A 224,971-nucleotide genomic window follows, 5' to 3' on the forward strand; every position below is an offset into this window, starting at 1 on the left:
GGGACGACGAGCCCGTGGTCGAGGAGATCCACCGCCTCCTCGACCTCGCCCGCGACCTCGGCGCCGGCTTCGTGCGGGTCTTCCCCGGCGCCGCCTCCGACCAGTCCCCCGAGGACGCCGACGCCACGGCCGCCCGGCGCCTCGGTACGGCCGCGGAGTACGCCGGCGACCTGGGCGTACGCATCCTCCTCGAGACCCATGACTCGCACCGCACCGGCGCCGACGCGATCCGGATCCTCGGGCCCGTCGGCCACCGCCAGGTCGGCTCGCTCTGGGACGTCATGCACACCTGGCTCGGCGGCGAACAGCCCTCCGAGACCTACGCGGCCCTCGCCCCGCACCTCGGATACGTCCAGGTCAAGGACATCGCCTCGGCCGAGGACACCACCCCGGTCGCGCTCGGCGCCGGCGTCCTGCCGCTCGCCGAGTGCGTGGAGATCCTCTCCCGGCACGGCTGGGACGGCTGGCTGTGCTGGGAGTACGAGAAGCGCTGGTACGAAAAGGCGGCCCCGCTGGAGGAGCTGCTGGGCGCGGGCCGCGAGCACCTGGCCCGCCTCCTCAACGACGCCGCGTAGCCGGACCGAGGCGGGACCTGAGCCGGCGCCACATCCGCCCCCGCGCACCGCAGTCGTCCGTCACGACCGGTGCGTCGGGCAGCGCGGACAGGGCGCCGGCTTTCGCGTGCCATTCGGTGAACACCCCGCTGAGCATCGGGTGGGGCTCGGTCGGCAGCGCACTCCTCGTTGAAGCCATCACGTTCTCCTCCGCGTCCTCGTGACCTCCGTACGCCTTCGACGGTAGGAAGAATCGGCTCGCTGCTACCGTCCAACCGCATGCGGGTTTCACAGACCAATCTCGCCGGGGATCTCCTGCTCGACCTGGACCGGCCGGGCGGCGGGCCGCTGCACGAGCGGGTGAAACGGGCCCTGCGTGCGGCGATCCGCAGCCGGCGGGTCGAGGTCGGCACCGCCCTGCCGCCCAGCCGGCAGCTCGCCGCCGACCTCGGCTGTTCGCGCTGGGCGGTGACGGAGGCGTACGGCCAGCTGGTGGCCGAGGGCTACCTGGAGGCGCGCAGCGGCTCGGCGACCCGGGTGCGCTGGGCGGGTGACGGGGACGCCGGCTCCGGGCGCCCCGCGGCCCGCCGGGACCCGGTGGCCCGCTTCGACCTCGCTCCGGGGCTGCCGGACCTGCGGGCGTTCCCGCGCCGCCGGTGGGCCGAGGCGCTGCGGGCCCAGGTGACGACCACGGCGTTCACCGAGTTCGGTTATCCACCGCCCGGCGGACACCCCCGGCTCAGGCGGCTGCTCGCCGAGTACCTGGGGCGCTCCCGCGGGGTCTCCACGACCGCGCGGGACGTGACGGTGTGCCTGAGCGTGACCGACGCGGTCCGGCGGATCTGCCACGCCCTGCGCGCCGACGGCATCACCGCCGTCGGCTGCGAGGAGCCGGGCTGGACGCGGCTGCGGGAGGTGATCCGGGCGGCGGGTCTCGAGCCGGTGCCGGTCCGCGCGGACGGCGGCGGTCTGCGCACCGACGACCTCGCCGGACACGGCGGCCTGCGGGCGGTGCTGACGGCTCCGGCGCACCAGTTCCCGCTGGGGACGGTGCTCGTGCCCGAGCGGCGGGCCGCCCTGCTCGACTGGGCCCGGCGGGTGGACGGGGTCGTGCTGGAGGACGACTACGACGCGGAGTTCCGCTACGACCGGCGGCCGGTAGCCGCCCTGCAAGGCATGGACCCCTCCCGGGTGATCCTGCTGAAGTCCCTGAGCAAGACGCTCTCCCCGGCGCTCGGTATCGGGTGGATCGTGGCGCCCTCGCGGTGGACCGACGTCCTGCACCGGACCGACCTGACGGCGTCCCAGCCCCCGGTCCTCGACCAGCTCGCCTTCGCCGCGCTGCTGGAGTCGGGCGGCTACGACCGCCATCTGCGGGCCTGCCGCAAGCGCTACCGCGACCGGCGCGACGCCCTGGTCCGGGCCCTCGCCGAACGGCTGCCCGGGGCCCCGGTCTCCGGGGTCGCGGCCGGGCTGCACCTCCTGCTGCGGCTGCCCGCGGACACCGACACCGCCGCCGTGGTGACGGCCGCGGCGGCCCGCTCCCTGCGCGTCGCCGACCTCGCCGCGTACCACGCCACCCCCGACCACACCGCCCACGGCCTGGTCCTCGGCTACGGCAACCTCGCCGACGGCACGGTCCCGGAGGCGGTACGGCTGCTCGGGGAGGCGATCGGGGCGGGCGGGTGAGGTCGAGGGCCTGGAGGGGGCGGGTGGTGGAGGCGGGACGGGGGCGGTCGGCCGGCTGACGAGTCGGGTCGGGTCGGACCCGGGTCCGACGGTAATTCGGTGGCCGGGGCGGCGGTCTCCCGATACCGTCCCGGGGTGCCTCAGCCCGTTCCTCCCCCGCCCCCGCTGTCATGAGTCTCAGCCGTACGTTCCTCGATGTACGGCCCCTGCGCACCTCACCGGTCTTCCGGCGGCTGCTGTTCGGGCGCACGGTCTCCACGCTCGGGACCTTCATGACCATGGTCACCGTCATGTACCAGGTCTGGGACATGACCCACAGCGCGGTCTGGAGCGGCGCGGTCGGCATCGCGCAGGCGGTGCCGATGGTCGGGGTGAGCCTGTTCGCCGGAGCCTTGGTCGACCGGGCCGACCGGCGCCGGGTGTATCTCACGGGCACCGTCGGCTCCGCGGTCTGCTCCCTGCTGCTGGCCGTGCAGGGCTTCGCCGGGCACGCGCCGGTGGTGGTCGTCCTGCTGCTGGTCGCCGTACAGACGTCGTTCGCCGCGCTCGGCGCGCCCGCCGCGGGCGTGTTCGTGCCGCGGCTGCTGCCGAAGGACCAGGTGGCCGCCGGTCTCGCCCTGCAACAGGTCACCGGTCAGGCGATGATGCTGGTCGGCCCGGCCGTCGCCGGGGTGGTGCTCGGCTGGTGGGGCATCGGCGTCTGCTACCTCCTGGACACCCTGAGCTTCACCATGTCCTTCTACGGCGCCTATGGGCTCCCCGCCCTGCCGCCCGAGGGCGAGAAGTCCCGGCCGGGGGTGCACGGCGTCCTGGACGGGCTGCGCTTCCTGACCGGCCACCGGGTGGTGCGCGGTGCGCTCCTGACCGATCTGGCGGCCACCCTCCTGTCCATGCCGACGAGCCTGTTCCCGCTGGTCAACGACGAACGCTTCGGCGGCGACCCGCGCACGCTCGGCCTGTTCCTGTCCGCGCTCGCGGTGGGCGGGGTCGCCGCGACGGTCTTCTCCGGCCCGGTCACCCGCCTGGCGCGCCCCGGCCCGGTGATGCTGTGCGCGTCGGCGACCTGGGGCGCGGCCCTGGCCGTGTTCGGGCTGACGACCAGCGCCTGGGCGGGCCTCGCCCTGCTGGCCGTGGCCGGCGCGGCGGACGCCCTCGCGGTCCTCTCCCGGACCACCCTCGTCCAGACCCGCACCCCCGACGCCCTGCTCGGACGCGTGACGGCCGCCGAGACGATCGTCGGCCAGGCGGGCCCCCACCTCGGCAACCTCCGCGCCGGCCTGGTCGCGGGCTGGACCTCGGGCGCGACCGCCCTGATCACGGGCGGTCTGCTGTGCGTGGCGGCAGTGGGTTTCGTCGGCGCGAGCACCCCGGAGCTGCGGGCCATCCCGACCACGGAAGAGAGCCAACCGGCCGGCGACGAGGCGTGAGCGGTGCCTTCGAGTCCAGGCAACACTCAGTACGGCGGGCCCGTCACCGTGGCCGGCGTCCAGGTCGAGCCGGGCGGCGTCCGGTCGCGTACCCCGTCACCCGGTTCTCCAGGTGTTCGCGGCGCTCCGGCCACTCCTCCGCCGTGATGGAGAAGATCGCCGAGTCGCGGAGGCGGTTGTTCTCGCCGGGGGCCCAGGAGCGGGACCAGTTGCGCAGGACGCCCTCGAAGCGGGCGCCGACGCTTTCGATCGCGGCGCGGGAGCGGTCGTTGCGGGCGTCCGTCTTGAGGTCGACGCGCGAGACGTGCCACTGCTCGAAGGCGTGCCGGAAGAGCAGCAGCTTGGCCTCGGCGTTGATGCCGGTGCCCTGCGCCGAGGCGCCCAGCCAGGTGAAACCGACCTCGATGGCGTCGAGTTGATCCTCCGAGCGCCAGTACCGCGGCTCCCAGTACGCCGTCGCCCCCACCGCCCGCCCGGTCGCCACGGACACCTGCGCGTAGGGAGCGAGCCGCCCCGAAGCCGCCCGCGCCAGCTGCGCGTCGATGTAGTCACCGACCTCGCCGGCCCTCGGCACCCAGGTGAACGCGTACGTACCGCGGTTCTCCTCCGCCGCCACGGCCAAGTCGGCCGCGTGCCGGTGGCCCAGCGGCTCCAGGCGCACCAACTCGCCCTTCAGGACCGGCCCTTCCAGCTGGAAGCCCACCGTCTCATCACCCCCCGATGCCTCGGCGCAACTCCGCGAACGCCTCGTGGAAACCGGGGAAAGTCTTCCGTACGCACCCCGGGTCGTCGAACGAAATACCCGGCACCCGCAGGCCGGTGACCGCGAAGGACATGACGATCCGGTGGTCGCCGTACGTCGTGATCGCGGTCGTGGGCGAGGCGGCCGTGCCCGGGTGGACCTCGATCCAGTCGGGGCCCGTGGCCACGCGCACGCCCAACCGCCGGAGGTTCTCGGCGCAGGCCTCCAGGCGGTCGCACTCCTTCACCCGGGTGTTGGCCACGTCCTCGATGCGGACGGGTCCGGAGGCGAAGGGGGCGATCGCCGCGAGGGTCGGCATGGTGTCGGAGATGTCCCGCATGGTGACGGTGAGGCCGCGCAGTGCGCCGGTCCCCCGGACCGTGGTGGCGTCGGCGCCGACGGTCACCTCCGCGCCCATCCGCCGCAGGACGTCCACGAAGGCGAGGTCGCCCTGGAGCGCGTGCGTGCCGAGGCCGGGCACCGTGACCGCGGCGCCGGGGGTGATCGCGGCGGCCGCGAAGAAGTAGCTCGCCGTGGACGCGTCCGGTTCGATCGCGTAGGTCGTGGCGCGGTAGCCGCCCGGCGGCACCACGAAGACGTCGCCCTCCCGGGTCACCTCCACCCCGAACGCCCGCATCATCGCGATGGTGATCTCGACGTACGGCACCGAGACCAGGTCCGTGACGCGGATCCGCAGGCCCCGGCGGGTGAGGGGGCCGAGCAGCAGGAGCGCGGTGAGGTACTGGGAGGACTGGCCGGCGTCCAGGGTCACCTCGCCGCCGTCGACCCCGGCCGCCCGCACGGTCAGGGGGTGGTGGCCCTCCGCCTCCTCGTGCCGCAGGTCCACGCCCAGGTCGCGCAGGGCCCTGCTCAGGGGGGCCAGGGGGCGCCGGCGCATCTGCGGGGACGCGTCGAAGCGGTACGTGCCGTGGCCGGCGGCGGCGAGGGTGGGCAGGAAGCGGGCGGTCGTCGCGCCGTCCCGGCAGTACACGTCCGCCTCGGCGACCGCGGGTCCCTGCGGGCGGCCGTCCACCTGCCAGGCGTCGGGGCTGCGGCCGACCCGGTAGCCGAGCCGCACCAGGCCCTCGGCGAAGCCCTCGGTGTCGTCCGACCGGAGCGGGCGGACCAGGGTGGTCACCCCGTCGGCCGCGGCGGCCAGGAAGAGGGCGCGGGCGGTGATGGACTTCGAGCCGGGCAGGGCGAGGGACCGCGGGGCGGACGTGTCGACGGGCATACCCCTCATGATCGCCCCGCACCGGACTCCGACGCCGGAACGTCCACGAACTGGACCCGCCCCGCGCGTCCCGACTCACCCGGACCTGTCGATGCCGAACGGAACCGCCCTCACCGCCCCACCCGCCGCCACCGGTCGTCCGGCAGCGGTGCCCTGCGGTCCGTCTGCACCTGGAGTTCGTCGTACGAGTCCGCCGCCGTGCCGTGCCACACCTCGTCGTGGGCCGCCAGGGCCCCGCGCAGGCCGGCGCCCGCCGTCCCGCGGCGGCGGACGTGGCGGGCCAGCAGGGTGAGGAGGGCCAGGGTCACGGTGAGACCTGCGAGCACGGTCAGGAGCGGCAGCAGCTGGCTCATGCACCGACCCTACGACGGGCGCGCGGCCGCCCCAACGGGTCGGCTCATCCGTCCCGTTGGCCCCTGCCCCACCAACTTCCGGAAATCGGGCCGCAGCCGGGAACCCCGTCCCGCCCCCGCTCGTCCAATGCGCAAGCTGCCGGAGAGTCACCGCGGTACGGCGTCGGCCTCGCTGCTGGCTGCGAACGCTGACCAACCCTCTCCTCCGTACTGCGGCCGGCAGCACACGCCGCCATCGGCGCGCCCCCCTCCACAGCGCCGATGGCGGCGCCCTCGCCCCCGCGAGCCCTTCGCCGCGTTACTGTGCACTCCCTTGACTGGCAGAAACTTCCCGGTTATTGGTGACTTCTCGGAAGTTTCCTTCAGCGGATCACCTCCGGAAGGAGCGCACGTGCCCTCCAGACGTACCGTCCTCGCCGCGACAGCGGGCGTCACCACCGCCCTCGCCGTCGGCGGGACCGCGCACGCGGACGACAAGAAGGACGCCAAGAAGCACGACCGGAAGCTCGACCAGAAGCTCCGCTCCCTCATCTCCCGCATGACCCTGGAGGAGAAGGTCGGCCAGCTCTTCGTGATGCGGGTCTACGGCCACTCCGCCACCGCCCCCGACCAGGCCGACATCGACGCCAACCTCAAGGAGATCGGCGTCCGTACGGCCGCCGAGATGATCGCGAAGTACCGGGTCGGCGGGATCATCTACTTCACCTGGGCGCACAACACCCGTGACCCGCACCAGATCGCCGACCTCTCCAACGGCATCCAGAGGGCCTCGCTCCAGCAGCCCCGCGGTCTGCCCGTCCTCGTCTCCACCGACCAGGAGCACGGCATCGTCTGCCGGGTCGGCGCGCCGGCCACCCTGTTCCCCGGCGCGATGGCCGTCGGCGCCGGCGCGTCACGCGCCGACGCCCGCACCCTCGGCCGGATCGCCGGGCAGGAGCTGCGGGCGATCGGCGTCCGGCAGAACTACTCCCCGGTCGCCGACGTCAACGTCAACCCGGCCAACCCGGTCATCGGCGTCCGCTCCTTCGGCTCCGAGGCGCAGCAGGTCGCCCGTCTCGTCGCCGCCGAGGTCTCCGGGTACCAGGGGTCCGGGGTCGCCGCGACCGCCAAGCACTTCCCGGGACACGGCGACACCGCCGTCGACAGCCACTACGGCTTCCCGGTCATCACCCACAGCCGGGAGCTGTGGGAGAAGCTCGACGCCGTGCCCTTCCGGGCCGCGATCCGCGCCGGCATCGACTCGATCATGACCGCGCACATCCAGTTCCCGGCCCTCGACGACTCCGGCGACCCGGCCACCCTCTCCCACCCGATCCTCACCGGCATCCTGCGCGGCGAACTCGGCTACGACGGAGTGGTCGTGACCGACTCCCTCGGCATGGAGGGCGTGCGCACCAAGTACGGCGACGACCGCGTCCCCGTCCTCGCCCTCAAGGCCGGTGTCGACCAGCTCCTCAACCCGCCCTCCCTGGACGTGGCGTGGAACGCGGTCCTGACGGCCGTACGGGAGGGAGAGCTCACCGAGGCGCGGCTCGACGAGTCGATCCTGCGGATCCTGCGCCTCAAGGCCCGGCTGGGGCTGTTCGAGGAGCCGTACGTCAGTCAGGCCGGTGTCTCGCGGACCGTGGGCACCCGGGCCCACCTCGCCGCGGCCGACCGGATCGCCGAGCGCACCACGACCCTGCTGGTCAACGAGCAGCGGCTGCTGCCCCTGTCCCGCCGCGTCCACCGCAAGCTGCTGGTGCTGGGCGCCGACCCGGCCTCCCCGTCCGGCACGACGGGCCCGCCCACCGGTGTCCTCGCCGCCGCCCTGACCGGGCTCGGGTTCACGGCGACCGCCCTGTCGACCGGTACGGCCCCCTCGGCGGCCGTCGTCGCCCAGGCGCTGGCGGCGGCACGGGACGCGGACGCGGTGATCGTCGGGACGTACAACATCACGGCCGCCCAGCAGACACTCGTCGAGCAGCTGGTGGCGCTGGGGAAGCCGGTGGTGGCGATCGCGATCCGCAATCCCTACGACGTGGCCCGACTGCCGGACGTGCCGGCGTACTTGGCGACCTACTCCTGGACCGACGTCGAACTGCGGGCGGCCGCCCGGGTGATCGCCGGGAAGGCGGCGCCGCGCGGGAGGCTGCCGGTGCCGGTGCAGCGCGCCGACGATCCGGCGCGGGTGCTGTACCCGGTCGGGTACGGGCTGTCGTACGGCCGGTAGCGCGCCGGACGTAGTTCCCGTACGACTCACAACCCGCACAACACCCCCGAAAGGCGCAAAGGACCCCACATGTCTGGCGTGGCCCCGCCGCGACGGTCACGCTGGACGGCGGGGGTAGTCCGGGGGGATCGCGATGCGTGAGAAGTGTTCCGCGGGGGTGGTGTGCGTACTGACGGCACTGCTCGCCGCCCTGCTGACGGGGTGTACGCAGTCGGCGGCCGGCGGGGAGTCCGGCGAGGGGCCCCGGGCCACGGTCCCGGTCTCGCCGTCCACCGGCCGGGCCTCCGGATTCGGCGCGGTGTTCCTCGCGGTCGACGAGTGCAGCTCCTTCGGCAAGGCCAGCTTCACCGAGGTGCCCTGCACCAGCGAGCGGGCGGCGGCCCGGGTCGTGGCCCGGCACGACGGCACCACGGCCGACGGACCACCGTGCCCGGCGACCACCGACTTCGTGCTGCACATCAGTGCGCAGAGCCAGATCTCCGACGAGGACGGCGACGGGGCGGTGCCCCAGGGGTACGCCTGCATGCGCAACCTGGAGCCGCCGCATCCCGGTGACCCCGGGGGCGGGGGCGGGCCCCGGACCATCGTCGGGGACTGTGTGTACGGCTCGGGCGGCGGGCAGGTCCGCGAGACCCCGTGCGACGGCAAGGGGGCGAGGAAGCCGCAGTACCAGGTGATGAAGGCGGTCGCCGAGCGCGCGCAGTGCCCGCTGTCGACGGCCCTGTACGTGCAGCTCGGCGGACCGCAACCGGTGGGCTGCGCCCGACCGTTGTGAAACCGGCCGGGCGCGGCGGGTGGACTACGGACGCAGGGCGGGCTCCCGCTCCACGTCCCGTACGTCCAGCTTCCGGTCGAACTTCGCGAGCGGCTTCGCCTCGGTCACGGCCGTGGCGGAGACGCCCGCCCAGTCGAGGATCCGTGCGGTGGCGAAGGCCTTCTGGTCGGCGACCAGACCGGCCACGTTCGCCCCGTGGTTCATGCCGGGCGCGGTGAACACGTACGCGTCCTTCGCCCCCTTGTCGACGCGGAACCGCTCCGCGCCCCACGGGTCGTTCTGGCCGTAGACGTACAGCATGTGCCGGGCGTTGTGCCGCACCCAGTTGTCCACGTCCCGCATGGCGTACGGCTGGAACTTCGTCGGGATGTCCCGGGGGACGAAGCTGCGCGGCGGCTGGTAGCCGTAGCGGACGTACTTCTTCTCGATGTGCGGGAACTTGATCGTCGGCGCGCCGAGCTGGGTGGCCGCCTGGTAGTAGTACGGCGTGTACGGCTCCAGGCCCTGGTCGGTGTAGAAGGAGAACCCGGAGATCGTGTCGATCGAGGTCCAGATCTGGTCGTCGGTCGCGGTCTTCGCGTCCGGCGGGATCAACGTGTCGTCACCGCAGTTGGCCAGCAGGTTGTACTGCCAGAAGCCCCAGACGTAGTCGAGTACGACCGCCTCGTAGGCCTTGTCCAGGCTGCCGACGGTGGTGAAGGTGAAGCCCTCCGCCGCCGCGTACCCGGCGTACTTCTTCTCCAGGGACTCGCGCCGGACCAGGGCCTCGCGCTGCACCGCGTTCAGCCGGTCGCGGCACTCCTCGGTGCCGACCTTCTGGAAGAACCGGTCGTAGGCCGAGTCCTCGTTGTTCACCACGTCGTTGGGGGCGACGTACGCGACGACGCCGTCCATGTCGCGCGGGTAGAAGCGCTCGTAGTACGTGGCGGTCATGCCGCCCTTGGAGCCGCCGGTGGAGATCCAGTTCTTGGAGTAGATCTTCTTCAGCGCCTTGAAGATCCGGTGCTGGTCGCTGGCGGCCTGCCAGATGTCCAGCTTGGACCAGTCGGCCGGGTCGGGCCGGGAGGGCGTGAAGAAGCGGTACTCCATGGAGACCTGGTTGCCGTCCACGATCTGGGTCGGCTCACTGCGGCGCGGTGTGGTGGAGACGTTGTAGCCGCCGGTGAAGAAGACCGTCGGCCGGCTCACGTCCTTGTGCAGCACGGTGATCCGCTGCTGGAACGTGCCCTTGGACGGGTGCCGGTGGTCGACCGGCTGGGTGTAGTTCAGGACGAAGAAGCGGTAACCGGTGTACGGCTTCTCCTCGATCAGGCTCATCCCCGGGACGGCGAGGAGCTGATCCTTGATGTCGGTGGTGGCACCGGTGCCTTTGGCCTCCGGCTCGGCGGCGGTGGCCGCGCCCGCCGTGCCGACCGTGCCTATGAGCACGACCAGCGTGAGAAGCCATCTGAGCGCCTTGCGCATGCACCCTCCCCTGTGAGTACAGATGTGCGCCGGACGCTAGCGGCGCAACTGACCCGAGCACCAGGGGAGATGACACCTCGATGGGGAAAACCCTGTGAGAAATCTGTGCGTCAGAGCCGGATGAAGCCCTCGGTGTCGTACGTGCCCCGCCCTACCGCGGCCTTGATCCACACCTTGCGCTGCCCGGCGTGCACCCTGACCGGTCCTGCCCGGTACTTGTACCGGCCGACGTCCTCGACCGGCTGGAGTGCGTAGGCCCGCAGGTAGATCCGCATGTGCTGCCGTACGCCGGGGCGCTTGGGCAGGGTGATCGCGCAGACGTAACCGCCCCGCTTGTACACCTCGACGGTGCCCGTGGAGAACGGGAACGTCCGCACCTTGCGCCCTGCGCACGACGAGTCCGCCGCCTGCGCCTGCCCCGGCACGGCGACCCCGAGGACACCGGCCGCCACCGTCACGGCCAGCCCCACCGCCAGCCGCCGTATCGCTCCACTCTTCACTGCCGTCCCTCCCGCAGCTTTCGGGCGTACAGGTGTACGGACGCACGACATGTGTCGGACGGTTGCACGACCGTCAGCGAGACACCTCGACCGGCTCCCCTACGAACGTCCGCCACAGCTCGGCGTACCTGCCGTCCAGCGCGAGCAGTTCGTCGTGGGTGCCGTCCTCGACCACACGGCCGTGGTCCATGACCACGACCCGGTCGGCGCGGGCCGCCGTGGTGAGGCGGTGCGCCACCACAAGGGTCGTACGACGGCCCGCGAGACGGTCGGTGGCCTGGTTGACCTGGGCCTCGGTGGCGAGGTCCAGGGCTGCCGTGGCCTCGTCCAGGAGGAGGATGTCGGGGTCGACCAGCTCCGCGCGGGCCAGGGCGATCAGCTGGCGCTGGCCCGCCGAGAGGTTGCGGCCCCGCTCGGCGACCTCGTGGAGGTAGCCGCCCTCCAGCGTGGCGATCATCTCGTGGGCGCCGACCGCGCGGGCCGCCGCCTCCACCTCGGCGTCGGTGGCGTCCGGGCGGCCGTAGGCGATGGCGTCCCGGATCGTGCCCTGGAAGAGGTACGCCTCCTGCGGGACCACGCCCAGGCGGTGGCGGTAGGAGGTGAGGTCGAGGGAGCGCAGGTCGGTGCCGTCGACCGTGACCTGTCCGCCCGTCGGGTCGTAGAACCGGGCCACCAGCTTCACCAGCGTGGACTTGCCCGCGCCCGTCTCGCCCACGAAGGCGACCGTCTGACCCGCGGGGATCTTCAAGTCGATCCCGCCCAGGGCCTCTTCGTCGTCCCCATAGGCGAAGTGCACGTTCTCGAAGGCCACTTCGCCACGCAGCGAGAGGACCTCCAGGGGCTCCTCGGCGGCCTTCGTGGACGTCGGCTCCCGGAGCAGCTCCTGGATGCGGCCCAGGGAGACGGTGGCCTGCTGGTAGCCGTCGAAGACCTGGGAGAGCTGCTGGACCGGGGCGAAGAACAGGTCGATGTAGAGGAGGTAGGCGACCAGCGCGCCGGTCGTCAGGGTCGCCGCGTCCACCCGTCCCGCGCCCGCGATCAGCACGGCCGCGGCGGCGACGGAGGACAGCAGCTGGACGAACGGGAAGTAGATCGAGATCAGCCACTGGCCCCGGATGCGGGCCGTGCGGTAGCTGTCGCTGCGCTCGGCGAACCGGGCCGCGCCGTCCCGCTCCCGGCGGAACGCCTGCACGATCCTGAGCCCGGACACCGACTCCTGGAGGTCGGCGTTGACCACCGAGACGCGCTCACGGGCGAGTTCGTACGCCTTCACGCTCGCCTTGCGGAAGAAGTAGGTGGCAACGATCAACGGTGGCAGGGTCGCGAAGACGACCAGTGCCAGCTGGACGTCGATCACCAGCAGGGCGACCATGATGCCGAAGAAGGTGACCACCGAGACGAACGCGGTGACGAGGCCGGTCTGGAGGAAGGTCGACAGGGCGTCGACGTCCGTCGTCATCCTCGTCATGATCCGGCCCGTCAACTCCCGCTCGTAGTAGTCGAGTCCGAGCCGCTGGAGCTGGGCGAAGATCTTCAGGCGCAGGGCGTACAGGACGCGCTCACCGGTGCGTCCGGTCATCCGGGTCTCGCCGATCTGCGCGGCCCACTGGACGAGCACCGAGAGCAGGGCGAGCAGGGTCGCCGTCCAGACCGCTGCCATGGCCATCCGGGAGACACCGTCGTCGATGCCGTGCCGGATCATCACCGGCAGCAGCAGGCCCATGCCCGCGTCCACCGCGACCAGGCCCAGGCTGATCAGCAGCGGGCGTCCGAAGCCGCGCAGCAGCCGACGCAGACCGTACGACTGCTCGGACGTGACCGCGCGGGCCTCGTCGATGTCCGGGGTGTCCGTGGCCGGGGGCAACGCCTCGACCTGGGCGAGGAGTTCGGGCGTGGCCGGGGTGCCGGCCAGGGCTGTGTCCTTGGGCTCCCGGTCACCGGTCCACAGCCGGGGCGTCACTCCGCGCTCGGCGTCGAACTCGGCGTCCAGCTCGTCGCGTACGGAGGTGTCCTCCTGGACGGCGACCGGCTGGGCGTGGCCCGGGGAGACCCCGCCGAGGCCGTCGGGGTCGGTGAGGAGGCGGCGGTAGAGGGCGGAGCGCCGCTCCAGCTCCTCGTGGGTGCCGACGTCGGCGAGGCGGCCGTCGTCCAGGACGGCGATGCGGTCGGCGAGGTTCAGGGTGGAGCGGCGGTGGGCGATGAGGAGGGTGGTGCGGCCCTCCATGACCTGCTTGAGGGCCTCGTGGATCTCGTGCTCGACCTGGGCGTCCACGGCGGAGGTGGCGTCGTCGAGGACGAGCAGCCGGGGGTCGGTGAGGATCGCCCGGGCGAGCGCGACGCGCTGGCGCTGGCCGCCGGAGAGGGTGAGGCCGTGCTCGCCGACCGTGGTGTCGTAGCCCTCGGGGAGCTCGGTGATGAAACGGTCCGCCTGGGCGGCGCGGGCGGCCTTCTCGATCTCCTCCTGGGTCGCGTCGGGACGGCCGTAGGCGATGTTGTTGCGGACGGTGTCCGAGAACAGGAAGGAGTCCTCGGGGACCAGGCCGATCGCGGCCCGCAGGGAGTCCAGGGTGAGCTCGCGGACGTCGTGGCCGCCGACGAGGACGGCGCCGTGGGTGACGTCGTAGAAGCGCGGGAGCAGGAGGGAGACCGTGGACTTGCCCGAGCCGGACGAGCCGACGACCGCGAGGGTCTCGCCGGGGCGGATCTCGAAGGAGAGGCCGTCGAGGACCTTGCGGCCGTCCTCGTACCCGAAGGAGACGTCGTCGAACTCGACGGTGGCCGGTGCGTCGGCGGGGAGCTCCTTGGCGCCGTCCTTCAGGTACGGCTCGGTGTCGATCAGCTCCAGGACGCGCTCGGTGCCCGCGCGGGCCTGCTGGCCGACCGTGAGGACCATCGCGAGCATGCGGACCGGGCCGACGAGCTGGGCGAGGTAGGTGGAGAAGGCGACGAAGGTGCCGAGCGTGATGTGGCCGCGGACGGCGAGCCAGCCGCCGAGCGCGAGCATCGCGACCTGGCCGAGGGCGGGGACGGCCTGGAGGGTCGGGGTGTACTTCGAGTTGAAGCGGATGGTGCGCAGCCGCCCGGCGAAGAGCCGCCGGCCGACTTCCCTCAGCTTCCCGGTCTCCTGGTCCTCCTGCCCGAAGCCCTTCACCACGCGGACGCCGCTGACGGCGCCGTCGACCACGCCCGCCACGGCGGCGGCCTGGGCCTGGGCGTACCAGGTGGCGGGGTGCAGCTTGGAGCGGGAGCGCTTGGCGATCAGATACAGGGCCGGGGCGACCGCCAGGGCGACCAGGGTGAGCGGGATGGACAGCCAGGCCATCACGACCAGGGAGATCACGAAGAGCGCGAAGTTGCCGATCGTCATCGGCAGCATGAACAGCAGGCCCTGGATCAGCTGGAGGTCGCTGGTGGCCCGGCCGACGACCTGGCCCGTGGACAGCTCGTCCTGGCGGCGGCCGTCGAGCCGGGTGATGGTGCCGAACATCTCCGTGCGCAGGTCGTGCTGCACGTCCAGGGCGAGACGCCCGCCGTAGTAGCGGCGGACGTAGGCGAGGACGTAGACGAGGACGGCGGCGGCGATCAGGGCACCGGCCCAGGGGGCCATGTCCCGGGTGTGGTCGCCGATGACGTCGTCGATGATCACCTTGGTGATCAGGGGGACGACCGCCATGACGGCCATGCCGCCGAGGGAGGAGCCGAGGGCGAGGACGACGTCCTTCGGGTACCGCCAGGCGTACCCGGCCAGTCGTCGTGCCCAGCCCCGTTGCGGTTCCACGCGGTGTCCTCCGTCGTCCAGCAGTCCTGATCTACCGGAAGACACCAACGCGGGCGGGGGCGGATTTCATCCCTCCGCAACAAAGCGAGAGATCCTTCGGATCACGGCCGGGGCCCGGTCGCCCTCCTGGCGTTCGCCTCGGCGCGCGCGAGACGTCCGCGGGCGTTCGACGCCTGGGGGCTGTCCGCGCCGAAGACCCGCACAATGCCGTTCAGGGAGGAGCGGCAGACATGGACGTCGTTCTCGGGGTCCAGCTCCGGTACCACCCTGGGCCTCGCCCGTTCGGCCTCCCGGAGCCGCGCCCGCAGCGCGGCCTGCTCCCGCCGGCGCCGAGCCGCCTCTGCCCGCGCGTGCTCCCGCCGCTCCCTGAGCTCCGCACGGATCGCCGTCCGCTCCCTCTCGGCCTCCTCCCGCTCCGCACGCCAGGCCCTCAGACGCTCCCGTCGCGCCGCCTCCCGGTCGTACGGCGGCTGTGCGGCCTCCGGGGGCGGCGCGGTGGGCGTCCTCCCACGTCGGTCCGTCGTCGCGAGCTTCTCCGCGAGCCACGGACCGGGATGGTCCAGCGCGGCGTACACGTCCAGCACTCCGCGCGACCGCGGCCAGGCCTGTTGGACGGCATACCGCGCCACCGCCGTACCGTCGCCGTGCAGCGCCCTGGCCGCCAGAAGAGCACCGCTGATGACCTTTGTGACCCTCACGACGTCCACCCCCTTCGAATCGCCGCCCCGACTGGGCAGTACCCGCTGACGTGGTCGGCGAATGTCTCAGGCGCGCACTCGTAGGTAATAGAAACGGGTCGTCTGCACCGCGTTCTGGTTGTCGTCGCTGACCAGCAGGACCTTCAGGCGGTCCTTGGTCCGGCCCGTGATCACCATGCCCTCGATGTTGTCCAGGAGGGGGTTCGGCTGGGGCTGCTTCGCCGTGGCGCCGAGGGTCGGGCAGGTGGCGATGTCCGTGAGCAGGGTTTTCCTGATCAGGCGTACGCCGTCCTGGCCGGTGAGGTACTCGGTGTCCGCCGTGTTCGTGGCGTGGCGGGGGTCGGCCAGATAGAGGCGGACCGTGTTGCCGACGCCCGAGGTGAAGCCGCGCTCCAGGACCAGGAGGCGGCCGTCGGGGAGGGCCTGGACCTCGGGCACGCCGAGGAAGGCGGCGTCGGTGCGGTAGGCGTACTGCTGCGCGGGCTTCCAGGTCCTTCCGTGCCGCGTCCAGGTCTGGAAGCGGACGATGCCGGCCGTGTCGCCGGAGAGGGCGTACTCCATGGCGGCGAGCAGGGTGCGGCCGCCGTTCAGGAGGGCCAGGCCCTCGAAGGTCTGGTTGGCGGTGGCGCGGCCCGCCGGGGCGACCTGGAGGGCGGCCGGGACGGGCAGCCGGTCGAGGATCTTCCCGTCGGGGCTGTAGCGGCGGATCGACGGCTCGGTCTCGGAGGTGACCAGCCGGGTGCCGTCCTTGTCGATCACCAGCCCTTCGGAGTCCAGCGCGGCGCCGTTCTCGTCGGCGAGCGGGACGACCTTCTTCGGTGCGAGGGTCCTCGCGTCCAGGTCGAAGAGGGCGGAACGGTCGGAGAGGGCGGCGAGGGAGCCGTCCCGGTCCAGCGCGAGTGCGGAGAAGTTGCCGACGAAGGTGCCGTCGTACGTCGTCTTGTCGAGCGCGTCGGAGAAACGGTCGAGGGAGACGGACGGGGAACAGGCGTGGCTCACCGGGGCGGCGGCCTGCGCCGGCCCGGCGAGGGTCAGACAGGCCGCCGCCGTGAGGGCAGCGGTGGTGGTCGCGAGTACGGTTCTCAGCTGCATGGGCGTCACGCTAGGACGGGTTCGTGACGCGTGGGAGGCCGTGTCGTGAAGGGCCCGCTCGTCATGTCCGGATCCGCCGCGGTTCGGGGCCGGTCGCTGTCCGCGAACAGATCGGCGGCACCTCCGAGGCCGGAGGCGCCGCCGCTGCATGGGCGTCACCGTAGGGCGGGTCGGTGACGCCCGGGAGTCCGGCAGGCGTCAGCTTGCCGCGAGGTCCTTGTGGATGACCTTGGCGACGCCCTGGATCGTGGTGATGCCGTAGTTCATGGTGCTGTTGCCGTGCGTGAGCACCGTGATCATGTAGTCGTGGCCGCCGCCGGTGAAGGTGCCGACGCTGTGCACCCGCCAGCCGTGCGTGGAGCGTTGCAGCCAGCCGTTCTTGACGTGCCAGGAGACCCCGGACGGGCGGCCGTACGGCGTCCCCCAGCGCTGCGACGAGATGACCTGCCCCATCAGCTTCAGGATGTAGGCGCGGGAGTTGTCGCTCAGGACGGAGTTCTTCGCGGTGACCAGCTTGAGCAGCTTCTGCTCGTCGGTGACGGTGATCTGGGTCAGGCCCCAGTAGCCGTTGGCGCCGGGCTTGGTCTGGGTCATCCCGGCCGCGGAGAGAAAGCCCTTGATCTTGGTCAGACCGAGCTGCCGCCAGAGCTTGCTGGTCGCGTCGTTGTCCGACTTGGTGATCATCGCCTTGGCGAGGGTGACCTCGCGGTCGGTCAGATACCGGTTGTGCTTCTTCGCGTCCCACAGCAGCGTGGCGAGCACGGTCACCTTGACCACGCTCGCGGAGTCGTAGGCGGTGGAGGAGCGCAGGGTGCAGGTGGTCTTGGTCGTACGGTCGTAGAGGCCGACGGCGATCGTGCCCGAGCGGTTGGAGACGGCGGACGTGATGTCCCGCTTGAGCTTGTCGGCGAGGCCCGCCCTGGCGGACGTGCAGCTGACGGTCGGTGTCGCCGCGGCGGCCGGAGTGGCGGCGGCGACGCAGGCGGCCAGCGCACCGGCCGCGATCCATTTCGTGTGTCTGAATATCCCCCGTGTCATGCCCAGTTGACTCTCGGGCACGGGGAAACGGTTGTACGCATGGGGAATGGTTGTGCGAGTCGTTACCTGGCCCGTTGCGAATTCACAGGATGGCGCCAGGTACGTCACAGCTCCCGCCCAAGCCGTCTCCGCACGATGCCGGGGTGACATCTGCCACCGATCCCCACCCCCGCCCTGCGCCCGTGTCCGCCGACTGGGCGCCGCCGGCCCCGCCCGCCCCGGCGCCCCCGGACAGGGCCCCGCGCTGGTCGCTGCCCGCGCTGCTCGCGATCCTGGCCCTGGCCGGCGTCCTGTACGGCTGGAACCTGAGCGGCAGCAGCCTCAACAGCTTCTACAGCGCCGCGGTCTACAGCGGTACGCAGAGCTGGAAGGCCTGGTTCTTCGGGTCGCTGGACGCGGGTAACTTCCTCACCGTCGACAAGCCGCCGTTCGCACTGATGATCATGGGCCTGTCCTGCCGGGTTTTCGGCTTCGGCACCTGGCAGATGATGGCGCCCGAGATCGCGGCCGCCCTCGGCACGATCTGGATCCTGCACAGCTCCGTGAAGCGGGCCTTCGGACATGTGGCGGCGACCATCGCCGCGCTCGTCCTCGCGCTCACCCCGATCACCGTCGCGATCAACCGGGACAACAACCCCGACACGATCCTGGTGTTGCTGATGGTCGGCGGCGCGGCCCTCGCCCTGCGCGCGGTCCGCACCGACCGGCTGCTCCCGCTGATCGGCTCCGCCGTCCTGTTCGGCCTCGCCTTCAACACCAAGATGCTCCAGGGCTACATCGCCCTGCCGGCCGTCTTCGCGGTGTACGTGTACGCCTCGAAGCTCGGCTGGAAGAAGAAGGTCGTCAACCTGGGCCTCGCCGCGGTGGCGTTGGCGGTCTCCAGCTTCTGGTGGGCGACGGCGGTCTCACTCGTACCGGCCGACGACCGCCCCTACATCGGCGGTTCGACCGACGGCTCCGCCTGGAACCTGATCATGGGCTACAACGGCCTGGGCCGCGTCCTCGGCGGCGAGGGCAACGGCGGGGGCGGAGGCGGTGGTGGCGGCACCTTCGCCGGCACCGCGGGCATCGGCCGGATGTTCAACGAGGTCCTCGGCGGCCAGATCTCCTGGCTGATCCCCTTCGCCTTCCTCGCGCTCGTCGCGGGCCTGGTGCGGTGCGGCCGCGCCCCGCGCACCGACCTGACCCGGGCCGCGCTCGTCCTGTGGGGCGGCTGGCTGGTGCTGCACTACCTGACCTTCGCGATGGCCGAGGGCACCATGCACCCGTACTACACGACCGCGCTCGCCCCCGGCATCGCGGCGCTGTGCGGTGGCGGCGGGGTGCTGCTGTGGCGCGCCTTCCGCAGCGGTGACGCCCGCTGGTCCTGGGTCCTGCCGGCCGGTCTCGCGGTCACCGGCGTCTGGGCGATCGTGCTGCTGCGCCGGGCGACCGACTGGAACACCTGGCTGTGGCCGGTCGTCGCTGTCCTGACGGTCCTGGCGATCGCGGGCCTGTTGGTCTTCCGTACGGCGGCCTCGGGGACGAAGGCGCGGCTGCTGGCCGTGTCCGTCATCGCGGCGATCGTGGCGGCCCTCGCCGGTCCGACGGCGTACGCGGCCTCACCGGCCTTCTCCACCGCCACGGGCGGTATGGGCGGCACCAACCCGACGGCGGGGCCGTCGACGGGTGGCGGCATGGGTGGTCCCGGCGGCGGTGGCGGCCGGGGCGGCTTCGGCGGCAACGGCGGCGGGCCGGGCGGTACGCAGCAGGGCGGCCGGGCGGGCGGGGAGTTCCCCGACGGCGGTGGCGGCACCGGCCGGATGCAGCCCGGTGGGGGCAGCGGTGAGCTGCCGCAGGGCGGCAACGGCTTCCCCGGCGGCGAACTGCCGGGCGGCCAGAACGGCGGTACGGAGAACGGCGGTACGGCTCCCGGCGGCACCGGCAACGCGGCGGCCCGCCTCGGCGGCGGTGGCGGCATGGGCGGCAGTGTCGACAGCGCGCTGGTCTCGTACCTGGAGAAGCACCAGGACGGCGCCAAGTGGCTGCTCGCGGTGTCCAACTCGCAGAGCGCGGGCCAGCTGATCCTCAGCACCCACAAGCCGGTCATCTCCATGTGGGGCTTCACCGGCACCGACCAGGCCATGACCCTGGCCAGGCTCAAGGAGCTGGTGAAGAAGGGCGAGTTGCACTACATCCAGCTGGGCGGCGGTGGCATGGGCGGCAACAGCAGCCTCAGCCAGGAGATCACCAGCTGGGTGCAGAAGAACGGCACGGCGGTGAAGGAGAGCGACTACAGCACGAGCAGTTCCTCTTCGAGCACCACCTCGACGGTCTACCGCCTGGACCCCTCCGACGTCGGCTGACCACCACGCGGGCGGTCACGCTCGACGGTGTCCCGCGCCCCTTTCGGAAAGGGGCGCGGGACATCGTCGTACAGCCGACCGGCACCGGTGAAGAACATCAGCCCTCCCTACAACCCTTCGACTCCACCGGAAGTCTCTTGATCGCCGACTGCCCCTGCCAGCCGTCCAGGAGACACCCCCCTTGCGCAGCAACCCCACTACCCTGTCCACCGCCCTGGCCGCCCTCCTCGTGGCGGGCCTCACCCCGCTCGTCCTGTCCGCCCCGGCGTCCGCGGCCACCGCCAAGTACCACGACGACTTCAACGGCGACGGCTACCGCGACCTGGTGACAGCCGCCCCCTCCGCGACCGTGGGCGGGCAGACGGGTGCCGGGGCCGTGGTCGTCGCCTACGGCTCGAAGTCCGGCATCAGCGCGACCCGCCGCACGGTCGTCACCCAGAACACCAGCGGCATCCCCGGTACCGCGGAGCGTGGCGACCGCTTCGGCGCCGCGCTCGCCTCCGGCGACCTGAACAACGACGGATACGCCGACCTCGTGGTCTCGGCGCCCGGCGAGGACCTCGGCTCCGACGCGGACGGCGGTACCGTGATCATTGTCTGGGGCAGCCCCTCGGGCCTGTCCGGCGGCCGTACCGCGGCCGACCCCGCCCCAACGGCCCACGACCGGTTCGGCCAGTCCCTCGCCGTCGGCGACTTCAGCGGCGACGGCAAGCCCGACCTCACCGTGGGCAGCACGGGCGCGGACCTCTGGGTCAGCAAGGGCGGCTTCACCAAGACGTCCGGCGCCGCGTCGAAGTACAAGGTCACGGCGCCGATCCGGGCGGGCCGCGGCGCCACGTCCCTGGCCTCCGGCGACCTGAACGGGGACGGCACCGACGACCTCGTCGTCAGCGGCGCCTACCTCGACGACCGAACGGCGTACTACGCCACGATGGTGTTCCAGGGCTCTGCCTCGGGCCTCGCCCACCGGACCGTACTGGCGGAGGACAGCGAGACCGCGGCCGTCGGCGACCTCAACGGCGACGGCTACGACGACGTGCTCACCGGAGAGTACGAAGGCGCCGGCAACCTCGGCGGCTCCGTCAGCACCCACCTCGGTGGCGCCACGGGCGTCGACCCCGAGCCGGGCCTGACGATCGACCAGGACACATCGGGCGTCCCCGGCGCGGACGAGACGAACGACGGCTTCGGCTGGGCCCTCTCCCTCGGTGACGTGAACGGCGACGGGTACGCCGACGCGGCCGTGTCGGCGCACTACGAGAAGATCGGCTCGGCAGACCTCACCGGCGCCGTCACGCTGCTGCGCGGCTCGTCCTCCGGACTGACCCCCTCGGGCGCCCGGTCCTTCAGCCAGGACACCGACGGCGTGCCCGGCGGGAACGAGACGAACGACCACTTCGGTGCGGCGGTGCACCTCGCCGACCTCAACGGCGACGGTCACGCGGACCTGTCCGTGAGCGCCGACGGTGAGAACGGCGGGGACGGCGCCGTGTGGCACCTGCGCGGCGCCGCCACCGGCCTGACCACGACGAGCGCGGTCACCTTCGGCCCGTCGTCCCTGGGCGTATCGACATCCGGCTCCCCGCGACTGGGCGCGGTCCTGCTCCCCTGAGACTTCGCCGGTATTCCCCCGGAGCCCGCGGGCTCCGGGGGCCGTTTCGTGTACAACTCGCGTAGACACGGCCCGATTTGCCGTTTCGCGACACTCAATGGACACGCGCCATCCATTTACAGCGCCGCATGCACATGTCACGCTCCCATCTGCCGCCTCCATTCAACCCGCGTAGATGGGACCCCCTTTATGCTGGCGACACACCTCCGCAGCTGGAAGTCGGTGGCGCTCACCACCGCCGCCGTGCTGGTCGGGCTCGCCGCCCCGGTCGTGACCACGACCCCGGCCGCCGCCACGACGACCGCGTACGACTCGACGTACTACAAGAACGCGATCGGCAAGACGGGGACGAGCCTCAAGTCGTCCCTGCACACGATCGTCAGCGCCAACGTCACGAAGATCTCGTACTCCGCGGTCTGGGACGCCCTCAAGGTCACCGACCAGGACCCGAACAACAGCAACAACGTGATCCTGCTGTACAGCGGTGTCTCGCGCGCCAAGTCCCTCAACGGCGGCGACGTCGGCGACTGGAACCGCGAGCACGTGTGGGCCAAGTCCCACGGCGACTTCGGCGAGGTCACCGGCCCCGGCACCGACCTGCACCACCTGCGCCCGGCCGACGTCCAGGTCAACAGCATCCGCGGCAACCTGGACTTCGACAACGGCGGCAGCGCGGTCACCAACGGCGGCGGCTCCACCGTCGACTCGGACTCCTTCGCGCCGCGCGCCGCGGACCGGGGTGACGTGGCCCGCATGATCCTCTACATGGCCGTGCGCTACGACGGCGGCGACGGCTTCGCCGACCTGGAGCCCAACGAGAAGGTGGGCAACGGCTCCAACCCCTACATGGGCAAGCTCTCCGTCCTCAAGGCCTGGAACGAGGCGGACCCGCCCAGCGCCTTCGAGGAGAAGCGCAACCAGGTCATCTACGACACCTACCAGCACAACCGCAACCCGTTCATCGACCACCCGGAGTGGGTCGAGGCGATCTGGTAGGAGCGCGGCCCCGCCCCGGTCACAGGTGCGTCGGTGCGAACATCCGCAGTACCGCCGGAAGGACGACCACCGACGGCCCGGGTGAGGCCAACGCCTTCGACAGGTCGTCCGCGAGGGCCGAAGGGGTCGTACGCACCCCGGGGACGCCGAAGGACTCGGCCAGTGCCACGTAGTCGGGGCGGGACAGCTCCGTCGCCGTGGCCTGGCCGAAGGCGTCGGTCATGTACTCGCGCAGGATGCCGTAGCCGCCGTCGTCGACGATCAGCCAGGTGACGTTCAGGTCGTACTGGCGGGCCGTCGCCAGTTCGGCGATGGAGTACAGGGCGCCGCCGTCTCCCGAGACCGCCAGGACCGGGCGGGACGGGTCGGCCACCGCCGCGCCCAGCGCCGCCGGGAAGCCGTAGCCCAGACCTCCGGCGCCCTGCGCGGAGTGCAGGAGGTTGGGGCCCTTGGCGTCGAACGCCGACCAGGCCCAGTACGCGAGGATCGTCATGTCCCAGAAGGACGGGGACGAGGCGGGCAGGGCCCGGCGGACCGAGGCCAACAGCTCCTGTTCCAGGGTGAGTTCCTGGGCGGCGAGGCGCTCGGAGACGCGCGCCAGGACCTCACGCACCCGCCCCGGAGCCTCTTCGTCCTGCCTCGGCGACACCGTCTCCAGCAGCGCCTGCAACGCGAGGCGCGCGTCCGCGTGGATGCCCAGCGCCGGGTGGTTGGACTCCAGTTTCCCGAGGTCCGCCTCGATCTGGATGACCCGCCCTCGCGGCTTGAACGTGTGGTAGTTGGACGACAGTTCGCCCAACCCCGAGCCCACCACCAGGAGTACGTCCGCGTCCTCCAGGAAGTCCGTGGTGTGCCGGTCCTCGATCCAGGACTGGAGCGAGAGCGGGTGCGTCCAGGGGAAGGCCCCCTTGCCGCCGGGGGTGGTGACCACGGGCGCCCGCACCACCTCGGCCAGCTGCCGCAGCTTCCCCGAAGCGTCCGACCGTACGACTCCCCCGCCCGCGATGATCGCCGGGCGCTCCGCGCGGGACAGCAAGTCGGCCGCCACCGCCGTGAGTTCGGGGCGCGGGGGCAGCTCCTCCGGGAAGGCGTCGCCGCCCGTCACCACCGGGATCAGGGTGGGCGCCAGCAGCACGTCCTGCGGGATCTCCACCCACACCGGGCCGTGCGGGGCGGTGAGCGCCGACTTCCAGGCCGCCTCGATCGCGGAGGGGATCTGGGACTGGGTGCGGACGGTGTGGACCGACTTGACCACGCCCCGGAACGAGGCCGACTGGTCCGGGAGTTCGTGGAGGTAGCCGTGGCGGCCGCCGCCCAGTCCGGCGGTCGGGATCTGGCTGCTGATCGCCAGGACGGGGGCCGAGGCGGCCGCCGCCTCCTGGAGCGCGGCCAGGGACGTCAGCGCGCCCGGCCCCGTCGACAGGAGCAGCGGGGCCGCCTCCCCCGTGATCCGGCCGTACGCGTCCGCCGCGAAGCCCGCGTTGTTCTCCACCCGCAGTCCGATGTAGCGCAGGTCGGAGCGGCGCAGCGCGTCGAACATGCCGAGCGCGTGCTGGCCGGGCAGGCCGAAGACGGTCGTCGCGCCCAGCCCGGCCAGGGTCTCCACGACCAGGTCTCCGCCGTTGCGGCCGGGCGGCGGGTTCAGGGCCGCCGAGATCTGCGCCTCGGTCGGGCGGAGCACCAGGTCGTGGTCGTGAGTCACTGCGCGCGGGCCTCTGCAATCTGGCGGGACATGATCGTGGTCAGTTCGTAGGCGGTGTGGGAGGCCGCCACCGAGGTGATCTCCGCGTGGTCGTACGCGGGGGCCACCTCGACGACGTCCGCCGACACCAGGTTGCACGATGCCAGACCGCGCAGGATCTCCAGCAGCTCGCGGGAGGTCATGCCGCCCGCCTCGGGGGTGCCGGTGCCGGGGGCGTGGGCCGGGTCGAGGCAGTCGATGTCGATGGAGATGTAGAGGGGGCGGTCGCCGATGCGCTGCCGGAGCTGGTCGGCGACCTCGGCGGCGCCCCTGCGGTACACGTCCGCGGACGTGACGATGCCGAAGCCCATCTTCTCGTCGTCGGTGAGGTCCTGCTTGCCGTAGAGCGGGCCGCGGATGCCCACGTGGGAGAGGGCGGAGGTGTCCAGGATCCCCTCCTCCACCGCCCGCCGGAACGGCGTCCCGTGGGTGTACTCGGCGCCGAAGTACGTGTCCCAGGTGTCGAGGTGGGCGTCGAAGTGCAGCAGGGCGACCGGGCCGTGCTTCCTCGCGACGGACCTGAGCAGCGGGAGCGCGATGGTGTGGTCGCCGCCGAGGGTCATCAGGCGGGCGCCGGTGCCGAGCAGGTCGTCCGCCGCCGCCTCGACGGTCTCGACGGCCTCGTTGATGTTGAAGGGGTTGACCGCGATGTCCCCGCCGTCCGCCACTTGGGCCAGTGCGAACGGGGACGCGTCCTGCGCCGGGTTGTACGGCCTGAGCAGCCGGGACGCCTCGCGGATCGCGTTGCCGCCGAAGCGGGCGCCCGGCCGGTAGGAGACGCCCGAGTCGAACGGCACCCCGACCACGGCGACGTCGGCCCGGCCGACCTCGTCGAGGCGCGGCAGCCGGGCGAAGGTCGCGGGCCCGGCGTAGCGCGGGATGCGGGAGGAGTCGACGGGGCCGCGGGGGGTCTCGGGGGAGCTCATGGTCGTATGCCTTCCTTGTGTCTCTGCGTTCGGTCTACCGGGGTGCCGGAACCGGCTCGGGGACCTCGCGCCCGGCGAGTCGTTCCCGCCAGGCCGCGAGGACCGCGGTGTCGGTCGCCGGGGTCGCCAGGGATACGGCGACGTAGACGACCAGGGAGGCCAGCAGGCCGTAGTACACGGGCTCGTTGGCGAGGATGCCGTAGCCCGCCATCAGGCCGATCACGGCGAGGCCGCCGACGGCCACGGAGGCGAGGGCGCCCTGGGCGGTGCCGCGCTTCCACAGCAGGCCGCCGAGGATGGGGACGAGGAGGCCGCCGACCAGCAGGTTGTACGCCACCGTCAGCGCCTCGACGACGTTGTTGAGGGCGATCGCCGTGCAGATCACGGCCACGCCCATGACGAGGATGAAGGCGCGGTTGCCGCGGACCTCGTCGTGGTCCCCCTCGGCCGTCCTGCCCCGCAGCCTGGACCAGATGTCGTTGTTGGCGACGGTCGCGCAGGCGATCAGCGCGCCGGAGGACGTCGACATGACGGCGGCGAGCGCGGCGGCCAGCACCAGGCCCCTTACGCCGACCGGGAGTTCGTCCTTGACGATGGTCGCGAAGGCGTCGTCGGCGTTGGCGAGGTTCGGGTAGAGGACCTTGGCGGCGGTGCCGATGACGGCGCCGGCGAGGGCGTACGCGAGGCAGTAGGTGCCGGCGACCGTGCCGCCCCACTTGGCGGTGGTGTCGCTGCGGGCGGTGAAGACGCGCTGCCAGATGTCCTGACCGATGAGCATGCCGAAGGTGTAGATCAGCACGTAGGTGAAGATCGTCTCGCCGCCGATGCCCAGCGGGTCGAAGTACTCGGTGGGCAGCTTCGCCTTCATCTCGCTGAAGCCGCCCGCCTTGACGACGGCGATGGGCAGCAGGAGCAGCAGGACACCGATGGTCTTCACCACGAACTGGACCATGTCCGTGAGGGTGATGGACCACATGCCGCCGAGGGTGGAGTAGGCGACGACGATCGAGCCGCCGAGGACGATCGCGACGGTCCGGTTCATGTCGAAGAGGACGTCGAAGATCGTGGCGTAGGCGATCGTCGAGGTGACCGCGAGCATGAGGGTGTACGCCCACATGACGACGCCGGAGATGACCCCGGCCCGGCCGCCGTACCGCAGGTCCAGCATCTCGGAGACGGTGTAGACCTTGAGGCGGGCGATGCGGGCGGAGAAGAAGACGGAGAGGGCGAGCAGGCCGAGGCCGATGGTGAAGACCATCCAGGCGCCGGAGAGGCCGTACTGGTAGCCGAGGCCGACCCCGCCGATGGTGGAGGCGCCGCCGAGGACGATCGCCGCCATGGTGCCGGAGTACATCGCCGGGCCGAGGCGGCGCCCGGCGACCAGGAACTCGCTCTTGGACCTGGCGCGGCGCATGCCCCACCAGCCCATGGCCAGCATCCCGGCCAGGTAGACGACGATGACGGTGTAGTCGACGGCCATGTGGGCCTCCTTCTGCCGTTGGGCGCCCTGCCGGTCTGCGTCGACAGTAGGTGGCCGGAAAGCGACTGCGAAGTGTACGTTTCATCCATTCGAGCCGTAATGGATGGAGGGAACGTCCACCATGCCGGACCCGGCCGTCCCACCCACCCCACCGGTCCCGCTGGCCGCGCTGCTGGCCCGCGAGGACCTGGCGCTGCGGCAGATCGCGGGGCCCTCGGATCCGGCCACCGTGATCCACTGGGCGCACACCTCGGAGATGGCGGACCCGTACCCGTATCTGCTGGGCGGTGAGCTGCTGCTGACAGCCGGGGTGCACATCCCGGAGGCGGCGGGCTCGGGGACCTACTTCGACGACTACGTCTCCCGGATCGTCGCGGCGGGCGGCGCGGCCCTCGGTTTCGGCCTGGCGCCGGTCCACGACACCGTCCCGCGCGCGCTGGTCGCCGCCTGCGACGCGTACGAGCTGCCCCTTCTGGAGGTCCCGCCCCGGACCACCTTCTCCGGCGTGGCCCGCGCGGTCTGGCAGCTGATGGCCCAGGCCCGGCACGCCGAACTCCGCCGCGTGACGGAGGCCCAGCAGAGCCTGGCCGCGGCCGCGTCCCGCCCGGACCCGGTGCCGTCCGTGCTGCGGCAGCTGGCGGGGCGGGTGGGCGGCCGGGCGGTGCTGTTCGGGCCGGACGGGGCGGAGGTCGCGGCGGCGGGGCGACGGGCCGAGCCTGCCGCCCGGGCGGCGCTGGCCGAGCTCGCGCAGGTCGTACGCCCCTCGGGTCCCGGTACGCCGAACTCCGCCACCCATGTCACCGCCGGTACCCATCTCGCCGCCTACGCCCTCGGTGCCGGGCACGGCTTCGTGCTCGGGGTCGTCGCGGCTCACCGGGACCCCGGGGACCACACCATCGCCTCCGTCGCCGCCGTGCTGCTGTCGTTGCTCACCGGTGAGCATCAGAGCGGGTCGGGGGCGGCGCGGTCGTCCGCCCTGGTGCGGGTGCTGCTGGGGGCGCCGGCCGAGGACGTGGCCCCGCTCCTCGGTGGCGGCGAGTGGGTCGTCGTGCACGCCCGGCCCGACCTGGCCGCCCCCGACCCCGTCGCCGCCTCCGCCCTCGGTGCGGCGCTCGGCTCGCCGCTCGTCGACGTGGCGCGGGACGTCGTACGCGTCCTGCTGCCCGCGGAGCGGGAACCGGGCCCGCAGCCGGGGTGGACGCTCGGGGTCAGTGCGGTCGCCGGGCCGGCGGAGTGGGCCCGCGCCGACGTCCAGGCGGGCCGGGCGCTGGCCCGCGCCCGGGCCACCCGGGCCGAGCTGGTCCGCTACGGGGCCCGCCCGGCGCTCGCCGACCTGGTGCCGGAGCCGGACGCCGAGGCGCATGCCCGGGCGCTCCTGACACCGCTGAACCCGGCCCTCACCGAGACCCTGCGCGCCTGGCTGTCCCTGCACGGCAGCTGGGACCGTACGGCGGTCGCGCTGGACGTGCACCGCAACACCGTGCGGCAGCGGATCGCGAAGTGCGCGGCGCTGCTGGAGGCGGACCTGGACGACCCGGACGTACGGATGGAGCTGTGGTTCGCGCTGCGGCGGCCATGATCGCGTGACCCGTGTCCCAGCGTGCGGGATGCGCGGCGGTCCCGTGAAGACGTGCATCAGAATGGGAGGCATGCCGATACCCGGGACACCCAGCCGCGCCGAGCTCGTCGACCACCTTGTGAAGACCCGTATCGCGGGCGAGGTCGCCACCCCGCGGGAGAACAACCTCTCGCACTACCGCCAGCTGGCGAACGGCAACCGCCACTACTGGCTCGGTCTGGAGCTCGGCGACCGCTGGAGCGACGAGCAGGACGTGCTCGCGGTGATGGCGGAGCGGGTGGGTGTCAACGACGACCCGGAGTACCGGTACGGGCAGGACACCATCGACCCCGAGCTGACCGTGGGCGGCCTGGAGCGGATGGCGGCCCGGCTGCGCAAGGCGGCGGACGGGCAGCAGCGGGTGCTGTTCGCGACCGGCCACCCCGGCGGGCTCCTGGAGGTCCACCACGCCACCGCCGCCGCGCTGCGATCGGCCGGCTGCGAGATCGTGGTCATCCCGGACGGGCTCCAGACGGACGAGGGGTACGTCATGCAGTTCGCGGACGTGGCGGTCCTGGAGCACGGCGCCACGCTGTGGCACACCCACTCCGGCGACCCGATGAAGGCCATCCTGACGGCCCTGGAGCGCGAGGGCCGGCCGCTGCCGGACCTGGTCGTCGCCGACCACGGCTGGGCGGGCTACGCCGCTCAGCACGGCGTGGACTCGGTGGGCTACGCCGACTCCAACGACCCGGCGCTCTTCGTGGGCGAGGCGGAGGGCACGGTCCAGGTGACGGTCCCGCTCGACGACCACGTGGTGAGCCCGCGCTACTACGACCCGATGACGGCGTACCTGCTCGCCGAGGCGGGCCTGGCCTAGAACCGCTCAGGTCAGGGTCGTCCTGGGCGCGTCCGCCGCGCCGCCCGGCAACGTGACGACTCCGGCGATCTCCTGCGTGACCCGGACCCGCCCCTTCAGGAACGCGAGCCGGTTCAGCAGGGAGTACCCGTCGACCAGCACCGTCTCGTGGCCCGCGTAGCTCTCCAGGTTGACCACGGCCGCCTCGACGTGGGCGATCTCACCGACCAGCATCGGGATGCCGGAGCGGCCCAACGCGTCCGCGGCGCCCGCGCGTTCGTACAGCACGGGCACCAGCGCCGAACCGCTGCCATTGGTGATCGTCGACTCGGAACTGTCGCTCAACTCGCGCAGCCGCGCCCGGGCATGGCGGGTGACGCGCTCGATCGTCCGCAGTTCGTCCATGGTGATCTCGAACGCCAGTGGGGGCAGGGCGGCGGCGGAGTCGGACGCGGCGGCGCACTGGGCACGCCTGCTGAAGATCGACACGGAGCGGAGCCTCCTCACGGGCGGACCAACACGAGCAAACGCCCCGACGGTCAGGGTCGGGGCGAGGAACTCTGTGTCAGCGCGGGCCAGCTGGTGTGGGGAGGTCGCATATGACCCATCTGACAGCTCTACAGCGCTTTCCATAGTAGAGCCGTAATGGATCAGTGAAGCCCCTTTCGGACTAACGAATGAATGACGGCCAGGGAGCGGCCGCGCGGGCGTCCCTCAGCGGGGTGCGCGGACCACGCCCTCCTGGATCACCGAGATCGCCAGCCGGCCGTCCTGGGTGTAGATGCGTGCCTGGCCCAGGCCCCGGCCGCCGGAGGCCGACGGGGACTCCTGGTCGTACAGCAGCCATTCGTCGGCGCGGAAGGGGCGGTGGAACCACATCGCGTGGTCGAGCGAGGCCCCGACGACGTCACCGGTGGCCCAGCCGCCTCGGCCGTGCGCGAGGAGCACCGAGTCGAGGAGCGTCATGTCGGAGACGTAGGTGGCGAGGACGACGTGCAGGAGCGGGTCGTCGGCCAGCTTGCCGTTGGTGCGGAACCAGACCTGCGAGTGCGGTTCGCGCGGTTCGCCGAACTTCCCGTACGGCGGCTCCTCGACATAGCGCAGGTCGATGGCCTCGCGGGCCTCCAGGAACCGCTCCACGACCGCCGGGGCCAGGTGGTCGTAGCCGCGCAGCCGCTCCTGCGAGGTGGGGAGCGTCGCCGGGTCGGGGGCGGCCGGCATCGCGGCCTGGTGCTCGAAGCCCTCCTCGTACCGCTGGAAGGAGGCGGAGAGGGCGAAGATCGGCTGGCCGTGCTGGACCGCGAGCACGCGGCGCGCGGTGAAGGAACGGCCGTCGTTCATCCGGTCGACGGTGTAGACGATCGGTGCGCCCGGGTCGCCGGGGCGCAGGAAGTACGCGTGCAGGGAGTGGGCGAGCCGGTCCTCGGGGACCGTCCGCCCGGCGGCGACCAGCGCCTGCGCCGCGACCTGCCCGCCGAAGACGCGGGGGACGACGGCGGGGCGGGAGGCGCCGCGGAAGATGTTCTCCTCGATCTGCTCGAGGTCGAGCAGATCGAGGAGATCCTGAAGTGCCTGGCTCATGGAGCTGTTGTACCGGCCGGTGGTTCCGCGCGGCTTACAGGCCCATGTCCTTCGCGATGATCGTCTTCATGATCTCGTTGGTGCCGCCGTAGATGCGGTTGACGCGGTTGTCCGCGTACAGGCGGGCGATCGGGTACTCGTTCATGAAGCCGTAGCCGCCGTGCAGCTGGAGGCAGCGGTCGATGACGCGGTGGGCGACCTCGGTGGCGAAGAGCTTGGCGCTGGCGGCCTCGGCGGGGGTGAGCTCCCCGGCGTCGAGGGCCTCCAGGGCGCGGTCCACGACGGCCTCGGCCGCGTCGACCTCGGCCTGGCAGGCGGCCAGCTCGAACTTGGTGTTCTGGAAGGACGCGACCGGCTTGCCGAAGACGGTGCGCTCCTGGACGTACTGCTTGGCGAACCGGACGGCGGCCTTGGCCTGCGCGTAGGCGCCGTAGGCGATGCCCCAGCGCTCGGAGGCGAGGTTGTGGCCGAGGTAGTAGAAGCCCTTGTTCTCCTCGCCGAGGAGGTCCTCGACGGGGACCTTGACGTCGACGAACGCGAGCTCGGCGGTGTCGGAGGTCTTCAGGCCGAGCTTGTCGAGCTTGCGGCCGACGGAGTAGCCCTCGGACTTGGTGTCCACGGCGAACAGGGAGATGCCGAAGCGGCGGTCCTCGGCGGAGGACGGGGAGGTGCGGGCGGCCACGATCACGCGATCGGCGTGCACGCCACCGGTGATGAAGGTCTTGGCGCCGTTGAGGACGTAGTGCGTGCCGTCCTCGGAGAGCTTGGCGGTGGTCTTCATGCCCGCGAGGTCGGAGCCGGTGCCCGGCTCGGTCATCGCGAGGGCCCACATCTCCTCGGCGGAGACGAACTTCGGCAGGAAGCGCTTCTTCTGCTCGTCGGTGGCGAGCATCTTGAGGTACGGCAGGCCCAGCAGGACGTGGACGCCGGAGCCGCCGAACTGCACACCGGCGCGCGCGGTCTCCTCGTACATCACGGCCTCGAACTTGTACGAGTCGATGCCGGCGCCGCCGTACTCCTCGTCCACGCGGATACCGAAGATGCCGAGCTCGGCGAGCTTGTAGTAGAAGTCGCGCGGCGCCTGGCCGGCCGCGAACCACTCGTCGTAGACGGGCACGACCTCGGCCTCGATGAAGGCGCGCAGGGTCTCCCGGAACGCCTCGTGGTCCTCGTTGAACACCGTACGGCGCACCGCCGCCACCTCCACCTGACTCAAAGGGTCCATGTCTAAGCGCTTGCTCAGATCAACCGTACCGGCGAGTACGAAGGGGCGTCCAGAGGTGATCCCGTAACGCTCGTCACGCCCCGGCGGCCGCGAAGGCGCCCCGCGCCATCCGGTGCAGCAGGGCGGCCGTCGCCGCGCGGCCCGGCAGGGAACCCGGGCGGCCCAGGTGCGGGGTGGAGTTCAGGAGGCCGAAGACGGAGTGCACGGCCGAGCGGGCCGCGGGCTCCAGGAGGCCGGGGTAGACCTCGCGCAGGACCTCCACCCACAGCTCGACGTACTGCCGCTGGAGCTGACGGACCAGCTTGCGGTCGCTGTCGCGCAGGCGGTCCAGCTCGCGGTCGTGCAGGGTGATCAGGGGGCGGTCGTCGAGGGCGAAGTCGATGTGGCCCTCGATCAGGGAGTCGAGCAGCGCCTCAGGGTCGCCGCCGTCCGACTCGGCGACCCGCCGCTTGCCGCCGGTCAGGAGCTGGCCACTGATGCCCACCAGCAGCTCCGCCAGCATCGCGTCCTTGCCCGCGAAGTGCCGGTAGAGCCCGGGGCCGCTGATCCCGACCGCCGCGCCTATCTCGTCCACGCCCACGCCGTGGAACCCGCGCTCGGCGAAGAGCCGCGCGGCCTCCTTGAGGATCTGCTCGCGGCGGGTGGGGGCGTCGGTTCTCGTGGCCATGGGAGCAATTCTAGACAGGGAGGTTAGCGGTCGTTAACCTGAAGGCAATGGTTAACGCTCATTAACAGGCGATCACTGAGTGAGGGGACCGCGGGACATGGATCAGGCACCCGAGCTGACGAGCGCGGCAGACCCCGCGTCGGCGGCCTGGAAGGCCAACGAGGAGGCCCACCGGGCCCTCGTGGACGAGCTGCGGGCCAAGCTCGCCGCGGCCAGGCTGGGCGGCGGGGAGAAGGCGCGGGAGCGGCACACCGCGCGCGGGAAGCTGTTGCCGAGGGACCGGGTCGACACCCTGCTCGACCCCGGCTCGCCCTTCCTGGAGCTGGCCCCGCTCGCCGCCGACGGGCTGTACGACGGACAGGCCCCGGCCGCCGGCGTCATCGCCGGGATCGCGCGGGTGAGCGGGCGCGAGTGCGTGGTCGTCGCCAACGACGCCACCGTCAAGGGCGGCACGTACTACCCGATGACGGTCAAGAAGCACCTGCGCGCGCAGGAGGTCGCCCTCGACAACCGCCTGCCCTGCATCTACCTGGTGGACTCCGGCGGCGCCTTCCTGCCCATGCAGGACGAGGTCTTCCCGGACCGCGAGCACTTCGGGCGGATCTTCTTCAACCAGGCCCGGATGTCGGGCGCGGGCATCCCGCAGATCGCCGCCGTCCTCGGGTCGTGCACGGCGGGTGGGGCGTACGTCCCCGCCATGAGCGACGAGGCCGTCATCGTCCGCAACCAGGGCACGATCTTCCTGGGCGGTCCCCCGCTGGTGAAGGCCGCCACCGGAGAGGTCGTCACCGCGGAGGAGCTCGGCGGCGGCGAGGTGCACTCCCGGATCTCCGGCGTCACCGACCACCTCGCCGAGGACGACGCGCACGCCCTGCGGATCGTGCGGAACATCGCCGCCACGCTGCCCGCGCGCGGGCCGCTGCCCTGGTCCGTCGAGCCCGCGGTGGAGCCCAAGGTGGACCCCTACGGCCTCTACGGCGCGGTGCCGGTGGACTCCCGCACCCCCTACGACGTCCGCGAGATCATCGCGCGCATCACCGACGGCTCCCGGTTCGCCGAGTTCAAGGCCGAGTTCGGGCAGACCCTGGTCACCGGCTTCGCCCGGATCCAGGGCCACCCGGTCGGGATCATCGGCAACAACGGCATCCTGTTCGCCGAATCCGCCCAGAAGGGCGCCCACTTCATCGAGCTGTGCGACCAGCGCGGCATCCCGCTGCTGTTCCTCCAGAACATCTCGGGCTTCATGGTCGGCAAGGACTACGAGGCGGGCGGCATCGCCAAGCACGGCGCCAAGATGGTCACCGCGGTGGCGTGCACGCGCGTGCCCAAGCTGACGGTGGTCGTGGGCGGTTCCTACGGCGCCGGGAACTACTCCATGTGCGGCCGGGCCTACTCCCCCCGCTTCCTGTGGATGTGGCCCAACGCCAAGATCTCGGTCATGGGCGGCGAGCAGGCCGCCTCCGTCCTCGCGACCGTCAAGCGGGACCAGCTGGAGGCCCGCGGGGAGACCTGGGCCGCCGAGGACGAAGAGACCTTCAAGGACCCGATCCGCGCCCAGTACGAGCGCCAGGGCAACGCCTACTACGCCACCGCCCGCCTCTGGGACGACGGGGTCATCGACCCGCTCGACACCCGTCAGGTGCTCGGCCTGGCCCTGACCGCATGCGCCAACGCGCCGCTGGGCGACCCCCAGTTCGGCGTCTTCCGGATGTGAGGACCCATGTTTGACACAGTGCTTGTCGCCAACCGGGGCGAGATCGCGGTCCGCGTCATCCGCACCCTCCGGGCGCTGGGCGTGCGCTCGGTCGCCGTCTTCTCCGACGCGGACGCCGACGCCCGGCACGTCCGCGAGGCCGACACCGCCGTACGGCTCGGACCGGCGCCGGCCGCGGAGAGCTATCTGTCCGTCGAGCGCCTCCTGGAGGCGGCCGCCCGCACCGGCGCCCAGGCCGTCCACCCCGGCTACGGCTTCCTCGCCGAGAACGCGGCCTTCGCGCGCGCGTGCGCCGACGCCGGGCTGGTCTTCATCGGGCCCCCGGCCGACGCGATCGCCCTGATGGGCGACAAGATCCGCGCCAAGGAGACCGTCCAGGCGGCCGGAGTGCCGGTCGTGCCCGGCGGCCGTGACCCCGAACTCGCCGAGGCCGCGCGCGCGTTGGGCGCGCCGGTGCTGCTGAAGCCCAGCGCGGGCGGCGGCGGCAAGGGCATGCGCCTGGTCCGGGACCTCACCGTCCTGGAGGAGGAGATCGCCGCCGCCCGCCGCGAGGCCCGTGCCTCCTTCGGTGACGACACGCTGCTCGTGGAGCGCTGGGTGGACCGGCCCCGGCACATCGAGATCCAGGTGCTGGCGGACGGCCACGGCAATGTCCTGCACCTGGGCGAGCGCGAGTGCTCGCTCCAGCGGCGGCACCAGAAGGTCGTCGAGGAGGCGCCCAGCGTCCTGCTGGACGGGGCCACGCGCGCGTCCATGGGCGAGGCGGCGGTGGAGGCGGCCCGCTCCTGCGGCTACCGGGGCGCGGGCACGGTCGAGTTCATCGTGCCGGGCGACGACCCGTCGTCGTACTACTTCATGGAGATGAACACCCGCCTCCAGGTGGAGCACCCCGTCACCGAGCTGGTCACCGGCCTGGACCTGGTGGAGTGGCAGCTGAGGGTCGCGGCGGGCGAGCGGCTGCCGTACGGGCAGGAGGACGTCCGGCTGACCGGGCACGCGATCGAGGCCCGCGTCTGCGCCGAGGACCCCGCACGCGGCTTCCTCCCCTCCGGCGGCACGGTGCTGAAGCTGCGCGAGCCCCAGGGCGACGGCGTCCGCACCGACTCCGGGCTCAGCGAGGGCACCGAGGTCGGCAGCCTGTACGACCCGATGCTGTCCAAGGTCATCGCGTACGGCCCCGACCGCGCGACCGCGCTCAGGAAGCTGAGGGCGGCCCTCGCGGAGACGGTCACGCTGGGCGTGCAGACCAACGCGGGGTTCCTGCGCCGGCTGCTGGCCCATCCGGACGTGGTGAAGGGCGAGTTGGACACCGGGCTCGTGGAGCGGGTGGTGGACGACCTGGTCGCCACCGACGTACCGGAGGAGGTGTACGAGGCGGCGGCGGCCGTACGCCTCGACGGGCTGCGGCCCCGGAAAGACGGCTGGACCGACCCGTTCTCGGTGCCGAGCGGCTGGCGGATGGGGGGCACGGGGTTCACCAAGGCCGTCGGCTTCCCCCTGCGGGTGCAGGACCCCGTGGAGTACGTCCCGCGCGGCACCCACACCGTCACCGACGACCGGGTCACCGTCACCCTCGACGGCGTCCGGCACACCTTCCACCGCGCCGCCGACTGGATCGGCCGCGACGGCGACGCCTGGCACGTGCGGGACCACGACCCGGTGGCCGCCTCCCTCACCCGGGCCGCCCACGCCGGTGCCGACTCGCTCACCGCGCCCATGCCCGGCACGGTGACCGTGGTGAAGGTCGCGGTCGGGGACGAGGTGGCCGCGGGGCAGAGCCTGCTCGTCGTCGAGGCGATGAAGATGGAGCACGTCATCTCCGCCCCGCACGCCGGCACGGTCGCCGAACTGGACGTCACGCCGGGCACGACGGTCGCGATGGACCAGGTGCTGGCCGTGATCGCCCCGGTGGAGGAGGAGAAATGACGCTCCCCATGGTCCTGCCCGAAGCGGGCCTGCCCGCCCGGGTCCGCATCCACGAGGTCGGCGCCCGTGACGGCCTCCAGAACGAGAAGTCGACCGTGCCGACGGAGGTGAAGGCGGAGTTCGTGCGCCGCCTCGCCGGGGCCGGGCTGACGACCATCGAGGCGACGAGCTTCGTCCACCCCAAGTGGGTGCCCCAACTCGCCGACGCCGAGCAGCTGTTCCCGCAGATCAGCGACCTGCCGGTGGACCTGCCGGTGCTCGTCCCGAACGAACGCGGCCTGGACCGGGCCCTCGCGCTGGGCGCGACCCGCGTGGCCGTCTTCGCCAGCGCCACCGAGTCCTTCGCCAAGGCCAACCTCAACCGCACGGTCGACGAGGCGCTCACGATGTTCGAGCCGGTCGTCGCACGGGCGAAGGCGGAGGGCGTGCACGTCCGCGGCTACCTCTCCATGTGCTTCGGCGACCCCTGGGAGGGCGCGGTCCCGGTCCCCCAGGTCGTGCGCGTGTGCCGCGCGTTGCTCGACATGGGCTGCGACGAGCTGAGCCTCGGCGACACCATCGGGGTCGCGACCCCGGGCCACGTAAGGGCGTTGCTGACCGAACTCGACGTGCCCGTCGAGAAGGTGGGCGTGCACTTCCACGACACCTACGGCCAGGCCCTCGCCAACACCTACGCCGCCCTCCGGCACGGCGTCACCACCGTGGACGCCTCCGCGGGCGGCCTCGGCGGCTGCCCCTACGCCAAGTCCGCCACCGGCAACCTCGCCACCGAGGACCTGGTGTGGATGCTCCAGGGCCTCGGCATCGACACCGGTGTCGACCTCGGCCGTCTCGTCGCCACCAGCGCCTGGATGGCCGAACACCTGGGCCGACCCAGCCCGTCCCGCACCGTCCGCGCCCTCTCCCACCAGGAGTGACCCACCCATGGACCACCGCCTCTCCCCCGAGCTGGAAGAACTCCGCCGTACGGTCGAGGAGTTCGCCCATGACGTAGTGGCGCCGAAGATCGGCGAGTACTACGAGCACCACGAGTTCCCCTACGAGATCGTCCGCGAGATGGGCCGCATGGGCCTGTTCGGGCTGCCGTTCCCCGAGGAGTACGGCGGGATGGGCGGCGACTACCTGGCGCTCGGCCTCGCGCTGGAGGAGCTCGCGCGCGTGGACTCGTCGGTGGCGATCACCCTGGAGGCCGGCGTCTCCCTGGGCGCCATGCCCCTGCACCTGTTCGGCACCGAGGAGCAGAAGCGCGAGTGGCTGCCGAGGCTGTGCTCGGGCGAGATCCTGGGCGCCTTCGGCCTCACGGAACCGGACGGCGGCAGCGACGCGGGAGCGACCCGTACGACGGCCCGCCTGGACCCCGACACCGACGAGTGGGTCATCAACGGCACGAAGTGCTTCATCACCAACTCCGGCACCGACATCACGGGGTTGGTGACCGTCACCGCGGTCACCGGCCGCAAGCCCGACGGCAAGCCGCTGATCTCCTCGATCATCGTCCCGTCCGGGACGCCGGGCTTCAGCGTCGCGGCGCCGTACTCGAAGGTCGGCTGGAACGCCTCCGACACCCGTGAGCTGTCCTTCTCCGACGTCCGGGTCCCGGCGGCGAACCTGCTGGGCGAACAGGGCCGTGGCTACGCCCAGTTCCTGCGGATCCTCGACGAGGGCCGCATCGCCATCGCGGCGCTCGCCACCGGGCTCGCGCAGGGCTGTGTGGACGAGTCCGTGAAGTACGCGAAGGAGCGGGAGGCGTTCGGGAGGCCCATCGGCGCCAACCAGGCGATCCAGTTCAAGATCGCCGACATGGAGATGAAGGCCCACACCGCCCGGCTCGCCTGGCGGGACGCGGCCTCGCGGCTGGTCTCCGGTGAACCCTTCAAGAAGGAGGCGGCCCTCGCCAAGCTGTACTCGTCCACGATCGCCGTGGACAACGCCCGGGACGCCACCCAGATCCACGGCGGCTACGGCTTCATGAACGAGTACCCGGTGGCCCGGATGTGGCGCGACTCCAAGATCCTGGAGATCGGCGAGGGCACGAGCGAGGTCCAACGGATGCTGATCGCAAGGGAGTTGGGCCTGGCAGGTTAGGCCGCGGCCCACAGGGCACCCACAGCTGGAGCGGGACGGAGCCCCGCCCTCTGGACATTCGGTGAGGTTAGGCTAACCTACGTTCGAACTTGTCCGGCGGGCGCTTCGCCCCGTTCGAAAGCAGCCACACATGTCCAACGCAAGAGTCGCCCACCTCACCCGCCGCGGCATCCTCGCCGCGGGTGGCGCCCTCGGCCTCGGTGCCGTGCTCGCAGCCTGCGGAGACGACGACTCCAGCGCGACGGGCTCCGACAAGGGGACCACGGCCGCCAAGTCCGGCGCCTGGTCCTTCAAGGACGACCGCGGCACCACCGTGAAGCTCGACAAGGTCCCGACCAAGATCGTCGCCTTCACCGGTGTGGCGGCCGCGCTGTACGACTACGGCATCGAGGTCAAGGGCGTCTTCGGTCCCACCAAGACCAAGGACGGCAAGGCCGATGTCCAGGCCGGCGACATGGACGTCAGCAAGCTGACGGTCTTCGGCAACGTCTGGGACCAGTTCAACGTCGAGCAGTACGCGGCCTTCGCGCCCGAGGTCCTCATCACCACGATGTTCGACAGCGCCGGCACCCTCTGGTACGTCCCGGCGGCCTCCGCGTCCAAGATCGCGAAGCTCGCGCCGAGCGTCGGCATCTCCGTGTACGACCGTCAGATCACCGCGCCGCTGCAGAAGATGTGGGAGCTGGCCGAGTCCCTCGGCGCCGACATGAAGGCGGCCAAGGTCACCGACGCGAAGAAGCGGTTCGAAGCGGCGTCGGAGCGGCTGCGGGCGGCCGCCAAGGCCCACCCCGACATCAAGGTGCTCGCCGGGTCCGCCGCGCAGGACGTCTTCTACGTCTCCGGCTCCAACCTCTCCATCGACCTGGAGTACTTCAAGGCGCTGGGCGTGAACTTCGTGGAGCCCCCGGCGTCCGTGCTCAAGGAGTCCGGCGGCTGGTACGAGTCGCTGAGCTGGGAGAACGTCGACAAGTACAAGGCCGACATCATCATGATGGACGACCGTACGGCGACGATCCAGCCGGCCGACATCACCGAGGCGACGTGGAAGAAGCTGCCCGCGGTGAAGGCGGGGCAGGTCATCTCGCGTTCTCCTGAGCCGATTCTGTCGTACGACAAGTGCGTGGCGATGGTGGAGAACCTGGCGAAGGCGATCGAGACCGCGAAGAAGGTCAGTTAGGCGCGATTTTGTCTGCGGGCGCGTGGGGGCTTGTCGCGCAGTTCCCCGCGCCCCTAGGTAGGTAGACCTGACGTCGATTCAGGAGGCACCCCGCATGACCACGGCCGTCGCCGCCCCGTTCCGTTTCTTTTCCTTGCAGGTTGTACGGACTCGGCGGCTCGGCCCGTCCCTGGTCCGGGTCACCTTCGCGGGAGAGGATCTCCAGCACTTCTACTCCGACGGGCGCGACCAGTCGCTTTCCCTCTTCCTCCCCGCCGCAGGACGAACCGAGCCCGGGGTTCCCGTTGAGCTCGGGGACGGGTGGTGGCAGGCCTGGCGGGAGCAGCCCGATGACGTACGGGCGGTGATGCGGTCGTACACGCTTCGGGGGCTTCGGCGCGATCCCGACGAGATCGACATCGACTTCGTGCTGCACGAGCCCGCCGGGCCCGCGTCCGGGTGGGCCGCACGGGCCTCCGTCGGTGACAGGGTCCAGCTGCTCGGGCCCGCGATCGCCGACAACCGGGCCATCCGGTTCCGGCCGCCCGCGGACACCGATCTCGTGCTGCTGTGGGGGGACGAGACCGCGCTCCCCGCCGTCTCCGCGATCCTCGAAGCCCTCCCCGCCGGGCAGCGCGCCCGGGTCTGGCTGGAGGTGCGCGACGCCGGGGACATCCAGGACCTGGCCACCGACGCGGACGCCGAGATCACCTGGGTCGTCGGGGAGAAGGCGCTCGATGCCGTCCGGGAGGCCCAACTCCCGTCCGCAGAGCGGCCGTACGTATGGATCGCGGGCGAGTCCGGGTGCGTGAAGGAGCTGCGGCGGCACTTCGTGCGGGAGCGCGGGATCGACCGGCGGCGGGTGACCTTCGTGGGGTACTGGCGTCTCGGCATGACCGAGGAGCAGCTGCGCGCGTCGGAGTGACGCCCACTCGCTCGACGTGACGCCGGTCACGGAAGGGGTGGGTTTTCCGTTCGGTTAATTAGGTTAGGCTTACCTAAGTTGAAGCCGGGATCTCACCCCGCTCCTGCCCCGTCCCGCACGGATTGTCCCCACCGGAGGGCCCCAGCATGCGCTCGCACCTGCTCAATGACACGACCGCGGAGACGTACCGACGCTCCGTGACCGAGGGAATCGAGCGGGTGGCGGCCAAACTCGCCACCACCTCCCGTCCGTTCACCGGCGTCACCGTCGACGCCCTCTCCCCCCGCATCGACGAGATCGACCTCGACAAGCCCCTGCTGGACACGACGGCGGTGCTCGACGAGCTGGAGGACGTCTACCTCCGGGACGCGATCTACTTCCACCACCCCCGCTACCTCGCCCACCTCAACTGCCCGGTCGTCATCCCGGCCGTGCTCGGCGAGGCCATCCTCTCCGCCGTCAACTCCTCCCTGGACACCTGGGACCAGTCGGCCGGCGGCACCCTGATCGAGCGCAAGCTGATCGACTGGACGACCGCGCGCATCGGTCTGGGCCCGGTCGCCGACGGCGTGTTCACCTCGGGCGGCACCCAGTCCAACCTCCAGGCCCTGCTCCTGGCCCGTGAGGAGGCCAAGGCGGACTCGTCGGCCAAGCTGCGCGTCTTCGCCTCCGAGGTCAGCCACTTCAGCGTGAAGAAGTCCGCCAAACTCCTCGGCCTGGGCGCCGATTCGGTCGTCTCCATCCCCGTGGGCGCCGACAAGCGGATGCAGACCGTCGCCCTCGCCCGCGAGCTGGAGCGCTGCAAGCAGGACGGCCTCGTCCCCATGGCCGTGGTCGCCACCGCCGGCACCACCGACTTCGGCTCCATCGACCCGCTGCCCGAGATCGCCGAGCTGTGCGAGCAGTACGGCACCTGGATGCACGTCGACGCGGCCTACGGCTGCGGGCTGCTGGCCTCCCTGAAGTACCGGGACCGCATCGACGGCATCGAGCGCGCCGACTCCGTCACCGTCGACTACCACAAGTCCTTCTTCCAGCCGGTGAGTTCGTCCGCCGTGCTGGTCAAGGACGCCGCCACGCTCCGGCACGTCACCTATCACGCGGAGTACCTCAACCCGCGCCGCATGGTGCAGGAACGAATCCCCAACCAGGTGGACAAGTCCCTCCAGACCACCCGCCGCTTCGACGCCCTCAAGCTGTGGATGACCCTGCGGGTGATGGGCGCCGACGGCATCGGCGAGCTCTTCGACGAGGTCTGCGACCTGGCCGTCGAGGGCTGGAAGCTGCTCGCCGCCGACCCGCGCTTCGACGTCGTGGTCGAGCCCACGCTCTCCACGCTCGTCTTCCGCTACATCCCGGCCTCGGTCACCGACCCCGCCGAGATCGACCGCGCCAACCTGTACGCCCGCAAGGCCCTGTTCGCCTCCGGCGACGCGGTGGTCGCGGGCACCAAGGTGGGCGGCCGCCACTACCTGAAGTTCACCCTGCTCAACCCCGAGACGACGGTCGAGGACATGTCCGTCGTCCTCGACCTGATCGCCGGCCACGCCGAGCAGTACCTGGGAGAGTCCCTTGACCGCGCGTCCTGAAGTCCCGACCAAGACCTACGACTTCGTGGGGATCGGGCTCGGCCCGTTCAACCTCGGCCTCGCCTGCCTCACCGAACCCATCGACGAACTCGACGGGATCCTCCTGGAGTCGAAGCCCGACTTCGAGTGGCACGCCGGCATGTTCCTGGACGGCGCCCACCTCCAGACCCCGTTCATGTCGGACCTGGTCACCCTCGCCGACCCGACCTCGCCGTACTCCTTCCTCAACTACCTGAAGGAGAAGGGCCGGCTGTACTCGTTCTACATCCGCGAGAACTTCTATCCGCTGCGGGTGGAGTACGACGACTACTGCCGCTGGGCCGCGAACAAGCTGAGCAACGTCCGCTTCGGCACGACGGTCACCGAGGTGACGTACGAGAGTGACCTGTACGTCGTGAGGACGGACGCCGGTGACGTCTTCCGCGCCCGCCACCTGGTCCTCGGTACCGGCACCTCCCCGCACTACCCCGAGGCCGTGCGCGGCCTGGGCGGGGACTTCTTCCACAACTCCCGCTACGTGCAGCACAAGGCGGAGCTCCAGAAGAAGGAGTCGATCACGATCGTCGGCTCCGGTCAGTCCGCCGCGGAGATCTACCAGGACCTCCTGAGCGAGATCGACGTGCACGGCTACCGGCTGAACTGGGTCACCCGCTCGCCGCGCTTCTTCCCCCTCGAATACACCAAGCTCACGCTGGAGATGACCTCCCCGGAGTACATCGACTACTACCGCGAGCTGCCCGAGGCCACCCGCTACCGGCTCACCGCCGAGCAGAAGGGCCTGTTCAAGGGGATCGACGGCGACCTCATCAACGAGATCTTCGACCTGCTCTACCAGAAGAACCTCGGCGGACCGGTCCCCACCCGGCTGCTCACCAACTCCTCGCTGAACAGCGCGCGGTACGAGAACGGCACGTACACGCTCGGCTTCCGCCAGGAGGAGCAGGAGAAGGACTTCGAGATCGAGTCGGAGGGCCTGGTGCTCGCCACCGGCTACAGGTACGCCGAGCCGGAGTTCCTGGCCCCGGTCAAGGACCGCCTGGTGTACGACGCGCACGGCAACTTCGACGTGTCCCGCACCTACGCGATCGACGTGACGGGCAGAGGCGTCTTCCTGCAGAACGCCGGTGTCCACACCCACAGCATCACCAGCCCCGACCTGGGCATGGGCGCCTACCGCAACAGCTGCATCATCCGGGAGCTGCTCGGCACCGAGTACTACCCGGTCGAGAAGACGATCGCGTTCCAGGAGTTCTCCGTTTGACATCTCCCACGCCCTACGGGGCGGGGACCCTTATTGCTCGCGCCATAAGAATTCCTGCTTCATCGCCCGCTGCCCGTCCGGAGGTTCTCCGTTGAGGTCTTACGCGGCCTCCACAGGCCGACACCGCCTGCCCGGCGGCCACAATGTTCTGTGCGGCGTTGTGGTCCCGGTCATGCAGGGTGCCGCAGCCCTCACATGTCCATGTGCGGAGTCGGAGCGGCAGCGGGCCACGAATCAGACCGCAGGCCGAGCACGTCTTACTGGACGGAAGGAAGCGGTCCACGACTACGAACTCGCGCCCGTACCAGGTGCATTTGTACTCCAGCATGGAGCGAAGCTCCGACCACGATGCGTCGGAGATCGCCCTGGCAAGGTGTCGATTTCCCATCAGATTACGGACAGGCAGATCCTCGACAACGATCAGTTGGTTTTCCTGAACGATTCGAGTCGACAGCTTGTGGAGATGGTCTCGACGTCTGTCCGCGATCCTCGCATGGATTCGGGCTACCTTCACTCGGGCCTTCGCCTGGTTCTTGGAGCCCTTCTCCTTACGAGCCAGCTCTCTCTGAGCCTTCGCCAGCCGAGTGCTGTCCCTCCTTCCGAAGTTCGGGGTGGGGATCTTCTCACCGGTGGAGAATGTGACCAGACTGTTCAGTCCAAGGTCGATCCCCACGGCCGCGCTGCTGGCCGGCGGCCCCTGCACAGCACGGTCCTCGACAAGCAGAGACACGTACCATCGCCCCGCTGCGTCGCGGGACACCGTAGCAGTGGTGGGTTCGGCCCCATCAGGCAGCGGACGCGACCATCGGATGTCGAGGGGCATGCTCATCTTGGCCAGCGTCAACTCATCATTACTCCACTTGAACGCCGATCTCGTGTACTCGGCGGCGGCACGAGAGTGCTTGCGCGATTTGAACCGCGGATATTCGGAGCGTTTGGCGAAGAAGTTCGAAAAGGCGGACTGCAGATGCCGCAGAGCTTGCTGCAGTGGAACCGAAGAGACTTCCGTAAGGTAGCTGAGCCCTTCCGTACGTTTCCACTCGGTCAGCATGGCAGAGGTTTCGCCGTAGGAAATCCTGCGATTTTCCTGGCTCCACGCTCGACTGCGGGCTTCCAACGCCAGATTGTAGACCTTACGGACACAACCGAAGGTCTGCAACAGCTGATCCGCCTGTTCTGCCGTCGGATAGAACCGATACTTGAACGCCCGTTTCACACTTTCCTCCCCCACGACTTCCAATGTAATAGCTCCTCTATGCCGTGTCTCGACAATCGGAAAATGCATCCAAGGAGTCACTCATGACCACCGCCCCGCAGGTGGGCACCTTCACCTTCCGCCCCCTCGACCCCCTGAAGGACGCCGAGTTGCTGCACGGGTGGGTCACGCACCCCAAGGCCGCGTTCTGGATGATGCAGGACGCGAGACTGGAGGACGTCGAGCGGGCCTACATGGACATCGCGGCCGACGAGCACCACCACGCGCTCCTCGGTCTCGACGCGGCCGGCGAACCGGCGTTCCTGATGGAGAAGTACGACCCGGCCCACCGGGAGCTGGTCGGCCTGTACGAGCCGCAGCCCGGTGACGTCGGCATGCACTTCCTGACCCCGGCCACGGACACGCCCGTGCACGGCTTCACCCGGTCCGTCATCACCGCCGTGATGGCCCACCTCTTCGAGGACCCGGCCACCCGGCGGGTCGTCGTGGAACCCGATGTCTCCAACAAGGCCGTCCACGCCCTGAACGAAGCGGTCGGGTTCGTGCCCGAGCGCGAGATACAGAAGCCGGAGAAGAAGGCCCTGTTGAGTTTCTGCACACGGGAACAGTTCTCCAGGGCGACGGGGGTGACCGCATGAGCCTCGCCGACGCCGTGGCCCACCTCTCCCCCGAACGCTGGGAGACGGCCAACCGCCAGCTGATCCGCAAGGGCCTCGCCGAGTTCGCGCACGAGCGGCTGATCGAGCCCGAGGAGACCGACAAGGACCAGTACGTCGTCCGCAGCGACGACGGCAGGACCCGCTACGACTTCACGGCCGTCCGCCGCTCCCTCGACCACTGGCAGGTCGACGCCGACTCCATCACCCGGCACCGCGAGGGCAGTGAACTCCCGCTCGCCGCCCTGGACTTCTTCATCGAGCTGAAGAACACCCTCGGCCTGAGCGACGAGATCCTGCCGGTCTACCTGGAGGAGATCTCCTCCACCCTCTCCGGCACCTGCTACAAGCTCACCAAGCCGCAGATCCCGGTCGCCGAGCTCGCGAAGGGCTCCTTCCAGGACATCGAGACCGGCATGACCGAGGGCCACCCCTGCTTCGTGGCCAACAACGGCCGGCTCGGCTTCGGCATCCACGAGTACCTCTCGTACGCCCCCGAGACCGCGAGCCCGGTCCGCCTGGTCTGGCTCGCCGCCCACCGCTCGCGCGCCGCGTTCACGGCCGGCGTCGGCATCGAGTACGAGTCCTTCATGCGCCAGGAGCTGGGTGAGGAGACCGTCGAGCGCTTCCACGGCGTCCTGCGCGACAAGGGCCTCGACCCGGCCGACTACCTCCTCGTCCCGGTCCACCCGTGGCAGTGGTGGAACAAGCTCTCCGTCACCTTCGCCGCCGAGGTAGCCCGCGGCCTCCTGGTGTGCCTGGGCGAGGGCGACGACGAGTACCTGGCCCAGCAGTCCATCCGGACCTTCTTCAACACGTCGCACCCCGAGAAGCACTACGTGAAGACGGCCCTGTCGGTCCTCAACATGGGCTTCATGCGCGGGCTCTCGGCCGCGTACATGGAGGCCACCCCGGCGATCAACGACTGGCTCGCCCAGCTCATCGACGGCGACCCGGCCCTCAAGTCCACGGGTCTGTCGATCATCCGCGAGCGGGCCGCCGTCGGCTACCGGCACCTGGAGTACGAGGCCGCGACGGACCGCTACTCGCCGTACCGCAAGATGCTGGCCGCACTGTGGCGCGAGAGCCCCGTCCCGTCCCTCCAGGACGGCGAGTCGCTCGCCACGATGGCCTCCCTGGTCCACGTCGACCACGAGGGCCGCTCCTTCGCGGGCGCGCTCGTCGAGCGGTCGGGCCTCACCCCGACGGAGTGGCTGCGCCGCTACCTGCGTGCCTACTACACCCCGCTCCTGCACAGCTTCTACGCCTACGACCTGGTGTTCATGCCGCACGGCGAGAACGTCATCCTGGTCCTGAAGGACGGCGTGGTCGAGCGGGCGGTCTACAAGGACATCGCCGAGGAGATAGCCGTCATGGACCCCGAGGCGGTGCTGCCGCCCGCGGTCGAGCGGCTGCGCGTCGAGGTCCCCGACGACAAGAAGCTCCTGTCGATCTTCACGGACGTCTTCGACTGCTTCTTCCGCTTCCTGGCCGCGAACCTCGCCAACGAGGGAATCCTGGAGGAGGAGGACTTCTGGCGCACGGTCGCCGAGGTCACCCGCGACTACCAGCACTCGGTGCCCGAACTGACCGACAAGTTCCGGCAGTACGACATGTTCGCCCCCGAGTTCGCCCTGTCCTGCCTCAACCGGCTCCAGCTGCGCAACAACAGGCAGATGGTGGACCTGGCGGACCCCTCGGGCGCGCTCCAGCTGGTCGGCACCCTGAACAACCCCATCGCGGGCCTGTAGCGGGCCCCGGGCAACGGAGACTGGAAATGCCAGAATTTCCCCATGGCGGAAATCCTCCAGAAGGACGGCACATGGGTCTTCGACGGCGACGCCCTGCGGCTGACACCGGGCAGGGACAGGAACGTGGGCCTGCTCCGCAAGGCGCTGGGTGAACTCGTCGTCCCGCTGGGCGCGTTGGCGGGCATCTCCTTCGAACAGGGCAAGAAGAGCGGTCGGTTGAGGCTGCGCCTGCGCGACGGCGCGGACCCGCTGCTGCACGCGACCGGCGGCCGCCTCACCGAACCGCACGACCCGTACCAGCTGACCGTCGACTCCGACCGCTACGGCGTGGCCGAGTACTTCGTGGACGAGGTGCGCAACGCCCTGCTCCTGGACCAGGTCCCGAGCGACCCCGTGGACGGCTATCTGCTGCCGGGCCCCGCCGTCCCCCTCGCGGTGTCCGCCGGCGACGGCACGGCCGCCTTCGACGGGGAGCACATCCGTCTCGAGTGGAACTGGAAGACGGAGGACGCCAAAGCCTCCGCGGGGCCCCGCACCCTCGCCGTGACCGACGTCGTGGCCGTGGAGTGGCAGCCCGCGGTCGGCCTGGAGAACGGCCATCTGCGCTTCACCGTGCGGCACGCCCCGACCAAGGCCCCGCCGAAGTACGACCCCAACGCGGTGGAGCTGTGGGGCTTCAAGAAGGACCCGCTGATGGCGTTGGTCGCGGCGGCGGTCCAGGCCAGGCTTCCGCACCCGGCCCGGGCCGCCGCCGTCGACGTACACCCGGGGAAAGAGCTACGACCGGAAACGCCTTCCCCTCCGGTCGCGTCCGCCCCCGCCGAGGACGGCCATGACGCGCTCCTGCGCCGGCTGCGCGAGCTCGGTGAACTGCACCGAGCCGGTGTGCTGACGGACGAGGAGTTCACGATGGCCAAGCAGGCGATCCTCAAGCGGATGTGATCCCCCGAGGACTACTTCGCCCTGCGCGCCACCGTGAAGTGGTCGATGCGGTCGCCGGTCTCGGCGATGCCCGACACCTTCAGCCTGGCGTAGTGGCCGCGCGCGGCGGGCTCCACGTCCACGCGCAGGAAGGAGTAGTTGAGGTAGCGCACCCGGGACCAGGCGACGGTCTCGTTGACCTTGCCGTCCTTGGTGTTGATGAAGGAGGCGACCGAGTCGACCTCGTTCAGGTGCCCCTCGTAGGAGTCCGGCGCGGTGAACGCGTACAGGCTGCGGCCGGCCGCGCCCGCCGTGACGTAGACGACACCCTCGGTCTCGGGGTACGCGGTCTCGCCGATCGGGAGCTTCTTGACGACCTTGTCGCCCTTGATGACGTCGGTGCGCTCGTACTGGTGGTTGTGGCCGTTGATGACCAGGTCCACCGTGTACTTCTCGAACAGCGGCACCCACTCCTGGCGCACACCCCCCTCCGAGGCGTGCGCGGTGGAGGTGCAGTACGCGCAGTGGTGGAAGAACACCACGATGAAGTCGATGTCCTTGGACGCGCGGTACTTCTTCAGCTGCGCCTCGAACCACGTGGTCTGGGTGCCGCCGGAGATGCCGAGGTTGGCCGGGATCTCGAAGGAGACGTCGTTCGGGTCCAGCGAGATGATCGCGGTGTTGCCGTGCACGAAGGTGTAGACGCCCGGCAGGTTCGCCTTGTCGGGCCCGTTGTCGGGGAGCGTGAAACGGGCCTCCTCGCCGCCGTAGCCGTTGGGCGAGTACCAGGCCTCCATGTCGTGGTTGCCGTAACTGACCATCCACGGCACGGACTTGGCGACCGACTCGGTCTGGGCGAGGAACTGGTCCCACACCCGCGAGTCGAAGCCGGTGTCGGCGGACTTGCCCTGGCCGGCCGGGTCGGCGTAGGCGATGTCGCCGGCGTGCAGGTGGAAGGCCGGGTTCTGGCCGAGGATCAGGCTGTCGTTGGCGAGGCCGTGGTAGCTGACGCCCTGGTCGCCGAAGGCCGTGAAGGTGAACGGCTCCTTGTGCGAGGGCGCGGTGGTGAAGGTGCCCAGGGTGCCGAGCAGGTGCGCCTCGGCCGGGTCGAAGCCCTGGTGGCCGACGCCGTAGTAGTAGGTCCGGCCGGGCTTGAGGTGGGTCAGCCGGGCGTGGACGTAGTACTGGGTGTGGTCGCCGCTGGCGCCGACTCCGGCCGGGGTGTACAGGGTGCGCACCTCGGCCTCGATCTTGCGGGAGAGGTCCCAGGGGTGGGCGCCGATGCGGACGAAGGGCTTCTTGACCGCGACCGGGACCTGCCACGAGATCGTCATCTCTGTGCGGGCGTCGGCGCCGTAGGCCAGGTGGCGGCCGAAGGGGGCCACCAGGGAGCCGTCGACGGTCGCGGCGGAGGCGAAGGTCCGGGTGGGCGTGGCGGCCTGGGCGACGGCGCCCGGCACGAACGCGCCACCGGCGACGGCGCCCAGCGTGACGGCGCCGCCCCTGATCATGGTGCGCCGCGAGAATCTGGCGCGCAGGTACTCGTGCTGTTCGGCCATGCTCATGCGCTCGGCGAGCTGGTCCGGTACTCCCATGCGAGGAATGTCCATGGCGTCTGAAACTCGTCTCCTTGGGCGACGGACCGCAGGACGCAGGATGGACAGCTCGCGAACAGGCACTCATGAGAGATTCAATGTTCTCCCAAGGACCACCAACAGCGGCTTGCCCGAAATCGGGCAGGATTCTTGCGAAACGGCTCCCCGTCCCCCAGGATCTACCGGGTGCACGACGAACTTGTTGATCATCTGACGCGGTCCACGCCCCTCAGCCGGGGCGAGGCGCTGCGCGTGATCCAGGACGTGCTCGCCTTCTTCGACGAGACGACCGAGGACTACGTCCGTCGCCGCCACCGCGAACTCCAGGCCCAGGGCCTGGTGAACGCGGAGATCTTCGGACGGATCGAGGCGGACCTGAAATATCGAGCGGTGGCGCCGCCTGAGCTGACGCAGAGGCAGCTGCGCCGCATGGTCTACGGCTAGGGGACACATCTTTATGTGCGGAATTGTCGGATACATCGGGAAGCGGGACGTCGCCCCGCTGCTCCTGGAGGGCCTTCAGCGCCTCGAGTACCGCGGCTACGACTCGGCCGGCCTCGTCGTCACCTCGCCGAAGACGGCGGGCCTGAAGATGGTCAAGGCCAAGGGCCGGGTGCGCGACCTGGAGGCCAAGGTCCCGGCCCGCTTCAAGGGCACCACCGGCATCGCCCACACCCGCTGGGCCACCCACGGCGCCCCTTCCGACGTCAACGCCCACCCGCACATGTCGGCCGACCACAAGGTCGCCGTGGTCCACAACGGCATCATCGACAACGCCTCCGACCTGCGCCGCAAGCTGGAGGCGGACGGCGTCGAGTTCCTCTCCGAGACCGACACCGAGGTCCTCGTCCACCTGATCGCGCGCTCCCAGGCGGAGAAGCTGGAGGACAAGGTCCGCGACACCCTGCGGGTGATCGAGGGCACCTACGGCATCGCCGTGATGCACGCCGACTTCGCCGACCGCATCGTGGTGGCCCGCAACGGCTCCCCCGTCGTCCTCGGCATCGGCGAGAAGGAGATGTTCGTCGCCTCGGACATCGCCGCGCTGGTCGCCCACACCCGGCAGATAGTGACGCTGGACGACGGCGAGATGGCCACCCTCAAGGCCGACGACTTCCGCACCTACACGACCGAGGGCACCCGGACGACGGCCGAGCCCACCACGGTCGAGTGGGAGGCCGCCTCCTACGACATGGGCGGCCACGACACCTACATGCACAAGGAGATCCACGAGCAGGCCGACGCCGTGGACCGCGTCCTGCGCGGCCGCATCGACGACCGCTTCTCCACCGTGCACCTGGGCGGCCTCAACCTGGACGCCCGGGAGGCCCGCCAGATCCGCCGGGTGAAGATCCTCGGCTGCGGCACCTCGTACCACGCCGGCATGATCGGCGCCCAGATGATCGAGGAGCTGGCCCGCATTCCCGCGGACGCCGAGCCCGCCTCGGAGTTCCGCTACCGCAATGCGGTCGTCGACCCCGACACCCTCTACATCGCGGTCTCCCAGTCCGGTGAGACCTACGACGTCCTCGCGGCCGTCCAGGAGCTGAAGCGCAAGGGCGCCCGGGTCCTCGGCGTGGTGAACGTGGTCGGCTCGGCGATCGCCCGCGAGGCCGACGGCGGTATCTACGTGCACGCGGGCCCCGAGGTCTGCGTGGTGTCCACCAAGTGCTTCACCAACACCACGGTCGCCTTCGCGCTGCTCGCCCTGCACCTGGGCCGCACCCGCGACCTCTCGGTCCGCGACGGCAAGCGGATCATCGAGGGTCTGCGCAGGCTGCCCGCGCAGATCACCGAGATGCTGGAGCAGGAGGAGCACATCAAGAAGCTGGCCGAGCAGTACGCCGAGGCCCGCTCGATGCTCTTCATCGGCCGCGTCCGGGGCTACCCGGTGGCCCGGGAGGCCTCCCTCAAGCTCAAGGAGGTCTCCTACATCCACGCGGAGGCCTACCCCGCCTCCGAGCTCAAGCACGGCCCCCTGGCCCTGATCGAGCCCGCCCTGCCCACGGTCGCGATCGTCCCCGACGACGACCTGCTGGAGAAGAACCGCGCCGCCCTGGAGGAGATCAAGGCCCGCAGCGGCCGGATCCTGGCCGTGGCCCACCAGCACCAGGAGAAGGCCGACGAGACGATCGTCGTCCCGAAGAACGAGGACGAGCTGGATCCGATCCTCATGGGCATCCCGCTCCAACTCCTCGCCTACCACACGGCGTTGGCCCTGGGCCGGGACATCGACAAGCCGCGCAACCTCGCGAAGTCGGTGACGGTGGAGTAGACGGGCAAGCGGCCCCCGACGGAACGGACCCCCACGTGATGCCACTTGGCACGGGGGGTCCGTCTCGGTTGCCGGGAAGCCGCCCAACTCCCCAGCCGGCGCAGCCAGTCGGGGCCGTCACGCCCTGACCGGCAGCCCATGACCGCTATATGCCCTTCACAAGGGCACAAACACCTCTACGCGCGAGTAGGTTGACGCATCCCACCAGGGAGAACGGCGCGTTACGGAATCACGATGACGGGCCGCTTCGCCCGCTTGGCCAGCCGCCCCGCGACGGAGCCGAAGATGCGCCCGACGATGCCGTGGGTGGAGCCGACGACGATCGCGTCCGCCTCGTACTCCCGCCCGACCTCCTCGAGTTCATGGCAGATGTCACCGCCGCGCTCGACGAGGATCCAGGGCACCTCGGCCAGGTAGTCCGCGCAGGCGAGCTCCAGGCCGAGCACCTCGGTGCGGTGGTCGGGGACGTCGACGAAGACCGGTGGCTCGCAGCCGGCCCACACGGTGGTGGGCAGCCGGTTGGCGACATGCACGATGATCAGGCCGGAGCCCGAGCGATGGGCCATGCCGATCGCGTACGCGAGGGCGCGCTCGCTCGATGTGGAGCCGTCGAACCCGACGACGACGCCGTGCTTGAAGGCGGGGTCGCAGGAATGGCGTGGCTCTTCCGCCGCCAGGGGCTCGGCCGCCGTGGGGTCGGCGACGGGCCGCTTGCGGTCCGCTGGTTCGGAGAATTCGTGACCGGCCATGGCTGTCTCGGCGTCGTGATCCTTATATGGGAGGGACGGCCCTGTGCGGCGGAGCTGTGTCCGGGAATCGTCTTTCCCGGCCCATACCCCCAAGGGTACGGCGGCACGCCTCCTTAGCCCAGATCCCGCCCTCGCTCTGTGGGGGTTCCAGGGAGCATGCACGAGGGGGCGCCCGTAACGCAATGGTTGCTGCGCTGTACAGGCGGTTTGCACAGGATTCACGCGCCGGTCCCCTGCCCGGGCTCCCGGCCCGGCCCCCGGACGGCCCCTCGACACAGTGACCGACGGGTCGAACACGCGTTGAACCCGTGAGCCACGCCGCGGGGAGACGCCACAGGGAGCATGCGATGACCGGACACCGACCGCCCTCCGAGGACTCCAGCACGGACGTGGTCCGCTGGGCGGCCTTCAGCTGCGTCCTCGTCCCCGTGGTGCTGGTCTGGTACGGCACCTCGCTCGCCGGCGCCACCGGCACCGCGCTCGGCCTCGCCGCCGTGACGGCCGTCTGCCGTATCCTCCTGCGCCAGTCGGAGCGCGTCGCGGCCCGCCTGCACGCGGAGGAGCGGGCGCCCCACCGTGGCCGCCGTCACAGGAGCGGTACCGGGGCCCGTCGAGGCGGTCGTCACACCGGGGGAAACAACGGGGGAAACCCCGGGGGAAGCGGACCGGTCGGCTGACCGGTTTCCATGCACCGGGACGATTCTTTTCAGCCAACTTCCGCGTTGGGCGTGTCCCTTGCCCCGACCACCCCTCAACCCCCGTTCCACCTGCACGGATAGGGTCCAGGGGGTCCCGCGCACCCTACGTGGATGAGCCACTGCCACAAGGCGCACTTCCCTGCACGGCCCGTGAGTGCAACGCTTCGTGATCGAATGCTTTACGCCAAGTTGCCAAGTCGACAATGTGCCGGATGACGAACTGGTCACGCCGACACCACGGGACACAGTAGATTCGATCTTGACGTCTTACGGCGGGGGACTCGTGCCGGACCGAGGGGAAACGTGCTGGAGCGACATGCCCGACAAGTTAGGGGCGCCGCGACCACCGAGGGGGGCTTAGCAGTATGAGCCACGACTCCACTGCCGCGCCGGAAGCCGCGGCCCGGAAGCTCTCCGGGCGACGCCGCAAGGAGATCGTCGCCGTGCTGCTGTTCAGCGGCGGCCCCATCTTCGAGAGTTCCATACCGTTGTCGGTGTTCGGGATTGACCGCCAGGACGCCGGCGTGCCGCGCTACCGCTTGCTGGTGTGCGGCGGCGAAGAAGGCCCACTGCGGACCACAGGGGGCCTGGAACTCACCGCGCCGCACGGCCTGGAAGCGATCTCACGCGCGGGCACGGTCGTCGTGCCGGCCTGGCGCTCGATCACTTCTCCGCCACCGGAGGAGGCGCTCGACGCACTGCGCCGGGCGCATGAAGAGGGTGCCCGCATCGTGGGCCTGTGCACCGGCGCCTTCGTGCTGGCCGCCGCGGGCCTGCTGGACGGCCGCCCCGCGACCACCCACTGGATGTACGCACCGACGCTGGCCAAGCGCTACCCGTCGGTGCACGTCGATCCACGCGAACTCTTCGTGGACGACGGCGACGTACTGACCTCGGCCGGTACCGCGGCCGGAATCGACCTCTGTCTCCACATCGTGCGGACGGACCACGGCAACGAGGCGGCCGGCGCGCTGGCCCGCCGGCTGGTGGTCCCGCCGCGCCGCTCGGGCGGTCAGGAGCGCTACCTCGACAGGTCTTTACCGGAGGAGATCGGCGCCGACCCGCTCGCCGAGGTCGTCGCCTGGGCGCTGGAACACCTCCACGAGCAGTTCGACGTGGAGACGCTCGCCGCGCGCGCGTACATGAGCCGTCGTACGTTCGACCGGCGCTTCCGCTCCCTGACGGGCTCGGCCCCGCTCCAGTGGCTGATCACCCAGCGGGTGCTCCAGGCGCAGCGGCTGCTCGAGACGTCGGACTACTCGGTGGACGAGGTCGCGGGGCGCTGCGGGTTCCGCTCGCCGGTGGCGCTGCGCGGGCACTTCCGGCGCCAGCTGGGCTCGTCCCCGGCGGCCTACCGGGCCGCCTACCGGGCGCGCCGGCCGCAGGGCGACAAGCCCGTGGTGGACAGCGACGGTCCGGTCGGCGGCCCGACGGGTCCCGCGCCCAGCCCACCGGTGCAGCTGCACCCGGAGGGCGGCCCGGTCCCGCTCCAGACCCGCCGCACCCCGGCGCCCGTCGGCCCGCCGTCGGAGAACGGCCGCGAGCTGTACGCCACGGGTCGGGTAGGTCTGCCGGGGCAGCGCAGCGGAGCGTGACCTTGAAACGCCGGACGGATCTCTCAGCCCGTCCGGCGTTTGAGGACGAGGCCCTTCGGGCCGAAGCGGGGGTCCAGGGGGCGGCAGCCCCCTGGTACGCCGACCCCGACACCGGGCATCCCAAAAGGCGACCTCAGCTTTAGGGTGGTCGCATGAACGATCGCATGGTGTGGATCGACTGCGAGATGACCGGCCTCTCGCTGTCCGACGACGCGCTCATCGAGGTTGCCGCCCTCGTCACCGACTCCGAGCTGAACATCCTCGGCGACGGTGTGGACATCGTCATCCGTCCGCCGGACCAGGCGCTGGAGACGATGCCGGAGGTGGTGCGTCAGATGCACACCGCGTCCGGACTGCTCGACGAGCTGTCCGGCGGCACCACGCTCGCCGACGCCGAGGAGCAGGTCCTCGCCTACGTCCGCGAGCACGTCAAGGAGCCCGGCAAGGCCCCCCTGTGCGGCAACTCCGTCGGCACCGACCGCGGTTTCCTGCTCCGGGACATGCCCACCCTGGAGGACTACCTCCACTACCGCATCGTGGACGTCAGCTCCGTGAAGGAGCTCGCCCGGCGCTGGTACCCCCGGGCCTACTTCAACAGCCCGGAGAAGAACGGCAACCACCGCGCCCTCGCCGACATCCGCGAGTCCATCGCGGAGCTGCGCTACTACCGCGAGGCGATCTTCGTCCCGCAGCCCGGACCGGACTCCGACACGGCGAAGACGATCGCCGCGAAGCACGTCCTGCCTGCGCGGTAAACGCGGGCGCGAGCACCCCTTCGGACCCTGTACACTTTTTCTCGGCCGGTCAGGGAAACCCGGACAGCCGAACATGGTGGGTGTAGCTCAGCTGGTAGAGCACCTGGTTGTGGTCCAGGATGCCGCGGGTTCGAGTCCCGTCACTCACCCTCGTCACCTCAGCCGGTGACCCTGGAGACAGGGTCACCGGCTGAGGTCGTTTCAGAAGCCGGTCGCCCTGAGGGCGGTCCGCGCGGTCTTGCGGAAGGCCGCGACCAGGCGGCTGCGGTCGTCGGTGCGGGTGGCGAGGACCACGTGGGACGGGTCGACGCCGTGCAGGGGGATCGCGGTGACATCGGGGCGCAGGGCGCCGGCCCGGGGCAACGCCGTGATGGCCAGGGCCTGTCCGGAGGCGACGAGTTCGAACTTGTCCTCCAGGGCGTCGGCCAGGGGTCCGTCGGGTGCCGGGCGGCCGTCCGGGCGGGGGTCGATGCGCCAGTACGCGTTCCAGGCCGGGTCGGCCACCCGGACCAGCGGCTCGTCGGCGATGTCGTCGAGGGTGACGGACTCCTTGCCGGCCAGCCGGTGGCCGACCGGCAGCACCAGGACCCGGGGCTCCTCGTAGAGGACCGTCACCTGCGCGCCCTCGGTCGGGAAGGGCAGCCGGGTCACCAGGACGTCGACCTTGAGCTCGGGCAGGGCTGTCGTCCGCTCGGTCCAGTCGACGTGCGCGGTCCTGACATCGGCGTCCGGGAACCGCTCGCGCAGGGCGCGCACCGCCGAGGTGACGATGATCCCCGCGGTGTAGCCCACGGTGATCCGGCTCGGCTCGGCGGCCGCCCGGGTGAGGGTCGCCGCCTGGTCCGCCGCCCGCAGCAGTGCCCTCGCCCGGGGCAGGAAGACCTCGCCCGCCTCGGTGAGCCCGCTGCCCTGCGGGGTCCGCTCCAGCAGCCGCGCGCCCAGCTGCTGCTCCAGGCGCCGGATCTGCCGGCTCAGCGAGGGCTGGGTGATGTGCAGCGCTTCGGCGGCCCGGCCGAAGTGCCGGTGCTCGGCGACGGCCGTGAAGTAGCGGACCAGCCGCAGGTCGAGGTCGGTCATGCCTGAAGCGTACGCCCACGTCACGGGCGCTTTTCGGTACACGGCACCCCTCACCTGCGGTGATGCCTGATCCGTATTGCGCGATGCGAAACAGGCTTTGGACGTCCGCGGTACCGGCTTCGCACGCTGGAAGGGCATTCACTCGTCACAGCGAAGGAACACCATGCGTGTATTCGTCACCGGCGCCTCCGGATTCATCGGTTCCGCCGTCACCCGCGAACTGCTCGACGCCGGGCACGAGGTCCTCGGCCTGGCCCGTTCTGACCGGTCCGCCGAGGCCGTGAAAGCCGCCGGAGCGGAGGTGCACCGCGGCGATCTGGACGACCTCGACAGTCTGCGCCGGGGCGCCGAGGCGGCCGACGGCGTCGCCCACCTGGCCTTCATCCACGACTTCACGAACCTGACCGTCTCCGGTGAGGCCGATCTGCGGGCGATCGAGGCCATGGGCGAGGTGCTCGAAGGGACCGGGAAGCCGCTCGTCGTCACCTCGGGCCTGCTGACCGCGCCGGGGCGCGTGGGCACCGAGGAGGACCCGGCCGACCCGGACTCCCCCGCCAAGCACCGGCACGCCTCGGAGCTCGCGACGCTGGCGCTGGCCGAGCGCGGGGTGAGCTCGTCGGTGCTGCGGCTTCCGCCGAGCGTGCACGGCGAGGGCGACTACGGCTTCGTGCCCATGTTCATCGACTTCGCGCGTGAGAAGGGTGTCTCGGCCATGGTGGACGAGGGCGCCAACCACTGGGCGGCCGTCCACCGCCTCGACGCGGCCCGGCTGTTCCGGCTGGCCCTGGAACAGGCACCGGCGGGCGTACGGCTGCACGCGATCGGGGACGAGGCGGTGCCGTTCCGGGAGATCGCCGAGACCATCGGGCAGGGCCTCGGCGTGCCCGTCATGAAGGTGGCCGCGGAGAACGCGACGGACCACTTCGGGTGGCTCGGCCGCTTCGCCTCCATCGACATGCGGGCGTCCGCCACGCTCACCCGGAAGCTGCTCGGCTGGCAGCCGGAGCACCCCGGCCTGATCCCGGACCTGGAGGCGGGCCACTACTTCAGGACGACGACCTGAGCGCTACGGCTCCGCGGGCTGCGCGGCCGTAGCGGAGCCGTCCGTCCGCGTGCCGGGACCAGTCGGTGCGGACGCGGCCGCCAGGACGAGCCGACGGGCGGCGTCACGAACCCCGGGCCCCTGGACAGCGTCACGCCCCCGGCGCCGAGCCGGACGTGCTGCTCGGATGATCCTTGTGTTCAACCTCTTGACGCAGCAGGTCAGGACGACGTCCGGTGCACCAGCTCCGTGGCCAGGACCACCTGCCTGCGCTCCAGCCCCCGGGACACCGCCGGACGGCGGTCCGCGATCTCGGTGAGGAGCAGGTCGATCATGCGGCGGCCCATCTCCTCGATGGGCTGGCGGACACTGGTCAGGGGCGGGTCCATGTGGCGGGCTATAGCGGAGTCGTCGTAGCCGACCAGAGCCACGTCCGAGGGGATCCGGCGGCCCTCCTCGCGCAGCACCTGGCGGGCGCCCGCCGCCATGACGTCGGAACCGGCGAAGACGGCGTCCAGGTCGGGGCGGCGGGCCAGCAGCTTCGTCATGGCGCGGCGGCCGCCCTCCTCGGTGAAGTCACCGGGCTCGATGAGGCGTTCGTCCACCTCGTGGCCCGCGTCGAGCAGCGCGTCCCGGTACCCGTCGACGCGGCGCTGGGCGCCGTACACGTCGAGGCGGCCGGTGATGTGGGCGATGGTGCGGCGGCCGCCGGCCAGGAGGTGCTCCACGGCGGAGCGGCCGCCGCCGTAGTTGTCGGAGTCCACCGACGGGAGCGTCTCGGCCGCCGAGCGCGGACCGCTGATCACCGCGGGGATCTCCAGCTGGGCCAGCAGGTCGGGGAGCGGGTCGTCGGCGTGGACCGAGACCAGCAGGACGCCGTCGACCCGGTGCGCGGCCAGGTACTGGGCCAGGCGTCGGCGTTCGCGGTCGCTACCCGCGAAGATGAGCAGCAGCTGCATCTCGGTCTCCGAGATCTCCGCGCCCACGCCCTTGAGCATGTCCGAGAAGTACGGCTCGGCGAAGAACCGCGTCTCCGGCTCCGGCACCACCAGCGCGATCGCGTCCGTGCGATTGGCCGCCAGGGCGCGCGCGGCCGTGTTCGGCACGTAGCCGAGCTCCGCCACCGCGGCCTCGACCGCGGCGCGGGTGGCGTCGCTGACCCGGGGCGAACCGTTGATCACCCGCGACACGGTGCCGCGGCCCACGCCGGCGCGCGCGGCGACCTCTTCGAGGGTGGGCCGGCCACCGCTCCGGTTCCGCGCTCCGTGGCTTGCCATGGGCTCCGCCTTCCCCGCCGTGTCTCTTAGCTGGCCTGGAATCTAACAGTCCCGCCTGATGAGCCGGACGTCACCGGGGGCTGCCGCCCCCGGACCCCCGCTTCGGCCCCGAAAGGGCCTCGTCCTCAAACGCCGGACGGGCCGGTGGGTCCAGTTAACGGGCTTATAACTGAACGCATCTCCCCTCGCCGACTCCCTTGACACCCTCGCTCCGACCCGCGAACCTTCAACACATCACCGATGGGAGCGCTCCCACGGTACCTGACACATAAATATCCCGCACGTTCCCCGCCCGAGCCGCAGCTTGAACGAACGGGCCCAACAACGCAGTTGGCCGGGGGGTCGGCACGTCAGGCAACAGGAGGACGCAATGCGCACGACTACCCGCCGGTCCCACCGGCTGTTGGCCCTGGCGGCCGTCGCCGCACTGACCACCGGAGTACTGGCCGGCTGTGCCGGCGACTCCGACGACGGTGACTCGTCGGGCTCGGGCAACAACGCCGGAGGCGGCAAGACCACACTGACCATCGGCACCTTCGGTGTCTTCGGTTACAAGCAGGCCGGACTCTACGACGAGTACATGAAGTCGCACCCCGACATCACCATCAAGGAGAACGTCACCACCCGTACCGACGTCTACTGGCCGAAGGTCCTCACCCGGCTCCAGGCCGGCTCCGGCACCGACGACATCCAGGCCATCGAGGTCGGCAACATCACCGAGGCCGTGCAGACGCAGGGCTCCAAGTTCGTCGACCTCGGCAAGGACGTCGACAAGTCGCAGTGGCTGGACTGGAAGAACGCCCAGGCCACCACCCCCGACGGCAAGCTCATCGGACTCGGCACCGACATCGGCCCGATGGCGATCTGCTACCGCAAGGACCTGTTCCAGAAGGCCGGTCTGGAGACCGACCGCACCAAGCTCGCCGCGCAGTGGAAGGGCGACTGGAACAAGTACGTCGACCTCGGCAAGCAGTACATGAAGAAGGCGCCGAGCGGCACCAAGTACGTGGACTCCGCCTCCTCCGTGTACAACGCGGTCCTCAACGGCGAGAGCGAGCGCTACTACGACAAGAGCGGCAAGGTCGTCTGGGACAAGTCCGCCGGTGTGAAGAACGCCTGGGACGTCGCGATGTCCGTGGCGACCAGCAACATGTCGGCGAAGCTCAAGCAGTTCGACAAGCCGTGGGACCAGGGCTACGCGAACGGCACCTTCGCCACCGTGGCCTGCCCCGCCTGGATGATCGGTTACATCCAGGAGAAGTCCGGTGAGGCCGGCAAGGGCAAGTGGGACGTGGCGGCCGCGCCGACCGCGGGCAACTGGGGCGGCTCCTTCATCGGTGTGCCGACGGCGGGCAAGCACCAGAAGGAGGCCGTCGAGCTCGCGAAGTGGCTGACCGCGCCCGAGCAGCAGGCCAAGGTCTTCGCCAAGCAGGCCAGCTTCCCGTCGACCCCGTCGGCGTACTCCACGCTGAAGGCGGCTACCGCCACCACGGAGTTCTTCAGCAACGCGCCGATCACCCAGATCTTCTCCGACTCGGCGAAGACGATCCCGGCGCAGATCTTCGGCGTCAAGGACCAGCCGATCAACACCGCGCTGACCGACATCGGCATCCTCCAGGTCGAGCAGAAGGGCAAGTCCCCTGAGCAGGGCTGGGACGCTGCCACGAACGAGATCAAGGACGTGCTCGGCCAGTGACAAGCCCCAAGCAGGCACTCGCGCATCCCGCGTCGAGCGTCGAGGCCGCGCCCGGCTCCCAGCCGGGCGCGGCCCGGGGCGCTCACGGTGGCGGTACCCCGCCCAAGGGCCCGAGCCCCTGGCGGAGCAAGCTGTACCGCTGGGACATGAAGGCGTCCCCGTACGTCTTCATCGCCCCCTTCTTCGTCATCTTCGGGGCGTTCTCGCTGGTCCCGCTGCTGTACACGGCCTGGTACTCGCTGCACGACGTACAGCTGTCCTCGCTGGACACCCAGACCTGGGCGGGCCTGGACAACTACCAGAACCTGCTGTCCTCGGACTTCTTCTGGAACGCCCTCAAGAACACCTTCACCATCGGTGTGATCTCGACCGTGCCGCAGCTGATGGCGGCGATCGGGCTGGCGCACCTGCTCAACTACAAGCTGCGCGGCTCGACCGTCTGGCGGGTCGTGATGCTGACCCCGTACGCCACCTCGGTGGCGGCGGCGACCCTCGTCTTCACGCTGCTGTACTCGTGGGACGGCGGCATGGTCAACTGGCTCCTCGACTTCGTGGGCATCGACCCGATCAACTGGCGTGAGTCCGACTGGGGTTCGCAGTTCGCGGTGTCCTCCATCGTGATCTGGCGGTGGACCGGCTACAACGCGCTGATCTACCTCGCGGCGATGCAGGCGATCCCGGCCGACCTCTACGAGTCGGCGGCGATCGACGGGGCCAACCGGTGGCAGCAGTTCATCCATGTCACGGTCCCGCAGCTTCGGCCGACCATCCTGTTCACGGTGGTGGTCTCCACCATCGGCGCGACCCAGCTCTTCGGTGAGCCCCTGCTGTTCGGCGGGGTCAGCGGGTCCAAGGGCGGCTCCGAGCACCAGTACCAGACGCTCGGCCTGTACATGTACGACCAGGGCTGGATCATCGGCAACCTCGGCAAGGCGTCCGCGATCGCCTGGTCGATGTTCCTGATCCTGTTGATCATCGCCGCGATCAACCTGCTGGTCACTCGACGGCTGAGGAAGTCCCAATGACCACCAGTGAACTGACGCTCCCTCAGACCTCCAAGCGGTCGTCCCGCCGGGTGATGGGCGCGGGCAAGCAGCTGCACGCCGGCCCGCTGACCTACGTCGTCCTCGCGGTCTTCGCGCTGGTCTCGCTCGCGCCCCTGGTGTGGACGGCGATCGCGGCCTCGCGCACCGACCGCAGGCTCGCCGAGACCCCGCCGCCGCTGTGGTTCGGCGGGAACCTGTTCAAGAACATGCAGACGGCGTGGGACGAGGCCGGTCTCGGCACCGCGATGCTCAACAGCGTGATCGTGGCGGGCGCCATCACCATCAGCACGGTGCTGTTCTCCACGCTCGCCGGCTTCGCCTTCGCCAAGCTGCGGTTCAAGTTCTCGGGCTTCCTGCTGCTGCTGACGATCGGCACCATGATGATCCCGCCGCAGCTGGCGGTCGTACCGCTGTATCTGTGGATGGCGGACCTCGGCTGGTCGAACCAGCTCCAGACGGTCATCCTGCCCACGCTCGTGACGGCCTTCGGCACGTTCTTCATGCGGCAGTACCTGGTGCAGGCGCTGCCGACCGAGCTGATCGAGGCGGCGCGGGTGGACGGCGCGAGCAGCATCCGGGTGGTGTGGCACGTGGTCTTCCCGGCCGCGCGCCCGGCGATGGCCGTGCTCGGCCTGCTGACCTTCGTGTTCGCCTGGAACGACTTCCTGTGGCCGATCATCGCCCTGAACCAGCAGAACCCGACCGTGCAGGTCGCCCTCAACTCGCTCGGCACGGGCTATGTCCCCGACCAGGCCGTGATCATGGCGGGCGCGCTCCTCGGCACCCTGCCGCTGCTGATCGCCTTCCTCCTGTTCGGCAAGCAGATCGTGGGCGGCATCATGCAGGGCGCGATCAAGGGCTGACGCTCCGTCATACCCCCTTTGTCCTACGGCTCCTGGGGCCGGACCGGCGCTGCTCCGGCCCCCTCCTCCCCACTCCCCCTCCCCCCCGCTATCAGTCGGTCTTTCGACGACCTCCGATGGGAGCGCTTCCATGCCTGATTCCGCAGCACCGGAGACCCCGGTGACCTTTCCCCCCGCCTTCCTCTGGGGTGCCGCGACCTCCGCGTACCAGATCGAGGGGGCGGTGCGGGAGGACGGCCGTACGCCCTCCATCTGGGACACCTTCAGCCACACGCCCGGCAAGACCGCGGGCGGCGAGCACGGTGACATCGCTGTCGACCACTACCACCGCTACCGCGACGACGTGGCGCTCATGGCCGACCTGGGCCTGACCGCGTACCGCTTCTCGGTCTCCTGGTCCCGGGTGCAGCCGACCGGCCGGGGCCCCGCGGTCCAGCGCGGCCTCGACTTCTACCGGCGACTGGTGGACGAGCTGCTCGCGCACGGCATCAAGCCGGCCGTGACGCTCTACCACTGGGACCTTCCGCAGGAGCTGGAGGACGCGGGCGGCTGGCCGGAGCGCGACACCGCGTACCGTTTCGCGGAGTACGCGCAGATCGTCGGGGAGGCGCTCGGCGACCGGGTGGAGCAGTGGATCACCCTCAACGAGCCCTGGTGCGCGGCCTTCCTGGGCTATGCCTCCGGCGTGCACGCACCGGGCCGCACCGATCCGGCAGCCTCACTGCGGGCGGCGCACACGCTCAACCTGGCGCACGGCCTGGGCACTTCGGCGCTGCGTGCCGCGATGCCGGCCCGCAACTCGGTCGCGCTCAGCCTCAACTCCTCGGTGGTGCGGCCCCTTTCGCAGGACCCGGCGGACCTGGCGGCGGCGCAGAAGATCGACGACCTGGCCAACGGGATCTTCCACGGGCCGATCCTGCACGGGGCGTATCCGCAGACGCTGTTCACGGCGACGGAGCTGATCACGGACTGGTCGTTCGTCGAGGACGGCGACCTCGCCCTGATCAACCAGCCGCTCGACGCGCTCGGCCTCAACTACTACACGCCCGCGCTGGTCTCGGCCGCCGACCCGGAGACCAACGCCCCGCGCGCCGACGGCCACGGCAGCAGCGACCACTCCCCGTGGCCGGGCGCCGACGACGTCACGTTCCACCAGACGCCGGGTGAGCGTACGGAGATGGGCTGGACGATCGACCCGACGGGCCTGCACGACCTGATCATGCGCTACACACGCGAGGCCCCGGGCCTGCCGCTGTACATCACGGAGAACGGCGCGGCCTACGACGACAAGCCCGACCCCGACGGCCAGGTCCACGACCCCGAGCGGATCGCCTACCTGCACGGCCACCTCGCCGCGGTCCGCCGCGCGATCGCCGACGGCGCGGACGTCCGCGGCTACTACCTGTGGTCCCTCCTCGACAACTTCGAGTGGGCGTACGGCTACGAGAAGCGTTTCGGCGCGGTCTACGTGGACTACACGACGCTGGAACGGACACCCAAGTCCAGTGCCCTCTGGTACGGCCGAGCAGCCCGCACGGGCACCCTCCCGGAGGTGGAGGGCGTCCAGGGCGTCTAGCCACCACGAAGGCGGGGGAATCCGGGGCGCGGCAGCCGAGGGGGGTGCCGCGCCCCGGCGTTTCACCTGATTCAGGGGCTGCCCGGCACCGCGAGCGGCGATGTCCCCGGGGATCTCAGGCTTCGGCTCCGCCGAGGAGTCGGCGGGTTGTTTCCACTCCCCACTGGTCCAGGGACAGCAGGCGGTCGCTGGAGGCCATCAGGCCGGCGGTCGACTCCACGTGGGCGGCCCAGCGCTCGCGGGTCTCCACGGCGGGGCGGGCCATCAGGCAGTCGGGGTCGTTGATCCACAGGCGGCCGTGCTGCCACTGGCGGCCGGTGCCGGTGAACTCGGCCGGGTCCTGGCCGGGCTGGCTGAAGTCGTCGGCCTCGGGACGCCGGTGCGGGGCCGTGTCGGGGCTGACCCGCATCGCGTCGAACAGGCCGATGGAGGGCAGGATCGGCGCGCCGCAGCCCAGCAGGTACGCGTCCGCGCCGATCGCCTCGCGGATCAGCTCGATGCCGGAGCGGTACGCGGTGAGGGCGTCCACCCCGGCATGCCGTACGCCTTCCAGGGCGCCCGCGTAGAGGAAGTCGACCTTGAAGTAGTCGTAGCCCTCGGACCGCAGCACCCGGAACACGTCCGCGAGGTAGGCCGCGGCCTCCGGGTGGGTGGTGTCCAGCACGCACAGGTCGTGGCCCCAGTTGCGGCCCGCGTGCAGGAAGCCTCCGTCGAGGTCCTCGACCAGCCAGTCGGGGTGCTCGGCGGCCAGGTCGCTCGCCGGGTCGACCAGGAAGGGGGCGGTCCAGATGCCGGCCCTGCGGCCCCGCGCCCGGATCGCGTCGGCGATGCCCTCGCGGGAGCGGAAGCGGCCCGAGAGGGTGAGCCAGTCGCCGAGGGCCTTCTGGTAGCCGTCGTCGATCTGTACGACGTCGACGGGCAGGTCGAGGGTGTCCATCGCACGGAGGTTCTCGTGGATGTCGTCCTCGGTGACCTCCGTGAAGTACTCGTACCAGGAGCACCAGACGGTGGGCGCCGGGCGCGGGGCCCCGGCCCCGAGTCCGGCGGCCCACTCGGCCAGCGTCGCCTGGATGTCCGTGCCCGTGTACTCCTGCACCGGACCGTCGGCGGTGACCTCGGCGGTGTCCGCGGCGACGGTCAGGCGGATCGACGGGACCGCACGCGTCGGTTCCGTCGCCGCCCACAGCCGTACCGGCGACCCGTCCCCCGGGTCGAGCGCCAGCAGCCCCTCGCCCTGGAAGGTGCCTTCGGGGACGGTGACGCCCGGCCGGTAGCAGACCGTCGCCCAGTTGTCGTTCGTCGGGCGGTACGGCTTGTCGCCGAGGGCGTACGCCCCGCTGGGGCTCCAGGACTGCCAGCCCTCCTCGTGGACGCGGGCCCTGCGCGGGTCCACGGGCACGGAGGTGACCGGGGTGAAGGGGTGGGGCACGGTGGTTCTTTCTCGAGTGGCGGGGGATCAGCCCTTGTTGGCGCCGAGGGTCAGTCCGCTGACGAACTGGCGCTGGAGTACGAAGTACACGATCAGGGTGGGGATCGCGGTGAGGAGGGCGCCGGCGGCGACCAGGTTGGGGTCGGTGAAGTACTGGCCGGAGAGGTTGTTCAGGGCGCTGGTGATCGGCATGTTCTCCCCGGTGGAGATCAGGACGATGGCCCAGAAGAAGTCGTTGTAGATCCAGATGGACAGCAACGTGCCCAGGGCGGCCATGGCCGGTTTGCACAGCGGGAGCACGATCTGCCAGTACATCCGCCACACCGACGCCCCGTCGACCAGGGCGGCCTCGGTCAGCTCGTGCGGGAGCATGCGCATGTAGTTGCTGAGCACGAAGGCGCAGAACCCGGACTGGAACGCGACATGGATCAGCACCAGGCCGAGTGCGGAGTCGTAGAGCTTGCCGCTCATGGTGATGCCGGGCAGGTCGACGAGGAGGTAGAGCCGGTACAGGGGGGTGATGATGACCTGCTGGGGGAGCAGGTTGCCGGCGGTGAACACCAGCAGGAGGGCGATGTTGAGGCGGAAGTCGAAGCGGGAGACGTAGAAGGCGACCATCGACGACAGCAGCAGCGTGATCAGTACCGCCGGGATGGCGATGATCAGCGTGTTGCCGAGGTAGTGGAGCATGTCGGACTGCTGGAAGGCGTTGGTGAAGTTGTCGAAGGTCAGCTTGTCCGGCCAGGACACGTAGCCCTTGTTGCTGGTCTCGCTGTAGGGGCGCAGGGCTGCGTAGATCGCCCAGAGAAGGGGGGCGAGCCAGGCCAGTGCGGTGCCGGCGAGGAAGACGTGCAGCAGGATCCGGGCGGGGCGGATCGGCGTTTTGGTCTTGAGAGCGAGGGTGCTCATGCCTGCCGCTCCTTCCGGAAGGTCGCGATCAGGTAGGGGATGATGACCGCGAGGGAGATGACCAGCAGGACCACGGCGATCGCGGAGCCGTAGCCGATCCGGCTGGACTCGCCGATGATGTTGTTGGTGATCAGGATCGACAGCAGTTCGGTGCCCTGGGCGCCCTTGTTGAAGACGAAGACCAGGTCGAAGGCGCGCAGCGCCTCGATGATGGTGACCACCAGGACGACGGTGTTGGTGGGGCGCAGGGTGGGGAAGATGACGTTCTTGAACGTCTGCCACTCGTTCGCGCCGTCCAGCGAGGACGCCTCGCGCAGGGAGGGGTCGACGCCCTTCAGTCCGGCGAGGTAGAGGATCATCATGTAGCCGGTGTGGCGCCAGGACGCGGCGATCAGCACGGCCCACAGGTTGAGTTTGGGGTCGCCGATCCAGTCGATGTAGTGGCCGGGCTTGTTCGCGCCGATGAGGCTGTTGATCAGGCCGGTGTCGGGGTTGTAGACCAGCTGCCACACGAATCCGGTGACCGCCAGGGAGACCACGACCGGCAGGAAGAACGCGGTCTGGTAGAGGCGGGAGAAGCGGATCTTTTTGTCCAGCTGGACGGCCAGGAACAGGCCGAACGGGGTCGGGATCAGGATGAGCACGACGAACCAGATGACGTTGTGCTCGACGGCCGGCCAGAACTGCGGGTTGTCGGTGAACAACTGACGGAAGTTGTCCAGGCCGACCCACTTGATCGAGTCGAAGCCGATCCCGTCCCAGCTGGTGAAGGCCAACGCGATGGACGCCAGCGCGGTCACCCACACCAGCGCCACGTGCAAGATCGTGGGCACGCCCGCCATGAAGCCGAGCGTGATGCGATCACGGCGGGTCAGCAGGCGCTTGTGCCCCTGCGGAACCCGCTTGGTGACAGGGGCAGGGCCCGAAGGCGGCACCGCGGCCGCCTCCGGGCTCTTCGAGGTCGTGTCGGTAGTCATTCAGCCGCTCAGCTCAGGAGGACGCGAAGATCGTCTTCTTCTGGCGTTCGATCGAGGACAACAGACTGTCGACGCCCTTGGGGTTCTGGAGGAACTTCTGCAGCGAGGGCTGCATCACCGTCGAGGTGAAGTCCGGACGCGAGTCACGGTCCATGAACTGCGTCAGGGTCTTGGCCCCCGAGATCATCTCGAACGCCTTCTTCTGCAGCGGCGAGTACGCGGCGGTGGAGGCCTTGTTCGAGGCGGCCACCACACTCGGGTCGCCCTTGAGGTAGGTCTCCTCGGCCGCGGGCGTGCCCAGGTACTCCATCAGCTTGACGACACCGTCGTGGTTCTTCGGGGACTTGGAGACCATGAAGCCGTCGGTGGGCGCCTCGACGGTGTCCTGCCCGTACGCCGGGTTGATCTCCGGGAAGGCGAAGAAGTCCAGGTCGTCCAGGTCGGCCTTGTTGGTGAACTGCTGCGCCACGAACGTGCCCAGCAGGTACATGCCCGCCTTCTTCGCCACCAGCGTCTGCGCCGCGTCCTGCCAGGTGCGGCCCATGAAACCGTCCTGGTGGTACGGCAGCAGCTCCGCCCAGTGATCGAAGGCGGCCTTGACCTTGGCGTCCGTCCACGCGGCCTTGCCCGCCATCAGCTGGGTGTGGAAGTCGTAGCCGTTGAGCCGGAAGTTGATCTGGTCGAAGGTGCCCATCGCCGGCCACGCGTCCTTGTCACCGAACGCGATCGGCACCAGGCCGTCCTTCTTCATCTGCTTGCACAGCGCGACCAGCTGGTCCCACGTGGTGGGCACCTGGTAGCCGTGCTGAGCGAAGACGGACTTGCGGTAGAAGACCGCCCACGGGTACGTGGTCATCGGCACGAAGTAGTACTTGCCGTCCGCGCCCTTGGACAGCTTCTTCATCGCGTCGGGGAAGTTGCCCCCGATCTTCTCCCACACGTCGTCGATCGGCGAGGCGAGGTTCTTGGCCGCGAAGAACTGCATCCGGTACCCGGCGAACCACTTGAACACGTCGTCCGGCGTGCCCTGGAGGTAGGAGTTGATCTGCTCCTGGAAGGTGTTGTGGTCCTTCGTGTTCACCTTGACGGTGAGGCCGGACTGCTTCTGGAAGGCCGCGTAGACGTCCGCGTACGCCTTCTTCGGCACGGCGTCCGAGTCGTTGGAGCCGACACTGACGGTCTTGGGGTCCGAGGAGCTGCCGCTGCTGCCGCAGGCGCTCAGCAGAGGTATGCCGGCACCGAGCAGGGCGGCGCCGCCGATGCCCTTGAGAACGCCACGGCGGCTGGCGGAGGGAAGGGAGGACGAAAGGTCACGCATGTACGGCTCCTGGGGCAGGGGTCCGGTCATGGAGGGATTCGAAGACCGGTCGTAATCGACCAGAAATCAACTTGACCGAACACGGTGGCGTAATGACAGCCGTATGTCAGGTCAACCGTCAAGACCCTTCAGGTCCCATTTGTCGAAACGTGACCGACACCTTTGCGCGCCCTCGTGCGTCCCATGGAATCGTCAGTTGTAGGCGGCGAACGCCTTCGAGAACGCGAAGGCGTCCTGAGCGATCGAGCTGCAGGTGGCGTCAGCGTAGTTCTTCGCGCCGCCCGCGCACTGCTTGTCACGCGTCGCTGACCACATCGACAGCGAACCGAGACCCTTCTCCTCGGCGAAGGCCACCAGCTGGGTCGCGTCGTCGACCGTGAAGATCTCCGAGGCCACGTCGTTCACCCCGATCATCGGCGTGACCGCGACCGTCTTCCAGGCGGCACTGTCGGACAGCCCCAGCACGCTCCTGACCTGCGCCTGAGTGGCTGTGGCGGCCTGCTCGGCGTATGTGCCCATGTCGCCGCTGTACGAGGCCCCGTAGTCCATCGCCATGATGTTGACCGCGTCGATCTGCACGCCGTTGGCCTTCGCGTCGGCGAGGAGGTTCACCCCGTCCTGGGTCAGGCCCTCGGGCATGACCGGCAGCGTGTAGGAGACGTCCAGGCCGGGGTGGCGGGCCTGGAGCTTCGCGATGGCCTGTGCCCGCCGGGTGTTCGCGGCCGTGTTCGGCAGCGCGCCGCCCTCCACGTCGAAGTCGACCTTGGTCAGGCCGTACGCGTCCACGACCTTCCCGTACGCCGCCGCCAGCGCGTCCGCCGAGGAGCAGGCCGTGGCGAGCTCGGAGCCGGAGGCCCCGCCGAAGGAGACCCGGACGTCACCGCCCTTCGCCCGCAGCGCACCGATCTGCGCGGCCACCGCGTCGCTCGTGAGGTCGGTCACCCCGCCCCACTTGGGCGTGCAGCCGCCGCCGTCGGTCACGAAGGCCAGGTTGTAGTCCTTCACGCCGGTGGCCGCGGCGCTCGCGAGGAGGTCGAAGGCGGGGTAGAGGGAGGTGTCGACGTACGGGGCGAAGCCGGCGGTGGTGCCGGTGCCGGTGCCTTCCGTGGCGGTGGGGGCCGGTGTCGACGGGGTCGTCCGCGTCGGTGTCGGTGTCGGTGTGCGCGTCGGCGTCGGTGTCGGGGACTGTGTCGGGCGGCCGCTGGGCTCCGGGGTGGCGGTGTCGTCGGCGGAGCACCGGGCGCCGTCCACGAGGCAGCCGGTGGGGTCGGCGGTGCCGTTGACGACGAAGCCGACGGTGACGGACTCCCCGGGCGCGAGTCCGTCGGTGTCCCACTTCGCCGACGTCACCGTGACGTGCTGTCCGCTCACCGCCGACTCGGCGTTCCACAGCGAGCTCAGCCTCGTGCCCGACGGCAGGTCGAACTCCAGCTTCCAGTCCCTGTCCGCGCCGGTGCTGTTGTTGGTGACCACGTACTGCGCGGTGTAACCCGTCGACCAGTCACTGGTCTTCGTGTACGCGGCGCCGACCCCGGCCGCCTGGGCGGTACCGCTCAGAACGACCGCGCCGGTCCCCACCACGGCGGCCGCGACCACCCCGCCGATCACCTTGTTCCTGCCGCTCACCTTGCGTCCATGCATGCTCATGAGGCGGCACGCTAGCGAGCCGGAATCGGGCAAATAGCCTGATCAGGACGGGGGTTGAGGATCTTAGGGCGCACTTAAGGAAGGGATCGGGATCGGTTAAAGGTCGAGACCAATCTGCCCGTACGGCGTCGGCGCACCCGGTGTCCCCGGCGCACCGGCTCCCGCCCGTCCAGCTGGATCCAGACCCGCACCTCGGTCCCGCCCAGCACCGACGATCCGATGCGGACGTCCCCGCCGGTCGACTCGGCGAGCCGGCGCACGATGTCGAGCCCGAGCCCGGTCGACCCGGCGCTGCCGGAACCCCGCCCGCGTGCCATCGCGGCCTCGGGGTCCCGGATGCCGGGGCCGGCGTCGGAGACGAGGACGATCACGGCGTCCTCGCCGTTGTGGACGTCGACCGCGAAGGCGGTGCCCTCCGCGGTGTGCCGGAAGACATTGCCGAGCAGGGCGTCCAGCGCGGCCGCGAGGTCCGCGCGGGCCACGGGTATGCGCACCGGCCGCTCGGTGCCGGCGACCCGCCACTTGCGGCCCTCGTCCTCGGCGAGCGCCGACCAGAACCCCATCCGCTCCCGGACCACCTCGGCCGCGTCGCACCCGGCGCCCGGCCCGGCCGCCGCGGTCTGCGGCTTGGCCTCTCTCGCGGTACGGATGATGGTGTCGACCTCGCGCTCCAGCTGCGCGACCGCCGCCCGCGTCTGCTCGGCGGCCGGACCGTCCCCGAGCGAGGCCGCGTTCAGCCGCAGCACGGTCAGCGGGGTGCGCAGCCGGTGGGAGAGGTCCGCGGCCAGCTCCCTCTCGTTCGCCAGCAGTTGGACGACCTGGTCGGCCATGGAGTTGAACGCTACGGCCGCCAGTCGGAGTTCGGTCGGCCCCTCCTCCGGTACCCGCGCGCCCAGTTTCCCCTCCCCCAACTCGTGGGCGCCCTCGACGAGTTTCTGCGCGGGCTGCACCATCCGCACGCCGAGCCGGTCGGCGACCGCGACCGAGCCGACGACCAGCGCGATGCCGACGCCCGCGAGGACCGCCCAGGCGGTCGCGACGCCGTTGCTGACCTCGGCCTCGGGGACGTACACCTCGACGACGGCGATCTGGCCGGAGCTGAGCGCGACGGGCTGGAGCAGGGTGGAGCCGCCGGGCACCTCGGTGGTGGAGGCGCGGCCGAGCCGGCGCACGGTCGCGATGTCCTCGTCGGCGGCCCGCTGCCGCCCGATGTCGAGGGCTCTCTGACCGCCCTTCGGGTCGCCGTCGGCCGCCGCATCGCCCTTCTGGTCACCGCCGGCCGCCGCATCGCCCTTCTGGTCACCGTCGCCCGGTATGTGGACGGCCATCCCGGAGTCCGAGCCGGCCGAGGCGACGACCCGCTCCAGCTGGTCGCGGTCGGTGGTGATGGACAGGGCCGGGGCGACGGCGGCGGCCTGGCGCTCGGCGTTGGAGAAGGCGCGGTCCCGGGCCATCTCCTTGATGACGAGACCGAGCGGGATCGCGAAGGCGACCACGACCATGGTGGTGACCGCCAGGCAGACCTTCACGAGTGCCCATCTCATAGCGGCGGCTCCAGCTTGACCCCGACGCCCCGCAGGGTGTGGAGATAGCGGGGCTGTGCGGCGGTCTCCCCCAACTTCCGCCTGAGCCAGGAGAGATGGACGTCGATCGTCTGGTCGTCGCCGTAGGACTGCTGCCAGACCTCCGCGAGGAGTTCCTTGCGGGGGACGACCACGCCGGGGCGGGCGGCGAGGAAGGCGAGCAGGTCGAACTCGCGGCGGGTGAGGTCGAGTCGGACGCCGTCCAGCTCGGCCTGGCGGCGCAGCGGGTCGACGCTCAGGCCGCCGACGCGCAGCACGCTCTCCGGCGGGGCGTCACCGCCTGCGGCTCGGGACCGCCGTAGGACGGCCGACATCCGGGCGGAGAGGTGCTCGACGGAGAAGGGCTTGGTGAGGTAGTCGTCCGCCCCGGCGTTGAGCAGGCGGACGATCTCCGTCTCGTCGTCCCGCGCGGTGGCGATGATCACCGGCACGTCGGTGATCCCGCGCAGCATCTTCAGGGCCTCGGAGCCGTCCAGATCGGGCAGACCGAGGTCCAGGATCACCACGTCGAAACGGAAATGGGCGACCTCACGCAGCGCCTCCAGTGCCGTCCCGACGCTGCGCACGGTGTGTGCCGCGTCGGTCAGGTGCCGGATGAGCGCCGAACGAACGAACTGGTCGTCCTCGACCACGAGCACACTTGCCATGCGCCGCACCGTACGCGATTCGGGCGAGCGCGGTCGGGGCCTGTGGACAACTCAGTCCGGGTGCGGCCCGTGGGACGCGTGAGGCAGTATGGCGGGCGATGCGCAGAGGACTCGTACACGTACTTGCCTGGCTGCTCGCCACGGGCGCGGCGGTCACGCTGTCGTGGTGGGGTGTCCACACGGTCATGGCGGGCACGGCCTACGACCCGCCCCGCGCCCTGCCCATCGCGACGGCCGAGGCGACCACGCAGGAGTCGAAGCCGCTGGCGTCCCGGACGCCGGCCCCGACGAGACGCGCGGCCCCCTCGAAGAGCCCGTCGCCGACGCCGAGCGCCACGACCGCTCGCCCGACCCCCTCGAAGAGCCCTTCTCCCACCGCCTCCGGCCAGGTCAAGAGTTACGACACCGACGGCGGCCGGGCGGTCTTCGACCTCGGTGAGACCTCGGCGACCCTGGTCTCCGCGACCCCCGGCACGGGCTGGTCGATGCAGGTGTGGAAGACGGAGTCGTGGATCCGGGTGGAGTTCTCCTCGGGCGCGGACCGGGTGTCGGTGTTCTGCACCTGGCACGACGGCCCGCCGCGGGTGGAGATCGGGACGTACTGACTCAGCGGAACACCGAGGGCGGTGGCGCCGGGGAGGCCACGGCCTTCGCGTCCGTCACGGGTACGGCCCCGCCGGTGAAGTCGAGGAGCGACTTGCCGTGTTCGACGCGGCCCGGGTGCGGGTCGGAGGCGGCCCTGCGGGTCAGTTCGGCGACCGGCAGGGGGGTGTCGGAGGCGACCAGGACGGCGTTGCCGAAGCGCTTGCCGCGCAGCACGGTCGGGTCGGCCACCAGGGCGAGTTCGGTGAAACGGGCGGCGGCGGTGGCGATCTGGCCGCGGAGGTGGGCGAGCGGCGGTCCGTCGGCGAGGTTCGCGGCGTAGTGGCCGCCCGGTTTGAGGGCCCTGCGGACCTCGTCGAGGAACTCGGTCGAGGTGAGGTGCGCGGGAGTTCTGGCGCCGCTGAACACGTCGGCGATCACGAGGTCGGCCCAGCCGTCGGCGACCTTGGCGAGGCCCTCGCGGGCGTCGACGGACCGCACCCGTATCCGCGCGGTCGGGTCCAACGGGAGCTTCTGCCGGACCAGTTGCACGAGGGCGGCGTCCCGCTCGACGACCTGCTGGGTGGAGCGGGGGCGGGTCGCGGCGAGGTAGCGGGCGAGGGTGAAGGCGCCGCCGCCGAGGTGTACGGCGTGCACGGGCTTGCCGGCCGGGGCGGCGAGGTCGATGACGTGGCCGAGCCTGCGCTGGTACTCGAAGGAGAGGTGGCGGGGGTCGTCCAGGTCCACGTGGGACTGGGGGGCGCCGTCGATGAGCAGGGTCCAGGCGTTGGGCCGTTCCCGGTCGGGGATGAGTTCGGCGAGGCCGCCGTCGACCGGTTCAACAACGGGTTCGGCGACGGCCTTGTCACGCCTCTTGGACTTGCCCATAACGCCATTATCTGCGGCGGAGGGTCGTCTCGCGTCCGCGGGCCGGTGGGGGCTGGTCGCGCCCCGCGGCGGAGCCGCGGAGCGATACAGTCCCGCGCCCCTGAGGGGTGGGTGCAGTCACTGGCAGTTGTCCGCGGCCTCGATCAGTCTCGCCGCCTCGTCCAGTGCTGCCCGTAGCACTGCCGGGTCCGTCGCCAGGTCGGCGTCTCCCGGTGGCAGCAGCCAGTCGGCGCCCTCCACCGGTGGCTCAGGAGCGAGCCGTAGCCCCCGGCCGTCGGTCTCCGTGCAGGTACTGCCCGGCACGTCCCAGCCCGCCGCCGTCCCCGGTGGCACCAGGAAGCCCAATGTCTGGCCGCCGTCGTCGTGCAGCACCGGTCCCACGCCGTCCCCCACCCCCCGCCGCAGGATGTCGACGGCCTCCAGGCCGTGTCGCGTCGGTACCGTGACCACGTCACAGCTGATCTCCATCGCGGCCTCCATCAAGGAACCCTCGTCCGACTCCACGGGGTTCAACGCGCGCCCGCGTCAACGGCTACGGCGCAAGTCCGCCGCAAAGGATGGCAGTTCATGGCAGATCTCGGATGAGATATCCGGTTTGTAGCCAAACCCCGCGTGGCGGCCCGGACACAGCGGGTACGTTCTTGCCCGCCGGAAACAGGGCGTCACACTGACAAACCAGTCAACTCGCCCCACCTCCGGCATGGTTCGACGGTTCGCACGAGAGGACCCGGCCATGGCGTCGTCACAGGTGACCTCGTCCCAGTCCCCCATGCCACCGCGGCCGAACCTCGCGTTCCGGCGCCTGCGCGGCCAGCGCTCGCCGGCCGAGTTCGCCGCGGCGGTACGACGGGCCGCGCGCGAGATCGGTGAACGGGTCAGCTGCGACGCGCGCTATGTGGGCCGCGTCGAGGCGGGCGAGATCCGCTGCCCCAACTACGCGTACGAACGGGTGTTCCTGCACATGTTCCCCGGCCGCACGCTCACCGACCTGGGCTTCGCGCCCCGCTCGACCGTGCGCGGACGCCGGTCACGGGACGCGTCTGAGACGCCGGGGGCCTACGAGCCGTATGACACGCAAGACACGCAGGACCCTGACGAGACGTACGACAACTACGAGGAGAGCGACGTGCTGCGTCGCGCATTCATGACCGGCGGGGGCGCCACGGTGGCCGCCGCCTCGCTGGGCCCCTTCGGGCTCGCCGCCGACGCCACCGCCGCCGGGCGGCCGGTGCGCCGCGCCGGGGCGAGCGAGGCGGGTGCCCTGGAAGAAGCCGTCCGCAGGATCCGGTTGCTGGACGACCGGCACGGCGCGGACGGCCTGTACCGGCGCGCGGCGGCTCCACTGCGGGCCGCTTACGCGCTCCTTGACGCCGGCGCGACCCGGCAGACCACCGCCGACCGGCTGCACGCGGGCGCGGGTGAACTCGCCATCTCGGTGGGCTGGCTGGCGCATGACTCGGGACGGTTCGACGACGCCCGCTCGCACTACGCGGAGGCTCTCGCGACGGCCCGGGTGACCGGTGACGACGCCCTGGAGGCACACGCCTTCTGCAACACGGCCTTCCTCGCGCGGGACGCCGGCCGGCCCCGGGAGGCGGTGCGGGCCGCGCAGGCCGCGCAGCGGGTCGCCCGGCCGCTGGGCTCGGCCCGGCTGATGTCGCTGCTCTCGCTGCGCGAGGCGGGCGGCTGGGCGGGCCTCGCCGACCGCACGGGGTGCGAGCAGGCCCTCGCCCGCGCGCAGGCCTACTTCGAGCGCGGCCTCTGCGACGCGGACCCCGAGTGGATGAGCTTCTACGGCGAGGCCGAGCTGGAGGGACTGGAGGCGCAGTGCTGGTCCACGCTGGGCGACTGGCGCCGGGCCGCCCGGCACGCGCGCCGGGCGGCGGATCTCCAGGACCCGCACTTCACCCGCAACATCGCGCTGTACACGGCCGAACTGGCCGACGACCTGGCCCGCGGCGGCCGGCCCGACGAGGGGGCGGCGGCGGGGCTGCGGGTGCTGGAGCTGTTGGGCGAGGTCCAGTCGTCCCGCATCCAGACGATGCTGGCGGGCACGGCGAGGGTGCTGCTGCCGCATCGGAGGGCGGCGGGGGTGTCGGCGTTCCTGGAACGCCATGCGTCTACGCCGAGGACCGCGTGACGGGGGCGTTCGTCGGGTGCGGCCCGGTGGGGGGCTTGTCGCGCAGTTCCCCGCGCCCCTCAAAGGCGTGACTGCACGGGGAACTGCGCGAGCAGCCCCACCGGGCCGCAGCCGACTACGAACCCAGATGCCCCAAGTCGTTCCAGCTCTCGATCGCCGGCTCCCCATAGGCCCAGCCCAACACCGAAAGGGACGTCGGATTAAGCCGTATCCGTGCCGCGAAGGCAACCGGCAGCCCCAGCCACCGCGCCCCGATGGACCGCAGGATGTGCCCGTGGGCGAACACCAGCACATCCCGGTCCGCGGACCGGGCCCACGCCACGACCTCGTCCGCCCGCGCGGCGACCTGCTCCAGCGACTCCCCCGAAGGGACCCCGTCCCGCCAGATCAGCCACCCCGGCCGCACCGCCTGGATCTCCTCCGGCGTCATGCCCTCGTACGCGCCGTAGTCCCACTCCATGAGCGTGTCCCAGGTGGCCGCCCGCTCCCCGAACCCGGCGAGTTCGCAGGTCTCACGCGCGCGTGCCAGGGGGCTGGTGCGGATCTCCAGCCCGGGGAGGCCGTCGTACGGCGCCCGGTGCAGCCGTTCGCCGAGCAGCTTGGCCCCCCGCCGGCCCTCCTCCAGAAGCGGCACGTCCGTCCGGCCCGTGTGCTTGCCGGACAGCGACCACTCGGTCTGTCCGTGCCGGGCCAGCAGGATGCGCGGTGCCATGAAGAAACCTTTCCGGGGGAAAGCGGAGGCGGAACCCCTCCATCATCGCGCACCCTGTGGGAGGGCAACCCGAGGGGCGATCTCTGCGTCTTCGAGGACCGAAGGCGCTGCGTGGGGGCACTCCACAGGGGCCCGCAGATACGCCGTAAAGTGGCACGACCGGACAACGACCGTCGGAAGCCGCGCGAAACGAAGGGGGACAGGATCGGATGCCGCTGACCGAGACACCAGGCACCGAGGCAGTCCCGGACACGCGGCTGCGCTGGTGGACCGAGCTCCCCCTGATCGTGCTGGTGTACGCCTGCTACAGCGCCGGCCGGCTCCTCGCCAGGGGCGACGTCACGGGAGCCGTCGACCACGGTCTGGCGATCCTCAAGGTCGAGAAGTTCCTGCACATCAACGCCGAGCACCCGCTGAACCGGCTGTTCACCGACCAGGCGTGGATCGGCGTACCGGCGGACTTCTGGTACGCCTCGCTGCACTACCTGGTGACGCCCGCCATCCTGGTCTGGCTCTTCCGCTCCCGCTCCGCGCACTACCGCGCGGCCCGCACCTGGCTGATGACGTCCACCTTCATGGGCCTGATCGGCTTCACCCTGCTGCCGACCTGCCCGCCCCGCCTCCTGTCGGCGGGCCACGGCTTCGTCGACACCATGGCCCAGTACAGCTCGTACGGCTGGTGGGGCGGCGAGGCGAGCGCCCCGCGGGGCATGGGCGGTATGACCAACCAGTACGCGGCCATGCCGAGCCTGCACGTCGGCTGGGCCCTGTGGTGCGGTGTGATGCTGTGGCGCTACGGCGACACGCGTATGACCAAGGTCGCGGCCGTCGCCTACCCGCTGATCACCACGATCGTGGTCATGGGCACCGCGAACCACTACTTCCTGGACGCGGTCGCGGGCGCGGCCGTGATGGGACTCGGGTTCCTGCTCGCCCCGTACGTCAGCCGGGTCGCGGGGCGGGCCACTGCGGGGATCCGGGCTCGGATAGCAACCGTCACCGTCGCCTCTCGGGACGCAGAGCCCTCAATTGTCAGTGGCGGATGCCAGACTTCGGCGGGTGAGCACATTCCACGGCAGCGCGAGTCCCGGTTCGCCCCAGGAGCCGAGCCGAGTGCCGCTCCCACGGACGCGGGGGACGGCGCTCCGGCAGCGGCTCGCTGAGCTGCGCGGCCCCGAGGTACCGGCCAAGGCACTGGACGCCCGCGCCCTCGCGGCCCTCGCCGCGAACCCCGGGTGCAAGCGGCGCGCGATCCTCGACGGCGCCGGGGTGAACAAGACAGCTCTGGCGAGCGCGCTGGGCGCGCCGTCGGCCTTCGGTCAGTCGCAGTTCGCCCTGACGCGCGGCAACGCCTTCGAGGCGAAGGTCAAGGCGGACGGCGGCGCGGAGCTGCTGCGGCTGGTGCACGAGCGCCTGGACCGCGGCGCCGAGCCGCCCGCCGAGGCCGAGGTCCCCGACCTCACCGCGATCGGCCCCGAGGGCCGTACCGCGCGGACGGCGCTCGCCCTGCGGGAGGCGATCGCCGGTGCCTGGACGCTGCTCGACCACCCCATGCTCGCGCTCGACGTCGCCGGTTCGCCCGCCTTCCTGGAACCGGACGCCGTGGTGGTGCACCCGGACGGCAGCTGGACGGTCGTGGAGATCAAGTCCTTCCCGATGCTGGACGGTTCGGCGGACCCGGCGAAGGTGGGCGCGGCCGCCCGGCAGGCCGCGGTGTACGTCCTGGCGCTGGAGGAGGTCGCGGCCCGGATGGAACCGGCGCCGAAGGTCCGCCACCGCGTTCTTCTGGTCTGTCCCAAGGACTTCTCCAACCTCCCCACCGCCTCGGCCGTCGACATCCGCAAGCAGCGCGCGGTCACCGCCCGCCAGTTGACCCGCCTCACCCGCATCCAGGACATCGCCGATGCCCTGCCCGACGGCACCTGTTTCGCCCCCGACCTGCCCGCGGCCGAGCTGACGGCGGCGGTCGAGTCGGTCCCGGCGACCTACGCCCCGGAGTGCCTGTCCGCCTGCGAACTCGCCTTCCACTGCCGCGACCGCTCCCGCGCGGAGGGCGCGGTGACCACCCTGGGCCGCTCGGTCCGCGCGGAGCTGGGCGGTCTGACGACGGTGGCGGACGTGCTGGCGGCGGCCCGCGGCGAGACGGGGGACCCCGACGACCCGGCGGTGGCGGCGCTGCGGAGAGCGGCCCAGCTACGGGCGGAGGCCCTGGGGGTGCCGGCGGAAGCTCTGAAGGTGCCGGCCGAGGTTCCGGGGGTGCGGGCATGTCGCTGATCGCCACCCTGGCCCGGTTGGAGGCCGTCAGCACCGGCCGCGCCCAGCCGGCCGCGACCGTCCGCCACCGCCATCTCTCCGACCAGCCCCTCGTCCTCGTCCCGCTCACCACCGCGGGCGAGGCCGGTGCCCCGCTCGGGGCGCTCGTGGGGACCGACCGGGACGACCCGCACCTCCTGGTCGTCCCGCAGCCCCGGGACCGGGACCTCAGGTTCGCGTTCCTGGCCGAGCTGGCGGACATCGTGCTGCCCTACGTCGACGGGTACGCGGCGGCGGTGGAGGCCGCCGAGCGCAACGAGACCGATCCGGAGACCGGCAAGCGCGTCAAGGTCGAGGTCGAGCTGTGCGCGGACGCCCCGCAGCTGATCCTGCCGAGCCGCGCGGGCGTCGATTTCGTACGGCTGCTCGGGCGGTCCATGCGGTTCCGGCGTACGGCGGAGCAGGACCCGGAGACCCCGTATCCGGCCCCGCCCAGGGTGCCGTTGCTGGGCCGGTGGCTGACCCACTTCGGGGAGCGGGCCCGGGTGCCGGGCTCCTCGCTGCTGCCCGCCATGACGGACCTGCTGGCCCGGCACTGGTCCACCGGACAGTCCACCCTGGAGGACCAGCACCTGGGCGCGCTGCTCGCGTGGATCGACCCGCCCGAGGGCCGCTCCGGCGCCGAGGCCGCGCTGGAGGCCGAGCTCGCCCGGGACGAGCAGGGCCAGTTGCGGCACCCGCCGGCCGGTCCGGCCACCGACCCGGCGTTCGACAACAAGCTGCTCGCCCCCGCCTTCGAGCGCTACGACCGCGCGCGCACCGCCCTCGCCGCCGCCGAGGACGGCCTGGAGGCCGACGACCGGCTCGGCGCGCTCACCGCCGCCGAGCAGGAGATCCGCGCGCTCGTCCTGAGCCGGACGCGCCCCACCTGGGACGCGGTGTGGCGGGGCCTGGACCTGCTGCGGGCGCTGCCCGAGGGAGCGCATGTCGAGGAGCGGTGGACGCGCGACCGGTGGTCGTTCACGAGCCACCGGGACCGGGTCGTGGCGGGCGAGCCCCCGCAGCCGCGCCGCGACGACGCGGTGACCGCCGCCAACAAGCTCGCCTCGCGCGAGCGCGAACAGGCCCGCCTGGAGGCGCAGGAGGCGCTCGACGACCCGCTGGTGATGGCGGGGCGGCGGCTGGCCGGGGAGGCGTTCGCCGGGGAGGTCACCGACGTGGTGATGACCTACAGCGAGGGCAAGCGGCCGAGCCCGCGCCCACTGGTCACCGTCCGCACGGACGACCGGCCGCATCTGGGCGAGCGGGCCAAGGTGTACCGCTCGCTGGGCGGGAAGCCGCAGTCGGCGGAGTTCGTGGGGTACGAGGACGCTCCTGACGGCAGCGCGCTGATCGTCCTCAAGATCCTCGACAAGATGGGGCGCGGCAAGGAGCCGGAGGCCGGGTCGGTGCCGGAGAAGGGCGACCGGTTGTGCTTCACGCTCTTCGAGCACGAGCAGCGCGGCGGCGCGAAGCTGCCCGACCCGGAGGACACGCCCTGGACGCACGGCGGTCCGCCCGGTGAGGCCGTGCAGGAGACCGCCGATCCCGTGACCCCGGAGGACGTGCTGTGACCACCCAGGTCTTCGATGCCGGAGCGGCCGCCGGCGAGGCCACCGACGCGATCCTCCACGACACCCTGCACGGCACCCACCGCGGTGTGGTCGTCGACTCCCCGCCCGGCGCCGGAAAGTCCACCCTCGTCGTCCGCGCGGCGCTGGAACTGGCCGACGCGGGGCGCCCGTTGATGGTGGTCGCGCAGACCAACGCCCAGGTCGACGACCTCGTGCTCAGACTGGCCGAGAAGAACCCGGAGCTGCCGGTCGGGCGGTTGCACAGCAGTGACGCCGACCCGTACGACAAGGCGCTGGACGACCTGCCCCAGGTCCGCAAGTCGGCGAAGGCGGGCGATCTCACCGGCCTGCCCGTGGTGATCTCCACGGCCGCCAAGTGGGGGCATGTGAAGGTCGACGAGCCGTGGGCGCACGCGATCGTCGACGAGGCGTACCAGATGCGGTCGGACTCGCTCCTTGCGGTGGCGGGGCTGTTCGAGCGGGCGCTGTTCGTGGGCGACCCGGGGCAGCTGGACCCGTTCGCGATCGTGGGCAGCGAGCAGTGGGCGGGGCTGTCGTACGACCCCTCGGCCTCGGCGGTGACGACGCTGCTGGCGCACAACCCCGAGCTGCCGCAGCACCGCCTGCCGGTGTCGTGGCGTCTCCCGGCGTCCGCCGCGCCGCTCGTCTCCGACGCCTTCTACCCGTACACACCCTTCCGCAGCGGCACGGACCACGACGACCGCCGGCTCGCCTTCGCCGTCGCCTCGGACGGCTCGGGCCCCGACCGGGTGATCGACGCGGCGGCGGAATCCGGCTGGGGCCTGCTGGAGCTGCCCGCGCGGCACACTCCGCGCACAGACCCGGAGGCGGTGCGGGCGGTGGCGTCGGTCGTACGGCGGCTCCTCGACCGGGGCGGGGCGGCCACGTCGGAGCGCTCACCGGACCCGGCTCCCCTGACCGCCGACCGGATCGCCGTCGGCACGGCGCACCGGGACCAGGCGGCGGCGGTCCGCGCGGCGCTGGCCGACCTGGGCGTCACGGAGGTCACCGTCGACACGGCGAACCGTCTCCAGGGCCGCGAGTACGACGTCACGGTCGTCCTCCACCCGCTCTCCGGCCGCCCCGACGCCACCGCCTTCCACCTCGAGACGGGCCGCCTGTGCGTCCTGGCCTCCCGCCACCGCCACGCCTGCATCGTGGTCTGCCGAGCGGGCGTGACCGACCTCCTGGACGACTACCCGTCGACGGAACCGGTCCAGCTGGGAACCCTGGTGAAGTTCCCGGACGGCTGGGAGGCGAACCACGCGGTGCTGGCACGGCTGGCGGAACACCGGGTGCCATGGCAGCCGTGACCGGCCCCCGACACCCCCACCGCCGGACGGAGTCCGGCCCGCCGCCGGAGGCGGCCCATGCATACAGCCCGGACGGCTGGGAGGCGAACCACGCGGTGCCGGCACGGCTGGCGGAACACCGGGTGCCATGGCAGCCGTGACCGGCTCTGGACTCCCCGGCCCCCCGGGGCAGCCGTGAGCGGGAACATCGCCGGGGCCGTAGTGCTTGGTACCGCCGGAGATGGACCGCCCTCTTGCACGGGCGCGGGACAATGGACGGTGGCCCATGCACAGGCGGGCCGTCGGTACGGACGAGGTACGAGGAGGATGAAGACATGGCGGAGCCCACGCCGCGTCGGAACGAACCGCGGCTACGCCCCGCGCCCCTGCTGTTCGAGCCCGCACAGGTGGCCGACGACCCGGAGCACTTCTTCGACCTGGAGTCGATCGACGACCCCCGCGCGCAGCTGACCCGGGCCACCGAGCTGGCGCACGCGTTCCGCGCCGCGGCGGACCGCGCGGTCGAGTTCCAGGCGATGGCGGCGGCCCAGCTGGCCGACCCCCGGCGCTTCGACCGGCTCACCGCGGCGGACATCGCCGAGCGTGCCGAGTGGACCGAGGACTACGCGAAGAAGATGGTCGAGTTCGGCCGCGATCTGCTGCGCGGTGCGGAGGGCGGCGGCCCCGGGCACGCCGACCCCGTCTGAGTGGTCGGCCCCCGGAGCCGTCGTACCGCCCGAGTAAGGCTTTGGCATATGCCAGGCGGGCAAGATACTCCCCTTCACCCTCCCCTGTCCCGGTTTCCCGCAACCCTCAGGAATCGCGCGCTCACGCCCGGTACCTGTAGATGACATGAGCACTCGCGACGAACCCTTCTCCGACCGCTTCGACGTGTCGGGCGTCACCGCGGACGGGGCCGCCTGGCTCGCCTCGGCAGGAACGTATCCGCGCAGCACCCTGTCGTTGTGGGAGGAGCGGCCCACCGCCCCGGTGGTGCTGCCCTGCGGCACCGCCTTCGACGTGGTCAGCGTCCCCGCGATGTTCGGGCGCCGGATGCTGGACCGGCTGTGGGACGAGGGGCCGGGCTCGGGGCCGGTGGCGACGCTGCGGGGTCGGATGCTGTTGTTCTCGGCGCCGGGTACGGCTCAGCGGCTGCCGTCGCTGCTGCGGTGGGAGGAGTTCGGCCGTACGGGGGCGATCCCGCCGCTGCTGTGTCACGGCACGGGGGACGCGGTGACCGTGCCGGCCCCGCTGAGCGCCGCGAACTCCGGGCTGACCTCGCGCTGGCTGGTCGCCCCGGACACCCGCCACCCCTGGCTGCCGGGCCCGGAAATCCTGGTCTGGGCGGCGGTCCGAGCGGCCCGGAACGCCGTGCGGATTTCGATTTTTCCCCCAGCCGATCAGGATGCTAAGGTCTACGACGTCAGCAGGCGCCGCTAGCTCAGTTGGTTAGAGCAGCTGACTCTTAATCAGCGGGTCCGGGGTTCGAGTCCCTGGCGGCGCACCGACAGTGAAGGCCCCTCGCAGCTGCGAGGGGCCTTTCGCGTGCCCAGGGGTCACCCCGCTGTGATCTCCACATTCCACGCCCCCGACACCGTTCGGTCCATCACCCTGACGCGGACGTTGGTGTCCGGGATCGTGAAGGTCTCGCCGGTGTCGACGGGGGCGTCGGCCAGGGGTGGGTAGACGGAGTTCTCCCAGCAGGCCTCGGTGCGGGGGTGGGCGTCGATGACCTGGACGGGGCCGCCGCCGGACGCGGCGCCGCTGTGGACGCGGTAGACGAGGACACCCTGGCGGCAGACCGCCGCGTCGTTGCCCACCGCCCCCCGCGCCTCGAAGGCGAGCGCGCTGTCCACCCCGGTGCGCACGACCGCGAGCTTGGTGCCGCGGCCCAGCCCGAAGATGCCGGCGTTACCGGGACCGGCCTCCAGCGGCTCCAGCGTCAGCCGCGCCGGCTTAGGCCCCCGTACGCACACCACCTGCCGCCGCTCCAGCCAGCCCAGCTTCCACTTGTGCCAGGCGAACAGGTCCGGGGCGAGTCCGAACTGGCTGCCCATCAGGTCCCAGTCGCCGACGTACGTGTCCCAGTCGCCCTTGCCGTCCGCGGGCCGGTGGTAGAGGTCCGGCAGGTCGAACACGTGCCCGGTCTCGTGGGCCAGCACCAGCTGGTCCGGCGGGTGCTTCTCGAAGACGGTGACCACCCGGCGGATGTCCGTGCCGTCCGCCCGCAGCGGCACGTCCAGGTTGACGACCTTCGTGGCGTCCGAGTCGACGCCGGGCGCGTCCGGGTCGGCGACGAAGTAGACGACGTCGTAGCGCGAGAAGTCGACCTGGGCGTCGGCCGCGGCGAGCGCGTCATGGAGGTAGGCGGACCGGTCCTCGGCGCTCCAGTCGCGCTGTATGGCGTACGCCGTCGACGGGCGCGGCATCCGGATCCAGTGCCGCAGCGGGTGCGGGCGCAGGGTGAAGCGGCCGTAGGAGGCACGGGAGAAGAAGTCGGTGGTGGCCGGGAAGTGGTCGGCGGTCAGCTCGGCGGGGCTGGTCAGGGGTGGGGCGTCCGGGAAGGACAGGAAGACCATCACCGCGTCGAGGGCGCGGGCCGGGCGCGGATAGGCGGTGTTCCAGGTGTCCAGGCCCTCCGAGTGGTGGGCCTCGGTGCGCTCCAGGGTGCAGGGGGCCGAGGAGAAGGGTTCGGCCACCGAGGGGCCGGTGACGAGGGAGGTGGCGGCGAGGGCGGCCATGGTGGTGAACACGGCGGCGGTGCTGCGCAGTCGGGGGCGCGGAAGAGTGCGCGGAAACGGGCGCGGCAACAGGACCTCCGGGAACGGTTCACGGGATACCGCACCCAGCCTGTGTGGTTTTGCAGTAGTACGTCCTGTTTATCTGCACCGGACGAGTGACTTGGCGTGACCTGCCGAACCGGCCGACACCCCCGAATCGCTCACGGAACGTCACAACCGGTCCTGGGCCCGAAGAACCCGTCCAGCTGCGGGCAGAAACGATCTGCCAGAAGGGGTTGCCGGTCCACGAGACTGGGCAATGGCTGGAAGGGCCTCAGGGCAGCCTCTATGATCGGCACACTTTCCTGCGCGGACAGCGATCGAGTGCACTGCGGGAGCTAGCGGTGAACGGAACGTCCGAAGGGCCGGCGCCCGCGGCAGACCTCGACGGGTCGGTCGTAACAGAGAGTGACATCACGACACCTGCTCGTACCGAGCGCGCGACAGCCGCTCGTACCGAGCCGCCGTCGCACCGCGCGGCCTTCGCGGCGGCGCCGCTGGCCATGGCGGTGGTGGACCGCGAGGGCACGGTCGTCGACGCCAACCCCGCCTTCGGCGAGCTGCTCGGCGTCGTACCGCGGGAGTTGACCGGGGCCCTGGCCGCCGACCTGGTGGACCTGACCTCGGACGCGCGCACCTGGCACTCCTACCGCGAGGTGCTGCGCGGCCGGCAGGCGAAGCTGCGCTGCAAGCGGCGGCTCAAGCATCCCGACGGGCATTCCATGTGGGCGCAGATCACGATCACGCCCCTGGCCGACGGAACGCCGGGCGTCCTGCTGTCCGTCGCCGACATCACGGCCCGGCGTGAACTCCAGGCGCGGCTGCGGCACTTGCAGATGCACGACCCGGTGACCCGGCTGCCCAACCGCACCCTGTTCTTCGAGCGGCTGACGGCCGCGCTGGAGCCGGAGTCGTACGAACAGGGCGGCACGGGCCGGATCGGGCTGTGCTACCTGGACCTCGACGGGTTCCAGGCCGTCAACGACACCCTCGGCCACCGGGTCGGCGACCGGCTGCTGGCCGCCGTCGCCGAGCGGCTCACCCGCTGCGCGGGCGAGGCGGGACAGGGCCGGGCGACCGCGCCCCTGGTGGCGCGACTGGGCGGCGACGAGTTCGCGCTGCTCGTCGAGGACTCCACCGGCACCGAGCAGCTCGCCGACCTCGCCGAGGCCCTGCTGAAGGCGATCCAGGCGCCCTTCGACGTCTCCGGTCACCGGATGTCGGTCTCGGCGTCGATCGGGGTGGTCGAGCGGCGGGCGGAGGGCACCTCGGCGACCGGGCTGATGCAGGCCGCCGACACCACGCTGTACTGGGCCAAGGCCGACGGCCGGGACCGCTGGACGCTGTTCGACCCCGAGCGCAACGCCCACCGCATGACCCGCCAGGCCCTGGCCTCCACGCTCCGCCCCGCCATCGAGCGCGGGGAGTTCCAGCTGGAGTACCAGCCGCTGGTGGGCATGGAGGACGGGCGGCTGCGCGGGGTGGAGGCGCTGGTGCGCTGGAACCACCCGCAGTTCGGGTTGCTGACGCCGAATCGGTTCATCGCACTGGCCGAGGAGGACGGCTCGATCGTCCCGCTCGGCCGCTGGATCCTCGCCACCGCCTGCCGGCAGGCCCGGCAGTGGCAGCTGGACCACCCCGACGAGCCGCCGATCTTCGTCAGCGTCAACGTGGCGGTCCGTCAGGTGTGGGACTCCGACCTGGTCGCGGACGTGGCGAAGACCCTCGCCGAGACGGGCCTCGCCCCGCACCTGCTCCAGCTCGAACTCACCGAGTCCGCGGTGATGGGCTCGGCGGGCCGTCCGCTCCAGGCCCTCCAGGCGCTGAGCGACATGGGCGTCGGCATCGCCATCGACGACTTCGGCACGGGCTACTCGAACCTCGCCTATCTGAGCCGGCTGCCGGTGTCGGTGCTGAAGCTGGACGGCTCCTTCGTCCGGGGCTTCCAGTACGAGGGTGAGGGCGTCGCGCCGAACCCGGCCGACGAGGTGGTGGTCGAGGCGATGATCCAGCTGGCCCACCGCCTGGGCCTGACCGTCACCGCGGAGTGCGTCGAGACCTCGGCCCAGGCCACCCGGCTGCGCCGGATCGGCTGCGACACCGGCCAGGGCTGGCTGTACTCGCGGCCGGTGTCGCCGGATCGTATCTCCGGGCTGATGGGCGCCCAGGTCTGACGGTCAGGCCGTCGGCGACCCGGGTCAGGCCGTCGGCAACCCGTAGGCGTCGGCGATGAGTTCGTACGAGCGCAGGCGTACGTCGCCGCTGTGGGCGTTGCCCGTGAGCATCAGCTCGTCGGCGCCGGTGCGCTTGTGGAGATCGTCGAGGCCGGAGCGGACCTCGTCGGCGGTGCCGTGGACGACGTTGGCGTTCCAGGAGTTCGCGAACTCCTCCTCCATCGGGCTGAACTCGTAGGCCTCCGCCTCCTCCGGGGTGGGGACCAGGCCGGGGCGGCCGGTGCGCAGCCGGATCATGTTGAGGGCGGCGGCGCGGACCTGGCGGCGGGCCTCCTTCTCGTCGTCGGTGGCGAGGGCGGAGACGCCGATGAGGGCGTACGGCTCGTCGAGGACCGCGGAGGGCCGGAAGGACTCGCGGTAGAGGTCCAGGGCCGGGATGGTGTTCTGCGCCGAGAAGTGGTGCGCGAAGGCGAAGGGCAGTCCGAGGGAGCCGGCCAGCCGGGCGCTGAAGCCGGAGGAGCCGAGCAGCCAGATCGGCGGGCGGTGCGGGGACTGGACGCCGCCGGGCGAGGTCGCCTGGACGGGGCCGGGCACCGCGTGGATACGGCGGTAGGGGTGGCCGTCGGGGAAGTCGTCGTCCAGGAAGCGGGTGAGCTCCATGAGCTGCTCGGGGAAGTCGTCGGCGCCCTCGTGGAGGCGGTCGGTGCGGCGCAGGGCGGCCGCGGTGGCGCCGTCGGTGCCCGGGGCGCGGCCGAGACCCAGGTCGACGCGGCCGGGGGCCATCGCCTCCAGCGTGCCGAACTGCTCCGCGATCACCAGCGGGGCGTGGTTGGGGAGCATGACACCGCCCGAGCCGAGCCGGATGCGGGAGGTGTGGGCGGCGAGGTGGGCGAGGATCACCGCGGGGGACGAGGACGCCACGCCCGGCATCGAGTGGTGCTCGGCGACCCAGTAGCGGTGGAAGCCGCGGGACTCCGCGAGCCCCGCGATGGCGACGCTGGTGCGCAGGGCGTCGGTGGCCGTGCGGCCGGCGCCTACGGTGACCAGGTCCAGGACCGAGAGGGGTACGGGGGCGGTGCCCTGTGCAGTCCCTCGGATCTCGTCTTCCGCCACGGTGGGGTGCCTCCTGCTCATGAGCCGTGCGCTGTCGTCCTGGCGACAACAGGAGACTGTCCCCGGTTATTCCCGGACGGCGCCCCTCGTCCCCCGGAGCCCCTGCTTCCACATCCCGTCCGGTGCCCGGCCGCTTGCCGCACGGGCCCCCGGGTACCCAGAGCACACCATCTGAAGGACCGGAGGGATCACCCATGACGAGGGAGAACACTTCGCCGGAGTCGGAGATCGGGCCGCTGGAGCCCGGCACCCGGCAGGAAGCCCAGCTGTCCATCCGTATCGCCGACATCGCCTGGACCGCGCTCAGCGTGGTGGCCGCCCTGTGGGCCGTCCTGGCCTCCGTCGACGCCGTGCGCGGCAGTGGCTCGTGGGCCTACTGCGCCGCCGCCCTGATCCTGCTGGCCATCGGCCTGACGATGCGGCTGCGCTCGGCGCGCCGCCGGACCCGGATGTGACGAGGAGACCGGCCGTCCCCGGGGTCGGCCGGCCCCCTCGTCCGGTCGTCACACCTGGACGATCGGCTCCTTGGTGAACAGCGCCCCCAGGGTCGGTGCGTTGACCCTGCGGTCCGTCAGGCGGAGCGCCTCCCAGACGGTGACCTGGTTGGCCGTGAGGACCGGCTTGCCGAGGTCCTTCTCCAGGGCCGGGATGTGGCCGGCCGTGTGCAGGGCCGTGTCCGGGAGGAGGACCGCCTCGGCGTCGGGCGAGTCGGCCTCCCGGGCCAGCGCGAAGACCTCCTCCTCGCCCCAGGTGCCGACCTCGGCCGCGGTGACGATCCCGGCCCCGCGGACCTGACCGACCTCGATGCCGCCCGCCCGCAGGAACTCCGCGAACAGGCCCGCCACGTCGTCCGGATAGGTCGCCGCGACCGCCACCCGCCCGGCGCCGATCTCCCGCGCCGCGTGCACGAAGGCGAAGGAGGTCGAGGAGGCGGCCATGCCGGCGCTGTGGGCCAGGGCGCGGACCTGCTCGTGGGCGCCCTCCCAGCCGTACACGAAGCTGCCGCTGGTGCAGGCCCAGACGACGGACTCGGCGCCCGACATGCGCAGTTGCTCGACGCCCGCGGCGAGGCGCTCGGCCGAGCCCATCTCCCGGAGGGCGTCCACGCGGTGGGCGTCCGTGCCGATGTCGGTGTGGACCACGTCCAGGCGGATGTCGCTGCCCAGGAGCTGTTCGATGCGCGGATAGTCGTCCTCCGCGGAGTGGCCCGGGTAGAGGAATCCGAGAGCGGTCATGTCCAGCCTTCCTGCTGCTGTTCTCCGTCCGGCAGTCCCCGGACTTCCGGCAGACCCGGAATCTCCGGGCGCGCGGGGCCGCACCGCGCCGCCGGATCGATCAGCGCCTGGTACGGTCCCACGGCTCGGGTACCCAGTCGGCGCAGCGCCGCCCACATGGTCACCTGGTTGGCCGAGATCACCGGTATGCGCAGTTCCGCCTCCAGTTGCGGGATGACGTCGTACGTCGGCAGGTTGGTGCAGCTGATGAACAGGGCCTGGGCGTCGGCCCGTACGGCTTTGTGGGCCATCTCGGAGACCTGGCGGTAGGGCACCTTCCAGATGTGCCGGGTCAGCCCCATGTAGGCGCACCCGGTGACCGAGACGCCCGCCTCGGCGACGTACTCCTCGAGCGACCTGGTCACCGACACGGTGTACGGCGTCACCAGGGCGACCCGGCTCGCGCCGAGCTCGGCGAGGGCGGCCAGGAGGGCGCCGGAGGTGGTCAGGGAGGGGACCGCGCCCGCCCTGGTCATGGCCGCGCACATGGCCCGCTCCCCCGCGATCCCGCCGACGAAGCTGCCGGACGTGCAGGCGTAGGCGACGACCTCGGGGGCGATGGCGTTGAGCGTGCGCACGGCCTCGTGCAGGGTCTCGTGCTCACTGACCAGCCGGGCCAGGTCGAGGCTGACCTCGACGGGGACGTACGGGGTGCGGGTCAGATGGAGCGAGATGTCTTCGGGGACCCAGCGCCACAGCTCGCGGTCCAGCGCGAAGTCGAAGGGGGCGACGACACCGACACCGCGCTGCGGGCGCGGACCACCCAGAAAGGAAACGTCCATGGCGGGGACCGGCCTCACGGTGGGAGACGGGGGGACAGCGGAGCGTGCACAACGCCCGTGTTGACGAAGGTAGGTTCGGGTGCGAGCGTGGTCAATCCGCCCATGTCACGCTCACGTCACACCGGAACCACCCCGGCGTTTCCGCCCACGTCAGACGCTCGGCCGCGCCGCGGAAACCGGCGGAAAAAGGTCGGTCGCTCCGCATGAATGTGCAGAAATCGCCCGTGCGGCTCTCCTGGGAACCCGCGCGGCTCTCCGCAGAAACGGTGCCTCGATGTCCGTCCCCACCCTTCTCGTCCTCGACGCGGACCCCCTCCCCCGTCTCGGCAGGCTCACCGGCCGGGCCCGGATCGAGCACGCGGACGCGACCACGCTCGCCGAGCGGCTGCCGTCCGCCGACGTGCTGCTGGTCTGGGACTTCACCTCGACCGCGGTGCGTGACGCCTGGCCCGGCGAGGGCCCGCGGCCGCGCTGGGTGCACACGGCGAGCGCGGGCGTGGACCACCTGATGTGCCCCGAACTCGTCGCGTCCGACACGAGGGTGACCAACGCGCGCGGTGTCTTCGACCGGCCGATCGCCGAGTACGTGGCCGCGCTGGTCCTGACGATGGCCAAGGACCTGCCCCGGACCCTTGAGCTCCAGCGCGAGGGCGTGTGGCGGCACCGGGAGTCGCAGCGGGTGGCGGGCACGCGCGCGTGCGTGGTCGGTTCCGGGCCCATCGGCCGGGCGATCGTCGCCACCCTCAAGGCGCTCGGCATCGTCACCGCGCTCGTCGGCCGCCGCTCCCGCACCGGGATCCACGGCCCCGACGACCTCGACCGGCTGATGGCCCGCGCGGACTGGGTGATCGCGGCCGCGCCGCTCACCCCGGAGACCCGGGGCATGTTCGACGCCCGCCGCTTCGGGGTGATGCAGCCCTCCGCGCGGTTCATCAACATCGGCCGGGGCCAACTGGTCGTGGAGGAAGCCCTGGTGGAGGCGCTCACCAAGCGGTGGATCGCCGGCGCGGCCCTCGATGTCTTCGCCACCGAACCGCTGCCGCCCGAGAGCCCGTTGTGGCGGGTCCCGGGTCTGATCGTCTCCCCGCACATGAGCGGCGACACCGTCGGCTGGCGCGACGAACTCGGCGCGCAGTTCGTGGAGTTGTTCGACCGCTGGGACGCGGGCAGATCCCTCACGAACGTGGTCGACAAGGAGCGCGGGTACGTGCCAGGGCACTGAACGCCGAGCGGAGGGGCAGCAGATGCAGGACCTCACCGGACTGACCGCCGTACAACTCGTCGAGGGTTACCGCAAGGGGGAGTTCAGCCCCGTGGAGGCGACCAGGGCGGCTCTCGACCGGGCCGCGGAGATCCAGCCGGAGGTGAACGCCTTCGTGCGCCTGACCGGCGAGGAGGCCCTCGCGCAGGCCCGCGCGTCGGCGGACCGCTGGCGGCGCGGGGAGCCGTCCGGCGCGGTGGACGGGGTGCCGGTCACGGTGAAGGACATCCTGCTGATGCGCGGGACGCCGACGCTCAAGGGCTCCAGGACGATCCCGGAGAGCGGGAGTTGGGACGAGGACGCCCCTTCGGTGGCCCGGCTACGGGAGAGCGGGGCGGTGTTCCTCGGCAAGACCACGACCCCGGAGTTCGGCTGGAAGGGCGTCACGGACTCGCCGTTGTCGGGCGTGACCCGCAATCCCTACGACCCGACGCGCACCGCGGGCGGCTCCAGCGGGGGCGCCGCGGCGGCCGTGGCGCTCGGTGCGGGACCGCTGGCGCTCGGCACGGACGGCGGTGGCAGTGTCCGCATCCCGGCGGCGTTCTGCGGGATCTTCGCGCTGAAACCGACGTACGGCCGGGTGCCGTTGTACCCGGCGAGCGCCTTCGGCACCCTCGCCCACGTGGGCCCGATGACCCGGGACGCGGCCGACGCGGCCCTGCTGCTCGACGTGATCGGGGTGCCGGACTCCCGCGACTGGTCGGCGCTCGGTCCCGCGGCCGGTCCGCACACCGCGGCCCTGCGGGGCGGGGTGCGGGGCCTGCGGATCGCGTACTCGCCGTCCCTCGGCGGCCAGGTGGCGGTGCGGCCGGGCGTCGCCGCGGCGGTACGGCGGGCCGTGGAGCGGCTGGCCCGGCTCGGGGCGTACGTCACCGAGGCCGACCCCGACTTCGCCGACCCGGTGGACGCCTTCCACACCCTGTGGTTCAGCGGGGCGGCCCGGGTGACCCAGCATCTGGGGCCGCACCAGCGGGGGTTGCTGGACCCCGGGCTGCGGGAGATCCGCGGACTGGGCGGCCGGATGAGCGCGCTGGACTATCTCGCGGCGGTGGACGTCCGGATGGAACTGGGCCGCCGTATGGGCCGTTTCCACGACTCCTACGACCTCCTGGTCACCCCTACCCTGCCGATCACGGCGTTCGAGGCGGGCACCGAGGTCCCGAAGGGCTCGGGCCACCGGCGCTGGACCGGCTGGACCCCCTTCACCTACCCCTTCAACATGACCCAGCAGCCGGCGGCGAGCGTCCCCGTCGGCACGGACGGCGAGGGCCTGCCGGTGGGCCTCCAGATCGTCGCGGCCCGGCACCGGGACGACCTGGTGCTGCGGGCCGCGCACGCGCTGTACGAGGCGGGGGCGGCGGGTGTGCCACCCGGGCGGGGTGGGCGCTAGGCCCGGCTGAAGCGGAGGCTTTCGCCGAGGGCGCCCGCGCGCCAGAGGTCGTTGCAGGCCTCGGCCAGGGCGTCCAGACCCTCGGTCACCTGGCCCCACACGGTTCCCGGCACCCAGCCGACATCGCCGTTCAGGAGGATGTTGTTGCGCTCGTAGAAGAGGGCCAGATCGACGACGGTCGCGTCCGGGCGGACCTCGCGGTCGTAGCCGTGGGACGTCGTGCCGAGTTGCGTGCCCGCGAAGGAGAAATAGCAGAGATCTCCGGGAATCGGGGTAACTGTCGGGTTCTCCAGGGGTGGTTCGTTTTCCGCGAAGGGCGCGAAGAGGGCGTAGATCTCGTTGCGCGCGTACTTGGCGTGATAGACGTCACCGGCGAGTGGAAGGGCGCTCCAAACGGCGGCACAGGTGAGGGGCGCCCGGTCGTCGAGGAGCTTTGCCGTGGCGGTGATCCCGCGCTTGACCAGCGAGACGTCGATGTAACGGTCAGCCATGCATTCCATCGTCCCCCGCCGGTCAAGAGGGCCTCGGTGCGGAACGGGGCTCAAACCGATCTGCATAAGTCGCATCCGGTCGGGTAGCCGCGCCGCCATGGCTCCACCACTGGAACATGGCGCACACATATCCGGAACCTCTCGCCGGTCGCTGCTCGCGGGGGTGGCGGCGCTCGGCGCACTGGGCGCCGCGGGCTGCTCACGCGTGGCCACCGCCTCGACCGAGGGAGGCGGCGACCTGCTGGACCGACTGCGGGCGGCAGGTGTCGTACGGCTGGGAATCGCGGGTGAGATCCCCTTCGGTTACATCGACAAGAACGGTGAACTGACCGGTGAGGCACCCGAACTCGCGCGGGTCATCTTCAAGCGGCTGGGTGTGGAAAAGGTGCAGCCGGTGCCGACGGAGTTCGGCTCGCTGATTCCCGGGCTGAATTCGCAGCAGTTCGATGTCGTGGCGGCCGGGATGTATGTCACCCCGGAACGCTGCGAACAGGTGATCTTCGCGGATCCCGACTATCAGATGCTCGATTCCTTCATCGTGCGCAAGGGAAATCCAAAAGGTCTTCACAACTACAAGGACGTCGTCGACAAGAAGGCCAAGTTCGCCACCGGTACCGGCTATGCGGAGATCCAGTACGCCGTCGAGGCGGGGTACAAGGAGAGCGACATCCTGATCGTGCCGGACCAGGTCGCGGGGCTGAACGCGGTGGAGGCGGGGCGCGTCGACGTGTTCGCCGGGACCGCGCTGACCACCCGTGAGGTGGTGAAGAAGTCGGCCAAGGCGGAGGCGACGAAGGCCTTCACCCCGACCGTGGGCGGCAAGCCGCACGTCGACGGGGGCGCCTTCGCGTTCCGCCGGACCGAGACGAACCTGCGGGACGCCTTCAACGTCGAGCTGCGGAAGCTGAAGAAGAGCGGGGAGCTGTTCCGGGTCCTCGAGCCCTTCGGGTTCACGCGGGCCGAGATGACGGACCTGACCGCGAAGGAGCTCTGCGGCGGATGACCTCCGGACTCTGGGAACTGGTACTCAAGGGCGTCTGGACGACGGTCCAGCTGCTGGTGTTCAGCGCGCTGCTCGCCGCCGCGGTGTCCTTCGTGGTCGGTGTCGCCCGCACCCACCGGCTGTGGATCGTCCGCTTCCTCGCGGGCTTCTACACCGAGGTGTTCCGCGGGACCTCCGCGCTGGTGATGATCTTCTGGGTGTTCTTCGTGCTGCCCCCGGCCTTCGGCTGGCAGCTCGTGCCGATGTGGGCGGGCACGCTCGCGCTCGGGCTGACCTACGGCGCGTACGGCTCCGAGATCGTGCGCGGGGCGCTCAAGGCGGTCGACCCGGCCCAGCAGGAGGGCGGGATCGCGCTGAGCTTCACGCCCTGGCAGCGGCTCAGGTTGATCCTGCTGCCGCAGGCGGTGCCGGAGATGATCCCGCCGTTCTCCAACCTGCTGGTCGAGCTGCTCAAGGGCACCGCGCTGGTGTCCGTGATGGGCATGGGCGACCTGGCCTTCAGCGGCAACCTGGTGCGGCTCGCGCTCCAGGAGAGCGCCGGGATCTACACGTATCTGCTGCTCATCTACTTCGTGATCGCCTTCCTGCTCACCCGCCTGATGCGGGGCCTGGAGAAGAAGCTCAAGGCGGGGGTCGGCAAGGCGCCCACCCGTGAGGTGAAGGTGCCCGAGCCGGTCGGAGGTGGTGTCTGATGGAGTGGGACTGGAGTGCCGTAGGCGACTTCATGCCGCAGTTCTGGGACGGGCTGCTGGTCACCCTGCAGGCCCTCGCGCTGGGCTCGCTGATCTCGTTCGTGCTCGGCCTGGTGTGGGCGCTGCTGATGCGCGCGCCCTCGCGGTTCGTGCGCTGGCCGGTCGGGGTGGTCACGGAGTTCGTGCGCAACACCCCGCTGCTGGTCCAGCTGTTCTTCCTCTTCTACGTGCTGCCCGAGTGGGGCGTGACCCTGTCCGCGCTGACCACCGGTGTCATCGGGATCGGGCTGCACTACTCGACGTACACGATGCAGGTCTACCGGGCCGGTATCGAGGCGGTGCCGACCGGCCAGTGGGAGGCGGCGACCGCGCTGAACCTGCCGAGGATCAGGACCTGGCAGGTGGTGATCCTGCCGCAGGCGATCCGCCGGGTCGTGCCGGCCCTCGGCAACTACGTGATCTCGATGCTCAAGGACACCCCGATGCTGATGGTGATCACGGTCCTGGAGATGCTCGGCGAGGCGCGGCTGTTCGCGCAGGAGCACTTCCAGTTCACCGAGCCGCTGACCGTGATCGGTGTGGCCTTCATCGTCATCTCCTATCTGGCCTCCCTTCTCCTGCGATCCCTGGAGCGACGTCTTGTCCGCTGACACTCCCCTCATGAAGGAACCCGACGCCAACACCAACCCGCCGGTGGACGGCAGCGAGCTGATCCGCTTCGAGGACGTGACCAAGCGCTTCGGGTCCAACACCGTCCTGGACCGGCTGAACTTCTCGGTCGACTCCGGCAAGCACGTGACGCTGATCGGCCCCTCCGGGTCCGGCAAGACCACGATCCTGCGCATGCTGATGACGCTGACCAAGCCCGACGAGGGGACGGTCAGCGTGGACGGGGAGAAGCTGTTCCCGGCGCCGGAGAAGCAGCTGCGCGAGGTCCGCAAGAAGATCGGGATGGTCTTCCAGCAGTTCAACCTGTTCCCGAACATGACGGTCCTGCGCAACATCACCGAGGCCCCGGTCACCGTGCTCGGCATGTCCAAGGACGAGGCGGAGGCACGCGCGCGTGAGCTGCTCGACCTGGTGGGGCTCGCCGACAAGGCGGGCGCCCGGCCGACGCAGCTGTCCGGCGGGCAGCAGCAGCGGGTGGCGATAGCGCGGGCGCTGGCCATGCGGCCGCGGGTGCTGCTGCTGGACGAGGTGACCTCGGCGCTCGACCCCGAGCTGGTGGCCGGCGTGCTCGACGTGCTGCGGGACATCGCCCGCACCACCGACATCACCATGCTCTGTGTGACCCACGAGATGAACTTCGCCCGGGACATCTCCGACCAGGTCCTGATGTTCGACTCGGGCCGGATCATCGAGTCGGGCCCGCCGGAGAAGATCTTCAGCGACCCGGCGCAGGACCGTACCCGGGAATTTCTCAGCGCGGTTCTCTGAGCACGGGAAGTGAACAGTGTTCAATCTCCGAGGTCCCGGACCCGGGTCATGTCGCTGGCATATGCCAGCGAGCCAGCGCCCCTGCTGAGGGGGCTTGGCCCGGGGACGGAATCTCGTCAACAGCCGCTCACTACAAGCCGTTTGCCGGTTATCGTGGAGAGGATCGCTGTCTGGATTACGGCCCAGTAGTAGTGCGACCGAGCGAGCGCAGGGGGAACACCGTGGCGCTGAAGCACGAGCCGACCGCGCCGTACCACTCGGCCCAGGACGCGCTGCGCGTCCTGGAGACCGTGGCACGGCACACCGCCGGAGTCACCGACGTCGAACTCGCCCGCACCACCGGCCTCGGCCCGGAGCGACTGACCGCGCTCCTGCGGATGCTGCGCCGTGAGGGGTACGTCGAGCAGGTGGCCGACGGCGCGTATGTGACGGGGGACGCCCTGACCAGGCTGAGCTCCGTCCAGGACCGAGACGAGGCACTGCGCGACAAGCTCCAGCGCACCCTCGACGAGCTGCGCGACTCCATCGGCGCGGCGGTGTACATCAGCCGGTACGTCGACGGTGAGGTCACCATCGACCAGTACGCCGACGGGCCCGCGACGCCGGCGGTCAACGAGTGGGTGGACTTCCGCTCCTCCGCGCACGCGACGGCGCTCGGCAAGAGCCTGCTGAGCCAGCTGGACCACAACGGCCGCCGCGACCATCTCTCCCGGCACCGGATGACGCGCCTCACGTCCCGCACGATCACCAACGACAAGCTGCTCCTCTCCCGCCTGGAGGCACAGCCGCCGACCGTCCCCCACCTGGACCTCCAGGAGTACGCGGTGGGCACGGTGTGCGCGGCGGTGCCGATCACCGCGGGGTCGCTGGTGGGATGCCTCGCGCTGTCGCTGCCGGTCGACCAGGCGCATCGGCTGCGGAGGGCGACGGAGCGGTTGAATCGGGGGGCGGCGCCGGTTCTTCTGTCGCTGGCGATCTAGGAGCAGCGCATCAGGTCGTTGGCCGTCTGCGGGCCGTGGGGGCTGGTCGCGCAGTTCCCCGCGCCCCTGGGTGGGTCCACTCCCCCGTGGTCAGAAGCACCCCCTCCGACCGGGTAGTATTTTCTCTGTCGCCAGCCACCGAGAGGTGGTCGGCGAGAGTCATGCGCCGCTAGCTCAGTTGGTTAGAGCAGCTGACTCTTAATCAGCGGGTCCGGGGTTCGAGTCCCTGGCGGCGCACCGGTGAAGGGCCTTTCGTGGGAGCGAGAGGCCCTTCGGCGTGTTCCCGGGCGCCGTGCGGGCGGCTGGGGGTCTGGGGGTTAACCCCCAGGGGATGCAGCATCAGCGGGTCCGGGGTTCGAGTCCCTGGCGGCGCACCGGTGAAGGGCCTTTCGTGGGAGCGAAGGGCCCTTCGGCGTTTTTCGGGGGCCGGGATCGGTAGGTCTCTTCGCCCGGTCCGCGCCACCACACGGGGTCCGTGCAGTTCAGGCCCTCTTTTCTGAGCTGGGCTCGGTTGATCTTGTTGGTGGCTGTGACCGGCATGTGGTCCACGACCCGCACGTACCGTGGGGCCATCTTCGTGCCGAGGTCCGGCTGGGCCGCCAGGAAGGTCGCGAAGGCGACGGGGTCGAAGGTTCCGGCGATCGTCGCCATCACCTGGTCGCCGGTCACCGGATCCGGTACCGCGTACACCGCGACGGCCACCGCCCCCTCGTAGCGGGCGAGGATGTTCTCGATCATCGCCGCCGCCAGGTTCTCGCTGTCCACGCGGATCCTGTCGTCGGTGCGGCCCGCGAAGTACAGGTAGCCCTCGGCGTCCCGGTAGAAGAGGTCCCCGGTCCAGTACCAGCCGTCCCGGCGCCGCTCGGCATCCGCCTCGGGGTTGCGCCAGTACCCCTCGAAGGGGTTCGGCGCCCGGTTCACCAGCTCCCCTATCGCCTCGTCCCCGTTCAGCAGCCGCCCGGCCGCGTCGAACCGCGCGGGCGGTCGCTCCCGACCCGTCTCCCGATCCAGTACGACGAGCCCGGGCGCCGCCCGCCCCACCGCGCCCGGCGGAGTCCCCGGCGCCCACTGGATCGCCGCCCCGCCCTCGGAGGAGCCGTACCCCTCCACCAGCCGCACCCCGAAGCGCCGCTCGAAGGCGGCCGCGTCCACCGCCCCCGCCTCGGTGCCGAAGCCGAGCCGCAGCGGATTGTCCCGGTCGTCCTCGCGGGGCTCGGTGGCGAGGACGTACTGGATGGCACGGCCGACATAGGTGAAGTACGTCGCCCGGTACGCGCGCACGTCCGCGAGGAACTCCGAAGCGGAGAACCGCCGCCTGAGCGCGACCCCGGCCCCGGTCGCCAGCGCGGGCGCCCAGTCGGCGATCACCGCGTTGCCGTGGAACATCGGCATGCAGATGTAGTGCACCCCGTCCGGCCCGAGCCGGAACTGGTCGGCCAGGGACCGCCCGGCGGCGGCCAGCCGGCCCTGGGAGCAGAGCGCGGCCTTGGGGGCGCCGGTGGAGCCGGAGGTGAAGTAGAGGAGGAGACGGTCGGCGGGCGTGGCGCGGGAGGCGTCCGGTTCGGCGCCGGCGTAGGGCGCGAGCAGGGTGTCGTACTCCTCGGAGCCGGTCACCAGGAGGCGGACGCCGGGCAGGTCGAGGCCGCGCAGCAACGGGAGTCGCGACGGCTCGGTGATCAGCAGGCGGCACTCGGTGTGCAGGATGTCGCGGGCGAGTTCGGGGCCCCGGCGGGTGGGGTTGATGCCGGCGACGGCGGCCCGGGCGAGGGCGGCCGCGCTCAACCACATCGGGAATTCAGGGGTGTTGTCGAGCAGTACACCGACGTGGGCGCCGGGGCCCGGCAGCAGGTCGGCGAGGAGGGCCGCCCGTGCGGCGGCACCGGCCGCCACCTCGTGATGGGTGAGCGCCCGCCCCTCGAACCACAGTCCGGGCCGGTGGTCGCCCCACCGTCCGGCGACGAGTTCCGCGACCGTACGCCTCCTGGAGTCCATGGGGGCGCACGGTAGTTGACGGAGCGTCAGATGTGGAGGGCCGAGGTGAACACGGTCAAGGCGACCATGAACCCGGCGCAGAACAGCACGATCACCCCGATGAAGGAGAGCGCCATGAAGGCGGCGACCCCGTGCCCGGAACGCCGGAGGTGGGGGATGGCCGTGGCCACGACCTCGGGCCCGTCGACGTAGTGGACGGTGACGATGTCACCTTCCATGGTCGTGCCCGGGCCGCCCTCCTCCTCGAAGCGGACGACTCGGCCCTCGCGGGTCCTGAACTCGTACACGTGACGCAGTCCGGTGCGCACGAAGCTGTCGCCGCCGCCATGTGCCACCGGGTACACCCGCAGGCACTCCGCCTCCGCCGTCAGCCCGCTCCGCCAGGCACTGCGGGCCCGGTTCCAGCGCCGCACCACGTGGTACGCGCCGAAGAGAGCCGCGGCCATGATCAGGGCGGGGACGGCGTAGAGAAGGGCAATCATGGCGGATCCCCCGAGGTCAGGTGGTGTTCGTGTGGGGGAACCTACCCCGGGGGAAGCCTGGACTGTCTCAAGTGCCGATCAAAACGTGACGTCCGAGCAGGCGTAGAACGCGTTGGTCGTGTCGGCGATCGTCCACACTGCGACGATCACATGCCGTCCGCTGAGCCCGGACGGCAGGGTGCCGCTGTGCGAGAGGGTGGAGGGAGGTCGCTGGCCGTTGTAGGGGACGGTCAGGAACGGGGTGAGGTTGAGGTCGGAGCGGGCCAGGTTGTGGTTCTGGTTCCAGCCCGGCTTGGTGACGTAGTACTTGAAGTCGGTGGTGGCGTGCATCGCGGTGAACTGCCAGCGGAACGTGTAGCTCTGCCCGCCCGTCACCTTCGTCGCCGGCCATGCGGAGCCCGACGGTGTCCGCGGCGCGCTGAGCTGGCTGAAGCGGCTGACGCCGCCGTTGCATATCTGGCCGTCGGCGGGTCCGCCGGCCGGGAAGCCCTTGGGGCCCTCGACGCTCTGCGGCTCCCACTGGATGTCGCCGCAGTTCGTCACGGTGCCGTTCTGGCAGAGCTTCTGCCTGCTGATGGGGAGGTCGGTGTAGCCGTGGCTGCTGGCGCCGCCGGAGGAGAGCACTACGGCTCCGGTGGTGGCGAGGCCCACCACGGCGGCGTACCACTTGGTCTTTCTGCGCATGCTGCCGCTCCTGGAGAACGTGGGGGATGTTCCGTGAGGCGTGCAGGTCTAGACCAAGTCCCAGATTATTGCCGGTTGTTGAACATGTCCATACCAATCACGCCCCTTGTTCTCCGCGACCGGCACAGAACGCCACCGTCAAGTCCTTCACCAGCGCCTTGCGTTCGTAGTCGTCCAGTTCCACCAGGCCCCGCATGGTCAGCCGGGTCACCGTGTCCTCGACCGAGTCCACCACCGACGTCAGCATGGTCGCCCGGTGCTGGGCGTCCAGCGCGGCGATCCGGCGGCGGTGCATCGCGGCGGCCACCTCCGGGGCGTACTCGATGCGCAGCGGCTGGACCGAGAACACCTGCACGCCGACCGGCGCGGTCTCCGCGTTCACCAGCCGGGTCAGCGCCTCCCCCGCCGCGTCGGCCGAACCGCGCCCGGAGCCCGGTGCCTCCACCGGGATCCGGGCGAGCGCGGCCTCCACGCACTCGCGCAGATAGGTCTCGTGGTCGTCGACGCCGAGCGTGGCCCGCGCGGTGTCCCGCACCCGCCACACCACGAGGACGACGACCCGCAGCCCGACCCCGCTCGCGTCGGCCGCCGCCATCGGCTCGCTGCGCCAGTGCCGCAGCCGTACGTCGACCCGGCGGCGCAGCAGCAGCGGGTTGACCCACATCAGGCCGGTGCGCCGCACGGTCCCCCGGTAGCGGCCGAACAGCCCGAGCACCCAGGCCCGTCCGGTCCGGCCCCGGGCCAGCCCGCCGAAGCCGAAGAGACCGAGGGCGCCGGCACCCGCGTAGGCGGCCCACTGCGCCGGACCGAGGCCCGCGTGCGTGTACGACGGCAGGCGCAGCGCCTCCAGTGCGAGCGGCGGCACCACACCCGCCCACCACGAGGTGGCCGCGCACCCGGCCAGTCCGCAGGCGCCGGCGAGGACACCCGCCGCGCCGGGCAGCACCCGCGCCGGGCGCTCGGCCAGTTCGGGGTCGACCTCGGGGGCGGGGCGTGGGGCGGCCTGGGCGGTCCTGCGCAGGCGGGGCTGCTCCCCGGTGCCCTGTCTGCGGGCCACCACGGCGGGCTTCAGCGGTACCGACACCGGGTCCGGGTCGTCGCGGAACAGCAGATGGACCGGGATCTCGGTGGTCGCCTCGTTCTGGATGAGCCGGGCGGGACGTGCGTGCCCCTCGGACTCCGGTGTCGGTGAAGTGGTCGTACTCATGAGTGCCTCCAGCCTCCGCGCCAGATGCGTCACAACAAGGGGGACAGGGTCAGGTGGTCGCCCACCGCGTGGTGGTGAGTCCGGTGCTCACGAGGTGACGAGTCCGGTGTTCACGGTGATGAGCCCGGTGCCTGTGAGAAGAGCCGCGTGGCTACGAGAAGAGCCGGCGCCAGGTCTCCGGGCCCGGGTAGCCGTCCGCCGCGCCGCCGCGCCAGCCCTGGGCGCGTTGGAAGGCCTCCACGCCTCGCCGGTCCGGCTCGCCCCAGCGCGGTCCCGGTCCGGTCGTGTAGTACTTGCCGAACCCTTTCTTCACCAGCTGGCGGCCGAGCTGGGTGACGTACTTGTTGGTCGCGCCGGGCCGGAACATCGCACGCCCGGGGTAGCCGGGGACGCCGTGCGAGGAAGGTGTGGAGGGCGCGGACGGTGTGGAGGGTGCGGGCGGTCCCGCCGTCCCCGCCCCGCCGCCCGCCCCGATGTCCCTGCCGCCGCCGGTGACCAGCAGCGCCCAGGTCTGCGCCCCGGGCAGCCCGTCCGCGTCCCCGCCCCGCCAGCCCTGCGCCTGCTGGAACGCCTGGGTGGCCCTGCGGTCCGCGTCCGACCAACGGGGTCCCGGCCCCGAGGTGTAGAAGCGCCCGGCACCGCGCTCCACGAGCATGCGGCCGAGCTGGGTGACGTACTTGTTGTTGGCCCCGGGACCGAAGTAGGCGGTGCCGGGGAACGGCGTCACGTCCGGGGCCTGCGGCTTGGCGGGGTCCGGGGTGACGGGGTCCGGGTTCGCGCCGTCCGGGGTGGCGCCGTCCGGGGTGGCGCCGTCCGGCTGGGCGCCCGAGGTGCCGCCGGCGAGCCCCTTGTACCGGTAGGCGACGTACCGGTCGGAGTTGCTCCAGTAGGCGTAGGGGGTGGCCTGCTTGCGGGCGTAGGGGCGGGTCTCCTCGTAGGCGAGGTAGTAGGTGTGCGTGTAGTCCGTCCAGCCGCCGAAGATGACGACGTGGGAGCCGCTCTCGGGGTTGGACGGGTTGTGGAAGAGCAGGATGTCGCCGGGTTGGAGGTCGTCCTTGGCGATCCGGACGCCGTACTGGCCGAGGCTGCCGGTCCATTCGTTGCGCGGCAGGCTCCAGGCCATGGAGACGAAGCCGGAGCAGTCCTGGCGGTAACCGTCGCCCCAGTACTCGGACATGCTGTACGGCACCCGCGCGGCGACCCACTGCTTGGCCCGCTTGATGATGTCGGTGCGGGTGGTGGTGGGCGTTTTGACGGGGGCGGGCTTGGCGCCGGGGCCGTGCAGGGGGGCCTTGTCGCCCTGGGGGGTGTCGGGCTCGTCGGCCTTGGGGGTGCCGGGGCGGGTGGGGGCCTGGGGGGCGGCGAAGGCGGGGGCCGCGTGCAGGGCGCCGAGGGCGGTGACGGTTGTGGCGGCGAGGATCACGGCTCGGGCGGCGGCGGGGTGACCGCCGGCCGGGCGGGGGAGGACGCGGCGCCAGTGGAGGCAGCCGGGGCAGTCGCAGTCCTTCTCGGGATCGATTTCCTCGAATACCGGAGTCTCCATGCGGCGCCCCTCACACTCCAGGTCGAAATGTTCGCAACTGTGCACATTCGTCAGTTTCTCAACTGTCCCCCGGACCCGCATGCTGACGGTCCGAATGATGTACGGCACCCCCCGGGGCGGTCCGCGACACCCTCCGGGATCCGGTAGAGTCATGCAGGTCAGCAGGCGCCGCTAGCTCAGTTGGTTAGAGCAGCTGACTCTTAATCAGCGGGTCCGGGGTTCGAGTCCCTGGCGGCGCACGCACGACCGAAGGCCTCCCGTGAAAGCGGGGGGCCTTCGGCGTTGAGGGACTCGTCACGCCGGCACCCCAGGGGGACGAGGGTCAGGCAGGTGGCGGCCGGGGGTCCGGGGGTCGCCCCCCGGGAAGACGCAGCATCAGCGGGTCCGGGGTTCGAGTCCCTGGCGGCGCACGCATGATCGAAGGCCTCCTGCGAAAGCGGGGGGCCTTCGGCGTTGAGAGACGCGCCACGCCGGCACCCCAGGGGGACGAGGGTCAGGCAGGTGGCGGCCGGGGGTCGCCCCCCGGGAAGACGCAGCATCAGCGGGTCCGGGGTTCGAGTGACTGATGGCGGGGCGTACGCGGGTTCGAGTCTCTTGTGGTGTGTCGGCGCGGGAGTGTCTTCGTCAGGCTGGGGCTTCTTGGATGACAGGCGCCACAATGAACGCGTATGACCGGTAAACACCGTGTTTCGCATCTTGCGATCATGATGAGCACCGTAGAACCCTGGTTTTTCAAGATGCTGCGTATACGCGGCAGTTGGGGGGCAAGGAGACGGTTGCCGGGGTTGCGGGGAAAGGGGGCCCCGCCGCTGAAGATGCCGGAGGGGGCGTCTGCAACCGGAAGGTCGCTGTTACCTGTCTAATGCTGTGAAGATTGTGGTGACTGCGGCCCACCACTGATACGTCTGTGAAGGTCGAGGGGGACCAGACCAGCCGTAAGGAAACGACAACACGCGGCCCGTCCGCGTGTGGGGGGATGACTCATCATGACGTCGACGCCGACGGGCGCCCGGCAGAATTTCGACCCGTCCGACACCACTCAGCTCAGGCTGCCTTCGCACCGGACCGGCACCCTGCGCCGGATAAAGAAGACGCTTCCGAAGTACGACTACGAGCACTACAGCAGACTGGCCGGTCCCCTCACGCAGCCCGACCCGGGCCAGCCCTACAAGGTGCAGTACCGCTCGCTGATCTCGCAGGAGCCGCACCGCATCAGAGTCGCCCTGATGCTCGCCGCCGCACCCCTGCTCTCGCTGGTCCTGCTGGCCTGGCTGCTCCAGCCCGAGCACTGGACCGAGCGCGACTACCCGGCCTTCTCGTGGCTGCCGGCGCTGGACATCGTCATGCTCGTCTCGATCGGCCTGATCGAGTTCTTCCGCTGCATGAACGTGCTGTCCAACGCGCACGCCACCCTGGTCGCCCGGGACCCGATCCCCGTGGTGCCCGAGACCGGCACCAGAGTGGCCTTCCTCACCTCCTTCGTGCCCGGCAAGGAGCCGCTGGAGATGGTGACGAAGACCCTGGAAGCCGCGGTGCGGATCCGGCACCGCGGCCTCATGCACGTCTGGCTCCTGGACGAGGGCGACGACCCGGCGGTCAAGGAGGTCTGCGCGCGCCTCGGTGTGCACCACTTCTCCCGCAAGGGCGTCGAGAAGTGGAACCAGCCCAAGGGCCCGCACCGCGCCAAGACCAAGCACGGCAACTACAACGCCTGGCTCGACGCGCACGGCGACCAGTACGACTTCTTCGCCTCGGTCGACACCGACCACGTGCCGCTGCCCAACTACCTGGAGCGGATGCTCGGCTTCTTCCGCGACCCGGACGTCGGCTTCGTGATCGGCCCGCAGGTCTACGGCAACTACGACAACTTCGTCACCAAGGCCGCCGAGTCCCAGCAGTTCCTCTTCCACGCCCTGATCCAGCGCGCCGGCAACAAGTACGGCGCCCCGATGTTCGTGGGCACCTCCAACGCCGTACGCATCAGCGCGCTCAAGCAGATCGGCGGGCTGTACGACTCGATCACCGAGGACATGGCGACCGGGTTCGAGATCCACCGCCACAAGAACCCGGCCACGGGGCGGAAGTGGCGCTCGGTCTACACCCCGGACGTGCTCGCCGTCGGCGAGGGCCCGAGCGCCTGGACCGACTTCTTCACCCAGCAGATGCGCTGGTCGCGAGGGACGTACGAGACGATCCTCAAGCAGTACTGGAAGGGCTGGTACTCGCTGCCGCCGAGCAAGCTCTTCAACTACACGATGATGATCATCTTCTACCCGATGTCCGCCCTCAACTGGATCCTCGCGGCCCTCAGTTGCGCGCTGTTCCTGGGCCTCGGCGCCTCGGGTGTGAACATCGACCCCACCGTGTGGCTGATGCTCTACGGCAACGCCTCCGCGCTCCAGATCGGCCTGTACATCTGGAACCGCCGCCACAACGTCTCGCCGCACGAGCCCGAGGGCTCCGGCGGTGTCGCGGGCATGGTGATGTCGGCGCTGTCCGCCCCGCTGTACGCGAAGGCGCTCGTCGACTCGGTGCTGCGGCGCAAGAGCAAGTTCGTGGTCACGCCCAAGGGCGACTCGGCCAGCCCCGACCGGTGGTTCGGCACCTTCCGCTACCACTGGTACTTCATCGCGATCTTCGGCGGCTCGATCGGCGCCGGTGTCGCCCTGGGGCACTCCCACCCCGCGATGATCATCTGGGCGACCTTCGCCATGCTGATCACCGCGACACCGATCCTCACCTGGCGGCACATGCTGCGGCAGGCCCGCAAGAAGCCGGCCGGCGCCCCGCCGGAGGCAGTGGTTCCGGCCCAGGTGCCGGCTCAGGCCGCGGCCCGGACGCAGTACCAGCCGCAGCCGCTGCCCACCGCCCCGCACGCTCCGGCCCAGAAGCCGAGCTGGGCGGACTCGCACACGCACGACGAGGGCAACGACCAGACGATGCAGATCGCCCTCGGTGGATTTGGGGGACGTAAGGAATGAACGACCGTGCAGGCCGCCGCCGCGCCCGTCGACTCGCGATCGGTACGGCGGTGGTGCTCGCGCTGGCCGGGATGAACGGCCCGTGGCTGTACCGCTTCGGGACGGCGAAATACCACCAGTACCAGATCAACAGACCGGAGTACAAAGCCGAGAACGGCAAGTGGGAGATCGTCGAGTTCCCCAAGGAGTACCGGCAGAACACCATCCACGCGGCGCTGCTGCGCACCGGGAAGGTGCTCCTGGTGGCGGGGTCCGGCAACAACCAGGACAACTTCGACGCGAAGAAGTTCGACACCCGGATCTGGGACCCGGTCAAGGGCACCGTCAAGAAGGTGCCGACGCCGAGCGACCTGTTCTGCACGGGGCACACCCAGCTGGCGAACGGCAATCTGCTGATCGCCGGCGGCACCAAGCGGTACGAGAAGCTCAAGGGTGACGTGACGAAGGCCGGCGGCCTGATGATCGTCCACAACGAGAACCCGGACAAGCCGATCACCCTGCCGGCGGGCACCAAGTTCACCGGCAAGGAGGGCGGCAAGACCTTCGTGTCCAAGGACCCGGTCGTCGTCGAGCGGGCCACGAAGGTCTTCGACAAGCAGACCGGGAAGTTCCTGCGCAACGACCCCGGGCTCGGCCGGATCTATGTCGAGGCGCAGAAGAGCGGCCGCAAGTACGAGACCGGCACCCAGGACAACTACCGGATCCAGGGGCTGACCGGGACCGACGCGCGCAACACCTACGGCATCGCGCAGAAGCTCGCACTCGACAAGAAGGACTTCCAGGGGATCCGGGACGCCTTCGAGTTCGACCCGGTCGCCGAGAAGTACATCAAGGTCGACCCGATGAAGGAGGCCCGCTGGTATCCGACGCTCACCACCCTGAGCGACGGGAAGATCCTCAGTGTCTCCGGGCTCGACGACATCGGGCAGCTGGTGCCGGGCAAGAACGAGGTCTTCGACCCGAAGACCAAGAAGTGGACGTACACGTCCAAGGTCCGGCAGTTCCCGACGTACCCCGCGCTGTTCCTCATGCAGAACGGCAAGATCTTCTACTCGGGGTCGAACGCGGGGTACGGGCCGGACAACGTCGGGCGTGAGCCGGGCGTCTGGGACGTGGCCAGCAACAAGTTCACGAAGGTCCCGGGGCTGAGCGACCCGAAGGAGATGGAGACCTCCGGCACGGTTCTGCTGCCGCCGGCGCAGGACGAGAAGTACATGGTGATCGGCGGGGGCGGGGTCGGTGAGTCCGCCCAGTCCAGCAACAGGACGCGGATCGTCGACATGAAGGCGGACAGTCCCCGGTTCGTCGACGGGCCGACGCTGGAGAAGGGGACGCGGTATCCGCAGGCGTCGATCCTTCCCGACGACAGCGTGCTGGTGTCCGGGGGGTCGGAGGACTACCGGGGGCGCGGGGACTCCAACATCCTCCAGGCGCGGCTGTACCACCCGGACACGAACACGTTCGAGTCGGTGGCCGACCCGCTCGTGGGGCGGAACTACCACTCCGGGTCGCTGCTGTTGCCGGACGGGCGGGTGATGTTCTTCGGGTCGGACTCCCTGTACGAGGACGCGGCGAACACGAAGCCGGGGGTCTTCGAGCAGCGGATCGAGATCTACACGCCGCCTTATCTGTACCGGGATTCGCGGCCTTCGCTGTCCGGGGGGCCGCAGACGATCGCCCGCGGCGCTTCGGGGACGTTCACCTCACCGCAGGCTTCCGTGATCAAGAAGGTGCGGTTGATCCGGCCCAGTGCGTCGACCCATGTGACCGATGTGGATCAGCGGTCCGTGGAGCTGAAGTTCACCGTGTCGGGGGACAAGGTGAAGGTGACGGTGCCGGGTAACAAGAACCTGGTTCAGTCGGGGTGGTACATGCTGTTCGTCGATGACGACCAGGGGACGCCGTCTGAGGCACAGTGGGTTCGGGTGCCGTAATGCCAAAGACGCTCCCGCACCTTCGATTTCGGGTGCGGGGGCGTCGTGGCTTGTCGCGCCCACGCGGCGGAGCCGCAAATCGATACAGCCCCGCGCCCCTAGCCGGCCGAAGCTTGCGCCAGTTTCAAGGCGTAGGTTGGCCACCATTGGCCTGCCTTCGGGCCGCCCTTGCACTCGCCGTCTGACTCACCGGGCCTCTTGACCCAGAGGTACGCGTCCACCAGCGGGTCCGCCGTCTTGATCGTCGGCGTCTCCCCCAGCGCCCTGCCCGGCGGGTTGCACCAGCGTTCGCTTTCCTCGCCGCCCTTGTAGGGGCCGTTGCCGTTGCGGCTGGTGTCGATGACGAAGTGCTTGTTGCCCACCTTTGAGGAGAGCTGCTTGCCGTAGGCGATGGAGTCCTCGGTGGAGTAGAAGTTGGAGACGTTCACCGAGAAGCCGTCGGCCTTGGCGATGCCCGCCCATTTGAGGGGCTCGTAGATCTGGTCGGGGTGACCCCAGCCCGCGTTGCCCGCGTCCAGGTAGACCTTCGTGTTCTTCAGGGACTTGAGCTTCTCGACGGCGCCGCTGAGGAGGTCGTAGCGCTCCTCGTGGAACTCGTCCTGGGTGCAGCCGTCGACCAGGTGCAGTACGGCGTCCGGTTCGAGGATCACCGTCGCCGCGCGGTCGCCGATGCCCGCGGCCACGCCGTCGATCCAGGCCCGGTACGCGTTGCCGTCGGCGGCGCCGCCCTGGGAGTACTGGCCGCAGTCGCGGTGCGGGATGTTGTAGAGGACCAGCAGGGCCGTACGGCCCGCCTTGTCGGCGGCCTCGGTGAAGCCGCGGGCCTCCTGCTCGGGTTTCTCCACACCGATCCACTCACCGGTGGGCTGCTGGGCGATCTTGCGGATCTGCTGGGCCTCGGCGTCCTTGCCGCTCTTCTCGTACGCCGCGACCTGCCGGGCCGCGTTGCCGTCCGGGTTGACCCAGAACGGGTCGGCCTCCTTGGGCTGCTGGGTGATCCCCGCACCGGCCTTGTCGCCTTCGTCCCCCTTGTCCCCGCCGTCCGACGTCGAACACGCGGCGAGCAGCAGTGCCGCCCCCAGCACCGCCGCACCAGCCCCTGCGCGGGTCGCCGTCCTGGCCCCCCTGCTGACGTACATCCAATTCCCCCCTGGGTGCACCGTGGCAAGTCTCAATCGTGACACACCGGTCGCGCCGCCCACGAGGTCGCCGGAGCCTTGTCCAGGAGCTGTTACAGCCCTGAAGGTCGGGGTAGGTGCGCGCCTGAACGGGGGCGCTCGTCGATGAAGGGGAGTGCTCAGCGATGCGGTACGCCACCAGGGAGATCCGGCTGGCCTCGGCACTGGTGGAGGCGGCCGACACCCTCGTCGAGGGCTTCGAGGCGATGCGCTACTTACAACGGCTCTCCGATCACTGCGTGGAGTTGCTGAACGCGCGGGCGGCGGGGGTGATGCTGATCGACGGGGGCCGGTCGGTGTCGCTGGCCGCGAGCAGCCGGCACGAGCGGATGGCGCTGGACCTGCTGGAGGCGCAGCACGGCGGCGGACCCTGTCTGGAGAGCTACGGCTCCGGCCGGCCCGTACCGCCGGTGTCCATCCGGGTCGCCCACGCGGCCGCCCGCTGGCCCGACTTCACCGAACGGGCGCTCCGGCACGACATCGTGACGACCTTCGCGGTCCCGCTGCGCCGCCGCGAGCACCTGCTGGGCGCGCTCAACGTGTTCGGGCCGACGCTGCCCGGGGACACCGCCCCGGCCGCCGACCCCGCCCCCGAACTCCAGGTCGCGCAGGCGCTCGCCGACGCCGCCGCGCTCGGCCTGCAGAACCGCCGTGCGTACGTCCAGTACCGCACGCTGTCCGGGCAGTTGCAGGAGGCGCTGTCGAGCCGGGTCCGCATCGAGCAGGCCAAGGGGATGCTCGCGGAGCGCTGGGGGGTGCGCGCCGACCACGCGTTCGGGGCGCTGCGGCAGTACGCGCGGCGGCGCAGGCTCGCCCTGGACCAGGTGGCGAACACGGTCATCGAGGGTGCCGAGGACGACGCCGAACTGCGCCGCGAGATCGACGAAGACTCCACGGGACCCGCGTGAAACCCGGGGCCACCAGGGCGTATGACGGAGCGCCACGAGGACGGGGCCGGGCGTCGGACGACCTCTAGGCCCGGACGCTCATCCGTTCTAGAGTCTTCCCATAGGTGTACGGCCCCAGCCCCTGGCCGCAGTCAGCACCGACCGTGCCTCCCAGGCCTCCCGCGCCGTCGCCGGGTTACTCCCGCAGCCCGAGCGCGCGCGGTCGAGGACCAGCCCGGTCGGCGACTTCGGGGGGAGCGGGTCGCCGACCGGGCCAGGTGGCGCGCCCGCGGGTCCCGTTTCAGGGCCCGGTGCCGGTCAGGTACGCCGAGACGATGACGTTCGCCGTGTAGCTGCGGCTGGTCCGGTCGAAGGTGCCGCCGCAGGTGATCAGGCGCAGTTCGGCGCGGCCCGACTCGCGGGGGCCGTAGGCCCGGTGGGCGTCGAAGTCGTCCCGGGTGAGGACCTGGACGTCGTCGACGGTGAACTCGGCGACCCGGCCGTCGTCGCGGACCACCCGGACCCTCTCGCCCGGCTTGAGGGCGCTGATCTTGTAGAAGACCGCGGGCCGGGTCTCGGTGTCGACGTGCCCCACCATCAGGGCGGTCCCGGCGGCCCCCGGTTTCGCGCCGGCCGCGTACCAGCCGACGACGCCGGGCTGGTCGAAGGGCGGCGGGTCGAGGGCGCCCCGCGGGTCCAGTCCGCGGGCCACCACCGGCGCCTGCACGCCGAGGTCCGGGATGTCCAGGCGCTGGGGCCGCGCCCCCTTCAGGGGCTTCGCGGCGGGCGGCAGGTCGACGGACCCGGGCGGGCGGCCGACGGCGGCCACGTCACCGGTGGTGGGCGCGGACAGGCCGTGCCGTACGTCGGTCACCTCGCGCCCCCACAGCCACAGTCCGAGCAGCAGCACCGCCCAGGCCACGACGGTCAGCAGCCGGCCGGACCCGGAGCCGGGGTCCCGCCCGGGGTCGTCGCCCTGGTCCGCGAAGCGGTCGGAGAGTCGGTCGGACATCGCCGGTCAGTCCGTCCCGCGGCTCCGGCGGGTGCTCCGCAGCACGACGGCCACCGCGGCGACCCCGGCGAGCACCAGTCCGGTCACCGCGTGCCCGGTGCCGGGGCCGGTGGCGCGGGGCTGCATGGCGGAGAGGTGGGTGGCGCTCCAGCCGCCGCCCGCGTCGACGGGGGCGGCGGGGGACGCCGGGGTCATGGGCGGGGTGGCGGTACCGGATCCCTTCGCCGCTACGACGGTGATGCGGCCCTTCACCTCGAAGTCGACGCAGGTGATCTTCACGTCGTAGCCGCCGGGCTTGATCGAGGAGCGGACCCGGGTCTCGCCGGCGAGGCTGCCGCCGGACCCCGTCAGCCGGGCGTCGGCGACGAACGCGGCCGAGGCGGCGGTCGCCGTCTTCCCCGCGCAGCCCTTCACCCGCAGGGTGAGGTCGGCGCCGGGGGCGGGGGTCGAGGGGGTGACCGAGACGCTGCCGCCGTCCGCCGCCCGGGCGACCGGGGTGAGGGCGGCGATGGCCAGCGCCGTGCCACAGAGAGTGAGACGTAGGGAACCCATCGTGAACCTCCAGATGTCTGGAGCGTCCCGCGGGGCGGCCGGGCCCGCATCCCGGGGTGGCCGGTCACTGCTCCGGATGGGGGACGGCGGGCGCCTCGGAGCAGGGAAAACAGGGGATCCGGGACCATCCGGAAATGACCGGAGGCTGAGACGCCGAAGCACGCTCATTGCCGTCGCGGGGCGGCTGCATAGCATGGTCATCTCACCCGTTCACCGCACGCAGGAGTCCGCACCCATGACAGAGCGCAAGCCCATCGAATCGTGGCTCACCGACATGGACGGGGTGCTGATGCACGAGGGCATCCCGGTGCCGGGCGCGGACGCCTTCATCAAGAAGCTGCGGGACTCGGGGCGGCCGTTCCTGGTGCTGACGAACAACTCGATCTACACCGCGCGTGATCTGCACGCCCGGCTGAACCGGATCGGCCTCGACGTGCCGGCGGAGAACATCTGGACCTCCGCGCTGGCCACCGCCAGCTTCCTGGACAACCAGCACCCCGGCGGGACTGCCTACGTGATCGGGGAGGCGGGCCTGACCACGGCCCTGCACGACACCGGGTACGTGCTGACGGATTCCGACCCCGACTTCGTGATCCTCGGCGAGACCCGGACGTACTCCTTCGAGGCCCTGACCAAGGCGATCCGGCTGATCAACAACGGGGCCCGGTTCATCGCCACCAACCCCGACAACACCGGTCCCTCCCCCGAGGGCGCGCTTCCGGCGACCGGGTCCGTGGCCGCGCTGATCACCAAGGCGACCGGCAAGGAGCCGTACTTCATCGGCAAGCCCAACCCGCTGATGATGCGGACCGCGCTGAACACCATCGGCGCGCACTCGGAGACCAGCGCCATGATCGGCGACCGGATGGACACGGACGTCCTGGCCGGCCTGGAGGCCGGGATGGAGACCTTCCTCGTCCTCACCGGGCTGACGGGCAAGGGCGACATCGACCGCTATCCGTACCGGCCGACGAAGGTCGTGGACTCCATCGCGGACCTGGTGGACCGCGTCTGACCGCCGCACCCTCCGTTACCGGCGTCTGCGGGTCAGCAGGATCGCGCCGCCGGTGACGAGGAGGACCGCCGTGGCGGCGAGGGCGATGCCGGTGAGCGAGCCGAGGCCGGTGCGGGCGAGTTCGTCGGCGAAGGGGAGGGAGGCGTCGCCGGTTCCGGTGCCGGGGTCCTGGACGCGGCCCGGTTCGCTCTCGATGCCGAAGCGGTAGTCGTTCGACTGTCCCACCCAGTCGCCGTCGTCGTCGTGGCGCTGGACGACGGCCGCGTTGACCGTGACGGCATTGGGGGCGGTGTCCGCCGTGAGGGCCAGGCGGACCCGCACGGTGAGGGTCTTGCCGGCCGCGACGGTGAAGCCGGGGAAGCCGTCGTCGAAGGCGCCCACGAGTTCGTCGGCGTCGGTCTTCTCGAAGCGGACGGGGTGGGCGCGCTCGCCGTCGTAGAACTCCAGGTGGGGCTGGGCGGGTTCGAGGGCGCGGTGGTCGTCGACGAGGACGACCACGGGGTGGATGTCCGTCCGGGTGCGGGCGGTGGTGTTGGTGAGGTCCAGATACCAGGTGCCGAAGCCGCCACCGGCCACGTAGGTGTCGGGACCGCCGTGGACACGGGTGGTGATCGGGAAGTCGTTCTGGTCGGAGCCGGGTTCCGCGTGCGCGGGAGGGGCGGGCAGGAGGAGGGCGGCTGCCGCCGCGAGGCCGACGGGGGCGGGAGTGGACAGTCGCATGAACACATGACCATGTCGGACGGGGCCGCCCGTGTGTGGCGCCATTCCGGTGGGTGCCCTCGAACGGTCCCGGGAGACCGCCCGATCGGCCGACCGTCGCCGTCAGACGTCCGCCCTGCCGAAGAGGGGGGCCAGGACCAGCTGGGCCGCTCCCTCGGCGATGTCTCCGGGCGCGGTCCGTACGGGGACCGCCGGCCCGCCCGCGCGGCGGGCGCGCTCGTCGAGGACGGCTCCGACGCCTCGTAGGAACGCGTCCGGGTCGGTGGCGACGGTACGGCCGCCCAGCAGGACCAGGTCGATGTCGAGCAGGGCGACGAGGTTGCCGGCCGCGATGCCGAGGACCCGGGCCGCTTCGGCGAGGTCGCCGCGGGCCACGGCCGCGAGGCAGAGCGCCTCGACACAGCCGCGGTCGCCGCAGTCGCAGGGCGGCCCGTCGAGGTGGACGACCTGGTGCCCGAACTCCCCGGCCCCGGTGCGGGCGCCGCGCCGCACGGTTCCGTCGATGACGAGCCCGGCGCCCAGCCCGGTACCGAGGTGCAGGTAGGCGAACGAGCCACGCTCCCCGGCGACGGCCAGCCCGAGCGCCGCCGCGTTGGTGTCCTTGTCGACCACGACGGGCACCCCGAGCCGCCCCCGGAGCGCGTCCCGCAGCGGGAACCCGTCCCACTCGGGAAACCCGGTGACGCGATGCAGCACGCCCCGCGCGTGATCGAGGGGGCCGGGGAGGGCTACGCCGAGCCCGAGAACCCCGACCGACAGGCCGGGCCCAGTCCCGGGCCCGGACGCAACGGCACCATCGGAGACGCCGGGCCCGAGCACGGGAGCATGGCTGGCGCCCCCGGGCTGACCCCCGAGCGCGGGAGCATGACCGGCGACACCGAGCTGAGCCCCGAGCCCGGGAGCATGACCGGCAACACCGGACTGAGCCCCGAGCCCGGCAGCATGACCGGCAACACCGGACTGAGCCCCGAGCCCGGCAGCATGACCGGCAACACCGGACTGAGCCCCGAGCCCGGGAGCATGACCGGCGACACCGGACTGAGCCCCGAGCGCGGGAGCATGACCGGCGACACCGGACTGAGCCCCGAGCCCGGGAGCATGACCGGCAACACCGAGCTGAGCCCCGAGCGCGGGAGCGCGGTCGCCCGTTTCACCGCCCCCCGGCCGCCCCCCGCCCGCGCCCACCAGCGCCGCCGCCTCCCCCGCGACCGCCGTCACCACCGCCTCCGCCCCCGCGCCCAGGTCCAGCGGCACGGACCGCTCCCCCACCACCGTGCCCGCGAGGTTCACCAGGACCAGCCTCAGCGCGTCCCGGTCCAGGTGGACGCCCACCGCGTGGCCCGCCTCCGGTACCAGGCGCAGTACGGTCCGCGGCTTGCCGCCCGTCGACGCCCGGCGGCCCGCCTCGGCCGCGAGGCCCTCGTCCCGGAGCCGGCCGGTGATCTTGCTGACGGCCTGTGGGGTCAGCCCGGTGCGCTCGGCGAGTTCCAGCCGGCTGATCCCCTCGGCGCCCGCCCGCCGCAGCAGATCCAGCACGAGCGCGGTGTTGTGGCTGCGCAGGGCCGGCAGATTGACGCCCCCGTCCACACCCCGCAAGCCCCCGCCGCCCACCGCACCCGACCTCTCACCGCTGACCGTGTTCACGCCGCCCATTGTCCTCGCCGCTTGCACTTTGGCAACAGCGTTGCCAAAGTGGGACCCATGACTGCTGCTGACCTCCGCGTGGGCCTCGTCGGGTACGGCCTCGCGGGCTCCGTCTTCCACGCCCCGCTGATCGCCGCCACCGAGGGCCTCACCCTCGACACGGTGGTCACCTCGAACCCCGAGCGGCAGGCACAGGCCCGCGCCGAGTTCCCGGACGTCCGTACCGTCGCCGACACCGACGAGCTCTTCGCACGCGCCGCCGACCTGGACCTGATCGTCGTCGCGTCACCCAACAAGACGCACGTCCCGCTCGCCGGCACCGCCCTGAGGGCCGGTCTGCCCGTCGTGGTCGACAAGCCGATCGCCGGCACGGCCGCCGAGGCCCGCGAGCTCGCCGCCCTCGCCGAGGAGCGCGGTCTGCTGCTCTCCGTCTTCCAGAACCGCCGCTGGGACAACGACTTCCTGACCCTGCGCAAGCTGCTCGACGAGGGCGAACTCGGCGACGTGTGGCGCTTCGAGTCCCGTTTCGAGCGCTGGCGGCCGCAGCCGAAGGGCGGCTGGCGCGAGTCCGGCGCCCCCGCAGAGATCGGAGGTCTGCTCTACGACCTCGGCAGCCATGTCGTCGACCAGGCCCTGACCCTCTTCGGCCCCGCCGCCTCGGTGTACGCCGAGACGGACATCCGCCGCCCGGGCGCCTCGATCGACGACGACACGTTCCTCGCGATCACCCACGCGAGCGGCGTCCGCTCCCACCTCTACGTCTCCGCCACCACCGCCCAACTCGGCCCCCGTTTCCGGGTCCTGGGCTCGAAGGCGGGCTATGTGAAGTACGGCCTCGACCCGCAGGAGGCGGCGCTGAGGGAGGGCGAGCGGCCCGGCACGGCGGCCGAATGGGGCCGCGAGCCGGAGTCGCTGTGGGGCCGGCTGGGTGCCGGTGAGTCCCCCGTGACCGGCGGCGGCAGCCCCGTCCCCACCCTGCCCGGCGACTACCCCGCTTACTATGCGGCCGTGGCCAGGGCCCTTTCCGAGGGCGGCACCAACCCGGTGACCGCGCTGGAGGCGGCCGCCGCCCTCGACGTACTGGAGGCGGCGCGCCGTTCGGCCCGCGACGGAGTGGCGGTGGAGCTGTGACGCACAACACCGAGCTGACCCCGAAGTTCCACCCGGAACTCACCCCGCCCCTGGAGGAGCTGGAGGCGCAGGAACGCCGCCTGGTCTTCCGGCAGTTCACCTACGAGGACGCCTGGGCGCTGGGCTCGCTCCTGGTCGACATGGCCCGGGAGCGGCAGGCGCCGGTGGCCATCGACATCCACCGCGGCGGCCAGCAGCTCTTCCACGCGGCCCTGCCGGGCTCCACCCCGGACAACGACGCCTGGATCGACCGCAAGCGCCGGGTCGTGGAGCGCTACGGCTCCGCCTCCTACCTCGTCGGCGCCCGCTTCCGCGCCAAGGGCAGCAGCTTCGAGGAGTCCTCGCGCCTCGACCCCGACACGTACGCGGCCCACGGCGGCTCCTTCCCCGTCACGGTCGAGGGCGTGGGCGTCGTCGGCACGGTGACGGTGTCGGGGCTGCCCCAACTCCAGGACCACCGGTTCGTCGTGGAGGCGCTGGAACAGTTCCTGGGTCAGGGCGGCTGACGGGAAGATCCGGACTGTCTCTCCGGTTGGCACCCGTGCAGCGGTATGTCGACCGGAGGGACCCCTGTGAGCCACCTGAAGCAATCCGTCGGACGGTACGGCATCTGGAACGGCGGCGGCCTGCGCTCCGAGGAGCCGGAACGCCGAGGCGAACTCGCCGAGACGGCGGCCGAGTTGGAGGAACTGGGCTTCGGCGCCCTCTGGCTCGGCGGCAGCAGCGCCACCCACCACGCCGTCCCGCTGGTCGAGGCGACCTCCCGGATCGTGGTCGGCACCAGCATCCAGAGCATCTGGCAGTACGACGCCGGGACCGCCGCGGCCGCGTACGCCGAGCTCGACAAGGCCCACCCCGGGCGCTTCGCCCTGGGCCTCGGCGTCAGCCACGCCAAGCTCGCCGAGCAGTACCGGCGGCCCTACTCCGCCCTGGTCGACTACCTGGACGCGCTCGACGCGGCGGGAGTCCCGGCGGAGGGCCGTCTCCTCGCGGCGCTGGGCCCGAAGACCATCGAGCTCGCCCGGGACCGCGCGGCCGGTTCGATCCCGTACCTGATCAGCGCGGAGCAGACGGCGAAGTCCCGTGAACTCCTCGGCGAGGGGCCGCTGTTGGCTCCGGAGCTGAAGGTGGTCCTGGAGTCCGACCCCACGAGGGCCCGCACCCTGGCCCGCGACTACCTCGCCATATACCTGGGCCTGCCCAACTACACCAACAACTTCCTCCGCAACGGCTTCACGGAGGACGACCTGAAGGACGGCGGCAGCGACCGCCTGGTCGACGCGGTGTACGCCTGGGGCACGGAGGAGCGGATCCGCGCCCGCATCGACGAGTACCTCGCCGCGGGCGCGGACCACGTGGCCCTCCAGGTGGTGGACGGAGGCCCGCGCTACGACCTCCCGAGGGAGGCCTGGCGCAGGCTGGCGGCACTACTGAGGTGAAAGGGTCGCCCTAGGCGTTCTTGAGCTCCTGGCGCTGACGCCCGAGTCCGGAGATCTCCAGCTCCACCACATCTCCCGCCCGCAAGTACGGCTTGGGCTCGGGCTCACCCAGCGCCACCCCCGCCGGCGTACCGGTGTTGATGACGTCACCGGGGTACAGGGTCATGAAGTGGCTGACGTACCGCACCACTTCCCCCACGGGGAAGATCTGCTCGGCGGTCGTCCCGTCCTGCTTCAGCTCCCCGTTGACCCACAGCTTCAGCGAGAGGTCCTGGGGATCGCCCGCCTCGTCCGCCGTCACCAGCCACGGCCCGAGCGGGTTGAACGTCTCGCAGTTCTTCCCCTTGTCCCACGTCCCGCCGCGCTCGATCTGGAACTCCCGCTCGGACACGTCGTGCGACACCGCGTACCCGGCGACATGGGCGAGCGCCTCCTCGGCGGACTCCAGATACCGGGCCGTACGCCCGATGACGACCGCCAGCTCGACCTCCCAGTCGGTCTTCTCCGACTTCCGGGGCACGAGGACCGTGTCGTACGGGCCCACCACCGTGTCCGCGGCCTTGAAGAAGATCACCGGCTCGGCGGGCGGCTCGGCCCCGGTCTCGCGGGCGTGGTCGTGGTAGTTGAGCCCGATGCAGACGATCTTGCCGATGCGTGCGAGCGGCGGCCCGACCCGCAGCCCGGTCGCGTCGAGCTCCGGCAGGTCCCCGGACTCCGCGGCCGCGCGGACCCGGCCGAGTGCCGCGTCGTCGGCGAGCAGCGTCCCGTCGATGTCGTCCACGACACCGGACAGGTCCCGCAGGACCCCGTCGGCGTCCAGCAGGGCGGGCGTCTCCGATCCCGGCGTTCCGACTCGCAGCAGCTTCATGGTCACTTTCTCCCTCGATCGCGGGGCGCCCTCCGACGGGTGCAGCCATCGGATGACTGGTCGATCCTCCAAGGTCACCGTCCGCTCCGCAATACCCGGTTCACGGACTGGACCGTCACCGCGCCGGTCAGCGGTAGAGGACGGCCCTCTCGACCGCGGCCCACGTCGAACTGGTCACCACGTACAGCGCGGCGGCGAGCGGCACCACCGCCACGGTGAACAGGGTGAAGAAGGACATGTACGGCATGAACCTGCCCACCGCGCCGGCACCGGGCACCGGCTGGCCGTCCGACACCGGAAGGACCGGGTTCGCGGCCATCATCCGCTTGGTACGGCGGTAGTTGAAGGTCGCCACCAGGATCACGAACGTGAACAGGCAGACGTAGACGAGCCCGGCTCCCCCGAACAACCCGCCGTCCCCGAGCGCGTCCGCCCAGCGCCCGCCGAGCGGTGCGGCGAACAGCTCGTGGCCCAGCAGGGCGTTGGCCCGGCCGCCGATCGTGGTGTTGGAGAAGAGGTGGTACAGCAGGAAGAAGGCGGGCATCTGGAGCAGGCCGGGCAGACAGCCGGAGAGCGGCGAGACCTTCTCCTCCGCGTGCAGCGCCATCACCGCCTTCTGGAGCTTCTCGGGGCTGTCCTTGTGCTTCTTCCGCAGCTCGGCGATCTTCGGCTGAAGCCGGGTGCGGGCCTTCTGGCCGCGGGCGGCGGCGCGGGACAGGGGGTGCACGAGCAGTCGTACGAAAGCGGTGAACAGGACGATCGCGGCGGCGGCCGCGGTGGCGCCGAAGAGGGGATGGAGCAGGTCGGCCAGGTGCTGGACCAGGTCGGCGAAGACAGACATGGGTGAGCCCTCCGGGGGTCTCGTCGTGCCGGTGGTGGTGAGGGCGGCATGACGACCCGCGCGGGCGCACTGCTACAGAGGTGAGGCCCTACGCGGTGGTCGTCCGGAGGGCGTGACCGGGGGCTCGGGGGCGGGGGCGGCCCTTGGCGTCGGGGTCGCGCTGGGGGAGGAAGGCCGTACGGCGGTCCCGGTCGCGGATGGCCGTACGGACCCGGGTGGGCGGCACGGCGGGCGCGCAGCGCGAGGCGAGCAGCGAGCAGGCGGCGAAGGCGGAGCCGGCCGCGGCGGTCGCGGCGAGCGCGACGGCGGCGGAGAGGCTGCCGGTGTCGAGCAGAACGACGTCGAGGACGAGGAGCAGCAGCACGGCGGCGGGACGCACCGACGTCCAGCTGCGGCGCATGGCCACTCCCTCTCTCCCGAAGCCGACGAATCCTCCTCCGGTTATACCTGATCGACCACGAGGGGCTGCAAGAGCCTCTTCGGCTTGCGCAGGGCCCGACTGACCGGGTTCGGGGGGTCGGGGTCGAGGCCGGGGCCCGGGAGCATGAGGACGTCCTCGACCGGTACGACGGTGGCGCAGGCGGGGCATTCGCCGTAGGAGCCGAGTTCGGTGCCGCAGTCGGCGTGCTGGAAGACGAGGAGCACGCTGCCGCCGTGGTGCTCGCGGCCCCAGCGGCTGAGGGTGCGCAGGGTCGGCCACAGGGCGGCGCCGCGGTCGGTGATCACGTACTCGTCGCGGGGCGGGGACTCCTGGTACCGGCGCTTTTCGAGGATGCCCTCCTCGGTGAGCATCTGGAGGCGGGCGGCGAGGACCGCGCGCGGGATGCCGAGGTGGACCAGGAAGTCGTTGTAGCGCCGGACGCCGTAGAGGGCGTCGCGGACGACGAGCAGGGTCCAGCGTTCGCCGACGATCTCCAGCGCGCGGGCGATCGAGCATTCCTGTGTCGCGTAGTCCTTGCCCAGTGCCATGACGCCCACTGTAACCATTTTCCCGCCATGGGTTCAATGACCGAACTCACTCTGCTACGGTCGTCCGCATGCCAAGGTTCAATGAACGAACTCTCGCCGAGGTGAAGCGGCCGGCGACCACCCCCGAGTCGTCGGCCCGCCCCCGCGCCACCCTCGCCCTGACCAGCGCCGCCACCGCCGTGGCCCTGATGACGTACACCGCGCCGATGGTCACGCTCCCCGACGTCGCCGCCGACCTGCACACCCCGCTCTCCGCCCAGGCCTGGCTCCTGAACGGCACCCCGCTCGGCCTCGCCGCCCTCCTCCTGGTCGCCGGCAGCCTCGCCGACGACTACGGCCGCCGCCGGATCTTCGTCGCGGGCACCCTGGCACTCGGCCTGACCACCGCCCTCGGCGCGCTGACCTCCTCCACCTGGCTGTTCACCCTGGCCCGGATCGCCCAGGGCGCGGCCAGCGCGGCCCTCCTGGCGAGCAGCCTGGGCCTGATCGTCCACGCGTTCCCCTCACCGAGAGGCCGCCTGCACGCCACCGGCGTCTGGGGCGCGTTCGTGAGCGGCGGCATCGCGGTCGGCCCGCTGCTGAGCGGCGCGCTGCCGAGCTGGAGAGTGTCGTACGGCGTTCTCGGCGCCGCCGCCGTGCTCGTGGCCGCCCTGTCCGCACGCCTGCTGTCGGAGTCCCGGGCCCCGCGCGGCGGGCGCCCCGACCTCCCGGGCGCCGTGACCTTCGGGCTGGCCCTGGTCGCCCTGGTGGCGGCGCTGACACTGGGCCGGGACGGCTGGCTCCGGGCGCCGGTGGCCCTGCTGTTGCTGGCGTCCGTCGCCCTGCTGGCCCTGTTCGCCGTGGTGGAGCGGCGCTCGGCGACCCCGATGATCGACCTGGGCCTGCTCCGCCACCGCCGTTTCCTCGCCTCCTCCTCCGGCGGCCTGTTCACGGGGTTCGCGGTGATCGGCCTGTTCAGCTTCCTGCCGGCCCTCCTCCAGCAGACCCTCGGCATGAGCGCGATGCACACGGCCTGGCTCTTCCTCCTGTGGTCCGGCCTGTCCTTCGCGGTCGCCCTCCAGGTCAGGCGCCTCGCGGGCCGGGTGCCGCCGCGGTGGCAACTCGCCCTCGGCTTCCTGCTGCACGCGGCCGGCGTCCTGACCATGCTGGGCTCGCTCGACGCGGGATCCTGGGTACGGCTGCTGCCGGGTCTGCTGATCGCCGGCGTGGGCAGCGGCCTGCTGAACGCGGCGCTCCCGCTGCTCGCGGTGGAGTCCGTCCCAGCGGCCCGGGCGGCGATGGGCTCGGGCGCCCAGCAGACCTTCCGGTACATCGGCTCCTGCGCCGGAGTCGCCCTGACGATCGCCATCGCCACGTCGTCGGGCAGCGGCCTGGCCCACGGCGCGGACCTGGCGATGCTGGTCTCGGCGGGGCTGGCGCTGGTGGCGGCGGCGAGCGTGGTGGCGCTGCGGGAGCGGTGAGCGGCACCGCAGGTCGGTTGCCGCTCAACGCGGTCGCGTCGAGACCAGCTTGCCCCACACCACGAGCCGGTACCGGGACGTGTACTCGGGAGTGCAGGTGGTGAGGGTGATGAAGCGACCGGGCGCGGTGTAGCCGTAGGAGGGATGGACCGTCGAACGCGGGATCGCGCGGATCACTCCCGAGTCGCGGGCCGAGGTCTGGCGCAGGGTCCGGTCCACGGCGTACGTGTAGACCGTGCTCCGGGTCTCCACCTCGACGGTGTCCCCGGGCGCGAGGCGGTTGACGTACCGGAAGGGCTCGCCGTGGGTGTTGCGGTGCCCGGCGAGCGCGAAGTTGCCGACCTGGCCCGGCTGTCCGGAGCCGGGGTAGTGACCGACGTACCCCTTGTTGAGCACGCTCTCCTTGCCGACGCCCTCGGCGACGGGGACACGGAGGTGGAGGCGGGGGACGGTGAGGATGGCGTAGGCCCGGGACCGAGTGGGCTGCGTGGCCGTGGAGTTGGTGGTGCGCCGGGGTTTCGTGGCGGAGGGTGTGCCGCCGTCCTGCGGGGACGTGGTGGTGCCGACGCCGCCCGGGTCCTGTCCCTGACCCGCGCTCCGGTCGTCGCCCTGGCCCTCGCCCCACTCCCGCTCCAGCGCCTCGACCTGGTGCCGGGCGCCCTCCCGGGCCTGCCGGTTGGTCCACCACAGCTGGTGGACGACGAGGAGCAGCAGGACGACCCCGACGGTCACCAGGACCTCGCCGCCGGTCCACAGCGCGCGGCGGCGCCGGGCGCGCCGGCGCCGGATGCCGTGGTGCACGATGCGGGACCGCATGCGGCCGCACGATAGGGGCGGCGCCCTCAAGTCACCAGGGCCAGGCACCCACCACACACTCACGGACCCCGCACGTCCGAGATACCGAACTTCCTCCACTGGTTTTAGAAAGGGATGTCAGAACTCTCGACAACCCCACTGGCCACACCCGATGCTTCGTCGTGGCAAGAACGGGACGGGCCACGACGCAGGCGGGACGCCGCGTCGCCCCTCGGAGTTCGGAGTGGCAATGATCCGACGCAGAACGCTGCTGACAGCCGCAGGAGGCACCCTCCTCGGCAGCGCACTGGCCACCGGCACCGCTCGCGCGGACGCCACGATCGCGGTCAGCCCGGGGACGTCGTACGGCACCTGGGAGGGCTGGGGCACCTCGCTGGCCTGGTGGGCCAACGTGTTCGGCGCGCGGGACGACTTCGCCGACATCTTCTTCACCACCAAGTCGACCACCTACAACGGCACTTCGCTGCCCGGCCTCGGCCTCAACATCGCCCGCTACAACCTGGGCGCGTGCAGCTGGAACACCGTGGGCGGCTCGTCGATGGTGGCGTCGGCCAACATCCCCGCCTTCAAGCAGATCGAGGGCTACTGGCAGGACTGGAACAACGAGGACCCGACCTCCTCGGCCTGGGACTGGACGGCGGACGCGAACCAGCGGGCGATGCTGGTGAAGGCGACGTCACGCGGGGCCACTTCGGAGCTGTTCGCCAACTCCCCCATGTGGTGGATGTGCCTGAACCACAACCCCTCCGGCGCCTCCGACGGCGGCAACAACCTCCAGTCCTGGAACTACCGCCAGCACGCCTCCCACCTCGCCTCGGTGGCCCTCTACGCCAAGAACAACTGGGGCGTGAACTTCTCGACGGTCGACGCCTTCAACGAGCCCTCCTCGTCCTGGTGGACGGCGACCGGCACGCAGGAGGGCTGCCACATGGACGCGACGGTCCAGTCGGCCGTACTGCCGTACCTGCGCAGCGAGTTGAACAACCGCGGGCTGACCGGCGTGAAGATCTCGGCCTCGGACGAGACGAGCTACGACCTCGCCCGCACCACCTGGAACTCCTTCAGCTCGACCACGAAGGGGTACGTCAACCAGGTCAACGTGCACGGCTACCAGGGCTCGGGCGGCCGCAGGGACTTGTTGTACACGGACGTCGTCACGACGGCCGGCAAGAAGCTGTGGAACTCCGAGACCGGCGACGGCGACGGCACCGGCTACACCACGGCCTTCAACCTCCTCTACGACTTCCGCTGGCTGCACCCCACGGCCTGGGTGTACTGGCAGGTCATGGACCCGACGGCGGGCTGGGGAGTGATCAAGTACGACGGCAGCACCCTCCAGGCCGGCGCGATCGAGACGAAGTACTACGTGCTGGCCCAGTTCAGCCGGCACATCCGCCCCGGCATGAAGATCCTCGACACGGGCGTGAGCAACGCGGTCGCGGCCTACGACTCCTCGGCCAAGCGCCTGGTCATCGTGGCCCTGAACACCTCGACCTCGGCCCAGACCCTGACCTTCGACCTGTCCCGCTTCACCACGGTGACCGGCGGCTCGGGCGGCCTGGTCCCGCGCTGGAACACGGTGACGACGGGCGGCGACAAGTACACGTCGTACTCGAACACCTTCCTGAGCGGGAAGTCGGTGGCGGTGCCGTTCGCGGCGAAGGCGGTGCAGACGCTGCAGATCGACGGCGTGACGATCTGAGTCCACGGGTGCGGGCCGGGGACTGGCGGTTTTCACCAACCGGCCCCTGGCCTGCACCTCTCTCTCCTTTGTCACTGATCGGCAGTACGGTGTCCCCCATGCGCCCCGACACGCCTGCCGAGAACGTCGACCACAACGCCGAAGCGGCACGCCTGGAGCGGACCGCCGACCGGTACCCCGAGGACGCCGAGGCCCTGCTCGTGCAGGCCGCGGCCCATCTGGAACTGGCCGGCGACCGCCCCGCCGCGTCCTCCCTCTACGACCGCCTGCTGGCCGCGCAGGACGGCCTGGAGAACCCGTTTCTCGTCCGTGCCCTGAAGGCCGCGAACCTCTGGGAGTACGGCCATGAGGCCGAGGCCCGCGCGATCATCGAGGGCGTCCGCGTGGCGGCTCCCCGGGACCCGGCGCCCTGGGTGATCGTGGCGGAGGCCCTGGAGTCCCACGACGAGCTGGAGCAGGCACAGGAGACGTTCACGGAGGGCGCGAGGGTCCTCCTGACGGACGTGGCGGAGCCGCCGTACTCCACGCATCCTCTGTTGTTCGGCCGTCACCGCGTCCGCAGGATGCTCGGCCTGGCCCACGACGAGTGGGACACCCTGGCGGACACCCTCCACTCCTCCCCGGTCTCCCTGGACGAGCTGCACGACCCGAAGCGCGTCTGGTCCCTCGGCTCGGACAACCCGGCGGAGCTGGAGGCGGAGATCAGCCGCCTGCGCGCCGAACTCGGCACGTACCGGGAGGCGTTGTCGCGTCCGTTCCCGGTGGCGGTCCTGCACTGGCCGGCGTCCGAACTCTCGGAGCTCCTGACGGCGTACCCCTCGCTGGAGTCGGAGTACCCGTCCCACGAGGACCACCTGGCGACCATAGAGGCCTCCCTGCGCGAACTCTCCACGTCCGGCACCCCGAACCTGGGCATCGTCTCGGGCACGGTCCCGTCGTACGAGGCGTTCGCGGCGTCGGAGGGTTCGTCCCCCGCGGACACGGCCCTGCTCCCGCAGTACGCGACGACACTGGCGGCCCGGGGCCGCGCGGTGGAGTGGCCGCCGCAGCGGGGGACGGCGTGCTGGTGCGGTTCGGGGCGGGTTTATGGGGAGTGCCACGGGGAGTAAGTCGACGGCGTGACGCATGACGGGGTGGTCGGCAACTGAGCGACCGCTCTCGATTCAACTGCATCTGAGCGACAGCTCTCGCTTCACGCCTCGTCGCGTCTCGCCGCACCGATGAGTTCACTCGCGCCCTGAGGTCTTCCTTGTGACGTCACGAAGACGTCACGCAGGAGAGAGGGAGACCCGGATGAGGAATCCGATTCGGCTGTACATGTCGATGTCGCTGGACGGCTACATCGCGGGCCCGGACGACCGACCAGGCCAGGAGCTGGGACGCGACGGTGGCCGGCTGTTCAACTGGCTCGACGACCGGGAGTCCGACGGCCCGAGCGGCCAGGTGTACCGCGAGGCGCTGGCGACGGGCGCGCTGATCTCCGGCCGCAGGACCTTCGAACTCGCCAAGCGCTGGCAAGGCGACCACCACGACGGTGTGCCGATCCTCGTCCTCACCCACGGGGCGGAGGACGGGGACGTACCCCCCGGCCACGCGCGCTTCGTCACCGACGTGGACGACTGCGCCCGTCAGGCCCGCGAGGCCGCCGGGGACCGCCCGGTCATGGTCCACGGCGCGTCGGCGGCCCAGGCACTCCTGCGCGCCGGACACCTGGACGAGATGGAGATCCACCTGATTCCGGTGCTCCTGGGCGAGGGCCGACGCCTGTTCGACGGCCTGGGCGGTGCCCACATCGAACTCGACCTGGTCCGGCGACTCGACGCCCGGGACGTCACGCATCTGCGCTACCGGGTGCGTCACTCCGAGGAGACCGCATGAAAACGCTCTTCGTCTCCTACCGAGTCACCGATCTGGACCGCTCGCTAGCCTTCTACACCGCGCTGGGCTACGCGGAGTTGGGCCGGGTGGAAGCCGGCGACGCAGGCAACCTCTTGCTCCTCAGCTTCCCCGACGAACCGTCCGCCTCCCTCGAACTGGTCCACCGCCCGACCGACGGCCACGTCGAGGTAGGCACGGGCTTCGACCACCTGGCAATCCAGGTCGACACCCTGACAGACACGCTGGTACGGCTGACCGAGGCAGGCCTGACCCCGGGCCCGATCCAGCACCCAGGCGGCCCCGACGGCCCCAAAACCTCCTGGCTGACCGACCCGGACGGCTACCGAATCGAACTGGTGGAATGGCCCCCCGGCCACGCAGCCGGCATCACGGCGGCGGACTTCTCCTGAGCAGCGCCGGCCTCCAGACCTCCGGTCTCCCCACCTGCACCCTTCCGGCGGAAAGCCGCCACCCCAACGGGTAGGCCACGAAACACGACCGCGCACCCCAGACCCCGACCAACCCGAAAGCGGACCTCCCCCTGCCACACCTGGGCCACCCATCCCCCGGGCCGCCCGCTCGCTTCTCCCCCGTGCCGGAGCGGACTGGGTCAAGGGTCGGGCACAGCCCGATCGCCGCAGGCGACGCGACCGCAGGGAGCGCCCTTGACGCAGTCCGCGGAGACACGACACTGCGAAGAAGCGGGCGGCCAACGCCAACGACCCAACCCACAGCCGAGTAATTGCTGTTGCTTGCCAGCAGGGAGCCCATGCAGAAGCCACACCACAACGGACCCACCCCATGAACGTACGGCGCACGCTCCCGACGCTGCCCCTGCTCGCCGCGCTGCTGTCAGGTTGCGGCTCACCCGGTAACGGCCCCTCGGCGGACGGCCCCCTGAACGGACCCGACTACACCGCTGCCGGATCGGGCGAGGAATGCATTCCGCAGAAGGAGGGCGGCAGCGCCTGGTTCGGTGGGGACGAGTTGCACAACTACGGCAGCAAGCCCGCCGTCATCGACAAGGTGACGCTGAGGAAGGCAAGTGGCCTACGCCTGGCCGAAGCGGTCATCGTGTCCAACTCCACCGCCCTGATCGGCTACGGCTACGGCTGGCCCCCGGCCCCAGAGGCACGCGACCAGCCCGGCATCGACTGGCCCCACCGCCGCAAGGCCGTAGGAGCAACCATTACCCCCCAACCGGCCAACGCGAAGGTCGCGAACAACCTGGTCCTGCACCTCCAGGTCACCGGGACATCAGCCGTACACATGGCCGGAATCACGGTCGAGTACCACGTCGGCGACTCCCACTACCTCTGGCACAACGTGCTGGGCCTGGCAGTGGAGACAAAGAAGCCCACATGCTGAAGGGCGTCTCGGACCAATCCGAGACGCAAGACAAAAGACGCACTGTTTACCCAAAGGATCTTCACCGACTACGAACCGCCTCCCTATAGTGCGGGGATCAACAGGCGCGGCCAAGGGGGGACTTGGGCGAACCTTTCAGTTTCCCGTAGGGGGATTCATGCGTCTACGCGTTGCGGCCGCCACCGTGTCCGGTGCCGTCGTCCTGTCCGCGCTCGCTCTGCCGGTGGCCGCCCAGGCGGCGACTGAACGGACAGGTGCGGAGACAAAGCTCAGCTCCTTCACCTCGAAGTCCGTGCAGCCGAGGGACTCGTTGGGCAACACCAAGTTCTCCCACGCGGTCATCAACGGGGGCAAGGACATCGTCCTCGGTACCACCGGCACGAAGTCCGTCACCGTCACGTACACCGCCACGGACCAGAACGGCATCGCCCTCACCGAGGCCTTCCTGTGGCAGGGCACGGACAGTTCGACCACGGAGGGCATCACCGGCGGCCTGGGCACGGACGACGACCCCGACTGCACGGAAACGGCGACCCAGGGCACGTACACCTGCAAGGCCGTCTTCAACATCCACCCCGCCACCGACATGAAGGACAACGGCGTGGCCGGAACGTGGAAGCTGTTCCTGGGCGCCTGGGACCTGTACGCGAACGCCAGCTACAACGACGACGTGGCCACCGCCTCGATCAAGAAGGCCTCCACGCTGACCGCCAACGCGACGCCCGAGCCGGTCAAGAAGGGCAAGACCATCACGGTCACGGGCAAGCTCGCCCGAGCGAACTGGTCGACGGGCAAGTTCGCGGGCTACGTGTCCCAGCCCGTGAAGCTCCAGTTCCGCAAGAAGGGCAGCAACACCTACACCACCCTCAAGACGATCAAGACCAACAGCACCGGCGCCCTGAAAACCACCACCAAGGCCACAACCGACGGCTACTACCGCTACACCTTCACCGGCACCCCCACCACCGCCCCAGCAACGGCACCGGGCGACTTCGTCGACGTCAGGTAGGCGGTCGGGCAGCCCCGCCAGTCGGCATTCCGGTGCCGGGCTGCCTCGCGTCATGGCGCCCGGCAACACACCAGCGGGGGCTGACGGCGACAGGGCAAGAACCGACACTCTGGCCACTCAAGACCCACCCGGAGGACGTCGTCGCCCTGGTATGGGGCTTGCTCGGCAGCGTGCATGCCCGAGAGTAGGTCTGAGACGCGACGTCACTGCAGGCATTGCGCAGGTCAGAGCGGCGCAAAGTGTGCACCACCCCTTGCTTTGCAAACGTAAAAGTTCCTTACCGGAGGGCTCCCGCCCGGAGATGCTGGCCGTTGCGACGGCTTTCGAACGGGGAGTGGGATGGGTGGGCAGTTCGGGGTGGACCCCGAGACGCTGACGGAGCTGGCGGGCAGGTTCGACCGGGAGGCGACCGGACTTGCGGGGCCGATCAGGACGTTCTCGGGGAGCGCGGCCGAGATCGGTGAGGCGTTCGGGCTGCTCGGGATCTGCGACGGGGCGGCGGACAAGTACCGGCAGTTGTTGGACACCACGGCGAAGGCGCTCGGCCACCTGCCGGACGTACTGAGGAGCGGTGCCGACCGCCTGCGGCTGAACGCCACCCACTACGCGAACTCGGACCAGACCGCCCTCGGCTACGTGCATGCCGCGGCCGGCACCTCGGGCGGCCGTTCGTGAGCGTCAACAGCTGGATCGACGGCAAGGTCCTGGAGATCCTCCAGGCGGCCGGCGTGGAACTCCCGGGCGGCGACGGCGATACGCTCCGCTCCATCGCCCGTTCCTGGGACGTCATGGGCACCGAACTGACGGACGTCGTACTGGCCGTGGACTCCGCGATCGCCGGAGTCGACCGGCAGGGCTGGCACGGGGACGCACGGGACGCCTTCGAGAAGCACTGGGGCGAGCAGAAGCAGATCATCCGCCAGATCGCGGACGACTTCCACCACGTAGCCGACGGCCTGCGGTCCTACGCCGACGAGATCGACGGAATCAACAAGGAGATCATCGACATCTGCGTCGAGATCGCCGAGATGGAGATCGCCGGGGTCGCGCTGTCGTTCTTCACCGGGTTCATCTCGGACCTGGTGGCGAATACGGCGGTGGCTGAGCGGGTGGCCAAGGTCGTGGAACTGGTGCGCCTGTTCTCGGCGGCGGCGGAGAAGGTGGGCAGTCTCCTCGAGAGGTTCACGGGGCTCAGCGCCGAGACCGCAGCCACCTTGGAGCGGGGCCTCGCAACCGCGGCAAGGATCAGCGCGACATTCGCCAAGACGGGACTGGAGAGCTTCGTGACCAATTTCGCCGCGGACTCGGGAAGCCTGATGCTGAACCAGGCCGTTCATGGGCAGCCGGTGACGGTGGGAGATGACCTCTCAACCGGCTACAGGGCCGCACTCGGCACAGCGGCGTTCACCGCGGTCGCCGGGACCGCGGGAGCCCGCGTGTCAGGCCGGGTTGGCGACATTCTGCGGGGTGACGGCCTTCTCGGCACCACCATCAACGGCGCCGCCGGCAACGTCGCCGGTGGCTACACGGCCGACACGATCGCAGGAGCGGACTCCTCGACGATCGGCCAGGACGCCCTCGCGAACGCCGCTACGGGCGGCATCGGAAACGCCCAGAACCACGGCGTCAACCATGCCCTGGAGCAACACGGCAGCCTCGGTGGAGAACACCTCAGCGACCGGGGGAAGCTCGCGGACGGCACCTTCAAGAACACTGTCGGCACCACCCTCAACACGGGCGTCTACGCCGCTGGATCCGGCATCGAGTCCGACATCCAGGACCTGACGAAGGACGAGTAGGACGAGTGAGCACCCTCAGCGACATGACCCTCGCGGCGGTATGGACTCCCAACCCCGACCACCCCTTCACACTGAGCAAGGTCTTCGGATTCGTGGCCGTGGTGATCGGCTGCGCGATCGCCCTCATCGGGGCGTACGCGGCGTTCAGCACCTGGCGCGGACTGGACCCGTCGCGCCGCCGGGCACAACTGCTTCCGCTCACCATCCTGGCCGCTGTTTTCCTGGCCGTAGGCCTGGCAGTCACAGCTCTCGGCGTCTGGCTCTTCTGAACACGACGCCGCCATCCAGGCCCCGCCGAAGGCTTGGCAGGACGAGTGAGCAACCTCAGCGGCGTCGCCTTCGCGACCGTGTGGACGCCAAGGAACGCCGACCCGGCCGCCCGGACCCATGATGTCCCAGAGTTCCAGGAGCCGGACCCGGGTCCAGACCGCGGGCGCGGTTTTGGTGCCGCCGTGCAGGTGTTTCAAAAGCGGCCTGGTACGACCTGTCACCTGCGGAAGCTGCACGAGAAACTCGCGCCGATGGTTGAAAAGGCCCGAGGAAACAGCGCCGTAATACCAGTGCGAATTGAGTCGCTCGGCCTCTCGGCCTTACTCGGGGATCTATCAGCCACCCACCTGCGCTGCAAACGGCTCAGCGTGCGTCGGCACCGAGGCCACCAACGCGATCCACGACCCGTCCACGAACCCCAGCTCGAAACAGCCACGCTGGAGCACACACTTGGGATTAGCACGGAGGTCGATGACGACAGCTCGTGGTGCCTCCCACTGCAGCTCGTACGCCGGACCGCCCCCGCCTGCCCGCTCACACCGCCCCCCGCTCCGTCCAGGCCGGCAGAATGCTCATGTGTCAGATGCCATACCGTCGTCCCCCGCTGTGTCTGCCCGCATGAGCCGTCAGGGTTCCCGCGACACAACTCCCGAGTTGGCGGTGCGAAAGCTCCTGCACGCCGCTGGCCTGCGCTATCGAGTAAACGCGCCGGTGCCCGGCATGCCCCGTCGCACGATCGACATCGTCTTCACCAGGGCAAAGATCGCGATCTTCCTGGATGGCTGTTTCTGGCACGGCTGCCCACAACACGCAACGCACCCGAAAGCAAACGCAGAGTGGTGGCGTGCCAAGCTCGACAAGAACATGGCTCGCGATCTTGAGACGACTGCGCATCTGACCACGGCCGGATGGACGGTGCTGCGTTTCTGGGAGCACGAGGCACCTGCCTCGGTAGCAGAAGAGGTCGTTGCCAACGTCCTGCGGCAGAAGCCCGAGAAGTAATAGCTCGGAGCGCGGCAGTAGGTTGGATTCACCCCCCATCGACATCGCCGTCGAACACGCCTAGTGTCTGGTCATATTCGTTGATCCACTTGGGCAGGGAGGCCCCCATGGGGAGACTGGTATCGATCGACGTGTGTTCCGGTGCGGGCGGGCTGGCACTGGGCCTGGAACGCGCCGGCTTCGATCCGGTTCTACTCTTGGACCACAAGGCGATTGCTTGCGACACCCTCCGCCGCAACCGGCCGGCGTGGAACGTCTTAGAGATGGACCTGCTGGAGTTCGACCCAATCGAGAACCCGGAGCCGTACAACCCCGAGGCCCTCGATATAGATCTACTGTCCGCCGGTCTGCCGCGAGTGAAGTCTTCAGCAACGACAAGGCGGGTGGAGACCGGCCTTGAGTTGCAGCTGCTGAAAGCCACGGTCCTCCTGGCCGCCCACGTCGTTCAACCCAAAGCCTTGTTGATCGAAAATGTACCGGACCTCGTGACCGCCCCTGAATTCGAGGAGGTCCGCACCTTCATACAGAGTGAACTCGTACACCTTGACTACAGGTTTCACTGGTTCGTCCTCAATGCTGCCGACTTTGGCGTTCCACAAGACCGGAAACAAGGTGTGCTTGTCGCCTTGAAGGATCGCTTCTTCGATCGGTTCCACCCGCCGAGCCCCACCGTGACTCGTCATGTGACGGCCGGAGAAGCTCTGCTGCCCTCGATGACAGCACGCGGCTGGCACGGCGCCGAAGAGTGGGCGACGCAAGCGAACCGTGTGGCCCCCACTCTCGTGGGCGGATCCGACAAGCGTGGAGGCGCCGACCTGGGGCTGACGGGCACCAAAAAGACCTGGGCCCAAATGGGCATCAACGGTGGAGCGTTGAGCGACGAGGTGCCGGGGCAGGACGGAACCCAGGAGTCCGACATGTCCGGGTCTCCTCTGAAGAAACTGACCGTGGAACAGACAGCCGTGCTCCAGTCCTTCCCCGACGACTGGATATTCGCAGGCAAGAAGACCGCCCGATATCGCCAGATCGGCCACGCCTCCCCGCCACCGGTCGGTGAGGCTCTGGGCAGGGCGATCGCGGCTGCGTTGAGGGGTTGAGCGTCCGGCGAGAGCCTTCCATCGCCCCGGCTGCGACGTATGGCCCGAAGATCATTCCTCGCCGGCTACACTTCGATACCATGACCCCCGCACAGCCTCAATCTCCTCAGCCTGCCCGCTTCCACATCGTGGACTTGTTCGCAGGTCCTGGAGGACTGGACATCGCAGCCGAGGCCCTCGGGCTGTCGAGCATCGGGGTCGAATGGGACGCAGGGGCATACGCGACTCGGCAGCGGGCTGGCCTGCGCACCGTTCACAAGGATGTCCGCGAATGCAAGCCCACAGACGCCGACTTCGAGGGCGCCAACGTCCTGGCAGGGGGGCCGCCGTGTCAGACGTTCACAGTGGCGGGCCACGGTGCGGGACGTCGAGCCCTGGACACCGTCCAGGAGTTCGTCCAGCGTCTTGTCGATCGTGACAAGTGGGCCAATATCGCAGCGGATCTGGCTGAATTGAAGGACGAGCGTACGGGATTGGTTCTGCAACCTCTCCATTGGGCTCTGGAAGCCATCGACAATGACGACCTGGACCCCTACCACGCCATTGTCCTGGAGCAGGTCCCGGCGGTTCTTCCGGTATGGGAGGCCTACGCCAAGGCGCTCAACGACGAGTACGAAACAGACTACGACGTCCTACGGACCGAGGAATTTGGAGTGCCGCAAACGCGTCGACGGGCCGTTTTCATCGCACGACGTCGTGGCGCGAGTCAGGCGTCTCCGGGCGAGCAGCCACTGAAGCTGCCGAAACCGACCCACCAGCACTATCGAGGCGGGAAGAGCCGGCCGGTGCAGGAGGACGGCCTCGCCATGGGCGATGCGGTGCCGCAGAAGTGGGTGAGCATGCAGGAAGCGCTTCCGAAGCGTCCTGCACCATTCACGGTCATCTCCAACTACGGCACCGGAGGCGATCCCAAGGCTCGGGGGCAACGTCGCTCCGATCAGCCCTCGGCGACGGTCACGGGCAAGGTCTCACGTAATCGCGTGGTGGGGCCGAACGGTACTGACGACCGTTTCTCTTTCTCCGAGGCTGGTCGCCTCCAGACGTTTCCTGCCGCATATCCGTGGAGCGGCAAAGACATCTCGCAACAGATCGGCAACGCAGTACCGCCACGGCTCGGGATGCACATCCTCAGCGCGGCGCTCGGTCTCGGACGCCCCTCGAAGGACGCCCTGGACCGGCTCGCCACATGGAAGCCACAGGTGAAGGAAGACGGGGACGCGCTGCCCTCGGAGTCCTAGTCTCCATCGGCTTCGGGCTTTCCCCGTACTCCCGCGTAGTCGTCGAAGAGTTCCTCGAAACAGCTGACAAGAGCATTGATGGCGTCCGGCGGCACAGGACCGTCGTCGGGCCCCTTCGGCAGAATCTTCCGGGGCACCGGAGGCGCGGAATGAATTTCCCGGATCCATTCCTGCAAGAGGCCGCCGTCCCACATGTCGTCCTCGGCGAGAACGTCGTACATCAAGGTGCTGGCGGCGGTGTTCGCTGCCCTTGCCAAGGCGTTCACCTCCCGGCCGGTGTTCACTTTTTTCTTGGCGACAAGCCTGATCAACGCCTGTGCCGTGGGGCGGTGATCGATGATGTCGAGTCGGAGGACCGTGTTCAGGATGTCCTGGTTCCCACATGCCACTTCCACTGGACGGTAGTCGCTCCCGTCCCGGAACAGCTCGGCAGCCCACCACAGACGGGAGAAGGTCTGCGTATAGTGCGCCCCGCGGAACCGACTCGCAGCGACCATAGCGGGAAGACCGTCCTTTCCCTTCGGCGACATGTGTCGCCACACCACGTAGTCGGGCGCCACAGCAAGCGCGAGGAAGTTCCACAACCTGCTGTCAGCCGCCTCTCTCCGCGTGAGGCGTAGCGCAGCGTGCAGACGGGGAGCCAGCCAGGCGTCCGCCTTTGTTGAGACATCGTTCCGGTAGAGATGCATCACGTCGTCGATGAGATCCCGTATCGGGACGACCTCCGATCGCGCCGTCATGTCGTCCAGCGGCTCGGTCATCTTGTTCAGGGCGATCGAGGGCGGGGATTCCTGCCCGGAGAGAACTCCCATGCTCAGGTACTTGGCCGCATTGATGTCGGAGAGCAGTGCCAATCGTTCCGGCAGGTGCTCGGGTTTGTCGGTCATACTCAGCTCTCCCGCAGGGACACATCAAGGGTCCGAATCGCCGTCCCCAGGTTCCTGGCTACCTTGGCACGGCGAACGGCCGCGTAATTGATGCGTGGCTGCAGCTCGTTCCAGGCGGCGGACTCTGAGCGACGGATGTGGATCTCACGCAGTGCGTCGGGCTCGGAGTGGTCGGGAAGAACGTCGGCGAGCATTCCTCGCAGCACGCCGTCTCGCCAGCCGCCGGGCCACTGGGGCCCGCCGTGCTCGTCCACTTCCAGATCGCTGACAAGGGAGTGAAAGACGGCTGTCCACACATCGGCGGCGATCTGCGCCGCAAGCATGTCGCGTACTGCTCTCTCCAGTGGGCTGCCCTCCGAGTTGATGAGCTCGGAGATTCCCTCGAACCCGGTGTTCAGGTGCACGTTAGGAAGGTCGCCCGAGGTCTCCACGATCCAGGGGGCGTCCTTGAAGGGCCTCAGCCATTCGGGACCAGTGACAAAGTCGACCTCGTTGACGATCATTTCGCGCTGGCGCGTGGGCGCACTGGCTGTCAGATCGACGATCCACGGAACCTCGGACTCACCGATCGCCCTCCCCCGCACACCGGCCACCGTTGCCACCGCCACGACGGACAACTCGGCCCGGCTGCGGTACGCCGACCGCCAGAAACGCAGATGCCCGGTCCACGTGTCCCCATCCCCTGCGCTCTGTACCAGCCGAGCCGTCGTACGGGAGTTGGTCGCTCTCTCCGTGAGCACGGCGATGACAGAGACCTCGGTCCACGGGCCCTCTGCGAGTTCCCTGACGGGCAAGGTCGCCGAAAGCCCGAGACGGACGCTCTCCCAATCGTGGCGTTCCTCCTGATGCAACGCCACAACCCGTTCCTGGGTGGAGAAGCTCCGTGTGTCCAGGTCGTGTTGATAGCGCCCTTCAAGTTCCTGCCGAACGCCCGTCACTTCGAAGGACAGCTCACCGGCCAGTCTCCGGTACGGATAGACCTTCACGCGGAGTTCTCCCTCGACTTCTGCAACTCGACGATCAAGCCGGCCAACTCCGCGCGAACGGGATGCGTCGACACGTCTGTGAGCGCACTGAAGGACGCGGTACGAGCACCCGCTTTGAACCGGAGTCTGTCCTCTACGAGTTCGCAGTTCTGCCCGGCCACGACCTCCGCCCATGCGACGGATGGACGTCCACCGGAGCGCACGTCGAACTTCGCCACGGGGAGCAGGAGCCAGGGGTCCTGACTCATCGGCAGTTTGACCTCTGCCCTCACCCGCCATGCGCCCGAAGCGTCGAGTTCAGCGTCCAGGCCGCGGATCGTCGGGACCTTACCTCCACGCGCGGCCGTTGACACCGCCGTCCCCGTCTCGAGCCCCAGCAGATCACGCAACACTCGGGATCCGCCCTGTGTCTTCTCCCTGGAATGTCCGATCAGTTCCCGAACAGCGGTATTTGCAGCTCGTGTGAATTCGCTGATTCGGCGGTGCGCAGTGGCCGAGTACAACGCGCGCAGCTCATCGGTCTGTACCCACTTGTTGTGCTCCGGCGGCTCGGAAGCACGCAGAAACATCTCTGCCCGATCCGCGTTCTCAGAGTCGTCTCCCGCAGCCTGACCGGTGAGCAGCACAGCTTGGAAGGGGTTGGTACCCAAGGGCAGATCGGGAACTCTGGCCGCCCTGATCACCATGCGGTTGCCTCGCATGGCGACCATCTGGTTCGGCTTACCGTCGAGGTCCTCGGCCGACGTGATCAGCAGGACTGCTTCGTGCTCGACTGCTCCACCGCTCTGGCCTCGCCTCGGTGGCACCTTCAACGGCACGCGCAACTGGGCGACCTGTCCCGTCTCCGTCAGACGATCGACCGTTTCGCCGTCCAAGAATGCCTTGAGTGCACGAGTCCGGGACGGCTGCTCCTTCTGTGGCTCGACACGTTCCTCGTCGATGACCACCTTTCCATTTCGCAGTGTCCGTACGGATGCCTCCAGCAACGGCACGCTGTCCCTACCGGCGGTCATGGCAGCCCAGAAGTTGCGACCGAGGGCCTGCACCAAGCGCTCGTGCATCGACTGGACCGTCTCCTCGTCGGCCGCGTCCTCACCGCCGGTCGGCGAGTCGTCCGCCAGGCTCGCCACGTCGTGCGCGCCGACGATCAGGAAGGAGGTGCCAGGAGCGGAACTCTCCCGCGTGAGGTGCAACCTCTCCACGGTCTCTTCGTCGGCCCACCAGGAACGAGCAACCTCTTCGCTTCCGGGCGCAGTGTCGGGCTCGCCGAACCAGCCCGGACCCGCCCAGGGCTTGCCGTCCACCTCACGCCATGGCAGTTCCAGCCGTCCGATGAGGCGACGCTCCGTCCGCCCCTCGTGCGGCACGGAGAGAGTGGAGTTGATCAGGACCATTCCCAGCCGGCTCGCGGCCCAAAGCGTGGCCTTGCCCAGTCCGTACGATCCTCCAGCACTCACGTCGGATTTACGACTGTCGAGCTGGCGGCGAACAACGGCGGCGAACCTGCCGTCCTCATAGTCGTCGCCAGTGAGGCCCGAAGCGTTGTAGTCGTCGACCCGCAAAAGGATCAGTCGGTCACGCTCGTACATGTCACGGAGCCCCTGGGCGATGACTCGTCCGACCTTCTGCTCCTGCGCGGCCGCCGCCTCATAGTGGGGAAAGAGGGCATCCCAGGCGACCGCCTCACGGAAGCGAGCGAGGGCCTCGCCTGTCAGCTCGTGCAACGTGTAACGGACGCGCACGGGCTTCGTGCGGTCGAGCCGTTCGTCCAGGCTGTTCTGCGTAGCCTCGCGGGCCAAGACCTCGACGTCGGCCTCGAAGGCAAAGGTGGCGGCGTTGCCGAAGTCCCGACCACCGTCCGCATAGGCGGGACGGTGGTACCAGGAGACTGGGCGGCTGCTCACCACATCGGTCGTGCGCGTGTGCACGCTTACGTGATCGATACGGAAGACGGCGGCAATGGCCCGCATCGTCTCTTCGCGAGGGGTCGCTCGACCGGTGATCCACGCCGAGACCGCGGCTCGAGTCAGACCGAGCTGCTCCGCGAGATCGGCCTGGTTCATGTCCGATCGACGTAGCTGTCGTGCGAGCCACGGACCGAAGTCCTCTCCTGTGTCCACGCGGGACTTCCCCCTCCTTGTCGACCGCAGATCGGCGTCAGCCTAGCATGCCAATTTGACATTCGAAGATCGCGATAATCCTTGTTGACACAGGCGAGCCACCGCTCCTGAAAGGTCGCACCCTAGATTGAGCATAGAAGTCCGCTTTAGACCTCTTGCCCCTGATTCATTCACCCCCTCCTTCACGAACGGATGCCAGGATTTCGTTTGTGGATCAAGGAGAAACGGTCTTGCGCTGCCTTCTCCGGGACCCCTAGGGTTTTCAGTAGCACCAGTGGCCTCAGCCAAAGTGGAAAACATCCGGCGGGAGGGTCTGGTTCCGCATGCCTACACCAAGCGGCGTGCCAGCGGGAACGAAATCTGTACCACCCGGAACGAAGACCCAATTACATACGCCACAGGGGGCTGTCAATCATGTTCGAAACTCCCGACGACTCGCCCAATTCTGACGCGCCCGAAATCGCAAGGATGCGTCGAATCATCGCCGAGTACGACTCCTTCGAAGACTCTTCGCTCAGGTCTGAACTGTTGGAAGCGTACGGTTTGAACCGTGCCATCATCACCAACTACCGGAGGATCGTCTCTCTCGCCGACCGTCGTTCCTCCCCCTCGACCAGCACCCCCACGGGTCGGGCCCGAACGCCTCGTCGCACCCGGGTTCGGCGCACCCCAGCAGCTCCTTCCTCTCGCCCGTACGACACGACTCGACCGGGCGATTCGCGCAGGAACCGCCGTGTCCGGAACGGCGTCATCTTCATCATCATCCGTGTCCCTCGCTCCCCGGACGGCCCCTAAAACCTCTGCTTCTCTCTGTGGCCCGAACTTCTCCAACCCGCGCGACGCCGCGTGCTGGGGCCGGCCGTGCTCTGTCCACGAGCAGGGCCGGCCCACCCCTCAATCGCATACAGAAACGGACTCCCCGTGACCCAGCAGCCGTCGTCGGACGCTTCGTCTGCGCCCCCCGTGATCTCCAAGATTCTCGAGCAGTCGGTGCGGGTGCTGGAGACCTACCGGGTGGATCCTGGACTGGTCCAGGAGCACGCAAACGGGGAACGCCGCATCACCCAGGGTGGATACGGTGATCGGCAGCTCTTCGAACTGGTACAGAACGCGGCCGACGAAATCGCGAGTGACCCCGGTGGAATGGTGCACGTGGTTCTCACCGAATCGCATCTCTACTGCGCCAATACGGGATCGGCGGTCACTCCGGAAGGCGCCGAGACCATCCTCCGAATGAGCGTCTCGCGAAAGCGCGGTGGTCAGATCGGCCGGTTCGGCGTCGGTGTGAAGTCAGTCCTCGTCGTGACGGACACGCCTCAGTTCTTCAGCCGGTCGGGAAGCTTCGGCTTCGACCGCGATTGGTCGCGCACCGAGATCTGCCGGGCCATCGGGGCTACGCCCGATGCCGACTTCGAGGCCCCTGTGCTCCGGATGGCGCGTCCCCTGGACGAGGCGGCGGAGAGGCGTGGAGACCCCGTGCTCGACGAGCTCCTTGAGTGGGCAACCACCGTGGTGCGGCTTCCTCTCCTGGACGGAGCCGCTGAACGCCTCGGGAAGGACATCCATCTTCCCAAGCCGGATCCCCAACAAGAGGAGTTCCCTGCCCTCTTCCAGCTCTTCTCGCCGCACGTGGGCACCGTGACCCTCGAAGACCGCCGTGTCGGAAACGCGCGTTCCAAGGTCCGGCGTGTGATCACAGTGGAGCAGGACGACTTCCGCCGCACGATCCACGAGCGGCGGACAGGGAAGCAAGCTGCCACCAGCAAGTGGAATGTCTTCACCCACCGACACAGGCCAACCGAGAGCGCCCGGGCCAGCGCCGGCGAAATGCACGACCGAGGCACGATCGACGTCGCCTGGGCCGTACCGGAGTACACGGGTGAGGCTCCGTTCACGACCCCCAGAGGTCGTGGCAAATTCTGGTCCTTCTTCCCCACCAAGTACGAGATGAGTCTGAGCGGCGCGCTCAACGGCGCGTGGAAGACCAACGAGGACCGCCAGAACCTGCTCGACTCCACCGCCTTCAACAGGGAGTTGATCCAGGTCGCGGCCCGCCTCGTTGTGGAGTCCCTGCCCCATCTTGCACCGCCGAGCGACCCTGCCGCCTACCTGCCACTCCTACCGGGCCGTCCTCGTGAATCGGAGACAGTCAGTTGGGCCGACCTACTGCTTACCCAGCAGATCTGGGAGTTGGCCACCCATCTCCCGTCCCTGCCGGACCAGGACGGTGTCCTGCGTACACCCAGAGAACTGAGATTCCACCCCGACGAGGGCAAGGCCAAGGGCAAGGTACTCAAGCCCGAGTGGCTTCGGATGTGGAGTGCATATCCGGGGCGCCCCGCCAACTGGGTCCACCCGTCGGTCGAGGCGATGGAGATTCGGTCCGGCAAGGTCGAGCACATCCTGCATGAGGCCAAACACCCGCGTGCCACCGTTCGCGAGTGGCTGGAGGCCCTTGTCACCGACGGAACGGCCGAGGCTTCGGCCACCGCGATCCGTATCTTCGCCGAGATGGTGGCGGCCGGTTCGCCCTTCGTCGAGGAGGCCCGCAGGGCCCGCTTCGTCCTGACCGAATCCCACGGCATGGTGGCCCCTATGGCCGGCCGCGTCTGGCGCCGCATCGTTCAGGACGGCCTCAAGGACGACATGGTTTACGTCGACGCAAAGCTGTCCGACGACGACTCACTTCAGAGCGCCCTCAGTGCCATCGGGATCCGCGAGGCGGACGACCGAGGTCGTTTTGCCGGAGTCCTGGATCAGGGATTCGACGCCTACAGCCCGCGCGATTGGACTCGGTTCTGGGAACTCTTCCGCAGCGCGGGAGGCAGGGACGTCACCACCGAGGTACGAGCCCGCGTTCCCGAGCCTCTCAGGACCTTGCGTGTGCGGACGATGGACGGCCGCTTCCACTCGATGCGGGACTGCCTACTGCCTGGCCCGATCGTTCCGAGCGACGGATCACGCGACGCCTCGGTTGCCGTGGACGAGACATTCCACTCCGACGACCTCCAGGTATTTCGCGAGTTCGGCCTGCACCGGCATCCGATGGAGGGGCACAGGCCGGATGACGAGCCTTGGTTCGAGGAGTACCGGAACGAACTGTACGAGGGCTACGTCAGGTCTCTGGCCCCCAGGGACAGCCGCCCCCAGATCGCACGTTTGAACCTGAGCGGCGCCGCAGTCGCGAAATCATTGCATCTACTGCGTCACCTCTCCGACGAGGGGAAGGCTGCATTCGTCAAAGCCCTTCCGGACAACCACGTGGTCGACGTCTGGACCATGCAGTTCGGCGCCCAGACGAGCACTCACAGAACGGTGCCTTCGCCCCTGCGCTGGATGGTGCGGAAGTACGGCTTGGTACCCACGTCACAGGGCGTGAAGCGGCTGACCGAAGCCGTCGGCCCGCAGCTCTCCTCGTACGCGGATGTCCTCCCCGTCGCCGACATCAGCCCTGAGAAGGCACGCAAGTTCCACCTGCCTCTGACCGTGGACACCGTTCCCGACAGCCAGTGGGAGAAGCTCTTGGAGCAGCTCCTGCACAGCGAGGACGACGCCTTCGTCGGCAACACCTACGTCCTGCTGACTCGTCTGGACGTTCCGTTCCCCGAGGACTCGCTGACGCGTTGCCGCATCGGCAACGAGTGGAGCACCCGCGAGGACGGCGAGATCGCCGTCGCCTCGACACCCGACGAGTACCGGGCACTCCGAGCCGAGCAGTTGCCCGCGCTGCTCACCGGGAGTCCAGCGGACGCTGAACTCCTCATCGACAAGTGGGGAATGCTTCGCTACACGGATGTCATCACCAAGGAGATCCGGTTCGTGCCGGGAGGTGAGCCAATTCCCCTTCGCGACAAGTTCCCCGCTGCCCGGCAACGCTTGGGCAATCGGGTCAACAACTACCACCTGCTGAACTGTTCGGAGTTGGAACAGGTCACTCGCACGCCCAATGGCATCAACACCACGCCCCTGAAAAGCGCTCTCCAGGGCACCAGCGTGCTCGTCCTCAATCCGAAGTCACCACTGGAAGAGCTGATCGCCGCCGACCGTGAACTCCGTTGGAACCTCGGCGAATCCGGTTGCCGGGCCGTCCTCAAGGCACAGCAGGAGCAGGAGCAGGACCGGCAGGTCCAGGCATCCTTGAAGGCGGTACGGGACGCCGACACTGTGGTGGAGAAGCTTGCCCTGCTGTTGGGCGCCGAGACCCTGCGCGACCGGCTCCCCGCTGGTCTGCTGGCCAGTGAGCAGGCGGAGTCGGGCGGTGAGGACCCGGCCCCCGAGCGCATCGCGCAGATGGCCTACAACGCGCATGGGGACGGAGTGCTCCAGGTTCATGTGAAGGATCTACAGGCCGCCTACCCGACCCACGCTCCGTCCTCCTTCACCGGCATGACCCCGGCGGTTAAATTTGTCTCCGATCTCGGCTTTCCCGACTCCTTCGCCGGTTTCCGCGTGCCGTCTCTCGAACCGCGCATAGATGTGGACGGGCCGACCGAGTTCCCGCGCCTGCACGACTACCAGGACCGCCTGGCCGCCAATGTCTTCGCCATGCTGGATCGGGTCCAACCCCAGCGCGCGATGCTGTCGCTGCCCACCGGCGCAGGCAAGACGCGGGTGGCGTCAGAGGCGGTCATTCGCTGGATCAAGCAAGACGGCGACATCGGCGGTCCGATCTTGTGGATTGCCCAGACCGAGGAACTGTGCGAACAGGCTGTTCAGAGCTGGAAGTTCGTATGGTCCAAGGTCGGCGCGGAGAACTCGCTGGCAATCAGCAGGCTCTGGTCGTCGAACGAGGCCGGACCGGTGACCGGTCGTCCCCATCTGGTGGTCGCCACCGACGCCAAACTACGCGTCTGCCTTGACACCGACAGTTACGCCTGGCTGCGCGAGGCCGCGCTGGTGATCGTGGACGAAGCCCACGTCGCCATCGCCCCGCAGTACACGGAAATTCTCGCCTCGATGGGCATCACCGCATCCCGTATCGACCGCCACCTGCTCGGGCTCACCGCCACGCCGTTCCGTAACACGAACGTGGAAGAGACCGAACGCCTGATCAGGCGTTTCGGCAGTCAACGACTCGACAAGGGCATCTTCGAGTCCGGCGATGCATACGCGGAACTCCAGGATCTCGGCATGTTGGCTCGAGTCGAGCATCGCGAACTCACCGGCGGAACAATCGAATTGACCGAGGACGAAGTCCTGCGCGCCAATCAGTTGAGCGTTTTGTCCAAGGCCGCCGAGCAGCGTCTCGCCGAGGACCAGGACAGAAACCAGCGCATCATCCACGAGATCACCGAAAACATGGACTCAGACTGGCCCGTCCTGGTCTTCGCCACGTCCGTCGCACACGCCAAGTTCCTCGCCGCCAAGCTCAACGACCGTGGAATCCTCTCGGCGTCGGTCGATTCGGCCACCAGTACTGCCGACCGCGCCAAGCGCGTCACAGACTTCCGCCAGGGGCGCCTCCGTGTCCTGACCAACTACGGCGTGCTCACGCAAGGCTTCGACGCCCCGGCGACCCGAGCCGTGGTGGTGGCCCGGCCTACGTACAGCCCGAACGTCTACCAGCAGATGATCGGCCGTGGCCTGCGCGGTCCTCGCAACGGCGGCAAGGACACATGCTTGATCCTCAACGTCCGCGACAACATCAGCAACTACGGCAAGGCACTCGCCTTCACGCAGTTCGAGCATCTGTGGAGCCCCAAGTGAACAGCGCCTACGCCGACAGCCCACCGCTCACCGCGGAACAGCAGGCTGTCGTCGACCAGCCCTGGAACGCCCGGGTTCTGGTGACCGCAGGGGCCGGAGCAGGCAAGACGCACACCCTGGTTCGTCGGCTCGACGCATTGATGAGCCGGGAGGACAACGCCCTGGAGGCGCAGGAGATTCTGGTCCTCAGCTTCTCCCGCGCTGCGGTGCGTGAGCTCAAGGACCGGATCCGCAGGCATGCCGGACAGGCCCGGAGAGTGCGGGCACAGACTTTCGACTCCTGGGCGTACGGCTTGTTGGCCGGCGCCTATCCCGACGAGGCATGGGGTCAGTACACATTCGACGAACGCATCCGCAAAGCGGCGGATGCCATCGTCAAGGGCGCCGTCGAGTCCGGCGAGAGCGGCGCACCGGCCCACGTGGTGATCGACGAGGTCCAGGACCTCGTCGGCGACCGGCGCGACATGGTCGAGACACTGTTGGACCATTTCCAGGATTCCTGCGGTTTCACCCTGGTCGGAGATGCCGCCCAGGCGATCTACGGTTTTCAGGTATCAGATCCGGATGCGCGTGCCGTCGAGACCAACGAGTTCTTCAAGTGGCTGCGCCTCTCTTTCTTCGATGACCTTGTCGAACTCCATCTGTCGAAGAACTTCCGTGCCTCGACGGATGAGGCCGGGGTCGCTCTGCCCGTCGGCACGCTCTTGCAACGCCTCTCCTCGGGGACGGCCGACGCCGAGGCGGCAGGCGGGGTGCTCTACCAGGATCTGCGGTCTCGACTGCTGACCATGGCGCCCTTCGGAGATCTCGCTGCCTCTTTCGCCGTCGAATCCCTCCGGGACTTTCCCGACACATGTGCCGTTCTGTGCCGGGACAACCGTCAGGCGCTCGTGCTCTCCCAGACCTTGTTTGAACAGGGCGTACCGCACCGGTTGCAGCGTCCGTCGAGCGACCGGCCTGTACCGGCCTGGGTCGCCAGAGTGCTGCGCCGTACCGGGACGGCTTCGCTGGGCGAGGAACGCTTTCGCGAAATCATCGCTGAAGTCGGAGTACCGGCCGATACCGACATCGACTTCCTGTGGCGCTCGCTGCGTGGCGTCGCACGCGACCGTCGCGGTTTCCTCGATCTCACCAAGATGCACCGGCTGATCGCCGAAGGAAGGTTTCCCGACGAACTCTCCACCGGCGGATCGGCCCGCCTCGTCGTGTCCACCGTGCACCGGGCCAAGGGCCTGGAGTTCGATCGGGTCCTGGTCGTCGAACCGCCCACCATGGCGGAACTGCGCAAGCAGCACACCCACGTCGACCCCGGCGCAGAGGCGCGCGCCCTCTACGTCGCCATGACCCGCCCTCGGTACGACCTTTATCGACTCGCCGCTCCCGATGTCTCCCGTCTGCGTCGCCACCGTGCCATCAACCGTTGGTATGTGGGTGGTTGGAAGCCTTACGACAGGTACGGCATCGAAGTGTCGGGGCGGGACGTCTGTACGAAGCACCCTCCGGGTACCGACGGTTTTCAGGACGACCCAGTTGCCCTGCAAGCCCGCCTGGCGGACGAGGTTCGCCCCGGAGACTCTGTGGTCCTGCGCCGGGAGCACGATCTACCGATCGGGTCCGATCAAAGCCCCCCGTACCTCGTCCTTCACGACGAGCGTCCCATCGCGGTGGTGTCGGAGCTGTTCCGTCGTGACCTTTACGCCTCTCTCAAGGTCAACAAGACATGGGAGATCAGGTGGCCGGACGAGATCCACGGCCTGCGGGTCGACGCCCTCGAAAGCGTCGCGGGCAGCACGGCGTCCTCGGTTCGCGCCGGCCTCGGTGACCATGGAGTGTGGCTCGTACCGCGACTGGTTGGGTTGGGGCGTTACAGGTCGAGTGGCAGCACCCGGGAGGAAAGCGGTCGATGACAAATTCCGAGGAACAACACTCCACGCACTACGCGGCTCGAAGGAGTCTCGTCGACCAGCTCCGTAGAGACCTGCTCGGGCCCGGTGCCGAGGACGAGATCCTCACCCAGGATCCGCCGATCACCACGTACCCGATCGGTGTGCTGTTCCCCCGCGCGGTCGACGATGCCGCCGCTGAGGAGCAGGCAGCGGACATCGCGGAGGAGGACGGACTCGACGACGCCCCCGTGATGGCATACAAAGATGGCGAGGACACCGGCTACGAATTGGGCGTGTCCTTGGCCAACGATCGCAGGCCCTCCTCACTGGGGCTCACCTTTGCTGTCGACCCGTCAGTCTCCCCCACCGTGGTCGTCCGGGCAGAGGCCGCAATGTACGACCCGATAGACGGCCAGGGCCGCGTCGTCTCGGCAAAGCGGGCGCAAGCGCGGAGTACCTCCGATCAGGCCGAACACTGGCGGCGCCGTTGCCTGTCGCTGCCCTCGGTAAATATCGACGTAACCGCACCCGGCATGCAGAAGCCCGAACCACTGGACGATGGAGTGCTGCTGCGTGCGCTCGTACGCAAGCCATCCGTGCCCTCCGGGACCGTGACCGTCACCGTCACACTCGTCAACGACAAACGGGTCAGCGACCGTGAGCTCCAGGACGCGTTCAGTCTGTTCCAGCCCCGCTTGACCGTTACCGCCCCCGCCGGGGAGGAAGCGTTCGTCGAGCGCCCAGCGCCCATGAACGCTGTCGATGCCGAGCAGAATGTCAGCCGCCTCCTCCACCGCCATGCCCCGACGTTCGCCGTGGGACACGGATGCGCCGCACACTGGGAGTGGACGCCGCCTCCCGTCGGGACTCCAAACCTCACACGAGCCGTTGTCTCGATGGTGCGCACGGAACTCGTCCCCGCTCACGAGGTGCTGCTCACGGACTCCAATCCGGAGATCAACAGCGATGCCCTGGTCATGCAGAACCTGGCGAAGCTGTCCGACACTCGCGTCCTGGACACTCTTGAGGACTTGGCCGCCGGGTACGCGCGCTGGATCGACGCCAAGCGCATCGAGCAGGAGCAGCTGGCTGGCTCCCCCTTCGAGAAAGCCGCACGCGAACAACTCCAAGCCTGCGACACAGCTCTCGGACGTATCCGACGAGGCATCGGAGTGCTGCGGAAGAACCCCGATGTCATGCATGCCTTCAAGCTCGCCAATGCGGCCATGGCGGAGCAGCGGTCCCGCAGCGCATGGGTGAAAGACGGACGCAAGGGCGCACCGAACCCGGCATCCGGTCGTTGGCGCCCGTTTCAGATCTCCTTCATGCTCTTGTGTCTCGAAGGGATCGTGCATCCGGATCACCCGGACCGGAAACTCGCCGATCTCCTCTGGTTCCCTACCGGCGGTGGCAAGACCGAGGCCTACCTCGGGCTGATCGCTTTCACGACGTTCCTCCGCCGGATCCGTCGACAGGAACACGGCGCCGGCGTGACCGTCCTCATGCGCTACACACTGAGGTTGCTCACGCTGCAACAGTTCGAACGTGCCGCGATCCTGATCTGCGCCATGGAACGCATGCGCTTGGCCGACGAGGATCTGCTCGGTTCCGAGCCGATCTCCATCGGTATGTGGGTCGGTCAATCCGCTACACCCAATAAGCTCACGGTCGCCCAGGACAGCCTCGTGGAGCTGCGTAAGGGGAAGACCCTTCAGGAGAAGAACCCTGTGCAGTTGCACGCCTGTCCGTGGTGCGGAACCCGTCTCGACGCCCACCAGTACGAGGTGGATCTTCACGCGAAGCGCATGCACGTCCGCTGCCCCGACCCGACGTGCGACTTCACCGGCGGGCTCCCAGTCCACCTCGTGGACGAGGCTGTGTACGACGCCCACCCCACTCTGGTCATCGCCACGGTCGACAAGTTCGCGTCCATGCCATGGCGCGAGCAGACCGCGGCTCTCTTCAACCGCGACCGAACCGACAACACACCTCCGCCGGAACTGATCGTCCAGGACGAACTCCACCTCATCTCGGGCCCACTCGGCACCCTCACCGGTCTGTACGAAACCGCGGTCGACGCACTCGCCGACCGGCCGAAGGTCATCGCCTCCACCGCCACCATCCGCCGCGCCACCGAACAGGGACGGGCACTGTTCGACCGCGAGGTCCGTCAGTTCCCGCCCGCGGGGCTGGACGCCCGCGACTCGTGGTTCGCCGTCGAGACGCCACGGGAGAAGAAGGCCAGTCGCCAGTACGTGGGGCTGCTTACCCCCAGCATGAGTCAGTCGACGCTGCTGATTCGCACGTACGCGACCCTGCTGCACCAAGCGCTGCGTGTGGACACACCCGAGGTCCGCGACGCGTACTGGACCCTCGTCGGCTATTTCAACAGCCTGCGTCTGCTCGCCGCCGCCGAACTCCAGGTCCACGACGACGTCGAAGCGTACCTGGAGTACCTCGCAGAGCGGGACGGAGTCCCCAAGCGGAAGATCCTGGAACTCACGGAGCTGACCAGCCGCGCCAACTCCAGCGAGATCCCGAGCCGGCTCAAGCAGATCGAACGTGGGCTGCCGCACGAGGAGACGGTCGACGTCCTACTGGCGACGAACATGATCTCCGTCGGAGTCGATGTGGACCGCTTGGGTCTCATGGCCGTGATGGGCCAGCCGCAAACGACGGCCGAGTACATCCAGGCAACCAGCCGAGTGGGACGAAGCCACCCTGGTCTTGTCGCTGTCATGCTCAACTCGACCCGTTCCAGGGACCGTTCACACTACGAGAACTTCCAACATTTCCACTCCGCGCTGTACCGCGAGGTCGAGTCATCGTCCGTCACCCCGTTCTCCGCGCGCGCTCGTGATCGTGGCTTGCACGCCGTCGTCGTCGCGCTGGCCCGCATCCTCATCCCCGCGGCACGTCCGAATGACGGGGCTGGACGCATCGACGAGTTCCGGGAGGAACTGCGCGAGGTCATCCGCCCGATTCTCCTCAGCCGAGTCGAGAGCGCTCGCACCGAACCGAGCGATGTGTGCGAGACAAACAAGGAGTACGAGGCGACGGCCGCGGCCTTCGACGAGTTCATCGACTGGTGGGCGGACGAGGCTGCGGCACACGGTGGTCTCTACTACGAGCCGCTACCCGGCAAAGGGGCGCCATCCCTGCTCTGTGCATTCGACGATGAGACAAATGACGAAGCGTGGAAGACCCTGTGGAGTCTGCGTGACGTCGACGCTGAGTCCGCCCTGTTCCTGGAGGCATCCCGATGACCCCGCCCCCCGCCCGCCGTCGGCGAGGCTCCGGCGCGCCCGAGCGCAGCTATCCGCGGAAGGGATCCGTCCGTCGCGCTCAAATGATCACGACGTATGGCGTCGGCTCAATGATTGCGGTCGACAGTGAGTCGTTCATCATCGCCGGCACCGATTCCTGGAACATGTCCGAGGCCCCCCGGATCCACGAGCACCGGCTCGCGCGCGTCCTTGGAGTGAAGACCTTCCGGCTTCCGCCCGCGTCCGACGACGCAAGCAAAGACGGTGTACACGTCCGCCGATTCCCTCTGTGGCACTCCTGCCCGAACTGCAACTCCCTCCAGCATGTCCGTGGTTTCAACTCCCCGCCGGGGAAGAACGAATGTGGCGACTGCCAGGAGGATCTGGTGCCCTCCCGCTTTGTGGTCGCCTGTCCTCATGGGCATCTCGACGACTTCCCCTACTGGAAGTGGGCGCATCGCAACAATAGGCAAGAGGGCGAGTCCGGACTGTGCGGTGGCGAGATGCGCCTGCGCACCAACGGCCGCACCGCCTCCCTGCGTTCCGTGCTGATCTCGTGCACCTGTGGTATCCCGGAGGTCTCCATGGAAGGGGCCTTCAGGAGCACCGCTCTGGCGAACCTGCATGTTCGTTGTTCGGGGAGACAACCCTGGTTGAAGGACGCCCCGGTGGAGTCCTGCACTGAGTCCCCCCGAACCCTGCAGCGAGGTTCCTCGATGGCGTGGCAGCCCATCGTGAAGTCCGCCCTGTCTATTCCGCCGTGGAGCGACGGGCTCGCCGCCCGTCTGACAGATCACTGGGCTGACCTACGCACACTCGACCGGGCCGGACTGGAGATATACCTCAAGGCGCTCACGCCGAGAGGCGGGGAGGAGCTCCCCGTCGAAGCGGTGCTCGCCCTGCTGGAAGCCGAGCAGCACGAGGAGTCTGAGCTCAATGAGGAAGCCGATCACAACAGCAGGTATATCGCCCTGCGCAAGCAGGAGTACGAACGACTGCGGGCGGGAAACGCCGAGCGGGACAGCTCCCGCGAGGAACAGTTCATCTGTGAGCCCCCGACATCGTCGTCTGCATCGCTCGCAACATTCGGGCTGACAACTCCCATGCTGGTGAAGCGGCTTCGGGAGGTTCGGGCCCTCAAGTCCTTCTCACGTATTCACACCCCGGACTCCAACGTCGAAGTCCACGAGGCTCCGATCTCCTCGATGGAACAGGACTGGCTGCCCGCCATGGAAGTGCAGGGAGAAGGTGTTTTCCTGCGGCTGGACACGGAGCGTCTCGACGAGTGGGCCCTCGCCGCCGCCGCGAGGGTTGAGCGCATCCGGACCAATCACAACCGCCTGCTCCGGGAGCGCGCCTCCGACCCCCGATCCGTGCCGGAGTCGCCGGCGACTCCCCGCCTCGTGCTGCTGCACACGTTGGCGCACGTACTGATCAACGAATGGAGCCTGGAGGCGGGTTACCCGGCCGCGTCGCTGCGCGAGCGTCTCTACTCCGACGACACCATGGCGGGGCTTCTGATCTATACGGCGACCAGCGACTCGGCGGGGAGCCTAGGTGGGCTCGTCGCCCAGGGGGAACCCAGCCACCTGGCCAGAACCCTGCGATCCGCGCTTTGTCGCGCCGAGTGGTGCAGCGCGGACCCATTGTGTATCGAGTCCGAATCCAGCGGGACCGGCAGCATCAATCTCGCGGCCTGTCACGCCTGTGTGCTGCTCCCCGAGACGAGCTGCGAACTGAACAACGGCCTGCTGGATCGAGCACTGCTGGTGGGTACTTCGGAGGAACCCTCTCTGGGATTCTTCCGTGACGCTCTTGCCCTCTGATCCGACTCCCGTCACAACTCGTCACGGGCGCAGGCCGCTTCGAACTGGGTTTGTGCCCGATCGAGGGTCTCTTCCGCGTCGCAGCCATGCGCTCGGAGCCAGTGCAGGAAGTCCGTAATGACGTGGATGACGGCCTCCTCGGCCAGAGCCGCGCCGAGACGGCTCCGTCTCGGCGCACCGGGCTGCTCCACCGCCGCCTAGAGACATAGAGATTCAGCAGTACCTCGGTTCGTTTGACGCCTTCTCGGCCGACATGCCCACCCGGCGAGGTAAGCCCTGTGTCCAGCTCACACCAGGTCACTTTTCGGTCTGCGTGGAACAGGACACCCCAGCGGTCGGCGACAGCATCGACGAGAGCCATACCTCGTCCAGCCTCCGAGCTGGAATCGGCGTCCCTGAGGGCGGGGAGGGCGCGCGTGTCGGGGTCGTGGACCTCGATGCGCAGATGGGTGCCGCTCATCGAGACCGCAAGCGTGGCTGGAGTGCCGGAGCCGACATGCGTGACGAAGTTGGAGACCAACTTGCTGACCCAGAGCTGGACTTGGTCGCAGACGCCATGCGATCCCCAAACCCCCAGATGCAGCCGCATGATGCGGCGCAAGGCACCTACTTCCTCGGGATCGGCGGTAAAGGCCAAGTCCCACGGCTTCCGGGACATACACGCTTCCTGGACCACGAAGACCCCTTTCGTCTATGCCAACTCCACTGCCGACTTCGGAGGCGAAAGCGGAGCGTTACGAACCGTCACATTGCGTCATGTCATCGACCAGAGTGACGCGCACCCATCCCTTCTTGCAATGTGCAGGTAGCGATCCCCACCTACGGGTGATTGGCAAGTCGACGCCCTGGCGGAAGACTGAACACCCGCGCAAGCAAGTGACCGACCGCGAAATTTACCCAGCAGACGCCTGGCGTGGTACGGCGACGGGGGTCGGCTCCGGTCTGCCGTGCTTGCCCGGCTGTGCCGCGCCCTTAAGCGCTCGCTCGGACGCGATCTCGCCTTGGTCCAAGCCTTCGATTGCCTTGAGGGTCAAGGCCCGTACATCCGCACTGCAGACAGCCGGAAGGGCCTCAACATGGAGGTCGGAAGGCTTAATTCGGGTGCCACCCTGCCCGAGGGCCGAAGCTCACGCCTCGCGACCCCGATCGGCCCCGATCGGCCCCGAACCGACCCGATCACCTGTTGGCAACTCCCGTCATCCTTGAAAGAGTTGAGCAACACCAGCGAGGCTCACGGAACACGGAGCGACAGTGCAGGTATGGAGACAGGTCTGGCTGTTCCTGTGCGCCGTCGGGCTCGCGTTCCTCGCGTTCGCCTACCCCCGTAGCCATGACGACGTCGTCGACGCCACCCAGTTCAGCATCGCGTTCTTCGCCACCCTGCTGACCGGCGAGGCGGTCATCTTCGCGCTGACCTTCTCCGCGGCCAGCTCCTGGCCGTCGTTACGGGCGATCGACGGGCACATCGCGTTTCGGGAGTGGGTGCTCATCGGGTGGTTCGCGGCTCTGTTCACCGGCTGTGGGCTGCTCGGGGGCAGCACCGTCAGCGCCACCTACGGCGCGCTGCTGTTCCTGCTGGCGAACATCTACGGCGTCTTCTCCTTCGTACGGCTCTTCGGCCTTGCCAGCATCGGCGGACGCAACCAGCTCCTGCGCCGCACCCTTGCCGACGCGCTGGCGCGGCAGGGAAGCGCCGGTCGTCGCGGTTCGCCCTCCCCCGGTCTTGAGCACGATCCCATCGTCAACTCCTACCTGGGGACGGTCAGTCAGGCCGCGACCAGCAACGATCCGACCGCCATCCGGCATCTCGTCGAGCAGTTGGTGAAGGCCGAGGTGCCCGTCGAGGCCGTCGACGACACCGTCACCGTCCATCTCGACGTCCTGCACCGCCTGGTGCGGGCCACTCTCGCCGGCGGCGCCGATCCGATCCAGGTCGTCTCCTGCGCCCACGCGCTCATCGACTCCGTGCTCGGACACTGCCGAAGGCTGTCCGACCCCGCGCCGCCGCTCGGTTCCCTCAGCCGTTATCTGGCGTGGCTCGCCAACACCGCCCTGCTCATGTCGGTGCGCGGAGTCGCCTCCAGCCGGGCCGCCCGTGAGCTTGCCGCCCTCACCACCGACGCGCGCCTGAAGGTCCTGCGCTGCGTCGACCCCGACCCCAAGTCCGCGGCCCACCAGGACGAACTCGGCTCCATCCTCAGCGGCCCGCTCCAAGTACTGCTGTGGACGGGCGACTTCACCGAGTTCCATGGGGCCCATCAGGCCAGCGCGCTGTACGGGACGTACGAGATCCTCACCGGCACCAAGTTCATGGGGAACTACTGGGACGGGGCCTCCATCCTCACCCAGCTGCGCCAGTCCCTCTACGGCGATCACGGCCGCGTCTCCACCGCCGAAGCCGACGCCGCCCGCCGTGCCTTCGGTTCGGCGGAGGACTACGACCACTTCTGGACCCTGGCCTCCGTGACGGCACTCGCCACCCTGCGCGATGCCCGGCTGCCTCACCCGCCGGAGCTGATACGGCCCGAATTCACGCCCGACCAACAGCTGTTGGGCGCTTATCTGCGGACCTTCGCCACCCACCGTTACTTCACCACCGCGGCCCAGGCCCGCGAGGCGCTTCTGCGTCTCGTCTGCCGTTCCGACCCGCCCGGTTCGGCGGCAGCGGAGATACGGCAGGCCCGAGGCGGCCGTACCTACCGGCTGCCGGTCCCGCTGGTAGAACCTCAGCAGCGGCCGGCGGCGATGGTTCTCGCCGTGGCCTGCCGGCTGGCTCCGCTGGCTCCCACCGAGAACGACGCCGAACTTCGGGACTTCCTCGCCCTACTCCCCGCTCCTGCCCTGCAGGCGACAGCCCGCCTCGCGAATCGGGTTCTTCCGGGGGCCGCCGCGGAGCTCGACCCCGCCGAGGCCGTCGTCACCGGCCTGGCCGTCCTCCAGCTCGTCGGCGCCCACACCCGGGAGGGATCGTGACCGACTCCGTCATAGACAAGGCTTCCTGGCGTGAGCGCCTCGCCGGGCTCGAAGCCCCGGACGTGACAGCCGCTCTGATCGTGCAATGCGGACAGGTCTGGCTCCAGCCGGAGTTCACGGCTTTCCGCAACGAGGTCGACCAAGTCCTCATGACCGCTCATCTGCGACGCGGCGACCGTCTCGCCGTCACACGCGTCATCCTGCACAACCTCCCTCTCACCCCCGCCGCCACCTCCCGGCCGCCCGCTGTCGACCGGGCTTTCGCCGAGTGGCACGGCCGGTTGTCCGCCACCGGCGTTCTGCTCTGTCCACCCGACTCGTCGGCCGCGCCGCGCATCCACCGGCTCATACTCCGGGGCGACCAGTCCGGCGCAGACATCCCGGATATGGTCGAACTGTTCAAAAACGGGGACTGGACCGACCCCAACAAGGCCGGACTGGCGTTGCACACCGTCGCCACCGTCGGATCGACCACACCGCTGACGGGCTACGACATGGACTTCGACGGCCCTTTCGGCGACGCCGATCCCTCCATCTACATGTAAGTGCACGCGCAACCGGCTTACGGAACCCTTGGAGAAAAGGTGCCCTACGCTCCCGAGACCCCCCAGGACCACGACTTTCTCACCCAAGCGATCGAACTGTCCCGCCACGCCCTCGAGGACGAGGGCAAGACCCCCTTCGGCGCGATCGTCGTCATCGACGGCGAGGTCGTGGCCAACGGCACGAGTTCGGTCGTAGAACTGCGTGATCCCACCGCACACGCCGAAGTCATGGCCCTGCGTGCGGCCGGGGCGAAGCTCGGGCGGCATCTGATGGAGGACGCCGTGATGTACTCCAGCAGCGAGCCGTGCCCGATGTGCCTGACCGCCTGTTACTGGGCGCGGATCCCGCGTCTGGTGTACGCGGCCACGAGTCACGACGTCGCTGTCAACGGCTTCGAGGACTTCCAGTACTACCGCGAACTCGCTCTTCCCAACGCTGAACGAACCCTCCTCACGGAGACGTCCGCGGGTGGCGAGGCACGTGAGAGCGCGGCCTCGGCACTCGCCGGCTGGGCCGACAAGCTGCCCTTCCCTGTTGAGCCGAAGCTCTGAGGCATCCAAGCCGCGATCCCCGAAGGTCATGGTTTTCCCAGTGACCGGGAGTGCTTCGAGGTCGATCTCCAGCGCGTATCGGAAGCCTCGCCGGAGACCGGCCCAGTGTTGTGCCCGAGAAGGTTCACCGGGTTCGAGAGCTGTGAGGTACCGGACGAACGGTTCGCGTGCCGAGGTGAGACGATCGCGCCGTGACCATCCACCTCCATGAGTTCAATGGCGAGCACTCGCTGACGTGGGATGCCGGCGACCTGGCTGCCGATGCCGCAGTAGTTGCCTCCGGACATGAGCCGAACGGGTACTTCTGGGAAGGTCTCGTACGGTTTGCCTGGCCGGATATTGCCGAGCACGTCGATTTCGACAGCGCGGCTGGCATGTTCTGCGCGGTCGGCAGTTCGAGCGACCTCGCGCGCCTCAAGACGGCCGTCGAATCCGTCATCACGAGCCCCGAGGCAGTCCGCGACATCATTGCCCGTGCGGCGGCTGCAGGCTTCGAGTTCGACGACTGAATGACACTGGGCATCCATCCCACCGCAGGCTCCTGCTGAACCGAACAGAGCCGTCGACCGGCTGCCTGCCATGGTTTGCCCAGTACGGTCGGGCGGGTGGCGCGCCTCCCCCGTCTGGATGACGAAGTCCTCGTCGCCGCTGGTCAGGAGGCCGTGGACGGCCTCCGCCCCCACTGAGGGTTGAGGCATGCCAGCCCGATCGCGTTGAAGCGGTGGATCACGTCCCGGACGGTGTCCTCGTCCGCCTTCACCAGCGCTGCGATCACCGGGACCGAGCTGCCGACAGCCGAGGCCAGCAGCATCACCGGCCGCCGAAACCGCACCGAGCTCGTACTGCCCCGCCGGACGATCCGCTGAAGCTCTGCCCCTCCTGCTCCGTCAGCCCCCGGGCCCTGACCGCTGGTGCCATCCCGCCTCCCCTGCTGGTTGGAAGCGGCACCGCTTCCAACCAGCCCACCGGGCAACCCGGTGAACCTATGCGGTCACAGCACTAGACCGCCGCGCGGTTGAAGCAGGCGGCGCCAACCCGGTGACCGGTGTGAGCGCAGCCGTACCGCGCCGGTCGAGATTGGCCTCGGTGCGGTGGGCCTGATCAGGGGCGGCCGCGGAGCTTGCCCAGTAGCCGCTTCGCCTGGGCCTGGCGGCGGGGGTCGGAGGCGGCTCGGCGGGCCTGTTCGGCTGCGCGGCGGCCTTGGGGACTCTTCGCGAACTGCTTGATCCGTTCCATCATGCGCGGCATGCGGATCCCTCCCTCGGTACCGGTGGCTGCCCTTGCTCCGCTCGTCTACCCGTTGCTGGACGACTCAGCCCTGGGAAGCCGTCCCCGCCGTCAGTCACCGGCTGAATTCTCCGCGCCACCGGCGATGTCAGTGCCGTGTGGTGGGATGGCTGTGCTGGGCCGGGGCTGGGCCGTCGGTCTCCCTCCGGATCGTTGGAGGGGGCGGTCTCCGGCCTGGGAGCTGTTCACCATGCCTGTGCACCTTGCCTCAGGAAGGTAGTGATGAAGCTTCTCCTCACCGACTCCGGTGTCACGAACACGAGCATTCGGAATGCGTTGGTCGATCTGCTGGGCAAGCCGATCGCCGAGGCCGGCGCCCTGTGTATCCCCACCGCCGGCTACGGCGCGCCCGACGCCGACCCGGGCGGGCCCTGGCGATTCATCAGCGGACAGTCGCCTCTCCCCATGACCGCGCTGGGGTGGAAGTCGGTGGGCGTGCTGGAGCTCACCGCGCTGCCCAGTATCGACGAGGCGCGCTGGGTCTCCTGGGTCCGGGAAGCCGACGTCCTGCTGGTCAACGGCGGGGACGCGCTGTACCTGGCCCACTGGATGCGGGAATCCGGGCTCGCCGCACTCCTGCCGTCGCTGCCCGACCTCGTCTACGTCGGGCTCAGCGCCGGAAGCATGGTGATGACCCCCCGCGTCGGGGACTACTTCGTGGGCTGGAAGCCGCCCACCGGAGGCGACCGCGCGCTGGGCCTGGTCGACTTCTCGATCTTCCCGCACCTCGACCATCCGGCCTGCCCGGAGAACACCACGGCCGCGGCGGAGCTGTGGGCGGCCGGGATCGGCGGCCCCGCCTACGCGACGGACGACCAGACCGCCATCAAAGTGGCCGACGGCACCGTCGAAGTGGTCTCCGAGGGCCACTGGAGACTGTTCAACACCACGTCGGCCCCGTAAAGGAGTCCCCCAGGCCCGAAAGGAGTCCCCGGCATGCCCACGCTGAGCCGTATCGACGTCCGCGCCACCCAGCACTGCGAGACCTCCACCCTCGGTGTGCTGCTGCGCCACCAAGGGATCGATCTCTCCGAACCCATGCTCTTCGGGCTCGGCCGTGGGCTCTCCTTCATCTACTGGGACAGCAAGAACATGGGCTTTCCTTTTCTCGGGGGGCGGGTGAAGCCGTTCGAGCTCAGTAGGAATCTGGCTGACACGCTTGGGCTTGAGCTCCTGGTTCAGGAGACGGCCTCGCCCCGCAAGGCGTGGGCGAATGTCGTGGATGCCATCGGCCGGGCGCGGCCCGTCGGGCTTCAACTGGACAGTTACCACCTGGACTACTTCACCGCGAAGGTGCACTTCGGGGGGCATGTCGTGGCCATGTACGGCTATGACGACCGCGTCGCCCACCTCGTCGACACCGAGCAGCAGGGCGGTGCCGTGACGACCGGTCTGGACAGTCTTGCGGCGGCTCGGGCCGCGCGAGGGCCCATGGCCGCCAGGCACCGGTCCTTCACCGTCACCGCCGCCCCCGACCTGCCCGCTTTTGAGAAGAGCCCTGAGAAGAGCCCTGAGAAGAGCATCGTCCCCGCCGTCACCGCCTGCGCCCACGCCTTCCTCCACCCGCCCATCGCCAACCTGGGGCACCGCGGTATCGACAAGGCCGGGAAGGCCGTACGGACATGGCTGCGGCGGAGTGAGGACCCGGGGCGGGATCTGCCGCAGGCCGCGCTGCTGATGGAGAGGGGCGGGACCGGGGGTGCGTTGTTCCGGAATCTCTACCGGGACTTCCTCGCCGAGAGCGGCCAGTTCCTCGACAGCGGTCATCTGCGCACCGGGCATCGGCTGTACGCCGAGGCCGCCGGCCTGTGGACGGAGGTCGCCGCACTGATCGACAGAGCCGGTGTGTCGGGTGATGAGCAGCACCTGTTGCGGGCGGGCGCCGTCCTTCACGATCTCGCACGCGTCGAACGCGAGGCCATGGAGGCGCTGAGCCGCCTGGAGCCCTGAATCGGATCCACTCCCCGTGCGGGCACCCGGTGCGGGGATACTGCCTCTCAGGCACCGATCCCGGAAGGCGACGACACCATGTTCATCCTCTTTGGCACCAAGGGTTACCTGTACCAGCTCGCGATACTCACCCTGGTGTGCGGGCGGTGCGGGAACCCGGCCGCGCACACCCTGCGCAAGCGGGTCACGAAGTTCACGCTGTTCTTCGTGCCGCTGTTCCCGATCTCCACCAAGTACGCGACGCAGTGCACCTTCTGCGGTGCGGAGAACAAGCTGAACGCGCAGGAGGCGGAGCAGTTGCAGGCGCAGGCCGCCTCCGGGGGCGGGCAGGGCGGTCAGGTGTACGGCGGACAGGGCTCGCAGCAGCCGTACCAGAGCTGAGGTCTCAGCTGAGCTTGCGGGCGGGCCCGCCGTCGTTGTCTCTCGGCCCGCAGTTGTGGTCGCCCGGGGGGTCCGGGACGGTGGGTGGGGTCGGCTGGGTGGGCTGAGTCGGGGGCGTGGGATCGGCCGGGTGGTTCGGGGGCTGCGACGGGACCGGTGCTTGTGGTGGCTCCGGTGATGTCGGTGCCGTCGGCTCCGGAGTGGTGGGTGGTTGCGAATACGTCGGTGGCTGTGGCGTTCCCTCGCCGGGGTCTGGATCCTCGGGCGTCGGCGTAGTCGGGTTCGGGACGGGCGTCTCGTCCCCCGGCGTACCCGGCTCCGGGTTCTCGGGGTCGGGGTTGGGCTCGGGCTCGGGCTCGGGCTGCTGCGCAATCGGCGGCTGCGGCGGCTCCGGCTGAGCGGGCTGCTCCGGCTGCACAGGCTGAGCTGGCTGCACAGGCTGAGTTGGCTGCTCCGGCCCCGCTGGCAGCGTAGGCTCCTCACCCCCCGGTGCGGGCACCGCAGGGCCGTCCCCTGGGCCTGGGTCCGTCGGTTCCTCCGGCGCCGGCTGCGGGGGTGTCGGCTCGCCCACGCCTCCCCCACCCTCCGAACCGCTCCCGGAGCCCTCAGAGCCCTCGTCGCCCCCGGTTCCTCCGGACTCGCCGACCCCCTGCGAGCCCCCGGACCCACCGGTTCCTCCGGACTCCCCGGCCCCCTGCGAGCCCTCGGACCCCCCGCTCTCCCCGGCCTCCCCGCTCTCCCGCACACCCACAACCAGTTGCACGCCCCCGACATCCTCCGGTACGGCCGCCCCCGCCGCGTGAGCCCGAGCCCGGTCGGCGTCGCGCTCCACCCGCCGGTCATCTCCCGGCGCCGCCACGGCCCCCTCCGACGGCCCCGCCACCGGCTCCTGGGCCACCGGCCCCTGAGCCACCGGCTCCCTCCCCGGCGAAGTCACCGTCGCCGGGGACTCGTTGACCCCGAGCGACAGGACGACCGCGATCGCCGCGGCCGCCGCCGTGCCGGAGGCGAGGGCCGCCTTGGTTCTCGGGCCGGCCGCACGGGCCGTACGAAGAAGCCCGTGGCCGCCGGAAGAAGCGACCCCGACTCCCCCGGAGCCCCCAGTGAGCGAGGCCACGACCTTCCCCGCACCACCACCGCCTCCCACCGCGAGCACCAGCAACGCCGGTCCCACGATCGCCGGCAGGCGGTTGTTCGCGCGGATCAGGACCGCGAGCCGTCCCCGGCACCCGTCGCAGACGTCGACGTGGGCGAGGAGGCGTTCGGACTGGCGCGGGGTCGCGCTGCCGCGGACGTAGGCCGGCATGCGGACCCAGTGGACCTCGCACGCGGGATCGTCGGGCGCCTCGGTCTGTGAGCGCAGGAACGCCTGGCGCATGCCTTCGCGGGCCCGGTGCAGCAGTACGGCCGTCGCGCCCTGCTTGGCGCCGATCTGCCGGCCGACCGACTCCAGGGGCTGCCCCTCGGCGTCGGCGAGCCACAGGGCCCGCACCCAGCGTTCGGGGAGTTCGCCGAGGACGCGCACCAACAGGTCGGTGGCGGAGACCTGTTCGGCCGGGTCCTCCACGTGCCCGGAAGATGCCTGCTCGGGGATCTGCGGATCGCGCGGGGTCTCGTGCGTGGCGCTCGCGACGGAGGAGGCGAGGTGCCGCACGGTCGTCATGAGGTACGCCGGGACGTTGTCGATCTCGTGCCCGGCGGACAGCCGTCGCCACACGCGGAAGTGCGCCTCGGCGACGAGGTCCTCGGCCGCCCAGGTGTTGCGGGTCAGCGAGCGGGCGTAGGCGACGAGGCGCGGCTGCTCCTCCTCGTAGATCCGCACGTACGCGGCGGTCGCGGCGGGGGATGCCTGGGCGGGCACTCTGGCGGGTTGGTCGGTCATGCGGGGACGCTCCAGTTCCCGGCGGTCGGGGCGTTGTCGGGACGCGGAAGGGTTTGTCAGCGTAGATGACAAAACTTTCAATGATTCAGTTCCGGCCGTGATTCAGATCACAGCAGCGAATTCCGGTCTCCGCGTAAGGAATCGGCACTCCCGCGACTCGACAGGGCAACCGACTCACAACCGACATCGAGAAGGACCGGAGATCACCGCTCATGCGCCTCACCACCCTGGAACAGACCGTCCGCGCCCGCCTGATCACCTCCGAGCACCCGGACCTCCCGATCCGCCCCACGCTGCGCTACAGCGCCGCCGAGCCCTTCGCGGTGCACATCGACTTCCCCGCACAGGTGTCGGCCGACGGCGAGGGCGTGACGTGGATGTTCGCGCGGGCGCTGCTGGAGGAGGGACTCGGGACACCGGCCGGAGAGGGGGACGTACGAATACGCCCCTGCGGCCGGGCCAGAACGGTCACCGAGTTCCACTCACCACTGGGCCTGGCCGTGATCCGCTTCGGCACGACCACCCTGCGCCGCTTCCTTCTCCGTTCCTACGACGTCGTGGAACCCGGCGCCGAGAACCTGGGCCCGGACCTCGACCACGGGCTCGCGGCGCTGCTCGACGAGGTGTGACCCGCGTCAGAGGCCCCGCGCGAACTCCGCGACCGCCTCGAAGTCCGGTGCGCGCAGGCCCAGTCGGGGATCGACGCGGTGCAGCAGGGCCGGGCCGTCGTGGCGCGCGGCCACGAACTCGCGGTCCCTGTCGTCGAGTTCGTCGTCCAGCCAGACGAAGGGGCGGCCGGCGGCGTGGGCGACGAGGTGGTGGGTCTTCCAGAAGGTGCCGTCGGGGCCGTTGCCGACGGGGGTGGGCCAGTCGACGACCGGGAGGGCGGGGAGGCCGAGGACGGGCGCGATGTAGGTGTTGGCCTCCTGGCGCCACGTGGTCGCCCAGACCAGCTCGTACCGATCCGTCAGACCCAACAACGCGGGCCCGTGCCCGGGATTGAGCCAGACCCGCAGCGGCCGCACCCGCTCCGCCGGCACCCCGGGATGCTGAGCGACCCACCCCGCGGGCTTCATCCGGTGCGTGGTGTAGCCCTCGGGCCGGTGTTCGGGCTTGGCGGCGTAGGGGTTGAGGGGGCCGTCGACGTCGAGGTAGAGGAGGGGGCGGCGGGGCATCTCAGGGGGTCTCGCGTCGGTGTCGCCGCCAGGCCGCCCGTGTGAGTTCGTACTCCACCTCGCCGTGTTCGGAGCCCTCGATCGGGTGCGGCCAGTTGGTGTGGAAGGTGCGGAGGTAGGTGAGGCCGGACTTTTCCATCACTCGGCGGGAGCGGTGGTTGACGGTCATGGTGTTGGCGGTGACGCGTTCGACGCCGAGGTCGGTGAAGCCCTTGGCGATGAGGGCTCGGGAGCCTTCCGTGGCGTAACCGCGGCCCCAGGCTGACTTGTTGAGGCGGTAGCCGAGTTCCACGACGGTCGGGGTGGTGTCGTCGAGGGGGCGGAACTCGAACCAGCCGAGGAAGGTGCCGGTGGACCTCTCCTCGGCCGCCCAGTAGCCGCGGGTGCCGAGGCCGGGGTGGTCGTGGAGGAGGCGGGGCAGGGTGCGGGTGCGGATCGTGTCGGGGAGTGTCGGCGCGCCGCCGGTAAGGAAGCGCATCACCTCCGGGTCGCCGTCCAGCGCGACCAGATCCTCGACGTCGGCCTCGGTGAACGCCCGCAGTCGCAGCCGTTCCGTCTCCAGGAAGACGTACGTCACTCGCCCCTCCTTCAGGAACTCCACGAGGGCAGCCTCGCCGTTGTTCGCACGGCACGCCAGCCGTTTTCCAGGCCCGACTCCGACAACCCACGGCCGGCTGTGACAGCCCTGTTGCCGGAACTGTGGGCTCCACCACAGCCGTTGGCATTCCGCGGTGCTGAACTCTGCGGACTCGGGAGCGATCAGGCGGGGGTGGTGGTGGGATGTCGGTGCGGAAGCTTGCTTCGAGGCTGCGCGGGGTCGCCGCCCTCGCGGGGGCGCTGGCGGTGGCGATGTACGTGTGGGGCCTGCTGCACCTCCTCGGTGCGGTGCTGGAGGCGGAGGACGGCGGAGCGGGCTCCGCGCCGCTGCCGCCGTGCCGGTCCGGCGATCAGGCGGCCCAGGTCGTCGACTACTCCGTCGGCTTCCTTCCTCTGTCCTTCGAGTGCGAGTTGAAGGGCGGCGGCGGATATGAGGCGACCGGTGTGCTTCCGGGGTACGTCAATCCGGTCGCCGTGGGCCTCGCCCTCGCCGGGGTCGGCTGTGCCGTCGCCTCCGGGTACCTGACGGAGCTGCGGCTGCGGGCCGGGGCGCGCGAGGGCGAGGGCCGATGAGCGGGTGGGTCAGGCCGTGAGGACCAGTTCCGCCTTGCCGAACAACAGGGCGTAACCGGAGGGGAGTTGGGCGAGGACGCGGTCCACCAGTTCGTCGCCCACCAGCGCCGGCAGGACGCTCAGCACCGAGCTGACGTCCCAGCGGGCCGTCGCCGGGGTCGCGCCCTCGGTGCGGGCGGCCACCGCGTCCACGAACTGGGGTGCGGACAGCGGCCTGTTGAGGGGGATGCGGGAGGCGACGACCCGGGCCGCCTCCTCGGGCAGGGCGCGGGCGAGGTCGACGCGCTCCTCGCCGGTGACGTGGTCGCCGAGGGCGGACAGGACGACGCGGGTGACGTGTTCGGCCTCCGCCGGCGTCGCGTACTGTCCGGCCTCCCGCACCGCCTCGACGAGGCCGGTCCAGCTGGGTCGGTTCGCGCTCATGTACAGCTCTCTCCTGGGGGTCGTTGCGCCGGGCGCCCCACGGCCGTATGGACCGCCTGTACCTGTCTGCACCGGTCCGGTCCGTAACGGCGCGCGGGACGCCGCTCGTCTGTCGCGTGGGGTTCAGCCGCTGATCTGCCGGGGTCCGCTGCCGCCGCCGCTGATCTGGATACGACGGGGCTTGGCCTGTTCGGCGACGGGGATCCGCAAGGTCAGCACACCGGCGTCGTACGAGGCGTCGATGCGTTCCGTGTCGAGGGTGTCACCGAGGAAGAGCTGCCGGGTGAACGAGCCCGTGGGCCGTTCGGCGACGATCAGCTCCGCGCCCTCGGGGGCGGGGCTGCGGCGCTCGGCACGGACGTTCAGGACGTTGCGCTCGACGTCCAGCTCGATCGTCTCGGGGTCGATGCCGGGGAGGTCGAAGTGGACGACGAAGTCGTCCCCCGACCGGTATGCGTCCATCGCCATCGCGCTGGGGCGGGCGGTTGAGCCGAACACCTGCTGCGCGAGCCGGTCGAACTCACGGAAGGGGTCGGTACGCATGAGCATCACAGTCCATCTCCTTTCCACAGACTCTGCCGTGCGATGCCCTACGCCTTCTTATATAGCTCGGAGCGAGGAAACTTGACAAGCCCCGACTCAGGTTCGGTTGTCGACGCTGGTCCGGGGCTAGCCTCGACCCCACATCGACCGACGACCGAGGAGGCAGACATGGCGAGGGTTCCCAGTGCGGTGGTCGCGGCGGGCGGACTCGTCGGCGGGTACGGCGTGGCGCGGTGGACGAAGAAGCGGCAGCTGGGCGGGGCGGTGCTGGCCGTCGCCGGAGCCGCGGCGGCCCGGCAGTGGCGGGAGCGGGCCGGCGGGAAGGCGGCCGGGGCGTTGACGGCCGCGTATGTCGCCGCCTTCGCCGGGTCCCATCCGCTGGCCAAGAAGGTGGGCGCGTGGCCGGCGGTGTTCGGCGTGGCGGGCGCGGTGGCGCTGGCGTCCTGGGCGGTGGCGGACCGGGAGGCGTGAGGGGCTGGTCTGAGCGGACCTGTCTGAGCGGACCTGTTTGAGCGGACCTCTCTGAGCCGACGGGGCTGGGCCGGCGGGGCTGAGCCGTGGGGTGGCCTGAGCCGGCACGGCTGAGCCGGGAGGTGGCCTGAGCCGGCACGGCTGAGCCGGGAGGTGGCCTGAGCCGGCACGGCTGAGCCGGGAGGTGGGCTGAGGTGCGAGGTGGCGTGCCCTCCAGGCGGCCCGGCAGCGGTCTACGCTCCCCCGGCCCCGTGGGTGAGCACGTTGACCACCCGCCCGTTCGGGTCCCGTACGAAGAAGCGCCGTACGCCCCACTCCTCGTCCCGCAGCTCCCGTACGACCTCCGCACCGGACGCCACGACCTGCGCGTATACGGCGTCGACGTCCTCGACCTCCACGCTCAGGTCGGGGACGACGGGGGCGGTGCGCTCCTCGGTGAAGAAGCTGATCTGGGCGGTGGGGTTGGCGGGGGACGCCAGTGTCACGACCCACCCCATGTTCATGACCTCCTCGAAGCCGAGCAGGCCGTAGAAGTCGCGGTTGGCGCTCAGGGCCTCCCCTGACGCGACGTGGATGTCGGGCATGATCCGGCGCACACTCACGGGCACGGCTCCTTCGCGGTGCGTGTTTCTGTTATCGACCGTCCCACCCTCGCGTCTCCTGAGCGTCCCCCACCACCGGCACGCGAGGAATGACCCACGTGACTTCGACTTCCCGGATCAGCCGCCGCAGCATGCTCAAGGCGGCGGGAGCCGCGGGTGCGGCGACGGTGGCCGCGACCGCCCTGCCCGCCACGGCCACCGCCGCCCCGGCCTCCGCCTTCGCGCACCCGGGCCTGCTGCACACCGGCACGGACCTCGCCCGCATGGCCGCCAAGGTGAAGGCCGGGGCCGCCCCCTACACGGCGGGTTTCGCGAAGCTGACCGCCAACCGGCACGCGCAGAGCGGCTGGACGCCCAACCCGCAGCGGACGGTGTACCGGGGCGCGGGCAGCCCGCAGAACTACGCCACGCTCTACAACGACATCCACGCCGCGTACCAGAACGCCCTTCGCCACCACGTGAGCGGCGAGGATGTGTACGCCGACACGGCCGTGACGATCCTCAACGCCTGGTCCGCCGAGCTCACTTCGCTGGCCGGCAGCGCGGACCGTTTCCTCGCTGCGGGGCTGTACGGCTACCAGTTCGCCAACGCCGCCGAACTGGTCCGCGACCACCCGGACTTCGACCTCGCCCGCTTCCAGGAACTGCTCACCAAGGTCTTCGCCCCGCTCAGCGACGACTTCCTGGTCCGGCACAACGGCGCGGTCGTCACGAACTACTGGACCAACTGGGACCTGTGCGCCATGGCGTGCGTCCTCGCCACGGGCATCTTCTGCGACGACAGAGCCCAAGTGGGCCGCGCGGTGGACTACTTCAAGGACGGTGACGGGCTGGGTGCGGTCCGGCACGCGATCCCCGTCGTGCACGACGACGGACTCGCCGAGTGGCTGGAGGCGGGCCGGGACCAGGGGCACGCGCTGCTCGGGGTCGGGCTGATGGGCACGTTCTGCGAGATGGCGTGGAACCAGGGGTACGACCTGTACGGCTACGACGACAGCCGGTTCCTCAAGGGGGCCCAGTACGTGGCGAAGTGGAGCATGGGCGGGCAGGTGCCGTACACCGCGAACACCCGTGCCAAGGGGGCGATCGGGGGGTGGTCGGGGCGGGAGACGGCGAGCGCGGCGGCCGGCGTGGACCCCGCGATGACCCGCCCCATCTGGGCGATGATCAGCAACCACTACACCAAGCGCCGGGGGCTGTCCGCGCCGTACCTCACCCGCATCACCGCGAAGTCCTCGCCGGAGGGGGGCGGTGGCGACTACGGCCCCAACAGCGGCGGCTACGACCAACTGGGCTTCGGAACACTGACGTTCACACGGGACCGGACGGCTTCTGCTGGGCCTACGCCCAGTGCGAGTGCGGCTTCGGGGACGCGGCCACAGAGCGGGGCTACGGCGTCTCCGGCGGCCGGCGAGGATCTTGCGGCGACGGGTTCCAGTGCGGTGGTGGGCTGGTCTGCGGCGGCGGGGGTCACTGCGGTGGCGGGAGGGCTGCTTTTGCTGCGGAGGAGGGGGAAGGGCGCCTAGGGGGGGGGGGTGCCGGGTTCGGTTGTCGGGCGGGTGCGGGCAAGTGGGGGCTGGTCGCGCAGTTCCCCGCGCCCCCGCTGCGCTGGGCTTGGGCCGGGCGCCTACTGAGGTACCGGGTGCGGTTGTCGGGCGGATGCAGGTGCGTTGTGGCTGGTCGCGCAGTTCCCCGCGCCCCTAGGTGGGTTGCAGTCACGCCCGCCACGACGTGACCGTCAACCGCCGCGCCCGCCCCGCCCCCGCGGGCCGTTGGCCGCCCGCGTTCGCCCCCACCGGCCGTTGGCCGCCGACGGCGTGAAGGGGACGGGGTGGGGGGTGTCCGCCCGCAGCGGCCGGCGTCAAGAACCGGGCACATCTCAAGCGACCGAGCCGCCGGACCGAGGACGGATACCCCCCACCCCGGCACCGACCCACCCACCGAACGAAACGCGCTACACACGCCCCCACCGGACAGCAAGAGGCCGCCGCAGGCCCCCAGGGGCGCGGGGAACTGCGCAAAAACGCCCGCCCCCACCCACCCCGCAGCCGAAGAACAACCTCACCCCGTCGCAGTCAACGGCTTCGCCACATCCTCCAGGGACCGCCTCTCCGCCCGCACAGCCAAGAACGCCGCCACCAACCCCGCCGCACACATCAACGCCGCCCCGATCTGGAACGCCAACACCGTGTCCCCCACCCGACCCGTGCTCGTCAGGTCCGCGAACAGCAGCGGCCCGCTGATACCCCCCGCCGCCGTCCCCAGCGCATAGAAGAACGCGATCGACATCGCCCGCGTCTCCATCGGGAACACCTCCGACACCGTGAGGTACGCACTCGACGCCCCCGCAGACGCGAAGAACAGCACCGCACACCAGCACGCCGTCAAGGAAGCCGCGCTCAACGACCCCCGGTCGAACAGCCACGCCGTCCCGAACAGCAGCACCCCGGACAGCAGATACGTCGACGAGATCATCACCCGCCGCCCCACCGTGTCGAACAGCTTCCCCAGCAGCAACGGCCCACAGAAGTTACCGACCGCGATGACCGCGAAGTAGTACCCGGTGTCCCCGGTCGGCACGTCGAAGAACGTCGTGAGGATCGCCCCGAACCCGAACGTGATCGCGTTGTACAGGAACGCCTGCCCGATGAACAGCGAGAACCCCAGCACCGACCGCCGCCGGTAGTCCGAGAACAGCGTCCGCGCGATCTCCACGAACGTCACACTCCGCCGCTGACGGATCGTGATCTCACCCTCGGGCCGCGCCAGCGTCTCCCCCCGCTCCGACTCCACCCGCGATTCGATCGAGGAGACGATCCGCTCCGCCTCCTCGTCCCGCCCGTGGATCAGCAGCCACCGCGGACTCTCCGGCACATGCCGCCGCACCAGCAAAATGACGAACGCCAGCACCGCCCCCAGCGCGAACGTCAGCCGCCACCCCACGTCCTTCGCGAAGAATTCCGTGTTCAGCGCGACGATCGACAGTAGCGAGCCGCCCACCGCCCCCAGCCAGAAGCTGCCGTTGATGATCAGGTCGACCCGGCCCCGGTACTGCGCCGGGATCAGCTCGTCGATCGCGGAGTTGATCGCCGCGTACTCCCCGCCGATCCCGAAGCCGGTGAGGAAGCGGAACAGGAAGAACCACCAGGCGTCGAAGGAGATCGACGTCAGCGCGGTGGCCGCCAGATACACCGCCAGCGTGATCATGAACAGCTTCTTGCGGCCCCACTTGTCGGTCAGGCGCCCCCAGAACAGTGCCCCCGCGCACGCTCCCGCCACGTACAGCGCCGCCGCGATGCCGGTGACCTGCCCGGAGGAGATGGACAGGCCGCTGCCCGGCTCCGACAACCGGCTCGCGATGTTGCCGACGACCGTGACCTCGAGGCCGTCGAGGATCCATACGGTGCCGAGTCCGATGACGATCGTCCAGTGCCAGCGGGACCAGGGCAGCCGGTCGAGTCTGGCGGGGATGTCGGTCGTCACGGTGCGACCGGTGTCGGCTTGTGCGGTGGTGGTCACGGAAGGTCTCCCTCCTCGTCGAGCGAACCCCACCCGGGTGCCCCCACCTCCGCTTCCCAGTCCGCCCGCGTCAGCAGCCCACACCGGGCACCCGGTGATCGGGCAGTCACCGCACGGGCACGCTCACGCCCCCAACGCCCGCGTCACCGTATAGATCAGCAGCCCCACCAAGGACCCCACCACCGTGCCGTTGATCCGGATGAACTGGAGGTCGCGCCCGATGTTCGCCTCGATCTTCCGCGTCGTGTGCTCGGCGTCCCACCCGGCCACCGTGTCCGTGATCAGGGAGGTGATCTCGCGCCGGTAGGTGGTGACCACGTACACCGCGGCCCCCTCCACCCACCGGTCGACCTTCGCCTGCACCTTGGGGTCCACGGCCATCCGCGCCCCCAGCGACAGCAGGGACGCCCGTACCCGCAGCCGCAGCTCACTGCGCTCGTCCTCGGCGGCGGACACGATCATCGATCGTACGGCGGTCCACGCGGACGCGATCAGGTCCTGGACCTCGCCGCGCCCCAGCACCTCGCCCTTGAGCCGCTCGACCCGCGCGCGCGTGTCGGTGTCGGACTGGAGGTCGGAGGCGAAGTCCCTCAGGAACCGGTCCAGGGCGCCGCGCGCCGGATGGGACGGCATGTCCCGCATCTCGGTCACGAACCGCATGAGCTCCTTGTAGACCCGTTCGCCGACCTTCTTGTCGACGAAGCGCGGGGTCCAGCCGGGCGCGCCGCCCTGTACGGCGTCCATGACCTGCTCGTCGTGGAGCACCAGCCAGTCGTGGGCCCGGGCGACCACCAGGTCGACGACCCGCCGGTGCCCGCCGTCGGCGACGATCTTCTCCAGCATCTTCCCGATGCCGGGGGCGATCTCCTGGGCGTCGGCCCGCCGGGTGATCGCCTCCCCGACCACGGCCTGGACGTCGGAGTCCCGCAGGACGGTCAGCGCGCCCCTGAGGGCCGCCGACAGCTCGGCGGTGACCCGGTCGGCATGCTCGGGGTCGGCCAGCCAGGCGCCGAGCCGGCTGCCGATCCCCACGGCCCGCAGCCGTTGCTGTACGACGTCCTCGGAGAGGAAGTTCTCGCCGACGAACTCGCCCAGCGACACCCCCAGCTGGTCCTTCTTGGTGGGGATGATCGCGGTGTGCGGGATCGGCAGGCCGAGCGGGTGGCGGAAGAGGGCGGTGACGGCGAACCAGTCGGCCATCGCGCCGACCATGCCCGCCTCGGCCGCCGCGGCGACGTAACCGGCCCACGGACCGGCCCCGGAGCCGTCCGCCCACTTGGCCAGCGCGTACACCAGCGCCACGAACAGCAGCAGCCCGAGCGCGGTGAGCTTCATCCGGCGCACCCCGCGCTGCTTCTCCTCGTCCGCGGCGCTGAAGGTGTTCATCGCGCGTACGGCTGAGGCGGGGGCGGGCCGCTTCACATCAGATGGTCCTGTTTGTTCAGGTTCCGTACGTTCCATCCGCTCCACCCGTTCGGTGATCCCTCACACATTGTCCCTTCCTGACCGACTCCCGGAACGGAACAAGAGTTCCCGGCGTCTGTCCGGACGGGGGAACCGGAGGGGGTCTCGTCACATGTCCCCGCATTCATGCCTCATCATGAGCTCATCAGATCGGAGCCCCGGGCTCCCATCTCCTGAGGAGAACAGCACCACATGACACGGCGTCATGGTTACGCCCTGCTCGCCGCGATCGTCGCAGTGATCGTGGCCCTGTCCACCGCCATCTACGTCGGAGTGGCGGCCGACGCCGGCACCAGGGACCGGACCGCGCTGTCCGGTTCCGGGCCCTCGCGCCCCTCCGCCGCCCCCGCCTCCGCCGGAACCTGGGTCGGCGCCTGGTCGGCCTCCCCGGTCGGCGCCGAGCCCGGCACCGCCGGCGAGGGCATGGCGGGCCGCTCCGTCCGCAACGTCGTGCACACCGGTGTCGGCGGTACGAGTGCCCGCATCACACTGTCCAATCTCTACGGCCGTACCCCGCTGACGATCACCCACGCGTCCCTCGCGCTCGCCGCCGGCCACGGGACCGCCGCGGCGAACGCGGGCAGCATGCGGCGGCTCACGTTCGCCGGCCGCACCACGGTCGTCATCGCGGCCGGCGGACAGGTGCTCAGCGACGCCGTCGCCCTCGCCGTCCCGGCGGGCGGAGACGTCCTGGTCACCACCTACTCCCCCACCCTGTCCGGACCGGTCACCTACCACCCGTGGGCCCGGCAGACGTCGTACGCCGGTGAGGGCGACCTGACCGGGGACGCCTCCGGTACGGCGTTCACCGAGCGGGTCGACCGCTGGCGTTACCTCACCGCGCTGGACGTCCTCACCGACGAGGCGGACGGCACGGTGGTCGCCTTCGGGGACTCGCTCACCGACGGCAAGGACTCCACGGCCGACACGAACCACCGCTGGCCGGACTTCCTGAACCGGCGCCTGCGCACGGCACTCGCGGCCGGGCAGGACCTGCCCCGCTACAGCGTCGTCAACGCGGGGATCGGCGGCAACCGGGTCCTGGTGGACGCCCGCCCCCCGGAGAACCAGGCCGGCCTCAAGCGGTTCCGGCGGGACGTGCTGGAGCGCCCGAACGTCAAGGTCGTCGTCATCGACCTCGGCATCAACGACATCCTCCGCACCCCGGGCACCGTCGACGCCGACAAGCTCCTCACCGGCCTGCGCGACCTGGTCCGCCAGGCCCACGCCCACGGCATCAAGGTCATCGGCGGCACCCTCATGCCGTTCGGCGACCGCAACGGCTGGACCAAGGCCCGCGAGGGCGTCCGCCAGACCGTCAACGCGGAGATCAGGGCGGGCCGGGTCTACGACGCGGTGGTCGACTTCGACAAGGCGGTCAGGGACCCGTACGACCCCCGCACCCTCCGCACGCAGTACGACTCGGGCGACCGCCTCCACCCCAACGACCGGGGCTACGAGCGGATGGCCGACACGTTCGCTCTGGAGGACCTGAAGGGGGCGGCGGCGGCACGCTTGTAGCCCCGGGCCGGTGAGGGCTTTTAGGGGCGCGGGGAACTGCGCGACCAGCCCCCACCGGCCAGCACCCGCCGACGAACCCTCAGTCCTCCCCCCGTCGGCGCCGCTCCCTCCGCTCCTCGTGCCGCTCACGCCGTTCCTCGTGCCGCTCCCACCGCAGGTCATGGTGGTTCTCAAGCATCCGCCGATGCGCGTCCCGCACCTCACCCCGGACGGAGTCCCGCAGCTCGCGCGCGGCCTCCCGGCGCTCCAGCCGCTCCTGCCGCCGCTCCTCCCGCAGCCGCTGCCGGTCGGCCTTCCTGAGCTTGCGCTCGACCCCGACCCCGCCCCAGAACGCGAACCCGGTCACGATCACCCGAGGTGCCCCCGGCTCACCCGGCACACCCTCCTCGCGGTGGTCGAAGCCGCCCATGATGCCGATCCCGCGCACCACGACCTCGACCCCCGGCGGCACGATCACCTGCACCCCGCCCATGATCGCCACGCAGTTGATCTCGACCTCGCCGGCGGCGAAGTTCGCCTCGCGCAGATCGATCTCCCCGCCGCCCCAGAAGGCGAAGCAGTTGAAGCGCCGGGGCACGGTCCAGCGCCCCTTGCGCTGGAACCCGGACATCACGGCGACGGCCCACGTGGAGGACCCCTCGCCGCCGACGATCCGGGACGCCCAACTGCCGTCCGGCTCGGGTCGCTTGAGCATGTCGACCTTGGGAGCGGTCACCTGGCCGACCGGCAAGTCCCGCGTGATCGGGGCGAGTTCGCCGTACGTGCGTGCCTTGTACGTCGCGTCCAGCCGCTCCTCGAACTCCTCCATGTCGAGCCGCCCCTCGGCGAGGGCGTCCCGAAGGACCTCGGCGACCCGTTCACGATCGGCGTCCGAAGCACGCAGCTCCGGGAGTTCCTCCGTCATACAGGGCAGCCTACGAGTTCCCTCATCCCACGGCTACGAGACCGCTTTCTCCGCTTCCCCCGCGTACATCTTCGCGATCACCGCCTCGATGTCCGGCTCCCGCACCGACAGGTCCACCAGCGGGTACTCCGCCGCGACCCGCGCCACCAGCGCCGCCGCCGACTCGGACGCCGGGAACGCCAGCCACTGCCGCGGCCCCTCCACCCTGACCACCCTCGCGGGAGCCGCGTCGATCGGCGGCAACTCCCGCTCCAGGTCCACCACCAGGGTCCGCTCGCTCTCGCCCACCTCGTGGAGGCCGGCGAGCGGGCCGTCGTACATCAGGCGGCCGTGGTCGATGACCATCACACGTGAGCAGAGCTGCTCGATGTCCTGGAGGTCGTGGGTGGTGAGCAGGACCGTCGTGCCGCGCTCGGTGTTCAACTCCCGCAGGAATCCCCGCACCTTGGCCTTGGAGATGACGTCGAGGCCGATGGTCGGCTCGTCCAGGTACAGCACCTCGGGGTCGTGCAGCAGGGCCGCCGCGATGTCGCCGCGCATCCGCTGGCCGAGGGAGAGTTGGCGGACCGGGACGTCCAACAGGTCGGTCAGTTCGAGGAGTTCGACGCAGCGGTCGAGGTTCTCGCGGTAACGGGCGTCCGGGATGCGGTACATGCGGTGCATCAGCTTGTACGAGTCGATCAGCGGGAGGTCCCACCACAGGGTGGTGCGCTGGCCGAAGACCACCCCGATGCGGTGGGCCAGCCGCGTGCGTTCGCGGGACGGGTCGATGCCGGCCACCCGCAGCCGGCCCCCGGACGGGGTCAGGATGCCCGTCAGCATCTTGATCGTGGTCGACTTGCCGGCGCCGTTGGGGCCGATGTACCCGACCATCTCGCCGCGCGCCACGGTGAAGGAGATCGAGTCGACCGCCCGCACCTGGCGCCGCTCCCGTTTCAGGAAGCCGGTCTTCTTGCGCACGTCGAAGACCTTCTCGACGCGGTCCAGTTCAATGAAGGCGTCCACCGCCACGTCCACCGCCACCTCGACCACTAACTCCCCGTACTCCGATACGAACCGAGCCCCGCCCGCCACGCGAGCCCGGCCAGCGCACAGCACCCCGCCGCCACCAGCGGAGGCGCGAACGCCGCCCACTCCGGCAGCGCCAGCGGATACGGCCTGCCCAGCACGTAGGAGGCCGGCACCCAGTTGACGAAGGCGAGCGGGAGCATGAAGGTCACGCCCCGCACGAAGTCCTTCCCGAACACGGTCGGCGGGTACTGGAGCAGGGTCGTACCGCCGTACGTGAACGCGTTCTGCACCTCGGAGGCGTCCTGCGCGAAGATCTGGAAGGCCGCGCCCGCCACGAACACCGCACTGAAGATCACCGCGCCGCTGATCACCATGACCGGCACAAGGAGCACCTTCGCCGCGCTCCAGTCGACGTCGACCGTCGCCAGCGCCCAGACCAGCACCACCGCGCCCTGGGTGATCCGGCCGAGGCGGCGCAGCGCGAAGTGGTCCGCGCCGATCTGCGCGAGCACCGGCGCGGGCCGCACCAGCAGGGTGTCGAAGGAGCCGTCGCGGATCCGGGAGCCCAGCACGTCCATGGAGCCGAGCACCAGGTCGGCGATCCCGAAGGCGGTCACCGAGAGGCCGTAGAGGAAGGCGATCTCGGGCAGTCTCCAGCCGCCCAGCGAGTCGACCTGCGAGAACATCAGCAGGATCCCGACGAAGTCCAGGCCCGTCACCGCCAGGTTGCCGCACACCGTGACCACGAAGGACGTGCGGTAGGTCATGGCGGAGCGGATCCACATCCCGGCGATCAGCCGGTACGCCCGGAGCCCTTCGCCCAGGCGTGATCCCCAGACCACCTCTTCAGACGCCTCAGCCACCCTGCACCACCACCCGCCGCGTCGCCGCCTGCTGGAGCAGCCGCCCGGCCGCCAGCAGCACCACCGCCCAGGTCGCCTGGAAGGCGTACGCGCCGAGCGGATCGGTCTCCCCCATCAGGACGTCCGCCGGCATCTGGAGCTGTGCCGCCCACGGCAGCGCCCGCACGATGTCGCCGGCCGCGCCCGGGAACGCGTTCAGCGGGAGCACCATGCCCGAGCAGAAGATCCCCAGGATCATCACGGCCTGCGAGATGCCCTGGCCGTCCAGCAGCCAGAACGCGCTCAGGGCGGCCAGATAGCGGATGCCGAAGCTGACGACCATCGCGAGCAGCAGCGCCACCAGCAGGGCCGCCCACGAGGTGACGTCCGTGGGCAGCGCCATCGGGAAGAACAGCGCCCCGAAGGCGAACGGGATCACCCCGCGTCCCAGCAGCTGGAACAGCGACCGGCCCAAGTCGCTCGCCAGCCACCACAGTTGGAGGTCGGCCGGCCGGTACAGGTCGACCGCGATCTCGCCCGTGCGGATCCGGTTCATCAGGTCCTTCTCGGCACCGCCGCCCTGGATGGCCAGCGTCGAGTAGAGACACTGCCCCAGCCACACGTAGGTGACCGCCTGGGCCTGGTCGTATCCGCCGAGGTGGGGCTTCTCGTCCCACAGCGCGAGATACGTGTAGACCAAGATCACACCGAAGACGGTGTTGGTGAACACCCCGGCGAGCGTCGCCGCCCGGTACGTCGCGTACCGTCTGAATCCCCCCGCCGCGACGGCCGCGTACAACCGCCCCGAACCCACATCCACAGCCCTCCTCGGCCCGCCGACACCGAAGCGCAGGAGCCTAGTGCGCAGATGGTGAGGCGGGCCACCCGTTTTCCGGGCGAGACGCGCGCCATATCCGGGAACGGAACGGATGGTGCGAGAGTCTTCAACAGGGGGCGCAGAAGGCGTACGAGGTCGTACGGGAACGTACGACGCGAAACAGGAGTCCGTGCACGAGATGAGCGACCAGCCGCAGCAGCCGACCGAGGGCTGGGCACCGACAGAACCACAGGCGGCTGAAGAGCCCGGCGGGAAGAAGGCCAAGCGGCCCAGGCGGACCGGCTGGCGACGGCTGATCCCGACCTGGCGCATGGTGCTGGGCACCTTCGTCCTCGGACTGCTGGTCCTCGCCGGACTGTTCTACCTCGGCTACTCCATGGTCAAGATCCCGCCGGCCAACGCGCTCGCCACCAAGCAGTCCAACGTCTACCTCTACGCCGACGGCAGCCAGCTCGCCCGCGACGGCGAGGTCAACCGCGAGAACGTCTCCCTCTCGCAGGTCTCCAAGGACGCCCAGCACGCCGTCCTCGCCGCCGAGGACCGCGACTTCTACACCGAGTCCGCGATCGACCCGAAGGCCATGCTGCGGGCCGGCTGGAACACCGCGACCGGCAAGGGCAAGCAGTCCGGTTCGACGATCACCCAGCAGTACGTGAAGAACTACTACCTGGCCCAGGAACAGACGGTCACCCGCAAGGCCAAGGAGTTCTTCATCTCGATCAAGCTGGACCGCGAGAAGTCCAAGGACGAGATCCTCGAGGGCTACCTCAACACCAGCTACTTCGGCCGCAACGCCTACGGCATCCAGGCCGCCGCCCAGGCCTACTACGGCCAGGACGCCGTCGACCTCGACCCGGCCCATGCCGCCTACCTCGCCGCGCTGGTCAACGCGCCCAGCGAGTACGACGTCGTCGCCCACCCGGAGAACAAGGCGGCCGCCGAGGCCCGCTGGAACTACGTCCTGGACGGCATGGTCAAGAAGGGCTGGCTGGCGCAGTCCGCGCGCACCGGCCTGAAGTTCCCGATGCCGAAGGAGCAGACCGTCTCCACCGGTCTCTCCGGGCAGCGCGGCTACATCAGGGACGCGGTCGAGGACTACATCATCGACAACAAGATCCTCACCAAGGAGCAGTTGGAGGCGGGCGGCTACCGCATCACCACCACCCTGGACAAGAACAAGCAGAACGCCTTCGTGAAGGCCGTCGACGACCAGGTGATGGACAAGCTCGACAAGAAGAACAACAAGGCCGACAACTACGTCCGCGCGGGCGGCGCCTCCGTCGACCCGAAGACCGGCAGGGTCGTCGCGATGTACGGCGGCATCGACTACGTCAAGCAGTACACGAACGGCGCGACCCGCGGCGACTTCCAGGTCGGCTCGATCTTCAAGCCCATCGTCTTCGCCTCGGCCGTCCAGAACGGCTCCGAGACCCAGGACGGCCGGCCCATCACCCCGAACACCTACTACGACGGCACCAACAAGCGTCCGGTGGTGGGCTGGAGCGGCGGCAGCTACGCCCCCGAGAACGAGGACCAGGGCTCCTACGGCGAGATCACCGTGCGCGAGGCCACCGACAAGTCCGTCAACTCGGTGTACGCGCAGATGGCCGTCGACGTCGGCTCCGACAAGGTCAAGCAGACCGCGATCGACATGGGCATCCCGGCCGACACCCCCGACCTGACGGCGACCCCGTCGATCGCGCTCGGTGTGAACACCGCGAGCGTCCTCGACATGGCGGAGGCCTACGCGACCCTCGCCAACCACGGCAGGCACGGCACGTACACGATGATCGACAAGATCACCAACGGCGAGGAGACCGTCCGGCTGCCCGCGAAGAAGACCCGCCAGGCCATCAGCCGCGAGGCCGCCGACACCACCACCTCGGTCCTGCAGAGCGTGGTCCAGAACGGCACCGCCACCGCCGCCCAGGGCGCCGACCGCCCCGCCGCGGGCAAGACCGGTACCGCCGAGGAGGACACCGCGGCCTGGTTCGCGGGCTACACCCCCGACCTCGCCACGGTCGTCTCCGTCATGGGCCAGGACCCGGTGACCGCCGCGCACAAGTCGCTGTACAACACCATGGGCCTGCAGCGCGTCAACGGCGGCGGTCCGCCCGCCGAGATCTGGGCGCAGTACACCAAGGCCGCGCTCAAGGGGAAGCCGGTCACCGACTTCGACCTCGAGCTCCAGCCGGGCGCCGAGAACCAGGCCCCCAGCACCCAGGCCCCCGTCGACCCGTCCACGGAGGGGCAGGACAACGGCGGCACCACGGGCGACACCACCGGCGGCCAGGACACCCAGGGCGCGACGCAGGGGCAGACGCAGGGCCAGACCCAGGGGCAGACCCAGGGCCAGGACAACGGCGGCACCACGACCGGGGGCGACGACACGGGCGGCACGACCGACGGCGGCACCACGACCGACGGCGGTACGACGGACGGCGGGACCACCGGGGACACCTCGACGGGCGGCACCACCGACGGCGGCACGACGGGCGACGCGACCGGGGGCACCACCGGTGACTCACCGAGCGGCGGGGCGGCGTCGGGCGGCCAGAACCCGGCGATCATCACCCGCCGGGAGTGACCGGGCTTCAGTGACGGCCTCTCAGTGACCGGAGGTCGCCTTGAGCCCCATGACGGCGACCAGCAGCAGGCACACGAAGAAGATCCGCGCGGCGGTGACCGGCTCCCCCAGCACCACCATGCCGAACACCGCCGCGCCGGCCGCCCCGATTCCGACCCAGACGCCGTAGGCGGTACCGATGGGAAGGGACTTGGCGGCGTACGACAGCAGGATCATGCTGGTGACGATGCCGGCACCGGTGAGCACGCTGGGGACGAGCCGGCTGAAACCGTCGGTGTACTTCATCCCGATCGACCAGCCCACTTCGAGCAGACCGGCGACGACGAGCAGGACCCAGGCCATGAGAGGCACCTCCGAGACGACTGACTGACTGCGGGGTGCGTCGTCTTTTCCTGCGTCCTTACGACTGTCCCGGTACGGCGCGTCTCGTCGGGCTCCTTCGAAGGTAGCAAAGGAACAGCGAAAGGGGCCGGTGACGATGGTCACCGGCCCCTTTCGCCGTCGTATTACAGGTACAGGCCGGTCGAGTCCTCGGAGCCCTCGAAGCGGTCGGCGGCCACGGCGTGCAGGTCGCGCTCCCGCATGAGGACGTAACCGGTGCCGCGCACCTCGACCTCGGCGCGGTCCTCGGGGTCGTAGAGCACACGGTCGCCCGGCTCCACGGTCCGTACGTTCTGCCCCACGGCGACGACCTCGGCCCAGGCCAGCCGACGCCCGACGGCCGCGGTGGCCGGGATCAGGATGCCGCCGCCCGACCGTCGCTCGCCCTCACCGTTCTCCTGCCGCACGAGCACGCGGTCGTGCAGCATCCGGATGGGCAGCTTGTCGTGCGGGGTGTCGTTTCTCTTGGCGCTCACGCCACTGAACCTACCTGTCTTCGGCGCCCGTGTACGCGGCCGGGTCAGCCCTTGCGACGCCGGGTACCGAGGGCGAGGAGCCCCACGAGTCCCACGGCGACGAGCGCGACGGGCACGACGCGCTCCAGGCGGGGCGCGCCCTCCTCGTCCACGAACTGGGCCTTCACCTCGGTGACGGCCTTGTTCACGGAGACGTAGGCCCGTCCGAGCGTGTGGTCGATGTTGGAGACGACCTTGGCCTTGGCGTCCCCGACGATCGTCCTGGGGTGCACCCGCACCCCGATCTCGTCGAGCGTCTCGGCCAGCACTTCGCGGCGGCGCTTGATGTCCGCCTCGATCTGCGCCGGGGTTCTGATGTCCGACGTGTCCGCCACGGCAGGCCCTCCGAAGTCGCTTCGTACGTGTCCTGGACAGTGTGTCAGTTCCCGGCGCGGCCGCACTGTCAGGACCCCCGGTTACGCTGACCCAATGAGCGAGCGACTCCAGCCCGGGGACGTGGCCCCCGCCTTCACCCTGCCCGACGCCGACGGCCACGAGGTGTCCCTGTCGGACCACAAGGGCCGCAAGGTCATCGTCTACTTCTACCCGGCCGCCCTGACCCCCGGCTGCACGAAGCAGGCCTGCGACTTCACAGACAACCTGGAGGTGCTGGCCGGCGCGGGCTACGACGTCATCGGCATCTCCCCGGACAGCCCGGAGAAACTGGCGAAGTTCCGCGACAAGGAGTCCCTGAAGGTCACCCTCCTCGCCGACCCGGAGAAGACCGTCACGGAGTCCTACGGCGCCTACGGCGAGAAGAAGAACTACGGCAAGACCTACATGGGCGTCATCCGCTCCACGATCATCGTGGACGAGGAGGGCAAGGTGGAACGGGCCCTGTACAACGTCCGCGCCACAGGCCACGTAGCGAAGATCATCAAGGACCTGGGCATCTGACCCTTCCCTTTTGCCGAGCGGCCCGCCCCGGAATGCCGGGGCGGGCCGCTTCACGTTTCCGGGCGTGACTGTCCGATAAGCGGTTCGTTACTCCGTACGAGGTCGCGAACGGGTGGCCGACACGAGGGGGTATCGGACGTGCAGAACCCATACGACAAGGAACAACTCGCATCAGTCGTAGCCGAGGCGCGCAACTGGACCGATCTCATGCGGCGGCTCGGCCTCAGGACGAGCGGAGGACAACGGCGTGTGCTGCAGGAGAAGGTTGCGGAGCACGGGCTCGACACGAGCCACTTCGTCAAGCGCAGCCCTTGGCGCAAGTACCCCGATGCCGCTATCGCTGAAGCTGCCGCCTCGTCGTCATCAATGCGCGAAGTGGCACTGAAGCTGGGAGCCATCCCAGCCACCGGCACCCTGTCTCACATTCGTCGCCGCATTCATGCCGCGGGCATCGACATCAGCCACTTCCCGGGCATCAACCGACAGGAATTGGACCTCCCTTTCACCACCGAAGAACCCAGGGCGGCTGCAGCAGCGGCGACAAGCGTGCGCGGCGTGGCTCGCGCCCTGGGTGTGCCGGACGACAGCCGCTCGCGCGCGACGCTCAGCCGCATGCTGCACGCCGAGGGCATCGACATGCGGCACTTCGCGCACCAGCGCGTTTCGATCCCCGACGACAGGCTCCGCGCCCTCGTGCCGCGTTCCACCAGCTACGCCGACGTAGTGCGAGGCCTCGGCCTGGAGGTCAACGACACCAATCATCGACGAGTCCGGCGCGCGACAACCCGGCTCGGTCTCGACACGGGCCACTTCAAGCGCCGGACGTGGGCACAACCGGAACGGCCGGCGCCCCAGCCCATCGCGCAGCGAGTACTTGTCGTCCTGCCCTCCGACGCGGGGCGAACCAACAGATCCCAGCTTCACCGGGCACTGAGCGAGTTCGGAGTGCCGTATTCCTGCGAGACCTGCGGCAACACGGGTGAGTGGCTGGGGCAGTCGATCACGCTGCAGATCGACCACGTCAACGGAGACTGGCGGGACAATCGCCGGGAGAATCTCCGGTATCTGTGCCCCAACTGTCATGCGCTGACGGAGACGTGGTGTCGCCAGAAGGTGAGGGCTTCACTCGTCGCGTAACTTGCTCAACCCTTACACTGAACGCTGCCGGTCAACCTTGATGACCGTTTTTGAGCGGCCGTGATGGAATTTGGCAGTCATGCTGGGTTTAGGTCCCAGTGGGTTAACACCCGTGTGGGTTCGAGTCCCACCGGCCGCACGAATCAGAGGGGCTGCCTCGCGGGGCAGCCCCTCTGTCCTGCTTCAGCCCAACAGCTCCCGCACCACCGGCACCAACGCCCGGAACGCCTGCCCCCGATGGCTGATCGCGTTCTTCTCCTCCGGCGTCAGCTCGGCGCAGGTCCGGTTCTCGCCCTCCGGCTGGAGGATCGGGTCGTAGCCGAAGCCGTTCGTGCCGACCGGGCTGTGGCGGAGGACGCCTCGCAGGCGGCCCTCGACCACCCGCTCCGTGCCGTCCGGCAACGCCAGCGCCGCCGCGCAGGCGAAGTGGGCGGACCGGTGTTCGTCCGCGATGTCGGAGAGCTGGGCCAGGAGCAGGTCCAGGTTCGCGCGGTCGTCGCCGTGGCGTCCCGACCAGCGGGCCGAGAAGATGCCCGGGGCGCCGTTCAGGACGTCGACGCAGAGGCCCGAGTCGTCGGCCACCGCCGGGAGGCCGGTGGCCCGGGCCAGCGCGTGGGCCTTCAGCAGGGCGTTCTCCGCGAAGGTGACGCCGGTTTCCTTGACGTCGGGGATCTCGGGGTACGCGTCCGCGCCGACGAGGTCGAAGGGCAGGCCTGCGTCGGCGAGGATCGCGTGGAGCTCGGTGATTTTCCCGGCGTTGCGGGTGGCGAGGATCAGGCGCGTCATGCCACCAGTATTACGGCGTGCAGACCTTGGTCAGTTCGCCGGCCGCATCGGTGATCGGGCTGAGGTCCGGGGTCTCGTCGCCGTTCTTGACCGCCGTACGGACGTTGTTCACGGCCGCGTTGAGGTTGTCGACCGCCTTGTTGACGTCGGCGTTGTCGGTCTTGTCGCCGATCTCGTCGAGGTTCTGGTCGATGGAGGTGAGGGCCTCGTCGATCTGCGTCGGGTCGTTGGAGGCGTTCTCCACGGCCTGCTGGAGGTCGGTGACGCTGTCGGCGACGGCCTCGGCGGTCTGGACGCAGTCCAGTGCCTTGCTGACGGCGTCGCAGCCGGTGGTCAGGCCGACCGTGAGTCCTACGGCGGCCACCGCGGCGGCGATGGTGATACGACGGCTTCGGCGGCGTCGGCTCGCGGCCATGGGTCTGTTCCTCCTTTGGGCAGGCCTCAGGAGGCCCCCGTTGCTTGGCCGGGCGCCCGTTGTGCACAGCGGGCGCCCGTACTGGTGAAGACGCCGGTACGGCCGGTCGGGTTGCCCGTACCGGCCGGTGTTCTTGGCGCTCCCTTTACCTTTCGAGGACCGTATCAAGCGCCTTGCTCTGCAGGGCGGCGAGTTCCGTGCAGCCGAGCACGGCGAGGTCGAGGAGGGAGTTGAGTTCCTCGCGGGCGAAGGGCTCGGCCTCGGCGGTGCCCTGGACCTCGACGAAGCGGCCGTCGCCGGTGCAGACGACGTTCATGTCGGTGTCGGCGCGCACGTCCTCCTCGTAGCGGAGGTCGAGGAGGGGCACTCCGCCGACGATGCCGACGGAGACCGCGCTCACGGTGCCGGTCAGGGGCCGGCGGCCGGCCTTGATCAGCTTCTTGCCCTGGGCCCAGGCGACGGCGTCGGCGAGTGCCACGTAGGCGCCGGTGATGGCCGCCGTGCGGGTGCCGCCGTCGGCCTGGAGGACGTCGCAGTCGAGGACGATGGTGTTCTCGCCGAGCGCCTTGTAGTCGATGACCGCGCGCAGGGAACGGCCGATGAGGCGGCTGATCTCGTGCGTGCGGCCGCCGATCTTGCCGCGGACGGACTCGCGGTCGCCGCGGGTGTTGGTGGCGCGGGGCAGCATGGAGTACTCGGCGGTCACCCAGCCCTCGCCGCTGCCTTTGCGCCAGCGGGGGACGCCTTCGGTGACGGAGGCGGTGCAGAAGACCTTGGTGTCGCCGAAGGAGACGAGGACGGAGCCCTCGGCGTGCTTGCTCCAGCCGCGTTCGATGGTGACCGGGCGGAGTTGTTCGGGGGTGCGGCCGTCGATTCGAGACATGGGCCGAGCCTATCGGCCTCACGGGTGAACGTTCGGCGCGCTCAGCTCCCCTCGCGGCTTGTCACATCATGTCCTCGATCTCGGCGGCGATCGGGTCGGCGTCGGTGCCGATGACGACCTGGATCGCGGTGCCCATCTTGACGACGCCGTGGGCGCCGGCGGCCTTGAGGGCGGCCTCGTCGACGAGGGCCGCGTCGTGGACCTCGGTGCGCAGGCGCGTGATGCAGCCCTCGATCTCGTCGATGTTGTCGATGCCGCCGAGTCCCGCGACGATCTTCTCCGCCTTGGTCGCCATGTCGTTCTCCTCCTGCGCAGTTGGCCCAACTTCACGAGCGATTGCGCTGTCCGTACCGAAAGATGACGTCACAGCAGCCCAATCGTCCGTGACTGGTCTACACCACCTGACAGGCGGTAGCCAACTCATGAGCCAGCCCTCGAGTGCCGAGACCGAGATCTCTCCCGCGCGCCGGCGGTGGCAGTCGGCGTTCCAGGGGCTGCAGAAGATGGGGCGCTCGTTGCAGCTGCCCATCGCGGTGCTGCCGGCCGCGGGCATCCTCAACCGCCTTGGACAGCCTGACGTGTTCGGGGACGAGGGGCTGGGCTGGACGGACGTCTCCAAGGTGATGGCGGGGGCGGGCGGGGCGCTGCTGGACGGCCAGTTGGGGCTGCCGCTGCTGTTCTGTGTGGGTGTGGCCATCGGGATGGCGAAGAAGGCGGACGGGTCGACGGCGCTGGCGGCGGTGGCCGGGTTCCTCGTCTACTTCTCGGTGCTGCGGCAGTTCCCGGAGGACTGTCCGAGCGGGGCGAAGGCCGTGCAGGGCATCGGGTGCCAGGCGACGGTCGAGCACACGGTGGTGGCGTTCACGTACCAGAATCCGGGGGTGTTCGGCGGCATCGTGATGGGGCTGCTGACGGCGTTCTTCTGGCAGCGGTACCACCGCACCAAGCTGGTGGACTGGCTGGGCTTCTTCAACGGCCGCCGTCTCGTGCCGATCATCATGGCGTTCGTGGCGATCGTGTTCGCGGCGCTGTGTCTGTGGGTGTGGCCGCCGATCGGTGACGGTCTGGAGAACTTCAGCGACTGGCTGAAGGACGCGGGGGCGTGGGGTTCGGGGCTGTTCGGTGTCGCGAACCGGGCGTTGCTGGTGATCGGGCTGCACCAGTTCCTGAACGTGCCCATCTGGTTCCAGTTCGGGACGTACACGAAGCCGGACGGCACCGAGGTGCACGGTGACATCAACATGTTCCTGGCGGGGGATCCGAACGCGGGGCAGTTCCTCTCGGGGTTCTTCCCGATCATGATGTTCGCGCTGCCGGCGGCGGCGCTGGCGATCACGCACTGTGCGAAGCCGGCGCGGCGCAAGGAGGTCGGCGGGCTGATGCTGTCGGTCGCGCTGACCTCCTTCGTGACGGGGATCACCGAGCCGATCGAGTACTCGTTCCTGTTCGTCGCGCCGGTGTTGTACGCGGTGCACGCGGTGCTGACGGGTGTGTCGATGGCGGTGACGTGGGGGCTCGGGGTGCATGACGGCTTCAGCTTCTCGGCCGGGTTGATCGACTACATCATCAACTGGAACCTGGCGACGAGACCGTGGGCGATCATCCCGATCGGCCTGTGTTTCGCGGCCGTCTACTACGCGATCTTCCGTTTCGCGATCACCCGGTTCGACCTCACGACGCCGGGTCGTGAGCCGGAGGACGAGGTCGAGGACGTCACCAAGGTGTAGTCCTCCGGTTGCAGAACTGACGGGTTCCTTATAACGCCCCCATCGTGTACAACAGGTCTACACCACTGAGTGGTGTAGACCACCACCCGATGGAGGAAGCGTCATGAGCACCACCACCGCGCCCTCGGCGGCGCCCACGAAGAAGTGGGGATCAGGCCTGTTCCAGGGCCTGCAGAAGGTAGGCCGCAGCCTTCAGCTCCCGATCGCCGTGCTGCCGGCGGCGGGGCTGCTGCTCCGACTTGGGCAAGCGGACTCCCAGAAGAAGTTCCACATACCCGCCGACGTGGCGAAGGTCTTCGCCGGTGCCGGTGGCGCCCTGCTGGACAGCTCCTTCGGGCTGCCGCTGCTGTTCTGCATCGGCGTGGCCATCGGCTTCGCGAAGAAGGCCGACGGCTCGACGGCGCTGGCCGCGGTGGTCGGCTTCCTCGCCTACTACGCGGTGATCCACCAGTACCCGATCAAGGACGGGCACGAGGGCGCCACCTACACGCCGACCGGCCTCGGCGGCGGCTTCTGGCAGAAGGGGACCGAGGCCGCGACGACCGCGAGCTTCCAGAACCCGGGCGTGCTCGGCGGCATCATCCTCGGTCTGCTGACGGCCGTGCTCTGGCAGCGCTACCACCGCAAGCGGCTCGTCGACTGGCTCGGCTTCTTCAACGGCCGCCGGCTCGTCCCGATCATCACGGCCGCCGTCGGCACGATCCTCGGTGTCCTGGTCGTCCTGGGCTGGGAGCCCATCGGCAACGTCATCACGAACTTCGGCGAGTGGATGACCGGCCTCGGCTCGTTCGGCTCCGCCCTCTTCGGTCTCATCAACCGCGCGCTGATCCCGATCGGCATGCACCAGTTCGTCAACTCGGTGGCCTGGTTCCAGATCGGCGAGTTCACCAACTCCGCGGGTACCACCTTCCACGGTGACCTGCCGCGCTTCTTCGGGGGCGACCCGACCGCGGGTATGTTCATGACCGGCTTCTTCCCGATCATGATGTTCGGTCTGCCGGCCGCCGCCCTCGCGATCGCGCACTCGGCCCGCCCCGAGCGCCGCAAGGCCGTGATGGGCATGATGATGTCGATGGCGCTGACCTCGTTCATCACGGGTGTCACCGAGCCGATCGAGTTCACCTTCATGTTCATCGCGCCGGTCCTCTACGCCATCCACGCGGTCCTCACCGCGATCTCGATGGCCGTGACCTGGGCGCTCGGCATGCACATGGGCTTCAGCTTCTCGGCCGGCTTCATCGACGTCTTCATCAACTGGGGCATCTCCACCAAGCCCTGGCTGCTGATCCCGGTGGGCCTGGCCTTCGGCGCGATCTACTACGTCGTCTTCCGCTTCGCCATCACCAAGTTCAACCTCCCCACCCCGGGCCGTGAACCCGAGGAAGAGGTCGAGGACCTCACCAAGGCGTAGGTCCGGCCTCACCGCACGACGAAGGCCCCCGGAGTCCTGAACCTCTCCGGGGGCCTTCGTCGTGTCGGGCGTAGGAACTAGATGTCGTACGACTGTCTCGGCGCCGCCAGGGACACCGGGCCGTCGTACACCGCGCGCGCGTCGGCGAGGTTGACCTGGGGGTCGGTCCACGGGGGGATGTGGGTGAGGACCAGGCGGCGGGCGCCTGCCCGGGTCGCCGTCTCACCCGCCTCGCGGCCGTTGAGGTGCAGGTCGGGGATGTTCTCCTTGCCGTGCGTGAACGCGGCCTCGCACAGGAACAGGTCGGTGTCGCGGGCGAGTTCGGTGAGCGCGGGGCTGAGACCCGTGTCGCCGGAGTACGTCAGCGACTTGCCACCGTGCTCGACGCGGATGCCGTACGCCTCCACCGGGTGCGCCACTCGCTCCGTGTGGACCGTGAAAGGACCGACCTCGAAGGTGGACGGCTTGACCGTGTGGAAGTCGAAGACCTCGCTCATGGAGGAGGCGGTGGGGGTGTCGGCGTAGGCCGTGGTCAGACGGTGTTCGGTGCCTTCGGGGCCGTAGACCGGGATGGGGTCGCAGCGGCCGCCGTCGTGGCGGTAGTAGCGCGCGACGAAGTACGCGCACATGTCGATGCAGTGGTCGGCGTGCAGATGGCTGAGGAAGATCGCGTCGAGGTCGTAGAGACCGCAGTGGCGCTGCAGCTCGCCAAGGGCACCGTTGCCCATGTCGAGAAGCAGCCGGAAGCCGTCGGCCTCGACGAGGTAGCTCGAGCAGGCCGATTCCGCGGACGGGAACGACCCCGAGCAGCCGACGACGGTGAGCTTCATGAAACAGAAACCTCCGCGGGCGGGACTATTTCTGGGATAGGGACGGGGGTCGTGCGGTTCGTCGAGCGTAAGGCGCAAAACCTCCGGTCGCTCCTCCGCCAAGGGCTGTTGTGGGCGAACTCACCTGTGCTGTCACCGGTTCGGCTGGACCGGGGGCGCGTGAGGAGTGTGACCGCGCTAACGGCTTGAACAGAGGGCGCGCGGGGCAGATCGCGCGCCGGTAACGTCGTCCTCATGGACACGTCCTGGTGGCTCGCGCTCGCGGCGGTGGTACTGCTGGCGCTGGTCGCCACGCTCGTGGACGGGTGGGGACGCGGGCACCGGCCCCGGGGGCGCGCGGACCGTACGACTCGGCCGGGCGGGCGTACGACGGGGGTGCGACCGCGGCCCGCCGAGATCTGGTGGGCGCAGGTGCCGTACGAGGACGGGCCGGGGGCCAAGGACCGGCCGTGCCTGGTGCTGGCCGTGCGGGGGCGGCGGGCCACCGTCGCGAAGATCACCAGCAAGTACCACGACGAGCGGCCCGGGGTGATCCCGCTCCCGCCGGGCTCGGTGGGCGACGCGCAGGGCCGCGCGAGCTTCCTGGAGACGGACGAGCTGCGCGAGGTGCGGGTGGGTGACTTCCGCCGCAAGGCCGGTGTGGTGGACCCGGTCCTGTGGGACCAGGTCCGTCACCTGGCGACCTAGCGGGTCACGCCCAGAGCTGGCCCTGCAGCGTCTCGATCGCTTCTTCCGTCGTCGCCGCCGTGTACACGCCGGTCGACAGGTACTTCCAGCCGCCGTCGGCCACGACGAACACGATGTCCGCCGTCTCGCCCGCGGTGACCGCCTTCTTGCCGACACCGATCGCCGCGTGCAGCGCCGCGCCGGTGGAGACGCCCGCGAAGATGCCCTCCTGCTGGAGGAGCTCCCGGGTGCGGGTGACGGCGTCCGCCGAGCCGACCGAGAAGCGGGTCGTCAGGACGGAGGCGTCGTAGAGCTCGGGTACGAAGCCCTCGTCGAGGTTCCGGAGCCCGTACACCAGGTCGTCGTAGCGCGGTTCCGCGGCGACGATCCTCACGTCCGGCTTGTGCTCGCGCAGGTAGCGGCCGACGCCCATCAGGGTGCCGGTGGTGCCGAGGCCCGCGACGAAGTGGGTGACCGAGGGGAGGTCGGCGAGGATCTCCGGGCCGGTCGTGGCGTAGTGGGCGCCCGCGTTGTCGGGGTTGCCGTACTGGTAGAGCATCACCCAGTCGGGGTGCTCGGCGGACAGCTCCTTGGCGACCCGTACGGCGGTGTTGGAGCCGCCCGCGGCGGGCGAGGAGATGATCTCGGCGCCCCACATGGCGAGCAGGTCCCGGCGTTCCTGCGAGGTGTTCTCGGGCATCACGCAGACGATCCGGTAGCCCTTGAGCTTGGCCGCCATCGCCAGCGAGATGCCGGTGTTGCCGGAGGTGGGCTCCAGGATGGTGCAGCCCGGGGTCAGCCGGCCGTCCTTCTCCGCCTGCTCGATCATGTGCAGGGCGGGGCGGTCCTTGACCGAGCCGGTGGGGTTGCGGTCCTCCAGCTTGGCCCAGATGCGGACGTCGGCGGACGGCGAGAGCCGCGGCAGGCGCACCAGAGGGGTGTTGCCCACCGCGGCCAGCGGGGAGTCGTAACGCATCGACGATCAGGCCATGCCGCCGGCGACGGCCGGCAGGATGGTGACGTTGTCGCCGTCGGTGAGCTTGGTGTTGATGCCGTCGAGGAAGCGGACGTCCTCGTCGTTGAGGTAGACGTTGACGAAGCGGCGCAGTTCACCGCCGTCCACGATGCGGGCCTGGACGCCCGCGTGCCGGGTCTCGAGGTCGGCGAAGAGCTCGGCGAGGGTGGTCCCGTTGCCCTCCACCGCCTTCTGGCCGTCGGTGTAGGTGCGGAGGATGGTCGGGATGCGGACCTCGATGGCCATGGTTGCGGGCTCCTGTCGGGAAGTGTTCTGGTCGGTGGGCGCACGACGACGCGCGCCGCGGCTCACGGCCGTACGGCGGCAGGGAACGTCAACAGATGGCGCTGTTCAGCCTGCACAGGTCGACGTGCAGCCGCGCCACGAGCAGGATGCTCGGCGCCTTCTCGCTCACGTCGTTCAGAACCATGGGCTCATCGTATCGATTCCCGGTCCGGGTCCCGGAGTGTGATCTCGCATGCTGGATGAATTCTGACCGGACTGTGAGATCAGTAGGCCTCGACGACCGTGACCTCCTCCTCCGTGACCTCGCCCTCCACGATCCGGTACGAGCGGAACTGGAAGTCGCCGAGGCCGTCGGTGTCCGCGGTGGAGACCAGGACGTAGTGGGCGCCGGGCTCGTTGGCGTAGGAGATGTCGGTCCGGGACGGGTAGGCCTCGGTCGCGGTGTGGGAGTGGTAGATGACCACCGGCTCCTCGTCGCGGTCGTCCATCTCGCGGTAGAGCCTGAGGAGGTCGCCGGAGTCGAACTCGTAGAAGGTCGGGGACATCGCCGCGTTGAGCATCGGGATGAAGCGCTCCGGGCGGTCCGACCCGGCCGGGCCCGCGACGACTCCGCACGCCTCGTCGGGGTGGTCCTTGCGCGCGTGCGCGACGATCTGGTCCACGAGGGCCTGGGTGATGGTCAGCATGGTGGTCAGGATAAGCGTGTGGGCTGCCGCGTACCGAGGGACGGTACGCGACAGCCCACATGCCGGACAGGCCGGGTTGCGCTAGCCGGAGACCTTCTCGAACTCCGGCTCGGGGCGGTCCGCGATCCGCGGGTTGCGGCTCTTGAGGACCACCCAGCCGATGCCGAGCGCGACCGCCCACACGGCGAGCACGTACAGGCTGATCCGGGACTCGGAGTCCTTCATGATCAGGCCGGTCACGAAGAGCAGGAACACGATGGCGATCCAGGAGCCCACCGAGCCGCCCGGCGCCGGGAAGGAGGAGGCGGGCAGGCGGCCCGCCTCGACCGCGCGGCGGTACAGGACGTGGCTGACGAGGATCATGAGCCAGGTCCAGATGCCGGCGCCGACGGCGACCGAGGTGACGTAGCCGAACGCCTTCTCCGGGACGACGTAGTTCAGGACCACGCCGATGCCCATGAAGAGCACCGAGACCGTGATGCCCAGCGCGGGGGTCTTGGTGGCGGACAGCCTGCCGAAGACGGCGGGGGCCTCTCCGCTGTCGGCCAGGTTCCGCAGCATGCGGCCGGTGGAGTACATGCCGGAGTTGCAGGAGGACAGGGCCGCGGTGAGGACGACGAAGTTGACGATGCCGGCGCCGGCGGGGATGCCGATCATCGCGAACGCCTTCACGAACGGGCTGACACCCTCGCTGAACTCGGTCCACTTCACGACGCAGAGGATGACGGTGAGGGCACCGACGTAGAAGAGCGCGATCCGCCAGGGCAGGGTGTTGATCGCCTTGGGCAGCGTCTTCTCGGGGTTCTCCGACTCACCGGCCGTGACGCCGACCAGTTCGACGGCGAGGTAGGCGAACATGACGCCCTGGAGGGTCATCAGGGACGAGCCGATGCCGTGCGGGAAGAAGCCGTCGAACTCCCACAGGTTGGAGACGGCGGCGGTGTCACCGGCGTTGCTGAAGCCGAAGGTGAGGACGCCGAGGCCGATCACGATCATGCCGATGAGCGCGGTGACCTTGATCATGGAGGCCCAGAACTCGATCTCGCCGAACAGCTTCACCGAGATCAGGTTCGCGGTGAACAGGACGACCAGGAAGACCAGGGCGGTGACCCACTGGGGTATGCCGGGGAACCAGTAGTGGATGTAGATCGCGGCGGCCGTCAGCTCGGCCATGCCGGTGACGACCCACATCAGCCAGTAGGTCCAGCCGGTGAAGTAGCCGAAGAACGGGCCGAGGAACTCGCGGGAGTACTCGGCGAAGGAGCCGGAGACCGGGCGGTAGAGCAGCAGCTCGCCGAGGGCCCGCATGATGAAGAAGATGATCACGCCGGCGAGGGCGTACATCAGGATGAGACTGGGGCCCGCCTTGGCGATGTTCGCCCCGGCGTTGAGGAACAGCCCGACGCCGATGGCGCCGCCGATCGCGATCATCTGGACCTGGCGGCTGCCGAGTCCGCGCTCGTACCCCTCTTCGGATGCCTTCCCGGACCCGGAGTCCGAGCCTGTGCCGACCTGAGCGGAGGTCATGGTGTGGTGCGCCTTTCTCCATGCCGAACCGGGCCTCTCGTCGGCCTCGGATCGGGTTTCGATCCCCCCGGATTGATGGAGTGGTGCCTGGCCGGCGGTTGCCGGCTCGGTGGCGCACCCGGGCGTACGTATGGGTGGGGTTCGCCCGGGCGGTCGTGAAGATTTATCACGGCCGCAACATTGATCACCCGGGCGAGGTGTGGCGCAGCGCACAGGGAGAAGCGGACAAAGAGCGCCCATGGAGGGCATAGGCGGCCATCACGGTGACGTGATCGTTATCCGGATTTGAGTGTCCTCTGAGCGAACACAGAACCGTCACATCTCACGGCATAAGGGTGGTCACGAGGGTCTCCTGGAGGCCGCCCAGCCACAGGTAGGCCATCACCATGGGCTTGCGCGGGTCCTCGTCCGGGAGCCGGTAGAGGAGGTCGGTGTCCTCCTCGTCGGTGATGTCGAGGCGGGAGCCGATCGCGAGGCGCAGGTCGTTGAGGGTGCCGAGCCACTGCCGGGACTCCTCGACCGACAGCTTGAGGACCGCTCCGCCCTCGCCGGCGGAGTGCAGCGCGTCCAGGGTGCGGATCACCACGAGCGCGCTGTCCCGCTTGCCCGCGCGCAGGTCGTTCTCGGTGTAGCGGCGGAACTCCGAGGAGTACGCCCGCTGTTCCTCGGCCTCCGCGGCCTGCGGGGTGCCCTCGGGGTCGCTGTAGGCGTCCGGGAACAGCCGCTTGAGCACGGGGTCGGCGGGCGGCTCGCTCGGGCCCTCGGCGAAGAGCTCGGCGAGCGGGTCGTCGGGGGCGTCCTCGGCGGGTCCGGGCCCGATGAGTTCGAGGAGCTGGACGGCCAGCGACCGGATGATGGAGATCTCGACGTCGTCGAGCGCGACGGCCGCGCCGCCACCGGGGATCGGTTCGAAGGTTCCTGGCATCAGGGGGTGTCCTCTGGATCAGGTCGGCCGTGAGAAACGGTACTTCGTGACAGACCCGAGCGGGGTCTGGTGCGTGCAGCTGCAAGGCGGAGGAAGGAGTCGACGCGGAGCGTCGGCGACTGACGACAACGCGGCAGACACGCGTGCCAGGGCCCGCGACGCCGAGCTGATCCAGAGGGCATCCCCTGAGGAGATCCGCTACTTCCGGTCCTGCTGGAGGGTGGCCCACAAGCCGTAGCCGTGCATCGCCTGCACGTCGCGTTCCATCTCCTCGCGGGTTCCGCTGGAGACGACCGCCCGGCCCTTGTGGTGGACGTCGAGCATCAGTTTGGTGGCCTTGTCCTTCGTGTAGCCGAAGTACGTCTGGAAGACGTAGGTCACGTAGCTCATGAGGTTGACCGGGTCGTTGTGCACGATCGTGACCCAGGGGACGTCCGGCTCGGGGACGGCGAAGACCTCCTCCGCCGACTCGGTGCGTTCGATCTCTACGGGAGCGGGTGACGTCACACGGCCCATGCTGCCACGGGCACCATAAATCGTCACACTGACGCGAAGTGGGGTAGCATCCGTTGTTATGAACACAGCGGACCTTGGGCTGCCGGTGGACGTTCCCTCGACGGCGCTCTTCACGGACCAGTACGAGCTCACGATGCTGCAGGCCGCCCTGAAGGCGGGTACCGCCGAACGGCGGAGCGTGTTCGAGGTCTTCACCCGCCGGCTGCCGGACGGGCGGCGCTACGGCGTCGTCGCGGGCACCGGCCGGGTGCTCGACGCGGTGGAGAACTTCCGCTTCGACGCGGACGTCCTCGGCTTCCTGCGGGAGCGGGACATCGTGGACGAGGAGACCCTGGACTGGCTCGGCTCCTACCGCTTCAGCGGTGACATCTGGGGCTACCCGGAGGGCGAGGTGTACTTCCCGGGCTCGCCGATCATGCGGGTGGAGGGCTCCTTCGCCGAGTGCGTGCTCCTGGAGACCGTCATCCTGTCGATCCTCAACCACGACTCCGCGATAGCCGCGGCGGCCTCCCGGATGTCCTCGGCCGCCGGGGACCGGCCCCTCATCGAGATGGGCGCGCGCCGCACCCACGAGCTGTCCGCGGTCGCCGCCGCCCGCGCCGCCTACGTCGGCGGCTTCGCCACCACCTCCGACCTCGCCGCCGGCTTCCGCTACGGCATCCCCACGGTCGGCACCTCCGCCCACGCCTTCACCCTCCTGCACGACCAGGAGCGGGACGCCTTCCGGGCCCAGGTGGACTCGCTGGGCCGGAACACCACCCTGCTCGTCGACACCTACGACGTCACCGAGGCCGTCCGTACGGCCGTCGAGGTGGCCGGGCCCGAGCTGGGGGCCGTGCGCATCGACTCCGGAGACCTGCTGCTGGTCGCCCACCGGGTACGGCAGCAGTTGGACGAGCTCGGTGCGAAGGGGACCCGGATCATCGTCACCTCGGACCTCGACGAGTACGCCATCGCCTCCCTGGCCGCGGCCCCGGTGGACGCGTACGGCGTCGGCACCCAACTGGTGACCGGGTCCGGGCACCCGACCGCCTCCATGGTCTACAAGCTGGTTGCGCGGGCCGAGTCCGACGACCCGAAGGCGCCGCTGATCCCGGTCGCGAAGAAGTCGTCGGGCGGCAAGACCTCGGTCGGCGGCCGCAAGTGGGCGGCACGGCGGCTGGACGCGGAGGGCATCGCGGAGGCCGAGGTGGTGGGCACCGGACCGGTGCCGCCGGCGCTCGCGGACCGGCAGCTGCTGGTGGAGCTGGTCAAGGGCGGCGAGGTCGTGGCGCGGGAGCCGCTGGACGTCGTACGGGACCGGCATGCGGCCGCCCGGGCCAACCTGCCGTTGTCGGCGACCCAGTTGTCGCGCGGGGAACCCGTCATTCCGACGGAGTATGTCAACGGGCGCACGGGTAGCTAGAGTCTGTCCGGCCGATCGGGCCGGCTCCCCCACGAGGTCGTCCGGGCACGGCGGATCCGGCAACCGACGACAACGCGGCAGCTCGGTGCGCCGGCCCGCCCGACGCCGGCGTGATCCGCCGGACGGGCCCCGCGGCTGCCGTCCCGAACGCGCCCCGCGATGCCCCCTCCCGCCGCGTGCCCGAAGTCTCTAGGCTCGTAAGTTCACTTCAACAGTCGAAGGACACCCACCATGCGCCGCGCCTTGATCGTCGTCGACGTGCAGAACGACTTCTGCGAGGGGGGCAGTCTCGCGGTGGCCGGCGGCGCCGACGTGGCCGCCGCCGTCACCGAGCTGATCGGGCAGGCGGCGGGCTCCGGCTACCAGCACGTGGTGGCCACCCGGGACCACCACATCGCGCCCGGCGGCCACTTCGCCGACAACCCCGACTTCGTGCACTCCTGGCCCGCGCACTGTGTCGCCGGCACGGAGGGGGTCGGGTTCCACCCCAACTTCGCGCCGGCCGTGGCCTCGGGGGCGATCGACGCCGTGTTCGACAAGGGGGCGTACGCGGCGGCGTACAGCGGGTTCGAGGGCGCCGACGAGAACGGCGTGACGCTGGCCGACTGGCTCCGGGCGCGGGAGGTCTCCGAGGTGGACGTGGTCGGGATCGCCACGGACCACTGCGTACGGGCCACGGCACTGGACGCGGCCCGCGAGGGGTTCCGCACCCAGGTCCTCCTCGACCTGACCGCCGGTGTCGCCGAGAACACCACCGAGCGGGCGATCGAGGAGATGCGCGAGGCGGGCGTGGAACTCACCGGCAAGCCGGTGGTCTGACGCCGGTCCCTGCTCCGGCCCCGGTGGGCCGGTCCCGACTCCGGCCCGTGGTGGGCCGGCCCCGGTGTCCTAGCCGTCGGTGTCCCGCTCGGGTGTCCCCGGCTTGGTGTGGAGGACCTCGCGGGCCTGGTCGGCGGCGCGGACGATGCTCTCGGAGACGAAGTCCAGGAAGCGGGCCATGTTCTCCAGGCGGGTGGCGGCCGGGGTGCCCGCGCCGAGGACTCCGACGCCCTGGCGGGCGGTCTCGGCGACCTGGGCGGTGGACCGGGCGCTGGCCATCATTCCCTCGTACATGATCTCGTCGTCGACGACATAGCGCTCCCGCCGGCGTTCGTCGCGCTCCCGGCGGACCATCGCCTGGCTCTCCAGGAACGCGACCGCCTTGGACACGGACGCCGGACTGACCTGGAGGCGCTGCACCAGGTCGGCCGCGGTGAGGCTGCCCTCGTCGCTGAGGGTGAGCGAGGCCATCACCCGGGCCATCATCTTGGGCGTGCCGGACTGCATGAAGACGGTGGTCAGCGTCTCCTCGTACGCGCGCACCGCCTCCGCGTCCCGCCCGTGGGCCTGCGCGGGCACCTCCGCTCCCCGGGGCGCGGCCTGCCTGCGCCGGTGGGCGCGGTGTTCGGTGGCGCGGTGGGCGAGGTCGGCGCGGTAGGCGGTGGGGCCGCCGTTGCGCATGACCTCGCGGGTCACGGTCGAGGTCGGCCGGTCCAGGCGTCGGGCGATCTCCGCGTAGGCGAGGCCGTCGGCCAGTCCCAGCGAGATCTGCTGACGTTCCTGCTGGGTGAGTCGGCCTCCCGGCATCGCGGTTCTCCTTCGTGGTCCGTGGTGCCGCCAGCATAGCGTTCACCCGCATTCCATTGCAACGAGCACGCGTCTTGCGTTGCATTATCTTCAGGGTCGTTGCAATGAAATTCACGCTCTGAGCTGCATCTATGGCTGTTACTTGCAACTTAGTCGTTGCCAAAATCATGAACGCAACGTAGCTTTTCCATCATCGGAAACAGCAACGAGCGCAGGAGCCCGTGATGCAGAAGTTCGCCACCACCGCCCCCGTCAGCACCGTCCTCGACATCCCCGCCGGCCGTATCCAGGTCATCGCCGCCGACCGCGCCGACACCACGGTCGAGGTGCTCCCCGCCGACGCCGGCAGGAGCCGCGACGTGAAGGCGGCGGAACAGATCCAGGTCTCCTACGAGGAGGGCGTGCTGCGGATCGCGGCCCCGGCCGCGAGGGACCAGTACTTCGGTCCCTCCGGCTCCGTCGAGGTGACGGTCCAGCTGCCGACCGGCTCCCGCGTCGAGGCCAGGGCGGCCGCCGCCGGGTTCCGGGCCGTCGGACGCCTCGGTGACGTCACCGTCCAGGGCGCGAACGGCCCGGTCAAGATCGACGAGGCCGCGAGCGTCCGCCTCACCGCGGCCGACGGCGACATCTCGGTCGGGCGGCTGGGCGGCCCCGCGGAGATCAGCACCCAGCGGGGCGACATCCGGATCGCCGAGGCGGTCCGCGGCACGGCCGTACTGACCACCCAGATGGGTGACATCTCGGTCGACGCGGCCCCGGGGACCTCCGCCTCCCTGGACGCCGGCACCGGCTACGGCCGGATCGACAACACGCTCAGGAACGCCGACGGCGCCGCCGCCGACCTGCACATCCGCGCGACCACCAGCCACGGCGACATCACCGCCCGCGGCCTCTGACACCCCCTCGCCGTCACCGAAAAGGAGCTCTCCTCATGACCGACCTCGCCATCGCGGCGAACGGGCTGCGCAAGTCCTACGGCGACAAGACCGTCCTCGACGGCGTCGACCTGGCCGTTCCCGAGGGCACGGTCTTCTCCCTGCTCGGCCCGAACGGCGCCGGCAAGACCACCGCCGTCAAGATCCTCTCCACGCTGATCTCCGCCGACCCGGATACCGGGGCCGTCCACATCGGCGGCCACGACCTGGCCAGGGACCCGCAGGCCGTGCGGGCCGCGATCGGGGTCACCGGTCAGTTCTCCGCCGTGGACGGTCTGATCACCGGCGAGGAGAACATGCTCCTGATGGCCGACCTGCACCACCTCTCCAGGAGCGAGGGCCGCCGGGTCACCGCCGAACTGCTGGAGCGCTTCGACCTCACGGAGGCGGCGAAGAAGCCCGCCTCCACCTACTCCGGCGGCATGAAGCGCCGCCTCGACATCGCCATGACCCTGGTCGGCGAGCCGCGGATCATCTTCCTCGACGAGCCGACCACCGGACTCGACCCGCGGTCCCGGCACTCCATGTGGCAGATCATCCGCGAGCTGGTCTCCGGCGGTACGACCGTCTTCCTCACCACCCAGTACCTGGAGGAGGCCGACCAGCTCGCCGACCGGATCGCGGTCCTGCACGACGGCGGGATCGCCGCAGAGGGCACCGCGGAGGAACTCAAGCGGCTCGTGCCCGGCGGTCACGTACGGCTGCGCTTCACCGACCCGCAGGCCTACCGGACGGCCGTCTCCACCCTGGACGAGGCGGCCCCGGACGACGAGAGCCTCACGCTCCAGATCCCCCACGGCGGCAGCCAGCGCGAGCTGCGCACCCTTCTCGACCGGCTCGACACGGCCGGGGTCGAGGCGGACGAGCTGACCGTGCACACCCCGGACCTCGACGACGTGTTCTTCGCCCTCACCGGCGGAACCGACCAGGCACAGCTCCCGCACCAGCCGAACCCGCCGCACCAGCCCAAGGAGACCGTCCGATGAGCACCCTCTCCCTCGCCGTCCGCGACTCCTCCACCATGCTGCGCCGCAACCTCCTGCACGCCCGGCGCTACCCGTCCCTCACCCTGAACCTGCTGCTCACGCCGATCATGCTGTTGCTGCTCTTCGTGTACGTCTTCGGCGACACGATGAGCGCGGGCATCGGCGGCGGGGGCGCGGACCGCTCGCAGTACGTGGCGTACCTGGTCCCGGGCCTGCTGCTGATGACCATCGGCTCCACCACCATCGGCACCGCGGTCTCCGTGTCCAACGACATGACCGAGGGCATCATCGCCCGCTTCCGGACGATGGCGATCCACCGCGGTTCGGTGCTCGTCGGGCACGTGGTCGGCAGCGTGCTCCAGTCGGTGATCAGCGTGGTCCTGGTCGGGGCCGTCGGGGTCGCCATCGGCTTCCGCTCGACCGACGCCACCGCCCTGGAGTGGCTCGCGGCCTTCGGGCTGCTCGTGCTCTTCGCCACCGCGCTCACCTGGATCGCGGTCGGCATGGGCCTGGTCAGCCCCAACGCGGAGGCGGCGAGCAACAACGCCATGCCGCTGATCTTCCTGCCGCTGATCTCCAGCACGTTCGTCCCGGTCGACGCGATGCCCGGCTGGTTCCAGCCGATCGCGGAGTACCAGCCCTTCACGCCGGCCATCGAGACCCTGCGCGGGCTGCTCCTCGGGAGTGAGATCGGCCACAACGGCTGGCTCGCGCTCGCCTGGTGCCTCGGCCTCGCGGTGCTCGGCTACCGCTGGTCCACCGCGAAGTTCGACCAGGACCCGAAGTAACTCCGGGAGATCCCCGAGGGCCGGCGCCCTCGGGGATCTCGTCACGCCGGTGCCGCCGACCGCCTGAGCATCCTGATCGGGTGCCACAGCTCCTGGGCGAGCTCGGGGCCGCCCGAGACAGCGTTGTCAGGGGCGGTACGCCATATGAGGCCGTCCGGGTGGTGCAGTACGGCCGTGATCTCGTCGGGGCTCGGGGGCGCCGCGTTGCCCCGCAGGTAGACCGCCCGCAGGCCCAGGTTGCGCAGCCGGGTCAGGGCGCGCGCCCGGTTCTGGGCGTGGACGAGCACCCGCATGCTGCCGCAGCCGGCGGCGGGCGGGCGGGGCAGGTTCAGCGCCACCACCACCGTGCCGTTCGGCAGCTTGCAGAAACCTCCTGCGGCCATGCAGTCACACCCCCGTGTGCGTCGGTGTCAATAAGGAAGCCACAGCACGCACCTAAACACGATCGGCGGCAACCCGCCAGGGGTTGCCGCCGATACGCTTCTGACCTGCTACTTTACCGCTTCTTTGCCGAAGGTCCGACCTGGAGGGTGATCGTCGAGCCGTTCAGGGGCTCCTTGACGATCGCGATCCGGGTGTCGGTGTCAGTGATCTTGACGCCCGCGAGCGGGTTGGTCTCGTCGTAGTACGTCGAGCGTCCGTCGTCGAAGACCGGGACGCCCGGCTGGGACTTGATCTTCGTCGGGACGTCGGCCTTGTGGAGCGTGATGCCGTCCGTCGGGTACCAGCTGAAGGTCGAGTCGTAGGCCTGGATGCGGTTGCGCATCAGCGTGCCGTCGGACCACTTGAGCGCGGTCGGGTGCGAGTCGATCGGCAGGATCAGACCCCGGCCCGCGTGTGCGCTGGTGTTGTCGTCCTTCTGGGAGGTGTCCCACTTCCAGATCAACAGGCCGTTCTGGTAGGCGTAGTGCTCCACCCAGTCCGGACGGGTCGTCGAGAAGCCGTAGTTGTACGGGCCGACCTTCAACACCTTGTCGTACGACACGTATTGGCGGTTCTCGGCGATGTAGTACTGCGCGTACTCGTCGGTGAAGGACGCGCCGACCCGGCGGAAGCCCTTCGCCGTCCAGGCGGTGTCCGCGCTCTCCGCGTTGTCGGAGAACAGGACCGTGCCGTCCGCGGTCAGCGTGATCTCGTCGGCCGCGAAGCCCTTGAGGGACGTGCCGCCGTCGGTGGCGTAACGGAAGCGCAGGCTGACGTTCTTGCCCGCGTAGGCGTTCAGCGGGTAGGTCAGCTTCTGGTAGGCCTCGACCGAGCCGGTGAGGGCCGGCTTGCCGCTGCCGTCCCGCGGGATCGCGGTGCCGTCGGCCAAGGTGCCGTCGATCGGGGTGTAGTTGGCGCCGCCGTCGGTGGAGACCTCGGCGTACAGGTAGTCGTAGTCCTGCTCGATGTCCCACCAGCCGTCGAGGGTGAGGGAGGCGGCGGACTTGCCGGTGAGGTCGACCGTGCGGGTCAGGGTGTTCTCGAGGTCGTCGCCGGTGTCGCTCCACCACTGGGTGGAGCCCTGCGCCGGGGTGGTCACCTCGGTGGTGACCGACTTCTTCGGCAGGCGGACCACGAGGGCCTGCGGGTTCTTGGTGTTGTACTCCGCGAGGCCCAGCCTGTGGCTCGACCTCTTGCCGGCCTTGGCCACCTCGTAGTCCAGCCAGCCCAGTTGGAGCTTGTCCCAGGCGTTCATGTCGCCGGGCAGGTCGCCGATCGCGTCCTTGCCGGTGCCGAGCCAGGAGCCGGAGGACATCAGCGTCCAGAAGCCGGTGGAGTTCTCGCCGCCGCCGGAGGTGTCGTACTCGTCGGGCAGGCCGAGGTCGTGGCCGTACTCGTGGGCGAAGACGCCCAGGCCGCCGTTCTCCGGCTGGATGGTGTAGTCGCCGACCCAGACGCCGGTGTCACCGATCTCGGTGCCGCCGCGCTTGTTGGTGTCGGGACCGGTGACGCCCTTGTCGGTGCCGAAGGCGTACCAGCGGTGCGCCCAGATGGCGTCCGCGCCCTGGGCGCCGCCGCCCGCGGACTCGTCCTCGCCGGCGTGCACGATCTGGAAGTGGTCGATGTAGCCGTCGGGCTCGTTGAAGTCGCCGTCGCCGTCGTAGTCGTAGCGGTCCCACTGGTCGAACTCGGCGAGTTCCGCGGATATCTCGGCGGCCGTGTCACCGGCGGCCTCACGCTGCGCGACCCAGGCGTTGACGCCGTCCTGCACCGCGTACCAGGCGCCGGTCGCGGCGTCGTTGGAGCCGTAACGGGCCTCGTTGTAGGGCACCTTGACCCAGTCGGTGACCTCGCCGTCGACCGAGTAGCGGCCCGAGGACTGCTTCTCGTAGTACGACTTGAGCGTGGCGTTGCCGTCGCCGAAGTACAGGTCCTGGTAGTGGGCCCGGTCGAAGTCGGCCTGCCAGTCGGTGCTGTTGTTCGTCTTGCGGTCCGGCGCCTCGATCTTGTTGTGCAGCGGGCCGGGCGTGCCGCCGTAGCGGGGGTCGACCTGGTCGCCGAACTCGACGAGGATCGTGAAGATCTTGTCGGTCTTCTCGCGGCCGAGCTCGACGTACTTGCTGTCGCCCTTGCGGCCCTTGAGCTGGACGACCTTCGAGCCGTCCTTCTCCTTGACCGCGGCCTGGCCGGCGATGACCTGCTGGAGCGCCTCCTCGCGCTGGGCGTCCTGCGTGCGGCTGTACGGGCCGTCGAAGTCGTGCTCCCTCGCCTTGGCCGGCTGCGGGTCCTGCCGGTCCACCGCGGGGGTGCCCGCGGGCTTCTCCGCGGCCTGCGCCACGGCGAACGTCGAGAACGTGGCCGAGGCCGCGGCTATCGCCACGATTGTCGCTGCCGTCCTGAACGTCCAGGATCTGTCCGTCACTTGTACCTCTCCCCTATCAGGCAAGTGACCGGTATTTGACTAAAGGTTGGGGAGAAAAGACAGACCTTGACTTGGACCCGTCAAATGCATTATCGGGAGCCGGTGTTCGTATTGCGGACACATGACCGCAACAGAACAGGCGCGCACAGATGTCCACTTGGTGGACGCCATGACTCCGTGCGCCCCCTGTGCTCCGGCACTGTTGGTTAGGTCACGCTTACCGTTCGTTCCACTCGGGCACACAGGCGATTAGAGTCGATTGGCGGAACGCCCGGATGTCGGCGGAATGCCAGGCCGACACCCCCCGTGGATCCCCAATTCCGAGGACCGATTGCCATGCCTCGTCCGACCGCCGCACAGCTCGCCTACGGTTCGATCACCGTCATCTTCTCGACGCTCGCCATGCTGCTGCTGTCACAGACGAGTTCGACCGTGGGGACCGCGGTCATCGCCGTCTCGGCGCTCGCGCTCGGCCTCCTGGTCGCCCTGACCGTTCCGCAGCCCAAGCCCCGCGTGGTGGCCCTGCGCAAGCCCGCCCAGCGGACGGCGGAAGAGCCCGTGCCGGCCGTGGCCACGGGCTCCAAGACCGCCGCCTGACGTCACCGGGCGGCGCCGACGGGCGGTCAGCCGGTACTGACCACCACCGTCTTCGCCGCCTTGTCGTGCAGGCCCTGCTTGTAGGGCTTGTCGAAGTAGCTCCAGCCGCCCGAGATGGCCGTCCAGATGCAGGCGCAGCAGAACGCGAACGGGATCCACAGGACCGCCGAGCGGGTCAGCGTGCTCTGCACGGAGGGCGTGGAGCCGTTGTCGAGGTTCGCCACCCGCATCCCGAGCCACTTCTTGCCGAGCGTCTGGCCGGACCGGGTGATCAGGACGGTGTCGTAGGCGATGTAGAGCACCGCCGCGAGCGCCGACTGGGCGAGCGACTTGCCGTACTGCATGTTGTCGCTGTCGACGTCGTACTCGCTCACCCCGAAGCCCCAGGTGATCAGCCAGACGACGACACCCACCAGGATCATGTCGATGATCCGGGCGAGCGTGCGCCGGCCGCTGGGGGCCAGTGGGGGCATGCCGGCCAGCGGGTCGGCGGGGCCGCCGCCGTACGGGTCACCGCTGCCGTAAGGACTTCCGCCGTGCGACGGCGGCGGCGGGGCGCTGTACGGCGATCCCGAGCCCTCGGCAGGCGGGGGCTGCTTCCTGAACGGGTCGTCATCCGGCGGCTGCTGGCCGGAGCCGGGAGGCGGTTCACTGCTCATGGCCCGAGTGGACCGCGAACCCCCCGGCTCCGCATCCGGCGAGCGGCCGTCCGGAGTACCGAATCCGGTACGCCGTTCGCGGTACCCGCTCAGCCCGCCACGAACGTATGCGCCGCCTTGTCGTGCCAGCACTGGCGCCACGGCCGGTCGAACAGGCACCACACGACACCCACGAGACCGATGCCGAGCAGTCCCGGCACGCTGTAGACGAGCCAGCGGCGCAGGGCCGCGCCGAAGGACGGGGGCTCGTGGGCCTCGATGTCCCGCACCTCCAGACCCAGCAGCTTCTTGCCGAGGGTGCGGCCCCACTTGGCGGTGGGCAGCGCCTCGTAGAGGGTGCCGGCGACCAGGAGCACGGCGACCACGATCGCGAGGTAGACCGACGTGGTGCCGTCCAGCAGCCAGACCGTCACGGTCTCGCCGGAGAGCTTGGCCGCGTCCACCTTGTCGCTGATGTGGTCGGCGGCCTTGGTGCCGAGGGGAACGGCGGCCACGGCGGTCACCGCGCCGACGACGAGGGTGTCGAGGAGACGGGCGGCCAGACGCCTGCCCAGGCCCGCGGGGCGTGCGGCGGCCTGCCGCCGGGCGGCCGCCTGGAAGATGTCCTCCACCGGCGGCTTCCAGGGCGCGGGCTGCTCCTCGTCGGGCCCGGCGAGCCGGTGCACCTGCTGGGCCCAGGAGGGCTGGCCGCCACCCGGACCGGCGCTCATGGGAGTGGCGGCGACGGGGGCGGCGGCCATCGGGGTCGCGGGGGGCTGGGCACCGGCCGACGGCTGCGGGAGGCCCGGCTGCGCGGCTCCTTGCTGTGCGGCTCCTTGCTGTGCCGCTGCCTGCGGCCCCGGGCCCTGCTGTACGGCTGCCTGCTGCCCGGGGCCCTGCTGTACCGCCCCCTGCGGCTGTCCTTGATGGGGCACGCCCGGGGAGGCCGTCTGCGGGCCGGAAAGGGCCGTGGGGGCGGAGGCCGGGCCCTGCGTGCCTGCCGCGCCGGCGGCCGCGGCCCGCTCGGCGGCGGCCTTGCCGGCGCCGAAGCCCGGGGCGTCGGGGCGGGCGGGGGCGGGGGTGCCGTGGGGGCCGCCCTGTGCGGTGGGGCCGGAGTAGGCCGGTCCGGGCGTGCTTCCGTTCTGCGCCCCGGGACCCTCGCCCTGCTGTGCCGTGCGCGGGGAGAGCGCGCGGAACTTCATGGTGCCGTCGTCGGTGCCGGGGGCTGCCGCCGTGGGCCTGCGGAAGACCCGCGTGCCGCCGTCCTCGTCGGGCTCGGCGGGCGGGATGGTCGCGGTGCCGTCGGTCCGCGCCGCGTGACCGTCGGGCTGGGCCGGCGAGGACCCGGCACCGGGCCGGCCGGCCCCGGCCACCCTCGGGTCGGCCCCCTGCGGACCACCCTGCGGCGGTACGCCCTGCCGGGCACCCTGCGCCCCGGCGTGCGCCCCGCCCTGCTGGGCCCCCTGCGGCGCGGCCTGCTGAGCCCCGCCGTGCCCGGCACTCTGCTGAGCTCCGTGCTGAGCCCCCTGCTGAGCCGGTGCGGCCCCCTGCGGGGACCCCCAGGAGACGCGGCGGTCCTGGTCGCCGCCGAAGCCCGCCTGGTGGTTCCGGTCGGCGGCCCACGCGGAGGCGGGTTCGGGGCGGTTGCCGTGCCCCGCGTCGGCGTGGCCGGGAGCGCCCGCCGGGTCCTCGTCGAAGAAGTGCGGGCCGGTCTCCTCGACCTGGGCCGGAGCCGGGCCCGAGGGCGCCGGGCCGGAGCCCGACGGAGGTGCGAGCGGTTCGCCGTCCGCCGGAGCGGGACGGCTGGTGCCCGGCACCCACGAAGCGCCGTTCCAGTAACGGACATATCCAGGAATGGACGGGTCCGGGTAGTAGCCCTCACGGGGCCTGTCGTCACCGGGTGCCGGGGTTGGGGCGCTCATGTCCGTCGTCCCGTATCTGCTCGGGGGTCAATAGAGGGGGGTCCACATCTATCAGACCGGCGCAGAACCCACCGCCAGTCCCACCGGACCCACCCCTTTTGCGCACGACCTGAGACCTGCCGTGCTACCGGAACGAAAAAGTTCGCCGAACCCGCGTAATGATCCCGGCCCCCGCCCCCTCTCCCTCGTACGGGCCCACCGCAGGACCCGCGTCGGAGCCGAGAGAGGAACGTACGACATGCACCACACCGTGGTAGAGCGCGAACTGGAGCTCAAGCTCATCCTGTCGCCCGAGCGCAGCATCCCGGTCCCGGCCCGGCTGAGCTACCGCAGCGACGACCCCTTCGCCGTCCACGTCACCTTCCACGTCGGCTCGGACCACCCCGTGCACTGGACCTTCGCCCGCGAACTGCTCGTGGAGGGGGTGTTCCGCCCGTGCGGGCACGGGGACGTGCGGGTGTGGCCGACGAAGGCCGCCGGGCGCGGCCTGGTGCTGATGGCGCTGAGCTCGCCCGACGGCGACGCCCTCCTGGAGGCCCCGGCAGCGCAGGTCTCGGCCTGGCTGGAGCGCACGCTGAGGGCGGTCCCGCCGGGCGCCGAGGCGGAGCAGCTCGGCATCGACGACGGCCTCGCCGAGCTGCTGGCCCCCACCCCGGCCGACGACCTGTGGCTGTGCGACCCGTGGCCGAGCGACGAGTCCGAGGACGTGGAGTGAGCGGGACCGCGAGACCTCAGAACAGCTTGCCCGGGTTCAGGATCCCCAGCGGGTCGAAGACACCCTTCACCGCCCGCTGCATCTCGACGCCCACCGGGCCGATCTCGCGGGCGAGCCACTCCTTCTTCAGTACGCCCACCCCGTGCTCCCCGGTGATCGTGCCGCCGAGCTCCAGGCCGAGGGCCATGATCTCGTCGAAGGACTCGCGGGCGCGCCGGGACTCGTCGGGGTCGGCGGCATCGAAGCAGACCGTGGGGTGGGTGTTGCCGTCCCCCGCGTGGGCGACGACACCGATGGTGAGCTGGTACTTCTCGGCGATCCGCTCGGTCCCTTCGAGCATCTCGCCGAGCCGGGAGCGGGGCACGCACACGTCGTCGATCATCGTGGTGCCCTTGACCGCCTCCAGGGCGGTGAGGGACAGCCTGCGGGCCTGGAGCAGGAGTTCGGACTCGGCGAAGTCGTCGGCCGGGACGACCTGGGTGGCGCCCGCCGCCTCGCACAGCGCGCCCACGGCGGCGAGGTCGGCCGCCGGGTCGGTGGTGTCGAAGGCGGCCAGCAGCAGGGCTTCCGTGGTCTCCGGGAGTCCCATGTGCGCGAGGTCGTTGACGGCCTTGACCGTCGTACGGTCCATCAGTTCGAGGAGGGACGGGACGTGCCCGCCCGCCATGATCCGGCACACCGCGTCGCAGGCGGCGGCGCCGGAGGCGAACTCCGCGGCCAGCACCAGCTGCTCGGGCGGCTGCGGCTTCAGCGCCAGGGTCGCCTGTACGACGATCCCGAGCGAGCCCTCGGAGCCGACGAAGAGGCGGGTCATGTCGTATCCGGCGACGCCCTTCGCGGTACGGCGGCCCGTGGACATGAGCCGCCCGTCGGCGAGGACGACGTCCAGGCCGAGGACGTACTCCGCCGTCACCCCGTACTTCACGCAGCACAGCCCGCCGGAGGCGGTGCCGATGTTGCCGCCGATCGTGCACATCTCCCAGCTGGAGGGGTCCGGCGGGTAGTAGAGGCCGAGTTCGTTGACCGCGCGGGAGAGGGTCGCGTTGACGACACCCGGTTCGACGACGGCGATGCGGTCGACCGGGTTGATCTCCAGGATCCGGTCCATCTTCGTCAGGGACAGCACGATGCAGCCGTCGGAGGCGTTGGCGCCCCCCGACAGGCCCGTGCGGGCACCCTGCGGGACGACCGGGACGCGCAGTTCGGTCGCGATGCGCATGACGTGCTGGACCTGCTCGACGGTGCGCGGCAGGACGACCACGGCAGGGGTGCCGGCCGGGCAGAAGCTCGCCATGTCGTTGGCGTAGGAGACCGTGACGTCCGGGTCGACGAGGACGGCCTCGGCGGGCAGACCGCTCAGCAGACGGTCCACCAGATTGCCGGTGGCCTCGTCGCGCGGCGCTTCGATACGGCTCATGATCACAGCGTCGCACCGGGGGCCATCGGTGTGAACCCCGTCTGCGGCAGCTGCCGCATGCCGGGGGGCGGTCGTCGTACTGCCGCACAGTGAGCGCCATGGAGAACAGCGCCATCGAGAACCCGGCCACGGAGAACCGCCACAAAGGGACGCGGGAGGCGCGGCGGGCCCGGCTGCGGGGGCGCCTGCTGATCGCCGCGGTCGCCGGCTGCGCGGTGCTCGGTACGACGCTGATGCTGCTGCCGCCCTCGGGGCGCCCGTCCCACGCTCCCGCTCCGGCCCCCGGCGCCCAGGCGCTGACGGCGGTCGCCGACGGGGTCCCGGCCGCGCTGCCCGATCTGGCGGTGCTGATCGGCGAGCGGGAGAGCCTGCTGCGCCGGCATCCGCGGGACGCCGGGTCGTGGGCGGTGCTCGGGGCGGCGTACGCCGAACAGGGGCGCCGGACGGCCGACACGGCGTTGTACCCGAGGGCCGAGAAGGCGCTGCGGACCTCGCTGAAGGTGCGCCGGAACGCGGAGGCCCTCACCGGTCTCGCCGTCCTCGCGAACGCCCGCCGGGACTTCCGGACGGCCCTGGCCTGGGGCGAGGCGGCGCGGCAGCTGGAGCCGGGGCGGTGGACGACGTATCCGGCGCTGATCGACGCGTACACGGGCCTCGGGGACTACAAGGCGGTCGGCAGGACGCTGGAACGGCTGCTGGAGCTGCGGTCGGGACCGGCGGTGCGGGCCCGGGCGGCGGCCGTGTACCGGGACCGGGGGCGGCGCGAGGACGCGGCGGCCGCCCTGTCCGACGCGGCGGCCGCGGCCCGGACACCGGCCGAGCGGGCCGCGTACCTGGAGCGGGGCGGGCAGCTGGCCTTCGAGCGCGGCGACCGCGAGGAGGCGCTGCGGCACTTCCGGGAGGCGGTCCGCGTCGATCCCGACCAGCGGGCCACGCGGGCCGGGCAGGGCCGGGCGCTGGCGGCGCTGGGCCGCCCCGCCGAGGCCGTGACCGCGTACCGGAAGGCCCTCGCGAAGCAACCGCTGCCGCAGTACGCCGTGGAGCTGGGCGAGTTGTACGAGTCCCTGGGACGGGAGCAGGAAGCCCGGGGGCAGTACGACCTGATGCGGGCGGCGGTGGAGCGGGCGGCGGCCGGCGGGGCCGACGAGGACCTGGTGCTGGGGCGGTTCGAGGCGGACCACGGTGAACCGGCTTCGGCGGTACGGCGGTTGCGGGCCGAGTGGCTGCGGCAGCCGGGCATCGAGGTGGCGGACGCGCTGGGCTGGGCGCTGCACCGGGCGGGCCAGGACGAGGAGGCCCTGCGGTACGCCCGGATCGCGACGGACAGGGTGCACGGCGGCGCGGTGCGCAGCGCGCCGTACCTGTATCACCTGGGCATGATCGAGCGGGAGTTGGAGCAGAGCTCGCCCGCGCGCCGGCACCTCCAGGAGGCCCTGCGGATCAACCCCTGGTTCTCGCCCCTGGGGGCGCGGGCGGCGATGCAGGCGCTGGCGGCCCTGGGGGACGTGCCGGACGTGGACCTGCCGGTGCTGGACGCGCAGGGGGCGGACGCGCGAGGGGTCACACCGCGGCCGTACCGATGAGGGCGTTCCGCGTGACCAGCGCCGCCAGTTCCTCCTCGCCCAGCCCCTCCGTGCCCTCGGGCCTGCGGGGCAGGACCAGGTAGCGGGTCTCGGCACTGGAGTCCCACACCGTGATCTCCGTGCCGGCGGGCAGCTCCAGGCCGAACTCCCGCAGGACCTCCCGGGGTTCGCGCACCACCCGGGACCGGTACGCCTCCGACTTGTACCAGCTGGGGGACGGGCCGAGCAGGCGCAGCGGGTAGCAGGAGCAGAGGGTGCAGACGACGACGTTGTGGCGGGACGCGGTGTTCTCGACCACCCGCAGGCGCTGGAACGAGCCCTCCATGTACCCGAGTTCGCGGACGGCGGCGGTGCCGTCGGCGAGCAGCCGGGCCCGGTAGGCGTCGTCGGTCCAGGCCCGGGCCACCACCCGGGCGCCGTTGGCCGGGGAGGACTCCGCGAGGAACGCGTCGATCGCCTCGTCCAACCGCTCGCCGGTGATCAGCCCCTTCTCCTCCAGGAGGGTCTCCAGACGCCGTACCCGCCGGGCGATCGTGGCGTCGGTGTGGTGGTCACCGCTCGTCATCGGGGTCCTCCTCCAGATAGCTCTCCCACAGGTCCAGGACGACGTGGTGGTCGCCCTCGCCCCACAGGTCGCGGGCCTCGAAGCGGACCGCGTAGATCTGCTCCACGGGTGCGTCCCCGCGTCCCTGTGCGCTGACGTCGGCCAGTTCGTCGGGGCCCTCGGGCTCCACGACCACGCCCCGCTTGCCGCGCGCGTACCGCGGCAGGCGGGTGTGGTGCGGCGGGTCGTGGCGGTAGGTGCGGACCCGGGTGCCGGGCGGGAAGCGGTCGGTGCCGGGCGGGAAGGGATCGGGGGGCGCGTCAGTCATCGAGCTCACCCGGCGCGAGCACGCCCTTGCGCTCCAGCAGCGCGCAGATCGCGGTGAACCAGCGCTCGTAGTACGAGGCCGCCAGGTAGTCGGCCGGCGGCATCGACTCGATCGCGTCCCGGAACTCGTTGGTGTTGAAGACCCCTTGCGCGCGCAGGGTGTTGTAGAGCCCGACGACCCGGGCCTCCCAGTCCGCGTGGAAGGGCTCGGTGTCGTCGGTGGTGTCGATCGCGCCGAATCCCTGCGTGCCGCCCACGTCGTTGATCCTGGCCATACGGCCAGCCTAGAGGTTGCCCCGCTTCTCCTGCTCCCTCTCGATGGCCTCGAACAGTGCCTTGAAGTTGCCCTTCCCGAAGCCCATCGAGCCGTGCCGTTCGATGAGTTCGAAGAACACGGTCGGCTTGTCCTGGACCGGCTTGGTGAAGATCTGGAGCAGGTAGCCGTCCTCGTCGCGGTCGGCGAGGATCTTCAGCTCGCGGAGCGTGTCGACGGGGACGCGGGTGTCGCCGACCCACTCGCCGAGGGTGTCGTAGTAGGAGTCGGGGGTGTCGAGGAACTGGACTCCGGCCGCGCGCATGGTCCGTACGGTCTGCACGATGTCGTTGGTGTTCAGCGCGATGTGCTGGACGCCGGCGCCGCCGTAGAACTCCAGGTACTCGTCGATCTGGGACTTCTTCTTGGCGATGGCGGGCTCGTTGATCGGGAACTTCACCTTGAGGGTGCCGTCGGCCACGACCTTCGACATCAGCGCGCTGTACTCGGTGGCGATGTCGTCGCCCACGAACTCCTTCATGTTCGTGAAGCCCATGACCTTGTTGTAGAAGCCGACCCACTCGTTCATCCGGCCGAGCTCGACGTTGCCGACGCAGTGGTCGATCGCCTGGAAGGTGCGGTGGGCGGGCGGCTGGACGATCGGGGCTGCCGCGGCGAAACCGGGGAGGTAGGGGCCGTCGTAGCCGGTGCGCTCGACCAGGGTGTGGCGGGTCTCGCCGTAGGTCGCGATCGCGGCGAGGACGACCGTGCCGTGCTCGTCCTTCAGCTCGTACGGCTCGGCGACGCTCCTCGCGCCGTGCTCGAGAGCGTAGGCGTACGCGGCGCGGGCGTCCGGGACCTCGATGGCGAGGTCGATGACGCCGTCGCCGTGCTCGGCCACGTGCTGGGCGAGGAAGTGGCCCCAGGGGGTGGCGGGCTTGATGACCGAGGTGAACACGAACCGGGCGGAGCCGTTCTCCAGCACGTAGCTCGCGGTCTCGCGGCTGCCGTTCTCCGGTCCGGAGTACGCCACGAGCCGCATGCCGAAGGCGGTCGAGTAGTAGTGCGCCGCCTGTTTGGCGTTGCCGACGGCGAAGACGACCGCGTCCATTCCCTTGACCGGGAAGGGATCGGCCTGCCGGGCGGTGTCGGGAGTGTGGTGTGTGGTCTGCGTCATGCGGGAAGCCTGGCCCCGCTCTGCAAGGTGCGCAATAGTTCGCGTCATCGCTGGACAATATGTTCAGTCGTACGGCCGTGTCGGCGGCCCTTCTGTACAGGATGACCATCGGAGCGGGAGGCCCTTGTGGGGATCGACGAACTGGACGGGCGGATCATCGTGCTGCTCGCGCGGGAACCGCGGATCGGCGTCCTCGAGATGTCCCGGCGACTGGGGGTGGCCCGGGGGACCGCGCAGGCACGGCTGGACCGGCTTCAGTCGAACGGGGTCATCCGGGGATTCGGCCCGCAGGTCGATCCGGCGGCGCTCGGCTACCCGGTGACCGCGTTCGCGACCCTCCAGATCCGGCAGGGTCAGGGGGCCGACGTCCGGGCGCATCTGGCGACCGTGCCGGAGGTGCTGGAGCTGCACACCACCACCGGCAGCGGCGACATGCTGTGCCGGCTGGTGGCCCGCTCCAACGCCGATCTCCAGCGGGTGATCGACCGGGTCGTCGGCTTCGACGGGATCGTCCGGGCCTCCACCGCGATCGTCATGGAGAACCCCGTTCCGCTACGGATCATCCCGCTGGTGGAGCAGGCGGCGGAGGACTCGGCGCGGCCCTGACGGCGATCCGCGGTGGAGCAGGGGTTCGTGAAGCAGTCGGCCCCAGTTACAAAGAACCCGTTGCAAAGAACCCTTTGCATAGCTATCTTTGTACGCATGCCGGAAGAGCCCACCACTCGGAAACTCGACGCCCGTGCACTGCGCGGGCTGGCCCATCCCCTGCGGATGGAACTCCTCAACGCGCTGCGCCGCCGCGGCCCCGCCACCGCGTCGATGCTCGCCGAACGACTGGGCGAGTCCAGCGGCGCGACCAGCTACCACCTGCGCCAGCTCGCCGAGCACGGCTTCATCGCGGACGCCCCGGAGCACGGGAAGGGGCGCGAGCGGTGGTGGAAGGCCGTGGACCAGGGACTGACCTTCGACACCAGCGAGTTCGAGGGCGCCGGACCGGAAGTGCGCGGAATGGCCGAGATCTATCTGCACGAGGTCGCGGCCACGCACGCCCGTGAGCTGTCCGGCTGGCTCAGCACCCGGGACCGCTGGGCGGCCGAGTGGTCCCAGAGCTCCGACATGAGCGACATGACGCTCCAGCTCACCCCCGAGCTGGCCGCCGAGCTCATCGGAAAGATGCACACCCTGATCAACGACTACCGCGGCCGGATCCCCGACGGGGAGCCCGGCTCGGAGCAAGTACGCGTCCACACGCACCTGTTCCCGTCCGCGACGGACTGAAGGGCCCCGCCATGCACCCCGAGACCCACTTCGCCCAGCACCACTTCGCCCAGCACCACTTCGCCCAGGACCACTTCACTCAGCCCTACTTCGCCCAGGACCACCTCGCCCGGCACCACACCCGCGCCGCCGACCTCCGCGCCGAGGCCGACGCCTACCGGCTCGCGGCCCGGGCCAGGCGGCCGTACGCCGTCCGGACCCGCCTCGGCTGGACCCTCGTGGAGGTCGGACTCCGGCTCGCCGCTCCGAGGCCGGTCCTGGCGCACTAGAACGTCACCTCACCAGGACGCCTCAGCAGGCGGGGACGGACCCCTTGCCGCTCTCCAGTGCCGTCAGCGCGCTCACCGCGCCCTTCAGCGAGGTCACCGGGACCAGCCGCAGCCCCTTCGGCAGTTCCCCCTTGGCGTCGGCGCACTCCGCCTTCGGGACCAGGAACACCGTCGCCCCGTCCCGCTTCGCGGCCTGCGTCTTCAGCGCCACGCCGCCCACCGCGCCGACCGTCCCGTCCGCGTCGATCGTGCCCGTCCCGGCGACGGTCCGGCCCCCGGTCAGGTCGCCCCCGGCCCCGTCGCCGTCGAGCTTGTCGATGATCCCCAGGGTGAACAGCAGCCCCGCGCTCGGCCCGCCGACGTCCGCGAGCCGCAGCGTGACCTTGACCTTCTTGTCGCTCAGTTTCAGGTAGGTCAGCGCCGCCTCGGTCGCCGCGTCCTGGGACTCCCGCATCTGCTCGGTGTTGTGCTGCTCGATCTCCTTGTCGCTCTGCCCGCTCGGGTAGACGGCGTCATGGGGCATGACGGCACGGTCCTTGCGGAACCAGCTGTCGAAGACGTCCCCGAGCGAGACGTGCGTGTCCGGGCCGGTCGCCTCGATGGTCGTCATCCGCAGCTGGCCGCTCGTCGCCCGCACCGGCGCGCCGGAGATCGTGATCACCGGGGTGCCCTGGTTGTCGCCGAGGACGTTCGCCGTCATGCCGGGCTGCGCCAGCGCGAACGGCAGCGGCGCGAAGAGGGCCGTGGCGACCAGCGCCACGACGGGCAGGGCACAGACGGCGACGGCCTGGGGGCGCGTGAGGCGAGAGAGCACGGGATCAATCTAACGCGGCGCTCACTTCCGGCCACGAGCCGGTCAGCCCCGCACACCACCCGCCCACAAGCCGACCGTCCCCGGCACGCATTCCACCCCACGAGCCGGTCGCCCCCTGCCCACATCCCGCCCCGCAACCGGCCCGGCCCCGGCGTGCACCCCGTCCGCGACCCGGCCGGCCCCCGGGTCACCCGTCCGCGACTCGTCCCGCCCTAGCGTGCACCCCGCCCCGCGACCCGACCGGCCCCAACGGGCATCCCGCGCCATCAGCCCACCGACTCCCGCTCCCATCCCCGCGCCCCCCGGCCGGGCGGCCCCCGCGCACATCTCGCCCACCAGCCTGTCAGCCCTTGCGCACCGCCCGTGCCGCCAGCCGGCAGGCGCCAGCCGGCAGACCGCTGCCGATGTCCCGCACCCGCCGGCTCGTCAGACCCCGCCCACAACCCGCCCCACCGGTCGGCCGGCCCCCGTACAGATCCCGCCGTTCAGCCCCCGTACAGATCCCGTCGCTCACGCGTGAAGCGCCGTAGCGCGTCGGGAAGCGGTTCGACTCCGATGCCCGGGGTTCGTGGGACCGGCAGGTGGCCGTCCTCCAGGACGAACGGTTCGGTGAGGTCCTCGGCGAAGTAGCGGGCGGAGGCGGAGGTGTCGCCGGGGAGGGTGAAGCCGGGCAGCGCGGCGAGGGCGAGGTTCGGGGCGCGGCCGACTCCGGTCTCCAGCATGCCGCCGCACCACACCGGCACGCCGTGCGCCCGGGCCACGTCGTGGATGCGGCGGGCCTCCAGATAGCCGCCCACGCGCGCGGGCTTCACATTGACCACCCGGCAGGCGTCCATCGCGATCGCGGAGGCGGTGTCGCGGGCGTTGTGCAGGGACTCGTCGAGGCACACGGGGGTCGACAGCCGGGCCTGCAACCGTGCGTGGCCGTGCAGGTTGTTCTCCTCCAGCGGCTCCTCGATCAGCAGCAGCCCGAACTCGTCGAGCCGCCGCAGGTGTTCCGCGTCCGCGAGCGTGTACGCCGTGTTGGCATCGACCTGGAGCGGCAGCCCGGCACCGAAGCGCTCGCGCACGGCCCGTACCGGCTCGAGGTCCCAGCCGGGCTCGATCTTCAGCTTGATCCGGACGTACCCCTCGTCGAGATACCCCTCGACGGCGTCGAGAAGCTCCGGCACGGACTCCTTGATCCCCACCGACACCCCCGCCGGCACCCGGTCGCGGACCGCGCCCAGATACACCGCCAGCGGCATGCCGTACGACCGCAGCTCCGCGTCCAGGACCGCCGTCTCCAGGGCCGCCTTCGCCAGCTCGTGGCCCTTGATCCGCGCCATGGCCGGCCCGAGCGCGGCCGCCGTGAGCGCGGGCAGCGCCGCCACCCGCGGCACCAGGAAGTCCCGCAGCACGAGTTCCGCGCCCGCCACGAACTCCGAGCAGTACAGCGGCCGCGGATCGGCGGCGAACTCCGACCAGCCCTCGGCGGTGTCGGTGACGACGTGCAGCAGGAAGGTGTCCTTGGTCGTCATCGTGCCGAAGGAGGTCCGGAACGGGCTGACCAGCGGGATCTCCACATGGACGACCTCCACGCGTTCGAGCTTCATTCCGTCCCCTCCCGGGTCAGCGTGTACCAGCCGTCGCGGGACATCCCGGTCGCCCGGAACCCCTGCCCGAAGGCCTCCGTGAACACCTCGCGCACGGCCCGCCGCCAGCGCAGCGCGAGCACCGGGTCGGCGGCCCGCAGCTTGACCACGTCGTCCGGGACCCGGCACCAGATCCGCAGGTCGGCGAGGTCGCGCCGGGCGAGGGTCGCGCCGTCGGGCCCGCGGTGGGTGGCGGGCGCGGCCTCACGGTCACCGCTGCCGTCCGAGAGAGCGGACCGACCACCGCCGTCGTACGACCGCCCCGGCGCCGTCAGATCCCACGTCACCGTCAGCCGGTCGCTCTCGTCGCCGCCGTTCACGCCGTCCGTCATGGGGCCGTAGAAGTCGACGAGGTACTCGGTGCCCCTCGCGCCCAGCTTGGCCAGGTTGAAGCGGGCGTTGCGGCCGATCAGCGGGTCGAAGGTCCAGCGCATGGTGCGGGCGCCGAGACCGAGCGCCCACGCCCGCTGGGCCTGCTTCACCGCCTCCCCGCGCCCCGGCTCCGCCGCCGCGACCAGCGAGTACGCCTCCTGGGCTGCGGGCTGCCCGAACACCGCCACGGCGGCCCCGGCGAGCCGCTCCCCCTCGTGGGCGGCGTGCACCGCGCCACCCGAGTGGACCAGGCTGTGCAGCACCTCGGCCGGATAGGGCGGGGCCGTGCGCGGGGTCCGCCACACCTCGCCGAAGTACGCGCTGACGGCGTCGAGGCCGGCGACGTCGTGGACGGTACGGATGCTCACTGGAGTCATGTGCAGAGTCTGGGAGCCGACCGGGGCGTCCCGGGTTGTGCGGTCGTACAACAACTGCGTACGTTCGTTTGAACATCGGCCAAAGCATCTGGTCGCAGACGCGGTCCGGCCGACGAGACAGCTGCTGGGGGCACCCATGGACGCCTGCACCCTCGGCGACCTCCTCGACGTCGTCGGCGGCACCTCGCTGCGCCTGCACTCCGCCCCCGCCGGGCTCGGCGCCCCCGTCACCGAGGTCGTCCTGTACGACGCCCAGGCCCCGCTCCCCCGGACGCCGGGCGCGCTGCTGCTGGCGGTCGGGACGCGGGCGGCGGCGACCGGGCCGTTGGCGCGGGCCGCCGCGGAGGCCGGGATGACCGGTCTGGTGGTGCGCGGACCGGACGGCCCGGCGGCCGAGGCGGAGGCGTGCGGGGTGGCGCTGCTGTCCGTCCCCGAGGACACCGCCTGGCACCAGGCGCACCTGCTGCTCGCCTCGGCGGTCGGCGCCCGTCCGGTGTCGTCGGCGGGCGGCCAGGGCGACCTGTTCGCGCTGGCCGACGCCATCGCGGCGGCGACCGGCGGGGCCACCGCGGTCGAGGACCCCCGCCGGCGGATCCTCGCCTACTCCACGGTCCCCGGGCAGCCGGTCGACGAGGACCGCCGCCAGGGCATCCTGGGCCTCCAGGTGCCGACCGGCTCGGGCAACACCGAGCAGTACCGGACGCTGTTCGCGGCCGACGCCCCGGTACGGCTGCCCGCGCTCCGGCAGGGCGCCCTGCCCCGCCTCGCGATGGCCGTCCGGGCCGGCGGGGAGACCCTGGGCTCGGTGTGGGTGGTGGACGGCGGCACCCTCGCGGCGGACGCGGCCGAGACGCTCGTACAGGGGGCGTCGACGGCGGCGCTGTTGCTGCTGCGGGCGCGCGCGGCCCAGGAGCTGGCCCGGCACCGGACCGGCGACCTGCTGCGGCGGGTGCTGGACGGGACGGCGGACGCGGCCGGGTCGGCGGCTCGGCTGGGCGTCGAGGGACCGCTGCGGGTGGCCGCGTTCGCGCTGGACACGGCGGGCCTCCCGGACGACGGGGACACGGCGAGCCGCCCGGACACCGAGCAGACCGGGCTGCGGCTGCTGGACGTCGTACGGCTGAATTGCGAGGCCCGCTACGGGCGGCACGCGTGTGTGCTGGTCGACGGGGTGGTGTACGCGGTGCTGCCGGCGGTCGGGGAGCACGCCGGGGGCCGGCACCGGCGGCTGGCGGAGCACATCGTGGCGCGGGCCGGGCAGGCGCTCAGGGTGCCGGTGCGGGCGGGGCTGGGCGCGGTGGTGGCGGGGCTCGGGGAGGTGGCGGGGTCGCGGGCGGACGCCGACCTGGTGCTGCGGCTGCCGGCCCCTGCACTGCCGGTGGCCACGGTCGACGAGGTCCGGCCCCGGGTCACACTGCTGCGTCTCGCCGAAGTGCTCGGTCAGCGGCGGGAGTTGAGCGCGGGTTCGTGGCGGACGGTGCTGGCCCACGACGAGGAGCACGGAACGGACCACGCGCGCACGCTGGTGTGCTGGTTCGACGCGGGGTGCGACATGGCGGGGGCGGCGAAGCTGCTCGCCGTGCATCCCAACACGTGCCGCTACCGGTTGCGGCAGGTGCGGCAGCTCTTCGGAATCGACCTGGACGACCCCGACGAACGGCTGGTGCTGTGGCTTCAGTTGCGGGTGCTGGCGGGGTTGGGACCGGTGTACGGCTGACGAGGGCGGAGGCGGGGAAGGAGGCTGGGCGGATGCGGGCGTAGGTCAGCGCAGCGCCTCCGCGACCTCGCGGGCCGCGTCCACCACCCGTGGTCCCACTCGCTCCGGCACCGCGTCGGCCAGCATCACGACGCCGACGCTGCCCTCGACGCCGGTGACCCCGAGCAGGGGCGCCGCCGCACCGCTCGCCCCCGCCTCCAGCTCGCCGTGGGTCAGCATGTACCCCGGCTCCCCGAAGCCCTGCTGCCGGGCCGCGAGGATCGCCCGGCCCGCGGCACCGCGGTCCAGGGGATGCCGGAAACCGGCGCGGTAGGCCACGTGGTAGTCCGTCCAGGTGGGCTCCACGACGGCCACGGCGAGCGCCTCCGCGCCGTCCACCAGCGTGAGATGCGCCGTCGCCCCGATGTCCTCGGCCAGCGACCGCAGCGCCGGCAGCGCGGCCTCCCGTACCAGCGGATGCACCTGGCGCCCCAGCCGCAGCACCCCGAGCCCGACCCGGGCACGACCGCCCAGATCCCGTCGTACGAGGGCGTGCTGCTCCAGCGTGGCCAGCAACCGGTAGACCACGGTCCGGTTCACGCCCAGTTTGTTGGAAAGCTCGGTGACGGTGAGCCCGTGGTCCGTGTCGGCCAGGAGCTTGAGGACGCGCAGTCCCCGGTCAAGCGTCTGAGAGGTCTCCGCGGTCACGACGCCCACTCCTCCAAGTGGTGAGGTCGGCAGCCCCTCGCGGCGGATGCGTCACCAGGTCCCGTCGGTGACGCGCTTCAGAGGCCGCCGATCGGCCGGCGGCCCGGTCTGTTCCGGGCCGCGTCGCTTCACGGCTGCGCTCCGCGGCGGCGCTGCCACGGGGCGTGTGCGTAGCGGGACAGTAGCGAAGCGGGTTCGCTCAGCGGAAGCCTCCGTCCAGAATCCGGGCAGCGGCCGGTACGGACCACTCCGTTTGTCCTGATACGTACGGAGTGACAGACGCCGTCGGCGAGCGGTCGCGGGCGTCACCGCATCCGGGTGGCCCACTCCTGCACCTTGGCGATCCGCTGCCGCAGCTGCCCGGCCGTGGCCTCCGCGCTCGGCGGCCCCCCGCACACCCTGCGCAGCTCGGTGTGGATCACGCCGTGCGGCTTGCCGCTCTGGTGGACGTAGGCGCTGACCATGGTGTTGAGCTGCTTGCGGAGCTCCATCATCTCCTTGTGCGAGACGACGGGCCGCCGCTCGGCGGGCAGCTCCAGCAGGTCGGCCTCGGAGTCCGGCTTCTTGCGGCTGTGCGCGATCTGCCGGGCCTGCCGCTTCTGGAGCAGGAGCTGCACCTGGTCGGGTTCGAGCAGCCCCGGGATGCCGAGGTAGTCCTGCTCCTCCTCGCTCCCCGGGTGCGCCTGCATACCGAACTCGGCGCCGTCGTAGAGGACGCGGTCGAAGACGGCCTCGGACTCCAGCGCCTCGAAGGAGAACTGCTCCTGCTCGCCGGTGTCCTCGTCCTGCTCCTTGTTCGCCTCCTCCATCTCCTTCTCGGACTCGGCGTACGGGTCCTCCTCGCCCTCCTTCTTCGGCTTGTCGAGGGCGTGGTCCCGCTCCACCTCCATCTCGTTGGCGAAGGTGAGGAGGTCGGGGACGGTCGGGAGGAACACGGAGGCGGTCTCGCCGCGCCGCCGGGACCGTACGAAACGGCCGACGGCCTGGGCGAAGAAGAGCGGCGTGGAGATGGTGGTGGCGTACACCCCGACCGCCAGCCGCGGGACGTCGACGCCCTCCGACACCATGCGTACGGCGACCATCCACCGGTCGTTGCTGCCGCTGAAGTCGTCGATCCGCTTCGAGGCCCCGGCGTCGTCGGACAGGACGAGGGTCGCCTTGCTGCCGGTGATCTCGCGGATCAGCTTGGCGTAGGCGCGCGCGGAGTCCTGGTCGGAGGCGATGACGAGGGCACCGGCGTCCGGGATGGCCTTGCGGACCTCGGTCAGCCGCTGGTCGGCGGCCCGCAGCACGCTCGGCATCCACTCACCGCGCGGGTCGAGCGCGGTGCGCCAGGCCTGGCTGATCGCGTCCTTGGTCATGGGCTCGCCGAGCCGGGCGGCGATCTCGTCCCCCGCCTTGGTGCGCCAGCGCATGTTGCCGCTGTAGGAGAGGAAGATGACGGGCCGCACGACGTGGTCGGCGAGCGCGTTGCCGTAGCCGTAGGTGTAGTCGGCGGCGGACCTGCGGATCCCGTCGTTCCCCTCCTCGTACGTCACGAAGGGGATCGGGTTGGTGTCGGACCGGAAGGGCGTACCGGTGAGCGCGAGCCGTCGGGTGGCCGGTTCGAAGGCCTCCAGGCAGGCCTCGCCCCAGGACTTGGAGTCACCGGCGTGGTGGATCTCGTCGAGGATGACGAGGGTCTTGCGCTGCTCGACGCGGTTGCGGTGCAGCATGGGCCGTACGCCGACGCCCGCGTAGGTGACGGCGACCCCGTGGTAGTCCTTGCCGAGCGGCCCCGCGCTGTACTCGGGGTCCAGCTTGATCCCTATCCGCGCCGCCGCCTCGGCCCACTGCTTCTTCAGGTGCTCGGTCGGTGCGACGACGGTCACCTGCTGCACGACGTGGTGGTGCAGCAGCCAGGAGGCGAGGGTGAGCGCGAAGGTCGTCTTGCCGGCGCCCGGGGTCGCGACCGCCAGGAAGTCACGCGGCTGCTCCTGGACGTACTTCTCCATCGCCCCTTGCTGCCAGGCACGCAGCTTGTTGGCGGTACCCCAGGGGGCGCGGCCGGGGAAGGCCGGGGAAAGGTGGTGGGAGGAGGCGGCGGTGGTAGTCACGGTCTCCGTCGGGGTCGAGCGGCTGGGCGTGTCCTCGGCTGTGTATGAAGACCGGGTCACCTTACCGGCGGCCCGCTCCTGTCAACGCGTGGACGGGGCCGGGGCGGGGGTGGGTGGGACCGAGGTCACAGTCACCGTGCGAAGCGCGGCAGACGGGCCGCGATCCGGGGCACGTCCAGGTGACCCTGGCACACGTCCAGCACGAACTGCTCGGCCTCGTCGACGTCGAAGTCCGCGTCCAGCGGGTGGCCGTTCATGTGCAGGAAGACCCAGGCCGCGTACCAGGAGATGCGCTTGTTCCCGTCGACGAGGGCATGGTTGCGGGCCAGGGATTCCATCAGGGCCGCGGCCTTCTGCCACACGTCCGGGTAGGCGTCCTGCCCGAACACGCTCGACCGGGGCCGGGCCAGCGCCGAGTCGACGAGCCCGTAATCGCGCACCTCGTCGGCCCCGAGCCGCTGCGCGAGGTCCAGCTGTTCGGGAAGCGTGAGGTAGTGCATCAGGCGAGCCTCCGGTTCAGCTCGGCACTGGCCTTCAGCACGTGCTCGGCTGCCTCGTCGAACAGCCGTGAGTGCTCGTTGACGGCCGCGATCACCGCGTCGTGGGCGAAAGCCTGCATGCTCCGCCCTTCCGCAGCGGCGCGCTCACGCAGGGCGTCGAGCTCTTCGTCCGTGAAACGCAGGTTCAGTCCAGCCATGGGCCGACGGTACTAGGTGGTACCAGTCGGTGGCACACCGGTTTTGGCATGCAGCCGCGTCGTCACCCACGCGCCCACCAACGCCACCCCCGCCATCGGCAGGAACACCACGGCGAACGCGGCCGGGTGGGAGCCCGACGTCTGTGTGGCCGTAGGGCTCACCGCGCCGCCGCCCAGCGCCGCGAAGGCCGCCCCGCCCGCCGCCAGCAGCACGACGTTGGCGAGCCCGTCGGAGATCTGGAGGGCGGCGGAGTTGCTGCCGGCGTCCTCCGGGGCGGACAACTGCAGCAGCAGGACGCTGGTGGAGGCGATCACCAGCCCCATCCCGAAGCAGCCGAAGCCCCACGCGACGGCGACGGTCCAGACCGGCACCGAGGGGATCAGCACACTCGGCGCGGCGGCGATCGCGGCAGCGACCAGCACCATCCCCGCGGTCATCAGCCGTTCCCGGTACGGCTCCACCCGCGCCCGGGACTGCACCCACGACCCCAGCGCCCAGGTCCCGCCGCCGGCCGCCAGGGAGAACCCGGCGAGCGTCGGCGACAGCCCCCGCTGGGTGACCAGCATCAACGGCACGAAGGACTCGGCGGCGACGAAGGACCCCGCGGCGACCCCGCGCAGCAGCACGACGGAGGGCAGCCCGCGCGCCGCGCGGTAGGTGCCGCGCGGCAGCAGCCCGAGCACGGCCGGCACGAGCAGCGCGGCGCCCGCGAGGCCGGGGAGCAGGGAGAGGAGCCGTAGATCCTGGGCGGCGTACTGGAGGAGCCCGGCGCCGAGGGAGATCCCGAGGGCGAGACGGATGCGCCGCCGGTCGAAGCCGCCGGGGGACTTGCCGTCCACGGGACCCGCGGCGCGTCGTCGTATCTGCGGAAGGGCCAGGCCCAGCGGGAAGACGACCAGCACGGGAATCCCGACGAACACCCACCGCCAGCCGAGATGTTCGGTCACCGCGCCGGCCGCGAGGGGCCCCACGACGGACGGCACGACCCACCCCGCCGCGAACGCGGCCATGATCGCGGGCCGCAACCGCTCGGGATAGGCCCGTCCGACGACGACGTAGAGCGCGACGATGACCAGCCCGCCGCCGAACCCCTGCACGGCCCGCCCGAGAATGAACAACCACATCGCCCCGGCGGTCCCGGACAGCAGCAGCCCGGCCCCGAACGCGGCGATCCCCGCGGTCAGCGCCCCGACCGGCCCCCGCCGATCGGCCCACTGCCCGCTGAGGACCATGCCGAAGAGGCTGGTGGTGAAGTACCCGGAGAACGCGAACGCGTACAGCCCGACCCCGTCCAACTCCCGCGCGGCAACGGGCATGGCGGTCCCCACGGCGGTCGCCTCGAACGCGATCAGCACGACGACGGACACGATCCCCACACTGAGCGCCCGGTAGGAACGCCCCAGCACCCCCTCCGCGCCCTCCCGACCGGCCGAAACTCCAGGATCATCATCAACACCGACACCACGCGGTTCCAGGGCTGCCATGCGAGCCAGCGTAAGGCCCGAACTCCGGTTTGACCCCTGTCAAAAGCCCACCTGGACCTCAGACGTTGGTCGTACGACCACGACGGCCGCCGCCCCGTTCATGAACGGCGTATGGCAGTCCCGTTGCAGCCCCCACGATCCCCTTGAGCCACCGCCACCCCCGCCATACGGTCATTCCACTGACCCGGCCGTGTGCCCGAGTGGTTCAGGGACTCGCCTGCAAAGCGAGTTACGCGGGTTCGATTCCCGCCACGGCCTCAAGTTGTCTGACCAGGTGAAACGCAAGGGCGGCATCCCAGCAGGGGTGTCGCCCTTGCCCGTTACTGCCAGCGTGGGCTCGTTGCGATGGTCCGTAGTTGGGCCGGGGTCAGGAGTGGGGTCGTTCGGGTTGCGGGGGCGTTCTGGGTCGGGGCCTGCCACTGCATGAGGGTCACGTAGAGGCCGTCGGGGCGCAGTACGTTCACCGTCTGGTGGCCGGGGGTCGTGCCGGGTGGGGACTGGCGGGACTGGATCAGGGTGCCGTCGGGCAGGGGGGTCGCGCCGGCGAAGACCTGCTTGCGGATCTCGGTCGTGGAGGTCTGGCGGGAGACGTGCACCTCGAGCAGTGACGTGCCGTGGCCGTCGTCCACCCACAGCTGCCCGGACTGCCCGCCGCCGGGCGGCGTCGAACGGGTCAGGCCGGTCGGCAGCAGCGCGCTCAGTGTGGCCAGGGCGCGGTTGGCGGGCAGCGTGCCGGTGAAGGTCGGTTTCGGTGTGGCCGGGGCGGTTGTGGCCGGGGCCGAGCTGCCGGGCGGCGCGGGGTCCGTCGCTCGTCCGTCGGACAGCAGGCCGGGGCCGAGCGTCGCGCCCAGCCCGACCAGCGCGAGTACCGCAGCCCCGCTCACGCCCAGCGCCGCGGCACGGCGGCGGCGCCTGCGCCGGCCGTTGCGGACGCCGGCCTGGACAAGTGACGGTGTGTCGGGCGGGGAGATGGTCAGGAGGGTGGTGCGGAGGGCTTCGGTGAAGTCTTCTTCGTGGGGCATGGCGGGTCACCGCGTTTCGGAGTCGGTGCGAAGGGCGAGGTGGGTGCCGCGGCACCGGGGTCAGGGGCTGACGAGCTCGGACGGGTCGTGGCCCAGAAGGTCCCGGATCCGGGCCAGCGCGCGCATGCTCTGGTTGCGTACCGCGCCCGGCCGGATCTGGAGAATCGCGGCGGTCTGCTCGACGCTGCGGTCCTCCCAGTAGCGCAGGAGCAGCACGGCCCGGTCCCGGGCGGAGAGCCGGCCGAGCGCGTCGAGCAAGGTGACCCGCAGCGTGGTGTCGTGCTCGGGGGCGGCACCGGAGTCCGGCAGGGTGTCGGTGGGCCGCTCGGAGCTGCTGCGCCGGCGGCGGTAGGACAGGTAGGTCCGTACGAGGACGGTGTGGGTGTACGCCGCCGGGTCGTCCACCTGCGCGATCCTGCGCCAGTTGGCATACACCCGGCCCAGTGTGTCCTGCACCAGATCCTCCGCGAGGTGTGCGTCACCGCTGGTGAGCACACACGCGGAGCGGAACAGAGGTGCGGTTCGCGCAGCGGCGAACGCCATGAATTCCTCTTCGTACCGGCGCTTCATCCGAGATCCTGTTCGTCGTCCACACTCTGAAGACGCTGTGGCGCCGGCGTTACGTCCCACCCTGAGAAGCAGGAATCCGTCGGCGCCCTACGCTTGCGGTCGGCAGTGGTGCGAGCGAGGAGGCCGGACGTGTCGGAGACCGTGGCGGGGCAGCCCTATCCCGATGGCTTCAGGGAGGGCGAGATGCCCGCTCCGCACCCGCTGCTCGGGCCGGTGCTCGGGTTTCTGGGCCTGTGGCGGGGGCGGGGGCAGGGTGGGTATCCGACGCTCGACGGCGACTTCACGTACGCGCAGGAGGTCAGCTTCAGTCACGACGGGCGGCCCTTCCTCCGCTACGAGGCCCGTGCCTGGCTGCTCGACGGGAACGGGGCGCCGCTGCGTCCGGCGGCCCGGGAGAGCGGATGGTGGCGGCTCCAGGCCGACGGGCGGGTGGAGGCGCTGATCACCCAGCCCACCGGCATCACCGAGATCCTGACCGGACAGGCGGGAGAGGGCGCCGTGGATCTCGAGACGCACACGGTGGCCCTCACCCCCACCGCCAAGGACGTGACCGCGACCCGCCGCCGATACACCCTGGCCGGCCCCGACACCGACCCCGACACCGTCTCCGGCGCCGACACCTTCACGTTCGTCCACGACCTCGCCGCGGTCGGGCAGCCCTTGCAGCACCACCTCACCGCCACCCTGCGGCGCGAGGCCGGTCAGAGCACCCCGCCCGCCTCGTCCTGGAACAGTTCCGTCCAGTAGTGCCAGTCCTCGTCCGTCGTCGTGCCCGTCGGGTCGATGGTGGACAGGGCCCGGATCATCGTCTTGGCGACCTGGGCGTAGAGGGTGTTGGTCAGTTCGTGGGCGAGGGACTCGTCTATCCGGCGTTCGCGGTGCAGGAGCCAGAGGGTGAAGGCGAGCGTGGAGATGTCGGTGTTCAGGGGGTGCAGGGTCGCTTCGCGCTCGCTCCAGTTCAGGACCGCGCCCGTCTCCCCGTCGACCACCAGGGTGTTGTCCTCGATGAGGTGACCGAGGACGATCAGGTGATCCGCCCTGGGCGGGAGGGCGACCAGCCGGTCGGCCTGGTGCTCCGCCAGGGTCGGCAGCGGGGCGTCCGGGTCGGTGTGGAAGAGGACGCCGTCCTCGGGCAGGCCCGTCTCCGCGAGGAAACGGCGGGTCGGGGCGTGCGTGAGCGTGGACGGGAAGTCGATGTCCTCGAAGCGGGCGACCATGTTCCGGCCGAACTCGTGGTCCAAAAGGCGCGGCGGGAGGTCGAGCGCCAGACCGGAGTCCGTGCCCGGGCCGGCCACCAGGGCCAGGGGGCGGATCAGGGCCGCGATCTTCCAGAACGTCGGCACGTCACCGCCCGTGCCCTCCTCGAACACCGTCAGCAGCTGGCGCGTCGCCTCCTCCACCGCCGTAGGACCGAAGCGGCCGGCGTAGGAGGCGAACTGGCCGCGTACCTCGGTCAGTTCGTCCGTCGCCGTCGCGAAGCGGACCAGGGTGGGCAGGGAAGGGGCCAGCGGGGTGCGGCCCATCAGGTCGGGGCGGGCGTGGAAGAACGCCGTCGTCGAGACCTCGCCGGTCGCTCCGTCCAGCAGGACCGACTCGCGCTCCCTGCCGTACAGGTCCGTGAGTCCGCCTATCACCAGCTGGTCGCGCAGCTCCTCGCTGAGCCGGCCGCCCGGGTCGGACGTCGAGTCCGCCACGGTCCGCAGGCCCTGGCGGCGCAGCTCCTCGAAGCTGAACAGGTCGCTGTTCCCGGGTAGTCCGGGCCCGCTGAGCCAGCTGCGGGTCGAGGCATGCGTGATGTACGGACGCAGTTCGTCCTCGGTCAGTCTGATCGCCGCTACGGCGGCGTCGGTCGTGCTCATGGTTCCCCCGTGTGCTTCGTACGCAGTCCCCCGGCTGGGCACAGCACGGCGACCCGGTCGGGCCCGGCGCGCGTCCCCCACTGCCCAGAACACTACGCGCCACCACTGACAACGCCCCCGTATCAAGGAGACGTCACAGCACCCTCGCGCGTTCCCGGCCCGCGAGAATCGCCTCCACCGTCTCGGTGGGGGTCTGTCCGGAGGTGTCCAGCCACAGGCCGATCGGCGGCGTCGCCGCCCGCAGTGCCTCGTCCAGCGCGGGGACCGTCCAGGCCGCGCCGTCGTAGCCCGTCTTCGCCCGGGCCGCCTCCCGGGCGGCCACCGTTCCCGCGTCCGGCGCCAGGACGACGACGTACAGCG

209 protein-coding genes, 6 tRNA genes and 1 riboswitch (2 of these 216 running past the window's edge) are annotated in these 224,971 nt (G+C 70.3%); of the genes, 109 read left to right on the forward strand and 106 right to left on the reverse strand.

Annotation, left to right across the window (positions count from 1 at the left end; genetic code table 11):
* A protein-coding gene (locus tag AC2XR2_RS15780; RefSeq protein ID WP_381298870.1) for a sugar phosphate isomerase/epimerase family protein crosses the window boundary here: on the forward strand, positions 1–575 show its 3' portion. 226 nt of this gene lie to the left of the window's left edge; the window shows 575 of its 801 coding nt (coding positions 227–801); its start codon lies off the left edge, out of view; its stop codon occupies positions 573–575.
* On the opposite strand, the gene AC2XR2_RS15785 is transcribed toward AC2XR2_RS15780, so the two are convergent.
* A complete protein-coding gene (locus AC2XR2_RS15785; RefSeq protein ID WP_381298869.1) occupies positions 559–753 on the reverse strand; it encodes a hypothetical protein in 195 nt (64 codons plus the stop codon). The two genes, AC2XR2_RS15780 and AC2XR2_RS15785, sit on opposite strands and share 17 nt — an antisense overlap.
* An 80-nt stretch (positions 754–833) precedes the next feature.
* Here AC2XR2_RS15785 and pdxR point away from each other — a divergent pair, with 80 nt between their 5' ends.
* Together pdxR and AC2XR2_RS15795 are read left to right on the forward strand one after the other, a co-directional pair.
* Complete coding sequence (gene pdxR, locus AC2XR2_RS15790) at positions 834–2,243, forward strand: MocR-like pyridoxine biosynthesis transcription factor PdxR (RefSeq protein ID WP_491515370.1); 1,410 nt, start codon at positions 834–836, stop codon at positions 2,241–2,243.
* 170 nt (positions 2,244–2,413) lie between these two features.
* Positions 2,414–3,670, forward strand: coding sequence for an MFS transporter (locus tag AC2XR2_RS15795; RefSeq protein ID WP_381298867.1), 1,257 nt, complete (start codon positions 2,414–2,416; stop codon positions 3,668–3,670).
* A 43-nt stretch (positions 3,671–3,713) separates the two neighbouring features.
* On the opposite strand, the gene AC2XR2_RS15800 is transcribed toward AC2XR2_RS15795, so the two are convergent.
* The 3 genes from AC2XR2_RS15800 to AC2XR2_RS15810 all read right to left on the reverse strand — a co-directional run bounded on the left by AC2XR2_RS15800 (position 3,714) and on the right by AC2XR2_RS15810 (position 5,999).
* Positions 3,714–4,373, reverse strand: coding sequence for a GNAT family N-acetyltransferase (locus tag AC2XR2_RS15800; RefSeq protein ID WP_491515371.1), 660 nt, complete (start codon positions 4,371–4,373; stop codon positions 3,714–3,716).
* Between the two features lie 7 nt (positions 4,374–4,380).
* Positions 4,381–5,646, reverse strand: a complete 1,266-nt coding sequence (gene aroA / locus AC2XR2_RS15805; protein ID WP_491515372.1) for a 3-phosphoshikimate 1-carboxyvinyltransferase — start codon at positions 5,644–5,646, stop codon at positions 4,381–4,383.
* Positions 5,647–5,756: 110 nt separating this feature from the next.
* On the reverse strand, positions 5,757–5,999 hold the full coding sequence (locus AC2XR2_RS15810) for a hypothetical protein (protein ID WP_491515373.1): 243 nt from the start codon (positions 5,997–5,999) through the stop codon (positions 5,757–5,759).
* Positions 6,000–6,390: 391 nt separating this feature from the next.
* Between AC2XR2_RS15810 and AC2XR2_RS15815 the strand changes: the two genes are divergently transcribed.
* Positions 6,391–8,211 (forward strand): glycoside hydrolase family 3 protein, encoded by a 1,821-nt coding sequence (locus AC2XR2_RS15815; protein ID WP_491515374.1) that lies wholly within the window; start codon positions 6,391–6,393, stop codon positions 8,209–8,211.
* A 133-nt stretch (positions 8,212–8,344) separates the two neighbouring features.
* A complete protein-coding gene (locus tag AC2XR2_RS15820) occupies positions 8,345–8,986 on the forward strand; it encodes an LppU/SCO3897 family protein (RefSeq protein ID WP_449351203.1) in 642 nt (213 codons plus the stop codon).
* Positions 8,987–9,010: 24 nt separating this feature from the next.
* On the opposite strand, the gene AC2XR2_RS15825 is transcribed toward AC2XR2_RS15820, so the two are convergent.
* The 6 genes from AC2XR2_RS15825 to AC2XR2_RS15850 form a co-directional block, all read right to left on the reverse strand.
* Entirely contained in the window at positions 9,011–10,450 is a 1,440-nt protein-coding gene (locus tag AC2XR2_RS15825; RefSeq protein ID WP_491515375.1) for a S28 family serine protease, read from the reverse strand.
* A gap of 110 nt (positions 10,451–10,560) precedes the next feature.
* The gene (locus AC2XR2_RS15830) at positions 10,561–10,950 is read right to left on the reverse strand and encodes a hypothetical protein (protein WP_381298860.1); all 390 of its coding nucleotides are present in this window, start codon (positions 10,948–10,950) and stop codon (positions 10,561–10,563) included.
* A 73-nt stretch (positions 10,951–11,023) separates the two neighbouring features.
* A complete protein-coding gene (locus AC2XR2_RS15835) occupies positions 11,024–14,728 on the reverse strand; it encodes an ABC transporter ATP-binding protein (RefSeq protein ID WP_491515376.1) in 3,705 nt (1,234 codons plus the stop codon).
* Positions 14,729–14,829: 101 nt separating this feature from the next.
* Entirely contained in the window at positions 14,830–15,426 is a 597-nt protein-coding gene (locus AC2XR2_RS15840; protein WP_491515377.1) for a hypothetical protein, read from the reverse strand.
* Between the two features lie 66 nt (positions 15,427–15,492).
* A complete protein-coding gene (locus tag AC2XR2_RS15845; RefSeq protein WP_491515378.1) occupies positions 15,493–16,518 on the reverse strand; it encodes an esterase-like activity of phytase family protein in 1,026 nt (341 codons plus the stop codon).
* Between the two features lie 198 nt (positions 16,519–16,716).
* Entirely contained in the window at positions 16,717–17,556 is an 840-nt protein-coding gene (locus tag AC2XR2_RS15850; RefSeq protein WP_123760876.1) for a serine hydrolase, read from the reverse strand.
* Positions 17,557–17,699: 143 nt separating this feature from the next.
* Here AC2XR2_RS15850 and AC2XR2_RS15855 point away from each other — a divergent pair, with 143 nt between their 5' ends.
* The 3 genes from AC2XR2_RS15855 (at position 17,700) to AC2XR2_RS15865 (ending at position 22,509) form a co-directional block, all read left to right on the forward strand.
* Positions 17,700–19,901, forward strand: a complete 2,202-nt coding sequence (locus AC2XR2_RS15855; RefSeq protein WP_491515379.1) for a mannosyltransferase YkcB-related protein — start codon at positions 17,700–17,702, stop codon at positions 19,899–19,901.
* Between the two features lie 181 nt (positions 19,902–20,082).
* On the forward strand, positions 20,083–21,513 hold the full coding sequence (locus AC2XR2_RS15860) for an FG-GAP-like repeat-containing protein (protein WP_491515380.1): 1,431 nt from the start codon (positions 20,083–20,085) through the stop codon (positions 21,511–21,513).
* Positions 21,514–21,702: 189 nt separating this feature from the next.
* Complete coding sequence (locus AC2XR2_RS15865) at positions 21,703–22,509, forward strand: endonuclease I family protein (protein ID WP_123760880.1); 807 nt, start codon at positions 21,703–21,705, stop codon at positions 22,507–22,509.
* Between the two features lie 19 nt (positions 22,510–22,528).
* On the opposite strand, the gene AC2XR2_RS15870 is transcribed toward AC2XR2_RS15865, so the two are convergent.
* From AC2XR2_RS15870 to AC2XR2_RS15880, 3 genes are read right to left on the reverse strand one after another with little or no spacing between them, the layout of a single operon-like run.
* Positions 22,529–24,211, reverse strand: a complete 1,683-nt coding sequence (locus AC2XR2_RS15870; protein WP_491515381.1) for a thiamine pyrophosphate-binding protein — start codon at positions 24,209–24,211, stop codon at positions 22,529–22,531.
* Positions 24,208–25,176: an agmatinase gene (speB, locus tag AC2XR2_RS15875; protein WP_491515382.1), complete on the reverse strand. Its 969-nt coding sequence runs from the start codon at positions 25,174–25,176 to the stop codon at positions 24,208–24,210. The genes AC2XR2_RS15870 and speB overlap by 4 nt, the downstream gene beginning before the upstream one ends.
* A gap of 34 nt (positions 25,177–25,210) precedes the next feature.
* Positions 25,211–26,656, reverse strand: a complete 1,446-nt coding sequence (locus tag AC2XR2_RS15880; protein ID WP_449351196.1) for a sodium:solute symporter family protein — start codon at positions 26,654–26,656, stop codon at positions 25,211–25,213.
* 121 nt (positions 26,657–26,777) lie between these two features.
* Between AC2XR2_RS15880 and AC2XR2_RS15885 the strand changes: the two genes are divergently transcribed.
* Positions 26,778–28,235, forward strand: a complete 1,458-nt coding sequence (locus AC2XR2_RS15885) for a helix-turn-helix domain-containing protein (RefSeq protein WP_491515383.1) — start codon at positions 26,778–26,780, stop codon at positions 28,233–28,235.
* Positions 28,236–28,305: 70 nt separating this feature from the next.
* Complete coding sequence (locus AC2XR2_RS15890; RefSeq protein WP_330266761.1) at positions 28,306–29,094, forward strand: phosphatase; 789 nt, start codon at positions 28,306–28,308, stop codon at positions 29,092–29,094.
* Positions 29,095–29,100: 6 nt separating this feature from the next.
* Here the strand turns inward: AC2XR2_RS15890 and AC2XR2_RS15895 are convergent, their stop codons facing one another.
* The 4 genes from AC2XR2_RS15895 to AC2XR2_RS15910 all read right to left on the reverse strand — a co-directional run bounded on the left by AC2XR2_RS15895 (position 29,101) and on the right by AC2XR2_RS15910 (position 32,546).
* On the reverse strand, positions 29,101–29,562 hold the full coding sequence (locus tag AC2XR2_RS15895; protein ID WP_491515384.1) for a hypothetical protein: 462 nt from the start codon (positions 29,560–29,562) through the stop codon (positions 29,101–29,103).
* A gap of 225 nt (positions 29,563–29,787) precedes the next feature.
* The gene (locus AC2XR2_RS15900) at positions 29,788–30,654 is read right to left on the reverse strand and encodes an acyl-CoA thioesterase (RefSeq protein WP_330266759.1); all 867 of its coding nucleotides are present in this window, start codon (positions 30,652–30,654) and stop codon (positions 29,788–29,790) included.
* Positions 30,655–30,688: 34 nt separating this feature from the next.
* A complete protein-coding gene (locus AC2XR2_RS15905; RefSeq protein ID WP_381298918.1) occupies positions 30,689–31,846 on the reverse strand; it encodes an acyl-CoA dehydrogenase family protein in 1,158 nt (385 codons plus the stop codon).
* A gap of 106 nt (positions 31,847–31,952) precedes the next feature.
* Positions 31,953–32,546 carry an SACE_7040 family transcriptional regulator gene (locus AC2XR2_RS15910; RefSeq protein ID WP_062027275.1) on the reverse strand — a complete coding sequence of 198 codons (594 nt, stop codon included), beginning with the start codon at positions 32,544–32,546 and terminating at the stop codon, positions 31,953–31,955.
* A 97-nt stretch (positions 32,547–32,643) separates the two neighbouring features.
* On the opposite strand from AC2XR2_RS15910, the gene AC2XR2_RS15915 reads away from it, so the two are divergent.
* The 8 genes from AC2XR2_RS15915 to AC2XR2_RS15950 all read left to right on the forward strand — a co-directional run bounded on the left by AC2XR2_RS15915 (position 32,644) and on the right by AC2XR2_RS15950 (position 43,202).
* Positions 32,644–34,260: a carboxyl transferase domain-containing protein gene (locus AC2XR2_RS15915; protein WP_491515385.1), complete on the forward strand. Its 1,617-nt coding sequence runs from the start codon at positions 32,644–32,646 to the stop codon at positions 34,258–34,260.
* A gap of 6 nt (positions 34,261–34,266) precedes the next feature.
* A complete protein-coding gene (locus tag AC2XR2_RS15920; RefSeq protein WP_491515386.1) occupies positions 34,267–36,186 on the forward strand; it encodes an acetyl/propionyl/methylcrotonyl-CoA carboxylase subunit alpha in 1,920 nt (639 codons plus the stop codon).
* Positions 36,183–37,103, forward strand: coding sequence for a hydroxymethylglutaryl-CoA lyase (locus AC2XR2_RS15925; RefSeq protein ID WP_449351189.1), 921 nt, complete (start codon positions 36,183–36,185; stop codon positions 37,101–37,103). The genes AC2XR2_RS15920 and AC2XR2_RS15925 overlap by 4 nt, the downstream gene beginning before the upstream one ends.
* Positions 37,104–37,110: 7 nt before the next feature.
* Positions 37,111–38,271, forward strand: a complete 1,161-nt coding sequence (locus tag AC2XR2_RS15930; protein WP_381298837.1) for an acyl-CoA dehydrogenase family protein — start codon at positions 37,111–37,113, stop codon at positions 38,269–38,271.
* Between the two features lie 130 nt (positions 38,272–38,401).
* Complete coding sequence (locus AC2XR2_RS15935; protein ID WP_330266754.1) at positions 38,402–39,448, forward strand: ABC transporter substrate-binding protein; 1,047 nt, start codon at positions 38,402–38,404, stop codon at positions 39,446–39,448.
* A gap of 94 nt (positions 39,449–39,542) precedes the next feature.
* On the forward strand, positions 39,543–40,352 hold the full coding sequence (locus AC2XR2_RS15940; protein WP_491515387.1) for a siderophore-interacting protein: 810 nt from the start codon (positions 39,543–39,545) through the stop codon (positions 40,350–40,352).
* 146 nt (positions 40,353–40,498) lie between these two features.
* On the forward strand, positions 40,499–41,941 hold the full coding sequence (desA, locus tag AC2XR2_RS15945) for a lysine decarboxylase DesA (protein WP_491515388.1): 1,443 nt from the start codon (positions 40,499–40,501) through the stop codon (positions 41,939–41,941).
* Complete coding sequence (locus AC2XR2_RS15950) at positions 41,925–43,202, forward strand: lysine N(6)-hydroxylase/L-ornithine N(5)-oxygenase family protein (protein ID WP_381298834.1); 1,278 nt, start codon at positions 41,925–41,927, stop codon at positions 43,200–43,202. The genes desA and AC2XR2_RS15950 overlap by 17 nt, the downstream gene beginning before the upstream one ends.
* Before the next feature lie 13 nt (positions 43,203–43,215).
* Here AC2XR2_RS15950 and AC2XR2_RS15955 read toward each other — a convergent pair whose 3' ends face one another.
* Positions 43,216–44,433: an RNA-guided endonuclease InsQ/TnpB family protein gene (locus AC2XR2_RS15955; RefSeq protein WP_491515389.1), complete on the reverse strand. Its 1,218-nt coding sequence runs from the start codon at positions 44,431–44,433 to the stop codon at positions 43,216–43,218.
* Positions 44,434–44,501: 68 nt separating this feature from the next.
* Here AC2XR2_RS15955 and AC2XR2_RS15960 point away from each other — a divergent pair, with 68 nt between their 5' ends.
* Genes AC2XR2_RS15960 through AC2XR2_RS15970 form a run of 3 tightly spaced genes read left to right on the forward strand, consistent with a single transcriptional unit; the run spans position 44,502 to position 47,767 of the window.
* A complete protein-coding gene (locus tag AC2XR2_RS15960) occupies positions 44,502–45,056 on the forward strand; it encodes a GNAT family N-acetyltransferase (RefSeq protein ID WP_491515390.1) in 555 nt (184 codons plus the stop codon).
* A complete protein-coding gene (locus AC2XR2_RS15965) occupies positions 45,053–46,825 on the forward strand; it encodes an IucA/IucC family protein (protein ID WP_491515391.1) in 1,773 nt (590 codons plus the stop codon). The genes AC2XR2_RS15960 and AC2XR2_RS15965 overlap by 4 nt, the downstream gene beginning before the upstream one ends.
* A gap of 42 nt (positions 46,826–46,867) precedes the next feature.
* Positions 46,868–47,767: a DUF4429 domain-containing protein gene (locus tag AC2XR2_RS15970; protein WP_491515392.1), complete on the forward strand. Its 900-nt coding sequence runs from the start codon at positions 46,868–46,870 to the stop codon at positions 47,765–47,767.
* Positions 47,768–47,778: 11 nt separating this feature from the next.
* Here the strand turns inward: AC2XR2_RS15970 and AC2XR2_RS15975 are convergent, their stop codons facing one another.
* A complete protein-coding gene (locus AC2XR2_RS15975) occupies positions 47,779–49,341 on the reverse strand; it encodes a purple acid phosphatase family protein (protein WP_381298829.1) in 1,563 nt (520 codons plus the stop codon).
* A gap of 186 nt (positions 49,342–49,527) precedes the next feature.
* Between AC2XR2_RS15975 and AC2XR2_RS15980 the strand changes: the two genes are divergently transcribed.
* Together AC2XR2_RS15980 and glmS are read left to right on the forward strand one after the other, a co-directional pair.
* Positions 49,528–49,785, forward strand: coding sequence for a hypothetical protein (locus tag AC2XR2_RS15980; protein ID WP_123760902.1), 258 nt, complete (start codon positions 49,528–49,530; stop codon positions 49,783–49,785).
* Positions 49,786–49,798: 13 nt separating this feature from the next.
* Positions 49,799–51,616 carry a glutamine--fructose-6-phosphate transaminase (isomerizing) gene (gene glmS / locus AC2XR2_RS15985; protein WP_330266746.1) on the forward strand — a complete coding sequence of 606 codons (1,818 nt, stop codon included), beginning with the start codon at positions 49,799–49,801 and terminating at the stop codon, positions 51,614–51,616.
* A gap of 221 nt (positions 51,617–51,837) precedes the next feature.
* Here the strand turns inward: glmS and AC2XR2_RS15990 are convergent, their stop codons facing one another.
* Positions 51,838–52,365 (reverse strand): universal stress protein, encoded by a 528-nt coding sequence (locus AC2XR2_RS15990; RefSeq protein ID WP_030314189.1) that lies wholly within the window; start codon positions 52,363–52,365, stop codon positions 51,838–51,840.
* Between the two features lie 347 nt (positions 52,366–52,712).
* Between AC2XR2_RS15990 and AC2XR2_RS15995 the strand changes: the two genes are divergently transcribed.
* The 4 genes from AC2XR2_RS15995 to AC2XR2_RS16010 all read left to right on the forward strand — a co-directional run bounded on the left by AC2XR2_RS15995 (position 52,713) and on the right by AC2XR2_RS16010 (position 55,562).
* Complete coding sequence (locus tag AC2XR2_RS15995) at positions 52,713–53,042, forward strand: hypothetical protein (RefSeq protein ID WP_491515393.1); 330 nt, start codon at positions 52,713–52,715, stop codon at positions 53,040–53,042.
* A 386-nt stretch (positions 53,043–53,428) separates the two neighbouring features.
* The gene (locus tag AC2XR2_RS16000) at positions 53,429–54,658 is read left to right on the forward strand and encodes a GlxA family transcriptional regulator (RefSeq protein WP_330266744.1); all 1,230 of its coding nucleotides are present in this window, start codon (positions 53,429–53,431) and stop codon (positions 54,656–54,658) included.
* A 152-nt stretch (positions 54,659–54,810) separates the two neighbouring features.
* Entirely contained in the window at positions 54,811–55,413 is a 603-nt protein-coding gene (gene orn / locus AC2XR2_RS16005) for an oligoribonuclease (RefSeq protein WP_028810174.1), read from the forward strand.
* Between the two features lie 76 nt (positions 55,414–55,489).
* Positions 55,490–55,562, forward strand: a tRNA-His gene (locus AC2XR2_RS16010).
* A 52-nt stretch (positions 55,563–55,614) separates the two neighbouring features.
* Here AC2XR2_RS16010 and AC2XR2_RS16015 read toward each other — a convergent pair.
* On the reverse strand, positions 55,615–56,490 hold the full coding sequence (locus AC2XR2_RS16015) for a LysR family transcriptional regulator (RefSeq protein WP_491515394.1): 876 nt from the start codon (positions 56,488–56,490) through the stop codon (positions 55,615–55,617).
* A 163-nt stretch (positions 56,491–56,653) separates the two neighbouring features.
* Between AC2XR2_RS16015 and AC2XR2_RS16020 the strand changes: the two genes are divergently transcribed.
* Entirely contained in the window at positions 56,654–57,553 is a 900-nt protein-coding gene (locus AC2XR2_RS16020) for an SDR family oxidoreductase (protein WP_491515395.1), read from the forward strand.
* 200 nt (positions 57,554–57,753) lie between these two features.
* Here the strand turns inward: AC2XR2_RS16020 and AC2XR2_RS16025 are convergent, their stop codons facing one another.
* Complete coding sequence (locus AC2XR2_RS16025; protein ID WP_330266741.1) at positions 57,754–58,809, reverse strand: LacI family DNA-binding transcriptional regulator; 1,056 nt, start codon at positions 58,807–58,809, stop codon at positions 57,754–57,756.
* A 370-nt stretch (positions 58,810–59,179) separates the two neighbouring features.
* Here AC2XR2_RS16025 and AC2XR2_RS16030 point away from each other — a divergent pair, with 370 nt between their 5' ends.
* The 4 genes from AC2XR2_RS16030 (at position 59,180) to AC2XR2_RS16045 (ending at position 63,990) form a co-directional block, all read left to right on the forward strand.
* On the forward strand, positions 59,180–60,505 hold the full coding sequence (locus AC2XR2_RS16030) for an ABC transporter substrate-binding protein (RefSeq protein WP_449349682.1): 1,326 nt from the start codon (positions 59,180–59,182) through the stop codon (positions 60,503–60,505).
* Complete coding sequence (locus AC2XR2_RS16035) at positions 60,502–61,530, forward strand: carbohydrate ABC transporter permease (RefSeq protein WP_123760911.1); 1,029 nt, start codon at positions 60,502–60,504, stop codon at positions 61,528–61,530. The genes AC2XR2_RS16030 and AC2XR2_RS16035 overlap by 4 nt, the downstream gene beginning before the upstream one ends.
* Positions 61,527–62,414, forward strand: coding sequence for a carbohydrate ABC transporter permease (locus AC2XR2_RS16040; protein ID WP_491515396.1), 888 nt, complete (start codon positions 61,527–61,529; stop codon positions 62,412–62,414). Before AC2XR2_RS16035 ends, AC2XR2_RS16040 begins: the two co-directional genes overlap by 4 nt.
* Before the next feature lie 130 nt (positions 62,415–62,544).
* Positions 62,545–63,990 carry a GH1 family beta-glucosidase gene (locus AC2XR2_RS16045; protein ID WP_449349681.1) on the forward strand — a complete coding sequence of 482 codons (1,446 nt, stop codon included), beginning with the start codon at positions 62,545–62,547 and terminating at the stop codon, positions 63,988–63,990.
* A gap of 115 nt (positions 63,991–64,105) precedes the next feature.
* Here AC2XR2_RS16045 and AC2XR2_RS16050 read toward each other — a convergent pair whose 3' ends face one another.
* The 7 genes from AC2XR2_RS16050 to AC2XR2_RS16080 all read right to left on the reverse strand — a co-directional run bounded on the left by AC2XR2_RS16050 (position 64,106) and on the right by AC2XR2_RS16080 (position 72,500).
* Entirely contained in the window at positions 64,106–65,419 is a 1,314-nt protein-coding gene (locus AC2XR2_RS16050) for a glycoside hydrolase family 36 protein (RefSeq protein WP_491515397.1), read from the reverse strand.
* A gap of 27 nt (positions 65,420–65,446) precedes the next feature.
* Positions 65,447–66,328, reverse strand: a complete 882-nt coding sequence (locus AC2XR2_RS16055; protein WP_330268835.1) for a carbohydrate ABC transporter permease — start codon at positions 66,326–66,328, stop codon at positions 65,447–65,449.
* Positions 66,325–67,305, reverse strand: a complete 981-nt coding sequence (locus AC2XR2_RS16060) for a carbohydrate ABC transporter permease (protein ID WP_491515398.1) — start codon at positions 67,303–67,305, stop codon at positions 66,325–66,327. Before AC2XR2_RS16060 ends, AC2XR2_RS16055 begins: the two co-directional genes overlap by 4 nt.
* A gap of 13 nt (positions 67,306–67,318) precedes the next feature.
* The gene (locus tag AC2XR2_RS16065; protein WP_491515399.1) at positions 67,319–68,623 is read right to left on the reverse strand and encodes an ABC transporter substrate-binding protein; all 1,305 of its coding nucleotides are present in this window, start codon (positions 68,621–68,623) and stop codon (positions 67,319–67,321) included.
* Positions 68,624–68,815: 192 nt separating this feature from the next.
* A complete protein-coding gene (locus tag AC2XR2_RS16070; protein ID WP_491515400.1) occupies positions 68,816–70,270 on the reverse strand; it encodes a glycoside hydrolase family 18 protein in 1,455 nt (484 codons plus the stop codon).
* Between the two features lie 74 nt (positions 70,271–70,344).
* Positions 70,345–71,814, reverse strand: a complete 1,470-nt coding sequence (locus tag AC2XR2_RS16075; protein ID WP_491515401.1) for a sensor histidine kinase — start codon at positions 71,812–71,814, stop codon at positions 70,345–70,347.
* Positions 71,811–72,500: a response regulator transcription factor gene (locus AC2XR2_RS16080; RefSeq protein WP_330266731.1), complete on the reverse strand. Its 690-nt coding sequence runs from the start codon at positions 72,498–72,500 to the stop codon at positions 71,811–71,813. Before AC2XR2_RS16080 ends, AC2XR2_RS16075 begins: the two co-directional genes overlap by 4 nt.
* 98 nt (positions 72,501–72,598) lie before the next feature.
* On the opposite strand from AC2XR2_RS16080, the gene AC2XR2_RS16085 reads away from it, so the two are divergent.
* Positions 72,599–73,105 carry a hypothetical protein gene (locus AC2XR2_RS16085; RefSeq protein WP_491515402.1) on the forward strand — a complete coding sequence of 169 codons (507 nt, stop codon included), beginning with the start codon at positions 72,599–72,601 and terminating at the stop codon, positions 73,103–73,105.
* Between the two features lies 1 nt (position 73,106).
* Here AC2XR2_RS16085 and AC2XR2_RS16090 read toward each other — a convergent pair whose 3' ends face one another.
* Both AC2XR2_RS16090 and AC2XR2_RS16095 read right to left on the reverse strand, forming a co-directional pair.
* A complete protein-coding gene (locus tag AC2XR2_RS16090; RefSeq protein WP_449349677.1) occupies positions 73,107–73,970 on the reverse strand; it encodes a spermidine synthase in 864 nt (287 codons plus the stop codon).
* Between the two features lie 117 nt (positions 73,971–74,087).
* Positions 74,088–74,438 (reverse strand): hypothetical protein, encoded by a 351-nt coding sequence (locus tag AC2XR2_RS16095; RefSeq protein ID WP_330266728.1) that lies wholly within the window; start codon positions 74,436–74,438, stop codon positions 74,088–74,090.
* A 265-nt stretch (positions 74,439–74,703) separates the two neighbouring features.
* Between AC2XR2_RS16095 and AC2XR2_RS16100 the strand changes: the two genes are divergently transcribed.
* Complete coding sequence (locus AC2XR2_RS16100; RefSeq protein ID WP_381308928.1) at positions 74,704–76,110, forward strand: NsdA family TPR-like regulatory protein; 1,407 nt, start codon at positions 74,704–74,706, stop codon at positions 76,108–76,110.
* A gap of 115 nt (positions 76,111–76,225) precedes the next feature.
* On the opposite strand, the gene AC2XR2_RS16105 is transcribed toward AC2XR2_RS16100, so the two are convergent.
* Positions 76,226–76,822, reverse strand: coding sequence for a histidine phosphatase family protein (locus AC2XR2_RS16105; protein ID WP_491515403.1), 597 nt, complete (start codon positions 76,820–76,822; stop codon positions 76,226–76,228).
* 209 nt (positions 76,823–77,031) lie between these two features.
* Here AC2XR2_RS16105 and AC2XR2_RS16110 point away from each other — a divergent pair, with 209 nt between their 5' ends.
* From AC2XR2_RS16110 to AC2XR2_RS16140, 7 genes are all read left to right on the forward strand, one after another.
* Positions 77,032–77,985 carry a phosphatase PAP2 family protein gene (locus AC2XR2_RS16110; RefSeq protein WP_491515404.1) on the forward strand — a complete coding sequence of 318 codons (954 nt, stop codon included), beginning with the start codon at positions 77,032–77,034 and terminating at the stop codon, positions 77,983–77,985.
* Positions 77,936–79,096 (forward strand): hypothetical protein, encoded by a 1,161-nt coding sequence (locus AC2XR2_RS16115; RefSeq protein WP_491515405.1) that lies wholly within the window; start codon positions 77,936–77,938, stop codon positions 79,094–79,096. Before AC2XR2_RS16110 ends, AC2XR2_RS16115 begins: the two co-directional genes overlap by 50 nt.
* A complete protein-coding gene (locus tag AC2XR2_RS16120; RefSeq protein ID WP_491515406.1) occupies positions 79,087–80,688 on the forward strand; it encodes a hypothetical protein in 1,602 nt (533 codons plus the stop codon). Before AC2XR2_RS16115 ends, AC2XR2_RS16120 begins: the two co-directional genes overlap by 10 nt.
* Positions 80,685–82,022 carry an AAA domain-containing protein gene (locus tag AC2XR2_RS16125; RefSeq protein ID WP_491515407.1) on the forward strand — a complete coding sequence of 446 codons (1,338 nt, stop codon included), beginning with the start codon at positions 80,685–80,687 and terminating at the stop codon, positions 82,020–82,022. The genes AC2XR2_RS16120 and AC2XR2_RS16125 overlap by 4 nt, the downstream gene beginning before the upstream one ends.
* A gap of 314 nt (positions 82,023–82,336) precedes the next feature.
* Positions 82,337–82,708, forward strand: coding sequence for a DUF8844 domain-containing protein (locus tag AC2XR2_RS16130; protein ID WP_123760929.1), 372 nt, complete (start codon positions 82,337–82,339; stop codon positions 82,706–82,708).
* Positions 82,709–82,853: 145 nt separating this feature from the next.
* A complete protein-coding gene (locus AC2XR2_RS16135; RefSeq protein WP_381308724.1) occupies positions 82,854–83,441 on the forward strand; it encodes a bifunctional DNA primase/polymerase in 588 nt (195 codons plus the stop codon).
* A tRNA-Lys gene (locus AC2XR2_RS16140) sits at positions 83,432–83,505 on the forward strand. Before AC2XR2_RS16135 ends, AC2XR2_RS16140 begins: the two co-directional genes overlap by 10 nt.
* Positions 83,506–83,557: 52 nt before the next feature.
* On the opposite strand, the gene AC2XR2_RS16145 is transcribed toward AC2XR2_RS16140, so the two are convergent.
* A complete protein-coding gene (locus tag AC2XR2_RS16145; protein WP_491515408.1) occupies positions 83,558–84,811 on the reverse strand; it encodes a M6 family metalloprotease domain-containing protein in 1,254 nt (417 codons plus the stop codon).
* 314 nt (positions 84,812–85,125) lie between these two features.
* Here AC2XR2_RS16145 and AC2XR2_RS16150 point away from each other — a divergent pair, with 314 nt between their 5' ends.
* Positions 85,126–86,955, forward strand: coding sequence for a putative bifunctional diguanylate cyclase/phosphodiesterase (locus tag AC2XR2_RS16150; protein ID WP_449349672.1), 1,830 nt, complete (start codon positions 85,126–85,128; stop codon positions 86,953–86,955).
* Positions 86,956–86,979: 24 nt separating this feature from the next.
* Here AC2XR2_RS16150 and AC2XR2_RS16155 read toward each other — a convergent pair whose 3' ends face one another.
* Positions 86,980–88,089, reverse strand: coding sequence for an LLM class flavin-dependent oxidoreductase (locus AC2XR2_RS16155; protein WP_381308731.1), 1,110 nt, complete (start codon positions 88,087–88,089; stop codon positions 86,980–86,982).
* Positions 88,090–88,262: 173 nt separating this feature from the next.
* Between AC2XR2_RS16155 and AC2XR2_RS16160 the strand changes: the two genes are divergently transcribed.
* The gene (locus AC2XR2_RS16160; protein WP_330266718.1) at positions 88,263–88,523 is read left to right on the forward strand and encodes a hypothetical protein; all 261 of its coding nucleotides are present in this window, start codon (positions 88,263–88,265) and stop codon (positions 88,521–88,523) included.
* Positions 88,524–88,571: 48 nt separating this feature from the next.
* Here the strand turns inward: AC2XR2_RS16160 and AC2XR2_RS16165 are convergent, their stop codons facing one another.
* Entirely contained in the window at positions 88,572–89,303 is a 732-nt protein-coding gene (locus AC2XR2_RS16165) for a maleate cis-trans isomerase family protein (protein ID WP_491515409.1), read from the reverse strand.
* Positions 89,300–90,124: a maleate cis-trans isomerase family protein gene (locus AC2XR2_RS16170; RefSeq protein WP_381306399.1), complete on the reverse strand. Its 825-nt coding sequence runs from the start codon at positions 90,122–90,124 to the stop codon at positions 89,300–89,302. The genes AC2XR2_RS16165 and AC2XR2_RS16170 overlap by 4 nt, the downstream gene beginning before the upstream one ends.
* A gap of 274 nt (positions 90,125–90,398) precedes the next feature.
* Between AC2XR2_RS16170 and AC2XR2_RS16175 the strand changes: the two genes are divergently transcribed.
* Together AC2XR2_RS16175 and AC2XR2_RS16180 are read left to right on the forward strand one after the other, a co-directional pair.
* Positions 90,399–91,346: a D-2-hydroxyacid dehydrogenase gene (locus AC2XR2_RS16175; protein ID WP_330266715.1), complete on the forward strand. Its 948-nt coding sequence runs from the start codon at positions 90,399–90,401 to the stop codon at positions 91,344–91,346.
* Between the two features lie 22 nt (positions 91,347–91,368).
* Positions 91,369–92,775, forward strand: coding sequence for an amidase (locus tag AC2XR2_RS16180; RefSeq protein ID WP_491515410.1), 1,407 nt, complete (start codon positions 91,369–91,371; stop codon positions 92,773–92,775).
* On the opposite strand, the gene AC2XR2_RS16185 is transcribed toward AC2XR2_RS16180, so the two are convergent.
* Positions 92,772–93,266 (reverse strand): DUF3830 family protein, encoded by a 495-nt coding sequence (locus AC2XR2_RS16185; protein WP_381306393.1) that lies wholly within the window; start codon positions 93,264–93,266, stop codon positions 92,772–92,774. The genes AC2XR2_RS16180 and AC2XR2_RS16185 overlap by 4 nt on opposite strands.
* Before the next feature lie 97 nt (positions 93,267–93,363).
* On the opposite strand from AC2XR2_RS16185, the gene ehuB reads away from it, so the two are divergent.
* The 6 genes from ehuB (at position 93,364) to AC2XR2_RS16215 (ending at position 97,615) form a co-directional block, all read left to right on the forward strand.
* The gene (ehuB, locus tag AC2XR2_RS16190; protein WP_381306390.1) at positions 93,364–94,269 is read left to right on the forward strand and encodes an ectoine/hydroxyectoine ABC transporter substrate-binding protein EhuB; all 906 of its coding nucleotides are present in this window, start codon (positions 93,364–93,366) and stop codon (positions 94,267–94,269) included.
* Positions 94,266–94,961 carry an ectoine/hydroxyectoine ABC transporter permease subunit EhuC gene (ehuC, locus tag AC2XR2_RS16195; protein ID WP_330266711.1) on the forward strand — a complete coding sequence of 232 codons (696 nt, stop codon included), beginning with the start codon at positions 94,266–94,268 and terminating at the stop codon, positions 94,959–94,961. The genes ehuB and ehuC overlap by 4 nt, the downstream gene beginning before the upstream one ends.
* Positions 94,961–95,611 carry an ectoine/hydroxyectoine ABC transporter permease subunit EhuD gene (gene ehuD / locus AC2XR2_RS16200; RefSeq protein ID WP_491515411.1) on the forward strand — a complete coding sequence of 217 codons (651 nt, stop codon included), beginning with the start codon at positions 94,961–94,963 and terminating at the stop codon, positions 95,609–95,611. The genes ehuC and ehuD overlap by 1 nt, the downstream gene beginning before the upstream one ends.
* Before the next feature lie 10 nt (positions 95,612–95,621).
* The gene (gene ehuA, locus AC2XR2_RS16205; RefSeq protein ID WP_381306385.1) at positions 95,622–96,398 is read left to right on the forward strand and encodes an ectoine/hydroxyectoine ABC transporter ATP-binding protein EhuA; all 777 of its coding nucleotides are present in this window, start codon (positions 95,622–95,624) and stop codon (positions 96,396–96,398) included.
* Between the two features lie 221 nt (positions 96,399–96,619).
* Positions 96,620–97,378 (forward strand): IclR family transcriptional regulator, encoded by a 759-nt coding sequence (locus tag AC2XR2_RS16210; RefSeq protein WP_491515412.1) that lies wholly within the window; start codon positions 96,620–96,622, stop codon positions 97,376–97,378.
* 163 nt (positions 97,379–97,541) lie between these two features.
* Positions 97,542–97,615, forward strand: a tRNA-Lys gene (locus tag AC2XR2_RS16215).
* Positions 97,616–97,717: 102 nt separating this feature from the next.
* On the opposite strand, the gene AC2XR2_RS16220 is transcribed toward AC2XR2_RS16215, so the two are convergent.
* From AC2XR2_RS16220 to AC2XR2_RS16240, 5 genes are all read right to left on the reverse strand, one after another.
* Positions 97,718–99,370, reverse strand: coding sequence for an AMP-binding protein (locus AC2XR2_RS16220; RefSeq protein WP_491515413.1), 1,653 nt, complete (start codon positions 99,368–99,370; stop codon positions 97,718–97,720).
* A 26-nt stretch (positions 99,371–99,396) separates the two neighbouring features.
* Positions 99,397–99,852, reverse strand: coding sequence for a hypothetical protein (locus AC2XR2_RS16225; protein WP_491515414.1), 456 nt, complete (start codon positions 99,850–99,852; stop codon positions 99,397–99,399).
* Between the two features lie 78 nt (positions 99,853–99,930).
* On the reverse strand, positions 99,931–100,536 hold the full coding sequence (locus tag AC2XR2_RS16230; protein WP_330266705.1) for a lytic polysaccharide monooxygenase auxiliary activity family 9 protein: 606 nt from the start codon (positions 100,534–100,536) through the stop codon (positions 99,931–99,933).
* 97 nt (positions 100,537–100,633) lie between these two features.
* The gene (locus AC2XR2_RS16235) at positions 100,634–101,743 is read right to left on the reverse strand and encodes an SPFH domain-containing protein (RefSeq protein ID WP_381306375.1); all 1,110 of its coding nucleotides are present in this window, start codon (positions 101,741–101,743) and stop codon (positions 100,634–100,636) included.
* 151 nt (positions 101,744–101,894) lie between these two features.
* Positions 101,895–103,286, reverse strand: a complete 1,392-nt coding sequence (locus AC2XR2_RS16240; RefSeq protein WP_491515415.1) for a peptidoglycan-binding protein — start codon at positions 103,284–103,286, stop codon at positions 101,895–101,897.
* 165 nt (positions 103,287–103,451) lie between these two features.
* On the opposite strand from AC2XR2_RS16240, the gene AC2XR2_RS16245 reads away from it, so the two are divergent.
* The 3 genes from AC2XR2_RS16245 (at position 103,452) to glxA (ending at position 108,201) form a co-directional block, all read left to right on the forward strand.
* Positions 103,452–103,525 (forward strand) — tRNA-Lys (locus AC2XR2_RS16245).
* A 747-nt stretch (positions 103,526–104,272) separates the two neighbouring features.
* A complete protein-coding gene (locus AC2XR2_RS16250) occupies positions 104,273–106,267 on the forward strand; it encodes a glycosyltransferase family 2 protein (RefSeq protein ID WP_491515416.1) in 1,995 nt (664 codons plus the stop codon).
* A complete protein-coding gene (gene glxA / locus AC2XR2_RS16255; RefSeq protein ID WP_491515417.1) occupies positions 106,264–108,201 on the forward strand; it encodes a radical copper oxidase GlxA in 1,938 nt (645 codons plus the stop codon). Before AC2XR2_RS16250 ends, glxA begins: the two co-directional genes overlap by 4 nt.
* Positions 108,202–108,299: 98 nt before the next feature.
* Here glxA and AC2XR2_RS16260 read toward each other — a convergent pair whose 3' ends face one another.
* Positions 108,300–109,340, reverse strand: a complete 1,041-nt coding sequence (locus tag AC2XR2_RS16260) for a glycoside hydrolase family 6 protein (RefSeq protein WP_449349663.1) — start codon at positions 109,338–109,340, stop codon at positions 108,300–108,302.
* A gap of 164 nt (positions 109,341–109,504) precedes the next feature.
* Between AC2XR2_RS16260 and AC2XR2_RS16265 the strand changes: the two genes are divergently transcribed.
* Positions 109,505–110,287, forward strand: a complete 783-nt coding sequence (locus tag AC2XR2_RS16265) for an ANTAR domain-containing protein (RefSeq protein ID WP_491515418.1) — start codon at positions 109,505–109,507, stop codon at positions 110,285–110,287.
* 280 nt (positions 110,288–110,567) lie between these two features.
* On the opposite strand, the gene AC2XR2_RS16270 is transcribed toward AC2XR2_RS16265, so the two are convergent.
* Together AC2XR2_RS16270 and AC2XR2_RS16275 are read right to left on the reverse strand one after the other, a co-directional pair.
* The gene (locus tag AC2XR2_RS16270; protein WP_449349661.1) at positions 110,568–111,278 is read right to left on the reverse strand and encodes a class F sortase; all 711 of its coding nucleotides are present in this window, start codon (positions 111,276–111,278) and stop codon (positions 110,568–110,570) included.
* Positions 111,279–111,284: 6 nt separating this feature from the next.
* On the reverse strand, positions 111,285–111,830 hold the full coding sequence (locus AC2XR2_RS16275) for a hypothetical protein (protein ID WP_491515419.1): 546 nt from the start codon (positions 111,828–111,830) through the stop codon (positions 111,285–111,287).
* 235 nt (positions 111,831–112,065) lie between these two features.
* Here AC2XR2_RS16275 and AC2XR2_RS16280 point away from each other — a divergent pair, with 235 nt between their 5' ends.
* The gene (locus AC2XR2_RS16280; protein WP_330266696.1) at positions 112,066–112,845 is read left to right on the forward strand and encodes an HAD-IIA family hydrolase; all 780 of its coding nucleotides are present in this window, start codon (positions 112,066–112,068) and stop codon (positions 112,843–112,845) included.
* 15 nt (positions 112,846–112,860) lie between these two features.
* On the opposite strand, the gene AC2XR2_RS16285 is transcribed toward AC2XR2_RS16280, so the two are convergent.
* Both AC2XR2_RS16285 and AC2XR2_RS16290 read right to left on the reverse strand, forming a co-directional pair.
* Complete coding sequence (locus tag AC2XR2_RS16285) at positions 112,861–113,571, reverse strand: hypothetical protein (RefSeq protein ID WP_491515420.1); 711 nt, start codon at positions 113,569–113,571, stop codon at positions 112,861–112,863.
* A gap of 96 nt (positions 113,572–113,667) precedes the next feature.
* Positions 113,668–115,209: an ROK family transcriptional regulator gene (locus AC2XR2_RS16290; RefSeq protein ID WP_491515421.1), complete on the reverse strand. Its 1,542-nt coding sequence runs from the start codon at positions 115,207–115,209 to the stop codon at positions 113,668–113,670.
* Between the two features lie 57 nt (positions 115,210–115,266).
* On the opposite strand from AC2XR2_RS16290, the gene AC2XR2_RS16295 reads away from it, so the two are divergent.
* From AC2XR2_RS16295 to AC2XR2_RS16305, 3 genes are all read left to right on the forward strand, one after another.
* Positions 115,267–116,340 carry a Gfo/Idh/MocA family protein gene (locus AC2XR2_RS16295; RefSeq protein ID WP_491515422.1) on the forward strand — a complete coding sequence of 358 codons (1,074 nt, stop codon included), beginning with the start codon at positions 115,267–115,269 and terminating at the stop codon, positions 116,338–116,340.
* Positions 116,337–116,846 (forward strand): heme-degrading domain-containing protein, encoded by a 510-nt coding sequence (locus tag AC2XR2_RS16300; protein ID WP_381306344.1) that lies wholly within the window; start codon positions 116,337–116,339, stop codon positions 116,844–116,846. The genes AC2XR2_RS16295 and AC2XR2_RS16300 overlap by 4 nt, the downstream gene beginning before the upstream one ends.
* A 75-nt stretch (positions 116,847–116,921) precedes the next feature.
* Positions 116,922–117,779 (forward strand): LLM class F420-dependent oxidoreductase, encoded by an 858-nt coding sequence (locus tag AC2XR2_RS16305; RefSeq protein WP_449349692.1) that lies wholly within the window; start codon positions 116,922–116,924, stop codon positions 117,777–117,779.
* 10 nt (positions 117,780–117,789) lie between these two features.
* On the opposite strand, the gene AC2XR2_RS16310 is transcribed toward AC2XR2_RS16305, so the two are convergent.
* From AC2XR2_RS16310 to AC2XR2_RS16325, 4 genes are all read right to left on the reverse strand, one after another.
* Positions 117,790–118,647, reverse strand: coding sequence for a fumarylacetoacetate hydrolase family protein (locus AC2XR2_RS16310; protein WP_491515423.1), 858 nt, complete (start codon positions 118,645–118,647; stop codon positions 117,790–117,792).
* Positions 118,648–118,774: 127 nt separating this feature from the next.
* The gene (locus AC2XR2_RS16315; RefSeq protein WP_381306339.1) at positions 118,775–119,488 is read right to left on the reverse strand and encodes a YidC/Oxa1 family membrane protein insertase; all 714 of its coding nucleotides are present in this window, start codon (positions 119,486–119,488) and stop codon (positions 118,775–118,777) included.
* Between the two features lie 88 nt (positions 119,489–119,576).
* Positions 119,577–119,888, reverse strand: coding sequence for a DUF6412 domain-containing protein (locus AC2XR2_RS16320; protein ID WP_330266690.1), 312 nt, complete (start codon positions 119,886–119,888; stop codon positions 119,577–119,579).
* 41 nt (positions 119,889–119,929) lie between these two features.
* Positions 119,930–120,457: a winged helix-turn-helix transcriptional regulator gene (locus AC2XR2_RS16325; protein WP_381306335.1), complete on the reverse strand. Its 528-nt coding sequence runs from the start codon at positions 120,455–120,457 to the stop codon at positions 119,930–119,932.
* Between the two features lie 68 nt (positions 120,458–120,525).
* Here AC2XR2_RS16325 and AC2XR2_RS16330 point away from each other — a divergent pair, with 68 nt between their 5' ends.
* Positions 120,526–121,917, forward strand: coding sequence for an MFS transporter (locus AC2XR2_RS16330; RefSeq protein ID WP_491515424.1), 1,392 nt, complete (start codon positions 120,526–120,528; stop codon positions 121,915–121,917).
* A 24-nt stretch (positions 121,918–121,941) separates the two neighbouring features.
* On the opposite strand, the gene AC2XR2_RS16335 is transcribed toward AC2XR2_RS16330, so the two are convergent.
* Complete coding sequence (locus AC2XR2_RS16335) at positions 121,942–122,733, reverse strand: class E sortase (RefSeq protein WP_491515425.1); 792 nt, start codon at positions 122,731–122,733, stop codon at positions 121,942–121,944.
* Positions 122,734–122,962: 229 nt separating this feature from the next.
* On the opposite strand from AC2XR2_RS16335, the gene AC2XR2_RS16340 reads away from it, so the two are divergent.
* The 12 genes from AC2XR2_RS16340 (at position 122,963) to AC2XR2_RS16395 (ending at position 134,096) form a co-directional block, all read left to right on the forward strand.
* Positions 122,963–124,435, forward strand: coding sequence for a glycoside hydrolase (locus AC2XR2_RS16340; protein WP_356461028.1), 1,473 nt, complete (start codon positions 122,963–122,965; stop codon positions 124,433–124,435).
* A gap of 98 nt (positions 124,436–124,533) precedes the next feature.
* The gene (locus AC2XR2_RS16345) at positions 124,534–125,544 is read left to right on the forward strand and encodes an SEC-C metal-binding domain-containing protein (protein WP_381306327.1); all 1,011 of its coding nucleotides are present in this window, start codon (positions 124,534–124,536) and stop codon (positions 125,542–125,544) included.
* 184 nt (positions 125,545–125,728) lie between these two features.
* A complete protein-coding gene (locus AC2XR2_RS16350; RefSeq protein ID WP_491515426.1) occupies positions 125,729–126,313 on the forward strand; it encodes a dihydrofolate reductase family protein in 585 nt (194 codons plus the stop codon).
* Positions 126,310–126,723: a VOC family protein gene (locus AC2XR2_RS16355; protein ID WP_491515427.1), complete on the forward strand. Its 414-nt coding sequence runs from the start codon at positions 126,310–126,312 to the stop codon at positions 126,721–126,723. The genes AC2XR2_RS16350 and AC2XR2_RS16355 overlap by 4 nt, the downstream gene beginning before the upstream one ends.
* Positions 126,724–127,114: 391 nt before the next feature.
* Positions 127,115–127,681, forward strand: coding sequence for a hypothetical protein (locus AC2XR2_RS16360; RefSeq protein ID WP_491515428.1), 567 nt, complete (start codon positions 127,115–127,117; stop codon positions 127,679–127,681).
* A 157-nt stretch (positions 127,682–127,838) separates the two neighbouring features.
* Entirely contained in the window at positions 127,839–128,690 is an 852-nt protein-coding gene (locus AC2XR2_RS16365; protein ID WP_491515429.1) for a hypothetical protein, read from the forward strand.
* A 339-nt stretch (positions 128,691–129,029) separates the two neighbouring features.
* A complete protein-coding gene (locus tag AC2XR2_RS16370; RefSeq protein ID WP_491515430.1) occupies positions 129,030–129,365 on the forward strand; it encodes a type VII secretion target in 336 nt (111 codons plus the stop codon).
* On the forward strand, positions 129,362–130,489 hold the full coding sequence (locus AC2XR2_RS16375; RefSeq protein WP_491515431.1) for a WXG100 family type VII secretion target: 1,128 nt from the start codon (positions 129,362–129,364) through the stop codon (positions 130,487–130,489). Before AC2XR2_RS16370 ends, AC2XR2_RS16375 begins: the two co-directional genes overlap by 4 nt.
* Positions 130,490–130,494: 5 nt before the next feature.
* Positions 130,495–130,758, forward strand: a complete 264-nt coding sequence (locus AC2XR2_RS16380) for a hypothetical protein (RefSeq protein ID WP_491515432.1) — start codon at positions 130,495–130,497, stop codon at positions 130,756–130,758.
* A gap of 619 nt (positions 130,759–131,377) precedes the next feature.
* Positions 131,378–131,761 carry a very short patch repair endonuclease gene (locus tag AC2XR2_RS16385; RefSeq protein WP_491515433.1) on the forward strand — a complete coding sequence of 128 codons (384 nt, stop codon included), beginning with the start codon at positions 131,378–131,380 and terminating at the stop codon, positions 131,759–131,761.
* A 107-nt stretch (positions 131,762–131,868) separates the two neighbouring features.
* Complete coding sequence (locus tag AC2XR2_RS16390; protein ID WP_491515434.1) at positions 131,869–132,858, forward strand: DNA cytosine methyltransferase; 990 nt, start codon at positions 131,869–131,871, stop codon at positions 132,856–132,858.
* 80 nt (positions 132,859–132,938) lie between these two features.
* Complete coding sequence (locus AC2XR2_RS16395) at positions 132,939–134,096, forward strand: DNA cytosine methyltransferase (RefSeq protein WP_491515435.1); 1,158 nt, start codon at positions 132,939–132,941, stop codon at positions 134,094–134,096.
* Here the strand turns inward: AC2XR2_RS16395 and AC2XR2_RS16400 are convergent.
* Genes AC2XR2_RS16400 through AC2XR2_RS16410 form a run of 3 tightly spaced genes read right to left on the reverse strand, consistent with a single transcriptional unit; the run spans position 134,093 to position 138,089 of the window.
* On the reverse strand, positions 134,093–134,983 hold the full coding sequence (locus AC2XR2_RS16400) for a DUF6339 family protein (protein ID WP_491515436.1): 891 nt from the start codon (positions 134,981–134,983) through the stop codon (positions 134,093–134,095). The genes AC2XR2_RS16395 and AC2XR2_RS16400 overlap by 4 nt on opposite strands.
* A 2-nt stretch (positions 134,984–134,985) precedes the next feature.
* A complete protein-coding gene (locus tag AC2XR2_RS16405; protein ID WP_491515437.1) occupies positions 134,986–135,969 on the reverse strand; it encodes a hypothetical protein in 984 nt (327 codons plus the stop codon).
* Positions 135,966–138,089: a helix-turn-helix transcriptional regulator gene (locus AC2XR2_RS16410; protein ID WP_491515438.1), complete on the reverse strand. Its 2,124-nt coding sequence runs from the start codon at positions 138,087–138,089 to the stop codon at positions 135,966–135,968. The genes AC2XR2_RS16405 and AC2XR2_RS16410 overlap by 4 nt, the downstream gene beginning before the upstream one ends.
* A gap of 921 nt (positions 138,090–139,010) precedes the next feature.
* Between AC2XR2_RS16410 and AC2XR2_RS16415 the strand changes: the two genes are divergently transcribed.
* From AC2XR2_RS16415 to AC2XR2_RS16450, 8 genes are all read left to right on the forward strand, one after another.
* Positions 139,011–143,795: a DEAD/DEAH box helicase gene (locus AC2XR2_RS16415; RefSeq protein WP_491515439.1), complete on the forward strand. Its 4,785-nt coding sequence runs from the start codon at positions 139,011–139,013 to the stop codon at positions 143,793–143,795.
* Positions 143,792–145,702, forward strand: a complete 1,911-nt coding sequence (locus AC2XR2_RS16420) for a UvrD-helicase domain-containing protein (protein ID WP_491515440.1) — start codon at positions 143,792–143,794, stop codon at positions 145,700–145,702. The genes AC2XR2_RS16415 and AC2XR2_RS16420 overlap by 4 nt, the downstream gene beginning before the upstream one ends.
* Positions 145,699–148,947, forward strand: a complete 3,249-nt coding sequence (locus AC2XR2_RS16425) for a helicase-related protein (protein ID WP_491515441.1) — start codon at positions 145,699–145,701, stop codon at positions 148,945–148,947. Before AC2XR2_RS16420 ends, AC2XR2_RS16425 begins: the two co-directional genes overlap by 4 nt.
* On the forward strand, positions 148,944–150,773 hold the full coding sequence (drmB, locus tag AC2XR2_RS16430) for a DrmB family protein (protein WP_491515442.1): 1,830 nt from the start codon (positions 148,944–148,946) through the stop codon (positions 150,771–150,773). Before AC2XR2_RS16425 ends, drmB begins: the two co-directional genes overlap by 4 nt.
* Before the next feature lie 1,251 nt (positions 150,774–152,024).
* A complete protein-coding gene (locus AC2XR2_RS16435; RefSeq protein ID WP_491515443.1) occupies positions 152,025–153,746 on the forward strand; it encodes a hypothetical protein in 1,722 nt (573 codons plus the stop codon).
* Positions 153,743–154,291, forward strand: a complete 549-nt coding sequence (locus tag AC2XR2_RS16440; protein ID WP_491515444.1) for a hypothetical protein — start codon at positions 153,743–153,745, stop codon at positions 154,289–154,291. The genes AC2XR2_RS16435 and AC2XR2_RS16440 overlap by 4 nt, the downstream gene beginning before the upstream one ends.
* A gap of 39 nt (positions 154,292–154,330) precedes the next feature.
* Positions 154,331–154,843 (forward strand): nucleoside deaminase, encoded by a 513-nt coding sequence (locus tag AC2XR2_RS16445; protein ID WP_491515445.1) that lies wholly within the window; start codon positions 154,331–154,333, stop codon positions 154,841–154,843.
* Between the two features lie 191 nt (positions 154,844–155,034).
* Entirely contained in the window at positions 155,035–155,352 is a 318-nt protein-coding gene (locus tag AC2XR2_RS16450) for an Imm51 family immunity protein (protein ID WP_491515446.1), read from the forward strand.
* Between the two features lie 143 nt (positions 155,353–155,495).
* Here the strand turns inward: AC2XR2_RS16450 and AC2XR2_RS16455 are convergent, their stop codons facing one another.
* Together AC2XR2_RS16455 and AC2XR2_RS16460 are read right to left on the reverse strand one after the other, a co-directional pair.
* The gene (locus AC2XR2_RS16455) at positions 155,496–155,675 is read right to left on the reverse strand and encodes a helix-turn-helix domain-containing protein (protein ID WP_491515447.1); all 180 of its coding nucleotides are present in this window, start codon (positions 155,673–155,675) and stop codon (positions 155,496–155,498) included.
* A 269-nt stretch (positions 155,676–155,944) separates the two neighbouring features.
* Entirely contained in the window at positions 155,945–156,091 is a 147-nt protein-coding gene (locus AC2XR2_RS16460) for a hypothetical protein (protein WP_185092858.1), read from the reverse strand.
* 261 nt (positions 156,092–156,352) lie between these two features.
* Here AC2XR2_RS16460 and AC2XR2_RS16465 point away from each other — a divergent pair, with 261 nt between their 5' ends.
* The 3 genes from AC2XR2_RS16465 to AC2XR2_RS16475 all read left to right on the forward strand — a co-directional run bounded on the left by AC2XR2_RS16465 (position 156,353) and on the right by AC2XR2_RS16475 (position 158,461).
* On the forward strand, positions 156,353–157,033 hold the full coding sequence (locus tag AC2XR2_RS16465; RefSeq protein WP_491515448.1) for a Type 1 glutamine amidotransferase-like domain-containing protein: 681 nt from the start codon (positions 156,353–156,355) through the stop codon (positions 157,031–157,033).
* A gap of 33 nt (positions 157,034–157,066) precedes the next feature.
* Positions 157,067–158,080 (forward strand): BtrH N-terminal domain-containing protein, encoded by a 1,014-nt coding sequence (locus tag AC2XR2_RS16470; RefSeq protein ID WP_491515449.1) that lies wholly within the window; start codon positions 157,067–157,069, stop codon positions 158,078–158,080.
* A 78-nt stretch (positions 158,081–158,158) separates the two neighbouring features.
* Positions 158,159–158,461 (forward strand): zinc-ribbon domain-containing protein, encoded by a 303-nt coding sequence (locus AC2XR2_RS16475; protein WP_123760993.1) that lies wholly within the window; start codon positions 158,159–158,161, stop codon positions 158,459–158,461.
* A 4-nt stretch (positions 158,462–158,465) separates the two neighbouring features.
* Here the strand turns inward: AC2XR2_RS16475 and AC2XR2_RS16480 are convergent, their stop codons facing one another.
* Positions 158,466–160,343 (reverse strand): sigma-70 family RNA polymerase sigma factor, encoded by a 1,878-nt coding sequence (locus tag AC2XR2_RS16480; RefSeq protein ID WP_491515450.1) that lies wholly within the window; start codon positions 160,341–160,343, stop codon positions 158,466–158,468.
* A 212-nt stretch (positions 160,344–160,555) separates the two neighbouring features.
* Here AC2XR2_RS16480 and AC2XR2_RS16485 point away from each other — a divergent pair, with 212 nt between their 5' ends.
* Positions 160,556–160,972 carry an SsgA family sporulation/cell division regulator gene (locus AC2XR2_RS16485; protein ID WP_491515451.1) on the forward strand — a complete coding sequence of 139 codons (417 nt, stop codon included), beginning with the start codon at positions 160,556–160,558 and terminating at the stop codon, positions 160,970–160,972.
* Between the two features lie 6 nt (positions 160,973–160,978).
* Here the strand turns inward: AC2XR2_RS16485 and AC2XR2_RS16490 are convergent, their stop codons facing one another.
* Together AC2XR2_RS16490 and AC2XR2_RS16495 are read right to left on the reverse strand one after the other, a co-directional pair.
* Positions 160,979–161,518 carry an HAD domain-containing protein gene (locus AC2XR2_RS16490; RefSeq protein ID WP_491515452.1) on the reverse strand — a complete coding sequence of 180 codons (540 nt, stop codon included), beginning with the start codon at positions 161,516–161,518 and terminating at the stop codon, positions 160,979–160,981.
* 1 nt (position 161,519) lies between these two features.
* The gene (locus AC2XR2_RS16495; protein WP_491515453.1) at positions 161,520–162,119 is read right to left on the reverse strand and encodes a GNAT family N-acetyltransferase; all 600 of its coding nucleotides are present in this window, start codon (positions 162,117–162,119) and stop codon (positions 161,520–161,522) included.
* Between the two features lie 179 nt (positions 162,120–162,298).
* On the opposite strand from AC2XR2_RS16495, the gene AC2XR2_RS16500 reads away from it, so the two are divergent.
* The gene (locus tag AC2XR2_RS16500; protein WP_449349639.1) at positions 162,299–162,688 is read left to right on the forward strand and encodes a hypothetical protein; all 390 of its coding nucleotides are present in this window, start codon (positions 162,299–162,301) and stop codon (positions 162,686–162,688) included.
* Between the two features lie 9 nt (positions 162,689–162,697).
* Here AC2XR2_RS16500 and AC2XR2_RS16505 read toward each other — a convergent pair whose 3' ends face one another.
* Positions 162,698–163,111: a DUF2267 domain-containing protein gene (locus AC2XR2_RS16505; RefSeq protein ID WP_330266652.1), complete on the reverse strand. Its 414-nt coding sequence runs from the start codon at positions 163,109–163,111 to the stop codon at positions 162,698–162,700.
* Positions 163,112–163,234: 123 nt separating this feature from the next.
* Entirely contained in the window at positions 163,235–163,660 is a 426-nt protein-coding gene (locus tag AC2XR2_RS16510) for an Hsp20/alpha crystallin family protein (RefSeq protein WP_391198953.1), read from the reverse strand.
* Positions 163,661–163,822: 162 nt separating this feature from the next.
* Between AC2XR2_RS16510 and AC2XR2_RS16515 the strand changes: the two genes are divergently transcribed.
* Complete coding sequence (locus tag AC2XR2_RS16515; protein WP_381307691.1) at positions 163,823–164,125, forward strand: hypothetical protein; 303 nt, start codon at positions 163,823–163,825, stop codon at positions 164,123–164,125.
* 233 nt (positions 164,126–164,358) lie between these two features.
* Here AC2XR2_RS16515 and AC2XR2_RS16520 read toward each other — a convergent pair whose 3' ends face one another.
* Positions 164,359–164,727: a VOC family protein gene (locus tag AC2XR2_RS16520; protein ID WP_491515454.1), complete on the reverse strand. Its 369-nt coding sequence runs from the start codon at positions 164,725–164,727 to the stop codon at positions 164,359–164,361.
* A gap of 89 nt (positions 164,728–164,816) precedes the next feature.
* On the opposite strand from AC2XR2_RS16520, the gene AC2XR2_RS16525 reads away from it, so the two are divergent.
* A complete protein-coding gene (locus AC2XR2_RS16525; protein ID WP_491515455.1) occupies positions 164,817–166,253 on the forward strand; it encodes an alginate lyase family protein in 1,437 nt (478 codons plus the stop codon).
* 535 nt (positions 166,254–166,788) lie between these two features.
* On the opposite strand, the gene AC2XR2_RS16530 is transcribed toward AC2XR2_RS16525, so the two are convergent.
* Entirely contained in the window at positions 166,789–168,246 is a 1,458-nt protein-coding gene (locus tag AC2XR2_RS16530; protein WP_491515456.1) for an MFS transporter, read from the reverse strand.
* Between the two features lie 123 nt (positions 168,247–168,369).
* On the reverse strand, positions 168,370–169,707 hold the full coding sequence (locus tag AC2XR2_RS16535) for a DUF445 domain-containing protein (RefSeq protein WP_491515457.1): 1,338 nt from the start codon (positions 169,705–169,707) through the stop codon (positions 168,370–168,372).
* 195 nt (positions 169,708–169,902) lie between these two features.
* Here AC2XR2_RS16535 and AC2XR2_RS16540 point away from each other — a divergent pair, with 195 nt between their 5' ends.
* Positions 169,903–171,231 carry an SGNH/GDSL hydrolase family protein gene (locus AC2XR2_RS16540; protein WP_381308806.1) on the forward strand — a complete coding sequence of 443 codons (1,329 nt, stop codon included), beginning with the start codon at positions 169,903–169,905 and terminating at the stop codon, positions 171,229–171,231.
* 79 nt (positions 171,232–171,310) lie between these two features.
* On the opposite strand, the gene AC2XR2_RS16545 is transcribed toward AC2XR2_RS16540, so the two are convergent.
* The 4 genes from AC2XR2_RS16545 to AC2XR2_RS16560 all read right to left on the reverse strand — a co-directional run bounded on the left by AC2XR2_RS16545 (position 171,311) and on the right by AC2XR2_RS16560 (position 174,802).
* Complete coding sequence (locus tag AC2XR2_RS16545) at positions 171,311–172,135, reverse strand: DUF1707 SHOCT-like domain-containing protein (RefSeq protein ID WP_491515458.1); 825 nt, start codon at positions 172,133–172,135, stop codon at positions 171,311–171,313.
* Positions 172,136–172,168: 33 nt separating this feature from the next.
* Positions 172,169–173,167: an ABC transporter ATP-binding protein gene (locus tag AC2XR2_RS16550; protein WP_330266643.1), complete on the reverse strand. Its 999-nt coding sequence runs from the start codon at positions 173,165–173,167 to the stop codon at positions 172,169–172,171.
* Positions 173,167–173,931, reverse strand: coding sequence for an ABC transporter permease (locus AC2XR2_RS16555; RefSeq protein ID WP_491518458.1), 765 nt, complete (start codon positions 173,929–173,931; stop codon positions 173,167–173,169). Before AC2XR2_RS16555 ends, AC2XR2_RS16550 begins: the two co-directional genes overlap by 1 nt.
* A gap of 70 nt (positions 173,932–174,001) precedes the next feature.
* The gene (locus tag AC2XR2_RS16560; RefSeq protein WP_381308816.1) at positions 174,002–174,802 is read right to left on the reverse strand and encodes an ABC transporter permease; all 801 of its coding nucleotides are present in this window, start codon (positions 174,800–174,802) and stop codon (positions 174,002–174,004) included.
* A gap of 202 nt (positions 174,803–175,004) precedes the next feature.
* On the opposite strand from AC2XR2_RS16560, the gene AC2XR2_RS16565 reads away from it, so the two are divergent.
* On the forward strand, positions 175,005–177,413 hold the full coding sequence (locus AC2XR2_RS16565; RefSeq protein WP_449349634.1) for a transglycosylase domain-containing protein: 2,409 nt from the start codon (positions 175,005–175,007) through the stop codon (positions 177,411–177,413).
* 21 nt (positions 177,414–177,434) lie between these two features.
* Here the strand turns inward: AC2XR2_RS16565 and sugE are convergent, their stop codons facing one another.
* The 3 genes from sugE to AC2XR2_RS16580 form a co-directional block, all read right to left on the reverse strand.
* On the reverse strand, positions 177,435–177,755 hold the full coding sequence (gene sugE / locus AC2XR2_RS16570; protein WP_491515459.1) for a quaternary ammonium compound efflux SMR transporter SugE: 321 nt from the start codon (positions 177,753–177,755) through the stop codon (positions 177,435–177,437).
* A gap of 34 nt (positions 177,756–177,789) precedes the next feature.
* Positions 177,790–177,864: riboswitch (guanidine-III (ykkC-III) riboswitch) on the reverse strand.
* A 55-nt stretch (positions 177,865–177,919) separates the two neighbouring features.
* Positions 177,920–178,270 (reverse strand): GroES family chaperonin, encoded by a 351-nt coding sequence (locus AC2XR2_RS16575; RefSeq protein ID WP_123761009.1) that lies wholly within the window; start codon positions 178,268–178,270, stop codon positions 177,920–177,922.
* Positions 178,271–178,314: 44 nt separating this feature from the next.
* Positions 178,315–178,644 (reverse strand): DUF3618 domain-containing protein, encoded by a 330-nt coding sequence (locus AC2XR2_RS16580; protein WP_391198683.1) that lies wholly within the window; start codon positions 178,642–178,644, stop codon positions 178,315–178,317.
* Positions 178,645–178,738: 94 nt separating this feature from the next.
* Between AC2XR2_RS16580 and bcp the strand changes: the two genes are divergently transcribed.
* From bcp to AC2XR2_RS16595, 3 genes are all read left to right on the forward strand, one after another.
* On the forward strand, positions 178,739–179,206 hold the full coding sequence (bcp, locus tag AC2XR2_RS16585) for a thioredoxin-dependent thiol peroxidase (RefSeq protein ID WP_381309236.1): 468 nt from the start codon (positions 178,739–178,741) through the stop codon (positions 179,204–179,206).
* Between the two features lie 138 nt (positions 179,207–179,344).
* Positions 179,345–180,343 (forward strand): HNH endonuclease family protein, encoded by a 999-nt coding sequence (locus AC2XR2_RS16590; protein ID WP_491515460.1) that lies wholly within the window; start codon positions 179,345–179,347, stop codon positions 180,341–180,343.
* Positions 180,344–180,397: 54 nt separating this feature from the next.
* Positions 180,398–180,482: transfer RNA gene (locus AC2XR2_RS16595), tRNA-Leu, on the forward strand.
* A 44-nt stretch (positions 180,483–180,526) separates the two neighbouring features.
* Here AC2XR2_RS16595 and rdgB read toward each other — a convergent pair.
* The 4 genes from rdgB to AC2XR2_RS16615 form a co-directional block, all read right to left on the reverse strand.
* Positions 180,527–181,129 (reverse strand): RdgB/HAM1 family non-canonical purine NTP pyrophosphatase, encoded by a 603-nt coding sequence (gene rdgB / locus AC2XR2_RS16600; RefSeq protein ID WP_491515461.1) that lies wholly within the window; start codon positions 181,127–181,129, stop codon positions 180,527–180,529.
* 10 nt (positions 181,130–181,139) lie between these two features.
* On the reverse strand, positions 181,140–181,544 hold the full coding sequence (locus tag AC2XR2_RS16605) for a hypothetical protein (RefSeq protein ID WP_330266635.1): 405 nt from the start codon (positions 181,542–181,544) through the stop codon (positions 181,140–181,142).
* Between the two features lie 145 nt (positions 181,545–181,689).
* Complete coding sequence (gene rph / locus AC2XR2_RS16610; RefSeq protein WP_330266634.1) at positions 181,690–182,427, reverse strand: ribonuclease PH; 738 nt, start codon at positions 182,425–182,427, stop codon at positions 181,690–181,692.
* Between the two features lie 61 nt (positions 182,428–182,488).
* On the reverse strand, positions 182,489–182,956 hold the full coding sequence (locus AC2XR2_RS16615; protein WP_491515462.1) for a PTS sugar transporter subunit IIB: 468 nt from the start codon (positions 182,954–182,956) through the stop codon (positions 182,489–182,491).
* On the opposite strand from AC2XR2_RS16615, the gene AC2XR2_RS16620 reads away from it, so the two are divergent.
* Both AC2XR2_RS16620 and AC2XR2_RS16625 read left to right on the forward strand, forming a co-directional pair.
* Positions 182,850–184,154, forward strand: coding sequence for a PTS transporter subunit EIIC (locus tag AC2XR2_RS16620; protein ID WP_491515463.1), 1,305 nt, complete (start codon positions 182,850–182,852; stop codon positions 184,152–184,154). The two genes, AC2XR2_RS16615 and AC2XR2_RS16620, sit on opposite strands and share 107 nt — an antisense overlap.
* Positions 184,155–184,257: 103 nt before the next feature.
* Entirely contained in the window at positions 184,258–185,565 is a 1,308-nt protein-coding gene (locus AC2XR2_RS16625; RefSeq protein ID WP_491515464.1) for a PTS transporter subunit EIIC, read from the forward strand.
* Between the two features lie 77 nt (positions 185,566–185,642).
* Here AC2XR2_RS16625 and AC2XR2_RS16630 read toward each other — a convergent pair whose 3' ends face one another.
* The gene (locus AC2XR2_RS16630; RefSeq protein ID WP_381308823.1) at positions 185,643–186,395 is read right to left on the reverse strand and encodes an MBL fold metallo-hydrolase; all 753 of its coding nucleotides are present in this window, start codon (positions 186,393–186,395) and stop codon (positions 185,643–185,645) included.
* A 234-nt stretch (positions 186,396–186,629) separates the two neighbouring features.
* On the opposite strand from AC2XR2_RS16630, the gene AC2XR2_RS16635 reads away from it, so the two are divergent.
* Positions 186,630–187,082 carry a type II toxin-antitoxin system PemK/MazF family toxin gene (locus AC2XR2_RS16635; protein ID WP_330266629.1) on the forward strand — a complete coding sequence of 151 codons (453 nt, stop codon included), beginning with the start codon at positions 186,630–186,632 and terminating at the stop codon, positions 187,080–187,082.
* 4 nt (positions 187,083–187,086) lie between these two features.
* Here the strand turns inward: AC2XR2_RS16635 and AC2XR2_RS16640 are convergent, their stop codons facing one another.
* From AC2XR2_RS16640 to clpS, 7 genes are all read right to left on the reverse strand, one after another.
* Positions 187,087–188,037, reverse strand: a complete 951-nt coding sequence (locus AC2XR2_RS16640; RefSeq protein ID WP_123761019.1) for a PLP-dependent cysteine synthase family protein — start codon at positions 188,035–188,037, stop codon at positions 187,087–187,089.
* A gap of 6 nt (positions 188,038–188,043) precedes the next feature.
* On the reverse strand, positions 188,044–188,322 hold the full coding sequence (locus tag AC2XR2_RS16645; protein ID WP_062031359.1) for a MoaD/ThiS family protein: 279 nt from the start codon (positions 188,320–188,322) through the stop codon (positions 188,044–188,046).
* 88 nt (positions 188,323–188,410) lie between these two features.
* Positions 188,411–188,506, reverse strand: coding sequence for a putative leader peptide (locus tag AC2XR2_RS16650; protein WP_020138976.1), 96 nt, complete (start codon positions 188,504–188,506; stop codon positions 188,411–188,413).
* A gap of 79 nt (positions 188,507–188,585) precedes the next feature.
* Positions 188,586–189,008, reverse strand: a complete 423-nt coding sequence (locus AC2XR2_RS16655; RefSeq protein WP_133046326.1) for a M67 family metallopeptidase — start codon at positions 189,006–189,008, stop codon at positions 188,586–188,588.
* Positions 189,009–189,089: 81 nt separating this feature from the next.
* On the reverse strand, positions 189,090–190,535 hold the full coding sequence (locus tag AC2XR2_RS16660; protein WP_381304453.1) for an amino acid permease: 1,446 nt from the start codon (positions 190,533–190,535) through the stop codon (positions 189,090–189,092).
* 322 nt (positions 190,536–190,857) lie between these two features.
* Complete coding sequence (locus tag AC2XR2_RS16665) at positions 190,858–191,460, reverse strand: DUF2017 domain-containing protein (RefSeq protein WP_491515465.1); 603 nt, start codon at positions 191,458–191,460, stop codon at positions 190,858–190,860.
* Between the two features lie 198 nt (positions 191,461–191,658).
* Positions 191,659–191,976: an ATP-dependent Clp protease adapter ClpS gene (gene clpS, locus AC2XR2_RS16670; protein ID WP_109498523.1), complete on the reverse strand. Its 318-nt coding sequence runs from the start codon at positions 191,974–191,976 to the stop codon at positions 191,659–191,661.
* Positions 191,977–192,034: 58 nt separating this feature from the next.
* Here clpS and AC2XR2_RS16675 point away from each other — a divergent pair, with 58 nt between their 5' ends.
* Together AC2XR2_RS16675 and AC2XR2_RS16680 are read left to right on the forward strand one after the other, a co-directional pair.
* Complete coding sequence (locus tag AC2XR2_RS16675; protein WP_381304459.1) at positions 192,035–193,381, forward strand: nicotinate phosphoribosyltransferase; 1,347 nt, start codon at positions 192,035–192,037, stop codon at positions 193,379–193,381.
* 231 nt (positions 193,382–193,612) lie between these two features.
* Positions 193,613–194,200, forward strand: coding sequence for an isochorismatase family protein (locus AC2XR2_RS16680; protein ID WP_330266625.1), 588 nt, complete (start codon positions 193,613–193,615; stop codon positions 194,198–194,200).
* A gap of 69 nt (positions 194,201–194,269) precedes the next feature.
* Here the strand turns inward: AC2XR2_RS16680 and AC2XR2_RS16685 are convergent, their stop codons facing one another.
* Positions 194,270–195,007: a helix-turn-helix domain-containing protein gene (locus tag AC2XR2_RS16685; protein ID WP_491515466.1), complete on the reverse strand. Its 738-nt coding sequence runs from the start codon at positions 195,005–195,007 to the stop codon at positions 194,270–194,272.
* Between the two features lie 224 nt (positions 195,008–195,231).
* On the opposite strand from AC2XR2_RS16685, the gene AC2XR2_RS16690 reads away from it, so the two are divergent.
* From AC2XR2_RS16690 to AC2XR2_RS16700, 3 genes are read left to right on the forward strand one after another with little or no spacing between them, the layout of a single operon-like run.
* Positions 195,232–195,903, forward strand: coding sequence for a DUF4097 family beta strand repeat-containing protein (locus AC2XR2_RS16690; RefSeq protein ID WP_491515467.1), 672 nt, complete (start codon positions 195,232–195,234; stop codon positions 195,901–195,903).
* Positions 195,904–195,938: 35 nt separating this feature from the next.
* A complete protein-coding gene (locus tag AC2XR2_RS16695) occupies positions 195,939–196,928 on the forward strand; it encodes an ATP-binding cassette domain-containing protein (RefSeq protein ID WP_491515468.1) in 990 nt (329 codons plus the stop codon).
* Positions 196,925–197,716, forward strand: coding sequence for an ABC transporter permease (locus tag AC2XR2_RS16700; protein ID WP_381304470.1), 792 nt, complete (start codon positions 196,925–196,927; stop codon positions 197,714–197,716). The genes AC2XR2_RS16695 and AC2XR2_RS16700 overlap by 4 nt, the downstream gene beginning before the upstream one ends.
* Before the next feature lie 41 nt (positions 197,717–197,757).
* Here AC2XR2_RS16700 and AC2XR2_RS16705 read toward each other — a convergent pair whose 3' ends face one another.
* Together AC2XR2_RS16705 and AC2XR2_RS16710 are read right to left on the reverse strand one after the other, a co-directional pair.
* Positions 197,758–198,099 carry a hypothetical protein gene (locus AC2XR2_RS16705; protein WP_123761028.1) on the reverse strand — a complete coding sequence of 114 codons (342 nt, stop codon included), beginning with the start codon at positions 198,097–198,099 and terminating at the stop codon, positions 197,758–197,760.
* Between the two features lie 113 nt (positions 198,100–198,212).
* Positions 198,213–200,561 (reverse strand): immune inhibitor A domain-containing protein, encoded by a 2,349-nt coding sequence (locus AC2XR2_RS16710; RefSeq protein WP_381304473.1) that lies wholly within the window; start codon positions 200,559–200,561, stop codon positions 198,213–198,215.
* Positions 200,562–200,897: 336 nt separating this feature from the next.
* Here AC2XR2_RS16710 and AC2XR2_RS16715 point away from each other — a divergent pair, with 336 nt between their 5' ends.
* Positions 200,898–201,158, forward strand: coding sequence for a hypothetical protein (locus AC2XR2_RS16715; RefSeq protein ID WP_330266619.1), 261 nt, complete (start codon positions 200,898–200,900; stop codon positions 201,156–201,158).
* Between the two features lie 26 nt (positions 201,159–201,184).
* Here the strand turns inward: AC2XR2_RS16715 and AC2XR2_RS16720 are convergent, their stop codons facing one another.
* Both AC2XR2_RS16720 and AC2XR2_RS16725 read right to left on the reverse strand, forming a co-directional pair.
* Positions 201,185–201,817, reverse strand: a complete 633-nt coding sequence (locus AC2XR2_RS16720) for an RDD family protein (RefSeq protein ID WP_381304477.1) — start codon at positions 201,815–201,817, stop codon at positions 201,185–201,187.
* Positions 201,818–201,906: 89 nt separating this feature from the next.
* Positions 201,907–203,718 (reverse strand): RDD family protein, encoded by a 1,812-nt coding sequence (locus tag AC2XR2_RS16725; protein WP_491515469.1) that lies wholly within the window; start codon positions 203,716–203,718, stop codon positions 201,907–201,909.
* A gap of 238 nt (positions 203,719–203,956) precedes the next feature.
* Between AC2XR2_RS16725 and AC2XR2_RS16730 the strand changes: the two genes are divergently transcribed.
* Positions 203,957–204,433, forward strand: a complete 477-nt coding sequence (locus tag AC2XR2_RS16730) for an SsgA family sporulation/cell division regulator (protein ID WP_491515470.1) — start codon at positions 203,957–203,959, stop codon at positions 204,431–204,433.
* Between the two features lie 16 nt (positions 204,434–204,449).
* On the opposite strand, the gene AC2XR2_RS16735 is transcribed toward AC2XR2_RS16730, so the two are convergent.
* A complete protein-coding gene (locus tag AC2XR2_RS16735; RefSeq protein WP_491515471.1) occupies positions 204,450–205,856 on the reverse strand; it encodes an FAD-binding oxidoreductase in 1,407 nt (468 codons plus the stop codon).
* Positions 205,857–205,948: 92 nt separating this feature from the next.
* Between AC2XR2_RS16735 and AC2XR2_RS16740 the strand changes: the two genes are divergently transcribed.
* Positions 205,949–207,433, forward strand: coding sequence for a tetratricopeptide repeat protein (locus AC2XR2_RS16740; RefSeq protein ID WP_491515472.1), 1,485 nt, complete (start codon positions 205,949–205,951; stop codon positions 207,431–207,433).
* On the opposite strand, the gene nthA is transcribed toward AC2XR2_RS16740, so the two are convergent.
* From nthA to hppD, 4 genes are read right to left on the reverse strand one after another with little or no spacing between them, the layout of a single operon-like run.
* Positions 207,411–207,998 (reverse strand): nitrile hydratase subunit alpha, encoded by a 588-nt coding sequence (gene nthA / locus AC2XR2_RS16745; RefSeq protein WP_381304489.1) that lies wholly within the window; start codon positions 207,996–207,998, stop codon positions 207,411–207,413. The two genes, AC2XR2_RS16740 and nthA, sit on opposite strands and share 23 nt — an antisense overlap.
* Complete coding sequence (locus AC2XR2_RS16750; protein ID WP_449349622.1) at positions 207,985–208,305, reverse strand: SH3-like domain-containing protein; 321 nt, start codon at positions 208,303–208,305, stop codon at positions 207,985–207,987. Before AC2XR2_RS16750 ends, nthA begins: the two co-directional genes overlap by 14 nt.
* Positions 208,298–208,579 (reverse strand): hypothetical protein, encoded by a 282-nt coding sequence (locus AC2XR2_RS16755; protein ID WP_491515473.1) that lies wholly within the window; start codon positions 208,577–208,579, stop codon positions 208,298–208,300. The genes AC2XR2_RS16750 and AC2XR2_RS16755 overlap by 8 nt, the downstream gene beginning before the upstream one ends.
* Positions 208,580–208,588: 9 nt before the next feature.
* Positions 208,589–209,734 carry a 4-hydroxyphenylpyruvate dioxygenase gene (hppD, locus tag AC2XR2_RS16760; RefSeq protein ID WP_330266610.1) on the reverse strand — a complete coding sequence of 382 codons (1,146 nt, stop codon included), beginning with the start codon at positions 209,732–209,734 and terminating at the stop codon, positions 208,589–208,591.
* Positions 209,735–209,860: 126 nt separating this feature from the next.
* Between hppD and AC2XR2_RS16765 the strand changes: the two genes are divergently transcribed.
* From AC2XR2_RS16765 to AC2XR2_RS16775, 3 genes are all read left to right on the forward strand, one after another.
* Positions 209,861–210,340, forward strand: a complete 480-nt coding sequence (locus tag AC2XR2_RS16765) for an Lrp/AsnC family transcriptional regulator (RefSeq protein ID WP_381304495.1) — start codon at positions 209,861–209,863, stop codon at positions 210,338–210,340.
* Between the two features lie 96 nt (positions 210,341–210,436).
* Positions 210,437–211,012 (forward strand): ArsR/SmtB family transcription factor, encoded by a 576-nt coding sequence (locus AC2XR2_RS16770; protein WP_381304498.1) that lies wholly within the window; start codon positions 210,437–210,439, stop codon positions 211,010–211,012.
* An 11-nt stretch (positions 211,013–211,023) separates the two neighbouring features.
* Positions 211,024–211,281: a hypothetical protein gene (locus AC2XR2_RS16775; RefSeq protein WP_491518613.1), complete on the forward strand. Its 258-nt coding sequence runs from the start codon at positions 211,024–211,026 to the stop codon at positions 211,279–211,281.
* 22 nt (positions 211,282–211,303) lie between these two features.
* Here the strand turns inward: AC2XR2_RS16775 and AC2XR2_RS16780 are convergent, their stop codons facing one another.
* From AC2XR2_RS16780 to AC2XR2_RS16790, 3 genes are all read right to left on the reverse strand, one after another.
* Entirely contained in the window at positions 211,304–212,095 is a 792-nt protein-coding gene (locus AC2XR2_RS16780; protein ID WP_449349619.1) for a YlbL family protein, read from the reverse strand.
* A 485-nt stretch (positions 212,096–212,580) separates the two neighbouring features.
* Complete coding sequence (menC, locus tag AC2XR2_RS16785) at positions 212,581–213,690, reverse strand: o-succinylbenzoate synthase (protein ID WP_491515474.1); 1,110 nt, start codon at positions 213,688–213,690, stop codon at positions 212,581–212,583.
* Positions 213,687–214,478 carry a chorismate synthase gene (locus tag AC2XR2_RS16790; protein WP_491515475.1) on the reverse strand — a complete coding sequence of 264 codons (792 nt, stop codon included), beginning with the start codon at positions 214,476–214,478 and terminating at the stop codon, positions 213,687–213,689. The genes menC and AC2XR2_RS16790 overlap by 4 nt, the downstream gene beginning before the upstream one ends.
* 136 nt (positions 214,479–214,614) lie before the next feature.
* On the opposite strand from AC2XR2_RS16790, the gene AC2XR2_RS16795 reads away from it, so the two are divergent.
* The gene (locus AC2XR2_RS16795; RefSeq protein ID WP_449349616.1) at positions 214,615–216,195 is read left to right on the forward strand and encodes a PucR family transcriptional regulator; all 1,581 of its coding nucleotides are present in this window, start codon (positions 214,615–214,617) and stop codon (positions 216,193–216,195) included.
* Positions 216,196–216,240: 45 nt separating this feature from the next.
* Here AC2XR2_RS16795 and AC2XR2_RS16800 read toward each other — a convergent pair whose 3' ends face one another.
* The 5 genes from AC2XR2_RS16800 to AC2XR2_RS16820 all read right to left on the reverse strand — a co-directional run bounded on the left by AC2XR2_RS16800 (position 216,241) and on the right by AC2XR2_RS16820 (position 221,160).
* Complete coding sequence (locus AC2XR2_RS16800) at positions 216,241–216,882, reverse strand: IclR family transcriptional regulator (RefSeq protein ID WP_031041623.1); 642 nt, start codon at positions 216,880–216,882, stop codon at positions 216,241–216,243.
* A 305-nt stretch (positions 216,883–217,187) separates the two neighbouring features.
* A complete protein-coding gene (locus AC2XR2_RS16805) occupies positions 217,188–218,978 on the reverse strand; it encodes a DEAD/DEAH box helicase (protein ID WP_330266602.1) in 1,791 nt (596 codons plus the stop codon).
* 131 nt (positions 218,979–219,109) lie between these two features.
* Positions 219,110–219,478 carry a type II toxin-antitoxin system death-on-curing family toxin gene (locus tag AC2XR2_RS16810; protein ID WP_381304510.1) on the reverse strand — a complete coding sequence of 123 codons (369 nt, stop codon included), beginning with the start codon at positions 219,476–219,478 and terminating at the stop codon, positions 219,110–219,112.
* Entirely contained in the window at positions 219,478–219,675 is a 198-nt protein-coding gene (locus tag AC2XR2_RS16815) for a hypothetical protein (RefSeq protein ID WP_449349615.1), read from the reverse strand. Before AC2XR2_RS16815 ends, AC2XR2_RS16810 begins: the two co-directional genes overlap by 1 nt.
* A gap of 12 nt (positions 219,676–219,687) precedes the next feature.
* Complete coding sequence (locus AC2XR2_RS16820) at positions 219,688–221,160, reverse strand: MFS transporter (RefSeq protein ID WP_381304514.1); 1,473 nt, start codon at positions 221,158–221,160, stop codon at positions 219,688–219,690.
* 186 nt (positions 221,161–221,346) lie between these two features.
* Between AC2XR2_RS16820 and AC2XR2_RS16825 the strand changes: the two genes are divergently transcribed.
* Positions 221,347–221,418 (forward strand) — tRNA-Cys (locus AC2XR2_RS16825).
* Between the two features lie 62 nt (positions 221,419–221,480).
* Here AC2XR2_RS16825 and AC2XR2_RS16830 read toward each other — a convergent pair.
* Positions 221,481–222,182, reverse strand: a complete 702-nt coding sequence (locus tag AC2XR2_RS16830; RefSeq protein ID WP_491515476.1) for a hypothetical protein — start codon at positions 222,180–222,182, stop codon at positions 221,481–221,483.
* 60 nt (positions 222,183–222,242) lie between these two features.
* On the reverse strand, positions 222,243–222,752 hold the full coding sequence (locus AC2XR2_RS16835; protein ID WP_449349591.1) for a SigE family RNA polymerase sigma factor: 510 nt from the start codon (positions 222,750–222,752) through the stop codon (positions 222,243–222,245).
* A 183-nt stretch (positions 222,753–222,935) separates the two neighbouring features.
* On the opposite strand from AC2XR2_RS16835, the gene AC2XR2_RS16840 reads away from it, so the two are divergent.
* The gene (locus AC2XR2_RS16840; protein ID WP_449349690.1) at positions 222,936–223,499 is read left to right on the forward strand and encodes a heme-binding beta-barrel domain-containing protein; all 564 of its coding nucleotides are present in this window, start codon (positions 222,936–222,938) and stop codon (positions 223,497–223,499) included.
* Here the strand turns inward: AC2XR2_RS16840 and AC2XR2_RS16845 are convergent.
* Positions 223,454–224,611, reverse strand: a complete 1,158-nt coding sequence (locus AC2XR2_RS16845; protein ID WP_381304522.1) for an SUKH-4 family immunity protein — start codon at positions 224,609–224,611, stop codon at positions 223,454–223,456. The two genes, AC2XR2_RS16840 and AC2XR2_RS16845, sit on opposite strands and share 46 nt — an antisense overlap.
* Before the next feature lie 133 nt (positions 224,612–224,744).
* Positions 224,745–224,971: the final stretch of an AAA family ATPase gene (locus AC2XR2_RS16850; protein WP_491515477.1), read on the reverse strand. Its footprint extends 307 nt past the window's final position; only the last 227 of its 534 coding nucleotides appear in the window; its start codon lies beyond the right edge, outside the window; the stop codon is at positions 224,745–224,747.

Source organism: Streptomyces sp. LS-MS-L19 (genome assembly GCF_058382285.1).

Bases quoted from the DNA above. Each gene is read 5' to 3' on its own strand.
- AC2XR2_RS16385 (WP_491515433.1), top strand. From the start codon at position 131,378: ATGAGCCGTCAGGGTTCCCGCGACACAACTCCCGAGTTGGCGGTGCGA.
- AC2XR2_RS16460 (WP_185092858.1), bottom strand. From the start codon at position 156,091: ATGCCGCGCATGATGGAACGGATCAAGCAGTTCGCGAAGAGTCCCCAA.
- AC2XR2_RS16830 (WP_491515476.1), bottom strand. From the start codon at position 222,182: ATGCCCCACGAAGAAGACTTCACCGAAGCCCTCCGCACCACCCTCCTG.
- AC2XR2_RS16685 (WP_491515466.1), bottom strand. From the start codon at position 195,007: ATGCCGGGAGGCCGACTCACCCAGCAGGAACGTCAGCAGATCTCGCTG.
- AC2XR2_RS15850 (WP_123760876.1), bottom strand. From the start codon at position 17,556: ATGACACGGGGGATATTCAGACACACGAAATGGATCGCGGCCGGTGCG.
- AC2XR2_RS16485 (WP_491515451.1), top strand. From the start codon at position 160,556: ATGCGCCTCACCACCCTGGAACAGACCGTCCGCGCCCGCCTGATCACC.
- AC2XR2_RS16725 (WP_491515469.1), bottom strand. From the start codon at position 203,718: ATGAGCGCCCCAACCCCGGCACCCGGTGACGACAGGCCCCGTGAGGGC.
- AC2XR2_RS16690 (WP_491515467.1), top strand. From the start codon at position 195,232: ATGCAGAAGTTCGCCACCACCGCCCCCGTCAGCACCGTCCTCGACATC.
- AC2XR2_RS15960 (WP_491515390.1), top strand. From the start codon at position 44,502: ATGACCACCGCCCCGCAGGTGGGCACCTTCACCTTCCGCCCCCTCGAC.
- AC2XR2_RS16775 (WP_491518613.1), top strand. From the start codon at position 211,024: ATGCACCCCGAGACCCACTTCGCCCAGCACCACTTCGCCCAGCACCAC.
- AC2XR2_RS16295 (WP_491515422.1), top strand. From the start codon at position 115,267: ATGACTGCTGCTGACCTCCGCGTGGGCCTCGTCGGGTACGGCCTCGCG.
- AC2XR2_RS16555 (WP_491518458.1), bottom strand. From the start codon at position 173,931: ATGTGGATCCGCTCCGCCATGACCTACCGCACGTCCTTCGTGGTCACG.
- AC2XR2_RS16465 (WP_491515448.1), top strand. From the start codon at position 156,353: ATGAAGCTTCTCCTCACCGACTCCGGTGTCACGAACACGAGCATTCGG.
- AC2XR2_RS16480 (WP_491515450.1), bottom strand. From the start codon at position 160,343: ATGACCGACCAACCCGCCAGAGTGCCCGCCCAGGCATCCCCCGCCGCG.
- AC2XR2_RS16540 (WP_381308806.1), top strand. From the start codon at position 169,903: ATGACACGGCGTCATGGTTACGCCCTGCTCGCCGCGATCGTCGCAGTG.
- AC2XR2_RS15890 (WP_330266761.1), top strand. From the start codon at position 28,306: ATGCCGATACCCGGGACACCCAGCCGCGCCGAGCTCGTCGACCACCTT.
- AC2XR2_RS16535 (WP_491515457.1), bottom strand. From the start codon at position 169,707: ATGGAACGTACGGAACCTGAACAAACAGGACCATCTGATGTGAAGCGG.
- AC2XR2_RS15810 (WP_491515373.1), bottom strand. From the start codon at position 5,999: ATGAGCCAGCTGCTGCCGCTCCTGACCGTGCTCGCAGGTCTCACCGTG.
- AC2XR2_RS16235 (WP_381306375.1), bottom strand. From the start codon at position 101,743: ATGAGTACGACCACTTCACCGACACCGGAGTCCGAGGGGCACGCACGT.
- AC2XR2_RS16110 (WP_491515404.1), top strand. From the start codon at position 77,032: ATGCCGCTGACCGAGACACCAGGCACCGAGGCAGTCCCGGACACGCGG.
- AC2XR2_RS16240 (WP_491515415.1), bottom strand. From the start codon at position 103,286: ATGGAGACTCCGGTATTCGAGGAAATCGATCCCGAGAAGGACTGCGAC.
- AC2XR2_RS15925 (WP_449351189.1), top strand. From the start codon at position 36,183: ATGACGCTCCCCATGGTCCTGCCCGAAGCGGGCCTGCCCGCCCGGGTC.
- AC2XR2_RS16645 (WP_062031359.1), bottom strand. From the start codon at position 188,322: ATGGCCATCGAGGTCCGCATCCCGACCATCCTCCGCACCTACACCGAC.
- AC2XR2_RS16680 (WP_330266625.1), top strand. From the start codon at position 193,613: ATGCGCCGCGCCTTGATCGTCGTCGACGTGCAGAACGACTTCTGCGAG.
- AC2XR2_RS15845 (WP_491515378.1), bottom strand. From the start codon at position 16,518: ATGCAGCTGAGAACCGTACTCGCGACCACCACCGCTGCCCTCACGGCG.
- AC2XR2_RS16390 (WP_491515434.1), top strand. From the start codon at position 131,869: ATGGGGAGACTGGTATCGATCGACGTGTGTTCCGGTGCGGGCGGGCTG.
- AC2XR2_RS16155 (WP_381308731.1), bottom strand. From the start codon at position 88,089: ATGAGCAGGAGGCACCCCACCGTGGCGGAAGACGAGATCCGAGGGACT.
- AC2XR2_RS16080 (WP_330266731.1), bottom strand. From the start codon at position 72,500: ATGGCAAGTGTGCTCGTGGTCGAGGACGACCAGTTCGTTCGTTCGGCG.
- AC2XR2_RS16325 (WP_381306335.1), bottom strand. From the start codon at position 120,457: ATGGCACTGGGCAAGGACTACGCGACACAGGAATGCTCGATCGCCCGC.
- speB (WP_491515382.1), bottom strand. From the start codon at position 25,176: ATGAGCTCCCCCGAGACCCCCCGCGGCCCCGTCGACTCCTCCCGCATC.
- AC2XR2_RS16225 (WP_491515414.1), bottom strand. From the start codon at position 99,852: ATGATTGCCCTTCTCTACGCCGTCCCCGCCCTGATCATGGCCGCGGCT.
- AC2XR2_RS16120 (WP_491515406.1), top strand. From the start codon at position 79,087: ATGTCGCTGATCGCCACCCTGGCCCGGTTGGAGGCCGTCAGCACCGGC.
- AC2XR2_RS15865 (WP_123760880.1), top strand. From the start codon at position 21,703: ATGCTGGCGACACACCTCCGCAGCTGGAAGTCGGTGGCGCTCACCACC.
- AC2XR2_RS16755 (WP_491515473.1), bottom strand. From the start codon at position 208,579: ATGGCCAGGATCAACGACGTGGGCGGCACGCAGGGATTCGGCGCGATC.
- AC2XR2_RS16820 (WP_381304514.1), bottom strand. From the start codon at position 221,160: ATGGCAGCCCTGGAACCGCGTGGTGTCGGTGTTGATGATGATCCTGGA.
- AC2XR2_RS16260 (WP_449349663.1), bottom strand. From the start codon at position 109,340: ATGTACGTCAGCAGGGGGGCCAGGACGGCGACCCGCGCAGGGGCTGGT.
- clpS (WP_109498523.1), bottom strand. From the start codon at position 191,976: ATGGGCCGTGTGACGTCACCCGCTCCCGTAGAGATCGAACGCACCGAG.
- AC2XR2_RS16310 (WP_491515423.1), bottom strand. From the start codon at position 118,647: ATGAAGCTGCTGCGAGTCGGAACGCCGGGATCGGAGACGCCCGCCCTG.
- AC2XR2_RS15940 (WP_491515387.1), top strand. From the start codon at position 39,543: ATGACCACGGCCGTCGCCGCCCCGTTCCGTTTCTTTTCCTTGCAGGTT.
- ehuA (WP_381306385.1), top strand. From the start codon at position 95,622: ATGAAGGAACCCGACGCCAACACCAACCCGCCGGTGGACGGCAGCGAG.
- AC2XR2_RS16490 (WP_491515452.1), bottom strand. From the start codon at position 161,518: ATGCCCCGCCGCCCCCTCCTCTACCTCGACGTCGACGGCCCCCTCAAC.
- AC2XR2_RS16350 (WP_491515426.1), top strand. From the start codon at position 125,729: ATGAGGAATCCGATTCGGCTGTACATGTCGATGTCGCTGGACGGCTAC.
- rph (WP_330266634.1), bottom strand. From the start codon at position 182,427: ATGTCTCGAATCGACGGCCGCACCCCCGAACAACTCCGCCCGGTCACC.
- AC2XR2_RS16270 (WP_449349661.1), bottom strand. From the start codon at position 111,278: ATGTCCGACCGACTCTCCGACCGCTTCGCGGACCAGGGCGACGACCCC.
- AC2XR2_RS16675 (WP_381304459.1), top strand. From the start codon at position 192,035: ATGAACACAGCGGACCTTGGGCTGCCGGTGGACGTTCCCTCGACGGCG.
- AC2XR2_RS16770 (WP_381304498.1), top strand. From the start codon at position 210,437: ATGCCGGAAGAGCCCACCACTCGGAAACTCGACGCCCGTGCACTGCGC.
- AC2XR2_RS16500 (WP_449349639.1), top strand. From the start codon at position 162,299: ATGTCGGTGCGGAAGCTTGCTTCGAGGCTGCGCGGGGTCGCCGCCCTC.
- ehuB (WP_381306390.1), top strand. From the start codon at position 93,364: ATGGCTCCACCACTGGAACATGGCGCACACATATCCGGAACCTCTCGC.
- orn (WP_028810174.1), top strand. From the start codon at position 54,811: ATGAACGATCGCATGGTGTGGATCGACTGCGAGATGACCGGCCTCTCG.
- AC2XR2_RS15930 (WP_381298837.1), top strand. From the start codon at position 37,111: ATGGACCACCGCCTCTCCCCCGAGCTGGAAGAACTCCGCCGTACGGTC.
- AC2XR2_RS16605 (WP_330266635.1), bottom strand. From the start codon at position 181,544: ATGGCCGCGAGCCGACGCCGCCGAAGCCGTCGTATCACCATCGCCGCC.
- AC2XR2_RS16635 (WP_330266629.1), top strand. From the start codon at position 186,630: ATGGACACGTCCTGGTGGCTCGCGCTCGCGGCGGTGGTACTGCTGGCG.
- bcp (WP_381309236.1), top strand. From the start codon at position 178,739: ATGAGCGAGCGACTCCAGCCCGGGGACGTGGCCCCCGCCTTCACCCTG.
- AC2XR2_RS16730 (WP_491515470.1), top strand. From the start codon at position 203,957: ATGCACCACACCGTGGTAGAGCGCGAACTGGAGCTCAAGCTCATCCTG.
- desA (WP_491515388.1), top strand. From the start codon at position 40,499: ATGCGCTCGCACCTGCTCAATGACACGACCGCGGAGACGTACCGACGC.
- AC2XR2_RS16085 (WP_491515402.1), top strand. From the start codon at position 72,599: ATGCGCAGAGGACTCGTACACGTACTTGCCTGGCTGCTCGCCACGGGC.
- AC2XR2_RS16695 (WP_491515468.1), top strand. From the start codon at position 195,939: ATGACCGACCTCGCCATCGCGGCGAACGGGCTGCGCAAGTCCTACGGC.
- AC2XR2_RS16250 (WP_491515416.1), top strand. From the start codon at position 104,273: ATGACGTCGACGCCGACGGGCGCCCGGCAGAATTTCGACCCGTCCGAC.
- AC2XR2_RS16650 (WP_020138976.1), bottom strand. From the start codon at position 188,506: ATGGTTCTGAACGACGTGAGCGAGAAGGCGCCGAGCATCCTGCTCGTG.
- AC2XR2_RS15970 (WP_491515392.1), top strand. From the start codon at position 46,868: ATGGCGGAAATCCTCCAGAAGGACGGCACATGGGTCTTCGACGGCGAC.
- AC2XR2_RS15885 (WP_491515383.1), top strand. From the start codon at position 26,778: ATGCCGGACCCGGCCGTCCCACCCACCCCACCGGTCCCGCTGGCCGCG.
- AC2XR2_RS15820 (WP_449351203.1), top strand. From the start codon at position 8,345: ATGCGTGAGAAGTGTTCCGCGGGGGTGGTGTGCGTACTGACGGCACTG.
- AC2XR2_RS16565 (WP_449349634.1), top strand. From the start codon at position 175,005: ATGAGCGACCAGCCGCAGCAGCCGACCGAGGGCTGGGCACCGACAGAA.
- AC2XR2_RS15995 (WP_491515393.1), top strand. From the start codon at position 52,713: ATGACCGGACACCGACCGCCCTCCGAGGACTCCAGCACGGACGTGGTC.
- AC2XR2_RS16640 (WP_123761019.1), bottom strand. From the start codon at position 188,037: ATGCGTTACGACTCCCCGCTGGCCGCGGTGGGCAACACCCCTCTGGTG.
- AC2XR2_RS16525 (WP_491515455.1), top strand. From the start codon at position 164,817: ATGACCCACGTGACTTCGACTTCCCGGATCAGCCGCCGCAGCATGCTC.
- AC2XR2_RS16345 (WP_381306327.1), top strand. From the start codon at position 124,534: ATGCGCCCCGACACGCCTGCCGAGAACGTCGACCACAACGCCGAAGCG.
- AC2XR2_RS16400 (WP_491515436.1), bottom strand. From the start codon at position 134,983: ATGACCGACAAACCCGAGCACCTGCCGGAACGATTGGCACTGCTCTCC.
- AC2XR2_RS15920 (WP_491515386.1), top strand. From the start codon at position 34,267: ATGTTTGACACAGTGCTTGTCGCCAACCGGGGCGAGATCGCGGTCCGC.
- AC2XR2_RS16355 (WP_491515427.1), top strand. From the start codon at position 126,310: ATGAAAACGCTCTTCGTCTCCTACCGAGTCACCGATCTGGACCGCTCG.
- AC2XR2_RS16040 (WP_491515396.1), top strand. From the start codon at position 61,527: ATGACCACCAGTGAACTGACGCTCCCTCAGACCTCCAAGCGGTCGTCC.
- AC2XR2_RS16665 (WP_491515465.1), bottom strand. From the start codon at position 191,460: ATGCCAGGAACCTTCGAACCGATCCCCGGTGGCGGCGCGGCCGTCGCG.
- AC2XR2_RS16000 (WP_330266744.1), top strand. From the start codon at position 53,429: ATGAGCCACGACTCCACTGCCGCGCCGGAAGCCGCGGCCCGGAAGCTC.
- AC2XR2_RS16185 (WP_381306393.1), bottom strand. From the start codon at position 93,266: ATGGCTGACCGTTACATCGACGTCTCGCTGGTCAAGCGCGGGATCACC.
- AC2XR2_RS16395 (WP_491515435.1), top strand. From the start codon at position 132,939: ATGACCCCCGCACAGCCTCAATCTCCTCAGCCTGCCCGCTTCCACATC.
- AC2XR2_RS16165 (WP_491515409.1), bottom strand. From the start codon at position 89,303: ATGACCGCTCTCGGATTCCTCTACCCGGGCCACTCCGCGGAGGACGAC.
- AC2XR2_RS16090 (WP_449349677.1), bottom strand. From the start codon at position 73,970: ATGGGCAAGTCCAAGAGGCGTGACAAGGCCGTCGCCGAACCCGTTGTT.
- AC2XR2_RS16715 (WP_330266619.1), top strand. From the start codon at position 200,898: ATGCCTCGTCCGACCGCCGCACAGCTCGCCTACGGTTCGATCACCGTC.
- AC2XR2_RS16275 (WP_491515419.1), bottom strand. From the start codon at position 111,830: ATGGGTTCCCTACGTCTCACTCTCTGTGGCACGGCGCTGGCCATCGCC.
- AC2XR2_RS16470 (WP_491515449.1), top strand. From the start codon at position 157,067: ATGCCCACGCTGAGCCGTATCGACGTCCGCGCCACCCAGCACTGCGAG.
- AC2XR2_RS16330 (WP_491515424.1), top strand. From the start codon at position 120,526: ATGCCAAGGTTCAATGAACGAACTCTCGCCGAGGTGAAGCGGCCGGCG.
- AC2XR2_RS16335 (WP_491515425.1), bottom strand. From the start codon at position 122,733: ATGCGGTCCCGCATCGTGCACCACGGCATCCGGCGCCGGCGCGCCCGG.
- AC2XR2_RS15785 (WP_381298869.1), bottom strand. From the start codon at position 753: ATGGCTTCAACGAGGAGTGCGCTGCCGACCGAGCCCCACCCGATGCTC.
- AC2XR2_RS16135 (WP_381308724.1), top strand. From the start codon at position 82,854: ATGAGCACTCGCGACGAACCCTTCTCCGACCGCTTCGACGTGTCGGGC.
- AC2XR2_RS16615 (WP_491515462.1), bottom strand. From the start codon at position 182,956: ATGGGCAGCTGCAACGAGCGCCCCATCTTCTGCAGCCCCTGGAACGCC.
- AC2XR2_RS16065 (WP_491515399.1), bottom strand. From the start codon at position 68,623: ATGCGTGACCTTTCGTCCTCCCTTCCCTCCGCCAGCCGCCGTGGCGTT.
- AC2XR2_RS16815 (WP_449349615.1), bottom strand. From the start codon at position 219,675: ATGGCTGGACTGAACCTGCGTTTCACGGACGAAGAGCTCGACGCCCTG.
- AC2XR2_RS15935 (WP_330266754.1), top strand. From the start codon at position 38,402: ATGTCCAACGCAAGAGTCGCCCACCTCACCCGCCGCGGCATCCTCGCC.
- AC2XR2_RS15795 (WP_381298867.1), top strand. From the start codon at position 2,414: ATGAGTCTCAGCCGTACGTTCCTCGATGTACGGCCCCTGCGCACCTCA.
- AC2XR2_RS16835 (WP_449349591.1), bottom strand. From the start codon at position 222,752: ATGAAGCGCCGGTACGAAGAGGAATTCATGGCGTTCGCCGCTGCGCGA.
- glxA (WP_491515417.1), top strand. From the start codon at position 106,264: ATGAACGACCGTGCAGGCCGCCGCCGCGCCCGTCGACTCGCGATCGGT.
- sugE (WP_491515459.1), bottom strand. From the start codon at position 177,755: ATGGCCTGGGTCCTGCTCGTCGTCGCCGGTCTGCTCGAAGTGGGCTGG.
- AC2XR2_RS16020 (WP_491515395.1), top strand. From the start codon at position 56,654: ATGCGTGTATTCGTCACCGGCGCCTCCGGATTCATCGGTTCCGCCGTC.
- AC2XR2_RS16510 (WP_391198953.1), bottom strand. From the start codon at position 163,660: ATGCTCATGCGTACCGACCCCTTCCGTGAGTTCGACCGGCTCGCGCAG.
- AC2XR2_RS16280 (WP_330266696.1), top strand. From the start codon at position 112,066: ATGACAGAGCGCAAGCCCATCGAATCGTGGCTCACCGACATGGACGGG.
- AC2XR2_RS16360 (WP_491515428.1), top strand. From the start codon at position 127,115: ATGAACGTACGGCGCACGCTCCCGACGCTGCCCCTGCTCGCCGCGCTG.
- AC2XR2_RS16070 (WP_491515400.1), bottom strand. From the start codon at position 70,270: ATGAGCATGCATGGACGCAAGGTGAGCGGCAGGAACAAGGTGATCGGC.
- AC2XR2_RS16515 (WP_381307691.1), top strand. From the start codon at position 163,823: ATGGCGAGGGTTCCCAGTGCGGTGGTCGCGGCGGGCGGACTCGTCGGC.
- AC2XR2_RS16025 (WP_330266741.1), bottom strand. From the start codon at position 58,809: ATGGCAAGCCACGGAGCGCGGAACCGGAGCGGTGGCCGGCCCACCCTC.
- AC2XR2_RS16660 (WP_381304453.1), bottom strand. From the start codon at position 190,535: ATGACCTCCGCTCAGGTCGGCACAGGCTCGGACTCCGGGTCCGGGAAG.
- AC2XR2_RS16655 (WP_133046326.1), bottom strand. From the start codon at position 189,008: ATGCTGACCATCACCCAGGCCCTCGTGGACCAGATCGTCGCGCACGCG.
- AC2XR2_RS16475 (WP_123760993.1), top strand. From the start codon at position 158,159: ATGTTCATCCTCTTTGGCACCAAGGGTTACCTGTACCAGCTCGCGATA.
- AC2XR2_RS16425 (WP_491515441.1), top strand. From the start codon at position 145,699: ATGACAAATTCCGAGGAACAACACTCCACGCACTACGCGGCTCGAAGG.
- AC2XR2_RS16705 (WP_123761028.1), bottom strand. From the start codon at position 198,099: ATGGCCGCAGGAGGTTTCTGCAAGCTGCCGAACGGCACGGTGGTGGTG.
- AC2XR2_RS16720 (WP_381304477.1), bottom strand. From the start codon at position 201,817: ATGAGCAGTGAACCGCCTCCCGGCTCCGGCCAGCAGCCGCCGGATGAC.
- AC2XR2_RS16625 (WP_491515464.1), top strand. From the start codon at position 184,258: ATGAGCACCACCACCGCGCCCTCGGCGGCGCCCACGAAGAAGTGGGGA.
- ehuD (WP_491515411.1), top strand. From the start codon at position 94,961: ATGGAGTGGGACTGGAGTGCCGTAGGCGACTTCATGCCGCAGTTCTGG.
- hppD (WP_330266610.1), bottom strand. From the start codon at position 209,734: ATGACGCAGACCACACACCACACTCCCGACACCGCCCGGCAGGCCGAT.
- AC2XR2_RS16750 (WP_449349622.1), bottom strand. From the start codon at position 208,305: ATGACTGACGCGCCCCCCGATCCCTTCCCGCCCGGCACCGACCGCTTC.
- AC2XR2_RS16315 (WP_381306339.1), bottom strand. From the start codon at position 119,488: ATGTCTGTCTTCGCCGACCTGGTCCAGCACCTGGCCGACCTGCTCCAT.
- AC2XR2_RS16075 (WP_491515401.1), bottom strand. From the start codon at position 71,814: ATGAGATGGGCACTCGTGAAGGTCTGCCTGGCGGTCACCACCATGGTC.
- AC2XR2_RS15900 (WP_330266759.1), bottom strand. From the start codon at position 30,654: ATGAGCCAGGCACTTCAGGATCTCCTCGATCTGCTCGACCTCGAGCAG.
- AC2XR2_RS16700 (WP_381304470.1), top strand. From the start codon at position 196,925: ATGAGCACCCTCTCCCTCGCCGTCCGCGACTCCTCCACCATGCTGCGC.
- glmS (WP_330266746.1), top strand. From the start codon at position 49,799: ATGTGCGGAATTGTCGGATACATCGGGAAGCGGGACGTCGCCCCGCTG.
- rdgB (WP_491515461.1), bottom strand. From the start codon at position 181,129: ATGACGCGCCTGATCCTCGCCACCCGCAACGCCGGGAAAATCACCGAG.
- AC2XR2_RS16160 (WP_330266718.1), top strand. From the start codon at position 88,263: ATGACGAGGGAGAACACTTCGCCGGAGTCGGAGATCGGGCCGCTGGAG.
- AC2XR2_RS15825 (WP_491515375.1), bottom strand. From the start codon at position 10,450: ATGCGCAAGGCGCTCAGATGGCTTCTCACGCTGGTCGTGCTCATAGGC.
- AC2XR2_RS16030 (WP_449349682.1), top strand. From the start codon at position 59,180: ATGCGCACGACTACCCGCCGGTCCCACCGGCTGTTGGCCCTGGCGGCC.
- AC2XR2_RS16100 (WP_381308928.1), top strand. From the start codon at position 74,704: ATGGCGTCGTCACAGGTGACCTCGTCCCAGTCCCCCATGCCACCGCGG.
- AC2XR2_RS15915 (WP_491515385.1), top strand. From the start codon at position 32,644: ATGGATCAGGCACCCGAGCTGACGAGCGCGGCAGACCCCGCGTCGGCG.
- AC2XR2_RS16060 (WP_491515398.1), bottom strand. From the start codon at position 67,305: ATGACTACCGACACGACCTCGAAGAGCCCGGAGGCGGCCGCGGTGCCG.
- AC2XR2_RS16740 (WP_491515472.1), top strand. From the start codon at position 205,949: ATGGAGAACAGCGCCATCGAGAACCCGGCCACGGAGAACCGCCACAAA.
- menC (WP_491515474.1), bottom strand. From the start codon at position 213,690: ATGAAGCTCGAACGCGTGGAGGTCGTCCATGTGGAGATCCCGCTGGTC.
- AC2XR2_RS16630 (WP_381308823.1), bottom strand. From the start codon at position 186,395: ATGAAGCTCACCGTCGTCGGCTGCTCGGGGTCGTTCCCGTCCGCGGAA.
- AC2XR2_RS16810 (WP_381304510.1), bottom strand. From the start codon at position 219,478: ATGCACTACCTCACGCTTCCCGAACAGCTGGACCTCGCGCAGCGGCTC.
- AC2XR2_RS16265 (WP_491515418.1), top strand. From the start codon at position 109,505: ATGCGGTACGCCACCAGGGAGATCCGGCTGGCCTCGGCACTGGTGGAG.
- AC2XR2_RS16180 (WP_491515410.1), top strand. From the start codon at position 91,369: ATGCAGGACCTCACCGGACTGACCGCCGTACAACTCGTCGAGGGTTAC.
- aroA (WP_491515372.1), bottom strand. From the start codon at position 5,646: ATGCCCGTCGACACGTCCGCCCCGCGGTCCCTCGCCCTGCCCGGCTCG.
- AC2XR2_RS16230 (WP_330266705.1), bottom strand. From the start codon at position 100,536: ATGCGCAGAAAGACCAAGTGGTACGCCGCCGTGGTGGGCCTCGCCACC.
- AC2XR2_RS16175 (WP_330266715.1), top strand. From the start codon at position 90,399: ATGTCCGTCCCCACCCTTCTCGTCCTCGACGCGGACCCCCTCCCCCGT.
- AC2XR2_RS16845 (WP_381304522.1), bottom strand. From the start codon at position 224,611: ATGAGCACGACCGACGCCGCCGTAGCGGCGATCAGACTGACCGAGGAC.
- AC2XR2_RS16095 (WP_330266728.1), bottom strand. From the start codon at position 74,438: ATGGAGATCAGCTGTGACGTGGTCACGGTACCGACGCGACACGGCCTG.
- AC2XR2_RS16105 (WP_491515403.1), bottom strand. From the start codon at position 76,822: ATGGCACCGCGCATCCTGCTGGCCCGGCACGGACAGACCGAGTGGTCG.
- AC2XR2_RS16170 (WP_381306399.1), bottom strand. From the start codon at position 90,124: ATGGACGTTTCCTTTCTGGGTGGTCCGCGCCCGCAGCGCGGTGTCGGT.
- AC2XR2_RS16620 (WP_491515463.1), top strand. From the start codon at position 182,850: ATGAGCCAGCCCTCGAGTGCCGAGACCGAGATCTCTCCCGCGCGCCGG.
- AC2XR2_RS16840 (WP_449349690.1), top strand. From the start codon at position 222,936: ATGCCCGCTCCGCACCCGCTGCTCGGGCCGGTGCTCGGGTTTCTGGGC.
- AC2XR2_RS16545 (WP_491515458.1), bottom strand. From the start codon at position 172,135: ATGACGGAGGAACTCCCGGAGCTGCGTGCTTCGGACGCCGATCGTGAA.
- AC2XR2_RS16320 (WP_330266690.1), bottom strand. From the start codon at position 119,888: ATGCGCCGCAGCTGGACGTCGGTGCGTCCCGCCGCCGTGCTGCTGCTC.
- AC2XR2_RS15910 (WP_062027275.1), bottom strand. From the start codon at position 32,546: ATGGCCACGAGAACCGACGCCCCCACCCGCCGCGAGCAGATCCTCAAG.
- AC2XR2_RS16790 (WP_491515475.1), bottom strand. From the start codon at position 214,478: ATGACTCCAGTGAGCATCCGTACCGTCCACGACGTCGCCGGCCTCGAC.
- AC2XR2_RS16370 (WP_491515430.1), top strand. From the start codon at position 129,030: ATGGGTGGGCAGTTCGGGGTGGACCCCGAGACGCTGACGGAGCTGGCG.
- AC2XR2_RS16795 (WP_449349616.1), top strand. From the start codon at position 214,615: ATGGACGCCTGCACCCTCGGCGACCTCCTCGACGTCGTCGGCGGCACC.
- AC2XR2_RS15880 (WP_449351196.1), bottom strand. From the start codon at position 26,656: ATGGCCGTCGACTACACCGTCATCGTCGTCTACCTGGCCGGGATGCTG.
- AC2XR2_RS15990 (WP_030314189.1), bottom strand. From the start codon at position 52,365: ATGGCCGGTCACGAATTCTCCGAACCAGCGGACCGCAAGCGGCCCGTC.
- AC2XR2_RS16365 (WP_491515429.1), top strand. From the start codon at position 127,839: ATGCGTCTACGCGTTGCGGCCGCCACCGTGTCCGGTGCCGTCGTCCTG.
- nthA (WP_381304489.1), bottom strand. From the start codon at position 207,998: ATGACGAGCGGTGACCACCACACCGACGCCACGATCGCCCGGCGGGTA.
- AC2XR2_RS16130 (WP_123760929.1), top strand. From the start codon at position 82,337: ATGGCGGAGCCCACGCCGCGTCGGAACGAACCGCGGCTACGCCCCGCG.
- pdxR (WP_491515370.1), top strand. From the start codon at position 834: ATGCGGGTTTCACAGACCAATCTCGCCGGGGATCTCCTGCTCGACCTG.
- AC2XR2_RS16015 (WP_491515394.1), bottom strand. From the start codon at position 56,490: ATGACCGACCTCGACCTGCGGCTGGTCCGCTACTTCACGGCCGTCGCC.
- AC2XR2_RS15975 (WP_381298829.1), bottom strand. From the start codon at position 49,341: ATGGGAGTACCGGACCAGCTCGCCGAGCGCATGAGCATGGCCGAACAG.
- AC2XR2_RS16340 (WP_356461028.1), top strand. From the start codon at position 122,963: ATGATCCGACGCAGAACGCTGCTGACAGCCGCAGGAGGCACCCTCCTC.
- ehuC (WP_330266711.1), top strand. From the start codon at position 94,266: ATGACCTCCGGACTCTGGGAACTGGTACTCAAGGGCGTCTGGACGACG.
- AC2XR2_RS16505 (WP_330266652.1), bottom strand. From the start codon at position 163,111: ATGAGCGCGAACCGACCCAGCTGGACCGGCCTCGTCGAGGCGGTGCGG.
- drmB (WP_491515442.1), top strand. From the start codon at position 148,944: ATGACCCCGCCCCCCGCCCGCCGTCGGCGAGGCTCCGGCGCGCCCGAG.
- AC2XR2_RS16220 (WP_491515413.1), bottom strand. From the start codon at position 99,370: ATGGACTCCAGGAGGCGTACGGTCGCGGAACTCGTCGCCGGACGGTGG.
- AC2XR2_RS16055 (WP_330268835.1), bottom strand. From the start codon at position 66,328: ATGAGCACCCTCGCTCTCAAGACCAAAACGCCGATCCGCCCCGCCCGG.
- AC2XR2_RS15965 (WP_491515391.1), top strand. From the start codon at position 45,053: ATGAGCCTCGCCGACGCCGTGGCCCACCTCTCCCCCGAACGCTGGGAG.
- AC2XR2_RS16045 (WP_449349681.1), top strand. From the start codon at position 62,545: ATGCCTGATTCCGCAGCACCGGAGACCCCGGTGACCTTTCCCCCCGCC.